This window comes from Nitrobacter sp. TKz-YC02, from assembly GCF_049852135.1.
Classification (GTDB): Bacteria; Pseudomonadota; Alphaproteobacteria; order Rhizobiales; family Xanthobacteraceae; genus Nitrobacter; species Nitrobacter vulgaris.
The window spans coordinates 3,064,876-3,293,813 of the sequence record NZ_CP180728.1; the positions used below are offsets into that span (position 1 = coordinate 3,064,876).

The window sequence follows — 228,938 nt, forward strand, 5'->3', positions numbered from 1 at the left end:
CGACCTGCGTAGGTTGACCAGGTGAAACAGCCGGCTTGAACGACGGCATTACGAGTAGCCTTGAACCCTGCGCCGACCGCGGCGCGATCCCTCAGGAGAGATTTGAAAGATGAAGAAAACAGTTTTTGCCATCCTCGCGGCTGTGACGGTTGCGGCTGGTTCAGTAGCGACGGCTCCGCAGGCAGAGGCTCGCAACGGAGGAGCGGTGGCAGCCGGCGTTCTCGGCGGTCTGGCGGCCGGCGCCATTATCGGTGGCGCAATTGCGAACAGTCCTCCGGCCTACGCCGCACCGGCTCCAGTCTACGCCGCGCCTCCACCGGCCTATGTGGACGGGCCGCCATGCCAAATGGTGCGGGAGAGGTTCTGGGACGGATATGGCTGGCGTTTCCGTCGCGTCCAGGTGTGCGACTGATCCGATTGTTCGGATAATCCGATCTGAGAAACCCGGCGGCGCGGCCGGGTTTCCGTTGGTGGCGCGATGATTTCAGCGCGCCGCATTCATCGCGCGCAGCACCCCGTCGCTGGGCCAGCAGTCCACCTTGAGGCCAGCGGACTTCTGATAGGCGCCGAGCGCCCCTCGCGTCAGCATCCCGGCCTTGCCGTCGATCTTGTCCTTGTACAAACCGAGCCGCGTCAAATGGCGCTGCATTGCCTCGACGTCGCGGCTGCGCAGTTGCGTCGAGGCCGACCACGGTGTCGCAAAAGGCAACGGACTGGTCATGCGGTCGGCGAGATGGCCGACGAACAGGACATAGAGATCGGAAAAATTGTATTCCTTGATGACGAAGTAGTTCGCCGTGGTCAGGAACGACGGGCCATGACTGCCCTCGGGTTGCAGCAACGACGCCGACTGTTCCCGCTCAACTGCGGTCAGCTTTTGTCCGCGCACTGGTAAGAACCCCTCGCGCAGCCATTTATCGATCGGCTTCCTCACCTCGGGCACACCTTCCGTGCAATCGGCGTTCTCCGGTGCGCGTACCTCGTAGGCCCAGCGCAGTCCCGGCTGCCAGCCCTTGTTGACAAGTTGCTGCGCGGCCGAGGCCAACGCATCGGGCACCGAGGACCAGATGTCGATGCGGCCGTCGCCATCAAAATCGACGCCATGCTTAGCAAGCTCGGACGGCAGGAACTGAGTCAGCCCGGTGGCCCCGCCCCACGACGCGCGGAAATTCTTGCGCGAGACAGCACCGCGCTGCAGCAGCAGCAGTCCTTCGATGAATTCGTTACGATACTGGTCCTTGCGGCGGCCGACATAAGCCTGGGTCGCCAGCACGCGCATCGCATCATAAGGCAGGGTGTAGCGACCGTAATCGGTTTCCCGGCCCCAGATCGCAAGGATGATGGTGGCGGGTACGCCGAAACGCTTTTCGATCGCGTCCAATGTCGATTCGTTTTTCCGCATCAGCCGCTGCCCTTCAGCCGCCAGCCGCGCGATGCTGCTCTCCTTGAGATAATCCGCCGGCACCTGAACGAATTCCGCCTGCGACGGCGCACCAGTCGCGGGCCGACCGGGCAGGATGAGGTCGGGCAGCTTATAGTCAGGCTCGAGTCCGGCTGTGACGGAATCGAACGTCGCGCGCGAAACGCCTGCCTGCTGCGCCTCCGGCCAGACCGCGGCGAGGAAACGCGTGAAGCCGTCGTCCGCCGCGTGCACCGGCGGCACGGCGTCTCCAAGGATGAGCGCCAACAGGATCACGATCGCAAACTGCAGCCGTCGCAGGATGTCCACGACGGTCGCCGCCATGCTAGTGCCTCGCCTCGCCGTTCGATCCGTTCCCTTCATTCGCGATACGATCCGCAAGCGCAATGCCGATTGCCGAAAAGATGAACACGACGTGGATGATGGTCTGCCACATCACGCCAGTCTGGGTATAACTCATGGCGCGCTCGGTCCCAAGGTTTCCGGCCGCGATGAAGGTCCGCAAGAGATGGATCGACGAGATGCCGATGATCGCCATCGCGAGCTTGATCTTGAGAACGCTGGCGTTGACATGGCCCAGCCACTCCGGCTCGTCGGGATGGCCTTTGAGATTGAGCCGCGACACGAACGTCTCGTAGCCGCCGACAATGACCATCACCAGAAGATTCGAGATCATCACCACATCGATGAGGCCAAGCACAACCAGCATGATCTGCTGTTCGGAAAAGTCGAAAGAGTGCCCGATGAGATGCCACAGTTCCTTCAGAAACAGGACGACATAAACCCCTTGGGCAATGATCAGGCCAATATAAAGCGGAAGCTGAAGCCAGCGCGAGGAAAAGATCAACATCGGAAGCGGGCGAAGGGCAGTGACCTTCGGGGCCGGAGATTCAGGCATCGGGGACATCATGGCTCTCGTCGTGACGGAAGAGCGTTTTATTCGATTCCCTGTGATAGAATCGAGACGTCCGGCCGCGACAAAATGCAACGCGAGCGCTCCGGCCTGACTTGCTCAAAACCACAACCTATTTGATCGCTACCACGAAAATGCGCGGGAACCGCAGCAGCACCTTGCCGTCCGCCTGCAGCGGATAAGCGGCAGCGATACGCGCGGAATATTCACGCAGGAACTCCTTCCTTTCTATCGGCTCCAGCGGACCGAGGAACGGCCGTAATCCCGTACCCTTGACCCATTCGACGATTGCCGTGGTGTCTTCAAGGATATGGTTATAAATCGTGTGCCAGATCTCGATGCGTTCGCACAACGGCTGCAATGCATCGTAGTAAGCTCCGGGCCGCGCCAGCAGGTCTTTCGCCCGCGCGGCGTCCGCAAGTCTTTCTCGCCACGGTCCCGAATGAGCCACCTCGCGCATCATCACATGACTTGGCTCATCGAGGTTATCGGGCATTTGCAGAGCTAACACGGCACCTGCCGGAAGTACGCTCAACAGTCGCTGCAACTGAGACAGATGATCCGGCACCCACTGGAAGATCGCATTGGCAAACAGTAGGTCGGTGTTCGCCGGCGGGACCCAATGCGCGACGTTGGCTTCGATAAATGTGTGTCCTGGCAGCCGGTTGCGCGCCTGCCGCAGCATGTCGGCGGATGTATCGATCCCGATGATCTCGGTCTGCGGCCAGCGCTCGACCAGCAATTCGGTGGAATTACCAGGACCGCAGCCGATATCGACGGCCTTGCGCGGCGCGCTGAGGGAAACCTGAGCCAACAGATCGCGGGACGGCCGCGTTCGCTCGTCCTCGAATTTCAGATATTGCTGGGCGCTCCAATCATCCATCGCGTCTACAGCTCCTCCTTTTCGACATCAACCGAGATCGGCGATCAACGCCTATCACGGAAGGAAGATGTGCGCAGCGGAGCGCCCCGGCGATCGGCACTCCCGTCGGTCTGCTTTGGCGGGATCTGCGGTCCAGGCTCCCGCGAGCGAGCAGCATCCTTGTGTATAATATCGTGTGCGGCCGTTTGGTCGACCAGCGACAGACAATAAGCGGCGGCTTCCCCCAGATTGTCTGCGACGGCGTCGGCCTTGAGGTGGTCTTTCGTCAATCCGCTGTTGGTGCATCCCCAGCAACAAACCAGGATGCGTACCCGCGGCATCTTGCGGCGAAGCTTGCGCAGCAGATGACGCGTTTGCGCCGCGCCGCCGTCATCGAGCGTCGAGATGCACACGAGCATCACGCCCGAGGCGTCAAGCTGGAAGATCCCGCTCGGCGACGTCTCCTCTTTCCTGGCGGCTCGCGCCCCAAGACCGTGTTTCGACAAGATCTCAGCCAGAAACATCGCAGCCGCTTCGTCGAGATCGCTGCGCTGCGCGACGCAGAGCACGGGATGTTCGGCCTGCCACTCCAAGGGCAGCCCTTCGCGGATGATGAACGGCAGCTCCGGCATCGGCGCACCCGCCGCTACGTCCGCTGCATCAGTGGGGGCTCCGTTCTTCGGGTGGCGGCTTGCCATCGCGTCATCGAATTCCGAAGCCAGTCCGTCGATGACCTCGGCGACGCTGTCCCTGATTTCAGCCAGACGGTCCGGCGACAGACGATCGCGCCTGAGGTCGGCCTGCGCCAGCATCAATCCATTCAGCGCAACGGTTTCGTAGTATTCGGCGAGCGAGCCCTCTTTCAAGAACTCTTCGGCCGTGTCCGCGGCCTCCGCCGGATCGTTGGCCAACATCCGCTGATAGAACAGTTCCGGCGGAGACAACGCCGGACGATCGCCGAGAAGGATATCGAGAAACCTGAGATGCTCGACATGGCGGCCCAGCACGACCAGGCAGACCGTCAATGGCGTCGCAAGGACAAGACCGATCGGTCCCCACAGCGCAGTCCAGAATGTCGCCGAGGCAACAACGGCCACCGGGGACAATCCGCTGCTGTGCCCGACGAGCAAAGGCTCAAACACCTGACCGATCACAAGCTCCGTCAGGAAAATGATCGCGCCGGCCCATAGCAACATCGACCAGCCCGGATCGACCGCCACAGACAGCGTCAACGGAAAGAACGCCGCGATAAAAACGCCGACATAGGGTACGAACCGCATGATCGCAGCCAGGATCCCCCAGAGGATCGCGCTGGGAACGCCTATCACCAGAAGGCCTATGCCCACCAACACGCCGAAGCTGGTGTTGAGCGCAACCTGCATCAGAAAGAAACGACTGAGGCGACCGGCCGCGTCATCGATCGCCGCGGTCGCGGACTGCAAATCGTTCGAGCCCGCGAGCTTGATGACGCGGTTACGCAGATCCTCCCGCTGAAACAGGATGAAGACCACGAACACGATCACCACACCTACCGTCGCCAATGGATGCAGCAGGGGGCTGATGAGCGCCAGGATGCTCTCTAGAGCGGATGGCGGCGGAGAACGCACCTCGACCGGGATGGGCTTGGCCTCGCCGGGCGTTTCGGACAGAGGCGACGGCGACGGAGTCTGCGGTACGTTGATTTCCTTGCCGAGAGTCTGAAGAATATCCGCGGCACGATCGAGCGCAACTGTTGACGTCAATGCTCGCAGCGACTGGATTTTCTGCTGCATGGTCTGCTGATATCGGGGCAAGCCCTCGGCCAGATGCCTGATTTCGTTCGCGATCAGGCTGCCTAGCGCGAAGATCGCGACAAAGGCGATCACGACCACCAGGGGAACGCTGGCGGCACGCGGGAAATGCCATCGCTCGAGAATTTCCACCAGCGGGGCAAGCACGAAGCTCAAGAGCACAGCCAGCGCGATGGGGACGAAAATCTCACGACCGACATACAGTCCGCAGATTACAAGGGCGGCGATGACCGCCGCTGCCATCGCCCCGTCGCCGAAACCTCCGGCTATCCGCGGCGTCACTCTTGCATCCAGATCCAGACTCACAGCCGCCACGACCCCGAATATCCGCGATCATCAATGATCGGCGGGCGGATTTGGTTCCATGAAACGGCGGACTCCTTGCCCGCCGACACGCCCTTTCTTTCAGCTAGCGTTTCCCGAACACCGGCGGTGACGCATTCCGCGGCATAAGTGTAACTGTCGGCTCCGAAGAATTACCAGGCTTACGGGGCGTTTCGCCATCGTCGTCATCCCGCCGCGACATCACCGTGAGCCACACGATCATTACGCCAAATGCAACACAAACGAATGGCTTCGCCAGGTAGAGCCATCCACTTGCCTTACTCAGCATGAGATAGGACCTGAGAGAAATCCTGACATCAAATTCGTTGTCAGCGATTTTTCCCAACAGCAGCTTAAGCGCGCAAGTTAATCAATCCTGCAACGAATATTTCAAATACAAAGAACTTCTCACCGCGTCAGCTTTTTGTACTTCACGCGGTGCGGGATGATGCTGTCCTGACCGAGCCGCCGCATCTTGTCCTTCTCGTAGTCCTGGAAGTTGCCCTCGAACCATTCGACGTGGCTGTCGCCTTCGAAGGCCAGGATATGCGTGGCGATGCGATCGAGAAACCAGCGGTCGTGGCTGATGATGACGGCGCAGCCAGCAAAATCCTCGAGCGCCTCTTCCAGCGCACGCAGCGTATCGACGTCGAGATCGTTGGTCGGCTCGTCGAGCAGCAGCACGTTGGCGCCGGACTTCAGCATCTTGGCCAGATGCACGCGGTTACGCTCGCCGCCCGACAAACTGCCTACCTTCTTCTGCTGATCCGCGCCCTTGAAATTGAATGACGAGCAGTAGCCGCGCGAGTTCACCTCACGCTTACCGAGCAGGATCTGTTCGTTCCCTCCGGAAATCTCCTCCCAGACATTCTTCTTCGCGTCGAGGCTGTCGCGCGACTGATCGACGTAACCAAGATGCACGCTCTCCCCGATGGTGATGGTGCCCTTGTCCGGCGTCTCCTGCTTGGTGATCATCCGGAACAGCGTGGTTTTGCCGGCGCCGTTGGCGCCGATCACGCCGACAATGCCTCCGGGCGGCAGCTTGAAGGTCAGATCTTCGATCAGTTCGCGGTCGCCAAACCCTTTGCTCAGGCCCTCGAAATCGACCACGTTCTGGCCGAGACGCTCGGCGACGGGAATGGTGATCTGCGCGGTCTGCGTCTGCTTCTCGCTGGCCTGCTTGAGCAGATCCTCGTAGCGCTGGTACCGCGCCTTGGATTTCGCCTGCCGCGCCTTGGGCGAAGCGGCGATCCATTCCTGCTCGCGCGCCAGCGTCTTCTGATGCGCGGCGTCTTCGCGGCCTTCCTGTTCGAGGCGCTTCTGCTTCTGCTTCAGCCAAGCCGAATAGTTACCCTCGTAGGGAATACCCTTGCCGCGATCGAGTTCGAGGATCCATCCCGTCACGTTGTCGAGGAAGTAGCGGTCGTGGGTGACGATCAGGATCGCGCCCGGATAATTGCGCAAATGGCTTTCGAGCCACGACACCGACTCAGCATCGAGATGGTTGGTCGGTTCGTCCAGCAGCAGGAGGTCCGGCTGGTCGAGCAGCAGCTTGCATAGCGCGACGCGGCGGCGCTCGCCGCCGGAGAGTTTCGTCACGTCGGCATCATCGGGAGGGCAACGCAGTGCGTCCATCGCCTGATCGACCTTGCTGTCGAGATCCCACAACCCCGCTGCCTCGATCTCATCCTGCAGCCTGGTCATCTCGTCGGCGGTTTCGTCGGAGTAGTTCATCGCCAGTTCGTTGTAGCGATCGAGGATCGCCTTCTGCTTGGCGACGCCCTCCATGACGTTTTCGCGCACCGTCTTGGCTGGATCGAGCTGCGGCTCCTGCTCGAGATAACCGACGCGGGCACCTTCCGCGACCCATGCTTCTCCCGTGTAGTCCTTGTCGAGCCCCGCCATGATCTTCAGCAGCGTCGATTTACCCGAGCCGTTGACGCCGAGCACACCGATCTTGGCGTCCGGATAGAACGACAGGTGGATGTTATCCAGCACCTTCCGGTTCGGCGGGTAAGTTTTGGACAAGCCCTGCATGAAGTAGATGAACTGGCGCGCCATCGTGATCCCTGAAAGCGTGATTCCTAAAGGTGATTCCTGAAAGCGTCGCGGCGGTGTTCAGACGTTCGCTCCCGCCTTGCGGCGAAAGAATCCAAGTCGCTGATATATCGCAGGGGCCGAACTTCGGATTGCAGGAGGGCACCGTTTTCTGGAAAGTTTACTGCCCGCTGATGTAGCCGCGCGGTGGCGAAAGGGCAACCTTGCCTTAACCACGCAGAAAGGTTGACGGAAGAAATACTCCGTTTCGTCTCATTCGAACCGCTTTTTAATTGAATCCGTGAAAGATAGCGAGACCAGCGCCATCGCGGGCCTCCCAACAGGAAGCTCGCGACCTAACAAGGCAGTAACACCATGGCGACCAGCGTATCGGCGTCAGCGTCCAACCGGACCGAAAGACAGGATCATCAGCGCGGAGAGCTTCACGGCATTCGCGCGTTATGGCGCGAATTCACCGCGATCGCGTTCAGCTCCTACCGGCCCGAACTGCATTACATGCGCGGACCCGGACCCGCGTGGCGTGCCAAGCACGGCGAGCGAGCGCCCAATGAGTAGGCCGCGCATCCGCAGTTGGCATCACGCAACATCGCACACGACCGCGTCGATCGCCGAAGCGAGGACGAGGGAACGTCCGATCGCCGATCCCCGACCGAATACCTTCTCGCAGAAAGTCCTGCACCTCAATCATCCGCTACGCAGGCGCGATAGGCACTTAAGAACGCCTCATCCCGGCTGCGAGATCACGCCGAACTACGGGCATTATTACATCGAGATGGTCGGGAACATCGCCGCGTGGCTCAAGGGCGCACGGGTGCGCGCGCTGCGGTGAATTAAAGTGTTTCGAGCGAAGCATGTCCTCGGGCTTGACCCGAGGAGGAATGGGTTCGCGTGAAGAAAACACGTCAGATCAAAATCATAAAGCCACGCTTCTGACTCTGTCAGAAGCGGAAAGCTCTAAGAGAGCCGCGCAGGAAAACCGTTACGCAGGCGCGGCTTAAGCGCTGCGCCTATCGGATCGTAACCGGCGCCGGCAGCGGCGGCACCGAGGTTGGCTGGGTTCCGGGCAAGCTCGCTGTCTGCGGCGGCTGCGGAGTCGGCGCCGCGCTCGATCCCGGAGCCGGCTGAGTGGAGGCCGTCGTATCGGTGTGCGGTGGACCGCCGGGCAGCACGACAACCCGCGTGCCGACCTTCACACGATCAAAGAGATCCGACACATCCTCGTTGAGCATCCCGATGCAACCTGACGATACGAACTTGCCGATCGTCGAAGGCTGATTGGTGCCGTGGATGCGAAATACTGTCGAACCGAGATACATGGCGCGCGCGCCCAACGGATTGCCCGGACCGCCCGCCATGAAGCGCGGCAGATAAGGCTGACGTTCGATCATTTCGGTCGGCGGATGCCAGTCCGGCCACTCAGCCTTGCGGCTGATCTTCTGCACGCCGGCCCAGGTGAAGCCGTCGCGGCCAACGCGCACGCCATAGCGGATCGCGCGATTATTACCGAGAATGTAATACAGGTGCGTATTTGACGTATCGACCACGATGGTGCCCGCCGGCTCTTTGGTGGCGAACGTGACTTCCGTGCGGCGTAGTCTCGGCGCCAGCTGTTTTTCACCGCCCTGATCAGCCTCCGGCTGCTCGTCCGGCGGCAGTGCCGACATTGGGGTTGGCCTACCGTCCGCACCCACCGGAGCCGGCGGCGTGAGGCCGTCAGTCGCTCCGCCGGTCGAAGCGACCGTTTCCGGCGCACGCGTCGGAGTTGGATACTGCGTGGGGCCGGGCTGCCCGTAACGAGGATCCTCGGGCGACATCACCGGGCCTGGCGGAAGGTTACGAGTCGAATAGACCGGCGTAGAACTGGCGCGGCCGTAACGCGGATCATCCGGCGACATCACCGGACCGGGCGGTGTCAGCGCCGCAGAATTGTCGCGCTGCGCCGATTGGTCATCAACCGGATCGAAAGCGGGAACCGCATCAACTCCACTTCGACGGTCGTCTTCATCCGGATAAGCAGAGGGCGGCGTGGAATAGATCGGGCTTGGCGCGGGTGGGTATCCCTGCGCCGAGGCTAACGAGGTTCCCGCTGCGCCAGCTACGATCGCCGCAAAAACCGTCAGAGTGCGTTTGATCATCATCGCCCTTGTATAAATCCAACAAGACACCGGATCGTTAACGGCCACATCGCGCAGGATAGCGGCGCATTCAAGACGATTCAGACAAAAGCCTCCCCGATTCGGTCATAATTCCAGATCGTGGCGAACCGTGTCTTCCAGGCCTCACCATTTCCTGCAAACTTTCGACGGGCGATTGTGGCGATGGATTTTTGGAGCGCACGACCGCGTCCCTTGCGGTATTCTCGATAGGCCCTGATTCGGCGGATCTGCCGGTGTCCCCTGTCGATCAGGCGTGTGTTCAATCGCGTTCTGATGGCCCGATCACCGTCGTAGACGCGCGGGGAAGGCGCAACCACACCCATGCTACCCGGCTTTCGTTCCCTATTCGTTGCAGTCGTGCTGGCGATCTCAATGCTGATCTTCGGCCTGGGGGCCGCAGCTTTGCTGCGAGCAACCCACGAAGAGTTCGCAAGTCTGCCTCTCAAGCCGATACCCGAAGTTACGTTTGGATCGAAAGAGGCCGAACAGCCCACGTTAGCGGTGCTGCAGGTCGATACACCACCCGCCGCCGAAGCTGCCACACCGGAATCAAACCAGGCCGAAGCACAGCACACGGTGACGCCTATATTGGATGCGCAGCCGGAAACCGCGGCCGATGCGCCTCCTGCCACGGACGCACCTTCTGCTTCGGCCGACACTGACGAGCCGGCAGCTTCTCCGCCACAATCGGAGCCCGTCCCAGCGATAGCGGACACGACGCCTCCCGCCAATACCGCCGCGCCAGAACTATCGGAGCCAGCGCGAGGCAGCGAGACGGCAGGCGAGGCAGGCGAGGCCGTCAAACCCGCGGTCGCGAAAAGCGACGCATCCTCAACTGACGGAAAAACATCCGGTGTCACGGAAACGATGACATCGCCGTTCGGAGAGCATTCCAAGCCACCCCTGCCGGCAAGCCGTCCCATCCAGAAAACGCAGGTCGCCGATCCGGCGACGCCCACCACCAAACGATCGTCCACGAAACCACGGCGTGCTGCTAAGAAACATCACCATCGCAGTGTGATCCGGCAGTCAGATCGTTCATCGCAGCCCGTGCTTTCGGGGTCGCCGTTCGAATTGGAGTGAGTCTGTTCAGACAGGTCCGGTGGCGATCGGCGGACCCTCACTCAATCCCCACTCCGACCATGACCCGTCGTAGAGCGCCGAGCCCCGCACGCCCAGGCGGTAAAGCGCAAGCGTCAGCACCGCGGCCGAAACCCCCGAGCCGCAGGTGGTGACGACGGGCTTTGCCAAATCCAACCCGACGCGAGTAAACGCGGCACGAATATCGTCCAGCGGTTTCATAACGCCGGTCCCAGGATCGAACAGCTCGTTGTACGGCAGGTTGCGACTGCCGGGGATGTGACCCGAACGCAGCCCGGCTCTCGGCTCCGCTACGGCGCCGGTGAAACGACCAGCCGCGCGCGCATCGACAAGCTGCTCGCGACCCGACGATAGGTTGCTCACGAGCTGAGCTTGACCGCGCACATAAAGCGGATCGAAGGTCGCATTGAAATGGCCAGGCTTCGGCGAAACTTTACCGGATTCGACCGGACGGCCTTCCGCGCTCCATTTTTTCAGGCCGCCGTCAAGTACCCGGACATCGGCGTGACCGAACGACAGGAACATCCACCACACCCGCGGCGCGGCAACCCAGCCTCCAAAGTCATAAATAACGACTGTATCTTTCGAGGAAATCCCTAGCGCGCCGACATCACGCGCGAACTGCGCAGCATCCGGATACATATGCGGAAGTGGCGACGCACGATCCGATACGGCATCAACATCGAAGAACACCGCGCCGGGAATGTGCGTGGCGTGAAAATCATCGACAGCCAGCGGTAGCACGCCGGGCATCTTGAACGAGGCATCGATGACCTTGACGTCACCAAGATGCGCGGCCAGCCATTCGGTGGAGACAAGGGGATCGTCAAGAATGGAGATCATTGTGATGCTCATTATATGCCCGCGCCGCAGTCGCTCACTCGGCGGGACGGCCGGGACTATCGACGCTTTTCATTGAGTTCGTAGGTGAGATGCGCCTTCACTTTCGGCCACTCTCCCGGAAGGATGCTGTAGACCACGGTGTCCCGCACCGTCACGTTTGGCGACATCTGACGATCGCGCAGGGTGCCCTCCTGTTTGGCGCCGAGCCGCTCAATGCCACGTCGGCTGACATGATTGAAAACGTGAGTACGGAATTCCACAGCGATGCAGTTCAGCTTTTCGAACGCGTGGGTGAGCAGCAGCAGTTTGCACTGGGTATTGACGGCGGTGCGCTGGACGCGCTTCGCATACCAGGTCGCGCCGATCTCGACGCGACAGCTCGCAGAGTCGACGTTCGTGTAGGTCGTCATACCGGCGATTCGTCCCTCGGCATCCCTTACCGTAAAGGGCAACATGGTTCCGGCTGCTTGCAGCGAAAGCCGCCGCTCGATCTCGGCCCCCATTTTCTCCGGCGCCGGAACGAAAGTGTACCAGATCTTCCAGATCTCGCCGTCTTTGACCGCGTCAACAAGAGCTTCGCGGTGATCTTGCGACAACGGCTCGAGCCGCGCATGAGGTCCTTCGAGCGTGACCGGCTGCAGCCAGGGCATGGTGTACTCCGTTCCTTTACAGCCATTTGTGCGATCGACACAAAATTTGCAAAAGCAATTTGCCTGACTTCACGTCTTGACAACGGGTAAGGGACAGATGCCCGCGGCTGGAATGACGCCTGAACTACTTTCCCTCCTCCTTCGCTGGATGTTTTCCGTCCTCGTTGGTCGGGGACTGCGGCTGTTTCTTGCTCGCCGCCTGAAGCTCAGCCACCGCCTTCCTCAGTTCCGCAACTGTACTCTCGAGCACCTGCATCTGTCGGTTGGCCGCATCGATTTTCTGCCTGCTATCGGTGACATGGCTGCTGAGGGAGGTTTGCAGGAAATTGATGTTGCTCTGCAAGCAACTCGTCCGCCTCTCCATCGTCTTTTCGACGGTGCAGATCTCAATGCCGGGAACGTCCTGCGCCAAGGCAGCGCCGAGGCCCAGCATATAAAGGGGCCCGATCATCAACATCAACGGAAGGCTTCGGTCGCTCATCGAAACTCTCATCTCACACAATGATTCCCTGAAGGCAGCTTTGCAGAACGCCAATCAAGGGGCGAGGATTATCACGCGGCCTCAGGCTGTGGCGAGCAAACCCACGCGGCCCGATTCCTTGGATTAGATCTCGGGCAGCGCAATTCATTTCAAATCGTGCGCCGCCGCGTTAAGCGCCATTAACGCTGGCAACGAAAATCTCGCGATCGTGCAACTAGTTGTTCGCGAACCGGATTTAGTCTCATTCGGTATCATGGAACGGCGATGCACATCGACTGGCGAACAATGTTGGGTCCGGCTTTCGCGATTTTGATCGCAAGCGCGTCGATTTATGCCGATCGCAACGTTGCCGCCTTTCCGGACCTGTCAGCGCTATATATTTGTGTCGTCGCACTCGCCGGATCGCTTGGTGGCACAGTTTCCGGTCTGATCAGTGCCGGAATAGCCGTTTTAGCCTCCGCAGGAATTCTTAACGACTACAATGCCACGGTCGTTGACGGTTCCATCGTTTTTCGTCTTGGATTGCTGACCCTGGCCGCCGGCGGCACCGCCTTGATCACCGGTTTGTTGCGGTTGCGGATGATGAATGCGCTCAGACGGGAGCGCGAGCGGCACGCGACAGCGGCACGGCTGTCCACCGCCCTCAACCAGACCGACATCGGGATCGTCATGCTCGACGCAGACACCCGTGCCGAATTCATCAACCGCGCGTTCCGGAATTACTTCTCGCTGCCTGACGAGAAGGCCGACAGCAAGCCGCCGTTTATCGCGCTAATGTATCATGGCCGCGATACCGGCGCGTACGAGCTGCCGCAAGATGAGCTTAGCCATTTCATCTCCGAGCGCGTTGGGATGGTACGCGCGGGCGATCCGACCCCGATAAATATCAAACTCAGAAACGGCGAGGTGCTGCGCTTCATTTGTACCGCGCTTCCGGACGGCGGCCGAATGCTGAGCTATGCGCCGGTGACCGATCTCATTCGTCGCACCGACAATCCGGCGGATGCCGACTACTACCTCTCACTGCGCGGAATCGACCGCCGTCTCCCGATCCATCGCCTTCGCGCGGCGGAATAATCTCGCCCTGAAAGAATGCGCGGGCCGGATTTCATCCGTATAGATCCGGAACTATGATGCGCATCGATCAACCCGGCCTAGAGTCTTTCACCGCTTCACGGAAGCGGTGAAAGACTCTAGTTTTTTGATTGACGCGTTTTCTTCACGCGAACCGGATTCCACTTCGCTCGAAAACGCTATGAGAGCACACCCGCCGCCATGACACGCCCGACCGGACAGCAAGCCATTCGCCGCCTCGCCTGTTCCGGGTGCGGAACGGAATTCACTTGCGATCTGTCTGGGAACTGCTGGTGCGCCGAGGAGGCCGGGCGGCTGCCAATGCCGACCGAAGGCGGCGATTGCCTGTGCCGCGATTGCCTGCGAAAGGTCGTGTCGAGGTCATCATCGCCGAAGGCGTGATCACGGTATGTGCATCCGTGTGATTGCGCTCTTTCTTGCGGGCTGGATTCGCCCCATATTGCCGGCATGGCGAAGCCTCCCAATCCTCCTAAACAACCCGGTAAACCGCCGAGCGCTCAGAAGTCTAAAGCCCCGAAGTCGAAGGCACATCGTCCCGAGGTGCAGCCGATCGGACCTGCGCTCGCTGAATTGCTCAATCCGGCGATTAACCGCGGCGACGCCGGGCTCGGGTCCGGCACCGGATTGCAACCGCCGCCGGACAATTCGTGGGACCGCCGTTCCGGCGGCGAGGCTGCGGCGCATCGCGCGCGAGCCTCCACGCGCGGCAAGGACGATGCGACGACAAAACGGGATGCGTCTCGCTCCCCTCCCGCCAGCGGAGCGAGTGACAGGGAGAGAGAAAGGCAAGTCTCTCCCCTCAAGGGCGAGGTAAAGCAAAAGGGCTTCGACGAAGCGCCGCAAGCGGAATTCGCGACGCCGAACTACGGCACGTCCGCCACCATCCCAACGCTCGATCCGGAACTGGCGCGGCAGTTGGGCCTACCAACCGCCGAGGATGACGATGAAGCGTTGGCGCGGCCACCGCGCAGCAAGATGGAAGGCCTTGGCGTCAAGGCGACCGCTGAAGCACTGGAGAATCTGATCCGCGACGGCCGCCCCGAATTTCGCGGCGACGATGGCGGGATGAAAGTATGGACACCGCACCGGCCGCCGCGACCGGAGAAGAGCGAAGGCGGCGTGCGGTTCGAGATCAAATCGGAGTATCAGCCCAAAGGCGACCAGCCACAGGCAATCCGCGAACTGGTGGAAGGCATCCAGCGCAACGACCGCACCCAGGTGCTGCTCGGCGTCACCGGCTCCGGAAAGACCTACACCATGGCCAAGGTGATCGAAGCCACGCAGCGCCCAGCCCTTATCCTCGCGCCAAACAAGACGCTGGCAGCGCAGCTCTACGGTGAATTCAAGAACTTCTTCCCCGACAACGCAGTGGAATACTTCGTCAGTTATTACGACTACTATCAGCCTGAAGCCTACGTGCCGCGCACCGACACCTATATCGAGAAAGATTCCTCGATCAACGAGCAGATCGACCGCATGCGCCACGCGGCGACGCGTGCGCTGCTGGAGCGCGACGACGTCATCATCGTCGCCTCGGTGTCGTGCATCTATGGTATCGGCTCGGTCGAGACCTACACTGCGATGACCTTCGCCCTGAGGCGCGGCGAGCGCATCGACCAGCGTCAGCTCATCGCCGACCTCGTGGCGCTGCAATACAAACGCACATCGGCCGACTTCACCCGCGGCACTTTCCGCGTGCGCGGCGACGTCATCGATATCTTCCCGGCGCACTACGAAGACCGCGCCTGGCGCGTGAACCTATTCGGCGACGAGGTGGAGAGCATCGAGGAGTTCGATCCCCTCACCGGCCACAAGCAGGATGAACTGGATTTCATCAAGGTCTATTCCAATTCGCACTATGTGACGCCGCGTCCGACGCTGGTGCAGGCGATCAAGTCGATCAAATCCGAACTCAAGATGCGGCTCGACGAACTGCACACGCAGGGGCGCCTGCTGGAAGCGCAGCGGCTGGAGCAACGCACCACCTTCGATCTCGAAATGATGGAGGCCACCGGAAGCTGCGCCGGCATCGAGAACTATTCACGCTATCTCACCGGCCGCCGCCCGGGCGAGCCGCCACCGACCTTGTTCGAATACGTGCCCGACAACGCGCTGGTGTTTGCCGACGAGAGCCACGTCAGCGTGCCGCAGATCGGCGGCATGTTCCGCGGCGACTTCCGCCGCAAGGCCACGCTCGCCGAATACGGATTCCGCCTGCCCTCCTGCATGGACAACCGGCCGCTGCGTTTCGAGGAATGGGACATGATGCGCCCGCAATCGGTCGCGGTATCCGCCACGCCGGGTGCATGGGAGCTGAACGAGAGCGGCGGGGTCTTCGTCGAGCAGGTGATCCGTCCGACCGGGCTGATCGATCCGCCGGTCGACATCCGCCCTGCTCGCACGCAGGTCGACGACCTCGTGGGCGAGGTCCGCGCAACGGCTGCGAACGGCTATCGCTCGCTCATCACTGTGCTGACCAAACGCATGGCGGAGGACCTCACCGAATATCTGCACGAGCAGGGCATCCGCGTCCGTTACATGCACTCGGATATCGACACCATCGAGCGCATCGAGATCATCCGCGATCTCAGGCTTGGAGCTTTCGACGCGCTGGTCGGCATCAACCTGCTGCGCGAGGGTCTCGATATTCCGGAATGCGCGCTGGTCGCCATCCTCGACGCGGATAAAGAGGGATTCCTGCGCAGCGAGACCTCGCTGATCCAGACCATCGGCCGCGCGGCCCGCAACGTCGACGGCCGGGTGATCCTCTATGCCGATCAGGTCACCGGATCGATGCAACGCGCCATCGCCGAGACCGACCGCCGCCGCGAAAAGCAGGTGGAATACAACACCGCCAACGGCATCACGCCGGAAAGCGTCAAGAAGTCCATCGGCGACATTCTCAACAGCGTCTATGAGCGCGATCATGTGCTGGTGGAGATCGGCGACGGCGGCAAGGGGAATTCCTGGTCGGACGACGCGATCGCGATCGGCCACAATTTCGAGGCCGTTCTCTCCGATCTGGAAACGCGGATGCGCGAGGCCGCCGCCGACCTGAACTTTGAGGAAGCCGCAAGGCTGCGCGATGAGGTCAAGCGGCTGCGCGCCACCGAGCTGGCCGTGGTCGATGATCCCACCATCAAGCAGCGCGGGGTCGCGGCAAAAGCAGGCGCCTATGCCGGCGCGAAGAAATACGGCGATGCGGCGAATCTGCCAGCGCGTTTGGATAAAGCGGCACAAGGCAGGCCGTCCGGAAAGTTTGGCAAGCGCGCCTCCTCAACCTCAAAAATCCATAAACCCTCGCTCGACGAAATGGGTATCGCCACCTGGCACGAGGTCAAGCCGACCGGCACGCGTCCGAAGCCGCGCAAACCGACGCTCGACGAAATGGGTCCGGGGACCGAAAGCAAGATTTTCCAACCGACCAATTCACGCGAATCCGGACCTGAATTCGGTCCACGGCCGCGCTCATCCGGCGGTGCACCGGGACACCGCGGCGGCTGGAAGAAGAAGTGACCGGGCGCCGTCGGCCAAACAATCACGAAAAGCTCGCCGTGCTCTCGACATGACGGATACCGACGCCGCAAAAATGCCGGCGTCGCTTATCGTACTTGCCAAATTCCAAGCCTGTGCAATGATGCCAGCCTTCGGCAAATGCCGGCTATACTTTTTCAGTTGGTTGTTTCCGGAATGGAGGACCGCTTGAGCGAGTTGCTTCATCCAAACGCCCCCCACGATCTTCCCTCGTTCATTACAGCGCCCGGTGACACGGATGTCTTGATGGTGGCTGTCGGCGTCATCCTGCTTGGAGCCGTTCTGGCGGTCGGCAATATCTATCTGCGGCTGCATACCCTGCCGGAGCGGATGGCGCACAGATCGCAGAAGCTGCAGTTCGAGATTGTCGCCGTTCTCGGCTTACTGGCGCTGTTCACCCACATGCATGTGTTCTGGGTGGCGGGACTGTTGCTGGCGATGATCGACCTGCCGGATTTCAGCACCCCGCTGCGCAGCATCGCAGGCTCCGTGGCGACAATTGCCGGCGTCCAGCCGGGCACGGAAACGCCCCGACCGGCGCACGATATCGCGACTACCGCCGCACCGGACTTGGCGAAACTGGACTTGGCGAAACCAGACCTGACGAAACCGGATTTGGCAAAGGCGCCCGACAAAAAGGAACCCGGCGAGGGTGATGCCGGCGCTAGCGGGTTGCCGGGTCATGTTTGAACTGCTGCTCTGTTCGCTGCTGACGATCGTCCCCGATTATCTTTACCGGCGCTACGCGCAGGGAAAGCGGCTTGGCCGCGAAATCACGCTCTACTCCGTCTGGTTCGAGCTGAGGTGGGGCATTACCGCCTGTTTGATGCTCACGGTCGCTCTGATCACGGTGATCTTCTATTTCCATCCCTCGACGACGACAGCGACCCTGTACTTCAGGACCGTCCCGATCATCCCCGAGACAATCGGACGGGTGGCCGAGGTTCGTGTCGATTTCAGCGCGCCCGTGAAAAAGAACGACGTGATCTTCAAGCTCGACAGCACGAAACAGGACGCAGCGCTGGAAACCGCTCGGCGCAAGATCGCTGAGGTGGATGCCGCGCTTGGCGCTGCACAGGTCGATATCATCAAGGCGGATGCCCAGATCCAAGAAGCCAAAAGCGCATACAAACAGACGTCCGACGAGCTTAACGTGAAGCGCGAACTGCAAAGGCGCAATCCGGGGATCGTCCCCCAACGCGACATCGAGAAACTCGAGGTCCTGCTCGCGGGACGGGAGGGCACCGTCAATGCCGCCAATGCGGCCAAACAATCCGCGATGACCCGCATGACATCGCTTCTTCCCGCGGAGAAGGCCAGCGCCGAGGCGGCGCTGGCACAGGCGCAGGTCGATCTCGACAAGACCTACATTCGCGCCGGCGTTGACGGACGCGTCGAGCAGTTTTTGTTACGGCCTGGCGATATCGTCAACCCGATGATGCGATCGGCGGGAATCCTGATCCCGGAGGGCGCGGGCAAACGGGTCCTGTCGGCGGGGTTCGGCCAGATCGAAGCGCAGGTGATGAAGGTCGGAATGGTGGCGGAGGCCACCTGCATTTCGAAGCCGTGGACCATTATTCCGATGGTGATCACCAGCGTACAGGACTACATCGCGGCCGGCCAGTTCCGTGGCGGCGAGCAGCTCGTCGAGGCAGCGCAGACTCTGCGTCCAGGCTCGATTCTCGTCTTCCTCGAGCCGCTCTACAAAGGCGGCCTGGAGGGCATCACACCGGGAAGCAGTTGCATCGTCAACGCCTACACCAGCAACCACGACCAGATCGCGTCAAAAGATACCGGGGCCTTCAAGCGCTTCGCGCTCCACGCCGTAGACGCCGTGGGGATCGTGCATGCCATGCTGTTGCGCATCCAAGCCCTTGTGCTTCCCGTCAAGACGCTGGTCATGAGTGGGCATTGAGACTTGTTTTTCTTTTTTGATTGATCATGATCTTTATCCGAAAAACGATTTTCACTTTTCGTGGTCATGCTCTAAGCATGAAGCGATTTTCTCATCACATCATCGTGCGGGGGCACCATCCATGGCGGATGCCGATCTTGACGTCATCATCCGGCAGCTTGCGAAGCAGCAACACAAAAACCTGACGGCGGCTGTGAAGACTCGGCGCGACCGCTATCTCGCTCTTGCGGCGAAAGCGAAGGATGTTGCAGGCAAACAGCGTTTGCGACAAATGGCAAAACACGCGTTCGAGGAAGGCACCGCTGCCGCGAGGCGGCTGCGGATGTCCGCCGACAACGCCGCCGACAGCTACGCGCGCGCGATGCGGCGGGCAGCGGATACGTTTGCGGCGGAACAGGCGGTCGCGCTGAAGAAAAACTCCGGCAAGACAGCGAAACGGAAAACGGTGAAGGCCTGACGCTTATAGCGTTTTCGAACGAAGTGGATACCTGTTCGTGTGAAGAAAACGCGTCAGAATCGAACGTGATCGATTCTAATATTTCCTGCAGATCAGTATCGGTGAAGGCCAACGCAACCGCGCGGTCGCGGGCGAGATAGAATTTACCATGATGAGCATATAGGCATCGCGCCGATGCGCGCATGCTCGCGCGCCATAATTTCGAACACACGCGGCCGCAATGTACGGCTTCGGATTGGCGGACTGGCAGAACCCATGGCTTCGAGGATCATACGGCGTGCGGGTTTACTGCTTCTGGCGGTTGCTGCCGGCTGGATAACCGGAGCCTTATCGGCACAATCGCAAGATGCCGACGTTCCCGGCAACCCGGCGGAGTACATCGCGCCTGATGGCAACCTACCCGCGGATTCCGAAATCGACTGGAGCCAACTCGAGACCGACGGCTTTACCCTCTCGAAGGAAATGCCGCCGCAGGTTCGTCATTCACAGTCATCGTCGCAACCCGCATCCGACCCCGAACTTGCCTGGACCTCCCGCGATAATGCGGACGGCTCCGCCGCCCTTACCGCAAGACGCTCGGTTTCACCGCTCTGGGACACACGGATCGGGACCGACCTGACCGTCATACGTCAACCGTCGCCGCTGACGGCGTCGGAACCGGCAGCGAACAAACTTGCAACCGATGCCCGCCCATCGCAGTCCTCGGGTCAGGCATGGGCGGCCGCTACCGCGCCCGGCCTGGGGCAGATCTGGGACAAGACCGCGCTTGAAGCACGGATCGACCCCGCCCGGGCTCAAACCATGCTCGATACGTCGCTGAGCAAATCCCTGCCTCTCAGCGACGGCCGCTATGCGGTTACCCTTCAGAATGGCTACAACGTCACTCAACAGGACGCGCTGTCGATCCCAGGCATCAAAGGAACGCGACAGTATAAAACCGACCACTCGGCCAAACTGAGCCTGACCGACACCGGCACCAGCCTGATCGCGGGACAGTCGCTTTCAACAAACGATAATAAATGGCTTCGCAGGATCGGTGCCGAACAGAAGCTGTTCGACGACATCAGCGTCGCCGGCTCGGTCAGCGAAACGCCGCAAGGTCCCCCGAACGCGAGCCTGACCGCAGCGTTCAAGCGCAAGTGGTGACCCCGCCAGCGCCTGATTTCGGGGATTGAACGCTGCTCGCCGCAGATCGGCCCCGATGTTGTCAAAATCAGCAGCCCTGATACCGTAGCTAGAAACTCGTCGTGCGGGGGGACAACCGCGCTCGCTCAACGCGAAACAGGGAACAAGCCGATGAATGCCACTCCATCTGAAAAAGAAGAACCAAGCACGCCCGAAGCCGATACGAACCTTGCCGCCGTCTCGGAGGTAGAGGCGGGTATTCGCGATTTCGTGCGCAACGACATCGCCTATCTGCGCCGTCCCGCTGCCGGTCCCGCCGCGGGTGCTCCGAACCCCGACGCGAAGCTGGAGCCGAACACGGAAGCAACGGTGAACAACGTCAACTCGCTGATCCAGCGTGTCGCCGGAACTTCGCTCGCCGAGATCGAGAACCTCGTGACCGAACTTGAAAGCCTCCGCGATCTGCTTCATGCGGAAGGACAGCGGGTCCAGCGCGAAATCTCGGGCTATGCTCAGTTGAGTCAGGCCGCGATGAAGTCGACCCGGATAATCGCGGACAACGTCGCGCAATGGAAACGCACAGCTGAGAACCTGCGCAACGAGTGAGCATACTGCTCTTGCAGCGAGGATATTAAAGTTTGATCCAGATCGAGCCTGGATCAGACTTTAGTGTCCTCACTTCAATCTGCCGTTCAGTCGAACAGGCTCGATACTGATTGTTCGGCAGCAGTGCGGTTGATCGCCTCGCCGATCAATCCGGCGATCGACAGTAGGCGGATGTTGCCGGTCTTGCTCACGGCGTCGGTCGGCTGGATCGAGTCGGTAATGACCAGCTCTTTCAGTTTTGAGCCGGCGATGCGTGCGGCGGCGGCGCCGGACAGCACCCCGTGAGTGATATAGGCATAGACGTCCCGGGCGCCGTTAGCGAGAAGCGCGTCGGCGGCATTGACCAGAGTGCCGCCGGAATCGACGATGTCGTCGATCAGAATGCACGTATAGCCCGCGACATCGCCGATCACGTTCATGACCTCGGATTCGCCGGCACGCTCGCGGCGCTTGTCGATAATCGCCAGCGGAGCACTAATGCGCTTGGCAAGACCGCGCGCGCGCACCACGCCGCCGACGTCGGGCGATACCACCATCAGCTTGCCGAGCTCGAACCGCTCCTTGATATCGCGGACCATCACCGGAGACGCGTAGAGATTGTCGGTCGGAATATCGAAAAAGCCTTGAATTTGCCCCGCGTGCAGATCAAGCGTCAGCACGCGATCCGTCCCGGCGCGCGTGATCAGGTTGGCCACCAGCTTGGCCGAAATCGGTGAGCGCGAACCGACCTTTCGATCCTGCCGCGCATAGCCGAAATAGGGAATCACCGCGGTGATCCGGCGCGCAGAGGCGCGGCGCAGAGCGTCCGTGATGATTAAAAGCTCCATCAGGTGGTCATTGGTCGGATACGAGGTCGACTGGATGACGTAGACGTCCGAGCCGCGCACATTCTCCAGGACTTCGACGAAGATCTCGTTGTCGGCGAAGCGACGGACGCTGGCTTTCGTGAGTTCAAGCCCAAGCCATCTGCCGATTTCCCGCGCCAGCACCAGATTGGAGTTGCCGGCGACCAGCTTGACGGCGCCGTTCTTGGCGGACATCGACGCGTCTCCCCGCGATGTGGTGGATACAACGTTCAACATCCCGTCTCCCGAGAGCCTCTCCGATCCCGCGGAGGCGGTGTATCAAGGAGTGGCCAAGTCTGGCAATACGCCGCCTGCGGAATCCGGCGTAGATCCCGCGGAATCGGACGTCAATGACAGCTTAATGCGGCGAAGCCGACCACGCTCGCCGACATCTGCCGTCTGCGAAAAAAGGCCGTCCTGCGGTTGCCGGGTGGTAGCACGCGCCCGTTCTGCCCTGAGCGGAGCTTCGCCACACGGCATGCGCGATCGTCGACCGTCGGCATCCGGCGCGGTTAATCGGCGTCCAGCACGATCGCGTGGACGTGGCGGCCGAAATCCGGCTCCTCGCGATGCACCGAGCGGCGATAGCTGAAGAAGCGTTCGTTTGAATAAGTATCGATGCCGGTATCGTCGATCGTCAGCACGCCAGCGCGTTCAAGCCGCATCCGGATGAAGCCGCCGAGATCGAACATGGCATGACCGTCGCGCTCCGATCGAACGAAGAACCGCTCATTGTCCGGATCGGCTTCCCTGAATCGCGCGACGAATTCGGCTCCAACCTCGTAGCTTTGCTGGCGGATCAGCGGACCAATGGCAACGGCCATGTCGCGGCGCTGGCCGCCAAGCGCTTCCATCGCATCGATGGTCTTTTCCAGCACGCCCGTCAGCGCGCCCTTCCAGCCGGCATGTGCCGCGCCGATGACGCGGGCTTGCGGATCGGCGAACAGGATCGGGCCGCAGTCGGCCGCGGTCACGCCGATCGAAAGCCCAGGGGTTCGCGTGACGATGGCATCCGCACGCGGCCGGGATGACACGTCCCAAGCCCTGTCGGCGACTACGGCATCGGACGAGTGGAACTGGTAGAGCGAGAGAAAATTCCCTGGCGCAACGCCCATCATCTCAGCCATGCGGCGCCGGTTCTCGGTGACATGCGCCGGGTCATCCTGCGAACCGATGCCAGCATTCAAACTCGCGTAGATGCTCTGCGAGACACCGCCTTCACGGGTGAAAAAGGCGTGCCGCAGCCCGGAAACCGTCGAAAGCAGGGTGGATGCCAGCGTCACGGCGCCCTCATTCCACCGCGACGCTCCCGATCGCTCAGTCCCACCAATTCGGTGAGACCGGGATCGGAGACGCCGATCACCTTGAACATCGATCCCATGCCGCCACGGCCCCCCTCGATTAGACGCTTCAGCGCCGTCGCAATGCTGTCGGATGTTTCAGGAGTTGCTTTCGCCATCAGGTTGACGGCGCGGGACTCGATGCCGAGCCGTCGCAAAAATTCTCCCTGCGTCACCGGCCCGTGCACGCGGGCGCCGACATCCTCGGCTGCGCGGGCAAGCGCCTCGAAATCCACATGGGCTGTCACGTCCACCTGACCGGGATATTTCAGCGGATCGGCGAAGCTATGCCTTGCGATAGCCTGAAAGGTATCGCCCGCGTCGCTGCGCACATGGCCGTAATCGATGATCAGCGCAGCGCCGCCGTGATCGCGAACGCGGGTTGCGATGGACATGATCTCGGCATCCGGGCGCCACTCGAAAATGGCCCCGACCGGCGCCGCGCGCACCAGCGGCGGCAGCAGCATGTCGAAGCGCAACGTTGGCGCAACGTTGGCGCCGAACACGAGTTGACCGCTGCCATCGATATCGACAACCCGCTCGTGCCAGCCGTCGTCGCGCTTGACCATCTGATGGATCGGAAGCACGTCAAAGTATTCGTTGGCAAGGATGATCGCCGGTCCCTCCGGCACCTCGTCCAAGCTCGCGTGCCAATGGATGTTCGGCGCGCTGGACAGCGCCGCCTTTTGCTTTTCCCTCAGCGCCGGATTAATTTCGATCAGATGGACGCTGAGCGCCTGATACATGGGTGGCAGCACCCGCAACGCGCGTAGCGCATCCGCCATCATGGTGCCGCGGCCGGGGCCGAACTCAATTAGCCGCAGCGTGGCCGGAGAGCCGATCGACCGCCACACCGAGGCGCCCCACAACCCGAGCAGTTCGCCGAACATCTGGCTGACTTCGGGCGACGTGATGAAATCACCCTCGCGCCCCAATGGGTCGCGGGCGATATAGTAGCCGTGCTGGGGATGGGTCAGGCAAAGCTGCATGTAGCGCCAGACCGGCAGCGGACCGGACGTCTTGATCAGCTTCTTGATCTCGGCCAACAGCGGAGAAGGTTCAGCCACGATCGACCTTGCCCGGATTCGGAATCGCTCGTGCGTCTGGTGCCCGCGAACCGCGGGACCAGGCGGCATAGACAATGGCGAGTCCAGCGATAACCATCGGTATCGACAATAGCATTCCCATGGTCAATCCGCCCCACAGAAATCCGAGCTGTGGATCCGGCTCGCGGAAGAATTCGGCGACAATCCGCGCCAGCGCGTACAGCGTGATGAAGCTGCCAAGAATCAGGCCCGGCCGCTTGAGCGCGCCGAAGCGGATCATCAGCGCGAGGATCGTGAACAGTACCAGCCCCTCGAGCGTGGCCTCGTAAAGCTGGCTCGGATGCCGCGGCAGCGGGCCGCCGTTAGGAAACACCATGGCCCAGGGCAGGCTCGGGTCAGCCGGACGCCCCCACAATTCGCTGTTGATGAAGTTGGCGATACGGCCAAGAAAAAGGCCGATCGGCCCGACCGCGGTGGCGACATCCCCAAGCGACAGGATCGGCAGGCCGTGCCTGCGGCAGAACAGGATTACCGCCGCAACGCAGCCCATGAAGCCGCCGTGAAACGACATGCCGCCGTTCCAGAGCTGAAAGATCTGGGCGGGATGGTGGCTGAAGAAATCCAGATTGTAGAATAGCACATAGCCAACGCGGCCGCCGACGATGATGCCGATCGTCACCCAGAGGATAAAATCGTCGAGCTGCACCACCGAGATCGGCGCCGGTCCCCCCCAGAGCTTCTCGCTCCTGAGCAACGCCCGCGCATAAAGCCAGCCGAGCATGATACCGCCGATATAGGCCAGCGCATACCAGCGGATCGCGATCGGACCGAGCGAAATGGCAACGGGATCGAAGACGGGATAGGTGATGAGGAGAAACATCGGATTCGTTCTATCCAAGGCGTCATGCCCGCGCTTGCCGTGGGCATCCACGTCTCGAACGGCCGCGTAACGATTGCAAGGGAAATCCGGCCCCAACAAGGCTTGCGGCGGTTCGAAAGATCAAGCGGGCTTGAACTGCCGTGTCGGGATCGCCATTCTCTCTCGGTGACATGGCGATCTTGCCGCTAACCGGAGATAGTAGATGACCCAGACCAGCAACCGGTTTTTCGACGAGATTGGACGGCTTATGAACGATACCGCCGGAGTGGCTCAGGGGCTCAAGCGTGAGGTCGACGCGGTGGTCCGCCATCAGGCAGAGAAGATCCTGCGCGATCTCGATTTGGTCAAGCGCGAGGAGTTCGAGTCTGTGAAGGAGATGGCGCGGCTTGCGCGCGAGGACAATGAGACGCTGAAGGAACGGATCGCCGCGCTTGAAGCCAGGCTTGGCCCGGCCGGCTGAACGGATGTTTCAGCAGGGTCAGCGAGCGGGGATGTGCGCGACTGCGACACTGTCCAGCGAATATACGCCGTCTGAGTAGCGCTTCACTACGGTCCACGTTGCGAGCGTTACGGCCAGCGTCACGCTCGCGAACAGCAAGCCGACGATCTTCAATCCAGCGCGATCTGCCATGGCGTCCCCCTGCCCCTTACCCTGACGCGTTTCGACAAGACTGTCTGAGGGTTCACAATTCCTTAAAAGAGGCTCGTTTTCGAATAAAATTCCTCCAAACTAGGTCAATCGTGCAACCCCTCAATCCTGCGGAAGCCGGCGCGGGACGAAAACTGAGCCCAAAAAGGAAAAAACCAGTTCGCCGCGCTGGTTCGTGCCGGTGTTACGTATTTGCATAACGCCCCATTCCGGACGGGAGCGGGAGGCTCTCAGCGATTCGACTTCGCTGGCATAACTGACAGTATCCCCCGCCAGTACCGGTTTCAGCCAGCGCAGGTCGCGAAATCCGGGCGACGGACCCCACATCCCCGGCTTTTCGCCGCGCGCGGCGGCTTCCACTGCCTCACGCTGACTGTCCGCGACCATCAGCTTCATCCAAACCGAAACGATATGCCAGCCGGAGGCTGCCAGACCGCCGAACAGTGATTTGCGGCCCTCATCATCGTCGAGGTGAAACGGCTGCGGGTCGAATTGTGACGCGAATGTCTTGATGAGATCGCCGGTGAAGATAAACGAACCGAGATCACGACGCTGCCCGACCCCCATGTCTTCGAAATAACCCAAGGATTCAGCTCCGCGCCGTCTGCTCCGCACGGCGCCGGATCATGATCGGAGACACCGCCTCGAGCAATACCTGGCCGGAAGCATTGCGCATGCGCATCGCGAAGGTCACGATTCCCATCTCCGGACGGCTGCGCGACGCCCGCGCCGCAGTCACATCGACGTCCAGCATCAGATCGTCGTCCGGCCGCAGCGGCGACAGCCAGCGGACTTCATCAACGCCGGGAGAGCCGAGCGAAGCGGTCCGTCCGATATAACCGTCAAACATCATGCGCATCATAAGCGAACACAAATGCCAGCCCGAACCCGATAGCCCGCGCAGCATGGTATGCTTCGCCGCCGCCTCATCGAGATGCATGGGCTGCGGATCGAACTCGGATGCGAATGCGATGATTTCGTCACGACTGACATGCCGCGGCCCGAAAGTGCCAAAATGGCCGAGGGGGAAATCTTCAAATGTCAGGGTCATGGCGAGACCTGTTGAAGGATGCCCGATTGTGGCCGCTATTTGCAGCAATCTCAACCTGTACGCCAGCATGCCGCGGCGCGAGCTTGCCGGGAGCGGCCCTTGGGGTAAGTGCCGCCCGGCTCATGACGGCCGCGCGACGCGCGAGGGGAACGGCAAATGTTTGAAATCCGGGATCTGTTTCAGTGGGATCGCTTCATCACGCCCACCATCATCAAGGTATTTTATTGGCTGGTCATTGTCCTGATCGTGCTGTCGGGATTATCCGGCATCTTCGCGGGCCTGACCTCGATGGCCGTCAGTCCCTTTAGTGGTTTCATCACGATCCTTCTGAATGTTGCCGGCGTCCTCGTTGGCATCGTGTTTTCGCGGATCGCAGCCGAGTCGATCCTGATCGTATTTCGTATCAACGAACATCTCGGTGCTATTCGCGATCAGGGCGCGACCCGGTCGTAGCATGATCCGATCCAAGAATCGGTTTTCTTTCGGGATTCATGCCCTGAGCATGATCCCGACTCGAAGGGCCGCGCCAGCGCAACGTGAAAACCGGGCCGGATGAGAGCATGCTCAGCCGGAAGAATTAAGCAAAGCTTGATCCAACGCAGTTGAATCGGACTCTAGGTATTGAACCGGAAATGCATGACGTCGCCGTCGGCGACGACATACTCTTTCCCCTCCAGCCGTAGCTTGCCGGCATCGCGTGCGCCTGCTTCGCCATTGAGCGCCATATAGTCGGCGCAAGCGATGGTTTCGGCGCGGATGAAACCTTTTTCGAAGTCGGTGTGAATGACGCCCGCCGCACCTGGGGCCTTGGTGCCCTTGGTGATGGTCCAGGCGCGCGCTTCCTTCGGGCCTACCGTGAAATAGGTGATGAGATGCAGCAGGTCGTAGCCCGCGCGGATCAGGCGGTCGAGACCCGCCTCTTCCAGCCCCAGCGTCTCAAGGAAATCGGCGCGCTCGTCACGCGACAGCGTCGCGATCTCGGACTCAATCTTCGCGGAAATTGCGACCGCGACCGCGCCTTCCTTCGCCGCATGTTCAAACACGGCTTGCGAGAAGGCGTTGCCGCTCGCCGCCGAGCCTTCCTCGACGTTGCAGACGTAGAGCACCGGCTTTGAAGTCAGCAATCCGAGCATGCGGAAATTGCGTTCTTCCTCAGGCTTGCGCTCCATGCCTCGCGTCGGCTTGCCGTCGCGCAGTAGCTTGAGCGCACGTTCGACCAGATCGAGCTGCTCCTTGGCTTCCTTGTCGTTGCCCTTGGCCTTTTTCGAAAGAGTGTCGACGCGCCTCTCGAGGCTTTCGAGATCGGCCAGCATCAGTTCGGTCTCGATGGTCTCGATGTCCGCGAGCGGCGCGATTTTGCCCTCGACATGGGTAATGTCGGAATCCTCAAAACAGCGCACGACATGCGCGACCGCATCGACCTCCCGGATGTTGGCGAGAAACTGGTTACCGAGCCCTTCACCTTTGGATGCGCCGCGCACCAGACCGGCGATGTCCACAAACGTCAGTTGCGTCGGAATGATCTGCGCCGATTTGGCAATCGCCGCGAGCCCGTCGAGGCGCGTATCCGGCACCGCCACGGCGCCGACATTGGGCTCGATGGTGCAGAACGGATAGTTCGCCGCCTGCGCCGCCGCCGTTTCCGTCAACGCGTTGAACAGGGTCGACTTGCCGACATTGGGCAACCCGACGATACCGCATTTGAAACCCATGATTCATTCCGATATTTGGCGCGGATTGCGCAACCGACCCGGATCGCCATAAGCGGGGCTCAACCCACCTATCCACCTTCTTCGAGGAACCAATCGCCGGACCGCTGGCGATGAAGACGATTTGACCTGGCCGTTTACTTGGCGCCGTTGTTGTCCTCTTTATCCTTCTCGACAAATCCCTTCGCCTGCATCGCGAGATGCACCTTGTTCTGGAATGCCGAATCCCTGGCGGCGACGAGCAGTGCCGCGTTTTCCGCAACGACATCCACCAGCGCCTCGACCCAGGGACGTTCGTTCTTGGCGAAGTCGTTCAGCACGTGCGCATGCACCAGTTCCTTGATGCCCGGGTGACCGACGCCCAGTCGAACGCGGCGATAGTCGTTGCCAACATGCGCAGAGATCGATCGCAGGCCGTTGTGTCCGGCAATGCCACCGCCGACCTTGACGCGAACCTTGGCCGGTGGGAGTTCGATCTCGTCGTGAAACACCACGACATCACCCTGCGTCAGCTTGAAGAACTGCGCGGCGTCCTGAACCGCGTTGCCGGAGTTGTTCATGTAGGTCGTCGGCTTGAGCAGGATGACCCGCTCCCGGTCGAGCGTGCCTTCGGAAGCTTCGCCCTGAAAGCGGCGGCGCCACGGTGCGAAACCGTGACGCCGCGCGATCTCGTCCACGACCATGAACCCGATGTTGTGTCGATTCCCCTGATACTTCGTGCCGGGATTTCCCAGTCCGACGAACAGGCGCATGACGCGGATCCCCTAGAGCATTTTCCGGCTAAGTGGAATCCGGTTAGCCGTAAGACATTCGCGTTGCGAAACCTCGGCAGGCGGCGTCGCGAATGTCAAATCGCTCCACCGGCCGCTTACTTCTTTTTGTCGCCGCCACCCGCGGGCGCCTTCGCTCCGCCACCTGCGGGCGCCTTCGCGCCACCGGCCGCGCCTGCAGCAGCAGCCGCGGGAGCCGCACCGGCGGCGGGAGCCGCGGTACCGGCCGCAGCTGCCTTGAGTTCTTCCGCGTAGCCTGACGGCGGCACGATGGTCACCAACGTGACGTCCTCTCGTGCCAGCGGTTTCACGCCAGGCGGCAACTCAACGTCCGACAAATGGAGCGAATGGTTGATTTCCAGTGCGCCGACGTCGGCCTCGATGAACTGCGGGATGTTTTCAGCCGCGCACTCGACATCGATCGCGTGGGTTACGAGATTGACGGTGCCGCCGCGCTTCACGCCGGGCGCGACATCCGCCTTCAGCAGGCGAAGCGGAACGCTGACGCGGATGGTGGCGCCTTCGCCGAGCCGCATGAAGTCCACATGGATCGGCAGATCCTTAACCGGATCGAGGTGGAAGTCGCGCGGAATCACGCGGTGCTTCTTGCCGTCCAGGTTGATGTCAAAGATCGTCGTCAGGAAACGGCCTGCCAGAATGCGCTGACGCAGTTCTGCTTCTTCGACCGAGATCGGCTGCGGGGGCTGCTTGTTTCCATAGATCACGCCCGGCACTCGGCCGGCGCGACGCTCAGCCCGGGCGGCCCCCTTGCCGCTCTTCGGACGCGCGTTCGCCTTCAATTCCCTGACGGTCGCCATCGATTTATCCTTGTCTTTTCAAAAAGTTAAAGGCCGCAATCGCGGCCCGTTGCACGTCACCGGCAAGCCTCCAGGGGTGCGGGGGCCATGAGACGTGGCGGCGTTCTAACCGCAAACGCCCGAAATAACAAGAAATTGGGCTGAGTTTTTCGGCTGTCGCGTAAGTCGCTTTTGGCCGTCGGACAAGCTGATCCTTCCGCGTCGGGGAGACATTGAGAAAAGGCTGATCCAGCGTCGCGCCCGAGAGGCACTTCGGTCGTACCCATGCATCGTAACAAGAGATTGCTGGGACAAGGATCAACATCCGAAAATTTTCGAAGATGAAGCGATTGATCGCTCCTTTTGAGAACAAGCGGCGTAGCCGTGCGACACACCGACTTCATTTGTCGCCGAGGGCGTAGACATTATCCGGCGCTGGAATCTTTCGTCGATCATCGGATGATGCCGGACTCGCGGCAGGCGAGTCGCAACCGCAAGACTCGCGCAACGCGAGTCCCGAGTCCGTTTTGTTCACGGCGTAAACCGTCTCTCCTTTCGATCAGTTGTGGACGACGCGCGGTTTGCCTGTGGACGGACTCCAGGCGGCGTTGCGCCGATTCCGCAAATCACATCACTTGATCCGCGCAGGACATCATCCTCATCCGATCAGCGCGTGTGATGGATTGTCTGAAAGATCGATGTCCGCCGCGTGCCAGCACCGGCCGTTCTATGAGTGCGTATCAACACAAGCAAAAGCAAGGATCGGGACGGCATGTCGCTGCTCGAAGGCGCTATCGATTCCAAGAACAATCCGCTGGCGGTGGTCGAGGACATTGCCGCCACCAACGATTGGGCGTTCGAGCGTTCCGGCGAAGACGAAATCACAATCGTCTCGAAAGGCAACTGGACCGATTATCACCTCACCTTCACCTGGATGGGTGAGATCGATGCGCTGCATCTCGCCTGCGCCTTCGATATGAAGATTCCCGTCGCCCGGCGCAGCGAGGCCCAGCGCGTGATCGCCGCGATCAACGAGCAATTGTGGGTCGGCCATTTCGATATCTGGACCCAGACCGGAACGATCATGTACCGCCATGCGCTTGTCCTTCCCGAGGGGCTGATTGCGTCAAACGCGCAGTGCGAGACCATGATGGCGGGCGCGATCCACGCCTGCGAGCGCTACTACCCGGCGCTGCAGTTCGTGGTCTGGGCCGGAAAGTCGGCGGCCGAGGCAATGACCGCCGCGATGTTCGACACCGAGGGCGAGGCGTAATCTCGCGCAATTGCTTTTTGCAGCATGACCGGGCTGTCTATCCTCTTGCAATTCGTTCAATGAATGACGGATCGCCGGGTTGTCCGTGCGAAGGTATGCTTCGTACTCAACCCCAATGAGGTCTTTATTGACCATCAGGAACCCGCCATGACGATAACGCCGGACATGCAAACTCTCGCGGATATTTCAGGCACTGTCGTTCTCGCCGGCGCCGGGAAGATGGGCAGCGCATTGCTGACGGGATGGCTCGCGCGCGGATTGGATCCGAAGCGCGTCATTGTCATCGAGCCATATCCTTCCGCCGATATCCACTCGCTCGCCGCCGGCGGCATTCGGCTGAATCCCGCAGCCGAGGAAATCGGTGCCGTCGCAGCGCTCGTGATCGCGGTCAAGCCGCAGACCTTCGGCGACGCCGCTCCGACGCTGCGGCCGCTGGTGGGATCTTCGACCCTTGTGGTGTCGATCATGGCGGGCACGACGATTGCCTTGCTCGACACGGCCTGCGGCGGCAACATCGTCCGCGCGATGCCCAATACGCCTGCCGCGATTGGCCGCGGCATGACCGTGGCAGTCGCCGCGAAAGGCGTGAACGAGACACAGCGCACCGTGGCCGACGCGCTGCTGCGCGCGACCGGGGCGGTGGAATGGGTCGATGACGAAGCGCTGATGGACGCCGTCACGGCTGTGTCGGGATCGGGACCGGCATACGTCTTCCTGCTCGCCGAGGAGCTGGCGCGCGCCGGCGTCAGCGCAGGCCTGCCTGCCGATCTCGCTTCAAAGCTGGCCCGCGAGACTGTCGCTGGGTCAGGCGAATTGCTGCATCGATCCGATCTCGACGCCGCGACGCTGCGCCAGAACGTCACCTCGCCCGGCGGCACCACGGCCGCAGCGCTCAACATATTGATGGGCGAGCACGGTCTGAAAGAACTGATGACGTGGGCGGTGGCCGCCGCAACAAAGCGATCGCAGGAACTGGCGAAGTAGTTTTTGCTGCATGCGCAAGGACTGAAGCGTCCCTGACGATCCGAAATGATTCCCGCGAATGCTTGACGCATCGTCGCAACATGGTGCGAGAACGCTCATCCGGCTTGAAGAGTTGTCATGACTTGCCGCAACATGGGCCGCCCGGACCCGTTTGGGAGAAAGCTCACATGCTTGCCGACGAGGTTGCATCCCTGCTCGATCATCTCGGGGTTTCGCCCGATCGCCGGCACGGCACGCGCGCCGTACGCTCGCCTCTGACCGGCGAGACCATCGCGCACCTCGAGGATGCAAGTTCGCAACGTGCGGCCGAAACCATCGCGCTCGCTGAAGCGGCATTCCGGACATGGCGTGGGGTCCCTCCACCGCGGCGTGGCGAACTGGTTCGCCTGCTCGGCCTTGAATTGCGCGCCGCCAAGGATGTTCTGGGCCGCCTGGTCACCATCGAAGCCGGCAAGATCGTCTCGGAAGGCCGTGGCGAGGTGCAGGAGACGATCGACATCTGCGACTTCGCGGTCGGCCTGTCCCGCCAGCTTTACGGGCTCACTATCGCCAGCGAACGGCCCAATCATCGCATGATGGAGCAATGGCATCCGCTCGGCCCGACCGGCGTCATCACCTCGTTCAATTTTCCCGTCGCGGTATGGTCGTGGAATGCGGCGCTGGCGCTGGTCTGCGGCAATCCGGTGATCTGGAAGCCGTCGAAAAAAACCCCGCTGACGGCGCTGGCGGTGCAGGCGCTGTTCGAACGCGCCGCTGTCAAGGCGGGCAACATCCCCGACGGCTTATGCACCGTGCTGATCGGCGGGCGCGATATCAGCGAAGTCCTGGTCAACGATCCACGGGTGTCGCTGATTTCCGCGACCGGATCGACAGCGATGGGCCGCGAGGTCGGCACGCAGCTTGCGCGGCGGTTCGCGCGCGGCATTCTCGAACTCGGCGGCAACAATGCCTCGATCGTCTGCCCCTCGGCAAACCTCAATCTGGCGCTGCGGGCCATCGCCTTCGCCGCCATCGGCACCGCCGGCCAGCGTTGCACCACGCTGCGACGGTTGTTCGTTCATGACAGCGTCCACGACGAATTCGTAGCGAAGCTGAAACGCGTCTATGCCTCGGTCCGGATCGGCGACCCGCTCGCAAGCGACGAGGTGCTGGTCGGTCCGCTGATCGACGAAGCCGCCTTCGAGAATATGCAACGCGCGCTTGAAGAGGCACGGGCGCACGGCGCGCGGGTCCACGGCGGCGAGCGTGTCGAGGAGAAACGGTTTCCCAACGCGTATTATGTCCGGCCGGCGCTGGTGGAAATGCCGGCGCAGTCCGGCCCGGTGCTGCGGGAGACCTTCGCGCCGATTTTGTATGTCATGACATATACCGACCTCAACACGGCGATAGAGCAGCACAATGCGGTCGCTCACGGACTGTCGTCCTCGATCTTCTCGACCGACATGCGCGAGGTGGAGAAGTTCCTCTCAGTGGCGGGCTCCGATTGCGGCATCGTCAATGCGAACATCGGCCCCTCCGGCGCCGAGATCGGTGGTGCATTCGGCGGAGAAAAGGAAACGGGCGGCGGCCGCGAGGCCGGCTCCGACGCCTGGAAAGCCTACATGCGTCGCGCCACCAGCACGGTGAATTACGGCGACGATCTTCCGCTCGCCCAAGGCGTCCGCTTCGACATCGATTGAGGCGGAGAGCATTTTCCAGTGGAATCCGGTTAGCCAAAATCGAGAGCCTGCTTCTGATCAGAAAGCGGGCTCTAGGGATGAGCTTCCGCGCGAGCGAATTCGTCCAGCACTTCGGCGACCCGGTCCGCCACCCAATCGATCTGGGATTCTTCGATAATCAGCGGAGGTGCAAAACGAATGGTGTTGCGGTGAGTGTCCTTGGTCAGCACGCCCGCCTGCAACAGTCGCGTTGCTACCGCAGCGGCGTTGGCTAAATCGCGATCCAATTCGACGCCCGCGAACAACCCCCGTCCTCGCACCTCGCGGATGATGGGATTTTCGATCGCGCGAAGCCGTGCAAGCAGATGCGTGCCAAGGCGCGCGGACCGCTCGACCAATCTCTCGTCCATCAACGTATCAAGTGCGGCCAATCCGACCGCGGCCGCAATCGGATTACCGCCGAAGGTGCTGCCATGGTCGCCGGGCGTGAACACCTGCATTACCTCGCGCCGCGCCAGGAACAGCGACACCGGCAGAAGTCCGCCGCCCAGCGCCTTGCCCAGCGTCACCGCGTCCGGCGTCACGCCGTCGTGCTGGCAGGCCAGCAGCCGCCCGGTGCGACCGAGGCCGGACTGGATCTCGTCGCAGATCAGCAGGACATTGTGCTCCCGGCAGATGCGCGCGACCTCGGCAAGGTAGCCCGGCGGCGGCAGGTTGATGCCGCCTTCGCCCTGGATCGGCTCGACCAGGAAGGCCGCGGTGTTCGGCATGATCGCGTCTCGAAGCGCCGCCACGTCGCCGAACGGCACCGACCTGAAACCGGGCGGAAATGGACCGAAGCCGTCGCGATATTGCGCCACAGACGAGAAGCCGACGATAGCGATGGTGCGGCCGTGAAAATTGCCGTCACACACGATGATCTCAGCGCGGTCGGCCGGCACCCCCTTGACCGTGTAGGCCCATTTGCGCGCGGCCTTCAGCGCCGTCTCCACCGCCTCGGCGCCGCTGTTCATCGGCAGCGCCAGGTCCATCCCGGTCAAACTGCAAGCGCGGGCGAGAAAGGCTCCGAGACGATCGTTGAAATAAGCGCGCGAAATCGTGTCCAGTTGTCGCGCCTGGTCAGTAAGCGCCTGTATCAATCGGGGATGAGAATGTCCGAAGCTTGCCGCCGAATAGGCGCCCATCATATCGATGTAGCGTCGCCCGCTTTCATCCCACAAGTAGACGCCCTTGCCACGCACGATAGTGACCGGCATCGGCGCATAGTTGGAGGCACCATAGCGCATTTCCAGCTTAACCGAGCCGTCCATGTCACCCGCTCCCTCATTCGAGTGTGCTCGAGGCCGTAGAGCATCATGCGCTCCTCCTAGCCAGACCGCAACGAGCTCATATCCAATGTGGGACCTTAGAACCGGGAAAGCTAGGCATGATCCAAGCGCAGAAAGAACACTCCTACACTACACCGGCACCCGCACGGTCGCGCGCAGACCGCCCATCGGACTGTCACCGAGTGTAATGTCGCCGCCATGAGAGCGCGCGATGTCTCGCGCAATAGCGAGGCCGAGACCGGAGCCGCCCTCGTCCTGATTGCGCGCGCTGTCGAGTCGCAGGAACGGCTTGAAGACCTCCTCGCGCATGTCCCGCGGGATGCCCGGGCCATCATCGTCGACCATGACGGTGAGCCATCGGTGATCGCGATGGCCGTTGATGGCGATGGAGTCGGCATATCGTGCCGCGTTTGACACCAGATTGCCGAGGCAGCGCTTGAACGCTGCCGGCTTGACGGTGGCGACGGGAAGTCCGTTAAATATCGCCGTTGCTGCGTGACCGTTGCGCTCTGCATCGCTTCGTAACTCCTCGAGAGCGGAAGCCATGTCGGTCGGCTGCGCATGCTCGCCGCTGTCACCGCGCGCGAAAGCGAGATAAGCCTCGAGCATCCCGTGCATCTCGTCGACATCCTTCCGCATGCCATCGACTTCCGGACTGTCGCCGATCAGCGCCAGCTCCAGCTTGAAGCGGGTCAGGATCGTGCGCAGGTCATGCGACACGCCGGCCAGCATCGCGGTGCGCTGCTCGATACTGCGCTCGATACGCATCTTCATTTCGATAAACGCATGCGCCGCGCGGCGAACCTCGCGGGCCCCGCGCGGACGGAAGTTCGGCGCGTCGCGGCCCTTGCCAAAGCTCTCGGCGGCGTCCGCCAGCCGCAGGATCGGCTTGATCTGGTTGCGAAGGAACAGCACCGCGACGAACAGCAGGATCGACGACGTGCCCAGCATCCAGAAGATGAAGATTTCCGAATTTGACGCATAGGCGGCACTGCGCTGCGCGAACACCCGCATCACAGTGTCGTCGAGCTGAATTCTGATCTCCACCAGATTGGACCGTCCGACCGTATCGATCCAGAACGGCTTGCCGATCTGCCTGCTGATCTGCACCGACAGCGACTGGTCGAGCAGGGTGAAGAACGGTTTCGGCCCGGGCGGGGGCATATCGCCCGGAGGCAGGAAATCGACGACCAATCCGAGCCGCTGCTGTGCGATGCGCCGGATCGCCGTACGGTCCTTGTCCTGCGGGTAATCCTTGTACACATCGATCAGCGCGGCGACGTCCTGCACGACTGCCGCCGACAGGCGTCGCGTCACCGTATTCCAGTGGCGCTCCATGAACACGAAGGCCACGACCGATTGCAGCACCACCATAGGAACAATCATGATCAGCAGCGCGCGGGCATAGAGGCCCTCGGGCATCCACTTCTTGAACGCGTGCCCAATCCGGCTATTGACGACCATGACCCGTCGCAACGCCGTGCGGACTAGCGTGAGACCGGCATCGAGGGTGGTCGTTATCGACGTCAAGGGGCTGCGACCAGGCGATAGCCTACCCCGCGTACCGCCTGGAGGAATAGCGGATTGGCGGGATCGCGCTCGATCTTCCTCCGCAACCGGTTGATCTGGACATCGACGGCGCGCTCGTTCACGGTGCCGCCGCCGTTGAGTTCGCCGCGGCGAACCGTCTCGCCCGGGGTGGCCGCGAGCATACGCAGCATCTCGCGCTCGCGATCAGTGAGATGAATGACGTCGTCGCCCTGACGCAGCTCACCGCGCTCCAGATGATAGACATAGGGTCCGAACGCAATCGATTCGCTTCGCATCATCGGCAGCGGCATCGTGCGCTTGAGGATATTCCCGATCCGCAGCACCAGCTCGCGCGGCTCGAACGGCTTGGCGAGATAGTCGTCAGCACCGATCTGCAAACCCTCGATGCGGTTCTCGGCCTCGTGCAGGGCCGTCAGCATGATGATCGGCACCGGGGACGAGGCACGAATGGAACGGGCGAGATCAAAGCCGGTTTCGCCGGGCATCATGATGTCCAGGATCAACAGGTCGAAATGCAGACCGAGTAATTTCGAGCGGGCGGCCTTGGCGCTCATGGCCGTGGTGACACGGTAACCCTCCCCCGCCAGAAAGCGCGACAACAGATCCCGGATGCGCCGGTCATCGTCGACCAGCAGCAGATGCGGGGCGTCGTCGGCCAGCTTCACCTGCGCTCGCGCGGTCCCTGCCGTTTGCGTTACTATCATGCCTTCACCATCTTGCCGTCCGCTCGCAGGATCGCCTCCAGCACCTTGTCAGGATCATCGTGGTCGACCATCCCGAGCAAAAATTTGCGCACCACCTCGGCACCGGATGCGTCGAGGCCCCGCAGCGCGCGTTTGATGCGATCGGTCTGAAGGCCCGCGAGCTGCGCTACCAGCGCCTCGCCTTTCGGGGTGGCGAAAAGAAGGCGCTGACGGCGGTCAGCGTCGCCGGCCTTCTGCACGATATAGCCCTCGTCGAGGAGTTGCTTGAGCACTCGCCCTAGCGATTGCTTCGTGATCCGCAGAACATCGAGCAAATCGGCGACGGTGAGCCCGGGGTAACGATGGACGAAATGCATGACGCGATGATGCGCGCGGCCGAAGCCGAATTCCTCAAGCACATGATCAGGATCGTCAACGAAATCGCGATAGGCGAAGAACAGCAGTTCGATGATGTCCCAACGCGTCTCCGCGGATCGCCTGCCGGGCGTCTCAGGGCCGGAAGTGACCATGGCGGTCGGGGCCGAGAGTTTTATGTCAGCCATATTGACATATCTGGTTTCAATGTTACAAGTCGGCTATCTGATGCGAAATATAATAACGTTTCGTCCGGGGCCCGACTGTTTATCGACCCCCAACACGAGCGTGCGAGACCACGCAGCCCGGAATTCTGATCGGTGCGATTGCCGGGCGGCATTTCGGTTAACATACTGGACTTCGCGCCTTCCGCAAAAGCTGAAACCGCCTTCGCATGGCAGGCAGGGCACGCAGACAAGGTGCTGCAAAGCCGGGAGAATGTTCATGGGAGTTTCGCTTGATACGATCGATGGCGGGACGTCGTTGAGATTCGACATCCAACAGACGGCCAATCCGACGCAGGCGACCGTGCGCGCCGAAAAACTTGCGAACCCTGGCTTTGGCCGGGTGTTTACCGATCACATGGCCGTTGTGAACTACAATCAGGCGAAAGGCTGGCACGGGGCGAGGGTCGCGTCGCGCACTAACTTCCCGCTCGATCCTGCAACCGCCGTCCTGCACTACGCGCAGGAGATTTTCGAAGGCCTCAAGGCCTACAAGCGTGACGACGGTGGCGTCAACCTGTTCCGTCCCGACGCTAATGCGCGACGCTTCCGCAATTCGGCCGAGCGCATGGCGATGGCGCCACTACCTGAGACCGTTTTCATCGAAGCCATCGAGCAACTCGTGCGCATCGACCAGGACTGGATTCCTGGGGGTGAAGGCAGCCTATACCTGCGCCCGTTCATGATCGCGAACGAGGTCTTCCTCGGCGTGAAACCATCGGCGGACTATATCTTCGCCGTCATCGCCTCTTCGGTCGGCTCCTATTTCAAGGGCGGCCCCGCACCAGTCTCGATCTGGGTGTCGGAAAACTACACGCGCGCGGCAGTCGGCGGCACCGGCGCCGTCAAATGCGGCGGTAACTACGCCGCCAGCCTGCGCGCGCAGGCCGAAGCCATCGATCGCGGCTGCGATCAGGTCGTTTTTCTGGATGCGGTCGAGCGACGCTATGTCGAAGAACTCGGTGGCATGAACGTTTTCTTCGTTTTCGATGACGGTTCGCTCTCGACGCCGCCGCTCGGCACCATCCTGCCGGGCATCACCCGCGATTCGATCATCACACTCGCAAGGGAATCCGGCACGAGCGTGCGCGAGGAGCCCTATACAATCGATCAGTGGCGCACGGATGCCGCCAGCGGCAGGCTCCGGGAAGCGTTCGCCTGCGGCACCGCCGCCGTCATCTCGCCGATCGGCAAGGTGTGCTCGGCGCACGGCGATTTCACCATCAATGGCGGCGCCGCCGGGTCCGTCGCGATGGGCTTTCGCAAGAAGCTGGTCGACATCCAGTATGGCCGCGCGACTGACCCGCACAACTGGACCCGCAAGGTGCTGTGACCGGCGCGCATTCACGCGATTTATTTCGCGGCCAAGACCTCGCGAAACTGCCTGCCGTTTAGGGGCACCAGACCGATCCGCTCACGTCTGACCCAGCGCGAAATCATCAGGATGGCCACGGCTGCGAGACCCGACGCCAGGCCGATCCAGATACCGGTGCCCTGAAATCCGAGTTTGAAGGCAAACAGCAAACTCAACGACATGCCGAAACCCCAATAGCCCAGGCCGGCATAAATCATCGGCACGCGGGTATCCTGCAAACCACGCAGCATACCGGCGCCGACCACCTGCGCGCCATCGGCAATCTGAAATACCGCTGCACAGGTGAGAAACGACACCGCAAGTCCGATCACCTCGGCGTTTGCCGCATCGTTGACGTCGACAAATGCACCGATCAGCCATCGTGGCGCGGCAATCATCAAAACGCTGGTGCTCACCATGAATGCAATCGCCAGGGCAAACGACGTCCATCCTGCGCGGGTAATCCCGTCGAAGTCTCGCGCGCCGTACGCGCGACCGACACGTACCGTCGCCGCCTGCGCCAGTCCCATTGGCACCATGAAGGAAACCGACGCGATCTGAATTGCAATAGCATGAGCCGCGATCGAGGCTGTTCCGAACTGTCCCATCAGGAACACCGCGGCATTGAACACGGTGATCTCGAAGCCGAGCGCCGCGCCAATCGGCAGACCGACGCGCCACAGCGTGACGAGACGCGGCCAATCGGCGTGCCACCAGTTCCCGAATAGATGATAGCGACGGAACTTGTGGCCAAAGCTCACCACCAGTACCAGCCCGGCGAACAGGAAGGTGTTCGACAAAGTCGTCGCGATGCCGGAGCCGCGCAGGCCAAGTGCCGGCAGACCAAGATGACCGAACACAAGCGCCCAGTTTGCGACGATATTGAACAGGATCGCGACCGCGGTCACGGTCATTGCCCATAGCGGCCGCTCCAGTGCGGCAAAGAAGGAGCGCAACGCGATAAAGCCGAGCGTCGGAAGCATGCCCCACTGCAACGCGCGCACAAACACCTGAGCCTCGGCTGCAAGCTGCGGCTCCTGATCAAACAGAAGAAGGATCACTTCGGTATGCCAGAGCAGTGCCCAGCTCGGCACCGCAATCAGAACCGACGCCCATATCCCCTGCCGAAACGTCCGCCGCACGTCGCGCACCATATGCAGCTTGCGGCCAAACGCCTCGGCCATCATCGGCGAGGTCGCGGTGACGACGCCAATGCCGAAAATCAGGATCGCGAAGTACAGATTGACGCCAAGGGTTCCGGCGGCCAGCGCGGAAGCACCAACGCGGCCCAGCACGATCACATCTGTCGTGGTCAGCGCGATTTGCGCGAGGTTGGTGAGGACCAGAGGCCAACCGAGCGTCAGGGTGGCCCGGAATTCTCCGAGCCAGACATCGCGCGAGAGTGCGCTATGGCGAGCGTCAAAAAGCATGGCGACTTCATCATCAACACGGCAATCGGGGCAGAAAGACAATATCGGGACGACGGGCACCTCTCACCGTGTCGCCGGAGGTGTCGTATCTCGTTCATTGACCGCGCTTATTGCGCTTTCAAACGATCCGGCACCGGTTTCGCAGGAACAAACGCAACACGCCACACGCTCATGCCGCGCCGGCCGAATGTGCAGACCTATCCGCAAGCCGCGCGGCCTCAATCCAGAACACCTCGCCCTCGGACTCCTCGGTATCGAGCCAGAGCAAATCCGTGCGCGGATAAGCCTTTTCGATCGCCGGTTTGCAGCGACCGACCTCGCACAACAGCCCGCCGCCGGGCGCGAGATGAGTATTGGCGCCGTCGATGATCTGTCGCACCAGATCGATGCCGTCGGCACCGCCGTCGAACGCCATCCGCGGCTCCGCAAGACACTCGTGCGGCAGGCCCGCCATGCCCTTCGCATCGACATAAGGCGGGTTAGAGATAATGAGATCGTATCGCTTGCCACTGACTGCTGTGAACAGATCTCCCTGCGCAACATGGATGCGATCGTCAAGGCCGTGCTCGCATACATTGCGCGCTGCGACCGCGAGCGCGTCCGCCGACAGGTCAGTCGCATCGACCGTCGCATTCGGAAACGCGCGCGCGGCCAAAATGGCAAGGCATCCCGAGCCGGTACATAGATCAAGCACACGGGTTACGGTTGCGGGATGGCGCAGGCGCAGCACATCGTCGTCGCCGAAATGCGAATCCAAAATTTCCCCGATGAACGAACGCGGCACGATCACGCGCTCGTCGACATAGAACGGCAAACCGCGCATATACATCCTGTTGACGAGATAGGCGGCGGGCTTGCGGGTTGCGATGCGCTGCTCAATCCAGCCAAGAATGCGCCGGCCCACCGCCTTCGGCACGCGCCGCGCCGCCTGCGGTTCGACCTCGTCCGGATGCAGGTGCATGGCCTCGCTGACTAGGAAGGCCGCTTCTGCGACCGGATCGGTTGTGCCGTGCGCGAAAATGACATGCGCGCGCTCAAGCCTTGCGGCTGCATGGTGGACATAATCGAAAATCGTCTCGAGTGCCGGAGTCGAAGCTCCGGCAACGGCAGGATTTGCAGCCTTTGCTGTGGCTCGCTCCGGCGGCCGTTTTCGGTTCGAGCCGGCGGCCGCGACTTTCGATCGTCCGCCGCGTGCGGCGGTCCTCGCCATCAGGATTTGGCCCAGCGCGCCGCAGCAGTGTCGTCGCGGTCGTGGGCATCCACCCAGCTGGGCCCGGCGGCGCCCTCCTCGCGTTTCCAGAACGGCGCCTGCGTCTTGAGATAGTCCATGAGGAATTCAGCGCCCTGAAATGCCGCCTCGCGGTGCGACGACGCCGTGACCACGAGAACGATGTTCTCACCAGGAACGATCCGGCCGTAGCGGTGAATGATGGTGATGCCTGTGAGCGGCCAGCGAGAGAGCGCCTCCTCGGCATGACGCGCGATCTCAGCCTCCGCCATACCGGGATAATGTTCCAGCATCAGCGCGGCGATCGCATCGCCACCCTCGCCGCCAGCCTTGTCGCTTCTGCAAATGCCGGAGAAACTCACGACAGCGCCGATGTCGGTGCGGCCGCGCGACAGCGCAGCGACTTCGCGCGCGACGTCGAAGTCGGCTTCCTGCAGGCGTATGGTGACGGGAACGGTCATCGACGGAGCCGGAGTTGACAGATCAGCCGCCGGTCATCGGCGGAAAGAAGGCAATTTCGCGCGCGCCCGCGATCGTCGTGTCCTGGTTGACATGCATCCGGTCGATCGCGGCGCGGATCACCTTCGGCTTCTCGAATGCGTGGGCATATTCATCGCCCCGCTGCGACAACCATGCGATCAGATCGGCAACCGTCGCGACGGCCGGCGGGGGATCGAGCGCCTCCTCGGCCTTGCCGACCCGCTCGCGCACCCAGGCGAAATAAAGCACCTTCATTTTTCATCCTCCGCCATGAGGTGGTGAATACCGGCGTGGAAATAGTCCCAGCCTGTATAGATGGTGAGGATCGCCGAGACCCACAACAACAGAAGTCCGATCTGGGTCACGAACGGGAATACCAGATCGCCGGCCTCCCCCGCGAGCAAAAACCCGATCGCGACGAGTTGCGCGGTGGTCTTCCACTTCGCAAGCTTGGTCACCGGCACGCTGACGCGTAACGCCGCCAGATATTCGCGAAGCCCAGATACGAGAATCTCGCGGCACAGGATCACGATTGCCGCCCACAGCGTCCAGCCATGGATGATGCCGTCCGCCGCCAGCATCAGCAGGCAAGATGCAACCAGAAGCTTGTCGGCGATCGGATCGAGCATCTTGCCGAGGGCGGAGTGCTGATCCCAGATTCGTGCATAGTAGCCGTCGAAAAAGTCCGTCACAGCGGCCGCAATGAACACTCCGAGCGCCACCCAGCGCAGCTGCAACGGCCCGTCCATGATCGATTGCGCATAGACGCAACCCACCACCACCGGGATCGCGGCGATGCGAGCATAGGTGAGGATATTCGGTAGCGACAGCATGTGCTTCGCGGTCGCCTGGCTGGTTGCAGTGCTCATTTCATCTTACCAATACTGTCGTAGGGCGAACGTCAACCGGCCACGCCGCGCAATTTTGCCGACCTCGCAGCTGCCGTAGTCTTAATTCATTGATCTTAATACGAAAAAGAAGACCGGATATCATAACAAATCCCCTACGCCGGCCGAGCGTGGAAAAAATCGAAGATCCTGCGGGCACTTTCGGCGCTTATGCCCGGCACCTTGCCGAGGTCTGCCAGCGACGCCCGCTCAATCTCCTTTAACGTCCCGAAGTGATGCAGTAGCGCGCGCTTACGCGCGGGGCCAATACCGGGAACTTCCTGCAATCCGGCTTCTCGGATGTCCTTTCTACGCAGCTTACGATGCGATCCGATGACAAACCGATGCGCCTCATCACGCAATCGTTGGATAAAATACAAAATCGGATCCCGCGGTTCGAGCTTGATGGCTGGACGATCCGGCAGGAACAGGGTTTCGCGGCCGGCATCACGGTCCGGTCCCTTGGCGACCGCCACCAACGAGACCCGGCTCAGACCCAGCGCCTCGAATATCCCGCGGGCGGCATTGAGCTGACCGAGGCCGCCGTCGATGATCACGAGATCGGGCCATTGCGGAACGGCGTCCTGTTCCGATTCAGCTTTCTGCGTCAGCAATCTCTTGAACCGGCGCTCCAGCACCTCACGCATCATCGCGTAGTCGTCACCGGGCGTCAGGTTATCGGACTTGATGTTGAACTTGCGGTACTGATTCTTGAGAAAGCCTTCGGAACCGGCGACGACCATCGCCCCCACCGCATTGGTGCCCTGGATGTGACTGTTGTCGTAGACTTCGACGCGCTGCGGCGCCTGCGGCAGGCCGAGCACCGTCGCCAACCCCTGCAACAGCCGCGACTGCGTCGCGGTATCCGCCAGTTTTCGGCCCAGCGCTTCGCGGGCGTTGGTCAACGCGTGTGCGACCAACTCCTTCTTTTCGCCCCGCTGCGGCATTAAAACCTTGACCCCGTAACCAGCCTTGATCGACAGCGCATGGGCGAGCAATTCGCTTTCCTCGATCGGGCGCGATAACAGGATCAACCTGGGCGGAGGCTTGTCGTCGTAGAACTGGGCGAGGAACGATCCAAGCACCTCCTCCGGCGTGAACGATTTCTCCGCGCGCGGAAAATAGGCCCGGTTGCCCCAGTTCTGTCCGGTGCGGAAGAAGAATACCTCGACGCAGAAATAGCCGCCCTCCTGATGAATGGCGAAAACGTCCGCTTCTTCCACCGTGCGCGGGTTGATGCCTTGTTGCGACTGGATCGCCGACAGCGCGGCCAGTCGGTCGCGATAGAGCGCAGCGCGCTCGAAGGCGAGATCGTCGGAGGCTTTTTCCATTTCTCGCGCCAGCTCCTCCTTCACGGCGCGGCTGCGACCGGACAGGAAATCGGTCGCCTCGCGAACCAATGCCGTATAGCCGGGAAAATCGATCTCGCCGGTGCAGGGACCGGCGCAACGCCTGATCTGGTACAGCAGGCAAGGCCGCGTTCGGCTTTCGAAAAAGGAGTCGGTGCAGGAGCGCACCAGGAACGCGCGCTGCAGGGCGGTGATGGTGCGGCCGACCGCGCCGGCGGATGCGAAAGGCCCGAAATAGCGGCCCGGCCGCGACTGCGCGCCGCGATGTTTGAGGATCTGCGGCGCCCAGTGGTCGCCAGTGATCAGAATATAGGGGAACGACTTGTCGTCGCGAAGTTGCACGTTGAAGCGTGGCCGCAACTGCTTGATCAAATTCGCTTCGAGCAGCAACGCCTCGGTCTCGGTCTCGGTCGATACGATCTCGACGGTGGCCGTCGCCGCGATCATGCGCGCGATGCGCATCACCTGGCCTGTCGGCCGCGCATAAGACGACAACCGCTTGCGCACGTTCTTGGCCTTGCCGACATACAGCACGTCGCTCGCTGCATTCATCATGCGGTAGACGCCGGGCGAGGTGGGCGCGAGGCGAACCGCGTGTTCGATCGCCGCACGTCCGATCGCGAGCGGAGCCTCCGCGATCGTATCGGACGCATTGTCCGGGAGATCAGGCAGCCGTGCCTCGTCGTCTTCGTCGGTCTCAATGGTTGCGGGATCGACGTCCTGTTCCGTCGGCACCCCGCCGCGCCGCCGCATGTCCGCTCCGGAACCAGGCGGCTGTCTTGGCCCGATCGGCTTCGCAGGATCGGAGGAATCGGTCGTCATGTCCCTCAGTTATGCGATGAAGCCGGCCGATGCCAGCGATCCGCTCCCAGGCAAGGCGAGGCTTTGGCTCTGCGCAAAGCGTCACGCGACCGGTTCCCGGCGCGGCCATGCCGATAACACTTTCTTAAGGACAAGAGTCGGCGGGGGCACCGTCTTAAGAACCGTTTAACTTAAAACTTTCGATAAATCCTACGTATCGAATTTAGCATTTCGTAGCCATACGGACCTGGCTCGCGCGATGTCACGGTGGGAACGGTAAAAGGGTTGGAGTGCCGAGATGACCAAGACAATGATCGCAGCATTGGCTGCAGTGGCATCCACAGCGCTGATCGGCACCGCGCAGGCCGCCGATTTCTCTTACCGGGCGCCCTACACCGTCAACCAGCCGCTCAATGCCTTTAGCTGGGCGGGGCCCTATCTGGGCGGCAACCTGGGATATGCCTGGGGCAGCGTCCAGAACAGCCTCACCCGGCCGGACGGCGTGTTTGGCGGCGTGCAGGCCGGCTACAACTGGCAGAGCGGTGCGCTGGTGTTCGGCCTCGAAGGTGACATCCAGGCCAACGCCGCCAACGATACTTTCGCGGCCTGGAAATTCTCAAATCCCTGGTTCGGCACTGTGCGCGGCCGTGTCGGCTACGCGTTCAACAACGTCCTAGTTTACGGCACCGGCGGTCTTGCCTTCGGTAAACTGCGCGCCGAAACCTTCGCTCTGTCGGAATCCCACACCAACGCGGGCTGGACGGTCGGAGTAGGCGCTGAAGTCGGCATCTACCAAAACTGGACCGCAAAGGTCGAGTATCTGTATGTCGATCTGTCGAGCAGCAATTTCACGATTACGGGCGCGCCTCACAGCTACCAATCCGGAATGGTCCGCGCCGGTGTAAACTATCACTTCTAGAGATCTTTTTGATTTGACGCGTTTCCTTCACGCGAACCGGATTCCACTTCGCTCGAAAACGCTATAACGAGAACAATAATCATCACACCAACCTCCGGCCGTTCGCGGCCGGTTTTTTTTGACGGCAATCCGCCCAGGCATGGCCGGCTCAATCGGTGATCGCCTCAAGCTTGAAGCGGGCGGCGCCGCCCTGGCCCAGCGGTTTCTCCAATTCGGGAAGGATGGACTTGAGTTCGGCTCTCAACGTCCATGGTGGATTGACGATCAGAAGCCCGGCCGAAGTGAGTGGCCCGTCCGCGGTCTGCGGCGCCACGCTGAATTCCAGTCGCAGGCATTTGTCGGCGTCGCCTCCCGCGACGGCGCCGACTCTGCGGGCCAGATCGTCCGTCGCCCGGCGCCGCTTTGCCGGATACCACAGCAGGTAGCAGCCGGTCGGCCATTTGGCGAAGGCTTCGGAGAATCCGCCGGCGAGGCGTTCGAACTCGTCCTTGCGCTCGAACGGCGGGTCGATCAGCACGAGCCCGCGCCGCTCCTTCGGAGGCACGAAAGCGGCAAGCCCCATCCAGCCGTCAAGATCGACCACGTTGGCCTGGGTGTCGCGGCGCAGCGCACCGATCAGGTGCTTGCGTGCAACGGGCTCGATTTCGCAGGCGACCATCCGGTCCTGCGGCCGCAGCAAAGCACGCGCGATCAAGGGTGACCCCGGATAACAGCTTAGGCCACGCTGGGGATTGAAGGCCCTGACGATATCAAGATAGGGCGAAACCAACTGAGCAACGGGGTCGGAAAAGCGTGCTTGCATCAGCCGCGCAATGCCGGTCAGCCATTCTCCGCCGCGATCTGCCTCCTCACCGGTTAGATCGTAGACGCCCGCGCCCGCATGAGTGTCGATGACACGGAAGGCCGCCGGCTTCTCGTGCAGATAGGTCAGGACGCGGACCAGCACGATATGCTTGATGACGTCGGCGAAGTTGCCGGCGTGGAAGGCGTGGCGGTAATTCATGGTGCTGAAGTTCTTTTGGTATTTTTCGGAGCAACGCCGTCAAGTCCGGCCAGACGTTTTACCGCCCCAATACGCGCGGAAGGAGACGAAATACTACCCGCCGCGCACCGGAGGCATCACCACCTGGTCCCGGACGCAGGCGCGCCGGTCGATTTCCTCACACGCGCGGAATTGCAGGTCCTTGTTCATGCAGATACGCACTTCGCTGAGCCTGGTCCGGTCGCAGATCACCGCAATTGCGGACTGGCTGAGGCCCGGATTGTTCTTGATGAAGGCGCTCTCGATAGCATCGGGCGTCATGCTCTTCGGTGCGGCGAGATCGAGGAATTCCGCCGGAATCTTCACAGCGGCACGTGATTTGCGGACAGTCTCGAAGTAAGCCTCTGCGCTGAGCCCTGAGCAGGTGCCATGCTTATCCCACTGGCTGTAGATCAGACCCGGCGCCGGCATCAAATCCAGCATCGAGGTCATGATGCGGCGATCAAGCCGCGGCGCAGGACGCTGACAATAATCGGGAAAGCCGTGCTCGTATTGCGGCCAAAGGCCGTGCACCACAAAAGAGAACGGTCGCTCGCCGCACTGGCCCTGCTGCGACCGGCTGGAACTGCCGCGTTCCGCCGCGGCAGCGCAGAACGACGGAGACCATGACAGCGAGAGCACATAGAAATCGAATGCGCCGGGCGCATTCTGTCGTTGGTCTTTTGCCGCCGCATCGGCCGTCCACCCCGCAAGCAGGATCAGCCACGACAGAATAGACGCGGCCGCCGCGCGAGACACCCACTTCATGACGCCAACTCCTCAGCCCCAGCCGGAATCCGGTCCTCGCGCGTTATCCGACGAGAACCAGGCCACCATAGCATAACGACCCGAGGCCGGGACATCTCTGAAGCTCTATAAGGATAGTGTATAAGGGGTTTCCGCCCGCCCTCGCGATGAGAACACGGGTCAAGCCTTTCCCTTCCGGGATCAGAACCATGCCCTTCTTATTTATGGTTGGGCGGTTAGGCAGCCCGGATTATAGGCCCAGTTGCGATCAAGGCCGACCACGCACCACTCGACGCCCTGCCCCATGCTGGCAATCCCGCCGTCCTCTATGATGGAATAATGCACGGTGCGGACTTTGCCGTCGCTGACCATCGCCTCGGCGGTGCAGTAGCGGCGGGGAATATTGTTGGACTCCCGGGGCCGGAACGCCTTTTCATGGACGTTGCCATAGGCGGTGATGCGCAGCGGGGAATTCCAGAATTTCCTTTCCTTCTCCCAAAATTGCGTCGTGATGGTCGGCAACCCGGCCTCACAGCTCGGCAACTGCCCCTCATAGGACGGCCCAAACACAGGAAAATTGAACGCGTGCGCAACCGGCATCGTAGCGAACAGCCCCAATGCTGCGCCGAGCATCGTGCCGACAGCGGGTTTCTTCAAGGATGTGATAAGGTTGCGCATGGAGTTCCGCCGATGAATCTGAGCCTTGCGACGGTGCCGCGAAGCACGCGCGAGGTCAAGTGCGGCAAGGCAACACCCGCGGCCTAACTCCATGGTGAGCGGCTCGCTGTTCTTTCCACAGCCCGCTCCGCGTTCTAAGGTTCGAGTCGCAACGATGGAGATGAGGATGAGATTGTTCGGAGCGGCTTTGCTAGCGGCGATGACCAGCGCGCTGGTTTGCGGATCAGCGCGGGCCGACTGGGCGCCGCCGCTCAAAGGCAACGACACCGGCGGTATTATCTCCTATTCGCTGGCGCATCAGGCAGATTTTCGCGTGATTGCGGTCGATCACTGTGCGCGCTACGGCAAAGTGGCGAAGTTCCTCGGCGTCCAGGCCTATCCCGGCGGCTACATCTCGTTCGCTTGCCGCTGGGTGCCCTACGGTCCGGATCAGCCTCCGCTGCAGACGCGCTACTGAGCCTGCACCTTCGTGGAGTGAATTCGGCGTTCGCTGCCAATTTTACAGCAATGCGGCAAGCGAAACTCCCAATCAAAAACTTTTTAGTGCGGCTGTCCCCGGCTCCTCAAAGGGGATACCAAATGGCAAATCCGCGCCACGACATCCCACCGACGGAGTTTGCGATGCGACGGTCTCTTCGGCTCTCGATTTCACTCCTGCCGCTACTTCTTCTCTCCGCCGCGCCTGCGCTGGCGGAGGTGCAACTGCCGCTGCGCAAGGCCGGGCTTTGGGACATCAAGTTGGACCACGAGGGCGGCAGAATGCCAGCGGTTGTGGTTCAGCAATGCACCAGCGAGGCTGTAGACCGTGAGTTCATGTCGGATTTCGCCCCCTCCGCCAAGCAGAACTGCTCCAAGACCGAGATCCAGAAAGCCGCAACCGGCTACGTCATGGATTCGGTCTGCACCATGGCCGGCACGACCGTGACATCGCACGCCGAAACCTCAGGCGATTTCAACTCCGCCTACACGGTGAACGTCACCTCGCACAGCCAAGGCGGCAAGCTCGGAAGCCAAGACAGCAAGGTCACGATAGCGGCGAAATGGGCCGGCCCCTGCAAGGAGGGCCAGAAACCCGGCGATGTCGTGATGCCCGGCGGCTTCAAGATGAACGTGCGCGACTTTGAAAAATACAAGTCGATGGTGCCGCACTAGAGCCTATCTGCTTCGGGATAGATTCAGGAGCGCGGATCTTTCTTCACGCGAACCGGTATCCGCTTCGCTCGGCCTGCGCAGGCAAGACGGTGGCTAATCCCACCTCACGCCGTGACGCGTGAGCAGCTTCCGCACTTCGGCGACGAGATCGCTCTCGCTGACTTCAATCTGCGCCTCCGCCTGCTTCTTCAGATACTCAGTGCGGTCCTCGATCGAGGTCAGCCCGGCGCCCGCGATCAGATCCTTGATCTGCACCTTGCCGTTGGCCTTCTCGTCGCTGCCTTGAATGATGGCGCACGGCGAATGGCGCTTGTCGGCGTATTTCATCTGCTGGCCGAGCGAATGTTTCGGATTGCCGAGATACAATTCCGCGCGAATATCCGCATTGCGCAACTCCGCGACCATTTTCTGGTAGCCCGCGATGTCGCCGCCGAACACGGTGACGACCACGGGGCCTGCTTGCGGCTTCGTGTCGAGCTTGCCAAGCATGGTGAGCGCCGCCTGCAACCGCGACACGCCGATGGAGAAACCGGTCGCCGGCACCGGCTCGCCGCGAAAGCGTGACACGAGTCCGTCGTAGCGCCCGCCGCCGCCGACCGAGCCGAAGCGCACCGGGCGACCCTTCTCGTCCTTGGTTTCGAGCAGGAGTTCAACCTCGTAGACCGGGCCCGTGTAGTATTCGAGACCGCGCACGACGGACGCGTTGATCTCGATTCTGTTTGTTCCGTACCCCGCCGCTCTGACCAGAGAGTTGATCGCAAGGAGTTCATCGACGCCTTCTTGCCCAATTTGGCTCGAACCAACGAATTCCCTCAAACGCCCGACATAAGTCGCAACGTCGCAAAACATCTGCTCGCTAGAGCCCGGCGCGGGATGAAGCCTATCATCCGGGATACATCCGTCCTCTCGGGTGGAGCGCCAGATCGGAACATCAGGTCGGCCCGCCTCACGATGTGGGCCGTCCGTGCTCAGATAATAGTCGCTTGGGATTGCAAACCCGACGATCGATGCGATCTGCTGTTCGTCGAGTCCGGCACCCTTCGTAAAGTCGCCGCTCTCGTCCTTGCGCCCTTCACCGAGAAGCTGACGCACACCATCGTGCCGAAGGCGATCCAATTTATCGATAGCGCGGAGAACGGTAAGGCGCTTGCCCGCATTCTCATCGCCGCCGAGTCCGATGCTCTCCATCACCCCGTCGAGTACCTTGCGGTTGTTGACCTTCACCACGTATTGCCCGCGCGGGATGCCGAGCGCTTCCATGGTGTCGGCGGCCATCATGCACATCTCGGCGTCGGCGGCGGGCGACGCGCTGCCGACCGTGTCGGCATCGAACTGCATGAACTGCCGAAAACGTCCCGGTCCCGGCTTCTCGTTGCGGTAGACATAGCCGGCGCGATAGCTGCGATAGGGTAGCGCGAGGTTCTGGAAATTCTCCGCCACATAACGCGCCAGCGGCGCGGTGAGATCGTAGCGCAAGCTGATCCACTGCTCGTCGTCGTCCTGGAACGAGAACACACCCTCATTGGGGCGATCCTGATCGGGCAGGAATTTGCCGAGCGCATCGGTATATTCAAAAGCCGGCGTTTCGACCGGCTCGAAGCCGTAGCGCTCGTAGACCGCGCGGATTTTCTCCACCATCTGCCGCGTGGCGGCGATGGCGGCGGGTCCGCGATCCTCCAGCCCGCGCGGCAGGCGAGCGCGGAGTTTTTGCGGCTTTTTCGGTTTCTTTTCGATGTTGGACGTGTCTCGCATGGCGCGCGTGGTACCAGCGCAGGCGCAGACGGGCAAGGCGCTCTTGTTAGCGAACCACCCCTCACCCCGACCCCTCTCCCCGCAAGCGGGGAGAGGGAGAAGCAAGGCCTCAGCCCGGAAGAGGCTTGTGAAAGACCGCTGGCTAACGGACTATTCTAACCTCTCCCCGCTTGCGGGGAGAGGTCGGATCGTGAAACGATCCGGGTGAGGGGCATTTCTCATGCGTGGTGCAAAGCCAAACGTCACCGGTTTCGCGCGACGTCTACGCGCCAGCCAGACCAACGCGGAAGCGAAGCTTTGGAAGCATCTACGCGCCCGACAGATCGACGGCTATAAATTTGTGCGTCAGGTGCCGGTCGGTCCCTATTTCTGTGATCTCGTTTGCCGCGAACAGAAACTCGTCATCGAGGTGGACGGCAGCCAGCACGCGGATTCGCAAAGAGACAAAACCCGCGATCGATATTTGACCGACAACGGCTATAGAATACTCCGTTTCTGGAACAACGATGTTTTGAACAATGTTGAAGGGGTGTTGCTAACAATCCGGGCGACATTCTCCAACAAGAGCTGGCTAGCCCCTCACCCCGACCCTCTCCCCGTAAACGGGGAGAGGGAGAAGTAGAGTATGCTACTATAAACTCACAACTCAATTCACCAGCACCGCTCCGTCGCAGCGGATGCCGGAGACCCAGACATCTGCCTGCCCGATGCCGACGCCGAGCGTCGCCAACACCTGCGCCAGCACCTGATCGATCGACGCCGTGGCGCCGCTGATGATGCCCGTCACGGCCGGCCCGAGACCGGGGATGGGCAGGCCCAGCGGCCCCACATTGATCTTGAGCGAGAGGTCGCCGAGCAGGCTCGCGGTCAGCGACGCGGTGAAATCCGAGGTGGTCACCGTCTTTTTTGTCAGCGCGGCAATGTCTGCATAACTGAAGGACACCGGCGTCGGCCTGACGTTGCCCATGCCGGCATGGGCGCGGCCTGTCACGGTGACGGTGTCCAGATTGACCAGCGTCGCCGCGCCCGGGTCCGGCTTGCTGGTGAAGTTGGTCATCTCGGCCGCCGACACATTGCCGATCCAGGCGTCGACGATGCCGGGCGTGACGCCGAGCGTGACGCTGGAGGTGCTGATATCGGGGCGGCCGCAGCTCACGGCGTTCAGCGTGGCCGTGCCAGAGGCGACCTCGACATAGACCGGAAGATTGACGGCCGCCACCGGGCCGCTGCCGAGCAACTTGATCGATACCAGCACGCGGGTCTGCGCCGTGTGCACGCTCGCGCCTTCAGTCCCGACCGTCATCCAGCTTGTCCCTTGCGGGCGTTCACCGACCGTCGCCATCACGGAGACGCTGGCGATGCCGGGTAATCCGAGATTGACGGAGGCCGCGATCTGGTTGCTGCCATTGGCGATCGCACCGGTCGCCGAAAGCAGATCGAACGCCGAGACGCTGACGCCTGTTTTCGGTTTTGAGCCGACCGTCATCGCCGCATAAGGGCCGACGTCGATCAGCTTCCCCGGCACGATGGTGGTGGTTAGCCCGGCAAGCGCCAACGAGACCTTCGACAGCGCCGTGGTCGCGGCATTTATGCCGTTCGCCGCCTGCTGCGCGCTCAGCATCGCCGCCACGATGTCGCCGACCTTCACGTCGCCGGACAGCACGGAGTCGTAGGTGACGCCGGTCAGGTCGAGCCGCGTCGCCAGCGCATTGATGAAATCGAAGGCGTCGATGTGAGCGTCGATCAGCGCCTGATAGTCCATCGCCGAAAGCGACAGCGTCGTGCCGAGCATTCGGCCAAGCATCGCATTAAGCAGGCCACCATTGAGCGAGACCAGCCGTGAGCCGATCGCGAACGAGGCAAGCGCGGTGCTCGCGGCCGTTGCCCTGCTGGTGATGTCGAAGTGATTCTTGCCGCCGGTGAACATGCGCGCGAAATAAAGCGGCGTCTCGGTATGCAACGTAACCCGTGCTGCGTTGGCTGCGCCGCTCGAGGGGGTGACGAAGCGCGCCTGCGGCGCCAGCGCGGCGTTCGCGGCATAGCTGCCGAGTTCGACCGAAATCAGCGCGCTCGCCGGATAGCCGTTGGCCGTCACGGTGGCGGCGGCCGCGCTCGTGGCTTTGCCAAGGTTGCCTGCGGCGACAATGGCCGCAAGGTCGGCGGCACTCTGCGCCTTACGGCGGTCGGCATAGATCGACCCGACATCCACGCCGAGCGCGGTGCAGCCGAGCACCAGCACCATGCACCCGGCTCCCATGATCGCGAAATTGCCGCGCGTATCCGAAATGAAGCGCTGAAGCAGGTTCCACATCGTGCGTCTCCTCAAAAGCCGCCGAACGGAATCGCCGCTGAGCGGATGATGATCGAAGGCGGCGTCGGCACGAACGGCAGCGTGAAAATGAGGTTGTCGGAGGCGTCGTAGTTGACGGTGACGACGAAGACGTCGCTGCCGGAGGTTGCCGCGTTGACGGTGAGATGTCCGGGCTGCAACAGAGGATACGACCCGGCATTCGTCGTGACGTAGTTTTCGGCAAGGCTGATGCGTTCTGTCTCGCTCAGGCCCGCGACCGACGAACGCGCTGCTTCCGCGGCAAGTTGCTGCACACCATGCACCATGGTGAAGTAGACGCCGAACACGACGATGCCGAACACCAGCACCAGGAACAGCGGCAGAAGCATCGCGAATTCGACCGCGGACGCGGCGCGGATGCAGCGGGCAAAGCGCGGAAGGCACAAGGCGTGGCGTAGAGAGAAATGTGTCATACGGCAAGTTGAAACACACAACTATTAAGTGTATATTAATATTAAATCAATCAAAGGTAGTATATATCTTCGGCCGCCAAGCGAGCGCGCGTCCGCGACCCCTGACGACACCGCAGATGTCTCGGCATTTTCAGCGCGCGATCGATCACGCAAACTGCGTTTCGCAGGCGCGCAAAAAGTTCTAGGGTGGTTCAAGCTCAGAGGTCGGTTCATTTTCGCTGTAGGCAAGCAAATTTCTGAACCCGAACACGCTGGAATCGTTGAGTTGGCTCTAGTCCTTTCGAATCTTGAGTCGGCACCGAAGGCGCAGCGTCGTGAAGTGCCCACCAACGCTGATGTTGCGCGGCGGGGGTCCGAACATCATCCGCAACGCGCTGAAAAAATAAAATGAGGGATCCCGATGTTAGACAAAAGCCTTGCCCTCAACGTGCCGAACGATCTTGCTGCGTTCTGGATGCCCTTCACCGCTAACCGTGCCTTCAAAAAAGCGCCGCGGCTGCTCGCCGGCGCCAAAGACATGCACTACATCACCACCGACGGCCGCAAAATCCTCGACGGCGCCGCCGGCATGTGGTGCTGCAACGCCGGTCACGGCCGCGCCGAGATCGCGGCGGCGATCGCCAGACAGGCCGAGGCGCTGGATTTCGCACCGCCGTTCCAGTTCGGCATTCCGCAGGCCTTTGAACTGGCAAGCCGCGTCGCCGAGCTCGCGCCGGAAGGGCTCGATCACGTATTCTTCTGCAATTCCGGATCGGAGGCCGCGGACACCGCGTTGAAGCTCGCGCTGGCCTATCACCAGCTCAACGGTCAGGGGAACCGCATCCGCCTGATTGGCCGCGAGCGGGCCTATCATGGCGTCGGCTTCGGCGGCACTTCGGTCGGCGGCATCGTCAGCAACCGCAAAATGTTCGGCGCGCTGCTCACCGGTGTCGACCATCTGCAATCCACCTACAACCGCGACAAGCAGGCGTTCAGCAAAGGCGAACCACAATGGGGCGCGGAACTTGCTGATGAGCTGGAGCGCCTCGTCAATCTGCACGGCGCCCAAACCATCGCCGCCGTGATCGTGGAGCCGATGGCCGGGTCGACGGGCGTGCTACCCGCGCCGAAAGGCTATCTTAAGCGGCTGCGCGAGATCACGCAGAAGCACGGCATCCTCCTTATCTTCGACGAAGTCATCACCGGCTTCGGACGCCTCGGTTACGCCTTCGCCGCCGAGCGCTATGGCGTGCTCCCCGACATGATCACCTTTGCAAAGGGAGTGACGAACGGCGCGGCCCCGATGGGCGGCGTGTTGGTGCGCGACACCATCCACGACGCCTTTATGAGCGGCCCGGCGAATGCCGTGGAGCTGTTCCACGGCTATACCTATTCGGCGCACCCGCTGGCCTGCGCCGCAGGGCTTGCCACGCTCGATATTTACCGCGACGAAAAGCTGTTCGAGCGTGCTCGCAGCCTGGAACCGAAGTTCGCGGACGCGATGATGAGCCTGCGCGGCGAACCTAACGTGGTGGACATCCGCACCGTCGGCATCACGGCAGGCATCGAGCTCGCCCCCAACGAAAACGGACCGGGCGACCGCGGCTTTGCAGCCCTGAGATCCGCCTTCCACGATTACGATCTGATGATGCGCGTCGCAGGCGACACGCTGGCACTTACCCCGCCGTTGATCGTCAGCGACGATCAGGTCGGCGAGATCATAGAAAAGACCGCCAAGGTGATTCGCGCCGTCGCCTGAACGATCGGCCCGATTTTCGGCGGACAACTTCAGAAACACCCATCCGCCGAATCAGCAATAATGGTAGTGTGGGAGACTGGAAGCGCCACAGATCGCTCCACGCCGGAAGCATTTACGCCAGATGATCCGTATTTCCACGATTTTCATTGCTCTCTGCATGGTGCTGGTCTCCGCCTCGGTGGGCATCGTGCTCTACACCGTTACGGCCCTGCGCGCGTCGGAGTCAGCCATCGTGGCGCTGACGGTCCTGGCATTCCTCATTCTCTACAATGCAGTGTCCATGCGGTTACGCGGCGGCAACAACGCCGAAGGCCAGATCGCGGACCTGTCGCAGGGCGTCGCCGACCTTGCCCGCCAGGTCTCCGATTTCGGGCGCCGCCTCGCGGCAGCCGAAAGCAAGATTGCCTCGGCGAATTCCGCTGGTTCGGACCGCACTCAATCCGGACTCCAATCCGCGCTTGGTGAAATCAACGAACTCGGCGGGCTGGTCAAGCAGCTCGCCGCCACGGTCGCCGCCCATGACGACATGCTGACAGGCTTGCCACCCGCCGCTTCTGCGCCCGCGTTCGAACCAGTGGCACCGGAGAGACCCGTCCACCGTGAGCCCCTCGCGAGGGCGATTGCACCGGCATCGACTCGGACAGCCATCAATTCCGCACGGACCGACACCGACCTACAGATCCTGGCCATCCAAAACGCCATTGAGACCGGCAGCATCGATACCTTCCTGCAACCGATCGTTACGCTTCCGCAGCGCAAGATACGCTACTACGAAGCGATGACGCGGCTGCGCAATGCCCGTGGCGCATACCTCGCAGCCGGCGAGTTCATTCCAGCCGCCGAATCTGTAGGCTTGATGGGGCAACTGGACAACACGATCTTGTTCCGCTGCATGCAAGTTCTGCAGCAGCTTCAATCGCGCAACAAGGATGCCGGCCTGTTCTGCAACGTCGCCTTAGCGACACTCGGAAACCCCACCACATTTGCGCAGTTCCTCGACATTCTCGAAGCCAATCGTGCGTTGGCCCCCTCGCTGATTCTCGAATTCAAACACGATACGCTGCGCGCTCTGGACATCACCGGAAGCAAACGCCTGGCCGCGATGACGCAGCTCGGCTACAGGTTCTCGGTCGACCATGTAGCGAACCTGCGAATTGAACCGCGCGAACTGGCCGATCGCGGCGTCCGCTTCATCAAAGTGCCCGCCTCGCTCTTGCTGGACCAGAAACAAACGTCGACCTCCGATATCCATCCGGCCGACATATCCGATCTGCTGGGACGCTTCGGCATCGACCTGATCGCAGAGCGGATCGAAGAAGAAGCGGCGGTCGTCGATTTGCTCGACTACAATGTTCGCTTTGGCCAGGGTTTCCTATTCGCCGCGCCGCGGCCGCTACGCCAGGACACGGCGGAGGACACAGCTGACAAGGCAAAGTCGCGCACCAACAGTGCAGCCAGACCGGGTGAAGCCGGAACCGTGAAAACTGACGCGATCAAGCCCGAACGTTCGTCTCGCGTGACCGGCAACGCTGCCCTGGCACGTCGCGCTGGCGGCGCTGCCTGAAAGCATCCAACTGAATGACTGCCCTTCGTTTTATCGATCATCTGCGCGAGCCCGCCGCCGAAAGGGATGTCGTGCTCTGCGACGTCTGGGGCGTCGTCCACAACGGTGTCATGTCGTTTTCGGAGGCCTGCTCCGCGCTGAAAACGTTCCGCAGCCGGGGTGGCACCGTCATTTTTATCACCAATGCGCCGCGCCCGGCCGACGCAGTGCAGCGGCAGTTGCGCAAGTTCGGGGTTCCGGACGATGCTTACGATGGCATTGCTTCCTCCGGCGACCTGACGCGCAACTTCGTCGCAGAACATCCGGCCAAGGCGATTTTCTGGCTGGGACCTGAGCGCGACAGCGCGATACACCAAGGCCTCGATCCGGTATTCGCGCCGATCGAGCACGCCGATTATATCGTCTGTACCGGCCCCTTCGACGACGAGACCGAAACCGCGGAGGACTATCGTGCCCTTATGATGCAGGCGCGCGAGCGCAAGCTGCCGCTGATCTGCGCCAATCCCGATATTGTCGTTCAAAGCGGCGACCGGCTGCTTTATTGCGCCGGCGCCATCGCAGAACTTTATCGCGAACTCGGTGGCGAGGTGGTCTTCTACGGCAAACCGCACCGGCCGATCTACGAGCGCGCCATGGCCTTGGCGCGAGAGCAGCGTGGCAAGGACACGCCGTTGAACCGGGTGCTGGCCATTGGCGATTCCGTACGCACCGACCTCATGGGCGCGCACGCCTTCGGCATCGACCTGCTGTTTCTGACGCGCGGCATCCATTCCGAGCAATTCGCCGGCATCGACCAGCTCGATCCGGCCTCGGTCAAGGAACTGTTCGGCCATCCGCCTCTGGCGCTGATGCGCGAGCTGAGATGGTAGACGAACAGGACGCGGCGAAGCCGCTGCGTCGCACGTATTCTGATCGCAAACCTGGGCTCGCGGAAACGCTACGCCGGGACGTTGTCGGGAAATACCGCTTCGATCTTGTTCTTCAGCGTCGCGGCGTTGAACGGTTTGACGATGTAGTTGTTCACACCGGCCTTTTTGGCGGCGATGACGTTCTCGGTCTTGGACTCGGCTGTGATCATGATAAACGGCGTCATCGCAAGATTGGCATCGGCACGGACTTCCTTGAGCAGGTCGTAGCCGGTCATCGGCTCCATGTTCCAGTCGGAGATCACGAGACCGTACTTCTTGGTGCGCATCTTGTTCAGCGCCGCCGAACCATCGCTGGCGTCGTCGATATTCTCAAAACCAAGCTGCTTGAGCAGATTCCGGATGATGCGGATCATGGTGTTGTAATCATCCACCACCAGAACAGACATCGCCAAATCAACCGCCATCTCGAGCCCCCTGCGTCAGATTTTCTATGTGCGCCGAAATCGCCAAAAGCCCGCTGAAGCGGACCATCCTCGAAGCAAATACCGGTATTTTCCGCCGGTCACTCGCCTCGCGGGTAGAACCGCATGATTACCACCAGCCCTTAAACAGCGCGTTAACCGGCCGCCGAAAGGTGCCGCCGGACGCCAAGCCGACTTGACTTCGATCCGGCCGCAACGTCACGGTCCGCCACTGAAACCCTTCAATGAACGCGATAATGACCTCGGGATTCACGATTATCCGCGATATCGCTCCCGCTGCCGCTATTCCTAAAGGAGGAGTGGTGGCAATGGGAAATTTTGACGGTGTTCACCTCGGCCACCGCGCGGTCATCGCAGCCGCGTTCGAAATGGCCCGCTCCCGCGGAAAGCCTGCCTTCGCGGTGACCTTCGAACCGCACCCGCGGAAGTTCTTCAGTCCGAATGCCTCGCAGTTTCGCCTGACCGACGAAACCAACAAGCTGCGGCTTTTGGCGGGCACGGGTCTCGACGGCGCTGTGGTCATGACCTTCGACGCCGCGCGAGCCGGCACCACAGCGCAGGATTTCATTCACCATGATCTGATCGAGCGGCTTGGAGTCAGCGGCATCGCCGTCGGATACGACTTCCGTTTCGGAAAGGGTCGGGTGGGATCGCCGAGCCTGCTTGTCAGCGAGGCCCCACGCCTCGGGATCGAGGTGGACGTGCAGCCTCCTGTCGACATCGACGAACGCGCGGTCTCGTCCAGCGCCGTCCGCATGGCGCTTACGGAAGGCCGGATCGCGGACGCCACCGCGATGCTCGATGGGCCATGGTTCGTGACCGGCGAGGTAATCCACGGCGAGAAGCGAGGTCGCAGCCTCGGCTATCCCACCGCCAACATCCGCCTCGATCAGGATTGCGGCCTCAAGCATGGCATCTATGCCGTGCGCGTCGGCCGCGGCAAGGGAAAGGATCACCACCGCTTGGACGGTGTCGCGAGCTTCGGCCGCCGTCCGACATTCGACAATGGCGCGCCGCTGCTCGAGGTGTTCGTGTTCGACTTCCAGGGCGACCTCTACGGGACCATACTGGACGTCGCCTTCATCAGCTTCATCCGCGACGAACTGAAGTTTGATGGTGTCGAGGCACTGGTTCGTCAAATGGACGATGACGCCATCCGTGCCAAAACCCAGCTCGCCGCCGCGCCTGATGCATTTCCGAAGCTGGGAGAGATCGGCTGAAGACCGAAAAACAGAAGATGCTTGCGGGCGAACTGTATCGCCCCGGCGACCCGGAGATACAGGCCGAGCAAGGTGCGAACAGTGTATGGCTCGCGCGCTATAACGCGGCGATGGGGCTTCCGGAAACCCAACGCTACGCAATGCTCCCGCAGCACCTTGGCCGCGTCGGCGCAGGCGTCGTGATCCGGCCTCCGTTCTCCTGCGATTTCGGCTATAATATCTTTCTGGGCGACGGCGTATTTCTCAATTTCAACTGCGTTATCCTCGACGTGGTCCATGTCACGGTCGGTGACCGCACCCAGATCGGTCCAGCGACCCAGATCTATGCCGCCGACCATCCCCGTGACGCCCAGACAAGACACGAAGGGCTCGAGTTCGGCAGGCCTGTTCGAATTGGTTCCGATGTCTGGATCGGCGGAGGCGCTATCATCCTTCCCGGCGTCGCTATCGGCGACGGGGCGGTCATAGGCGCCGGCAGCGTGGTGACGCGGGATGTCGCAGCTGGCGTCACGGTGGCGGGAAATCCTGCGCGTCGTCTCCGGAGCGGAAGTTGAATCACGACCCAGCGCTTTGCCATTCCCTCGGCTGACTGCTATGGACATTCCCATGTTTGCGCGGCGCACCATTCTAAGCATTAGCGGCCCGGCTTTCGCCTGAGCTTCGCTCGGCGCAAGACCGGGACCACCCCACTTTCCGCGCCATTCAGCCAAAGCCAGAAACCTAGCCATATGTCCGACAAGTCGCAGAAATCCGCCGCGAAAGCCGACGCCCCCGATTACGCCAAAACCCTCTTTTTGCCGCAGACGGAATTTCCGATGCGTGCGGGATTGCCGCAGCGCGAGCCGGAGATCCTGGCGCGCTGGAAAGACATTGATCTTTACGGACAGCTCCGCAAGACCGCAAAGGACCGCGCCAAATTCGTGCTGCACGATGGTCCGCCCTACGCCAACGGCAACATCCATATAGGCCACGCGCTCAACAAGATCCTCAAGGACGTCGTGACCAAGAGCCAGCAGATGCTGGGGCATGATTCCAACTACGTGCCGGGATGGGACTGCCACGGCCTGCCGATTGAATGGAAGATCGAGGAGGAGAACTACCGCTCCAAGGGCAAGACGAAGCCGAACTTCAAGGACCCCGCAGCGATGGTGGCGTTTCGCAAGGAATGCCGTGCCTATGCCGAGCACTGGCTGAGCGAACAGCGCCAGCAGTTCAAGCGTCTCGGCATTATCGGCGACTGGGATCATCCCTACGCCACCATGACCTATCCGGCCGAGGCGCAGATCGCGCGCGAACTGATGAAGTTCGCCGCTAATGGCACCCTCTATCGCGGCTCCAAGCCGGTGATGTGGAGCGTGGTGGAAAAAACGGCGCTGGCGGAAGCCGAGGTCGAGTACGAGGATCACACCTCGGACACGGTGTGGGTGAAGTTTCCGGTGACCTCGCCGGCGCACGGCGCGCTGTCGCAGGCGAGCGTGGTGATCTGGACCACGACGCCGTGGACGCTGCCGGGCAACCGCGCCATCAGCTTCTCAAACAAGATCGCCTATGGTCTTTACAAGGTCACCGATGCACCTGCCGACAACTGGGCGAAAACCGGTGATCTTCTGATCCTCGCGGACAAACTTGCCGAGGACGTGTTCAAGCAGGCGCGCGTTACCGCATTCGAGAAGATTCGCGACATTCCCGCCGACACGTTAGATGCGGTGGAGTGCGCGCATCCGCTGAAAAGCTTTTCCGGCGGCTACGAATTCATCGTGCCACTGCTGGAAGGCGATCACGTCACCGACGATACCGGCACCGGCTTCGTCCACACCGCGCCCGGCCACGGTCGCGAGGATTTCGACATCTGGACTCACAACGCGCGCGAGCTTGAGACGCGCGGAATCATTTCGACAATTCCTTATACCGTCGACGAGAACGGTGCGCTGACCGCGCAGGCGCCCGGCTTCGAAGGCAAGCGCGTCATCGACGACAAGGGCAACAAGGGCGACGCCAACGAGGCAGTCGTCAAGGCGCTGGTCGAACGCGGCATGCTGCTCGCCCGTGGCCGTTTGAAACATCAATATCCGCATTCGTGGCGCTCGAAGAAGCCGGTGATCTTCCGCAACACGCCGCAGTGGTTCATCGCGATGGATCGAGACATCGCTGATGACGGCAAGGCGAAGCACGGCGACACCCTCCGCGCCCGCGCGCTGCACGCGATCTCTGTGACGCGATGGGTGCCGCCAGCCGGGCAGAACCGCATCACCGGCATGATCGCCAATCGCCCTGATTGGGTGATCTCGCGCCAGCGCGCATGGGGCGTGCCGATCGCGGTGTTCGTGCGCGAGACGGGCGACGGCTCCGCCGAAATCCTGATCGACGACGCCGTCAACCAGCGCATCACCGACGCCTTCGAAACGGAAGGCGCGGACGCCTGGTACACCGATGGCGCGCGCGAGCGTTTTCTGGGATCGCGCTCCAACGAGGATTGGCGCAAGGTCGACGACATTCTCGACGTCTGGTTCGACTCCGGCTCGACGCACGCTTTCGTGCTGGAAGATCCCCTGCACTTCCCCGGCCTGAAGGACATCAAACGTAAGGCCGACGGCGGCCAGGATACCGTGATGTATCTGGAAGGCAGCGACCAGCATCGCGGCTGGTTTCACTCATCGCTATTGGAAAGCTGCGGCACCCGCGGCCGCGCGCCTTACGATGTGGTGCTAACCCACGGCTTCACGCTCGACGAGAACGGCCGCAAGATGTCGAAATCTCTCGGCAACACCGTCGATCCTCAGAAAGTCATCAAAGATTCGGGTGCCGACATCCTGCGGCTGTGGGTCTGCGCAACGGATTATGCCGACGATCAGCGCATCGGTCCGGAAATTCTCAAGAACACCATTGAGACCTATCGCAAGCTGCGCAACACAATTCGCTGGATGCTCGGCACGCTGCATCACTTCAATCGCGGCGAGGCCGTTGCGATCTCCGACATGCCCGAACTTGAGCGCTTGATGCTGCACCAGCTTGCAGAACAGAGCGCCGTGGTGCGCAAGGCTTATGCGGAATTCGACTACAAGACGGTGGTCGCAAGTCTCGCGGCTTTCATGAACACCGAACTGTCGGCGTTCTATTTCGATATCCGAAAGGATACGCTTTACTGCGAACCCCCGTCGTCGACGGCACGCAAGGCCGCGCTGACCGTGATCGACAAACTTTGCGATTCAATCCTGAAATGGCTGGCGCCGGTGCTCTCGTTCACGACCGAAGAAGCGTGGCGGCTGTATCGGCCCGATGCGGAGCCGTCGGTGCATCTGACCTTGTTCCCGGAAAGCTTCGACAACTTTCGCGACGACGCCCTAGCTGTGAAATGGGAGACCGTCCGCGCGGTGCGCAGCGTCGTCACCGGCGCGCTGGAGCTTGAGCGTGCCGCCAAGCGGATAGGCTCCTCGCTCGAAGCCTCGCCGATTGTCTATGTCGCCGACCGCGCGATGCTTGGCGTGTTGTTCGACGTCGATCTTGCAGAGGTCTGCATCACTTCAAATTTTGAAGTGCGCGAGGGTGACGCCCCGGCCAACGCGTTCCGTTTGCCGAACGTCCCCGGCGTGGCCGTGGTGATCGAGAAAGCTGCCGGGGCCAAGTGCGCCCGATCGTGGAAGATCCTGCCGACCGTCGGCAGCGACAGGGAGTATCCCGACGTATCGCCACGCGACGCGCAGGCGCTGCGGGAATGGAAGGCGCTGGGAGTAACTGTGTGACGCCGGCAGTTCGCTCCGGCATCGTTGCGGCCATCGCGGCGCTGATTGCCGATCAGGCGTCCAAGCTCTGGCTTCTGTTTGCGTTTGATATCGGCCGCCGTGGCGCCGTCAACGTCACGCCGTTCTTCGACCTCGTGCTGGCCTGGAACACCGGCATCAGCTATGGCTGGTTCCAAACTGAAAGTCCGGCGGCTGCCGCGATTCTGCTCGCGATCAAGGCTGTCGCAGTAGTCCTACTGGCGGTCTGGATGGCGCGGTCGCATACCCGTATGGCGACAATTGGCCTCGGCCTTATTATCGGCGGAGCTATCGGCAACGCCATCGACCGCTTCGCCTATGGCGCGGTGGTGGATTTCGCCCTGTTCCACGTCCAGATCGCAGGTAAAACCTATAACTGGTACGTATTCAACGTTGCCGATGTGGCGATCGTTGTCGGGGTGATAGCCCTGTTGTATGATTCTTTCCTCGGGACTTCCGCCGCAAAAGCGCCCTGATCACGGACGATTAGGGCTTACTCGGGGTGATAGCGGCTTTTGCTGCGAACCGCTGAAAAGCTGAACAGGATGAGCGTGATGCGCAACACCGAACGAAACGGTTGGGACGTACTCGGGGCCACGGCAACACTGCTGCGCGGCGTTCGTCTGGCCGCGGTCGCCACGGGCGTTGCCATCGTGCTGTCGGCGGGCATGGCCCATGCCGAGGACGATGAAAACGCCAGCTTCGAAGACAAAATCATCACGAAAATCATGCACGGCCTCGGCGCCACCAATATGGAAAACTCAAGCATCGAGTATCGCGAGCGGTCACCGCTGGTGATTCCACCCAGCACCGAATTGCCGCAGCCCGGCTCGGGCGTGGCTGAAGCCAGGGACCCGAACTGGCCCAAGGACCCCGACGTTGAGCGTCGCAGGGAAGCAGCAGCAGCCAAGAAGGACCGCAAGCCATCGCCTTGGCAAGGCGGACAATCGGAAGGCGGACATTCGATTCTGCCGAGCAAGCTCGCGACGAATGGTTCGGCGGCCACCGCCACACAACAGGCTGAGACGCGTCACTTGGGCACGGCGGATAATGTGAATCCATCACTCAGCCCCACGCAACTTGGCTTCGCGAGCAAGTTCAGCAATCTATTCGGCGGCAACAAGACGGAGACTGCCCCGTTCACGGGCGAGCCTGACCGTGAAAAACTAACGCAACCGCCGGCGGGCTATCAGACTCCGTCGCCGAACTTCGCTTACGGCACAGGCCCCAAGGAAGCTCTCGGCAACACCTATATCGACGTCAACAGCGGCAAAGAACGGACTTACTAGCCGATCGCAGCGGGAAGCGGATCACGCGACCGGAATAACCACATTCGCTGCCGTAGTCCGATCCTGACATCGTCCGATCCTGACATTGCATTTCGTTTAAGCGAGCCTTCTTACGAATGTCAGAATCGAAGGACCGCTAATAATGCACGTCGCCAGTGGAGTTTGAATCGATATCGCGTCCAAGACGCGCGGCTCGCGGGGTGTCGATTTCCCTCCCACCAGAGCGTCCCCTTTTGATGGGATCTGAAGCGATATCCCGTTTCCGATTTGACGTATTTCTCCATGCCAACCATATGCACTTCGTAAAACGCTCCAGCAAAGGACTGACGATAACGTGATCCCTCAGACAAATCGCCGGAGATGCGCCATGGTGGCAGCGCGACGAGTGGCCATCCCCGCTTTCGCGGCACTGGCGGTGTGCCTTGCGGTCCTTCTGGCCGTGCCGGCAGCAATAGCGCAGACCGTCACCTCCCAACCTCCCGTCACGTTTACCCTGGCCAACGGGCTCGCGGTCGTCATCATTCCCGATCACCGGACGCCGGTGGTCACTCAGATGATCTGGTACAAGGTCGGTTCGGCGGACGAAACTCCCGGTAAATCGGGACTCGCTCATTTCCTCGAGCATCTGATGTTCAAGGGCACCGCGAAATATCCGGCCGGCGAGTTTTCCCAGACCGTGCTGCGCGTCGGCGGCGAGGAGAATGCTTTCACCAACTTCGATTACACCGGCTACTATCAGCGCGTAACCCGCGATCAACTCGCGACCATGATGGCGTTCGAGGCCGACCGCATGACCGGTTTGGTGCTGAAGGATGAAAACGTGCTGCCTGAGCGCGACGTCGTGCTCGAGGAATACAACATGCGCGTCGCCAACAATCCGGACGCGCGGCTCACCGAACAGATCATGGCAGCGCTGTATCTCAACCATCCGTATGGCCGCCCCGTGATCGGCTGGCGTCATGAAATCGAGAAGCTCACCCGCGAGGATGCGCTTGCCTTCTACAAACGATTTTACGCCCCGAACAATGCAACGCTGGTGATCGCGGGCGACGTGGACGCGCAGAAGATTCGTCCTGAAATCGAAAAGACGTTTGGCCATGTGCCGCCGCAGCCCGCTATTCCGAGCGCTCGTATCCGCCCGCAGGAGCCGCTGCCGGTCGCGCCGCGGACGGTCACGCTTGCGGACACTCGCGTCGAGCAGCCGATGCTAAGGCGGTACTACCTCGTGCCCTCCGTGACCACCGCTGCGGCGGGAGAAAGTCCCGCGCTGGATGTGCTTGCGCAATTGATCGGCGACGGCAGCAACGCCTATCTCTACCGCGCGCTCGTTGTCGACAAGCAGCTGGCCGTCGCCACCAACGCGACCTATCAGGGCATCGCGCTCGATCCGGGTCAGTTCTCGATCGCGGTGGCGCCGAAACCGGGTGCCGATTTTGCCAAAATCGAGCAGGCCATCGATACGGTGATCGCGAATCTCATCAAAAACCCGATCCCCGCGGAGGATCTCGAGCGCGTCAAGACTCAGTTGATCGCGCAGGCAGTCTACGCTCAGGACAGTCAAACGACACTGGCACGCTGGTACGGCGCGGGCATAACCGTCGGATTGAATGTCGACGAGATCAGGAACTGGCCGGACCGCATCCGTGCGGTGACCGCCGCGCAGGTTCGGGACGTCGCGCAGAAGTGGCTGGTAAAAACGCGCTCGGTCACCGGGTACCTCATCAAGGACTCGACGCCGGCGCACGAGGAGAAACGATCGTGAGACGCCCCCGGACAGGAGCGGGGCGCGGCCTGCTCGCCACCGTATGTTTCGCATTGATCTGCTTTGCTGCTGGTCCCTCGTTCGCCGGGACGAAAATCCAGCATCTGGTAACGCCGGGAGGTATCGAGGCCTGGTTCGTTCAGGACGCCACCGTACCTCTGGTGGCAATGGAATATGCGTTCTCTGGCGGCTCGGCGCAGGACCCGCCCGACAAGCCCGGCGTCGGCCACATGGTCGCCAGCCTGCTCGACGAGGGTGCCGGGGATCTCCCCTCCAAGACCTTTCGTGAACAGCTCGATCGCCGCGCCATCGAGCTCAGCTTTACGATCCAGCGCGACGAGCTCCGCGGTTCGTTGCGGATGCTCAAGGAACACAGTGGCGAAGCATTTGGCCTGCTGCAGCTCGCTTTAACCTCGCCGCGCTTTGACGCGAGCGATGTCGAGCGCATCGGTGCGCAGGTCCTGTCCCACCTGCGCCGCAACTCAACCAATCCGAATGCACTTGCTGGCCTCAATTTTTCCAAGCTCGCATTCGGCGATCATCCCTACGGTCATCCCTCGCACGGCACGCTCGAAAGCATTCCAACGATCAAGACCGACGATCTCAGAAATTACGTGCGGCGGGTGCTGGCGAGAGACAAGTTGAAGATCGCGGTGGTGGGCGACATCGAGCCGGCGACTCTTGCAAAGATGCTGGATCAAACGTTCGGAGGTCTACCGGCGAAGGGCGATCTCACACCCGTTCCTGACATCCTCGCCGCAAAACCTCCGCAAAGTGCATTCGTTCCGCTCGACGTGCCGCAAACCGTGATCATGTTCGGAGGCCCCGGCGTCAAGCGTCACGACCCCGATTTCATGGCAGCCTACATTGATAACCATATTCTCGGCGGCGGCTCGCTGTCGTCGCGGCTGTATCGCGCGGTGCGCGAAAAACGCGGCCTCGCCTATTCCATCTCGGAATCTCTCTTGTGGATGGACCATTCAGCGCTGTTCGCGGGCACTACCGGAACCCGCGCGGACCGCGCCGGCGAAAGCATCGAGGCCTTTAATAAGGAAATCCAGCGTTTTGCCGAAAACGGACCGACGCCGAAGGAGCTCGACGAAGCCAAATCCTATCTGAAGGGATCGCAGATGCTGGAGCTCGATACCTCTTCGAAGCTCGCTACAGGTCTGTTGCAATATCAGACGGATAATCTGCCGATCGACTACATTGAGAAGCGCAATTCCATCGTCGATGCCGTCACTCTGGACCAGGCGAGAGCAGTCGCGAAGAGGCTATGGGGACAGGGGCTTCTCACCGTGATCGTGGGACGCTCACCTCAGACAGAAGCGCAACCCGCAGCGGCGCAGCCGACTGCAGCTCAGCCCGCGCCTCAACCTGCCGCGCATTGACGGCGCAGGCAGGCAACAAACGAGGTATGGTGCCACTGCCTGATTCCTGCCGTCGGACAGGCGAATCCAGGTGAGTGCCATGCTGCGGATCACCCGCAATATCGCCATCGACGAAAACGACGTTGAGATCAGCTTCATTCGCGCTTCTGGCCCTGGCGGCCAAAACGTCAACAAGCTCTCGACTGCGGCGCAGTTGCGCTACGACACTCGCCGCTTGGCGCTCGCCCCCGACATCGCCGCGCGGCTCGTCCGGCTCGCCGGGCAGCGTCTGACCAAGGATGGCGTGATCGTGATCCATGCCCAGCGCTTTCGGACCCAGGAGCGAAACCGCGCGGACGCCACCGACCGCCTAGTCGAATTGCTGCGCCAGGCTGCGATTCGGCCGACCCCTCGCCGCGCTACCAAGCCAACTCTCGGCTCGAAGCAACGCCGGCTTGAGAGCAAGAAGCGCCGCGGCGATGTGAAGGCGAGACGTGGACGAACGTCTTCCGAGGACTAATCTCGCGCAGACGTGCCGCCGATCCCATGCGGCGAGAAGCGAAGTATCGCGCGTTGCACGCAACCGCCGCGCTCCGAACGCAGACCCTCCAATCAACCTGGGACATCCGGATTTGCCCCCATGCAATCGGCGCGGCGAGCGCCTAAACTCGCTCGCAACCAGAACCGAGCCACACCATGCCCGTCCGCCAGCTTCCTGAGACTGTCGTCAACCGCATCGCCGCGGGCGAAGTGGTCGAGCGTCCGGCCAGCGTCGTCAAGGAGCTGGTTGAGAACGCGATTGACGCCGGCGCGGCCCGCATCGACGTCTTCACCGACGGCGGCGGTAAGCGACGGATCGGCGTCACCGACGACGGCGCTGGCATGGCGAAGGGCGACCTCGCGCTGGCGGTCAATCGCCATGCCACCTCGAAACTGGAAGACGAGGATTTGCTGCGCATCCATACGCTGGGCTTTCGCGGCGAGGCGCTGCCATCGATCGGAGCGGTGGCCAGGCTCTGCATCACCACACGCGACGCCCGCGAGCCGCATGCGTGGTCGCTCACCGTCGAAGGTGGACGAAAATCCGCGATCACGCCGGCTGCACTAACGCAAGGCACGCGCGTTGAAGTCGCCGATCTCTTTTATGCAACGCCCGCACGGCTGAAATTCCTTAAGACCGATCGGACGGAAGCCGAGGCGATCCGCGAGGTGGTACGGCGGCTGGCAATGGCGCGGCCTGATATCGGTTTTACCCTCGCAGGCGAAGGGCGTGCGCCAGCGACTTGGACAGCGGCGCTGCCGGGAGCAGCGGGACGATTGACGCGACTGGGCGACATTCTTGGCGGAGACTTCCGCTCCGCCGCCATCGCGGTGCGCGCCGAACGCGAGTGCGTGCTCGTCGAGGGGTTCGCCGCCGCACCGTCGCTGACCCGCGCGAATGCGCTCGGCCAGTATCTGTTCGTCAACGGCCGTCCGGTGCGCGACAAGCTGATCCTGGGCGCGGTGCGCGCGGCCTATTCCGATTACCTGCCGCGCGACCGTCATCCGGTGGTGGCGTTGTTTGTCACAACGGACCCGCAAGAGGTCGACGCCAATGTCCATCCCGCGAAGACCGAAGTGCGATTCCGAAACGCCGGGCTGGTGCGCGCGCTGATCGTGCATGCGCTGAAGGAAGGTCTGGCGCGCGAAGGACGGCGCACGGCGGCGAACAGCGACGGCGCGGTGCTCACGGCTTTTCGTCCCGCGACGTCCCCGCGCCCTGCCGATTGGGATTGGCGACAATCGCCTGCCTCGCCTGCCGGGGCGCGGCCATGGATGGGCGGACCGCCTGCGACCGCCTTCTCCGAGGCTGGCCAAACCGCGTTTGATGTGGGCGCGCCCAGCGCGGACGTGCGCTTTGACGCTCATCTTCCGATAGATCTGATCGATCGGCCGCTCGGCGCGGCGCGCACCCAGATTCACGAAACTTATATCGTGTCGCAAACCCGCGACGGCCTGATCGTCGTGGACCAGCATGCCGCGCACGAACGCATTGTTTACGAGCGACTGAAGGCAGCGCTGGAGCGGGACGGCGTGCAGCGGCAGATCCTTCTCATTCCCGACATCATCGAACTGGATGAGGCGACCGTCGAAAAACTCATCGACCGTGCAACTGAGCTGAAAAAGTTCGGGCTCGCCATCGAGTCCTTCGGACCCGGCGCGGTTGCCGTGCGCGAGACGCCGTCGCTGCTCGGCAAGACCAATGCGGCCGCGTTGCTGCGCGATCTCGCCGAACACATGGCGGAATGGGATGAGACGCTTCCGCTCGAACGGCGGCTGATGCATGTCGCGGCCACGATGGCCTGTCACGGTTCGGTGCGCGCTGGACGAATCCTCAAGCCGGAGGAAATGAACGCGCTGCTGCGCGAGATGGAGGCCACGCCCAATTCAGGTCAGTGCAACCACGGCCGCCCGACCTATGTGGAGCTGAAGCTCGCCGATATCGAGAAGCTTTTCGGGCGGCGATAAGAACATAGCGATGCGGCGGGCGGACTGCACACCCGACCAAGCCTGCGCTTCGGGTAACAGTCATGTGCTCCGCAAAAAAACGAACTCGGTGTCGTCATAAACGCGCCGCTCGAGTTGCTCGAATCCATCTGGCGCGGCGAAGCTCGCGGCCTTGGCTTCCTCGACAACGAGCAGCGCCTTGTCGGTCAGCCAGCCACCATCGCGCAGCGAGGCGAGCGCCTTGTCGGCAAGCTGCATCCGGTACGGGGGATCGAGAAACACCAGCGAGAACGGTGTGAGGGGATGCGCAGGCCCGAGATTGGTCGCATCGCGGCGATAGACCTTCGTCACGCCACCGAGCCCGAGCGCCTCGACGTTGTTGCGGAGCAGCGCGCGCGCCTCGGCGCCGTTATCAACGAACAGCGTGAACTTCGCTCCTCGCGACGCCGCTTCGATGCCGAGCGCACCGGTGCCCGCAAACAGATCAAGTACGCGCGCATCCGCGACCGGATCGTCATAGGCATGAACGAGGATGTTAAAGAGCGACTCGCGCAGCCGATCGGCCGTCGGCCGGATTCGTTGCGTTGATGGCGACGCGAGATTGCGTCCTTTCAGCCGCCCGCCGACGACGCGCATCGTCAATCCCGTGGCGTCAGATCGCGCTTGCCGTGATAGCCACGCTTCGGCCGACGTGGCGGACCGTAGCCATTGGCCTCAGCTTCGTTGCGCGCCCGCGCCTCATCGCTGCCGGTCCGCTGCACCACGACGCTGCGGCCCTTGCGGTCCTCGATCAGCGAACGCTTGGCTCTGGCCTTGTTGTCCTTCTTGGAGCGCAACGGCGTGCCGTCACGGCCGAGCTTTGGGGTCTCGGATTCGGCGGCCGCGCCCGCGAAATTCGCGTTGGCGAGCGCGGCAATCTTCTCACCAAGCTGTTCACGCAGCACGCGGGTCTTGACCTCCTCGACCTCACCTTCCGCGATCTCGGCAAGCTGGAACGGCCCGTAGGAGATGCGGATCAGCCGGTTCACTTCAAGCCCGAGATGCGCCATCACGTTGCGCACTTCACGATTCTTGCCCTCGCGGATCGCAAAGGTCAGCCACACATTCGCACCCTGATCGCGCTCCAGCGTGGCGTCGATCGAACCATATTTGACGCCGTCGACCTCGACGCCGTTTTTCAACTGATCGAGCTGCGCCTGCGTCACCTCACCATGGGCGCGAACGCGATAGCGCCGCAGCCAGCCGGTGTCGGGAAGTTCCAGCGCACGTGCCAGGCCGCCGTCGTTTGTCAGCAGCAGCAGTCCTTCGGTGTTGAAATCGAGCCGGCCAACACTGATCAGACGCGGTAAACCTTCGGGCAGGTTGTCGAATACGGTCGGCCGACCTTCGGGATCGGCGTGGGTCGTCATCAGGCCACGCGGCTTGTGATACAGGAACAGCCGCGTGCGCTCGCGCTCCGGCAACGGCTGGCCATCGACCGTGATGACGTCGCGCGAGGTCACATCAAGCGCTGGCGAATTGATGACGCGGCCGTTGACGGCAACGCGCCCTTGCGTGACCCATTCCTCGGCGTCGCGGCGCGAGGCGAGGCCCACGCGTGAGATCACCTTGGCGATGCGTTCGCCGGTCTTCTTCGGCTTCGGCTCGGTCCGTGTACCCCGCCGCTCGTCGTCAGGCTTGCGTTCGCGATAGGCGCCGCGTCCTCCGAATGCCGGACGTTTTGCGAAAACCTTGCTGTCGTCCTCATTGTCACGACGCGAACGATCGTCGCGATCATTGCGACGGGGACGATCCTCGCTATCGTCGCGGCGTGGCCGCTCCTGCCAGGCATTGCGGGCACCACGAGGACGGTCGCCGTCGGGACGATCCTGCCGCGGGCGATCGAAGCGAGGACGATCATCGGAGCGACGATCATAACGCGGACGGTCGCCTTGCGGACGATCAAACTTGCGAGGACCGCGATCGGCACCCGCAGCGCGCTCAGGGCGATCCTCGCGTGGTTTCGAAAACCGTGGACGCCCTGCGCCGCCGCGATCATCGCGCGGGCCAGCATCGCGCTTCTGCCACGGCTTTTCGTCACCCCTATCGCGACCCTCACGGTCACCAAACTCTTTGCGCGGTCCATGCGAGCCGCGGTCGGGTGTCCCGCGTGAAAACTTCTTGCCGCCGAACGGGCGATCTCCGCGCGGCGTATACGGACGTTTCTCCCCGCCACCCTCGCGCGGCGGACGCGCGCTATAAGGCCGATCACCTTGCGGTCGCGCACGCTGCGGACGGTCGCCGTCTTTCCGAAAACCCTCGCCGCGTGGGGTGTAGGGACGCTTCGCGCCGCCGTCGTCGCGATTGAACCGAGGCCGCGCGGTCTCACCATCCTCACGCTTGCCCGCGTAGGGTTTGCCCGCACCCGCATACGGCTTCCTGGCATAGGGCTTCTTGCCAGAAGGCTTCGCGCCATCGGATTTACCGGCATAAGGCCGCTTGTCACCATCGCCTCTGTCGGACTTGCCAGCCAAACCGCGCTTGGCGAGCTTCTTTTCCGGACCTCGCGCGACGCCGGATCGGCTCTTGGGTTTGTTGCCGCCGGAGGGCCGTTCACGCCGGCCGCGCGGGCGCGCATTGTCTTTATCATTATCGCGGGGCATGAATGATCTCGCTACGGGCACAAGGTCCGACTGAGTGAGAGCGCCTCTTAACAGGGTTCGCGGCGGGATACGAGGCATGACCGCACCATCTTTCATGGACATGGCGCTCGGAGCCGCCGAAAAGGCGGGCAAAGCAGGGGAAGTGCCGATCGGCTGCGTGATCGTGCGGGGAAATGAGGTCATTGCATCAGCAGGAAACCGCACCCTGATTGATCGCGACCCCACCGCCCATGCCGAAGTTCTGGCCCTCCGGGCCGCCGCGCACATTCTCGGCAGCGAACGACTGACGGACTGCGATCTCTATGTAACGCTGGAACCCTGCACGATGTGCGCGGCTGCGATCTCATTCGCGCGGATTCGGCGGCTCTACTACGGCGCAGGAGACCCCAAAGGCGGCGCGGTGGAGTCCGGTGTCCGATTCTTTGCCGCGCCGACCTGCCATCATCGGCCGGAGGTGTATCCGTCCGTCGGCGAAAACCAGGCTGCGACGCTGTTGCGGGATTTCTTTAAGGCGCGGCGGTAAAGATTCGCATCTATCAGCCCCTCTCCCGCGCCACCGCCCGAAGGCCGATGTCACGGCGGCAGAAACCCTCAGGCCATTTGATGCGATCGACCGCCTCATAAGCGTGGGCTTGCGCCTCCGCCACGGTCTTGCCTGACGCGCAGACGTTCAGGACGCGACCGCCACCCGCGAGAATGCGTCCGCCCTCCTCCTTGGTTCCCGCATGAAAAATCTCCACGCCCTCAACCTTGGCGGCATCGTCGAGTCCCTCAATGCGCGTTCCCTTCGCGTAATTGCCGGGATAACCCTTCGCCGCCATCACCACCGTCAATGCCGGATCGGGAAACCAGCGCAGATCGAAATGCTTCAACTGTCCGTCACAGACCGCGAATAGCGCCGGCACGATGTCCGACATCATCCGCAGCATCAGCACCTGGCATTCCGGATCGCCGAAACGGACGTTGTACTCGATCAGTTTCGGTCCCTGTTCCGTGATCATCAGGCCGGCAAACAGCACGCCCTTGAACGGCGCGCCTTTTTCCCGCATGGCGCGCAATGTTGGAACAATGATCTCATCCATGGTGCGGCGGCACATCTCGGTGGTCATTACGGGCGCCGGCGAATAAGCGCCCATCCCGCCGGTGTTCGGCCCTTGGTCGCCATCGAACGCACGCTTGTGGTCCTGCGCCGTCGCCAGCGCTAGCGCGTGTTCGCCGTCGCACAGCGCGAAGAACGAAGCCTCCTCACCACGCAGGAACTCCTCGACCACAATCTGGGTGCCGGCGGCGCCGAAACCGCCCTCGAACATCATGTCCACCGCCGCAAGCGCCTCGTCCAACGTCGTCGCAACCACGACACCCTTGCCGGCTGCAAGCCCGTCGGCCTTGATGACGACCGGTGCGCCCGTCGCGTGGATATAGTTCTTCGCCGCCGCCGCATCGTTGAAGCGCCCATAGGCCGCTGTCGGAATGCCGTTGGCGTTGCAGATATCCTTGGTGAAGCCCTTCGAGCTTTCGAGCTGTGCGGCGGCTTTGCAGGGACCGAACGCCTTGATGCCCGCAGTCGCGAGATCGTCGACAATACCTGCGGCGAGCGGCGCTTCCGGACCGACCACCACCAGATCAACCTTGTTGGTTTTGCAGAACGCGATCACCGCGGCATGGTCCGCGATATCGAGCACCACGCATTCGGCCTCGCGCGCGATCCCGGCATTCCCCGGCGCGCACCAGAGTTTCGTCAGCAGCGGCGAACCGGCGATTTTCCAGGCCAGCGCATGTTCGCGGCCGCCGGAACCAAGCAGAAGAATGTTCATGAACGACCGCCGATCCAGCCTTTCGTGTGGTTTCGAAGCGGTTTAGCATGGTAATGCGGACGAGCAACAGAAGTGAGCCTGATGCCCGCAAACCCAGCACAGCTTTTGGCGAACTCGCCGGAATATACCGTCTCCGAGTTGTCCTCGGCGCTGAAACGCACCGTGGAGGACACCTACGGCCATGTGCGGGTTCGCGGTGAGATATCCGGCTTTCGCGGGCCGCACGCTTCGGGCCATTGCTATTTCGCGCTGAAGGACGAAAGCGCCAAGATCGAGGCGGTGATCTGGAAAGGTGTCCACGGCCGAATGCGGTTCAAGCCGCAGGAGGGTCTAGAAGTCATCGCCACCGGCAAGCTGACCACCTATCCGGGCTCGTCGAAATACCAGATCGTGATCGAGGCGATCGAGCCTGCCGGAATCGGCGCGCTGATGGCGCTAATGGAGGAGCGCAAGAAGAAGCTCGCGGCGGAAGGACTATTCGATGAAGCCCGCAAGCAGCTGCTTCCCTGGCTGCCTGAGGTTATTGGCGTGGTGACCTCGCCAACCGGCGCAGTGATCCGCGACATCCTGCATCGACTGGAGGATCGTTTTCCTCGCCGCGTGCTGGTATGGCCGGTGCGGGTGCAGGGTGAAGGCTCGGCAGAACAGATTGCCGCCGCCATCGACGGATTCAATGCGCTGCCAGAAGGCGGACACACTCCGCGCCCCGATCTCCTGATCGTCGCGCGCGGCGGCGGCTCGCTCGAAGACCTCTGGTCGTTCAACGAGGAAATCGTGGTCCGCGCCGCAGCAGGCAGCATGATCCCGCTGATCTCGGCGGTGGGTCACGAGACCGACGTGACGCTGATCGACTTCGCCGCCGATCAGCGGGCACCGACGCCGACTGCGGCCGCTGAAATGGCAGTGCCGGTCCGGTCCGATCTGGTGGTCGAAGTCTCCAGCCTCGCGGCCCGCGCCCTCGTCGCGTGGAAACGAGGTCACGACGACCGGCGCACCGAATTGCGCTCCGCCGCCCGCGCGCTACCAAGGGCGAGCGAGCTGCTCGCCATTCCCCGCCAGAAGGTTGACAGCGCCGCGGCAGCGCTACCGCGCGCCTTGCGCGCAAGCACGCACGTGCATCATCGCCGCTTCACACGGATTTCCGGCGGACTCACGCTGGGCGTGCTGCGCTCACAGGTCGCCCACGCAAAACAATCCGTTGCCGCAACCGGCGCGAGGCTCTCACACTGCACGCAGGTCGGGCTGCGTCACCGCCGCGACCGCTTTGCGGGACTGGCCGTTCGGCTCAGGGCGTCGAGATTCGCCAACGCCCAAGCGCAGCGCGATCGGATCACGCGCGACGACGAGCGCACCCGGCGGCTTTTCGAGCGCGCGCGACGGGCGCTCGTCACCTTGCTACAGCGGCATGAGACGCGCATGACGCATTCGGCCAAGTTGCTGGCGGCGGTCTCCTATCGGGGCGTGCTCGCGCGGGGTTTCGCACTGGTTCGCGACGACGCCGGACGCGCCCTGCGGTCCGCAGCGGCGGTCGGTTCCGGCGCACGACTCACGCTGGAATTCGCTGACGGACAGGTGAACGCAACCTCCGACGCCGATCGAACCGCAGCGACATCATCCAGTCCAGGGTCGAGCCCCAAGAGCCAGCCCAGACCGGCATCCAGCAGGCGCGCAACCAAGCCTGCCGATCAAGGAAATCTTTTTTAAAAGGATCATTCGCCAAATTGAAGCGTGAGCGCCGACAGCAGGCTGGTGTATGTTGCCGCATGGTCCAATATGCTACTGATGGGACCGAACTCCGAAAGGCAGCCGGATAGCAATGAATTATTGTGATCCTGGAGAGAAGCAGTGCTGAATAAATTTGGCCAATCCAGTCAGAGCGAAGCGCGTGTGCAGTATCTCGATGGCGATTTCCGGGTGATTTCGCCGGGAACCTACGTCCGTTGCGCTGTCACCGACGCTCGCATTCCACTCGACGAGCTGAAATACTGGAGCGTCGACTTGCAGGAAGCCTACGCTCTCCCGAGCGCAGTCTTGCAGCGCCATTACCCGGGCGCATTCAAGACCTCCTCATAACTCTAGAACCCGCTTCTGATGGAATCAGAAGCGGTCTCTATGATTTGCGTTCGACGCGTTTTCTTCACGCGAACCGGTATCCACTTCGCTCGAAAACGCTCTATCGCCGCGCACGGTTGAGCCTGTCGGTCAGGAACGACCGAAACAACGGCTCATCGTCAAAGGCAAGCCTGACTGCGAAGGGCACGACGATCCGCGCGAACGCAGCGAGATTTTCATTATTGCGCAGCCGCGCCAGATCTTTTTCCGTCGTCACCAACGTTAAACCATCCTGCTCGCCAGCGGCTTGTAGCTCGGCCACGTCGCGTTGCGAAAACGGATGATGGTCCGCGAATGCGCGCTCTGCCACCACATCGACGTCGCAGTCCCGCAGACTGCGGAAGAACCGCGAGGGATCGCCGATTCCAGCAAAGGCTAGGACACGTCTGCCGCAAAGGGCCGCAATCGAAACGTCATCCGGAACAACCCGTGCCCGAAATACAGGTCCTCCCCGCGCCTTCACACGTGCTGCAACGTCGTCCGCGGCAGCACCAATGCCGACGATCACCAGCGCATCGGTACGGGCCAGTTGGGGCGGCAGCGGCGCCCGCAGCGGTCCGGACGGAAAAACCTGGCCGTTACCGAGGCCGCGATCGCCATCGATCACGATCAGCGAGATATCCTTCGCGAGCGCCGGGTTCTGAAAGCCATCGTCCATCAAGATCACGCTGGCCGCCAACGCGCGGGCCGGCGCGACGCCCGCCCTCCGTTGCCGTGACACGATCACAGGGATCGTCCGTGCCATCATCAACGGCTCATCGCCGACATCGGCAGCCGCATGCCGGTGCGGATCGACGCGCACTGGGCCCTGCAGCCGTCCACCATAGCCACGGCTGAGCACTACCGGCGTTTCACCGATCGAGCGGAGAATGCCAGTCAACGCCATCACGGTCGGCGTCTTGCCCGCGCCGCCGACATGATAGTTTCCGACACAGACCACCGGCACCCCCGCGCGCAGACCCGTCCGTGTCAGCCGTCGCGCCGCGATCGCGCCGTAAAGCGCGCCGACGGGCATAAGCAACCGCGAAAGCAACGATGATTGCCTGTGCCAAAAGGCCGGCTCACGCATCGGCCGCCCGTCGTTCAAATTGCAACTGCAGAAGATATGGCTCGAGCGCAGTCAGCGTGCGATCCAGCGCCCCGCCGAGCCTTTCCACCACCTGAGCCGCAGCAGCCGCCGCGGTATCGCGGGCAGCGGAATCGTTGAGAAGGTAGCCAAACTGCTTCGTCAGCGCATCGCCGTCGTCAACCCGCCATGCGCCACCCGCGCGGTCGAGCGCGTAATAAACATCTGGGAAGTTGAAGACGTGCGGCCCATGCACAATGGATGCATTGAGCTTGACTGCCTCAATCGGATTCTGCCCGCCATGCGGCACCAGCGACCCGCCCATAAAAACGATTGGCGCCAGCCGGTAGAACAATCCCAATTCGCCGATGGTATCGGCGATATAGATGTCCGTTCTCGCCGTAGGCAATTGCTCCAGCGAGCGCCGCGTCCCTTGCGCACCGGACGCGACGACCATTCGGGCGATGGCCTCGCCCCGATCCGGGTGGCGTGGAACGATCACCGTCAGCAGCGATGGAAAATGATTGGCCAAGTTTCGATGCGCGTTGAGCAGCATCTCTTCCTCGCCCGGATGGGTCGAAGCCGCCACCACCACCGGACGGCCGCGGGTGACGAACAGCAGTCGTTCCAGCTTGGCCTCGTCGGCCGGCGGTGCCTGTACGTCGAGCTTGAGATTGCCGGTGATGACGACGTTGCGCCCCCCGAGTGTTGTGAAGCGCTCCGCGTCGATTTCGGACTGGACCAAGCAGATATCGAACCGACTCAACAGCGCCGCGATCGTTCGGGACGCCCGCCGCCAGCGCGGGAACGAGCGTCGCGACATGCGCCCGTTGATCAGCACAATCGGTATATGGCGCCTCGCACCAGCCAGAATCAGATTGGGCCACAAGTCCGATTCGATAAAGAGCGCAAGGCCGGGTTGCCAGTGATTGAGAAAACGCTCCACGAAGCGGGGCGAGTCGTAGGGGATATACTGGTGAATGATATCCGGCGGGAACCGCTTCGCGGCGACGGCCGCCGACGTGACCGTGCCCGACGTAACCAAAATGCTCATTCCGAGCGCGCGCAGCCGCTCAATCAACGCCGCTGCCGCCAGCACTTCGCCAACGCTGGCCCCGTGGATCCAGACCAGCGGGCCAGCGGGGCGGGGCTGTCGGGCGATGCCACGACGCTCATTGATGCGCGCCGGGTCTTCCTTGCCCTGTTTCAAACGCCGCTTCAGAAGAATGGGCGTCAGCGGCCCGGCAGCGGCGGACAGTCTGCGATAGAAGCGCAGCGTCGCCGGCATCGGGCTGGTACCAGCTTTCCGAAGTTCGTGAGACATCACAACACCCCCTTAACGAACCTCGGAAAGCAAAGGGTACCAGCAACTTTATGATTCTAGTACCGCTTTCGATTCGAAATTCCCGAAGATGAACCCGCTGCAAGAGGTACTGGAATTTCAAATCTGCGGTACTAGGCATGACCCGCCTCGTATTCGGGACCAGCCTCGAGTTCGGGCCGGCCGACTTTCGTGTAAGCGCTTCGCGTCGCATCGTTCAATGTCGCCTCCAGCCGCGCCCTCAGCATCTCCATCATCTGCGCATCGGCGTCGGCAGGAACCGAGATCGGCTCCCCGCCAACTAGAACGCCGTGTCCGAACGGCAGGTTAATCGTCGTGCGATCCCAGTTATTCAGGCGGATGAAGCGGCTCGTCGCCATTGCAAATGGCATGATAGTCCGCCCCGATTCACGCGCCAGCATGATGATGCCCAGACCGGCGATCCGCGAGCGCTTCGGCACATCGGCGGTCAGGGCCATGTTGTAGCCCTCCTCGAGTGCACGGACCATTTCCTTGAAGGCGCCGACGCCACCCTTGCGATTGAATGCGGAGCCGTGGTCGCCGGAGCCGCGAATGGTCTCAATCCCCAGCCTCTCCGCGGCGAGCGCGTTAAACTCGCCGTCGCGGTGGCGCGAGATCAGAACTTTGCCGCGATGCTCCGCCCGCTTGATGAACGGCGTCATGAAATGCTGTCCATGCCAGAACGCGAGGATCACCGGCATCTGCGGCTCGACTATGTCGTAAACATCCTCGGGATCATAGCTGAACCTGTTGGTTCGCCAAACCAGCCATAAAAAGCCCGCGGCCAGAAGGCCTGCGAACTGCTGAAACCCGCGGGAGCGCAGCAAATTGCGAAGCAGTTTTCTCAATGGGCGGGCTTCGTATCTTGACCAGGATCGAGCAACCGATGGAGGTGCACGATAAAATACCGCATGTGGGCGTTATCAACCGTCTGCTGCGCTTTCGCCTTCCAGACGGCATGGGCCGATGCGTAGTTCGGATAAAGGCCGACGATCTCGACCTCGTCGAGGTCCTTGAAGGTCGTATGCGCGAGATCGGTCAGCTCGCCTCCGATCACGAGATGGAGCAACTGCTGGGGCGGACTGTCTGGCTGCATTGCCCGTTGTCCTACTATGTCGCCGGCCGTCAGGCAAATACCATCAAAGTCAGCAGCCAACCTATGCCAGAGAACGCCCCCGTACATGCGCGAGAATGCGCGCGTGGCGAGAATGGCCGGCCGCGACCAACACGCCGTGCGTCACCTCGGCACGATTATAGAGGATCGGCTCGCCCCCGAGCGAGGTCATTTTACCATTCGCCTCATGCACGATCAAATCGGCCGCGGCGAGATCCCAATCGTGGCTCTGGCCGCCGGCAAACGCCGCGTCGATTCTGCCGTTCGCCACGCGGCATAGTCGTAACGCCAGCGAACTGATCCTCGGACAAAGGGCGGCATCGTTCGGCCGCAGGTCCAGTTTTTCCAGAAGCGGCTTCGGCCCTGCGATTCTTGAAAAATCCAGATCGTCGCCGTGGGTCGCCCGGACCGGAAGACCGTTGCAGGTCGTGCCCTGCCCGCGCTCGGCAAGAAAAAACTCGTCCGTAGCCGGCGCGAACACAGCCGCGAGCAGCGGCGAGACATTCTCCACCAGCGCGACGCTGACGCACCATTCGTCATGGCCGGCGAGATAGCCGCGAGTGCCGTCGATCGGATCGACGATCCACACCCTCCTCTTGCCGAGCCGCAAGAGATCGTCGGCGCTTTCCTCGGACAACCAGCCGTAATCCGGAAGCGCGCGCAGCTTGCTGGCAATGAGGTCATTAACCGCGATGTCCGCTTCCGAAACCGGGGACGACACTCCCTTGGTCCAGGTTCGCAGCTGGGTGCGGCGCATCGCAAGCGCCAGCAATCCCGCCTCGCGCACCGTCTCGATCAGTAAGGCGCGGTCCCGCGCTAAAAGGTCTGCGCGGCCGTCGGAGCTAGTGGAGTGGATTTGACACTCGCTACTCACCTGAAGCGCAATCTCCCGATACGAACGTCAAATTCAGAATCCCGCTTGAACTGGTTCTCTGACTCCAACATTCGCAAGAACGCTCGCTGAAACGCGATGCGAATGTTCAGAATCGGACCCCTAGAGCCCACCAACAGTCAACCCTTCGATGCGGACGGTCGGTGCGTTGGTGCCGTAACGAAACACGAGATCATTGGCAGGTGTCAGCGATTTGAACATCTCGATCAGATGCCCGGCAATGGTGATCTCACTGACTGGATAAGTGATCTCGCCGTTCTCTATCCAGAATCCGGAAGCGCCGCGACTATAGTCGCCGGTCACGCCGTTGACGCCGGAGCCGATCAGGTCGGTAACGTAGAAACCCTGTTCGACGTCCGCGATCAATTCGCGCGGCGTCAGTTCTCCCGCCTCAAGATGCAGGTTATACGATCCCGGCGATGGCGACGATGAGACGCCACGGTGGGCGTGACCGGTCGTGGTTAGTCCAAGCTCTCGCGCGGTCGCTGAATCCAATAGCCATGACGTCAGAACGCCGTCGTCGATCACCGCGAGCTTCTTGGTCGCGACCCCTTCGGCGTCGAAGGATTGCGAGCGCAAACCACGCATCCGCAATGGATCGTCGACGATCCGGATTCCTTTCGCGAACAACTGCTGGCCAAGCCGATCTTTCAGGAAACTGGTCTTGCGCGCGATCGCCGCACCATTGGCAGCGCCCACGACGTGGCCGACCAGCGAGCCCGCGACGCGAGGATCGAACACCACCGGCACCTTGCAGGTCGCAACCTTGCGCGGATTGGCGCGCGCTACCGCGCGTTCGCCCGCGCTGCGGCCGATGCTGGCCGGAGACATGAGATCAGATCCATGAAGCGCGGAACTGAAATCGTAATCGCGTTCCATACCGGTGCCGTCGCCGACGATCGCCATCATCGAGATGCCCTGGCTCGAACGCAGATAGCTTCCGTGGAAACCGGTGCTCGTCACCAATACCATGCCGCTGATACCGGTGGACGCCGACGCGCCGCCGGATTTGGTCACGCCCTTGACCGCAAGACCTGCCGCCTCAGCTTCGACCGCTCTGCGCTCGAGTTCCGCCGTCGACGGCATCACACGATCCAGCAGATCGAGATCGGGGAAATTTTGTGCCAGCAATGACGGGTCGGCAAGTCCGACATACCGATCCTCGGGCGCGACGCGCGCCATCGCGACCGCGCGTTCGGCGAGCTTCGCAACATTGTCGCCACCAACATCGTTGGTCGAGACGGTGGCCTGCCGCCTACCAACCAGCACACGCAGTCCAACGTCATCGCCCTCCGACCGCTCCGATTCCTCGACGCGGCCGTCGCGAACCTCGACACCTTGTGAGACGCCCCGCACGGCAACCGCATCCGCATCATCAGCGCCTGCGCGCTTCGCCGCCTCGACCAGCCGCCCGGCGAGTTCACTGAGGGCGGATTGATCGAACAGTTCGGATACGACGGATTCCGTCGATGAATTTGGTGAAGATATCACAAATAAAATCTCGGGTCTTCGACAAGACCGGCGCGCAAGCGGGTCCGTCATGAGATGTGCTTATTCTACGCGGACTTCAAGCATTCAATGAAGCGGGTATTAAGATTATCCGCACCCCGGCAAGAACCCGTCAAGCATGTCGGCCAACGGTCTGTCAATCATGTGTGCGAATGGTAGGCGGGCTATTTTCGATTAACCAGCCTTTTTAAGCAAATCCGGACCGCGCTCTGGCAAGCTCTCGCCCATCGACCGGAAACATAATTCCGGCGGGGAGAGTAAAGCCGTGAGGCGTCAAACAGCAACAGGCGGGATCAATCCCGCTGGGTCGAGCCGTAGCCTGCGGCTCGACCCTCTTTCACTGCCTGTCAGCTTCGCCGCGCGCGACAGCCGAGCCGACGGCGGCATCCGGCAGATCGAACTTCATCGCGAGTGCGTGACGCTGCACCGCGCGGTGCGCGGCATGAAAATGACAATCAGCGTACGCGTCAGCGAATTCATCGGCGTCACCGTGCGCGAGACTGCCGACGGCCGAGCGCTCGTGCTGCTTCACCGAGATCCGTCGCTTGTCATTCCCCTTCTTGTGACCGAGGACGCCGATGAGCGTGCCGTAGCGTGGCAAACCTGGAGCGAGATCCTCGCGCTTCCTCAGCTGGCCGACGACAGGCGCGATCCTGCACCACGTCGACGACGAAGCAATACCATCAGCAGGCGACGCCCGACCTTCCTGATGCGGCGGCGCGGCGGTGATCTGCTCAACCCCGCAGCAATCTATCGGGGCGAACGCGAGATCATCGCGCGACACTAAACGTTCGAGAAAGCATCCTCGGCTATTCGTTCTATTCGTTCATTGCAGGGCGTTAGAACCGCTTCGGGATCATGTCCCGGCTATAGCCACGCGCTGGCCAGCAACCCTGCAAACAACAACAGTCCTGCATCGCGGTTGGACTTGAAAATCCACAGGCAGAGCCGGGAGTCGCCAATCTCGATCCGGGCGATCTGCCAAGCGAGATGCGCGGCAAAGGCCGCAAGGCCGATCCATGCCGGCCAGTGCGCGCCCCCAAGATGCATGGCAACGCCGATCAGAACAACGGCCAGCCCGTAGAAGATCGCCAGCGCTAAGCGCGTGCGCTCACCAAACAGCAGTGCGGTGGACTTGATGCCTATGAACGCGTCGTCGTCTGCGTCCTGATGTGCATAGATCGTGTCATAGCCGATCACCCATGCGATCGTCCCCGCATACAGCGCCAGCGCGGCCGCATCGATGCGGCCCAGCACCACGGCGAATCCCATCAGTGCGCCCCAGGAGAACGCGAGGCCGAGTACGACCTGCGGCCAATAGGTAATGCGCTTCATGAAAGGATAGGCCGCAACAATGAGGAGCGAGGCAATTCCCGTTGCAATGGCAAAGTGGTTGAACTGCAGCAGCACCACCAGCCCGACCAGCGCCTGCACAACGAGAAACACGAGCGCCTGTGTCACCGTAACCTGTCCCGCCGGAATAGGGCGCGACTGCGTACGCTCCACGCGCGCATCGAGATCGCGGTCAGTGATATCGTTCCAGGTGCAGCCAGCGCCGCGCATCGCAAACGCGCCGATGAAAAACAGCGCGATCGTGAGAGGAAGCTGGCTCACGTCACGGGCGAGGTGCGAAGCCAGCGCCGTCGACCATAGGCACGGCATCAACAGCAGCCACGACCCGATCGGACGGTCCAGCCGCGACAGCCTGAGATAGGGGCGCGCCCACAGCGGCGCGTGGCTATCGACCCAATTGCCGACCGAGTCCGCGACACGCGCAGCCGCATCGCTCATCAAAATCCCGTCATCGTGTGAGAGCGTTGCCGCTCAAGGTATCGAACGTGCTGCCGCCCTTCTTCGGCGTGGTTGCCTCAGGCAATCCGCCGGATGCCGACCCCAGAGCCTCACTGAGGCTCGGGCCGGCCGGGCCGCGCATCTGCGCCTGCTTCGCCACGTCGCAAACCTTCTGCTCCATCGTCTCGGTCGCCTTGTGGTTGTTGCGCATCTGCGTCCCGACATTATCGGGAATTCCACATCTCCGGGAATTCGTATCGATGAATTTGATCATCTTGGCTTCCGCCTGCGAATATTGCCCGATCAATTTGCAGGCTTCGTCGGGCGGCGCCTTACGGGCGCTGGCGGTCTGGATCAACTTGCCGCGTTTCTCAGCCGCGTCACGCAGCGGCATGAATTCCTTCATGCAATCCTCGCCACCGGGCGGGCCAGCCTGCTGGCGCGCAGGCGCTCCGAAACTACCCACCGGCGCTGCGCCTCCGGACGGAAACGAAGCGGGCGCGCCTGCCGTCGCAGAGGTGCCGTTGACGGGAGGAAACGGCGAGTCCTGAGGCGCAGCAGTCTTTTGCGCGGGCGCCCCGTTGACGGGGGGAAACGGCGAGTCCTGAGGCGCGGTAGTCTTTTGCGCGGGCGCCCCGTTAACCGGCGGAAACGCCGGATCGTTGACCGTTCCGGTTGCGCTATTAGGCAATGGCGCCGGAAACGGTGTCTGACCGAGCGCCGCCGTGGTGCCGATAGCGAAAACCGCGAGCGTCAGCGGAACGATCATGCGCAGAATGATCACAGCATTCCTCCGGCAGGGTCAAACGCCCAAGCCAACCTTTACCAACAAACGACCTGCCTTGATGTCCGATTTGTACGATCGCGGCCGATTCCTAACAACCCGACGAATTGGGCGAGAGCGCGACGCTTGGTCGCGCCGCAACCAACAACGTCTCCAATATCTCCCATTTTCCATCGGAATGATGCCGCAGCCCGCGCTGTTCAAGGCAAATTGTTCATCGGGTTTGATGGGAACGGAAATCGCTACGCAATTTTTCTCGCCCTGCTCTAGTAAAGTGCTCGCGCAGGATTCTTTGCATGCCTCATACCGACTTTCGCAGTCCCCGGCTCTATGTCGATGCACCGCTTGCGGCGGGCAACAGAATCCCGCTCAACCGCAATCAGGGCAACTATCTTGGTAACGTCCTGCGCCTTGGGACCGGGACAAACGTTCTGGTCTTCAACGGCCGCGACGGCGAGTGGCGCGCAGCAATTTCAGGCCGCAAGCGTCCGGAAAATCTTGAAATCGTCGCCGTGACGAGGAAACAGGACCACCTGCCGGACGTGCGCTACGCGTTCGCGCCGCTGAAACATGCCCGGCTCGACTACATGGTTCAGAAAGCTGTGGAGATGGGGGTCTGCGCACTGCAGCCCCTCCTGACCCGCTTCACGCAGGTCGGACGCGTCAACGGCGATCGGATGCGCGCCAATGTCATCGAAGCGGCCGAGCAATGCGGCATCCTCAGCTTGGCTGCGGTGGAGGAGCCGGTGTCCCTGGATCGTTGGCTCGGCCGGCGCGCGCCCGAACGCCTGCTGGTATTCTGCGACGAGGCCGCTCTGACGGCAAATCCGGCGCAGACACTGGAGCCGATGCGCGGCGCCGCGCAAGGCATCGACGTTCTGGTCGGTCCCGAAGGCGGCTTCGCTGAAGACGAGCGGGAAAGCCTGCTCAACCAACCTCATACCCTGCGCCTATCGCTCGGACCGCGCATCCTGCGGGCGGATACCGCCGCGGTTGCCGTCCTCGCCCTTGTCCAGACCGTGCTGGGGGACTGGCAGCCAGAATAGCGGAAGCACCGGGTCAGGCTCGCGCGACAGATCATCTCAAAAGACAAAGTCAGGTTGTTTCGGCCGCCGCCCGTAATAATCGGCTTATTCCGGCCTTCCCCACCCGACAGCCCCGCCGATGGTCGGAGCAAGCCCCTGCCATGACGTATTCCTGCCTCTCTCGACTTCCGCCCATTTTTTCCACTTGCAAGTGAATTGCATCTGCATCTTATATGCAATTGCAAATTAATCGCAGGACAAAAAGTATGCGGCGGGTAGTTTTGGGTGTGGTCGCGGGGATGGTGTGCCTGATCGGCTCCCCAACTATGGAGGCGCGGGCACAAGGGCAGCTGCTGCCCGGAATCACCGTCGACGCGCCGAAGCGCGCCAAACGGCGCGCCCGCGTCGCCGTTCGTCACGTCACTCGAATGCGGGCGCCAGTGCCGGCGCCGGCGCGGCTCCCCGCCGTGCCGGAACAACCTCGCGCCGACGTGCCCCTCGCCTCAGCAAGCCTGCTCACGGCGAAGCAGGTGCTGGGGCGCGGCGCCGCTTCGCTCGGCGACACGCTCGGGACCACGCCCGGCGTCTCGGCAACGTCGTTCTCGCCAGTGGCGAGCCGCCCGGTGATCCGAGGCCTCGGCGGTTTCCGGGTGCGAACCCAGGAAAACGGCATCGGCTCCGGCGACATGGCCAATCTCGGGGAAGACCACGCCGTGACGATTGATCCGCTATCGGCACAGAACGTCGAGGTCATTCGCGGTCCCGGCACGTTGCGCTTTGGCTCGCAGGCGACAGGCGGCGTGGTCAGCGCCAGCAACAACCGCATCCCAACGACAATTCCGAAGAACGGCATCGCATTCGAAGCACGCGGCGGCCTCAACAGTGTCAGCACCGGCCGTGACGGCGCGGTACAACTCGATGTCGGCGGCAGCAACGTTGCGATCCATGCCGACGCATACGCCCGGCAGGCCAACGACTATCGTATCCCCGGCGGCATTCAGACCAATTCAAGCTATCGCTCCGATGGCCACGCGGTCGGCGGCTCCTACATTTTCGATCGCGGTTTCGTCGGCATGTCATTTCAGGAAACGGCGATGACCTACTTCATCCCCGGCATCGATTCCGCCAGGGTGAAGAACCACATCGACCTGCACCAGCAGAAATGGGCGAGCCGCGGCGAGTGGCGCGTGGGAGAAAGCGGCATCGATACGGTGCGCTATTGGCTCGGCTACTCCGACTACAAGCACAACGAGATCAACGGCGTCGGCGCCGCCGCGCTGATCGGTTCGCGATTTAAGAACCAGGAGTTGGAATCCCGCGTCGAGGTCACGCACCTGCCGTTCGCCACCATGCTGGGCGAATTGCGTGGCTCCGGCGGCGTGCAATGGAGCCGGCGCAATTTATCGGTCGCCGGCGCGACCGATCCCCTGCTCGCACCGGCGCAGAATGCCAATCTCGCCGCCTTCCTGTTCGAGGAATTGCAGGTCACGCGAAATCTGCGAACACAGGCGGCATTTCGCATCGAGCAGACCGAGACCGACGGCACCGGCGCACGGTTTCCCCCGACGTTCCTGCCACCGCCGAATCAACCCACGGTGTTTCCGGTCGATCGACGCTTCATGCCAATGAGCGCCAGCGCGGGGCTGCTCTACGATCTAACGCACGACATCGTCGCGCGCGCCACGGTGCAGCATGTCGAACGCGCGCCCGATCCCATCGAGCTGTTTTACAAGGGACCGCACGATACGCCGCGCACGTTCGAGATCGGCGATCCGACCATGACGCTGGAAAAGGCGAACACCGTCGAACTCGGTTTCAAGCGCGCACGTGGCGATACCCGTTTCGAACTGTCGATCTATCACACCCGCTATCAGAACTTCATCTTCAAGAACTTCACCGGTGTCCGCTGTAGCGAGAGTTTCGCATCCTGCGGCACGCCGGGCGCGACCTACGACCAGATCATCTATTCGCAGCGTGACGCCCGCTTCACCGGCGGCGAAATCCAGATCGAGCATGACGTGGCGCGGGTGTGGAACGGCGTGTTCGGGGTCGAGGCGCAATACGACATCGTCCACGCGGTATTCCTCGACGGCAGTTTCGTGCCGAAAATTCCGCCGCAGCGGCTCGGTGGCGGGGTCTATTATCGCGACGCAAGCTGGACCGCGCGCGTCAACTTGCTGCACGCTTTCGCCCAAAACAACCTCGGCGCGTTCGAAACGCCGACGCCGGGCTACAACCTGCTCAACGCCGAAATCAATCACACGACGACGTTGCCGAACGGCGACTGGCCGGTGACGCTCACCGTCGGCCTAAAGGGCGAGAACCTGCTCAACGACGACATCCGCTTCCACCAGTCCTACAAAAAGGACGAGGTGTTGCAGCCCGGCCGCAACGTACGCCTGTTCGCGTCGATGAAATTCTGACGCAAGGCGCCGTCCGTCGCCGTCAACCTTCTCGGCAAATAGCCGGCGGAACGAGGTCGAAACTCACCGCCCGCCGTGCTATGGGCTGCCGCAAATGATGTTGACCGGCGGCGCGGCGACTTCGCCATGCCATCGATATACATCGAATTTCAATATGTTAGGCAAGGGGCGCGCGACACCCGCGGGCGGCGTGCAAGCTTGGACGATATCATGACCGACACGCAAGTCGTTGGGGTGACCGGAACCGCCGCCCGGGCAGCAGCCCTGCTGTCGTCGTTCATGCAGGCTGGCTATATCAAGGCGGAACCAGCCATCCTTCAACCGGCCGAGCCGTTTTTGGACCTCTCGGGCGAGGATATCCGCAAGAGCCTTTATCTCACGTCCGACTCAGGAGGCGAGGACCTGTGCCTTCGTCCCGACCTCACCATCCCGGTCGCGCGCGACTATCTCGCGTCCAGCAAGGCCGGTAAGCCGGCGGGCTTCTGCTATCTCGGACCCGTGTTTCGCTATCGTGGCGGCCGCTCAAGCGAATTCCCGCAGGCCGGCATCGAATCATTCGGCCGCCAGGACCGCGCCGCCGCCGACGCCGAAATGCTCGCGCTCGGTCTGGAAGCCGTTGCAGCTTTCGGCATCGCCGACGTCGACATCCGTGCAGGCGACGTTGCGCTGTTCACCGCGTTAATCAATTCGCTCGATCTTTATCCGGTATGGCGGCGTCGGCTGATGAAGGATTTCAACCGCAAGGTCAGCCTCGCGCTGGATATTGAACGCCTGACGCTAGCGTCCGGACCGGGGCACAAGGAATACGAAGGCGTGCTGGCGGCTCTCGCAGGCTCCGATCGCAAGGCGGCCTTAGCGCTGGTGACCGACATGATGTCGATCGCAGGCGCGACCATTGTCGGCGGCCGCTCTTTGGATGAGATCGCCGACCGCTTCCTCGAACAATCCACCCTGAAGAGCGGCGCACTGCCGCACGAGGCGTTGACGATCATCAAGCGGTTTCTTGCGATATCGGGCGATCCGGATGACGCGCTCGGCCAATTGCGCGCGCTCGCCTCAGACGCCGGGCTCGATATTCACCGTGCAATCGATCAAGTCGAAAGCCGTACCGGCTTCATGGCCGCGCGGGGCGTAGAAACTGATAGAATCAGCTTCGCTACCGCCTTCGGCCGCGGCGTCGACTACTACACCGGTTTTGAATTCGAACTGCAGCGCAAGGACCAGGACGACGAGCCACTGGTTGCGGGCGGGCGCTACGACGACCTTATGACGCGACTTGGGGCAGCCGCACCGATCCCGGCGGTCGGCTTCGCGGTCTGGATCGAGGCGTTGACGCGGTCCGCAGACGTATCTTCCGCGAGCCGGATCGGCGGGAGCGCGCAATGACCACGCCACTCGTTCTAGCCGTGCCTTCGAAGGGCCGTTTGCAGGAAAATGCCGAAGCGTTTTTCGCCCGCGCCGGGCTGACGCTCTCGAAACCGCGGGGCGTACGTGACTATCGCGGCACTATCGCCGAGCTCGATAACGTCGAGATCGCCTATCTCTCTGCGAGCGAAATCGCGTCACAACTCGCGCGCGGCCTGGTGCATCTCGGCGTCACCGGCGAAGATCTGATCCGCGAAAGCATCGTCGACGCCGACAAACGCGTGGCGCTGATCAACGGCCTTGGTTTCGGCAGCGCCAACGTGGTTGTCGCCGTGCCGCAGTCCTGGATCGATGTGCGTACCATGGCCGACCTCGACGACGTGACGACCGGGTTTCGCGCCCAGCACAACCGAAGGATGCGGATCGCAACCAAATATATCAACCTGACTCGCGCCTTCTTCGCTTCGCACGGCGTGGTCGATTACCGCATCGTCGAGAGCGCTGGCGCCACCGAAGGCGCGCCAGCGGTCGGCACCGCCGAGATGATCGTCGATATCACGACGACCGGGGCAACGCTCACCGCTAACGGCCTCAGGGTGCTGGACGACGGCGTGATCCTGCGCAGCCAGGCCAATCTGGTCGCGTCACGCGACGCGGACTGGTCCAGCGGTGCACGCGAAACGACGCGGATCATTCTCGACCACATCGCCGCCCGCGCCCGCGCGAGCCAATACCGCGAGGTGCGAACCCGCTTCACCGGCTGCGATACTGCACTCTTCACAGAGGCACATGATCGCTTCGGCGTCGTCTCCCCGTTCGGAGGACCAACATCCTCCGGGATGGTTACGCTGCATTGCCCGCCGGACCGGCTTTACGCGCTCGCCGGTTTTCTAAGGCAACACGGCGCTGAAACGGTGTCGATCGCCTCGCTTGACTATGTGTTCGATCGCGAGAACCCGCTTTTCGCGAAGCTGGAAGCGTTCCTGCGGACGTAGAATCGTGCCGTCCGCCCGTTGAAGCGCACGCTGTCACTTACTACCCTACAAACTGGAATGAATTGACCCCGTCGGAACCGACCGATGACTCCAGCTACCAGCCTTCCAGGTCTGCCTGCAGATAAGGCCACCGCGTCCGCGCAAGGTCTGTCGATCGTCGTACCCGTTTACAACGAAGCCGCCGGGCTCCAGCAATTGCACGAACGTCTCAGCGCGCTTGCGGTAAAGCTGAGGCAGCGCTTCGGCCTCGCCTGCGAAGTCGTTTATGTCGATGACGGCAGCGCCGATGACACGCTCGACCTCGCCCGCGCGCTTCCCGCCACCGCGCTGGACGTGCAGGTGGTTTCGCTGTCGCGCAATTTCGGCAAGGAAGCCGCCTTGATGGCGGGCCTGGATCACGCGCAGCGCGGCGCGCTGCTGTTCATGGACGGCGACGGCCAGCATTCGCCCGATCTCGTGGAACGGCTGGTGGATCACTGGATCAACGATGGCTACGACGTCATCTACACCGCGAAGGCGCACCGGGCGAACGAGTCGTTGCTGCGGCGGATCGGCGTGCACAGCTTTTATGCGATCATCAACTGGGGCGCGCGCCAGCGGATTCCCGAAGACGCCGGCGATTTTCGCCTGTTGTCGCCCCGCGCCGCTTCGGCGCTGCGCCGGATGCCGGAGCGAAACCGCTTCTTCAAGGGCCTCGCGAGCTGGATCGGTTTCCGTCAGTTCCGCGTCGACTACGAGCCCGACGTTCGGACTCACGGCATGACCACCTTCAATGCCGCGCGGCTGCTCGGTCTGTCGATCGAGGGGCTAACATCATTTTCGGTGGCGCCGCTGCGGCTGGCCAGCCTGCTCGGCCTGCTGCTGGCGCTCGCAGCCTTCCTGTTCGGTTTGTCTATCCTCTGGGAAACCTGGGTCGACGGCGAGTCGGTTCCCGGCTATCCGTCATTGTTTGTCGGCATGATGACGATCGGCGGCGTGCAGCTCCTGATGATCGGCATCGTCGGCGAATACATCGGCAAGATTCTCTCGGAACTGAAGGCACGGCCGATCTATGTCGTCGCCGAGCAAAGCATGAAACAGGCCGAACCCGAGCCGGCCGACGGCGGCCCGCACCGGACCGTCGCCGAATGAACGGCGATGAACCGCAACGCCGGATTCGGCTGTGTGCAGACGATTACGGAATCAGTCCGGGCGTCAACCGCGCGATCCTCAATCTAATCGAGAGGGAGCGTATCAACGCGACGTCGGTGATGGTGGTCGGCCCGGCCGCAGGACGCGACGACGTGGAGGCGCTGAAGGTGACGGGCGCGCGCCATCCACATTGCGCGATCGGCCTGCACCTCACTTTGACCGCGCCGTTTCATCCGCTCACCCTGCATTACCGGCCACTGGATGGCGGGCTATTTCCCGCGCTCTCGAAGATGCTGCGCGCCAGCCTGTCGCGCCGGCTCGAGCCCGAGATGATTTTCGACGAGGTGACGGCGCAGATCGGGGCGTTTGTGGAACGATTCGGCCGCGCGCCCGAGTATGTCGACGGCCATCAGCATGTGCAGATTTTTCCTCAGGTGCGCGGCGCCTTCCTGACCGCCGTCAAGACTGCCGCACCCGACGCATGGGTGCGGCAGTGTGGCCGCAGCCGCCCCCCGCTGACGCAACAATTCGCCGCGCCGAAGGCGTTGCTCCTGGATCTTTTAAGCGCCGGATTTCGTCGCCATGCCGCGCGCGCCGGCATCCGCTTCAATCCGGCCTTCGCCGGCGCCTATGACTTCGCGCAGTCTGACTTCGCCGCACTGATGCAGGGATTTCTGAACGGTTTGCCGGATGGTGGTCTGATCATGTGTCACCCCGGCTTCGTCGATGAAATCTTGCTCGCGCTCGATCCCCTCACCGACCAGCGCGAGAGGGAATACGAATTCCTGGCCGGGGATAGCTTCGGGGATATGCTGGTTGCCAACCGGGTGACATTGGGCTGATCTGTCCGCCGCGAAAATATTCTCCGGCGGCACTACTTGCGACACAGAATGCCACTACATCCCGACAGCCACCTTTTTGGGAGAGCGCCATGACGCCGGAAGAACGACAGTTGGTTGACGACCTCTTCACCCGCCTCGCCAGCGTCGAAAACACGCCGCGCGATCCCGCCGCCGCGACAGCTATCGCCGAGGGCCTGCGGCGCGCGCCCAACGCGCTTTACACGCTGGTGCAAACGGCTTTGGTGCAGGATGAAGCCCTGAGGCGCGCCGACGAGCGCATTCAGCAGCTTGAGGCCGGCGGAGCCGGCAATCAGGCTGTCTCGGGGGGCGGATTTCTCGACCAGATGCGCGACACCCTATTCGGCGGCCCCGCGCCGCGCGGCTCGGTCCCGAACGTCCCCCCGGCGCCTTCTGGCCGCCCGGCCTGGAATACCGGTGAGGCGTTGCAGCAGACCGGACAAGCCGGACGCTTTGATCAGGGACCTGGCCATTCGCCCTATGGCACCCCGCCTCCGCAAGCAGGCGGCGGCTCGTTCCTCGGAACGGCGGCGGCCGCCGCCGCGGGAGCCGTGGGCGGCGGTCTGCTTCTGAATAGCATCCGCTCCATGATGGGCGGTGGTGAAGCCCATGCCAGCAGCTTCGGCGATTCCGGCAGCCTCGGCAGGTCGTCCAACCCGTCGGGCGGCGCCGGCGATCAATCAGGAAGCAATCTGGCACGCGATGCCGGTGTGAACGACCTCGGATCGCAACGGCACGGCAACCCATCGCAGACTGGCTCACTCGACCAGGACCATGATCATGACCAGGAGGATATCGATTCCGAAGACTTCGACGATTTCGATGACTTCGACGAAGGAGAGGACATCTGACGCCTCCGGTCCTCAACAGCACAACGGCTCCCTATAGCGTTTTCGAGCGAAGTGGATACCGGTTCGTGTGAAGAAAACGCGTCAGATCAAAATCTGAGAGCCCCGCTTCTGATTCCGCCAGAAACGGGGCTCTAGGCGGCCGTTGTCATCTGGGAAGATAATCGGGCGTCAGATCACAACCACTCTGACGCCGATGCGAACCCGATCATAGAGATCGATGACGTCCTGGTTGCGCATCCGGATGCAGCCGGACGATACGTTGGTGCCGATTGTCCACGGCTCGTTGGAACCGTGGATGCGGTAGAGCGATGAGCCGAGATACATCGCGCGAGCGCCAAGTGGGTTCTGGGGGCCGCCCTCCATGTGGCGCGGAAGATCGGGGCGGCGCTTCAGCATCTCTGCAGGCGGAGTCCAGGCGGGCCATTCCTTCTTCGCCGATACCGTCTTGACGCCCGCCCACAGAAAACCGGGCTTGCCGACGCCAACTCCGTAGCGAAGCGCCGTGCCGCCGCCTTGCACGAGGTAAAGGAACTTGCTCGACGTATCGATGATGATGGTGCCGGCGGCTTCCTTGCCGTGATATTCGACGAGCTGCCTCTCGAATTTCGGATCGAACGCGGGATGAGCGGCTTCGCTCGCGTCCTGCTGCAGCATGATCTGCTGCGGTTGCGGCGCATAGAGCGGGCGCGAATCATAGCGCTGTTGCGGATAGCGCGATCCCTGTTGCTGAACATCTCCAAACAGCGACTCGATGAAGCCGCCGCCCATGTTGGACCGCTCGGCATATACAAGGCGCTGCTCGGACGGCTGCGGCGTGGATTGATCGGCGTAGACGGCGGTCGGCTGGGTGAAGAACCTGGCCTGTGGGTCTCTTGCAAAAACCTGCTGGATCCCGAGGCCGGCAAGCGACACGCCCGCAAGGAGCGCGAAGGATATGTGTCTGAACATCGACGTACTCTGCACTGTTTTGCCGTGGATGGTCGCTGGGAGTCGCGTCAATGGCGCATCCCTCCCGCACAGCGATTAAGAATTAAAACCGCGTCGGTTTGGTAAACGGAACGGCGGCTTGATTCACCACGCCGTCGATATGACGGGGTTCTTTCCCGTAGCGTTTATTTTCCATGAACGAAAACGCTCTGCGCGCTGCGGATTCGTCGCGAACAGTTCCCGCATGAACCGGGCGTTAAAACACCCCGGTGTAAAAGCCCATCGAGTCCAAAAGCCGGGGAATACGATGGCTGTTCAACGTAAGCGCTTCCGCGTCGAAGAAACCCTGAACGGCGGCACGCCGGTTATTACAGCCGTCGTCGACGATGCGCCAATGCCGGTGCATCGTGAAATCATGGCGGAGTTGCGCGCGATCCGCCAACAGATGGGAGCTCCGAGCCTCGATGGCCCGGACGAAGCGGCCGGAACGGCCAATGACGGGACCACCAGCCGCGAGGTCGCCGAAGCACAAATGCTGCTGCAAACCTATCGCGCACAAATCGAGCAATGCGAAAAGCTCAAGACCGAACTCGATCTGATCTACGACGCCATCAGCCGCACCAAGCAGGAAATCGCAGTTCTACATGGCAAGAGTTTCAGCGGCGACGAGATGGCGAAGGTGACCGACGAGCTTGGCGCCGTGGTAGGAGGTACCGAGCAAGCGACCCAGCACATCCTGGAGGCGGCTGAAGCGATCGATCAGTCGGCCAGCGCGCTGTCGAAGGCGGCATCGCCGGAGCAGGCTCGGTTGTTGAGCGAGGAGATCCAGGAGCGCGTGATCTCGATTTTCGAGGCGTGCAATTTCCAGGATCTCACCGGCCAGCGCATTGCCAAGGTGATGAGCACGATGAAGTTCATCGAGCATCATATCAATGTCATGATGGATATCTGGGGCGGTGTGGACGCCATCCGTGCCCATGCTCCACCGATCGTCGACGATCGCGTCGGCGATGCGAAGCTGCTGAACGGTCCGAAGCTCGAAGGCGACGAGGGACACGCTTCCCAGGACGACATCGACGCGCTGTTCGGTTAGCCTCAGGAAGCGTCACATCCCCCATTGAGAATGCCCGGCCGTCGCGCCGGGCATTTGGTTTGAATCGATCGCGCGTAGCCCAGCTAATGGGCCTGTGGCTTTGCCGCCGTGTGGCGGGGGACCGACGCGGCCGCAGGCGTGCAGCGGATATAAACCATGTTGCCGTAGCGGGTCGCCGCATCTGAGTCGATGAAGCGCGTGATGAGCACGTGGCCGTCGAAGGAGACGATCTCGCGATCTTTTGGACCGCCGGGGGGGCCTTCCGGCCCGATGTAATTCTTGCCACTCTGGCTACCCTTAAGCCGCAACTCCTGCGGCGTCGCCTCGTCGGCAAGATGCATGATGACGCCGCCATTGCCGCCTGCGCTGATCACGTAAGGATTTTTGCACTGCGCCCTGGCCGCAGCCTCGGTCCGAGACCGGTCGTTCGGATTTTGATAGGACGCAAGACCCCACCGTCCGACCAGTTCCTCGGCACGGACCGTGGCCGGGATCTCGGGCTCGACGGGCGGCGGGGGCGCCGGCTGCGGCGACAGTCCGATCGAGCCGAACGACCCGCATCCGCCGAGAAACACCGCCAGGGCCGCGGCCGCCCCAAGGTTCAAAGCCGCGCGTCCGCCGTCTGATTTGACCATTGTAAATACCCCGACCGAATTTCCGACCGCTGTGCCCCCAGCAGCCGGACCTAAAAAATGAGATCGCAGCACCCGCACTCGCCAAGGCGGAGAAGCTACGACATACTTGCGTTTATCCTACACGCCCTCACCAACGGCTTAAGAGGCTTGCTTGACAGCATGGCTGCCAAGCCATATCCCCGCCCACGAATAGCACTCTCGGAACATGATTGCCAAAAAGATACGAATCGCTCGACCGTCGTGAATTCAGAGCGCATGCATCCATCGATGGCAATTCAGAGTCCTGCGAAACCCCCGGAGGAGCGTTATGGCTAAGACCAAATTTCGTCCGCTGCATGACCGTGTTGTGGTCAAACGGATTGATGCCGAGGAAAAGACTAAAGGCGGCATCATCATTCCCGACACGGTAAAGGAAAAGCCCTCCCAGGGCGAGGTCGTGGCCGTTGGTCCCGGCGGACGCGACGAAACTGGAAAGCTCACGCCGATCGATGTCAAGGTCGGCGACAAGGTGCTGTTCGGCAAGTGGTCGGGCACCGAGATCAAGCTCGACGGCCAGGACCTCCTCGTCATGAAGGAATCCGACCTCATGGGCATCGTCGGCTAGCGTCCCTCCGCAATCAACCGCTTCGATTGAAGCGTCATGCCCGGACATGATCCGGGCATCCATCTTTCAAAACGATGGATGCCGGCATAGGCGCGAAGCGACGCCCAAGGGAAGCGGCACACAACAAACCAGGAGTAACATTCAATGGCCGCCAAAGACGTCAAGTTTTCCGGCGACGCGCGCCAACGCATGCTGCGCGGCGTCGATATCCTCGCCGACGCGGTGAAGGTGACCCTCGGCCCGAAAGGCCGCAATGTCGTGATCGAAAAGAGCTTCGGCGCGCCCCGCATTACCAAAGACGGCGTCACCGTTGCCAAAGAGATCGAACTCGAGGACAGGTTCGAGAACATGGGCGCTCAGATGGTGCGCGAGGTCGCCTCCAAGACCAACGATCTCGCCGGCGACGGCACCACGACCGCCACGGTACTGGCACAGGCCATCGTCCGCGAGGGCGCGAAGGCAGTTGCCGCCGGCATGAATCCCATGGATCTCAAGCGCGGCATCGACATCGCCGTCGCCGCCGTGGTGAAGGACATCGGGAAGCGCGCGAAGGCGGTGGCGTCCTCGGCCGAAGTCGCTCAGGTCGGCACCATCTCGTCCAATGGCGACGCCTCGATCGGCAAGATGATCGCGCAGGCGATGCAGAAGGTCGGCAATGATGGCGTCATCACGGTCGAGGAGAACAAGTCGCTCGAAACCGACGTCGATATCGTGGAGGGCATGAAGTTCGACCGCGGCTATCTTAGCCCCTACTTCATCACCAATGCGGAGAAAATGGCGGCCGAGCTCAACGACGCCTACATCCTGCTGCACGAGAAGAAGCTGACCGGCCTCCAAACTTTGCTGCCGGTGCTCGAGGCGGTTGTGAAATCCGGCAAGCCGCTGCTGATCATCGCGGAAGATGTCGAAGGCGAAGCGCTGGCCGCGCTGGTGGTCAATCGGCTTCGTGGCGGCCTGAAAGTGGCCGCAGTGAAGGCACCGGGCTTCGGTGATCGCCGCAAGGCCATGCTGGAGGACATCGCCATCCTGACCAACAGCCAGCTCATTTCCGACGAGCTCGGCATGAAACTCGAGAACGTCACCGTTAATATGCTGGGCCGCGCCAAGAAAGTGCTGATCGACAAAGAGAACACCACCATCGTCAACGGCGCCGGCAAGAAAAAGGACATCGAGGCACGGGTCGGACAAATCAAGGCACAGATAGAGGAGACCACCTCCGACTATGACCGCGAGAAGCTGCAAGAACGTCTGGCCAAGCTCGCCGGCGGCGTCGCGGTAATCCGTGTCGGAGGCGCGACCGAGGTCGAGGTCAAGGAAAAGAAAGATCGCGTCGAGGATGCGCTCAACGCCACGCGCGCCGCGGTGGAGGAAGGCATCGTGCCCGGCGGCGGCACGGCACTGCTGCGGGCCAAGAAGGCGGTCGGCCGCATCAACAACGACAACTCGGACGTGCAGGCCGGCATCAACATCGTGCTGAAGGCGCTGGAAGCGCCGATCCGTCAGATCGCGGAAAACGCCGGCGTCGAGGGCTCCATCGTGGTGGGCAAGGTTCTCGAAAACAAGACCGAGACCTTCGGCTTCGACGCCCAAAAGGAAGAGTATGTCGACATGATCGCCAAGGGCATCGTCGATCCCGCCAAGGTCGTGCGCACCGCCTTGCAGGATGCCTCGTCGATCGCAGGGCTGCTCGTGACCACCGAAGCCATGGTCGCCGAACTGCCCAAGGAAGAGCCTCCGGCTATGCCGCCGGGCGGCGGCGGAATGGGTGGTATGGGCGGCATGGGCTTTTGAGCTCCTTCAACGGCACGACTTCGTCAGAAGGCCGCCTCCGGGCGGCCTTCTTTTTTCGCGAAGTGGGTTTTAGGGTAAGGGCCGATTCGACAAGCGGGGATTCTCCATGCGCGCGCTGCGGCTGTGCCTGATCAGTCTAACGATGGCTTTACCGGGACCTCTGCGGGCGCAAGACCGGCCACTTCCCAAAGCCACGCCCGGCGCGGAGGTGAGATACTTCACCTCCATCGACGGACTGATGGAGGGCAATGCGGATGTCATCCTCAAGGAGACCCGCCAGGGCAAGACGGTCACGGGCGCCGTTCTCGATGTGTGTTACCCTGCGGAGAAAGGCTCGAGCCGCAAGGATCGCTTCGTCGCCAACCTCGCGGTGAACGGTTCGACCCTGACCGGCAGCACCCAAAGCATCGCCGACAAGCTGCCGGTCACGGTGAAGCTCACACGCAAGCCCACAGGCGATACCTTCGAGTTCGGAGGCAGGATCAGCGTCGGACAAAAAGTTACCGACGTGACCTCAACAGACAATTCCGACCTCAGCGAGGCTGAGTTCAACGATGCCCGGATGACCGATGACGGCATCAGCGCATCGCCGAAGGATTTCACCGAGGTATCTCCCGAAGCAATCGCCGTGAAAGTGAAGATCGACGTCGCGATCGACCTGCTCAAAAGTTTGAGAGAACAAAATGTCGAGGTGCTGCTGAACGGCCTCGCGGTGACTTGCGAGGCGCTGCGGGCGGGAGCGCAGGTCATCGACATCAACGTCGATCCTGAGCGCGCCCCCTCCCTTCTCGCTCGGTTGAAAGCAACGCCCGGCGTGGTCGCCGCGGGCTGGAGCGCCGGGATGTTCGACATGGAGCGCACCATCCGGTTTCCGGCCGCGGAATGGCGTGACAAGGGCAAGCTCAATCGCGACAAGCTCGCAACCGCTATCTCCGGTGTGCTGGAAAAAGCTTTGAATGCAAAGCCGGCGTCAACAAAATGGAGTGACAACACCGGTAAACTGACGTTGACCTTCAAACGCCCCAGCGTGCTGGTTCCGGCGCTCGGCTTGACCGACACCATCAAAGTGACAGCATTGCCAGGCCCTGACAGGCCCGATGAATCCGATCACATCATGCTCTGGGTCGGCGCTCCCTCGACTAGCACTGCGGACGAAACCGATGGGCCGAGGCTCGGTCTCACCGACGATCTGTCAGCGGACGACGGCGAGAGTAACGAGACCAATGACAGCGGCACGCTGGATGCGCTGGCGAAACAGTTCAAAGCCCAGCGCTGGGACGTCGACAAATCGGCCTGGAAATAGCGGGTATCCGGTCTTCGCGGCAAAGGAATAGCGATCCGTACACGCACGGCATAACCCACAATCTAGAGTCCTCCACCGCTTCACGGAAACGGTGCAAGGGACTCTACGTTTGTGACGCGTTTTCTTCACGCGAACCGGATCCACTTCGCTTAAAAACGCTCTAGTTTGTATTGAGATGAAAGCGCAGCGTGGTCGGTCCGACAAACGAGATCTCATCGTCCTGTCGCTCCCAGGTCACGGCAGCGGAAAGCGCCGCAGCCAGATCGTCATCGGCCTGAGCTTTCTCCGGCGGACAGGAGCGATCCTCCAGCGGACCGGCCGCGAAGATGACGGTGTTGCCGGCAACCGAAAACTGGCCTCTCCCGCCTTTGCACCACAATTCGAGCTTGACCCCGCCACTGTCGTCAATGTCCAGCGATGGCACCCGCTTTGAACCGGGCTGCGGCGATGCATCCAGCGTCATCTCGAAGCCGAACGGAAATCCATCCTGCGCCGACGCCGGCCACGCGCCGGCGGCTCCCAGCGCGACCAGGACCGCACCCAACACGAACCCAAACCTTGCAGCCATCTGCCCTCATTGAACGAGCTGAGGCTGATAGAACCAGTCGCCGTTCTCCAAGTCGAACGGACTGGAATCAGCCTCTCGTCATCTTTGGGATCGAGCGCGATCTTCTCGAAACCGATTTCCACTTTGCTCGGCTCTTCGGGTTGGGATCATGCTAAGAGCCTCTTAGACGCGTTTTCTTCACACAAACCGGCATCCACTTCGCTCGAAAACGCTATAGTGCGTTGAGGCTCGATCAACGTCATTGCGAGCCGGCCGATGGCGACGTGTGGCGCCGTCCCAACGCCAACGAAGCAACCCAGCTTTTTCTTCAACCTCTGGATTGTCTCGTTTCACGCGCAAACCGGCGCAAACCAATTAATCGGTCCCCGGCTCGCAATGACGAGGCGGTCGGTTCAACCAACCTCATCTGCTTTAAGTGCCGTCCTCTCCCGACCCGGGGGGTTGATCCGTATGACCATGGGACGGAGCCGCAGGCTCGGCCATCGCCCAACTCGTGTCCGGCACAGGGGTGGGCTTTGGCGCGGCGCGCTTGGCCACTGCCTTTTTCGTCGATGCCCTGCGCTTCGCCGCCGGTTTCCTTGCGGATTTACCGGTGGATCTCTTGGCTGACTTCTTGGCGGATTTTTTGGTGGATTTCCCTGGAGATTTTCTGGCGGATTTTTTCGCTGATTTCTTTGCCGACTTCTTCTTCACGGCCTTCTTTTTTGAAGCCGTCTTCGCCGCCTTCTTGCCAGACTTCTTTGCGGACTTCTTCGTGGATTTCTTGTTCGCCGCTACAGCCTTCTTCTTGCTCTTCTTGGCCTTAACGCCCTTCGCCTTGCTGGATTTCTTAGCTTTCTTAGCCATCGTGATCCTCCTGTTGCCGCCGATCAATTCAGTCCTGGCCGGGGGCCGCCCGTCGCCCAATCGAGAAGTTCAATCGTGTGAACAACAGGGACCGACGTTCCGCCGGCAATCTGAATCATGCACCCGATGTTTCCGGCGGCAATCATGTCCGGCTTGACGCTTGCGATGTTGGCGACCTTTCGGTCGCGCAGTCGGCCCGCAATGTCAGGCTGGAGAATGTTGTATGTCCCCGCCGAACCGCAACACAAATGACCCTCGGGTATATCTTTCACTACGAATCCATTCTTGAAAAGCAAATCTTTCGGAAGCTGCGTGATTTTCTGGCCATGCTGAAGCGAACAGGCGGAGTGATAGGCGATGACAAGCTCGCTGCGGCTCGGCGGCGGCGGCAGATCGAGGCTGGCGACATACTCTGTGATATCCTTGGCCAAGCCTGAGACCTTCGCGGCAGGCCCGGCGAAGTCGCGGTCCTCCCGCAGCAGGTAACCGTAATCCTTGATGACTGTGCCGCAGCCAGAGGTCGTGACCAGGATGGCATCGAGACCATCCCGTTCCGCTTCGCGGGTCCAGGCTCTGATGTTGGCCCGCGCACGCGCCAGGGCGTCCCGATCGTCGCCCATGTGATGTGTCAGCGCGCCACAACACTGCTCGTCCGCCACCAGCACCACCTCGACGCCGTGACGGGTTAACAGGCGGATCGCGGCCTCGTTGATGCGCGGCGCCAGCACCTGCTGGGCGCAGCCTTGCAGCAGAGCGACGCGGCCACGCCTCACACCCGTCGCTGGAAACACACTTCCCGCAGCCGCTCCGGGAGAGGGCAGCGACGCGGGCGCGAGCGCCAACATCGCCTTGATCCTGTGCAGCAACGTCGGCGTCACGCCCCCCTTCGAGCCCGGCAGCAGGGCTGCGAATGGCCGTCCGAAGCGCGCAAGGGTCATGCTGACCCGAAAGATTCTCGGCCGCGGCAGCACGAAAGCGAGAACGGCTCGAAGCAGCCGTTCGGAAACCGGGCGCGCATACTCCTTCTCGATTTTGACACGCGCCTGATCCACCAGATGCATGTAATTAACCCCGGAGGGGCAGGTCGTCATACAGGCAAGACACGATAGACAGCGATCGATGTGTTTGACGACCTCAGCCGTTGGTGGCTCGTTCTTTTCGAGCATCTGCTTGATCAGGTAAATCCGGCCGCGCGGGCTATCGAGTTCGTCGCCAAGCAACACATAAGTCGGGCACGTCGCCGTGCAGAATCCGCAATGGACGCACTTACGGAGGATCTTGTCCGCCTCGGCAATATCGGAATCGCTCAGTTGAGCGGGCGTGAATTCGGTTTTCATCAGATCGGCGTCCGCGTCAGCCTGCCGCGATTAAAAATGCTTTTGGGGTCGAAGCTCTGCCGCACACGCTCGGCCAACGCTGCGACGCCTTTTGCCTGCGGATGAAACACATCGACAGTTCGGCGCAATCCCTCGTCGGCGCGCAGCAGGGTCGCGTGACCGCCGAGCGGAGCGAGCCGGCGACGCAGCGATGCGGCATGTGCATCGACCGACGGCGGCAGTGCCGCCCAGAGCAATCCGCCAGCCCAGTCGTAGATCACCTCGCCGCCGGTCTCACGCGTCAGCGTCTGTCCGAAGACTCCTCCGGATGCCGGAGGACAGACGATCCTCCACACCGGCCAAGCGCCCAGTGGGCCATCAGCCGCGAAGGGCGCAACGTCCCGAATTTCGCGCCACAGCGCCGCCGATTCAGCGTTCTCAACAAATTCGGCCGCACCGAAAGACGCAAGGTCAGCTGCAAGCGCCGCTCCGCGATGAACGACGGAGGCGGCGATGCCCTCCAGCCGCAACAACGTCGCAGCCTGTCCCATGGATGCAAGACCGGCCAGCGCGCCGCGCGACGCCTTGAGAGCTGAGTGCGACGCGTGCGCCGCCCCCGAAACGTCGTAAGGAGAACCCAGCGCGGCCGTCATTGCTCGGTTGGCGGCGAGGTCATCAAGCCCGCGCAACACCAACGTGCGCTCGGCCTCCGCCTTCGGCATCACCTTGAGCGTCACCTCGGTCATGATCGCCAACGTGCCCCACGATCCGGCCAGCAACTTGCAGAGATCATAGCCGGTGACGTTCTTCACCACCCTGCCCCCGGCCTTGAAACTGTCGCCGAAGCCGGAAACCGCGTGAGCGCCGAGCAGATGGTCCCGCACGCCACCGGCCTTGATACGGCGCGGTCCGGCTAACCCAGCGCCAATCATGCCGCCGATGGTCCCTCGTCCAGACCGGGAGTCTAACAACACGGCAGGATTCATCGGCTCAAACGCAAACTCCTGATTCTTGGAATCGAGCAGCGACAGCACCTCATCCAACGGTGCGCCGGCCTGCACCGTGATGATGAGTTCGCTCGGCTCGTAGCAGGTCACCGCGTTCAGCGCCGACACATCGAGCACCGCGTTGGTCATCATCACATGGCCGATCGACCGCTTCGATCCGTGCCCGATAATCTCAAGCGGCTGTTCGCCCGCAATGGCGGTACGCACCACGGCCTCAACGTCTGCGGCGTCGCGTATCTTCAGGATGTTCACGGCTGCCTCAATGCGGCGAAGCCTTCATGGCCGGCATGCCCGGGCTCCTCCCAGCCATCCCCGTCTTGGTCCGCAGGAAAACGTGGATGCCCGGCACAATGGGCCTGTGCTCGGGCCGGCGAAGCCGGACCCGAGTGCCGGGCATGACGGAGCATGCGGATAGGACGTCGCCTTATCATCAAAATCTCGGCAGATCCGGAAACGCCAGCTGGCCGCCGTGCACATGAACGCGGCCGAGTTCGGCGCAGCGGTGCAGCGTCGGAAACACCTTGCCTGGATTGAGAAGACCCCGGGCGTCGAACGCGCATTTCAGCCGCTGCTGCTGGTTGAGATCGACTTCGCTGAACATGTGCGGCATCAGGTCTCGCTTCTCGATGCCGACGCCATGCTCGCCGGTCAGAACGCCGCCGAGTTCGACGCAGCAACGCAGAATGTCTGCGCCGAACGCCTCCGCTTTGTCCATCTCACCGGGCTTGTTGGCATCGTACAGGATGAGCGGATGAAGATTGCCGTCGCCGGCATGGAAGACGTTGGCGACGCCGAGGCCGTACTCCTCGCCGAGATCGCGAATGCGCGCCAGCGCCCGCGGCAGCGCGCCGCGCGGAATGGTGCCGTCCATGCAGAGATAGTCGGGCGAGATGCGGCCAACCGCCGGAAACGCCGCCTTGCGGCCGGCCCAGAACAGGTCGCGCTCCGCTTCCGAACCGGAAATCCGGCAGGTCGTCGATCCGCAACTCAGCGCGATAGCCTCGACCCGCTTGATGAGTTCGTCGACCTCGATTGAAGAACCGTCTAGCTCGATAATCAGCAGCGCCTCGACGTCGAGCGGATAGCCGGCATTGACGAAGGCTTCGGCGGCGTGGATCGCCGGCCTGTCCATCATCTCCATGCCGCCGGGAATGATGCCGGCGCCGATGATCCGCGCCACGCATTCACCCGCCGCTTCCACCTGCGAGAATCCGACCATCAGCGCCCGTGCGGTTTCCGGCTTCCGCAGAATGCGGACGGTGACCTCGGTGACGACGCCGAGCAAACCTTCGGACCCGGTGATGATGCCCATCAGGTCATAACCCGCCTGCTCGGGCGTCTTGCCGCCGATGCGCAGGACTTCGCCAGACATCAGCACAAGCTCGCAGCCGAGCACGTTGTTGGTCGTCATGCCGTATTTCAGGCAGTGAACACCGCCGGAATTCTCCGCGATATTGCCGCCGATCGAGCAGGCGATCTGCGACGAAGGATCCGGCGCGTAGTAGAACCCGGCATGGGCCACAGCTTGGCTGATCGCGAGGTTGGTGACGCCGGGCTCGGTGACGACAACGCGGTTGTCGAAATCGATCTCACGGATGCGCTTGAACTTGCTGAGGCCGAGGAGCACCGCGTCGGCCAACGGCAACGCTCCACCCGACAGCGAAGTGCCGGAGCCGCGCGGCACCACCTTGATGCCGTGATCGAAACAGTATTTCAGAACGCGCGACACCTGCTCGGTGGTTTCCGGCAATACCACCACCATCGGCGGCTGACGATAAGCGGTCAAAGCATCCGATTCATACGGCAACATTTCCGCCGCGCTGGAAATGACGCCCTCGCCCGGCACGATTTCGCGAAAATCCCGGACAATGGCTTCGCGGCGATCGAGGACCATCTGATCCGGGGCGGGCATCATGATGGTCATCGGCAGGCGCTCCGCTATCGCGACCAGACTGCGCCGATCGCCACAAGACCTTCTAAATCAACCATATTTTGTCCGTGTTGTGTAGGCCAACCCGGACCCGCACCCGAAGCAGATGGTACCATCGTATTTTAGGGCTGTGGCACTCGAAGCACGTTTGGAACCAAATCATACTCGAATCGTTCTAAGATCGGTGTTATCGTTCGATTCTGCGGCTCGCAATCATAGGTTTGATGATCTACGAAGCCACAGAGCCACAAGCACCCCTTCCCTTTCGGGGAGGCGGCCAATCCCCATCAGCTTCAGCCTGAAGCCCCCCACAAGGACTCAAGAGGTCTCCATGAAAACCTTCGCCATCTCCGCACTGACTGTTCTCGGCATGACGCTTGCAAGCGTGGGCACCTCGTCCGCGGGGGACGCAGAGGCCGGAAAGGCCACCTTCAACAAGTGCATGGCATGTCATGCCGTTGGCGAAGGCGCAAAGAACAAGGCTGGACCGGAACTCAATGGCCTGGACGGACGCAAGGCCGGCACCTTGGAAGGCTATGCCTATTCGGACGCCATGAAGGCTTCCGGCATTACCTGGAACCAGGCGGAGTTCGAAGAATACATCAAGAACCCCAAGGCCAAGGTACCGGGCGTCAAAATGGTGTTTGCCGGCATCACCAAGCAGAGCGAACTCGACAACCTCTGGGCCTACGTCTCGCAGTTCGACAAGGACGGCAAGGTCAAGGCGAAGTAACCTAGGCAGTCCGCCTTACTCCCCTGCCGGCATGCTTGCCGGCAGGGCCGCCTGCACCACAAGACCGCGCGCGCGCGCATCCGTCACGCCAACCGCACGCAACGCCAGCAAGGTTGCGGTCTGCACCACATCACGCAGCGTCGCCTGATCATCGAAGTTATCCGGCGCGAGCGGACCCACCAGGGCTTCATGCAGCGCGCCAAGCAGCGCGGTCGCGGCGAGCGACGTATCCTGCTGCGGCAGATGTCCGGCACTCACCGCAGCTATGATGCGCGCTTCAATCTCGCCAGCGATTTCGCGGCGGCTTGCCAACTGGGTCGCGGATACATCTACATCGACCGGTTCAGCCAGAATGCCCCAGGCGAGCTTCCTGTGGGAGACCATATGCACGGCGACGGTGGCGATGGCGGCCGCAAGCGCCGAGGATGGCCCCGGCGCGGCATCAGCGGCACCGCGTATTGCCGTCAGTTCATCCTGCGCTATCTCCGCGATCAGTTCGGAAATCAGATCGGCCTTCGACGGGAAGTAACGATAGACCGTACCGGCGGCGACATCGGCACGCAGCGCGACCGGCGCGATCTGCACCGCCGCCATGCCCCCAGTGCTGGCTATATCCCGCGCGGCCGTCAGAATAGCGCGGCGGCGCGCCGCGAGACGCTTCATGACCTGCTGAGTCCGCCGATACACCATGCGGGTTCCAGTCCCTCGCCCCGCGATCAAGAGCGGCGCGAGACAGATCAGCATCTTCAAACCGCTACGAAGTCCGCGAACATGCTCGCTGAAAAACTGAACACCCATTCAGAAGGCAAGGCAAGCGGCTTTGCACGGTAAGCCCTTCCTTGGGTTTTTTCGGCAGCACCGCGATCGCTTTGGGTTCTGTTCGGCGATAACGAGAGCACGCAGTCTCTGCGGCGCGCCGCATCGATCGGCATCCGTACAGCCTCCCCTCAAAGCCTTTCACCTTCGCAGCCGGCAGACCTCAACGTCGCTGACGTGGTGACGATTGCGCGCGCTAACCGCAGCGAAGGCCATCGATCGAGTGGTTATTCGAAGAAGTTAGAAATGCAGCATCTTGAACACGCCAAGGCCAGAAAGGCCGACGAAGATGAGATAGATGGCAACGAGCAAATTGAGAAAACGCGGCATCAGCAGGATCAAGACGCCCGCGACCAACGCCACGATAGGCTGGATATGCGCTGCCGTGATGACCATTAAGAAACCTCCACCGATGCTGTTTGCGAATCGCAGAAACTCTATCCGCCGCTGGCGCTTCTTGACAGCATGGTCTGAGATTCCGGCGAGTTTCACCTCACTTTCGTCTTTTGCCGCGCCACAAACCCGCCCCCGAAATGCCAAACTTGCGCGCGGAACGATCGCTGGCGAACTGAATTGGCATGACGTCAAACGGACGGCGTAAAGCGTCCTACCTCAATGGAGGCTACCATGCGGAATACCGCTCTGGCTTTTGCCACGCTGATAACTGCGCTCGGCGCAGGATACAGCGCTCATGCGCAAGGCACCACGATCGGCGCTGCACCCTCGACCGATGTGGTCGTCACCCAGCCGGTCGAAGTGAGCGCCGACGGGGGAATTACAATCGAGCAACGCCCCGCGTTTCGCGAATACGTCGTGACCGAGCGCGTGCCCTCTTACACGGTTTCGCAACACATCGGCGTCGGCACCGTCCTGGCCGAAGAAGGTGTAACTCTTTACGACGTACCGCAGCGTTTCGGCGCGACGCCTTATCGCTACACTGTGGTGAACGGCGAAACCGTGCTGATCGAGCCGCGCACGCGGCGCATCATGCAGGTGATCGACTGATCCGCTAAAGCGGATGACGAAAAGTGCGTCGCGCGGGTACCGATCCGCGCGACAACGTTTTTCGGGACACGCAGATGCCGCGCGTCAATCCTGTATCTTCGAGAAATCAGCGACCGTGCGGGTGGCCGCGCGAATCTCATTGAGCAGCTTGAGGCGGTTCTCACGGATCTTCGCGTCGTTGTCGTTGACCTTCACCTTCTCGAAGAAGGCATCGACGGCGGGACGCAGTTTCGCCATCGCGGACATCGCGGCGGCGAAGTCTTCGTTCGCAACAGCGGCGCTCGCCTCACGTTTCACATCGTTGATGGCCGCGGCGAGCGCCTTCTCTTCGTCCAACTTGTAGAGCGAGGCATCCGGCGCACCGTCGAAACTGCGTTTGTCCTTCTTCTCCTCGATGGCCAGAATATTGGACGCACGTTTGGTGCCGGCGAGCAGGTTCTTGCCGTCGTCGGTGTCGAGGAATTTTCCGAGCGCCTCGACTCGGCGGACGACCATCAGAAGATCGTCCTGAGCACTTTCCAAGACGGGATTACCCTCGGTGTCCCTATTGCCAAGTGCGAACACCGCGTCAACGAGGTCGTGCCGCGCACCCTGCTCGCGCAGTTGCACTTTCAGGCGGTCGGCGAAGAAGGAGAGGAGGTTTGGAATATCAGCTGCTGCTTTTGCTCGCAGACGCTCTTTCGCTCCTTCTTCATAGCCAGCCTCGTATGCCTCAGCAATCGGCTTTACGATGGAAATACGCTTCCCGGCCTCTTCTAACGCGGTAGCAAAATTCTGACGCTCCCTTAAAATTAGTCCATAAGACAGAAAGCCATGGGTGCCGACAAATATCAGTTCGAGACCTAGCCGCAGATTGTTTTCCAACACTAATCTGATCACCCCCAGCGCCGCACGTCGTAACGCATAGGGGTCCTTGCTTCCCGTTGGCTTCTCATCAATCGCCCAGAAACCGACCAGCGTGTCGATCTTGTCGGCCAGCGCCACAGCGATACTCACGGGATCGCTCGGCACGCGATCGTTCGGACCCTGCGGCTTGTAGTGCTCCTCACACGCGGCGGCGACCGAAGCATCCTCACCAGCGGCATGCGCGTAGTATTTCCCCATCAGCCCCTGCAGCTCGGGAAATTCGCCGACGACCTCGGTCAGCAAATCGGCCTTGCACAATCGCGCGGCGCGCTTCGCCTTCGCAACATCCGCACCGACCAATGGCGCGATTTTAGAGGCAAGCCACTCGATGCGGGCGATGCGCACGGCCTGCGTGCCGAGCTTTTCGTGAAACACAATCTGATCGAACTTCGGCAGCCGGTCTTCGAGTTTGGTTTTCAGATCGGTCTCGTAGAAGAACTTCGCATCCGCCAGCCGCGCACGGATCACGCGCTCGTTGCCGGCGACGATGGCCTTGCCGCCGTCCGATGCCTCGATGTTGGCGACGAGAATGAACTTGTTGGCAAGCTTTCCTGTTTTGGGATCGTTAACGACAAAGCACTTCTGGTTGTTGCGGATGGTGGCGCGGATCACTTCGCCCGGTATCGACAAGAATTCCTTATCGAACGAGCCCATCAACACCACAGGCCATTCGACAAGGCCGGACACCTCATCAAGCAGCACCTGATCCTCAACCAGTTCATAGCCTTGCGCGAACGCCAGTTCTTTCGCGTCGGCCAGAATGATGTCCTTGCGGCGCTGCGGATCGAGCACGACCTTCGCATCATGCAGCTTCGCTTCGTAGTCCTCGAAGCGACGCACGCTGAATTCGCCCGGCGCCATAAATCTGTGACCGCGCGTGGTCTGTCCAGCTTCGATGCCGGCAACGTCGAACCGCACGATGTCGGGCTCCTCGGTCTCCATGCCGAAGGTCGCGATGATGGAATGCAGTGGCCGCACCCAGGTCAGCGCGCCGGGCTTCGCCGAGCGCTCGCCCCAGCGCATCTGCTTCGGCCACGGGAAGGTGCGCACGATCACGGGCAGGAATTCCGCCAGCACGTCGATCGCAGGCCGTCCCGGCTTTTCTATCAGCGCGACGTAGAAATCGCCCTTCTTCGGATCGCGCTGGATTTTGGCTTCCTCCAGCGATTTCAGCCCGGCTGCTTTCAGAAATCCCTGAACCGCGGCGTCGGGCGCGCCGACCTTCGGCCCTTTGCGCTCGTCCTTGAGATCGGGCTGGCGCGCGGGAACACCATGCACGGTGAGCGCGAGGCGGCGCGGCGTGACGAAGGCTTTCGCACCCTCATAGACGAGGCCCTCGGCGACGAGCTTGTCGGTGACCATCCTGCGCAGATCGTCCGCCGCCTTCGCCTGCATGCGCGCGGGGATTTCCTCGGAGAAAATTTCGAGCAGAAGATCGGGCATCGCTCAGACGCCGCCCGCGTCAGTATGCAGCCACGCTTCGCCGCAGGCTTTCGCCAGTTCGCGTACGCGCAGGATATAGCTTTGCCGCTCGGTCACCGAGATCACGCCGCGCGCGTCGAGCAGATTGAAGACATGGCTTGCCTTGATGCACTGGTCATAGGCGGGCAGCGCCATCAGATGCGCCTCACGCTTGCCGGGCTGCTTTGGATTATCCTGCCAGCCCGCGTCGAGATATGTCTTGCAAGCCTCTTCCGCCATCGAGAATTGCTTGAACAACATCTCGGCATCGGAATGCTCGAAATTGTGCCGCGAATATTCCTGCTCGGCCTGAAGGAATACGTCGCCGTAAGTGACTTTCTCCGCGCCCTCGCGGCCATTGAAATTGAGATCGTAGACCCGGTCGACGCCCTGCACGTACATCGCCAGACGCTCCAGCCCGTAGGTGAGTTCGCCCGCTACCGGCGCGCATTCGACGCCGGCCACCTGCTGGAAATAGGTGAACTGACTGACTTCCATGCCGTCGCACCAGCACTCCCAACCGAGCCCCCACGCCCCCAGCGTCGGGCTTTCCCAGTCGTCCTCGACAAAGCGAATGTCGTGCAGCGCGCTGTCGACGCCGATCGCGGCCAGCGATTTCAGATAGAGATCTTGGATGTCAGACGGCGACGGTTTTAGGATGACCTGGAACTGGTAATAGTGCTGCAGGCGGTTGGGATTCTCGCCGTAGCGGCCGTCCTTGGGGCGGCGCGACGGCTGCACATAGGCCGCGTTCCAGCTTTTCGGACCCAAGGCGCGAAGCGTGGTCGCCGGATGAAAGGTGCCCGCCCCAACTTCCATGTCGTAGGGCTGCAGGATGACGCAACCGTGGTCCGCCCAATAGCGTTGCAAGGTCAGGATCAGGCCCTGGAACGAGCGTTCCGGGCGCATATGCGGGGGCAAGGAGTCCATCGTCTTTTGGGAATTCGCGAAATGGGTCGACGCGACGCGACCGTATCGGCGCGCGTTCCTCAAATCAAGGCGACGGCGAGCGCTTACCGCTGAGGGTTAACGGGATCTGCCCGCGGTCGGCACGAGTCCGGCGACCTCAGGCGGGTCGCACAATCCTAGTCAGGCCGATAGGCGCCAGTGTGATCGCGCCGCAGCGTCGGGATATCGCGGCGCACGGGCTCGGCCACGCGAGCCATCCGTGCTTCCTCGAGCTCCTGATTGACCCGCTTGGCGGTGTTGTAGAACCAGCGGACCACGACTAGTCCACCCAGAGTAGCTGCAAGTGCAATCAGCGGCGGCATCGGTCGATCCTCTTCCTTCGTTGTCGGCCCCCAATTGCCCATATTCTTGCGCAACCTGATCGTTCCCGCAATCGATGTTTTCAAATTGATGACACCGGAGCTCGGCAGCCCTCCGGCGGCCTAAAATCCGAACCTGGCCCAGATTGCCCGGGTCTCGAGGGCGGAAATCAACCCGTCCGGCAGCCCCGCGATGCCATCAAACGAGGTCGTCGTTCCAGCTCCCGCTTTGCGGCCAAACAGCCCCGATAGCAAACCCGTCGAAGGCGCTATCAGCGGCGTGCTGACCTTATCGCCGAACCGATCCCGCAGCGTCGAGCGGAGATCGCCGACCGCGTCCGCAAGGCCGAGCGCGACCGATCGCTCGCCGGCCCAGTATTCTCCGGTGAACAAAAGGTCGTCCGTTCCCTTCAGCCGCTCCCCGCGGCTTGCCTTCACCAGTTCGATGAAGGTCGCGTGGATCTCGCGCTGGATCTCCTTCAGCCGCCCCACGTCGTCGGGGTTTTCCGGAAGAAAGGGATCGAGCGTCGCCTTGTGTTCGCCTGCCGTATACAGCCTTCGCTCGACCCCGATTTTCCTGATCAGTTCGGTAAAGCCGAAGCTGCTGCCGACCACGCCGATCGAGCCCAGGATCGAAGAGGGATCGCAAAAAATCTCGTCCCCCGCACAGGCGATCATGTAACCGCCCGAGGCGGCGACGTCCTCGACGAAGACCAGCACCGGAAGCTCTTTCTCCTGCGCGAGCTGCCGGATACGCAGGTAAATCTGGCGCGACTGAACCGGCGAACCGCCCGGCGAATTGACCACCAGCGCCACCGCTTTGGCGTTGTCCACCGCAAACGCCCGCTCCAGCGTTTTGGCGACGCCGGCGAGCGTCATGCCGGGCTTGAGCGGCGTGACCGCGCCGATCACGCCGGACAACCGCACCACCGGCACCACCGCCCCGCGCTGCCATCGCTTGGGAACCAGTTTCATCAGCGCTGCTTTTATCCGTCCGCTCATCGCGTTTCCCTCGGCAATTCGTCATCATCCAATCGCCTGATTAAGATGAAGATAGCATCTATCTACCGCAGGCACTCCCCGGTAGCCTTCTTGCGACAGTTCGCGTCAGGTCCGTGCGAGGCAGCCAACGCTCCTCTGCGATGAACGGGTGGAGGGACACCGCGCCTTCAGCACCGCCGTTTCACCGGAGCCCCGAGGGAACAAGAGCCTGACCGCCCACGAGAGCATCTTGAACCTCTTTGGTAGGACGGCCCATCTCATCGCTGAGCATCAAATCCGGGCAAAGTCTGAGCGGCGCCCGGCTCCCCTTGACTGCGCGAACCAGAACCCGGATCGCCATCTTGTGGGGGTCCGGATGCACGGGCCGGATCGTAATATCCCCGAAGCCACGATCGAGCGCGCTAAGCACCTCGGCCAGACCGTCGCTACGCCAGATCAGGCTGAGCACGCCTCCGGATTTCAGCATACGCCGCGCGGCGTGAGTCCAGATGTCCAGACCCGACGGTTCCGCGACATGCGCCGCGCGACGACCCTGGTCCGGCGACGGCCGGTGCCGTACGGCATCGTTGAAGGGAGGATTCATCAATACCACATCGGCGGTGTCGGGACCAAGACCGACACGTGCGAACGTCTCCGCCTCCGCTGTGATATCGAGGATGCAGACCCGCGCCGCGAGGCTGTTGAGAACCGCGTTTCGGCGCGCCAGAACGGCAAGGGTTTCGTCGCGCTCAATCAGCACCAGATCGACGTTGTCGATCCGCGTCGCCACCGCGAGCCCGGCAGCGCCCACGCCCGCTCCGAAATCGACGATACGATCGCCGGGCCTGCCCGGCGTGGCGGCGGCGAGCAGCATGGCGTCGTGGCCGGCGCGATGGCCGGACGAAGGCTGATACAACCGCAGCCGTCCGCCGAGAAACGCATCCTCTCCGACTTCAGATCGACTGTCGGTCATCGGGGCGTAACTCGTGAGCAAGCCCGGCCTCGGTGAGAAGCTGTCGCGCCGCGCGATTGTCATCCTCATTCACCAGAATGCGGCGGGGCAGCACCCCGAGCGACCCCTCGATCACGCTCATGTTCTGATCCAGCACCAGGTGAAAAATCCCGGCACCGTCCAGCAACGCGCCGATCGCCGACACCAACACCAGATCGTTGGTTCGAACCAATTCCCGCAACGTCACGTTCTCCGGCGTAACCAGCTTCACTCCCCTGTGGCCCATGTCAACACCTCCATGTCAACCACTACCTGCGCTTGCCGGGTCGACCGGCACTTTCTATGGTGCAGCGATAGAAGCGATAGAAATGAGACGAATTTCGCAAACCGGAGATCCATGCTTGGCGGTCATCGTCCCCTTCGAAAATCACTCGACAGGCTCCATTGACCAACTCGTCGAGCTCGTCGCCGCCGACATGGAGCGCGTCAACGCCACCATCCTGTCGCAGACCGGGTCCGAAGTCACGATGATCCCCGATGTCGCCACCCACCTGATCTCGTCCGGCGGCAAGCGGCTGCGCCCGATGCTGACGCTGGCGATGGCCAATCTCGCCGGTTATTCCGGTGAAGGTCACATCAAGCTCGCGGCTTCGGTGGAATTCATGCACACCGCGACACTGCTGCACGACGACGTGGTCGACGAAAGCGAGCTGCGCCGCGGCAAGCTGTCGGCCCGCATGGTGTGGGGCAACGAGGCCAGCGTTCTCGTCGGCGACTTTCTGCTTGGGCAGGCGTTCCGAATGATGGTCGAGGTCGGCTCGCTACGCGCACTCGACATCCTGTCTTCGGCGGCGGCCACCATCGCCGAGGGCGAAGTCATGCAGCTTGCGGCGGCGAAGAACACCGCCACAACGGAGGACGAATACCTCGCGGTCATCCGCGGCAAGACAGCCGAACTATTCGCCGCCGCCTGTGAGGTCGGTCCGGTGCTCGGCGGCCGTCCAAAGGCCGAGGAAACGGCCGCCGCCAGTTTCGGCATGAACCTCGGGATCGCCTTCCAGCTTGTCGATGACGTGCTTGATTACGGAGGGAAGTCAGCGAAGCTCGGCAAGAATGTCGGCGACGATTTCCGCGAAGGCAAGATCACCTTGCCGGTCGTGCTGGCGTTCCGACGCGGCAACGATGTCGAGCGCGAATTCTGGGTGCGGGCGCTCGAGGAAGGCAAGATCGGCGACAACGACCTCAATTACGCCATCGGGTTGATGACCAAGCATCGCGCGCTGGAGGATACCCTCAACCGTGCTCAGCACTACGGCGCGATGGCGGTCGATGCGCTAGCGCTGTTTCCGCCATCGCCGATGAAGAGCGCGCTGGAACAAGTCGTCGCGTTCTGCTTGGCACGGTCGCACTGACGATCCGGAGCGATGATGTCCCGCCCGTGCCGCGGAATGAGAACCGTCAAGCTCCGTCACGAGCCTCCGCCCAGCATCCCCACATGAACCCACCATTGCGGGCGATCGAGCCGGATCGTCTGCGCGGCGTGATGCGCATCCGCCTCGTCGCTGAAGATCGCAAAGCACGTCGCGCCCGAGCCCGACATCCGTGACAGCCGCGCGCCGGTTGCCCGCAACCTCGCCAGCACCTCACCGATCACCGGCTGAATGCGGATCGCCGGTGCTTCGAGATCATTGGTGCCGTCCGACAGCATGGTGAGCCAATCGTCCATCGGAGCACCGGCCTTTGGCCACACGATAGCCTCGATCACATCGTTGACGCCGACATTCAGTTCACCTTTGCGAAGGCCGAGTGCAGCGAAGACCTCCTTTGTGGCGACGGGAACGCGGGGGTTGACCAGGACAGCGGGCATCGCCGGCAGATCGAGCGGCAGCAACGATTCGCCGACGCCCGTCATGACGCAGCTTGCCGAGCGGACACAAACCGGCACGTCGGCGCCGGTCAGTCGCGCCGTCTCCATCAATCGCGGATCGCCCATCGCAATGCCGTTGACCCTCGCCAGGAGCCGCAACGCCGCAGCCGCATCAGCTGATCCGCCGCCAATGCCGGCTGCGACTGGCAAATGCTTGTCCAGCGCGAAGGCGCCTGCCTTCAGATTCGCGACCCGTTCGCTGAATAGCCGCGCCGCCTTGAGAATGAGATTATCGGCTGTCTGGCCGCATTCCTGCGCCCGTGGGCCGCCGGCAACCAGCGACAGATCCACGCCCTCTGTCAGCGTGAGACGATCGACGCAGTCGGCAAATGCCACCACGCTTTCGAGATCGTGAAAACCATCAGCGCGCCGGCCCACGACCCGCAGCGTCAGATTAACCTTGGCGCGCGCCGTCTCGCTCAGCGCCGGTGTGGCCGTTTCCAGATCCGTAGCGCCGGTGACGATCATAGCGGATGTCAAATCCAAAAACGGCGCATGAATCAAATGATTTTTGCGATTGCGTTAGGCGGACGTGGTTCGCGACGGAGGTGTCAATTTAGCAAGCGACGCCGCCACGACGGCCGGAATGCGCCGGTGCCATCAGCCGCCCTTCTTACCCGCCCTTGCCGTCATCCTTCTTTTTGTCCGCCGAGGCGGCTGACGGAGTTTCGTCCGCCGGCAAGCCTTTTTCGATCTTCGCCTCGATTTTCGGCAACTCTTCGGCTTCCGGCTTCAGGTCGCGCGCGTGCGCCCACTGAAATTTTGCCTCCAGCGTCCGGCCGACGCGCCAGTAAGCGTCGCCAAGGTGATCGTTCACCGTCGGATCCTCGGGCTTGAGGTTGATGGCGCGCTCCAGCGTCTTGACCGCCTCCTCGTAATTGCCGATGCGGTAATAGGCCCAGCCGAGGCTGTCGACGATATAGCCGTCGTCCGGCCGCTGATCGACGGCGTGCTTGATCATCTTCATGGCTTCATCGAGATTGAGGCCGCGGTCGATCCAGGAGTAACCGAGATAATTCAGCACGTGCGGCTGCTCGGGCTGAATCTCAAGCGCCTTCTTCATGTCGGCTTCTGCCTTGTCCCAGTTCTTTGACCGTTCTTCGCAGATACCGCGGAAATAGTAGTAAACCCAATTCGGCTTGCCCTTGGTCTCGGCGATGACGTCGATGCCTTTGCCGTAGGTCTTTGCGCAATCGGCGAACTTCTTGCGGCCCCGCTCGACGTTACCAAGCGCCATGATGGCTTCCAGGTCGCTCGAATCCTGCTCGATGACACCCCTGAGAATTTTGATCGCCTCGTCGCTGCGATCAACGGCATCGAGGTTGGTAGCAAGTTGAATCTGGGCATTGCGCTTCAGCGGAGAAACGACCGGTACACGCTGATAGACGCCGATCGCCATTTCCGGCTTCTTCACTGATTCATAGAGATCGGCGAGTGACAACAGCGCCATCGAATGATCGGGCGAGAGATAAAGTGCGAGCTGCAAATAGACCAGCGCCAAGTCCTCGCCGCCGCGCCGGGTCAGGGACGCGCCGATGCCGTAAAGGGCTTCGGCGGCGCCGGTTTGCGGCGAGCTAACAAGTTGCGGCAGCTTCTTGCCGGCCTTGATCTCTTTGATGCCTTCCTGAATCAACGGATGCCGCGCCAGTTTTTTGTCGAACGCCTCATACACGGCCAGCGCCGCAGCGCCGTCCTTGTTGCGCGACAACCACCGCGCATAGGCATCGGCCACGCGAAGCGCCGAATCGTCGAGTTTGTAAGCGCGCTCGAGACGAGCGCCGGCTTCTTTGTTCCGACCCGCAAGATCGAGCAACATCCCCGAATGCAGATCCTTGAAGATCGGGTACCATTCCGGACCGGTCAGCGCGTCAATGTTGGCGACGGCCTGTTTAGTATCGTCCGCGCCATAGTCGGCCCAGCCCGCCAGCAGAGTCGCCACGAGATCGGTGATCGGTCCACGGATGGACTGTTTGATATTTTTTTGGGCGACCGCGTACTTCTTCAACTTCAGATTATGGACGCCGACAACCAGCCGCGCGACCCGGTTGGATTTATCGATGGCGAGAATGCGGTCGGCCAGCTTCACGGCGATGGCGATATCGCCTTCGGCCAACGACGAAATGAACGCGCGATCCAGAAGCTCGTTGTTTTTTGGATCGGTACGCAACGCCGAACGATAGAACGTCGCCGCAGACATGGCGTCGCGCTCAACGCTGGCGTGGCGCGCAGCGAGATAGCTGCCCGACGTCGTCATGGTGCGCAGATCCTTGGCGCTCGGAAATTGCGCGGTTTCGGTCGGATGGTCCGGCGTCTGAGCCGCCACCGGACCGGACGGAGCCAACAATGTCGCAGCAACGACAATCATCGCCAGGCGATTGAAACGAATGGACAGCATCGGGATTCGCGTAGCTCCAGATTTCACGGCACGACCATCAGGGTTTTTCAATATGCAACCCGGCCGACACCACCATTGCATGATCCGCTTCTAGCATTCGCGCCGCGTTTCAGCGAGTGTCTTTGCAAACGCGACATCAGGGAACGCTCGCAAGCCCGGATCGGCGCTGGATTGACATTTGTTGTCTTGGGTATTCACCACCGACCTCAACCAGCCGCGCGACAATGCCGCGTTTGACCTCCCGCGGCAAGGATCGCGGCGACCCAACCGCTTGCATCGCCAAGTATGGCGTTATCAGGGCCGCGCTCATAATCGCAGGCGTCCGCAGATTCACATCGCCTCGTAGTTGGGTCCACCGCCCCCTTCGGGCGGCACCCAGGTGATGTTGCCATTTGGGTCTTTCACATCACAGGTCTTGCAGTGGACGCAGTTCTGCGCGTTGATCTGATAACGCACGGTCGAGCCTTCCTCCACCCATTCATAAACGCCGGCAGGACAATAACGGTTCGACGGACCGGCATACACGTCGTGTTCCGAGGTCTTCTGCAGGGTCATATCGGCGACTTTCAAATGAACCGGCTGATCCTCCTCGTGATTGGTGTTGGAGAGGAACACCGACGAAAGTTTGTCGAAGGTCAGTTTGCCGTCCGGCTTCGGATAGACGATCCGCACATGGGCTCTGGCTGGGTCGAGCGTCTGACCGTCCGGCTTTGCGTGCGGCCAGGTTCCCAACAGCGAGAAACCGAACAAAGTGTTGGTCCACATATCAAGGCCGCCCAACGCCACCCCGGCGAGGGTGCCGAACTTCGACCATAACGGCTTGACGTTACGGACCTTGAACAGATCCCTGCCGACCGCGGAACCGCGCCAGGCATTCTCGTACTCGGCGATCTCGTCGTTGGCGCGCCCGCTGCCGAGCGCCGCAGCGACGTGCTCCGCAGCCAGCATTCCGCTCCCCATTGCGTTGTGAACGCCCTTGATGCGCGGAACGTTAACGAATCCCGCCGCGCAGCCGATCAGCGCGCCGCCCGGGAAGGTTAGGCGCGGCACCGACTGGTAGCCGCCCTCGGTGATGGCGCGCGCACCGTAGGCGAGCCGTTTGCCGCCTTCGAACACGCTCCGGATCGCGGGATGGGTCTTGAACTGCTGGAACTCATCGAACGGTGACAGGTACGGATCGTCATAGTTGAGGTGAACCACGAATCCGACGGCGACGCGATCGTCGTCATAGTGATAGAGAAACGAGCCGCCTCCGGTGGAATTGTTCAGCGGCCAACCGAATGAGTGCTGGATCAGCCCGTTGCGGTGCCGAGCGGGGTCGACCTGCCAGACCTCCTTGAAGCCGATACCGAATTCTTGCGGTTCACTGGTCTTGTCGAGAGCAAATCTCGCGTTCAACTGCTTCGACAAGCTGCCCCGGGCGCCTTCCGCGAACAGCGTATACTTGCCGAGCAGTTCCATGCCGCGCGTGTAGGAACTCTTTCGCGAGCCGTCCCGCGCGACGCCCATGTCGCCGGTCGCAATGCCGCGCACCGCGCCGTCGTCGTTGTAGAGCACTTCCGTTGCCGCGAAGCCGGGATAGATTTCAATACCGAGCGCCTCCGCTTTCCGCGCAAGCCAGCGGCAGACGTTGCCGAGCGAGCCGATGTAGCAGTGATGATTGTTCATCAGCGGCGGCATGAGGAAGCCGGGAATCCGGATCGCGCCACCCCGCGTCATCCAGTAGAACCGGTCGTCTTTGACCTGAGTCTTGAGGGGGCAATCGGGATCGTTGCGCCAGTCCGGCACCAGCTTGTCGAGCCCGGCAGGATCGATCACCGCGCCGGACAGGATATGGGCGCCGACCTCCGACCCTTTTTCAACGATGACGATACTAAGATCGGAATCGAGCTGCTTGAGCCGGATCGCCGCCGACAGGCCGGATGGTCCCGCGCCAACGATAACGACATCGAAATCCATCGACTCGCGCGGTGGCAATTCGTCGCTGCTCATGTTCTGCTTCCGCAACCGGCGACCTTCGCGTTTGTAATGCTTCTGCGGCTTGTTGTTTCCGATTTTTTACTCGAGAACAACCAGGGAAAGCACCCGTCCTGCGTCCCACGCAGAATCCATTGCAGGTTGGTGTCTGGCAAAATCATGGATCCCACATGGCATCAGATCAAGCGATCACTGTTCGGGAGCTCCTGACCTTCTATCTCGAAGCGGGGGTCGACTGTGCGCTGGGGGACGAACCGATCGACCGCCTCTCCACGCCCGATCTGACACCTCCCGACCGGCCAACCGCCGCTGAGCCCGGAACCGCTCCCGTCGCGGCACGGCAGCCGCCTCGCCAGACCGCCACGGCAGCACCTCGCGCCGGAATTGCCCCGCCGCCAGACATTGCGATCGAATCCGCGCGCGAGGCCGCCCGCACCGCCCCCTCACTCGAGGCCCTGCGCGCCCTGCTCGAGAGCTTCGAGGGCTGCGCGCTGAAATTCACCGCTTCGCAGCTGGTCTTCGCCGACGGCAACCCACAGGCGCGGCTGATGTTCGTCGGCGAAGCGCCGGGACGCGACGAGGACATCGAGGGCCTGCCGTTCGTCGGCCGCTCAGGGCAACTTCTCAACCGGATGATAGGGGCGATTGGCCTCAAGCGCAGCGACGTCTACATCGCCAACGTCATTCCATGGCGTCCGCCCGGCAACCGGACGCCGACGCCGCAGGAAACTCAGATTTGCCTACCGTTCATCCAACGCCAGGTCGAACTGGTGAACCCTGACGTTCTGGTCACCCTCGGCAATCCCTCGACGCAGACGCTCCTGCAGACCCGTGAGGGGATCATGAAGACCCGCGGCAAATGGTTCGACTACGATACCGGCACGCGAACGATCCGTGCGATGGCGACGTTCCATCCGGCATACCTCCTGCGCTCCCCATCCTACAAGCGGATGGCGTGGCTGGACTTACGCGCCGTCGCCAGGGCACTGGAAGATAAGATGCCGGAGCAATCGGCATCCACCTGAAGGAAGGCGTCACAGCGCTTTCGGCCGGACGATGGCCCAACCGATGCGCAATAAAGGCAGCCGGCCGTTGACGAGACGCCCAAACGTGCGCGGAATCTCCGGCACAATGCCCGGAAACCGCTTGGCAATGGCTTCGGGCGGCGTACCCGCGGTGTCGGACGCGCGCCAGACCACGACCCCCCCGAGTTCGTTGAACTTTGCCGGCGTTATCCATGGCGTGCGCTCGGGACTCGCATCGAGCAGGAGATGAGGTCGCGAGGGACCGAGCGCGACGAGGGCCGCAAGCAGCGGATCGCCCGCGACTGCCGGCAGCGGGCGATTGGTGCGACGCTCGAAATTCTCGCCAAAGAAAGCGCTGATGGCAGATGCCGGGATAGATGTCGCAACCTCGGTGTTGGCGAACCACGGCTGAACAATGACCGTCGCAATCACAGCCAGCGCCGGAGCCACGACGGTGGCGAGCCACGCCACGCGAAGCACACGCAGGCGGCGTAGATGGATGAGATCGCCGGAAAGCAGGACGACCGCCAGACCAGACATCGACAGCGCAATCGGTGCGCCTCCGATGACGTGATCGACCCCGAACAGAGCCGCCACCAGACTTCCGCCGAGGGCCGGCGCGAGGGCGAAGGCATAGACGAATGTCTGCGCCAACGGATCCACTGGCGGCCGCACGATCACCGGCGCGTCCTCAGGCTTCCGATTGACGAAACTGGAATTGAGGACAATCAGCAGCAAAAGGCCAGCCGTCGCGAACACGAGCGCGAGGAGCAGTTCGCTCCAGCGCAACAGCCGCAAATGCAGTTCGAAAATATTGGGCCAAGGCGGCGCGCCGAGTGCGTCTGCGCGCACCAGCCAGATCAGGTAAGGCAACGCGAGCACCGCGATCACCAGCAGCGCGAACAGCGGATCGACCGAACCCAGGGCATTTCGGCCACGCCCCGTCGCCAAGGCGAACAGGGTGAGGGCCAGCAACAACCCGGCGGCGGCCGGCGTGGTCAGCAGCAGCAGACCGGCTTCGATCGATAGCGCGAACCATGCATTGCGGCCCTGCCCGACGATCCGCCAGCCATGCAGCAGCAGCAGCGACCACAACGGCAGAGCGAGCACCGACGGGCCGAACGTCAGGCCGGGTGCCCCGTACGCGGTGACCGTCAAGGTCAGCAAAACCGCCAGAACAGCCTGCTGGCTGCCGACGATAGTCCGGGCCAGTTCGAACAGAACCCGGAATGCAACGATGAAGCAAAGCTGCGACAGCAGGTAGACGCCGAAAATGTGGTTGCCGGCTGCGCGATAGGCGATGTCCGCGAGCCAGAACGCGAGAGGCGGTCCGAGATCCGTTCCGACCAGATATTCCCGGCCGAACGCCAGCACGGTCGCCAGATCACCTGGTGGACCCCGGTACAGCAGCAACGACACCAGCAGCCACATCGCTGCCTGAAACAGCACCACGATCCAGAATACCAAAAGCGGTCTGGCGCGGATCAGTTCGACAACCAGCGATGTGAAGCGCATGAAGGACCTGATGGCGGCGGGTCTTGCGGAGTTCCGAAGTGCGCGGGAGTAAGACGGCTGCGAGTGATACGGCGCATGAACCGGCGAAGCAACCAGCCTGCCAGGTCATATCTACCAGGTCAGATTGCTCGCCTCGACCGCTCCTCGGGTCGACGTTTCGCTCGCGGAGACGCTTACCCCGGTGGGCGACGCGCGGTGACGTTCGCGCGCCGCAACAACCGGCGCAAAGAAGCTGCGATGATGAGGGCTTGGCCCGAGGCGGCCGAGCGCCTCGAGATGCCCGGGGACCGCGTAACCCTTATGTGTCTCGAAGCCGTAGCCGGGGCAGTCCTGCGCTAGCTTGCACATCAGCCGGTCGCGCGTGACCTTGGCAACGATCGAGGCGGCGGCAATCGACAGCACGAGCCCGTCGCCGCCGATCACCGGCTCGCACTCGCAAGCGATCTCGATTCTGTCGCGACCGTCGACGAAGACGTGCTTCGGCGTGTCCGGCAACGCATGGACCGCGCGCGCGAGCGCCCACAACGATGCGCGCAAGATATTGTCGCGGTCGATCCGTGCGATCGGCGCGCAGGCCACCCCGAAAGATGCGGTCGCCACAATTTCCTCGAACAACTCCTCGCGGCGCGCAGCGGTCAAACGCTTGGAATCATCGATGCCTTTGGGAATACGCTTCGGATCCAGCACGACCGCGGCGGCAACCACCGGTCCTGCCAATGGCCCGCGCCCGACCTCGTCGCAACCTGCGACCGGCCAAACGCCACGCTGCATCAGCCCACGCTCGCGCCGGAAGCTCGGCTGCGCGACGGCCGGCGATTTCCCCGGCTGGTCCCTGGATCGACCCCGAATCATTCGAAGATAGTGCGGGTGGGGAAACCTGGAGACAATGCCGAAACGGGTTTATGCCCGCTCTCCTGAAGCGTATTTCTAATGGCTACCGGTTTGCTCGTCCCGCAACGGCCTCAGCTCTGCTCAGAACAGGCTCAACTGCTGCCCGCTGCTGCATTTCGGCTTGGCGAAATGGTCCATCGTCAGCTTTGAGCGCTTCTTATTGAGCCCAAGTTTCTCGCAAGCGATCTCGAAGCGGCGGCCGATCATCCAAGCGATCGGTCCCGCGCCCTTCATCCGTGTACCCCACTGTGAATCGTAATCGCGGCCATTGCGCATGTCGCGGATCAGCGTGAACACATGACGGTAGCGATCCGGATAGCTCGCCATGAGCCATTCGCGGAACAGATCGCGCACTTCCAGCGGGAGGCGCAGCAGCACATAGTTGGCTTCCCTGACGCCGGCATATGCAGCAGCATCGAGAATCCGCTCGATCTCGCAGTCATTCAACGCCGGAATTACGGGGGCCACCATCACCGTGGTCGGAATGCCTGCTTCTGACAGTTTGCGCAGTGCTTCCAGTCGCCTCATTGGCGTCGATGCCCGCGGCTCCATCGAGCGCGCGAGCCGGGAATCGAGCGACGTCACAGAGATCGCCACCTTGGCGAGATTGCGCTTCGCCATTCGCGCAAGGATATCGATGTCGCGTGTCACCAACGCCGATTTCGTGACGATACCGACCGGATGCGAGGCGCGCTCGAGCACTTCGAGAATGCCGCGCATGATTTTCCGGTCACGCTCGATCGGCTGATAGGGATCGGTATTGGTTCCGATCGCGATCATCTTCGGCTCGTAGCCCTCCGCGGCCAGTTCCTTCTCCAGCAATGCCGGTGCGTCCGGCTTCGCGAACAGCTTCGATTCGAAATCCAGCCCCGGCGACAGGCCAAGATAAGCGTGGGTCGGCCTTGCGAAACAATAGACGCAGCCGTGCTCGCAGCCCCGATAAGGGTTGATCGAACGGTCGAAACTGATGTCAGGCGAGTCGTTGCGGGTGATGACTTTCCGCGCGGCGTCAACAGCGACCGTGGTTTTGAACGGCGGCAGATCGTCGAGGCTCTGCCAGCCATCGTCGAACGCCGTTCGCGCCTCCGTCTCGTATCGACCGCTGAGGTTGGATTGCGCGCCGCGCCCCCTCCTCCGCTCGTGATCGATTGCGACCTCAATCTCGGCAAAGGGCGAGGCGGCCGCCGATGCGGGGGGCGGCGTGGCTGGCGGGTTCCTGCGGGCGAGAGAGGCGCTGCTCATGGCGAGAACATAGCACCCAATTGGAACAAATAAAGAACATAATGTTCTGTCCCCAATCGGGCAGCTATCAGGCCGACGCTCCCTTCGCCTTCGGCCGGCGAAGATGTTCATCCAACCGCGGCATGATCTCGACGAAATTGCAGGGACGGGTGCGGTAATCAAGCTGGTGCGCGAGGATGCCGTCCCAGCCGTCCCGGCAGGCACCCGGGGATCCCGGCAAGCAGAAAATGAAGGTGGAACTTGCGGTGCCGGCGGTTGCGCGGCTCTGGACCGTCGAGGTGCCGATTTTAGCGTGACTTAGCATGTGGAAAGCGATCGAGAAGCCGTCCATCCGCTTGTCGAATAGCGGCTCGACCGCCTCCGGGGTGACGTCCCGCCCCGTGAAGCCGGTGCCGCCGGTGGTGATGATGACGTCGATGCCGGGGTCAGCGATCCATCTTTTCATCAGGGTGCGGATCGCCTCGACATCGTCGGTGACGATGTCGCGCGCGCCGAGTTTGTGGCCGGCGCCGGTCAGCCGCTCGGCCAGCGTCGCACCCGACTTATCCTCTTCGAGCGAGCGCGTGTCGGAAACGGTCAGCACCGCGATGTTAAGGGGGACGAAGGGTTTTGTCTCATCGATGGACATAACGATTCATTCCTCGTGTCCCGGACGCGGTACAGCGTTCTATACGCTGCGCCGCAGAGCCGGGGCACGCGCGACGCAGCATCACAAATCATCCGTCGCGAAGGTGTTGCAGGCCTGCACGCTGCCCTGCTGGTAGCCGATCATGAACCAGCGCTTGCGCTGCGCCGCCGAACCATGCGTGAACGAGTCAGGCACCACGCGGCCGGTCGCCTGCCGCTGCAACGTATCGTCGCCGATCGCCGTTGCCGTGGTCAGCGCAGCGTCAATATCGCCCGGTTCGAGGAAGTTCGGACGCTTCTTCGCCTCGCGATTGACCCAAACGCCGGAAAGGCAATCCGCCTGAAGTTCGACTCTGACCTGCAGTTCGTTCGCTTCTGCCTTGCTGCCGGCCTGCTGCTGCAGTCGCGTCACCTTCGGAAGAATGCCGAGCAGGTTCTGAATGTGATGTCCGGCCTCGTGCGCGATGATGTAGGCAGCGGTGAACCTGCAAGCGCTGCCCGAGCAGCCACGAAAACGCGTTTCCACCTGTTTGAAGAAATTGGTGTCGAGGAAGATCTGCTTGTCCGGCGGGCAATAGAACGGTCCCATCGCGGACTGCGCCATACCGCAGCGACCGCCATTCGTGGCATTGCGGAACAGCACGATACGGGGGCCGGAATAACTTTGCCCGCTGGCCTGAAAGATTTCGTGCCAGCGATCGTCGATCTCGCCCAACACGCCGGAGATCATCTTGCCCATATCGTCGGTCGGCGCACCGGACTTGCCCGGTGACGGGCGGTCGTCCGTCTGATAGCTCGGCGACTGGCCGCCGCCGGTCAGGATCTCCGCACCCCCGATGAGGAGGCGCGGATCGATGCCAAATGCATAGCCGACCAGGCCGAGGATGATAATGGTGCCGATGCCGAGGCCGCCGCGTCGGCCAAATCCACCGCCTCCTCCGCCGAATCCGCCATCCTCGCGACGGTCGTCGATGTTGTCGCTCTGGCGAAAATCGTCATCACGCATGAGGTCCGTCCTCGTGTCCGATCGATCGCTAACCTAGCCGCAAGTGGCGGCGCCCAACTCAAATAGTGATCTCGTTATTCAATAGCCTGCCCGGCAACAATTGCCTATAGCGTTTTCGAGCGAAGTGGCATCCGGTTCGCGTGAAGAAAACGCGTCTAATCAAAAAGATAGTACCGCTCATTCGAAGTTCGCAACGACAACTTGATGCGAACTTCGGATTCCACGCGGGCACCAATGGCTCTATAATTTAAGCGTGGTTCAGGTTCAGAAAAACTGACTTGGCCAACTTGTAAAAAATACCACAAGCGAAATGCTTCCCATCAGCGCCGACGATGAAACCGCGACCCCGCCATCGCGGGCGAACCAAATAATGGTTGCGCGCACCAGCTTTTGAAACCTGCGCATCATTGCCAAACTTGCATTTCGCCGAACGAAAGCTCTCTACAATTAAGTCGATTTTTACTTTGGCAAGTCACTGTAGCGCCAGTCGGTTGTTTGGTCCCGCGTCGCCGACAGCGTCGCCTGAGTCAGAGTATTTGAGTCATGGGTGTGTCGCGTCGCGGGGCGTCTGCAAGGGCGCCCCGCACCAAATTTGACTCTCCCGCATCGCGCATCATTGTTGGCGACTGCGTCGCCGAGATGTCGAAGCTTCCATCCGGATCGGTCGATCTGGTATTTGCGGACCCCCCCTACAATCTGCAGCTCAAGGGCGAACTCAAGCGTCCCGACGAATCGTACGTCGACGCGGTGAACAGCGATTGGGACAAGTTCTCGTCCTTCTCCGCTTATGACGATTTCACCCGCGCTTGGTTGCTCGCCTGCCGCCGCGTCATGAAACCGTCGGCCACCATCTGGGTAATCGGATCATATCACAACATCTTCCGCGTCGGCGCGATCATGCAGGATCTCGGCTTCTGGGTGCTCAACGACATCGTCTGGCGCAAGACCAATCCGATGCCGAACTTCCGCGGCCGCCGCTTCACCAACGCCCATGAGACCATGATCTGGGCTGCGCGCGATGAAAACGCCAAAGGCTACACGTTCAACTACGAGGCGTTGAAAGCCGCCAACGAGGACGTGCAGGCGCGCTCGGATTGGCTGATTCCGCTGTGCACCGGTAACGAGCGATTGAAGGACAAGGACGGCCGCAAGGTTCATCCGACCCAGAAGCCCGAGGGTCTGCTGGCGCGAGTGCTGCTCTCGTCGTCGAAGCCCGGCGATCTCGTCATCGATCCGTTCAACGGCACCGGCACCACAGGCGCGGTCGCCAGACGTCTCGGTCGCAACTACATCGGGTTCGAACGCGACCGAACCTACGCGGCCGCCGCCGAGAAACGCATCGCGGCGATCGAACCGCTTCCCGAAGCGACCCTTGCCCCTTTCATGACGGCGCGCGAGGCACCGCGCGTGGCGTTCTCCGAATTGATCGAGCGCGGCATGATCTCGCCCGGCGCGAAGCTCGTCGATGCAAAGAAGCGCCACGGCGCTCTGGTACGCGCCGACGGGGCCATCATGCTCGGTGACAAGGTCGGCTCGATTCATCGGATCGGAGCGATGGCGCAAGGCGCAGGCGCGTGCAACGGCTGGACCTTCTGGCACATCGAAACCAGCAAAGGTCTCAGGCTGATCGACGAGCTCCGGGCCGAAATCCGCAGCCAGATGGCGGCAGGCTAAGGCGTTCCGAGCGCGTTCCGTCCACGCATCGGACAGCCGCGCGGTAAGCGCCAAATCCTCGGTTGCATTTGGTCGAAAAATCCTAGCATGGAATGGCTGCTCGCGGACAGCCAGCCGCGTCCCCAACTCATGCCAAGAACAAAGGGGCTTATGATGCTCAAGTTCTATTTCAATGGCGCGCCGAACCCCAACAAGGTTGCGCTATTTCTGGAAGAAGCCGGCCTCCCTTTCGAACTCGTGCCGATCGACACCCGCAAGGGCGACCAGTTCAAGCCGGAATTCCTGAAAGTGAATCCGAACGGCAAAGTACCGGCAATCGACGACGACGGCGTGGTCGTATTCGACAGCAATGCCATCCTTCTTTACCTCGGCGAAAAGACGGGCAAGTTCATGCCGGAAAACACGCCGGCCAATCGCGCGCAACTGCTGTCGTGGATGATGTTCATCGCGAGCGGCCTCGGGCCGTATTCTGGACAGGCCGTGCATTTCAAGGACTACGCGCCGAAGGGCATGGACTATGCGGTCAACCGCTACCTGTTTGAGGCGCATCGTCACTACAAGGTTCTCGACGATCATCTCGCAGGCAGCCGCTACATGGTCGGAAACACATATACGATCGTCGATATGGCGTTCTGGGGCTGGGCGCGCATGGCGCCCCGCATTATCGGCGAGAGCAGCGTCGCCAAATATCCGAACTTCAAGCGGCTGCTCGACGAGGTCTCGGCGCGCCCGGCCGCGGCCAGAGCGAGCGTGCTGAAGGACAAGTTTACCTTCAAGACAGAAAACGACGAGGACGCTTTGGGCTTCCTGTATCGCCACATGAAGACGAAGGTGGCCTGATCCGTCGCTTCATGAGGAATAAAGACCCTTCGGCTCACGCCGGAGGGTCTTTTTGTTGCTTGCGGCGCTTTGCAGCTACACTGAATTCCTTATCGTCACCCAAGCCATGCGCAATGACCTTGCGCATCAGATTGGGCAACGCCTCATCTTTCAGTCGCGCGATCGGCACCCAGCGCATACCGTCAGGCATCGCGCTTCGCGCGGTAACGGTTGCGGTATAAACCGCAAGCTCCAGCGGGAAATGCGTGAAAACATGCGTGACCGTGCCAGCCTTGCGCTGCCAGCGCGGAGCGCTTTCAAGGCACGGCGCCTGCTTCAGAGCAGCCACATCATCCTGCGCGGCGAGCCACGTCGATGTCGGAACTTCGGTCATGCCGCCAAGCAGGCCTTTTGCCGGCCGCGTGCGGACCAGCACGTCGTTGCCACGCCTCACAACGAAGGCCGCGCCGCACCGCAACTCGCCCGCCTTCTTCGGTACCTTGCGAGGGAAGATCTCCTGATCGCCGCGAGCTCGCGCGGCACAATCATCGTTCAGCGGACACAGCACGCAGGCAGGCTTCTTCGGCGTGCAAATGGCGGCGCCAAGATCCATCAGCGCCTGCGCGATATCCCCAGCGCGGCTGTTGCCGTCGCGACCAGCGCGTGTTTTCACGTCGCGACCAGCGCGGCTCTTGCCTTCGCGCCCGACTCGCGAGGATCCGAGCAACGTCGCGGCAAGCGTTTGAATGCATCGCTTCGCCTTCGGCAACGGCTCGTCCACAGCGAACAGCCGTGTCACGACCCGTTCGATATTGCCGTCGACCGGCATGGTGCGGCGATTGAAGGCGATGGCGGCGATCGCCGCCGCAGTATAGGGACCGATCCCCGGCAGCGCCCGTAAGTCCTCTTCCGTATCGGGAAATCGACCGCCGTGATCGCGCAGCACCGCAACAGCGCAGGCATGAAGATTGCGCGCGCGCGAATAGTAACCGAGCCCGGCCCACATCCGTAGGATATCGTCGAGCGACGCGCGCCCCATCGCCTCAACGTCCGGCCAGCGCGCCAGAAACTTCTCGAAATAAGGCCCGACCGCCTTCACGGTCGTCTGCTGCAGCATGATCTCGGACAGCCAGACCCGATAGGGATCGATAGTTTCGCCGGGCAGCGCGCGCCACGGCAGCCGGCGGCGGTTACGGTCGTACCAGGCCAGCAGCCGCGTGCGACGGCCCGCTGGCGCAGGAGCTTCCCTTCGCTCGTTGTTTTCCACGGATAGCGCCATTTACCGACTCGAGGCGTTCGACGAAATTCTCTCACCGTCATGCCCGCGCCTGTCGCGGGCAGCCACGTCTTTATTCGTTCCGTACGCGGATGGCTGGAACAAGCCTAGCCATGACGGCATTTTTTCAACCGCATCCCAAATGAGAACCGACATGCTATAAAAGCGGTGATGTCCAAGCCCGGCCCGATCTCAGCCAAGCCGTTGTCGGCATTGCTCGGTGATGTCTTCTCCGATGCCTATGCGCGGCAGGGATTCGCCTCACGCGAACTGGTGACCCGCTGGGCGGAAATCGCCGGACCCGAGATCGCCGCGCATTCCGAACCGATGAAGATCCAGTGGCCTCGTCCGATCGAGGGGCAGAAGCAGGAACCGGCGACGCTGGTATTGCGGGTCGAAGGTCCTGTCGCACTGGAAATCCAGCATTCCTCCGATGTCATTCTGCAAAGGGTCAATCGGTTCTTCGGCTGGAACGCGGTCGGCCGGCTGGCCTTGCGCCAGGCCCCTTTGTCGCACAGCTCCGTGCGGAATACCTCACGGCTGCCCGACGCGACGGACGTGGCACAGGTGGCGGAAACGCTGTCCTCTATCGAGGACAACGATCTGCGTACGGCGCTGGCGCGACTCGGCGCCTCGATCAAGCGGAATTGACGCGATGGTGGAGCACACCGACAGCGCGCCATTGCCACAATTCTGGTTTCAAGCTAGCGAACAATTGTCATCAGGGCGCTTGCGCCGTTTTCGGGAGAAGACCGTTGATCATTACGCGCCGCGCCGTTAATGCCGTCCTCGCAATGGGCGGGCTCGCCGCCTTCGTAGGTCTTTCGCCATTGCGCCTGATCGGTGAGGCCATGGCCCAGAGCGCCACCGCCACAGACGTGGCCAAACCCGTTTCGCTGCCGGACATGGCGCTCGGCCCCAAGGACGCCGTCGTCACCATCACCGAATACGCCTCGATGACGTGTCCGCATTGCTCGCGGTTCGCGGAAGACGTGTTTCCGAAGATCAAGACGGACTACATCGACACCAACAAGATTCGCTATGTGTTCCGCGAGTTTCCGCTCGACATCAAGGCCGCCGCCGGCGCGATGCTGGCCCGCTGCATCGCCAAGGACGACGCGGGAAAATATTTCGCCGTGATCGACACGCTGTTCAAGTCGCAGGACACATGGACCGGATCAAATACCACGGAATCGCTGAAACTGATCGGCAAGCAGACCGGACTTACGGGAGATCAGGTTGAAAGCTGCCTGAAGGATCAGGCCTTGCTCGACAAGATCGCTGCCGACCAGAAATACGCCAATGAGGTTTTGAAGGTGAATTCGACACCGACGTTCTTCATCAACGGCGACATGGTGAAGGGCGAGATCGCATTCGAGGACTTCAAGAAGAAGATCGATCCCTTGTTGAAAAACTGAGGATAGCAAACAAACATTGGCGGACACCGGCTGAGGTTCCAGGGTCTTTCCACTTCTGGGGAATCAGAAGCGGAACTTTATGGTTTGATCTGACGCGTTTTCTTCACGCGAACTGATATCCGCTTCGCTCGAAAACGCTATAACCCCTGCAAAAGCCTTTGGAAAAGCTTGTCTGCGCGGTTGCTCTGGTACGTCGCTATCGCCATTGTCGAACCTCGCGAGGCGCGCGACTCAGGGCTGCTGACAGTACGTGTGGTATTGTGGCTGTGGGCTGATTCGCGTCTTGCAAGCACAGTAGAGTGTCCATGAAACTCACGCGCCTTCGCCTTCACGGCTTCAAGTCGTTCGTTGAACCCACCGATTTCGTGATCGAGCCAGGTCTCACTGGCGTGGTCGGGCCGAACGGTTGCGGCAAGTCCAATCTGGTCGAGGCGCTGCGCTGGGCCATGGGCGAGACCTCGTACAAATCGCTGCGCGCCGCCGACATGGACGCGGTGATCTTCGCAGGCAGCGGCAACCGTCCGGCGCGTAACCACGCCGAGGTGGTGATGTCGATCGACAATTCGGATCACTCTGCGCCCTCCGCCCTCAACGATTCCGAAGCGCTAGAGATTTCGCGCCGGATCGAGCGCGAGGCCGGCTCGGTCTACCGTATCAACGGTAAAGACGTGCGCGCCCGCGACGTGCAGATTCTGTTTGCCGACGCAGCCACAGGCGCGCGCTCTCCGGCGCTGGTGCACCAGGGCAAGATCGGCGAGATCATCCAGGCCAAACCCGAACAGCGCCGCCGCGTGCTGGAAGACGCCGCCGGCGTGGCCGGCCTGCATGCTCGCCGTCACGAGGCCGAGTTGCGGCTGAAGGCCGCGGAAACCAACCTCACACGCGTCGAGGATGTGATCGGCCAACTCGCCGGCCAGATGGAGGGGCTCAAGAAGCAGGCGCGGCAGGCGATCCGTTATCGGGACGTCGCCGCGAAAGTGCGCAAGGCGGAAGCGATGCTGTTCCACCTGCGCTGGCTCGAAGCTCAGGCCGAGGTGACGGAAGCCGCCAGAACCCACGACCTCAATGTCCGCGAGTTGGCCGAACGCACCCGCGAGCAGGCCGAAGCCGCTCGCCTCCAGGCGGAACGCGCGGCCGAACTTCCCGCGTTGCGCGAAGCGGAAGCCCGCGCCGCCGCCGGTCTGCAGCGCCTTACCAATGCGCGCGAGACGCTGGATCGCGAAGAGGAACGCGCGAAGGAGCGCGCCGCCGAACTCGATCGGCGGCTGATACAGTTTGCATCCGATGTCGAGCGCGAGCAGCGACAGTCATCCGACGCCGACGCCGCCTTGCAGCGGCTCGATGTCGAGGACGCCGAGCTGAAGGACGAAATCAAATCGCGTGTCGAAACGCGCAGCGGCGTCGACGAACGGGCGGCACAGGCGGAAACGACGCTTGCTGCGGCCGAAGCCACGTTTGCTGATTTGACACGGGTGCTGGCCGACCTCACCGCCAGGCGCACCCAGCTTGAATCGAACGTGCGGACCCATCGCGATCGCCTCGCGCGCGTCGATCAGCAGATCGCAGACGTGCAGCGCGAGACCGAAGCGCTGGCGCAGCAGACCAGCGGCTTCGGCGATCTCGATACCCTCACCGCGGCGATCCAGGGTGCGCAGGAAGCGCTGGCGCAATCGGAAAACCTGAGCCGCGAGCGCGAGGCCGAACATACCGCCGCACGCAGCCGACTCGATGCCGCCCGCTCCGGCGTCGAAGCGGCTCGCGGACCGCTGCAGGACGCTGACAAGCGCGCACAGCGGTTCGAGACCGAAGCCAAGACCATCGCCAAGATTCTCAACGGCGAAAGCAAAAACCTGTGGCCGCCGATCATCGACGGCATCAATGTCGACAAAGGCTACGAGAAGGCGATCGGCGCTGTACTCGGCGACGACCTCGACGCACCGGTGGATCAGTCCGCGCCGATGCGCTGGACCGGGGTGGCCGTCACGGCGGACGATCCAGCGCTACCCGAAGGCGTGGAATCGCTTGCAGCCCATGTGCAGGCGCCGCCCGAATTGGCCCGGCGTCTCAAGCAAATCGGCATCGTCGCCAAAGAGCGTGGTGCGGAACTGGTTGCCCATCTGAAGACCGGCCAGCGGCTGGTCTCGCTCGAAGGCGACGTCTGGCGCTGGGACGGCTTCGTGACTGCGGCCCATGCACCGACCGGCGCGGCGCGCCGCCTCGCCGAGCGTGCGCGGCTGGCTGATATCGAGAGCGAGATTGAGCGCGCACGCACCGAGGTCTCCGAACGGCGCCAGGCGCTGGAAACGGCGCAGCAGGCCGTCGCCGCAGCAAGCCAGGCCGTCACCGCCGCCGCGTCGGCCGAGAGCGAGGCGCGCAATGCCTGGCGCGCAGCGCAGCGCGAGGTCGATGCCGCGCGCGAACGTCATGCAAGCGCCGAGCGCGAGATCAATCGCCACGCGGCGCGCCGCTCGGCGCTGACCGAAGCCCACAGCCGCCTGACCAACGATCGCCTTGAGGCCACCGCCGCTCATGAAGCCGCGACCGCCGCACTCGGCGAATTGCCGCCGAGCCTCGACACCGAGACCAAGCTCGGCGAGGTACGGACAGAAATCGACGGCCATCGACGAGCCGCCGCGCAAGTGCGCGCCGAGGCGCAAGCGCTCGCACGCGAAGCCGAACTCGCGGATCGCCGCCTGCAGGCGATATCGGCGGAACGTAACGAATGGCAAACCCGTAAGCAAAGTGCGGCTTCGCAGATCGCGACCATCGAAGCGCGCGTGACCGAGGTCAGAGCCGAGCGCGCGGACCTCGACAACGCGCCTGCGCTGTTTGCAGAAAAGCGTAGTGCAATCATCAGCGAGATCGAGCACGCCCAAAAGGATCGCCGCGACGCGGCCGATACCCTCGCCGCCGCCGAAGCCGTGATGGCAGAAACCGACCGCGCCGCGAAAATCTCGCTTGAGTCGCTGTCAAGCGCACGCGAGGCTACGGCGCGCGCCGAAGAGCGGATGGACGGAAGCAAGCGGCGGCTCGAGGATACCGAACGCGAAATCCGCGACATGCTCGAGGTCGAACCCGACGCGGTGGCTTCACTGGCCGAAATTCAGTCCGGCGTCGACCTGCCGCCGCTGCCGGAGATCGAGGCGGATCTCGAAAAGCTGCGCCGCGACCGCGACCGTCTCGGCGCCGTCAACTTGCGCGCCGAGGAGGAATTGCGCGAGGTCGAAACCCAGCATACCTCGCTCGCCACCGAGCGCGACGACCTCGTCGAGGCCATCAAGAAGTTGCGCACCGGCATCCAGAGCCTCAACCGTGAGGCGCGGGAGCGGCTTCTGACTTCGTTCGAGACCGTCAACACCCATTTCAAGCGGCTGTTCACCGAACTGTTCGGCGGCGGCGAGGCGGCACTGCATCTGATCGAGAGCGACGATCCTCTGGAAGCCGGCCTTGAGATCATCGCCAAGCCGCCGGGCAAGAAGCCGCAGTCGCTGTCGCTGCTCTCGGGCGGCGAACAGGCGCTGACAGCACTGGCGCTGATCTTCGCGGTGTTCCTCACCAATCCGTCACCGATCTGTGTGCTGGACGAAGTCGACGCGCCGCTCGACGACCACAACGTCGAACGGTTCTGCAATCTCCTGCACGAGATGACGTCGTCCACGGAGACGCGCTTCATCATTATCACCCACAATCCGATCACCATGGCGCGGATGAACAGGCTGTTCGGCGTCACCATGGCCGAGCGTGGCGTCTCGCAACTGGTGTCGGTCGATCTCGAAAACGCGGTGAAAATTCTCGACCAGAACGTCGCGTGACCTCTTCCTTCTCCCGTCACGGAAGAAGGAACAAAGACCGCCATGATCCCGCCCGATCTTCCTGCCGAACTGAAGGCTGCCTTACAGCGGAAAGCGCAGGGCCTAACCCGCAGCGATGCCGCAGCTCGCGCGGCCACGATATCGCAAACGTATCGGAGCGGCGGCGGTTCAAGTACGATCCGCGACGAAACTGACGCACTAGCCTATGCGCTGGCGCGGATGCCCGCGACCTATGCGGCCGTGGTGGCCAGCCTCAATGCGCTTCGCGAGATACGTCCACAGTTCACACCGATCAGCTTGCTCGATGTCGGAGCCGGACCCGGAACGGCGACATGGGCTGCTGCGCAGGCGTTCGAATCCCTCGACGCATTCTCGGCGATCGACGCCAATCCGGCGCTGCGGTCGCTCGCACTGGACCTCGCTGCCGATGAGGTGCGACTGAACGGCCTCAGCTATGTGCAACACGACGCGTCAGCTGGGCTTCACAATACAGCCGAGAGCGCCGATCTTGTGCTCGCGAGCTATGTCATCGGCGAACTCAGCGCCGATCGGCAAGCCGCGCTCGCTGATTTGATGTGGGCGGCGACGCGCGACACGCTGCTGGTCGTCGAACCCGGCACGCCTGCCGGCTACCGGCGAATTCTTGATCTGCGACGCAGGCTGGTCGCGCGCGGCGCGCATGTCATCGCGCCCTGCCCGCATGACGGCGAATGTCCGCTCATGTTGTTGTCAAGCGAGGCAGGCATTTCGCGTGAGGACAATGCATCAAAACAAAAAGCTGTGCCGGACTGGTGCCATTTCGTGCAGCGGCTGCCGCGGTCCCGCGCGCATAAGCAGATCAAGGGCGTGGAGCTTCCTTTCGAGGACGAAAAATTCAGCTATGTCGCGTTGGCCCGAACGCCCGCCCGACAACGTCCGGCACGGGTGCTAGCGCCGCCGCTGATCACCAAGGCCGCAATGCGGATCAAGTTGTGTCGGCCCGATGGGAGCGCCGGCGTCGCGACATTTCCCCGTCGTGACAAGGCCAGCTATTCCCGTGTGCGCCGGCTCGGCTGGGGCGACGCCGTCAACCTGATCGAGACGTAATTTTTTGAAAACTAGGACGGCCGCGTAAAGACGTAAGCCAGCCCGGTCAGCATCAGAAGCACCACCGCCGCCGTGAGCCAAGGGCCGGGATGGCTGCCAAACCAGAATCCCACAAAGCCGATCGCCATGCCGCCAAGCGCCATCAGCTTGGCCTTTACAGGAATTGCGCCGCGCTCGCGCCAGCCACGCAGCAGCGAGCCAAAACGCGGGTGCTGCAATAGCCAGTTTTCAAGCCGGGGCGAAGAGCGGGCGAAACAGGCGGCGGCCAAAATCAGAAACGGCGTTGTCGGCAGCACCGGCAGGAACGCGCCGATAAAGCCGAGCGCGACGAAACAGATACCCAGTACCAGAAAAATGCCGCGCACCATTCGCGACGTGCCGGTGCGCGGATCGACGGCACTGGCCACGCCGGCGCCGAAAGATTGCTCGTCCACGATCATGCGCTCGTCGTCCTGATCCACCACATCCACACCCTACATCTGCTTCACACAGAACAAAATACCGGACAACTTGAACTTTTCTAAGAGTTTTCCCGACCAAAGGACGCCGTCTCCCGGCGGAACCTGCCGTTCGCGCGGAATATCGTCTACGGTGACCGCGTTCGCGTCCTCTCATCAGGAGCTTTTCTCATGTCGACCGGCTTGATTGTTCTCGGCGTCATCGTCGCCGTCGCTGTGTTTGCGCTTGTCGCCTATAACCGACTGGTCGCACTCAGCCAGCGCGTCGGCCAGGCTTTCGCCGACATCGATGTGCAGCTCAAGCAGCGTCACGACCTGATCCCGAACCTTGTCGAAACCGTGAAAGGCTATGCCGCGCATGAGCGCGGGACACTGGACGAGGTCATAAAGGCTCGCAACGTCGCGATGTCGGCGCAGGGGCCGGCGCAGGTCGGCGCCGCCGAAAACCAGTTGAGCGGCGCGCTTGGCCGGCTCATCGCGTTGTCGGAGGCTTATCCAGATCTCAAGGCCAATGCCAATTTCCAACAGCTTGCCGGCGAACTGTCCGACATCGAAAATAAGGTCGCCGCAAGCCGTCGTTTCTTCAACAACGCTGTTCAGGAATACAACACCGCTATCCAGCAACTGCCGGCAGCGTTGTTCGCAGGCACGTTCGGCTTCACGCATAAGGAGTTTTTTGATCTCGGTGCCAGCCGCGCGACCGTAGAACAGACGCCTCAGGTGAAATTCTGAGGCTCCTTTGATGCGCCGAACCGGACAGGATAGGCTCTTTCCCCCTTTATGGGGAAGGAAGCGAATCGTCTCCGCGACAAGCGCTGCAAACGGATTCGCCTAATGGCAGCCTACGGTCTCTACACCCACATCGCGTCGAACAAGATTCGTTCGATGTTTTTGCTCGCCGGGCTGTTCGTCCTGATTTATGTAATGGTGTTCGCCGGCGCGCTGATTGCCGAAGTGTTCCGGCGCGGCGCAGACTACCCGGCGGCGTTCTACATCACCATCGCCTGGCATGACCTGATCGCGGTCCTCCCCTGGGCAACAGCAGGTTCGGCGCTGTGGATCGTGATCGCCTATTTCTTCCATCAGTCGATCATTGATGCGGTCACCGGCGGCCATGATGTCACCCGCAAGGAACAGCCGCAGCTCTACAACTTGCTGGAAAACCTTTGCATCTCGCGCGGCATCCCGATGCCGAAGCTGAAGGTGATCGATACCGACGCGATCAACGCTTTCGCCACCGGACTCAACCGCCGTCAATATGCGATCACCGTCACCACCGGCCTGATGAACCAGCTTAACGATCGGGAGATGGAAGCGGTGCTCGGTCACGAACTCACCCACATCCGCAACGGCGACGTTCAGTTGATGGTGGTCGCTGTCATCATCGCGGGCGTGGTCGGCTTCGTCGCGGAATTGTGCTTCCGCATCTTCTTCAACAGCGGCGCGCGGATCGGCGGCGGCTCGTCGCGCTCATCCTCCTCCCGCAACGGCGACAGCAAAGGCGGCGGCGCCGTCATCGCCGTGATCCTGGCGATGGTGCTGATTGCGCTCTCCTGGTTTTTATCGCAAGCGATACGGATGGCGCTGTCACGCTCGCGCGAACTGATGGCTGACGCGGGCTCGGTTGAACTGACCAAGGATCCCGACGCCATGATCTCGGCGTTGCGCAAGATCGAGAACCGTGGCGAACTGCCGGGCGCAACCTCGGCCGTGATGGAAATGTGTGTCGACAACCCGCGTCAAGGTTTCGCCGACCTTTTTGCTACCCATCCTTCCATCGAAACGCGGGTGCGCGCGCTGGTGACATATGCCGGCGGCCACGATCCCGGACCGATGCGGTTGCATACCGAGCGCGCCGCGACCGATCAGAAATTGCCCGAGCTTCCGCCGGGACCCTGGAGCGAGCCGGCACCGCCCGTTCCCGGCCCACCGAGCCATCGCTCCTGATCTTTATCTTTGCCGCTTTCTAAGCCTGTTTCAGGCTCGTAGGCAGACTTGAGGCTTTCCGATTCTGATGGAAGCAGAAGCGGAGCTTTTTGATTTGACGCGTTTTCTCCACGCGAACCGGTATCCACTTCGCTCGAAAACGCAAATATAGCCGCCACGAATGCTCAACGGCTCAACGAATTTTGCCAGATTTGACATATCGAATTGAATTCTCCCTCGTTTCTGCCATGGTCCCGCTCCAAGCAACGACTGGGGGGACAGCCCGGCCGCGCGACCATACGCGGTCGCCGATTTCAGCTTGCTCAAAGGGGTCTCATGGCGAAGCCGGCAGTGATTGTGGTTGGCGCGGACAAAGGCGGCGTCGGCAAAACGACCGTTTCCCGTACCATTCTCGACTATTTCAGCGCCAACAACGTACCGACCAGAGCCTTCGACACAGAATCGCCTCGCGGCACGCTGAGGCGTTTTCATCCAGATGTCACTGAGATCGTCGACATGACGTCGACCGCAGATCAGATGAAGATCTTCGATACGCTCAACACGGCCAAGGCTAGCGTCACCGTGATTGACGTCCGTGCCGGACTCATGTCTTCGGCTCTGGCCTCGCTTCGCGACATCGGTTTTCTCGACGCGGCGAAAACGGGGCAGATTACCTTCGCGGTATTCCACATTCTTGGCCCCTCAATTGCCTCCCTGGATGAGATCGCGGAAACTGCCAGATTCATGTCCGGGGCCAAATATTTTCTGGTGAAGAACTTCATCAACAACACGAGCTTCTTCGAGTGGGACCAGGCGACCTACAACGCCTACTTCCGCAAGATCAAGGATGCGACCGAAATCACCATCCCGAAACTCAACGAGATGGCGTACGAGCAGGTCGAGGTATCATCGGTGCCCTTCCTGAGGTTCGTAGCCAATAAGGGACCGAAGAACGAAGCCGCGAACTACTCGTTCGTTCTGCGCGGCTATGTTCGCCACTGGCTCGCCAATGTGTGGAGCGAATACGACCGCATCAAGCTCACCGACATTGTCGCCTCAAAGGAGAAGAGCGGTTCCCGCGCCTCGAACAAGTAGCTGATCTTTCCGTCATTCCGGAACCTATCAGTTGATAAGGACTTGCGTTTACAACGGCAGCGTAAAACCTTGGCTGTGCATCTGCACAAGGGGTCAACTCGACTGCCGCTCAGCTTGGAAATCCTGATCGCGACCAAGCTGCGTCCTCATTTGCGCAGTGACGTATCAAGAATGTCGGTGGAGAGTTTGTCGGCGTCCTGCTAGATCGGGATCGTCGCTCCGATGTAGCTCCTATGCCTCGTACTCCTGTCTACATTATCTGTTCGCCACGTCCGCAGGTCGGCAAGACGCTGATCGCGCGGCAGCTCAGCGAATTTCTTCGTTTGCAGCGGGGCGATGTCCTCGCCTTTGATGTCAACCTGAAGGAGCCGTCTCTGGTCGACTATCTGCCGCGTCTTACAGAGACCGCAGAAATCGATGACACGTTCGGCAAGATGGCACTGATGGATCAGTTGATCATCAATGACGGTCTCGCCAAGGTGATCGACCTCGGTTACCCTTCCTTCGACGAATTCTTCGGGATGATCGAGGAAATCGGATTCGTCAAGGAATCCGCGCGGAGCGAGGTGGCGCCGGTTGTGCTGTTCATCGCCGACAGCGACCGTGTTTCCGCACGCGGCTATCAGACCCTACGGGCAACGCTGCCGTCCAACGCTATCGTGACGGTCGAAAATGAATTCGTTATGCGCGGAAGGCTGCCCGAAGCTTTCATGCAGAATTGGGTGATGCGCATCGCAGAACTTCCCGCGTTTCTCAAGACCTACATCGACCGGCTGACCTTCTCGTTCACCGAATATCTGCGAACGGAGACGGATTCTTCAACCGAGCTCCACCAGTGGATCCGCAACAACTATTTCGGCTTTCGTGAGATCGAACGACAACTGATGCAACAGCGGTGAACGGTTCATTGCTTTCGTTGAGTTCAATGTCCGCCGAACGCCATCAGCGTCCGCACGGGGACATCCATCGCGCGTAACTTGGCGGCGCCGCCGAGATCCGGCAGATCGATGATGAAGCAGGCAGCAACGACGTCAGCGCCGATCTGGCGCAACAGCTTCACCGCGCCCTCGGCTGTTCCTCCAGTGGCGATCAGATCATCCACCAAAATGACGCGCTCGCCCCTGGCGATGGCGTCGACGTGCATTTCCATTTCGTCCATGCCGTATTCAAGCGTATAGGCCATCCGTACGGTCTGGTGCGGCAGCTTGCCCTTCTTGCGGATCGGCACAAAGCCTGCGGACACCTGATGCGCCACCGCGCCACCGAGGATAAAGCCCCGCGCCTCGATGCCGGCGACCTTGTCGATCTTCGAGCCGGCCCACGGATGCACGAGCTGATCGACGGCGCGACGGAACGCGCGCGCGTCGCCGAGAAGCGTGGTGATGTCCCGAAACATGACCCCTGGCTTGGGGTAATTCGGAATGGTGCGGACGGAGGCCTGCAAGTCATCTTCGAAGGTCATCGAATCTCTTTCGGAGAACAGATTTGTGGAGCGCTTCGCTCGCCTATGATCCGGCAATCCATCCTTTTGAGGATGACGGTTGCAGGGGGCAAGCCCGCGCATGGGGCTCTTTCACGTCGTTGCGCTTCGCGCCCTCCCCATCCGGAACGCGTTCTCCACGATCCGCAAGCCGACCTCGCCGCCAAGCGACATCAGCGATTCGGGATGGAATTGCACGCCGCCCACCGGTAGCGATTTGTGCTCGATCGCCATCGGCACCCCGTCGTCGGTGCTCGCCGTCACCTCCAGTACGTCGGGCAAACGGTCGCGCTCGACATAGAGCGAATGATACCGGCCGATCACGATCTCGTTTGGCAGGTTGCACATCAGCCGTCCGCCACGACTCTGCACGCGCGATGGTCTCCCATGCGCCGGCTGCGCCAGCTGGCCGAGACGGCCTCCAAAATATTCACCAATCCCCTGCAAACCAAGACAGACGCCGAACACCGGCAGGTTCTTCTCCAGCGCCGTGCCGATGGTACGGGCCATGCCGAAATCCTCAGGCCGGCCGGGTCCAGGCGACAGCACCAGCAGGTCATAGCTTTGCTTGTCGAGCATATCCTGCGCGTGGACATAGCGCACGACGCTGACGCGCGCGCCGACCTGCCGGAAGTAATCCGCCAGCATGTGCACGAAACTGTCGTCATGGTCGATCAGCAACACGCGTTTTCCGGAGCCGGTTGCGTCCGGCGCCACCGCCGAAAGCGACTTTGGCGCATCGCCGCGTAGCGCCTGGAACAGCGCCGCCGCCTTGGTCTGGCACTCGCGGTCTTCGAGCTCCGGCTTGCTGTCGAACAAGCAGGTCGCGCCGACGCGCACTTCCGCGAGGCCGTCTTTCATGCGGATGGTACGGATGGTCAGGCCGGTGTTGATCGAGCCATCGAAGCCGACAACACCGAATGCGCCGGCATACCAGCGCCGCGTCGAGCGTTCGTTGTCCTCAACGAACTGGATCGCCCACTTCTTCGGCGCACCCGTCACCGTCACCGCCCATGCGTGGGTGAGGAACCCATCGAGCGCATCGAAGCCGGGCCGCAAAATGCCTTCGACATGATCGACAGTATGAAACAGCTTTGAATAGGTCTCGATCTGGCGGCGCGCGAGCACCTTGATCGTTCCCGGCATGCAGATGCGCGCCTTGTCGTTGCGATCGACGTCGGTGCACATGTTGAGCTCGAACTCGTCCTTCTCCGAGTTGAGCAACTCGCGGATCTGCTCGGCGTCGCCGATGGCATCGGCGCCGCGCGCGATGGTCCCGGAAATCGGGCAAGTCTCGATGCGGCGGCCGTCGCTGCGCACGAACATTTCCGGCGAGGCAGAGACTAGAAACTCGCCGTCTCCGAGATTGACCAACCCGCCATAGGGCGACGGATTGATCCGGCACAGCCGCTGAAATACTTCGGCCGGTGAGCGCTCGCAGGGCTCGGCGAACAACTGTCCGGGCACCGCCTCGAACAGGTCGCCACGCGCAAACGCGGCGCGCGCGGTTTCCACCGTGGCCTGATATTCACCCGGGGCGTGATCGGTAAAACCCTGACGCGGTGTTTTCGCATAAAGGCTGTCAGGCGTATCGTGCGGGTGCTTTTCGGTGGAGCGGCCCTTCCATGCGAAATCGTAGGACAGTACGACGCCGCGGCCGGTGGCACGATCATAAGCGAGCAGGCGGTCCGGGATAAATAGCACGATGTCGCGCTGATCGCCTTCACGCTCGCGTTTCTGCACCAGATCTTCCATCTGGAACACGAGGTCATAGGCGAACGCGCCGTACAGCCCGAGCATGGGATCTGCCGTCGACGCGAAAGCCGCCACCAGCGCCCGCACCAGCGACATCACGCTTGCGCGCCGGGTGCGTTGATCTTCCTCCACAGGAGCATCGCCGCGCACAATATGGCCAGCGATCCGGCAGGCAGTTTTTTCGGTGACGACCGCACAGGGTACGCTCAGGGTTTCCCCAAGGAACGCGATCAGCACCTCGCCGCGAACATTGGTGGCTTCGATGACAAAATTGAATCCTGTGGTTTCGATCTTGAGCGGCGGATCGGCAAAGCCAAGGTCGAAACTCTCATAACGGCCCGGCACCGTCGTACCCGACGACAGCACCACGCCGCGACGGCTGTCGAGCAGACCGATCAGATCGTCGAGCCTGCTGCCGCCGGTAAAGTGTTCGATCGAACGGCTGATCGAGAGACCGCCGGCGGTCAGGTACTCACTTTGCGCGGGAAGGGAAAAGACAGTCCTGTTCATGCAGTCCTCTTACGAGACTTGCGGAGAGTGCGCCACACAGGACAAACAAAAAAGGCCGTCGCTCTGCATGACGGCCTTCGACGATTAGAATTGAAGCAAAATCGCACCGGCCACCTTCAGAAGGTGGCCCACCAGAGACGGAGCGGGCGGATTGCGTGGTTCATGCCGCGAAATCATCATTCCGGTGAGACGATGTCAAGAGCGTTCCCGCCCGAACTCGGGCGCATTGCCGCGATCATGTCCGCCGCCATGGCGGTTGCGCGCCCAACAACGCGCGCTAGATTAGCCTCACTCGACACCGGGAGAACATCATGACGTTCAAAGTCGTGAGCAACAGTTTCAAGGATGGCGACTACCTCGACAAGGATCATGTCCTGTCGGCGGATTTCGGTCACGGCTGCGCGGGCGGCAACCGATCACCGCACCTGCGCTGGAGCGGCGCGCCGGCAGGCACGAAGAGCTTCGCCGTAACCTGCTTTGATCCGGACGCGCCGACCGGCAGCGGCTTCTGGCATTGGGTCGTCATCAATATTCCAGCCTCGGTGACGGAGCTTGTGCTCGACGCCGGCAATCCCGGAAGCGGCAAGCTTCCCAATGGCGCGCTACAGACTCGCACCGATTTCGGCACAGCCGGTTACGGCGGCCCTTGCCCGCCTGAAGGCGATCATCCGCACCGATATTTGTTCACCGTGTACGCGGTCGGAGGCAACATCAACGCCAATGCCGATACATCAGCGGCAGTGATCGGTTTTCAGCTTCATTTCAACACACTGGCGAAATCGGCGGTGATGGGTCTGTTCAAGCGCTGAGGCGATACAAGACATCGCAATGACAGCGTTTCGTTTAATGTCCCGCCGTCACCTGTATCGGCATCAACTCAAAAAGGCTCCCGCGAGGGAGCCTTTTTGATGCGAAGAGTCGTGCGCGTCATTCAATGCGCGTCGGCCCAGACCGCCTTCTTGGTGAAATAGAGCAGCCCGGCAAGGATGACCATGAAAATCATGACCTGAAACCCGATCCGCTTGCGCTCCTCGAGCTTCGGCTCGGCGGCCCACATTAGAAAAGCGGACACGTCCTTCGCATACTGATCGACCTTCTGCGGGGTTCCGTCGTCATAGGTGACCTGATCGTCCGCCAGCGGGTTCGGCATCTTCATGGCATGACCGGGGAAGTACTTATTGTAGGTCGATCCTTCCGGCATCGTGAAGCCTTCCGGCGGGCTATCCTCGAAACCGGTCAGGATGGCATGGATATAGTTCGGGCCTTTTTCCTGGAACTGCGTGAAGGCATCGAAGATGAACTGAGGAAAGCCGCGTTCATAGCCGCGCGCCTTGGCCATCAGGGAAAGATCGGGCGGAGCCGCGCCGCCATTGGCTGCGCGAGCGGCGTTCTCATTGGGAAACGGCGACGGAAATTTGTCGGCGACACGGCCTGGCCGCTCGAACATGTCCCCGGCATCGTTGGGGCCGTCCTTCACCTTGATTTCGGAGGCCAGCGCCTCGGCCTGGGCAACAGAGAAGCCCGGACCGCCCGGGTCCGTCAGGTTACGATAGTGCACGAGATTCATGGAGTGGCAGGCCGAGCAGACTTCCTTGTAGACCTTGTAGCCGCGCTGCAACTGGCCTTGGTCGAATTTTCCAAACGGGCCAGCGAACGACCAGCTCAACGACGGCGGAGTCGAGCCATGGTCGGCCGCCCTCACCTTCGAGCCGCTATCCAGCGCCAGCAGCCCGACAGCGCCGAACACCGCCAAGGCCGAAGCCACGACTTTTTTCTTTCCCAGCACGTCATCGGCGATCGAATTGGGTACAGTTCGCGGCTTTTCGATACGGCTCAGGATGGGCAGCACAATCAGGAAATAGGCGAAATAGCACGCCGTCAGGATACGTCCGGCAACTACGTAGACACCTTCCGGCGGCTTCGCGCCGAGATAACCAAGGCCGAGACAAACACCTACGAAGATCCAGAAAAACTGCTTGGCGAGAGGACGATAACGCACCGAGCGGGTCTTGGCGGAATCGAGCCAGGGCAGGAAGGCCAGGATCAGGATAGCGCTGAACATCGCCACCACGCCTGCGAGCTTGTCCGGGATCGAGCGCAGGATCGCGTAGAACGGCAGATAGTACCATTCCGGCACGATATGCGCGGGCGTCACGCCCGGGTTGGCCGGGATATAGTTGTCGGGATCACCGAGATAATTCGGGATGTAGAAGATGAACCAGCAGTAGAACAGGATGAAGCAGGAAAGACCGAACCCGTCCTTGATGGTCGCGTAAGGCGTAAACGGCACCGTATCCTTCGCGGTCTTGGGCTCGACCCCGGCCGGATTGTTCTGACCGGCGACGTGCAGCGCCCAGACGTGCAGCACGACCACCCCGGCGATCACGAAAGGCAAGAGGTAGTGCAGCGAGAAGAAGCGGTTCAGCGTCGGATTGCCGACCGAGTAGCCGCCCCATAGCAGCGTCACGATGCTTTCGCCGAAATAGGGAATGGCGGAAAACAGATTGGTGATGACGGTCGCGCCCCAGAAGCTCATCTGGCCCCACGGCAGCACGTAGCCCATGAAGCCGGTCGCCATCATCAGGAGGTAGATGATGACGCCGAGGATCCAGAGGATCTCGCGCGGTTCTTTGTAGGAGCCGTAATACAGGCCGCGAAGCATGTGGATATAAACGGCGATGAAGAACATCGAGGCGCCGTTCGAATGAAGGTAACGCAGCAGCCAGCCGTAGTCGACATCGCGCACAATGGCTTCGACCGAGTTAAAAGCGAGGTCGGCGTGCGGCGTATAGTGCATCGCCAAGATGACGCCGGTGATGATCTGCACCCCGAGCATGAACGAGAGGATGCCGCCGAACGTCCACCAGTAGTTCAGGTTGCGCGGCGTCGGATAGGCGACGAACGAGGAATGGACGAGGCCGAAGATCGGCAAACGCCGCTCGATCCACTTGAGGACGGAATTTTGCGGCTGGAAGCTGGATGGTCCGCTCATGATGCGATCCTGAAGAATGAAGCGACGCGTTCGGTTCGGGGCTTTTCGGCCTTATCCGATCTTGATCTTGCTGTCGGAAATAAAGGCGTAAGGCGGAATGGCAAGATTGAGCGGCGCCGGCCCCTGGCGGATACGGCCTGAGGAATCGTACTGCGAACCATGGCACGGACAGAAAAATCCGTCGTAGTTCCCTTCATGCGCAATCGGAATGCAGCCGAGATGGGTGCAGATGCCGATTACGACGAGCCACTGGTCATGGCCTTCCTTGACGCGCGCGGAATCCGGCTGCGGATCAGGCAGGCTCGCGACATTGACGTCGCGGGCTTCCTCGATCTGTTTCTTGGTGCGGTGCATGATGTAGATCGGCTTGCCGCGCCAGAACACCTTGATGTCTTGCCCATCGGCGATCGGAGCGAGATCGACCTCGATGGGGGCGCCGGCGGCGACCGTAGACGCATCCGGGTTAAGTTGGGCCACTAGCGGCCAGGCGACGGCCGCCGCGCCGACGGCGGCGACGGCGCCGGTTGCTACGAAAAGGAAATCACGGCGGCTTTGTCCTGCCGAAGACGATGTCGTCACGATTTCAACCCTTTCTTATCCGCTGCCCGTCTTGTTGCTATTGGTGTACCCCACTCCCAGGCGAGATACGTCTTTCGAGCGGCCGTTTTATTGGCACCCTCGCCGGATCAGCGCAAGTGCGCTATCCGTCACTCGTGCAGTGCACAAATCCGCCCATAGCCACGAAGCCATCTCGGAAAGCATTGAGCTCATGCGGGTCGCGCTCTTCCAACCTGATATACCGCAGAACACCGGGACAATTCTCCGTCTGTGTGCGTGCCTCAACGTCGAAGCCCATATCATCGAACCGGCCGGGTTTCCGGTCTCGGACCGGCATTTCCGTCGTGCGGGCATGGACTACCTCGACGAGGTCACCATTGTGCGCCACGATTCATGGCCAAAATTCAATCAATGGCGCGCCGAAGACGGCGGCCGGTTGGTGTTATTTACGACCAAGGGCGCACGCCCCTATCTGGACCATCGCTTTGCCGATACAGATATTTTGCTATTTGGACGTGAGAGCACCGGGGTTCCGGATGCTGTTGCGGCGGCCGCGGATGCAACCCTGGTAATACCGGTCAGGCCCGGCCTGCGCTCGCTGAACGTCGCCATGGCGGCGGCTATGGCAGTGGGCGAGGCCTTGCGGCAGACGAGGTCGGCCGCAACGGGAAGGTCTTCGTGAGTTACGCGGTTAAGGAGATTTTTCTGACGCTGCAGGGCGAAGGCGCTCATGCCGGCAGGGCTGCGGTATTCTGTCGCTTCTCTGGCTGCAACCTTTGGAGCGGCCGCGAAAAAGACCGCGCCTCGGCCACCTGCCGGTTTTGCGACACTGATTTTGTGGGCACCGACGGAACGCTAGGCGGCCGCTACGATACCGCTGAGGCGCTGGCGGAAACCATTGCCGCGCAATGGATCGGACTGGCCGCCCATCGCTACACCGTGTTGACCGGAGGCGAGCCGCTGTTGCAGGTTAACAAGGCATTCGTCGATGCGCTGCACGCCCGCGGCTTCGAAATCGGAATCGAGACCAACGGCACCATCGCGCCGCCCGACGGCATCGACTGGCTGTGCGTCAGCCCCAAGGCCGGCGCCGATTTGCTGGTCACCAAGGGGCACGAACTCAAGCTCGTCTATCCACAAACCAATATCCGGCCCGAGGATTTCAAGGATCTCACCTTCGAACGGTTTTCTTTGCAGCCGATGGATGGGCCGGATGTGGCCGACAACACGGTGCGCGCCATCGACTATTGCCTGCGGCATCCGCAGTGGCGGCTCAGCCTGCAGACACACAAGACGATCGGAATAAGGTAGATCAATCCCTAACAGAATGAATAAATGCGTTCGTTGCAGGCCGCCCATCCACCTCAAAAGCGGATGGGCTGAAGGATCGCGCCCGGCGGAGCAAACTTGGATGAGAGGCAGTTTTCAGGAATGTGGGAGTTGACGAAATCATTCCGCTTCGAGGCCGCGCATTCGCTGCCGGGAACGACATTGGGCACCGCGAGCATGGAAATCCACGGCCATTCGTTCCGCGCCGAGGTGAGCGTCCGCGGCAAGCCTGATCCCGCGAGCGGAATGGTGCTCGATCTCGGCCTGCTCGAGCGCGGTATGGGCGAGGTCCGGAGCAAGCTCGATCATAAGCTCCTCAACAACGTCGAAGGACTTGGCCCGCCGACGCTGGAAAATCTGGCGCGTTTCATCTGGGATCATGTCCAGCACGCAGGACACGTGACACGCGTCAGCGTACATCGCGATAGTTGCGGCGAAAGCTGCACCTATTTCGGACCCGAAAGTTGAAACCCTCACTTGTCATTTCGAGCGCAGCGAAGCAATCCAGAATTAAAACCAGCGAAATTAGATTGCTTCGTTGCTTAAGCTCCTCGCAATGACAGAGTCTCTCAAGGAATATCCGATGGACGCCTCCCTGCTCGAGACCCGCAAGGCCCGCGCGCGATCCTGGTTCGAGCAGTTGCGCGACAATATCTGCTCGGCTTTTGAAAAGCTGGAAGACGACGCGCCCGCTTCGCTCTATCCCGGTGACATAGGACGCTTCGTCCGCACTCCGTGGGAGCGTACCGACCACACCGGCCAACCCGGGGGCGGGGGCGTCATGTCGATGATGCACGGGCGGCTATTCGAGAAGGTCGGCGTGCACTGCTCGACCGTGCATGGCGAATTCGCGCCGGAGTTTCGCGCGCAGATTCCCGGTGCGGCGGATGATCCGAATTTCTGGGCGTCGGGCATCTCGTTGATCGCCCACATGCGTAATCCGCATATTCCCGCCGTTCACATGAACACACGCTTCGTGGTGACCACGAAAGCATGGTTCGGCGGCGGCGGCGACCTGACGCCGGTGCTGATGCGGCGGCGCACACAGGAGGATGCCGACAGCCTCGCGTTTCACGCGGCGATGAAGTCCGCCTGCGATGCCCATGCCGACATCGCCGCATACGACAAATACAAGACCTGGTGCGATGAGTATTTCTATCTGCCGCATCGCAAGGAAGCCCGCGGGATCGGCGGCATCTTCTATGATTGGCATGACAGCGGCGACTGGGATGCCGACCTCGCCTTCACGCAGGATGTTGGGCGAGCGCTGCTCAAGGTCTATCCCGAACTCGTGCGTCGGAACTTCAGCACGCCGTGGACCGCCGCCGATCGCGAGGAACAGTTGATCCGACGCGGACGTTACGCCGAATTCAATCTTCTCTACGACCGCGGCACCATTTTCGGGCTGAAGACCGGAGGCAACGTCGAGTCGATCCTCTCGTCGATGCCTCCCGAGGTGAAATGGCCTTAGATCCGGTTGGACCGAACCAATTCAAAATCACGAACGAGAAGCGGGATGCGGGCGGAAAACCGCTATCCACTTTTCCCCATCCCACTCTAGCGGAATATTGCCGCCCTCACAGCCGGTGATCGCGCGTGAACCGCGCGACGGTCTGATCGGCAATCGCCGAAAGTCGCGCGGAATCGAGCGGGAAATCCTCTGCAAGCCAGGCATCTTCCGCGATCGCGAGAACGTGTCCGAGCGCCGGACCTTCCGCGATTCCGCGTCCGACGAAATCCTCGGCTTTCAAAGGGAAGGCCGGCGGCTGCCAGCGCTGCGACAGGGTTGCGACGTTTAGCCACGGCGCCGGATCGGCGCCGAGGCCAGCCCGCGACCAGGCCTGCATCAGCCGGTTGCGGAAGCGCGGCGCCCCAAGCCGGTAGATTCGCCGCCGCGCGGTTGCCTCGTCCATGCTGCCCAGCCGCCACCAGCGATGGCCCATCGAGTCCAGTTGTTTCGCCTCGGCATTGGAGAGCCGCAATCGCTGCGCAACCCGCCGCGCATCTTCGGTAACCGATACCGCAAGCGCCGCGAGCCGGCGGATCGGATCCGGCGCAAGCTCCAGCGTGCGCTCGGCCACGATCATCGCCGCGAGCGGACCGCGATACGCCACGCCGCCGAGAATGGTCAGCAGCAAGCCGCCGTCCTCCATCGCCACCAGCGCCTCCACGGCGCCCTCCGCGACCACGAGCTTCAGTATTTCCGCCCGCATGCGTTCAGCCGACAGCGCGGCAAGCCCGGTACGGCCGCGGATGCAGGCCAGGTAGCCGTCCCGGTCGGGTTCGCCTCCACCATAGGCGGCATGGATCCGGAAAAAGCGGAGTATGCGCAGGTAATCCTCCGCGATACGCCGATCCGGATCGCCGATAAAGCGCACCCGCCTAGCGGCGATGTCGTCGAGTCCGCCGACATGATCGTGCACTGTGCCATCGCTCTCGACGGACAGACCGTTGATGGTAAAATCGCGGCGCTGGGCATCGCGCGTCCAATCCCGGCCGAATGAAACCCTCGCCTTGCGACCGAAGGTTTCAATATCCTCGCGCAGCGTCGTGACTTCGAACGGCCGGCCCTCGACCACCAGCGTGACGGTGCCATGCTCAACGCCGGTCGGAATACTCTTGATGCGAGCCGCGGCCGCGCGGCGCATGACTTCTTCGGGCAGCGCCGTGGTGGCGACGTCTATTTCGCCCACGGGCAGACCCATCAAGGCGTTGCGAACCGCGCCGCCGACGATCCGCGCTTCCTCGCCGTTTCCACTGAGCAGCGCGAGGACACGCGCCGCAGGACCTGATTTCAGCCAGCCCGCATCGCATAGCGAGCGGGCCGGGTTCACCTCTCGACTCCGGGCACAAGTTTGCCGTTCTCAAGATGCGCCGGAACATAGGTCGAATCCGGTGGTGAGCCCGAGAAATTCGCCAACAGAACGAAGCTGACGACAACCAGCGCCAGCGCCGCTAGCGAGAGCCTCACGACGATGTGCGGCGGCCATGAGGCGGCGATCATGAAGTCCACACGGTGGGCGATCAAATATGCCGCGTAGATCGCGAACGGAATCAGGAAGATTCCGAGTTCCATTAAAACTGGACGGATCATTTCAGATAGACTCGCTCGTACAGTACGCGCAGGATCCCGGCAGTTGCGCCCCAGATATTTCGTTCGGCGAACGGCATCTCGTAGAACGAGCGCGTTGTGCCGCGGAATTGCTTCCGGCCGAGTTTGTGATTGACAGGGTTCATCAGAAACGACAGCGGCACCTCGAATGCGTCGGCCACTTCATCTGTATTGATGCGAAGATCAAATCCGGGTTTCACTCGCGCCACCGTCGGCAGGATACGGAACCCGAAACTTGTGCCGTAAAGATCAAGATATCCAATCGGCTCCACAAAGTCGCGGGTCAGTCCGACTTCTTCCCACGCCTCGCGCAGCGCCGCATCGACCGGCGAGGCATCGGACGCGTCGATCTTGCCGCCGGGAAACGCGATCTGGCCAGCGTGCTCGCTAAGATGAGCCGTGCGCTGCGTCAGCAGCACGGTCGGCTGCTCGCGCGCGACCACCGGGATCAGCACCGCCGCCGGCCGGATCGGCTTTTCCTGAGCGATCGTCCGGAGCACGGCATCATTGTCATGGTCACCGGTTAAAGGAACGATGCCGGCGTCTGTCAGCCCCGGCGGGATATCGAAACGCAACCGTGCCCGTGCGCGGTCGAAAAACGCCTCAGTGCTGACATCGGGGGACGCGACGCCTGTCTTCACCATCGGAACGTTCAACCTGCGTCCCTCACCTGCTCCGCATCCGCCATCGCGAAGAACTCACCGCCCGATTCGACCCCGAACATCATTTGACCATCGACCATCCGTTGCTCACCCATGTCAACAAGATCGTAATACAACGCCCTTGTCACTTTGGCCCAGAGACCGGCCCGAACGTGCAGATAAGGCTTCAATCCGCCGCCCTCCGAGCACTCGAAGCGCAGCCGGTGCTCAAAATCGCATGGCACCCAATCGCCAACATTGGTACGGAATCTCAGCAAGCGGCCATTTTCGTCCCGATTCCCGATCATTTCGACGGCCAGAAACGGTGCGTCATCGACGCTGATGCCCACTTTCTCTACCGGAGTCACCAAAAAGTATTTGCCATCCTCGTGTTTCAAGATCGTGGAGAACAGACGCACCAGCGCAGGCCGGCCGATCGGCGTTCCCGTATAATACCATGTGCCGTCGCCGCCGATTCGCATGTCCAGATCACCGCAAAACGGCGGATTCCACAGATGGACTGGCGGCAAACCGCTGCCGGGCGAGCCCGCGGCATCGCGCGCTGAGGCCGTCAGGCCATCCAGTGTCCGAGTAGCGGGCCGCCCTTGCTTCGCCATGGTTTACCCCGACGCTGGTCGCCTCTTCTGCCACAAAGGGGAACATCAACCCACTAGTGGAGTGGATTTGACATTCGCCACCCATCTGCCGCGGGCACCGAAATGCGAATGTCAAATCCAAAACTCCACTAGAAACCTATAGTTGCTAGTGGGTCCTGCGATTCTAACGTTCGTAAAAACACCTGCTGAAACGGGATGCGAACGTTAGAATCGGACCACTAGCGTGGTGGTTCAGAAGTTCGCTTCATTCTCCCGGCAGGTCCGTCAAGCGAACTTCTGAACCCAAACCGCACTAGAATCATAAGGTTGCTAGTGCCCCTTTGATTCCGAAATTCGGATTAAAAAGTCGCTGCAAGAACATACGAACTTCGGAATCGAGGCACTAGGTGCGGATCTGGCATCGAAAGCGACGCGATCATTCGCCGCTTCGTGATGCCGCTCATAGCTCGAGAGATCAGATATTGTGGGAATAGTTTAGTTCAATGAATACATGCCGTTTGCGTATGTTTAACAGTTCATGGCGCGACGACGCAAATTGCGTAGCCTCGCGCAAGGAGTGACGGATGGCTATGGACTCGGACAAGAGTGTCGAGAAACTCGAAGACGTGATCGTCCGTTCGGCCGAGCAAGTCGCCGGGCAAATTCGCGCGGCGCGGGATGCGATTTCCACCGTCATCTTCGGTCAGGACCGGGTGATCGAAAACACGCTGGTGACCATCCTCTCCGGGGGGCATGCGCTTCTGATCGGCGTTCCCGGCCTTGCCAAGACCAAGCTCGTGGAGACGCTCGGCGTGACGCTCGGACTCGACGCCAAGCGCATCCAGTTCACGCCGGACCTGATGCCGTCGGATATCCTCGGCGCCGAGGTGCTGGACGAGAGCAGCATCGGCAAGCGTTCGTTCCGCTTCATTGCCGGACCGGTATTCGCACAGCTTTTGATGGCGGACGAAATCAACCGCGCCAGCCCGCGCACGCAATCAGCGCTATTGCAGGCTATGCAGGAGCAGCACATCACCGTCGCCGGCGTGCGCCACGACCTGCCCAAACCCTTTCATGTGCTGGCGACGCAGAACCCGCTGGAGCAGGAAGGCACCTACCCGCTGCCGGAAGCGCAACTCGACCGCTTTCTGATGGAGATCGATGTCGACTATCCGGATCGCGACGCGGAACGCCGCATCCTGTTCGAGACCACCGGCGCCGAGGAGGCCCTGGCGAAAGCCGCGATGAACGCCGATGTCCTGCTCACAGCGCAACGGCTGGTGCGGCGGCTGCCGGTCGGCGACAGCGTGGTCGAAGCCATCCTGTCGCTGGTGCGCTCGGCGCGCCCCGGACCGGAGAGCGGCGAAATCGGAAAACTGATCGCGTGGGGACCGGGGCCTCGCGCCAGCCAGTCGCTGATGCTGGCCGTGCGCGCTCGCGCGCTGCTCGACGGACGTCTTGCACCGTCGATTGACGACGTGCTCGACCTTGCCGAGCCGGTGCTCAAGCATCGCATGGCGCTGACTTTCACGGCCCGTGCCGAAGGTCGCACGATTTCCGATGTCATTAAACAACTTAAAACGCGGATCGGTTGATGGTCGCAGCAGCCGGGCACGTCAGGCAGGAAATCGAAGCAGTCAGACGTGCCGATGGTGAAAGCCGCACGCTGGCGGCGTCGCTGCCGCGTCTCGTGCTGGAAGCCCGTCGCATCGCCGCCAATGTGATTCACGGCCTGCACGGCCGCCGCCGCGCCGGTTCGGGTGAAAGCTTCTGGCAATACCGCCGTTTTGTCTCTGGCGAGCCGTCGCAAAACGTCGACTGGCGTCGTTCCGCGCGCGATGATCATCTCTACGTCCGCGAACATGAGTGGGAGGCCGCGCACACCGTGTGGGTGTGGCCCGATCGTTCGGCGTCGATGGCCTTTGCCTCCCGAAATGCGCGCGACAGCAAGCTCGAGCGCGCTTTGATCGTTACCTTCGCACTGGCTGAATTGCTGGTGGCCGGCGGTGAACGCGTCGGCGTTCCCGGGCTGATAAATCCAACCGCGAACCGCAACGTCATCGACAGAATAGCCCAGGCGATGCTCCATGACGATCTCGCGCGCGCCAGTCTGCCGCCCTCGTTCGTGCCATCAGCCCGGTCGGAGATCGTGGTGCTGTCGGACTTCTGGTCACCGATCGCCGATATCCGGACCATGCTGGCCGGATTGTCGGCTTCCGGGGCACACGGCACACTGCTACAGGTCGTCGACCCCGCCGAGGAGACATTTCCCTATTCGGGGCGCGTCGAATTCGTCGAACCCGAAGACGGGCGGGCCATCACTGCGGGCCGCGCCGAACGATGGGCCGGAGACTACGTCGCGCGGGTGGCGCTGCATCGCGACCAGATTCGCTCTGAGACCAGAACGCTCAACTGGCTGTTCTCAACCCACACCACCGACCGGTCCGCGGCGGACCTGCTGTTGTTCCTCCACGGCGGCATGATGGCGAGCAGAGGAAGCGGCGTCATCGCGGCCAAAGCGGGGCCCACCGCATGATGTCGGTGCTTCCGCTGTCATTCCTGCAACCGCTGATGCTGCTCGGCCTGCTCAGCCTGCCACTTCTATGGTGGCTGCTTCGTGTGATGCCGCCGCGCCCGCGGCGCATCGATTTTCCGCCGACACGACTGCTGTTCGATATCGCACCGAAGGAAGAAACGCCTTCGCGCACGCCGTGGTGGCTGACGGCATTACGGCTTGCGGCGGCGGCGCTGGTGATTCTCGCTGCCGCTGGTCCCGTGTGGAATCCTAACACTGGCGCAGCCCGTAGCACCGCGCCCTTAACGATCCTGCTCGACGATGGCTGGAGCACCGCATCGAGCTGGGAGATGCGGATCAAGGCGGCGGATCAACTGATCACTGAGGCCGACAGCAATCGGCGGGGCGTTGCTATCGTGCCCTTGTCGGACCCGGCGCAGGACATCACGCTGATGCCCGCCGGAACCGCGCGCGTCACGCTACGGCAGCTTGCTCCGAAGCCGTTCGCGGTCGACCGCGCCGAAACGCTGCCGGCGCTTAAACACTTCCTGAACGCGACGGGCGACAGCGATATCGCGTGGCTGACCGATGGCATCGACAGCGGGCGTGGGACGGAATTCGTCGACGGACTTCGCGAGGTGGTCGGCGACCGTTCCCTCACCATCGTCGAAGGCGGCACGCTGCCTGCGCGCGCGCTGACCGCGGCGGAAAATGCCGCGGCCCGGATGACCGTGAAGGTGCTGCGCGCTAACGCGAACGGCCCGGCCGCCGGGGTTGTCCGTGCGCTCGACCAGAAAGGGGCGCCGATCGGCGAGACGCAATATGCGTTTGCGCCTCAGGATAGTGAAACAGAAGCTGCGTTCGACCTGCCGCTGGAGTTGCGCAACGATATCGCCCGGCTGGAGATCGCGGGGGAGCGATCGGCGGGCGCGGTGCAATTGCTCGACAAGCGCTGGCGCCGACGCGCCATCGGCGTGGTCAGCGGATCGAGCACCGAGAGGGCGCAGCCGTTGCTTGCACCGACTTTCTACCTGAGCCGCGCGCTGGCGCCGTTCGCCGATGTCCGGCTCGGCGACAAAGGAGCCCCGCAGCAGATCATCACCCAATTTCTGGATCAGAAGCTGTCAATGATCGTAATGGCCGACGTTGGAGCGCTGTCCCCGGAACTGCGCCATCGGATCGACGATTGGATCAAACATGGCGGCGTGCTGGTGCGGTTCGCGGGGCCGCGCCTGGCGCAGGCAGACGACGATCTTGTTCCCGTAAAATTGCGGCACGGCGGCCGCAGCCTCGGTGGCAGCATGACCTGGGAAAACCCGCAGCATCTCGCCGCCTTCGCCGCGGACGGACCGTTCGCGGCGCTTCCGGTGCCGAATGACGTGACCGTCAACCGGCAAGTACTCGCCGAACCGGATGCGAGGCTGGCGGCCAAAAGCTGGGCCTCCCTCGTCGACGGAACGCCGCTGGTGACCGGCGAGCGCCGCGGCAAAGGCCTGCTGGCGCTATTCCACATCAGCGCCGACATGCGCTGGTCCGATCTGCCGATGTCCGGCACTTTCGTCGAGATGCTGCGGCGTATCGTGGATGTTTCCGGCTACACCGAGAACACAGGCAGAACCGCAAACGTTGATGCCAAGGCGGAAACCATCGCGCCGCTGCGGACGCTCGACGGTTTCGGCGCGTTCGGCCCCCCACCCGCCTCCGTCAAACCCTTGCGGGTCGACTATCGCGGCCGCGGCACCATCGAGCATCCACCGGGGTTCTACGGCCCGGCCGACGGGCCGATTGCTGTCAACACGCTGGCGGCGACCGACCGGATCGTGCCACTCGACACTTCGAACCTGACGGCGCGACGGGCGAGTTTCACCAACGCCGAACCGCATGATCTGCGAGGTATACTGCTGTCCTCGGCGCTCGCGCTGTTTCTGGCCGACGCCGTCATCGTGGCGCTGCTTGGCGGCGGCATAGCCATGCTGCTGCGTCGCCGCGCGGCTCAAGCGGCGCTGGTCGTCGCGCTTGCTCTGCCGATGATGGCGATGGCGCCTTCATTTTCGCGCGCCGACAGCGCCAGCGATGAGTTTGCCACGAAAGCCACCTCCCAGACCCGGCTCGCCTATGTCGTGACCGGCAACCCGGAGGTCGACTCCATCGTCAAGGCCGGGATGAGCGGGCTTACATTGTTTCTGGCGCAACGCACAGCGCTTGAAGCCGGCGATCCGGTCGGCGTCGATCCGGCGCGCGACGAACTGGCATTCTTCCCGCTGATATACTGGCCCATCGTGCCGGGCGCGCCGAAGCCGCCGCAAAACGCTCTCGATAAGATCGACGCCTACATGAAGCAGGGCGGCACCATTCTATTCGACACCCGAGACGCGATCGATGCGCTGCCGGGGCCGGATGGCGAATCCCGAACGCCTGGGATGCAACAACTGCGCGTCATCCTGACGTCGCTCGACATCCCCGAGCTCGAGCCGGTGCCGCACGAGCATGTGCTGGCCAAGACGTTCTATCTCCTGCACGATTTTCCAGGTCGCTTCACCACCGGCCAGACCTGGGTCGAGGCCCTGCCGCGCAATGAGGATGACGAAGCGGGCTCACGGCCGGCGCGCGGCGGCGACGGCGTTTCGCCGATCATCATCACCTCGAACGATCTCGCGGGCGCCTGGGCCATGCGTCCCGACGGCCAACCGATGCTGCCGCTCTCGCCGGGCGAACCGCGTCAGCGCGAATTCGCGTTCCGTGCCGGGGTCAACATCGTGATGTATACGCTGACCGGCAACTACAAGGCCGATCAGGTTCATGCTCCCGCGCTGATCGAACGGCTGGGGCAATAGGACCGCAGCATGCAGTACGGCATCGCCTTCACCCCCCTTGTTCCCATGATCGTGCTGTGGAGCGCCTCCGCCGCGATTGTCGTGATCACGGTGCTGCTCCTGGTCGGCCGCGCACGCGGCACGGCGGTGCGGGTGGCGGCGCTGGCGCTGATCCTGCTCGCGCTCGCCAATCCGTCGTTCACCCGGGAGGAGCGCGAACCGCTGTCCTCGGTGGCCGCCGTCATCGTTGACAAAAGCCCGAGCCAGAATTTCGGCGACCGCACCGATCAGGCCGCGAAGACACGCGAAGCGCTGGTTGACCGCCTCAAGCAGATCAAGGGACTTGAAGTCCGCGTCGTCGATGCAGGCCATGCGGACGGCGAGACCGACGGCACCAAGCTGTTCTCGGCACTTTCCTCGACCCTGTCAGATGTGCCGACCGACCGCGTTGCCGGCGCCTTCCTGATCACCGACGGGCGCGTTCACGACATTCCGGGCGACGTCTCTGCCTTGGGATTTAAGGCGCCGGTCCATGCCCTGATCACCGGCCACACGGACGAACGCGACCGCCGCGTCGCAATTGTCGCCGCGCCGCGTTTCGGCATTGTCGGCCAGACCCAGACCGTCACGTATCGACTCGAAGACCAGGGCGTCAGCGGCGAGCGCGCGAAAGCAGTGGTGCGCCGCGACGGCGAAGTCATCAGCGAGCGTACCGTTCTGAGCGGGGAAACCGTCAACGTCGATGTCGACATCAAACATGCCGGGCAGAACATCGTCGAGATCGAAGTCTCGCCGCTAACGGACGAACTGACGCCGGTCAACAATCGCGCCGTGGTGCCGATCGACGGCATCCGCGACAAGCTGCGCGTGCTACTGGTATCGGGCGAGCCGCATTCGGGCGAACGCACATGGCGCAACCTTTTGAAGTCGGACCCCAGCGTCGATCTGGTTCACTTCACGATTCTGCGTCCGCCCGAGAAGCAGGATGGCACGCCCATCCACGAACTGTCCCTGATTGCCTTTCCGACGCGGGAGCTATTTCAGGAGAAGATCAACGAATTTCAGCTCATCATCTTCGACCGCTACGCGCGCCAAGGTGTGCTACCGACCGCCTATTTCGACAATATCGCGCGTTACGTGCGCGCGGGCGGCGCGGTGCTGGTTTCGGCCGGCCCCGACTATGCCTCGACCACCAGCATCTGGCGGACGCCGCTGGACACCGTGCTGCCCGCCGAACCGGTCGGCGTCACTGAAAAGCCTTTCCATGCTCGGCTGAGCGACGCCGGCAAGCGTCATCCTGTCACCCGGGGGCTCGAAGGCTCCGCGAGTGATCCGCCGCACTGGAGCCGATTTTTCCGCGAAGTCGACACCCGCAACGTTTCGGTGTCGCCAGTTATGACCGGTGCCGACGGCCAGCCATTGCTATTGCTGTCGCGCTATGACGACGGCCGGGTGGCACTACTTTTGTCGGATCATATCTGGCTGTGGGCACGGGGCTATGAGGGCGGCGGCCCGCATCTCGATCTGCTCCGGCGGATGTCGCACTGGCTGATGAAACAGCCCGAACTCGAGGAAGAGACGCTGCGACTTAAAGTTCACGGCAAGGATCTCCTCGTGCAGCGCCAGACCATGGCCGACACCGTCACTCCGGTCACCGTGACCTCGCCCTCCGGCAAGACTCGCGAACTGTTACTGAAGGCCGCCGAACCCGGCTTGTGGGAAGCGGGATTGATGGCGGACGAACTCGGATTATGGCAAGCGACCGACGGCACGCTGAAAGCTCTGGTCAATGTCGGCCCGGCCAATCCGAAGGAATTCTCGGCGGTTACGTCAACCCTGGACGAGATTAAGCCGCTCGCGCAAGCCAGCGGTGGCGACGCCCGGCGGATCGCGGACGGCTCGAGCATCGACGTTCCGCGCATCGTTCCGGTGCGTGCCTCCAGCGTGTTTCGCGGCGAGGGCTGGTTGGGCGTGCGGATTCGTGATGCCAGCGTGGTCCGCGGCGTCGGCGTGCTGCCTGTGTTCGCCGGAGTGATCGGCCTGCTGTTGCTGCTGGGCGCCTTTGCCGCAACCTGGCTTCGGGAAGGACGCTGACCTCCAATCCACTCTTGTGATCCGTTGCACAAACCACACAGTCTCGCACTGGCGACCACATCTTTGGACCGTCCCAGTAGGTCGCCGTTGACATCCGGCCGGAACCCGGATGTTATATTGTAACGTCTGAGATACCGCGAAGGCGTGGACACGTTGCAATGAAGTGGTTCCGGTCGAACATCAAACACGGATCGCGGATCGCGCTGCTCGCGCTTGCGATCCAGTTTGTTCTGTCGTTCGGACATCATCACGGCGCAGCGGTGCTCGCGGCCTCCTCCATCTCGATGCAGGCCAGCGACGCCGGCGGGATCGCGGCTGACAAGACACTCGCAACCCGAGATGCAATCGTCAGCGATTCCGCCAAGGCGCCGGCCACGAGTCCGGCCGGACCGGCATCAAATCACGATCGGGACTGCGATTACTGCGCGGTTTGCGCCGTTATGGTGCTCGCGGGCTCAGTGATATTCACCGGGTCCCCGGTTTTGCTGCTGCCTGACGCCTATCGCTTCCTATACCTGGCCACCGAAGCCGAGTTCAATCACCTCGAATCGCGGCCTATCGCCTTCCAGCCACGCGCCCCTCCTTCGTCCTGACATCGATCCGGCAACGGGCCGGCGCGCGCCGCGCAGCCATTTGCCGACGAACTCCGCAAGTTTGTTTATCGAATTTGACGGCCCACGAACGCCTGTGTGCGGAATGCCCGGCCGTGTCAGGACTAGCCAGATGCCCGTTTCATCCCGTCGTTTTCTTGCAATCGCGCGCCTCGGCGCAGCGTCGCTTCCGGCCCTTGCCATGGCGATCCCCGATGACGTTTTCGCCCAGACAGCTTTGCCCGGAATCGTGGTCAACGCGCCCAGTCCGATCGTACGCCACGCACGGCCGACGCAGACGACACCCGTACGCAGGGCCCACCGCGGCACGACCAGGACTTCTAAGCCTCGGCAACCCGAGGTAGCCCGCACCACGGCGCCGGCGGCTCCCGCCAATCTGCAGGGCACGTTGCCCATCGTGACCAATCAGTTCGCGACCGTCACCGTCGTCACCAACGAAGAGATTCGGCGCAACGGGGCCGCGACGCTGGGCGACCTGCTCAACAACAAGCCGGGCATCACCGGCTCATCCTTCGCCCCCGGCGCATCGAGCCGGCCCATCATCCGCGGCCTCGACGTCAATCGCGTCGGCATCGTGGAGAACGGTATCGGAAGCAACGGTGCGTCCGATCTCGGCGAGGACCATTTCGTGCCGATTGACCCGCTTTCGACCAATCAGGTCGAGGTCATTCGCGGCCCGGCGGCGCTGCGTTACGGTTCGACGGCCATCGGCGGAATGGTCAGCGCCAGCAACAATCGCATTCCCGAAACCACGCCATGTGCAGCGCTGTTGACAACGCAAACCTACGGTTATGCCGTCAAGGCGCCGCAACTGCCGACTCCCCCTGGCTGCGTGAACGTAGAGACACGAGGAGCGGTCTCGAGCGTGAACAACGGTCGTGAAGGCGCGATTTTGCTCGATGCCGGCGGCAACAACGTGGCGATTCACGCCGACGCCTTCGCGCGGCGGACCGAGGACTATGCGATCCCCGGCGGCGTGCAGAAAAACACCGCGACCGACTCCAATGGAGCTTCAGTCGGCGGCTCGTATTTGTTCGACGGCGGATTCTTCGGGGCCGCGATCACGCAGAACAACAGCCTGTATCACATTCCAGGCCAGGAAGGCGAAGAGCTCGGCACCCGGATCAACGCGCATCAGACCAAATTCACCGCAAAAGGCGAATATCGGCCCGATGCGACGGCAATCGATGCCATTCGGTTCTGGGTTGGCGCGACCGATTACAAGCACAATGAACTCGCCCTTGCCGACGCAGCTGATCCGGCCAGCGACGGCGTTCGCCAGACGTTCACCAACAAGGAGCAGGAAGGCCGGATGGAAGTGCAATTCGCTCAGACCAACCTGCGCTTCGCTGCTCTGACAACCGCGATCGGCGTCCAGGGGTCGCACCAGGAACTGACCGCGCCGAGTCCCGACGATCCGTTTAGCCCGCTCAACGGCCTGTGGGATCCGAACAGCAATGGACGGTTCGCTGGCTATATCTTCAACGAGTTCACGTTCAGCGACACGACCAAGGCACAGGTCGCCGGTCGGATCGAACACGTGAACCTCAACGGCTCAACCCCGAGCACCATGCCCGAACTGTTCGACCTCACCGTCGATCCGAGCGTGATCGGTGCCGCAACGCCGCGGGCCCTGAACTTCACGCCAAAAAGCACCAGTGTCGGTCTGATTCAGAACCTGCCCTGGAATCTTGTGGCGAGCCTGACCGGACAATACGTCGAACGCGCGCCGAAGCCAGCGGAGCTATTCTCCCGCGGCGTGCATGATGCAACGATAACCTATGACATCGGCAATCCGAATCTCGGCATCGAGACCGCGAAGTCGATCGAGGCCGGATTACGCCGAGCGACGGGGCCGTTGCGGTTCGAATTGACCGGCTATTATACGCGGTTCAACGGCTTCATCTACCGGCGCCTGACCGGCAACACCTGCGACGAAACGGCATGCGTGGCCGGACCGGGTCTGGAATTGAAGCAGGCCATCTACTCCCAAACCGATGCCGTTTTCCGCGGCGGCGAATTCCAGTTTCAATACGACGTTCTGCCGGTGTGGAACGGCCTCTTCGGCATCGAGGGACAGTATGACATTGTCCGCGCGACCTTCACGGACGGCTCCAACGTACCGCGAATTCCGCCGCAGCGTCTGGGAGGAGGTATCTACTACCGCGACGCCAACTGGCTGGCTCGCATCAACCTGCTCCATGCCTTCGCACAGAACGACGTGAGCGGCGTCGAGACGCCGACCCCCGGCTACAACCGGCTGCGAGCCGAGGTCAGCTATACGACCAAGCTGCCCGTGAACAACTGGTTGGGCGGGCAGCCGGTAACCATCGGCCTGGTCGGCGACAATCTGCTGAACGAGCAAATTCGCAATGCCGTCGCCTTCAACAAGGACCAAGTGTTGCTGCCGGGGCTGAACGTGCGGCTATTTGCAAATGTGAAATACTGAATTCAAATCTATTTGCTCTGGTCCGCCCCCTCCCGCGCGAACGTCCAGTCAGGCCGGATCATGCCCGAAACTCCGTCGAACGCACCAGGAGCCAGCTCGCATACCAACAGGCGTGCCCGGTCAACCGGACCTGGCATGTCGACCTCTCCTTTCGGGATCATCTTGAAACCGACGCGACCGTAATAGGATTCGTCGCCGACAAGCACGATGAGACGGTGCCCTTTCGCTTTCGCGTCGCCGAGCGCGCGCTCGAGCATCGCGCGGCCAATGCCGCGGCCACGGAACGGCGGCTCGACCGTCAGCGGACCGAGGAGCAGCGCCGGCGTGTCGCCGATACAGACCGGCAACAATCGAACCGAGCCGACCAGCAGTGTGCCGATGTGGGCGGTCAAGGAGAGGTCTAGCAAATGATCAACATGCTCGCGCAGGCGGTAAGCGCTGAGCACGAAACGACCGGGACCGAAGGTGCGTTCGTGCAGACGCTCGATAGCCTGCGCGTCATTGACGGTTTCGGTCAGGAGAGTGAGGGAGAGATCGGACATGAGGAGGCGGATAGCATCTGTCACGGGCGCGGTCCATCGCCTGCCGCCGATTGCGGCCGGGCCGATCACCTGCGCCAGGTGAGTACCGGCGGCTCATGATGAAGGACTTCCGCGATTCGGAGCCGCGTGCCGGCCGTGGTCTCGGTCGGCAGGGCATCGACGGCGAAAAAACCGCAATCGATGATCTCCCGATTTGGTTCGGGCTTGCGATCCTGCCGGAAGTCCCTGACGACATAGACAGCGACGTGATCGCGCCGCGAAACGTGGCTGTTGAAAAAAATGCCGTGCAACGCCGGTTCGCCGTGTATTTCGATTCGCCCTTCTTCAATGAGTTCGCGTTGCAGCGCCATACGCGACGTCTCGCCGACCTCGACGCCGCCGCCGGGCAGATGCCAGCCCGCCACATAGCCATGCTTGACCAAAAAGACCCTGTTGTCGGCGTCGAGCACCACGCCGCGCACGCCGAGCGTCATGCCGCGGGCGAACCGGAAGTACAGGTGAAATAGCCGGCGTAACGCGGGCTCGCAAAAGCACCGCAGACGGTGGAAATTCATGACGCTTAGCCCCCGAATCCGCGACGCGACGACTCGCTCTTGCATGATCGCTTGCATCCTAGCGGTGCTCTTGCCAAAACTTCAGAATATTCCCGGGTACGAGATACCGGGTACGAGGTAAAAGTGAAGCAGCTTCATGCCAGGGACAGAGGTTCGCCCTCGCGGCGGGCAACATTCAAGATCGCAGACGGCGGCACGATGACACTCCTCGCCGGCGCTTTGATCGGCAGCCCCTGATGACGACCATCACGCTCGCGCACCTGTCCGATCCGCACCTTGGACCGCTGCCTCCGCCGCGCCTGCATCAACTCATAGGCAAGCGCGCGCTTGGCTATCTGAACTGGAAGCGCGGCCGGCACGCCATCCATCGGCGCGATGTGCTGGACGCTCTGGTCGCCGATATCAAGGCGCAATCGCCCGACCACATCGCGGTCACCGGCGATCTCATCAATCTCGCACTTCCGGACGAGTTCACGCAGGCGCGCGCATGGCTGGGCAACGTCGGCACTCCGCACGACGTCACCCTCGTGCCCGGCAATCACGATGCCTACGTTCGCCCGACGAAAAAACAGATTTCCGAATGGAAGGAATATATGCGCGGCGATAGCGTCCGCGAAGGGACGCCGCTTTCCTTTCCGTTCCTGCGACGCAGAGGACCGCTGACTCTGATCGGCGTGTCTTCGTCGGTGCCGACGGGTCCCTTCATGGCCACAGGGCGGCTGGGGTCCGACCAGCTCGATGCGCTGGATCGTGGGCTCTCGCAACTTGAAAGCGACCCGAACTTTCGCGTGCTGCTGATCCACCATCCGCTGTCTTCGAAAGATTCGTACAAACGACTGACGGATGCCGACGCACTTCTGGCTCTTCTGAAGCGGCGCGGCGTGGATCTTATCCTTCACGGCCATGATCATATCCATTCGACCATGTGGTTCGAGGGACCAAACGGTCGCATTCCCGCCATCGGTGTGCCGTCGGCATCCGCGATGCCGCATCGGCATTATCCGCCTGCCGCCTACAACCTGTTCTCGATCACGCACGACGGAAACGCCTGGCGCTGCGAGCAGCGAGTGCGCGGCTTTGCCGATCAAACAGCGATCGAGCGTCAGGAAATCATTGAATTGCAGCGGATACAGCTAATCTAGCCGCGCCACAGTGCGCAATCACCACTTGTGAAAAATGAAAAATGCGCAGAGGGCAACGAACGCAAAGCCCAGACCGTGATTCCAGCTCAACGGCTGTTTCAGATACAGCACGGAGAAGCCAGCGAAAACGACAAGTGTAATTACTTCCTGAATGGTTTTGAGCTCGGCCGCCGAATAGACCGAACTGCCCCAGCGATTGGCTGGCACCGCGAGCCAGTACTCAAAAAACGCGATACCCCAGCTGGCCAGAATGACCAGAGAAAGCGGGCTTTCCTTGAATTTCAGATGCCCATACCAGGCGAACGTCATGAAAACGTTCGAGCAAAACAGCATCAGGATCGGCAGGAGCCACGACGGAATCGCGATGGGCATGGCTGAATTTCGGAAACGACCGGAGGGAAAGCTAGGCCTGCTTACAGCGTGAACCCACAGCAAGCGAGGAGGACCTGTGCTGCACGTATGCCCAAAGCCGTGCCGATAGGAACAAATCCTACCCCCCAGTCCGGAAGTAGGGTTCAACCGTGCCGCTGAGCTTGATGGTCAGCGGATTGCCGTGGCGATCCTTGGCACTGCCGGCGGCAACACGTATCCAGCCTTCGCTGACACAATACTCCTCGACGTTGGTCTTTTCGACACCCTTGAAACGGATACCGATATCGCGCGACAGAATCTCTGCGTTGTAATAGGCGCTGCGCGGATCGGTCGACAAACGGTCGGGCAGCCGGTCATTCGCGGTCTGGTCGGTCAAAGCAGGGCCTCGATTTCTTCCGTTAGTTTTTTGGGTTTGGTGGTCGGAGCGTGGCGAGCAACCACCCTCCCCTGCCGGTCCACGAGAAACTTTGTGAAATTCCACTTGATTGACTCGCCCAGCAGACCCGGCTTCTCGTTCTTCAGATGCTTGAACAACGGATGCGCGTCCGCCCCGTTGACATCTATCTTTTCAAACATCGGAAAGGTCACGCCGTACTTGCTGTCGCAGAATTGCTGTATGTCAGTCGATGACCCCGGCTCCTGCTTGCCAAACTGATTGCAGGGGAAGCCAAGAACGGAAAATCCTCGCGGATTCATCGCGCGATATAATTCCTCTAGGTCCTTGTATTGCGGCGTGAAGCCGCAGGCGCTCGCAGTGTTCACGATCAAAAGGACGCGACCTTCGAACTGTCTCAACGCGCAGGGCTCGCCGGCCAGCGTGTTCGCGCAGAAATCAAAGACGCTGGCCATTCAACAACCTTTCAATCAAGCTACAACCGGCCGACCGTTCCGTGCCGGTCAATGCCGCGTGGAGGACCGGCTGACCTGGTCCAGGATGGCTTCGGTGAACGGAAATTCGAGGACGATTTCACCGGTGTCGTCGGTCACTTCCAGCACTGCATTGAGGATCGCCTTCTGCTCACCGTCCGACTTGAGAATTTCGCGGATCGTCGTTCGAGCGGCACGCCAGGCTTGGTCGGGATCGCGCAAATCCTCGCCTTCCGGATCCAGAATCAGGTCGCTTCCGATGCGGGTGTTAAAAAAATATCGGGGCATGAACAATCCATAACGGGTGGGCCTTGAGTCCGCCGTTCTCACAAGTTTTTATCGAACGACAAGCCTGCACTGCAATAGGCTTTATTTGTCGCAAAATTGCGTCCGTCCCGTTTCAAGCTCCTAGTAATCCATACGCGGATCAATATTCCGCCTCAAACGTTAGCACCGAGTCCCGCTCTTGATCAGGCCATCTTTTCTTCGTCATGTCGACATAACCTGGCTTGCAGCGGGTTATGGGAATTTTCCGAAACGGCGCGCGTCCTCGAACAAAGAAGAACATCATGAACCCTGTCAGTGAACTCCAGAACCACGGCCAGGCCATCTGGCTCGATTTCCTTGCGCGCGGTTTCATAAACAAGGGTGATTTGAAGCATCTTGTCGAGAACGACGGAATACGCGGGGTTACCTCCAATCCCTCAATTTTCGAGAAGGCAATCGGGAGTTCGGACGAATATGACAGCGCTATAGTCAGCCTGCTGAAAAACGGCGACCGATCGGTTGCCAATCTCTACGAGCGGCTCGCCGTAGAGGACATCCAGCACGCCGCCGACGTGTTGCGGCCGGTCTACGATCGGCTCCATGGCGCGGATGGTTTCGTCAGTCTTGAGGTTTCGCCGTATCTTGCGGACGATACCAAGGCGACGATTGCCGAAGCTAAGAGGCTGTGGAAGGCCGTCGACCGCAAAAACCTGATGATCAAGGTGCCGGCGACACCGAACGGCCTGCCCGCGATCCGTCACCTGATTTCCGAGGGCATCAGCATCAACATCACGTTGTTGTTCTCCCAAAAGGTCTACGTCGAGGTGGCTGAGGCGTATCAGGCCGGACTTCGAGAATATGTCCGAAATGGCGGGGATCCCGCGCATGTTGCAAGCGTCGCCAGCTTCTTCGTCAGCCGGATCGATAGCGCCGCCGACAAGCAGCTCGACGAAAAGATCGCGCAAGCCAACGATCCTGCTGAGAAAGCGCGTCTTGCCGCGCTCAAGGGCCGGGTCGCGATTGCCAATGCCAAGCTCGCCTATCAAGATTACAAGCGGCTGTTTGCCGGTGAAGACTGGCAAAAGCTGGAAGCCAAGGGCGCCAGACCGCAGCGGCTGCTATGGGCTTCGACCGGGACCAAGAACAAGGACTACCGTGACGTCCTCTACGTTGAGGAGTTGATCGGTCCAGACACAGTCAATACCGTGCCGCCGGCGACCCTTGAGGCCTTCCGCGATCACGGCAAGCCGCGCGATAGCCTCGAAGAAAGTTTGGATGACGCACGGCAAGTGCTCACCGTGCTCGCGGAAGCCGGAATCTCGCTCGATGCGATCACCCGGGACCTCGTGAAAGAGGGCGTGCGGCTGTTCGCGGACGCGGCCGACAAATTGCTCGGCGCCGTCGCCCGGAAGCGGGAAAAGATTCTCGGTTCTGCCATCGACCGACAGACCTTGTCGCTGGACCCCGCCATGGCGAAATCCGTCGAAGCAGAGGCGGATGACTGGCGAGCCGCCGGCACCGTCCGCAAGCTATGGCAGCAGGATAAGTCGGTGTGGACCGGCGCGGACGAAGACAAATGGCTGGCCTGGCTGACGAGTCCTGCCGCCGAGTTTAATCGGGCGGCTGACTACGAGGACTACGCGCGGCGAGTGAAGAAGCAAAAATTCACCGACGCGGTCGTCCTCGGCATGGGCGGATCAAGCCTGGGTCCGGAGGTGCTGGCGAAGACCTTTCCGAAGGCAGCAGGTTTCCCGAAACTACATGTGCTGGACTCAACCGATCCCGCCCAGATTCGCTCGCTTGAAACCGCGATCGACGTCGCCAGGACTGTCTTCATCGTGTCCAGCAAGTCCGGCGGAACGACAGAACCAAATGCACTGAAAGACTATTTTCATGCGCGGGTGGCCAAGGCCATCGGCGCCGACAAAGCCGGCCACCGCTTCATCGCGATCACCGATCCGGGGTCCTCGCTTGACGAGGAAGCGGCGAAGCTCGGCTACGCGCGCACCTTCCACGGCGATCCCGCAATCGGCGGCCGCTATTCGATCCTGTCTCCTTTCGGCCTGGTCCCGGCGGCCACGGCGGGAATCGATGTGACAGGATTGCTCGAGAATGCACTCGTCATGGTGCGATCCTGTGGCGCCCAGGTCCCACCGCATGACAATCCTGGCGTCCAGCTCGGATTAGCCATGGGTCTCGCGGGACGCAAAGGCCGTGACAAGGTCACTATTCTGGCGTCTCCGAAAATCGCTGATTTTGGCGCATGGGCCGAGCAACTGATCGCCGAATCGACCGGCAAGGAGAGCAAGGGCCTGATCCCGATCGACGGCGAACCACTCGCCGATGCGAACCTTTACGGTAATGACCGCTTCTTCATCGATATCCGCACGGCAGACGAAGAGGATGCCGCTCATGATGACAAATTGCGCGCGCTCGAGAGCGCCGGACATCCGGTGGTCCGGATCGTGATGAACTCGGTCGATCAGATCGGTCAGGAATTTTTCCGGTTCGAAATGGCCGTCGCGGTCGCCGGCTCGGTTCTCGGCATCAATCCGTTCGATCAGCCTGACGTCGAAGCTGCGAAGGTCAGGACTCGCGAATTGACGTCAGCCTTCGAGAAAACGGGCAGGCTTCCCAAGGAAGAACCCGCGATTTCCGCCGCCGGCTTCGATCTTTACACCGACGCTGAGAATGCGCGCGCGTTACGCGAGAAGGGCGGCGACGGTGAGCTATCCTCGTGGCTCAAGGCGCATCTCGCGCGCGCAGAGCCCGGCGATTATGTCGCCTTTCTGGCTTACGTCGCGCGCGATGACGAACACATCGGTAACCTACAACGGATGCGCCTCGCCGTTCGCGACCGGAAGAAAGTCGCCACCTGTGCCGAGTTCGGCCCACGTTTCCTGCATTCGACTGGTCAGGCCTACAAAGGCGGTCCCGACAGCGGCGTTTTTCTTCAGATCACCGCCGACGACCCACGGGACTTGAAGATCCCCGGCCGGAAAACGAGCTTCAGTATTATCAAGGCTGCGCAGGCGCGCGGCGATTTCGATGTGCTCACCCGGCGGGGACGGCGAGCGCTTCGCGTGCATCTCAAGGGAGATCTTCAATCCGGCTTGTCGCGGCTCGACGAGGCGATCAGCCGAGCTCTCATGTGACCATGGCCATGACGCGTCAGGTTGTGACACTGCGTCAGGAAACAAACGTTCGCCAGCCGCGTAAAGCTGGATCTTGCCCCTCGCCGTCGTTCATCGCGATCCACGTTCGCCAATCTTCCTGAAACATATGAGGTGTTGGGCCATACCGTGAACCGCACGCATCATTGAACCATCGGACCGCCCGTGGAATGTCCAGACCACGAGCCTGCTCCCGGAGGAGGGATCGGACCAATGCAGATAGGTATGATCGGGCTGGGGCGAATGGGGGCCAACATCGTTCGCCGTCTGATGAAAAAGGGAGGCCATCAGGCCGTCGTTTATGACATCAGCGACCAGGCCATCGCCGCGATTGCCGCGGAGGGAGCCTCAGGCGCGATTGATCTCCAAGACTTCGTCCGCAAGCTCGAAAAGCCGCGCGCCGTTTGGATCATGCTGCCCGCCGGAGCGATTACGGAGTCCACCATCGCGACGATCGCCGGGCTGCTCGATAAAGATGATGTCATCATCGATGGCGGCAACACCTTCTGGCAGGACGATATCCGGCGCGCGAGAACGCTGCGCGACAAGGGCATCTACTATGTCGATGTAGGCACCAGCGGCGGCGTTTGGGGCCTGGAACGCGGCTATTGCATGATGATCGGCGGCGACAAGGCCGTGGTTGATCGTCTCAATCCGATTTTCGCGTCGCTGGCGCCCGGTCGCGGCGGCATTCCGGGAACGCCAAGCCGCGACGGCCGTGATCCGCGCGTCGAGCAAGGCTACCTCCACACGGGACCCGTTGGCTCTGGCCATTTCGTCAAGATGGTTCATAACGGAATCGAATACGGCCTCATGCAGGCCTTTGCCGAAGGCTTCGACATTCTCAAAAACGCGAACACCAATGCGCTGCCAGAGCATCATCGGTTCAAGCTTGACCTCGCAGATATTGCCGAGGTGTGGCGCCGCGGCAGTGTGATTTCATCCTGGCTGCTCGATCTCACCGCTTCTGCGTTGGCCCGCAGCGAGACTCTCGAGGCTTACTCGGGATTTGTCGCAGATTCCGGCGAGGGCCGCTGGACGGTTAATGCCGCAATTGAGGAAGCCGTTCCGGCAGAAGTTCTAACGGCCGCACTGTTCGCGCGTTTTCGCTCGCGTCAGCAACATACGTTCGCAGAAAAAATCCTCTCGGCGATGAGGGAGGGATTCGGGGGGCACAAGGAGCCAGGAGAAACCGATCCATCCAAAAAAGGGAGGACCGCGAATTGACGACGGCCGCAAGAAACACGCCGCGCAAACCGGAGCCATGCTGCTTCGTCATTTTCGGGGCCACCGGCGATCTCACGCATCGCCTGGTCATTCCGGCACTCTACAATCTTGCCGAATCCGGCTTGCTGCCGGAGCAGTTTTGTCTCGTCGGTATCGTCCGCAAGCAGATGTCGGAAGATGATCTTCGGCAAAGCCTGATGGAGGGTTTGAAAAAGCATGCCACGCGGCCGGTCAAAACCGAAATTGCCGACAAGGTGCTTAATTGCCTGACCTGCGTCGAAGCCGACCCCTCCGATCCGTCCTCATTCGATACACTGAGCAAGGCCTGTGAAAGGCTCGAGACAAGAACGGGGACGTGCGGCAATCGCCTGTTCTATCTTGCCGTGCCGCCGACAGCCTTTGCACCGATCGCAGAACAACTCGGCCGCGTCGGTCTACTGCGAGAGATAAACGGCACGTGGCGTCGCCTGGTGGTCGAAAAGCCTTTCGGCACCGATCTTGCGTCTGCCAGAGCGCTCAACGCCAGACTGCTAAAGATCGCCAACGAACATCAGATCTATCGGATTGACCACTATCTCGGCAAGGAGACCGTTCAGAACATCCTTGTTCTTCGTTTCGCCAACGGCATGTTCGAGCCGATCTGGAATCGCAACCACATCGATCATATCCAGATCACCGTCGACGAAAAGCTGTCTGTCGGACATCGCGGCAGCTTCTACGACGCTACCGGAGCACTGAGAGACATGGTGCCGAACCATCTGTTCCAGTTGCTGTCGCTGGTGACCATGGAGCCGCCGAGGCGATTCGAAGCTCACGCAGTGCGTTCAGAGAAGGCGGAAGTTCTGGCCGCAATCCAGACGCAAACGCCGGAGGAGGCGCTGAGAAATTCGGTGCGCGGACAATATTACGCCGGGCAGGTCGGCGACGAGGCGATCGTCGATTACCGCAACACTCCCAACGTCGAACCCAACAGCACCACCGAGACCTATGCGGCGCTCAAGCTGACCATCGACAACTGGCGATGGGCCGGCGTTCCGTTCTACCTGCGGACCGGCAAGGCTCTCGGCCTCAAGCGCACCGAGGTGGCCATCAAGTTCAAACAGGCGCCGTTCGCGATGTTTCGCTGCACGCCGGTGGATCAGCTGTCGCACAACTATTTGGTCATCGGCATCGAGCCGGCCGAAGGCATCACGATGCAATTCAATACCAAAGTACCCGGCCCCACGATCTCGATCGACGGCGTCGAGATGAAATTCCGCTACAAGGATTACTTCCACGCTGCGCCGAGTACCGGTTACGAAACCCTGATCTACGATTGCATGACCGGCGACAACATCCTGTTTCAGCGCGCTGACGGCGTGGAGGCCGGCTGGCAGGCGGTGCAGCCGTTCCTCGACGCCTGGAAGAAGGCCGGCGCCAACGGGCTGGTGGGCTATAAGGCGGGCAGCGAAGGCCCCCGTGAGGCCGACAAGCTGCTGGCGCGGGACGGCAACCAGTGGCGCAAACTGACATGACATCCGCTGACGCGGCGGACCGCAGGTTTCAGGTGCTGCCAGATGCGGAAGCAGTCGCTACCGAAGCAGCGGAACGAATGATCTGCCGGATTGCGGAAAATGCATCGCGGCCGACGATTTGCCTGACCGGCGGCTCCGGCCCAAAAGCGCTCTACGCGCTGTTGGGAAGCCCGGACTATCGTTCGCGGATCGCCTGGGATCGCGTTCACTGGTTTATCGGGGACGAGCGTTTCGTGAGCGCAGACGACGAACGCAACAACATGGCGATGGCCAGGGCCCTTTTTCTGAATCGTTGCGCCCCACCGGGAAATATCCATCCTACGCCGACGGACGCTCACGATCCGGATACGGCGGCGCGGCTTTACGAGCGCGAACTTCAAACCTTTTACGGCGCACGCCGTCTCGATGCTGCCAAACCGCTTTTCGATCTTGTTCTGATGGGGCTTGGACCGGACGGTCACACCGCCTCGTTGTTTCCGGGAGATCGAGCGCTCGACGAGACCGAGCGATGGGTTGTCGGCGTCGACCATGCGAACGTCGAGCCTCTCGTTCCCCGTGTCACCCTGACGCTCCCGGCACTGGCCTCCTCACGCGAGATGCTGTTTCTCGTCACCGGCGAAGCCAAGCAAGGCATCCTTTCGAAAGTCAGGGCGGGCGCCGATCTGCCCGGTACACGCGCACGTTCCAGCGGCATCACGACGTGGCTGACCGATGCTGCGGCCGCAGGATCGCCGGCATGAATGCGGGCGGAGATGCCGCCTTTTGCGCGCTGATCGTCATGGGCGTGTCGGTATCTGGTAAAAGCACCATTGCGGTTGCGCTGGGACAACGACTGGGATGGATAGTTGAGGATGCCGACCGTTTTCATGCGGAAAGCAATATCGATAAAATGCGCGCCGGCATCGCATTGACCGATGACGACAGGCGGCCGTGGCTACGCGCCATCGCCGCGGAGATTGGCCGCAGGCGTGCAAACGGCACGAGCGTGATCATGGCCTGCTCCGCGCTCAAGCGCGCCTATCGCGACATTCTCGTGCAAGATCATAGCGACACCCGCATCGTCTACCTGCGCGGCGACAGAAGCCTGATCATGAGCCGTCTCAAGGCGAGAGGCGATCATTTCATGCCGCAGGCGTTGCTCGAGAGCCAGCTCGCAACACTGGAGGAGCCTACCGAGGATGAGCGGCCGATCGTTGTCGACATCGATGCGAGCGTGGACGAAATTGCCGATCGAATCGTCACCATGCTCGACGTGGGCTGGATACTCTCATGAATAGCATTTCCCTCGTGATTTCGGAGTGTTGACGGAAGTCTGCTAACGCCCGACAAACGTCTGACGGAGGCTGCGATCCAGGCGGTGAAACGACTTGCCGAAAGAGATATCGGCTTCACGATCACCAGCAGCCGTCCTCCCTTGGGTATGCAAATGCTGATCGAGCCGCTCAATATTCAACTGCCGCTCGGCGCATTCAACGGCAGTCTGATGATCGATCCCGCCCTCAAGATACTTCGAAGGACTGCCATTTCAGCGTCGGCCGCACGACGAACGATCGACGCGCTGAAAACTTCCGGAACTGACATTTGGCTGTTCACCGCGGACCGTTGGCTTATCACGCGCGACGATGGCCGCTACGTTCCGCATGAGCAGCACACAATCCGAATGGCTCCGGTTATGGTTTCCGATTTTGAGGAATTCACAGACGACGCCTCCAAGATCGTTGGCGTCAGCGCCGATCCCGAGAAGCTCGCCCGTTGCGAGATGGCGATGCAGGCGGCCCTCGCCGGCCAGGCGAAGGTTGTCCGGTCGCAGAGCTATTATCTCGACATCACACCTGCCGGGGAGGACAAGGGCACATTCGTGGAGGCGTTAGCGAAGCGCCTCGACATTTCAACGCGCAACATCGCGACCATCGGAGACATGCAGAACGATCTGGCCATGTTCGCCAAGAGCGGCCTGTCATTTGCCATGGGAAATGCCGAAGACAACGTGAAGGCGCAAGCCACTCGTGTCACCGACAGCAATGAAAACGACGGTTTCGCCAAGGCGATCGATCAGATCATGGCCCTCGACTAGCCGCTATGCCCTTGCCCGCTGCATCGCCGGTTTGCGTGCCGCGTTGAGATTGTGGATGGTGTTGAGCAGGGCAATGTGGGTCAGTGCCTGCGGAAAATTTCCCGTCATGCGGCGGGCAACCGTATCGTACTCCTCCGACAGCAGGCCAAGGTCGTTCGCCACCCCCGCAACCCGCTTCAGCAGCATCTCGGCCCGCTCGATATCGCCGCTCAGGACATAGGCATCGGCGAGCCAGAGTGTGCAGGCCAGAAAGGCTCCCTCGATCGGCGGCTGTTCGTCTGACACCGCGCGCGGATCGTGCCTGAGCACGAAGCCGTCCGGCATCAGATGCTTCTCCACCGCTGCCAACGTTCCCGCAACACGCGGATCAGAGGCCGGCAGGAAGCCGACCGACGGAATCAGAAGCGTGCTGGCATCAAGCAGCTTCGAGCCGTAGGATACGACGAAGGTATTTTGTTCGCGATCAAAACCCTTTTCACAGACGTCGCGATGGATCGTATCGCGCAGTTCACGCCAACGCTCGACCGGCGCTTCGAAACCGAAATGCTCCACGCTCTTGACGCCGCGGTCGAACGCCACCCAGACAAGCACCTTCGACGATACATAGTGCTTGCCAGATCCCCTCAGCTCCCAGATACCTGAATCTGTTTCATTCCAAATCCGGCCGAGGTGCTCGAGTAGCTCGCATTCCAGCGCCCAGGTTGGCTCACTCAGCTTGAGGTTCGCCTCCCTCGACTGGTGAAACACGTCCATCAGCTCGCCGTAGACATCAAGCTGGAGCTGGGCATGCGCCGCATTTCCGATCCTGACCGGCCGCGCGCCCTCATAACCAGGAAGCCAGTCTGCCTCCCATTCCGTCAGGCGACGTTGCCCGAGGATGCCATACATGATCTGCATGTCGGAGGGCGAGCCTGCGACCGATCTCAGCAGCCAGTCGTGCCACTCCGACGCCTCATCGTAATAGCCGCTATTCATCAGCGCGAGCAGCGTGAAGGTCGCGTCGCGCAGCCAGCAGAACCGGTAATCCCAGTTACGTGCACCGCCAAGCTTTTCGGGAAGCGAGGTTGTCGGCGCCGCGACAATGCCGCCGGAAGGCGCATAGATCATGGCTTTCAGGGCAACCAGCGAGCGCATTGCGAGATCACGATACGGACCATCATAGTCAAACTTTCCGCACCACTCGCTCCAGAACGCCTCCGTGTCCCGCAGCGCTTTCGCAGGATCGATCGGGGGTGGAACGGCAAAATGCGATGCGCCGTACGCCATGACAAACGGAATCGTCTGCCCGGCGCTGACCTCGAAGTCCGCGACGGTGGTCATGTTCTCGCCGTGCGTCTCAACCGGCGTGCGCAACACCAGCATGTCCGGCCCGCAAATGGCGAGCAGCGCCCTGTCCTCCGTGCGGCGGACCCATGGCACGTTCTTACCGAAGCCGAACCGGATCACCAGATCCATGCGCATCTTCACGCGGCCGCGGTCTCCCCGGACGAGGCGAACGATGTCGGACACCGTGCCGCGCGGCGGCATGAAATCAATCAAAGTGACAGCGCCGCCGGTGGTTTCAAACCGGGTTTCGAGGATAAGGCCGTCTCCGCGATATTGATGACTCGATCGCTCGATTTTTTCCGAAGGAGCGATCCGCCAATGGCCGTTACGCTCATCGCCCAGGAGGGCGGCAAAGCAGGCATCGGAATCGAAGCACGGCCAGCAAAGCCAGTCGAGTGACCCCGTCTGGTCGACGAGCGCAACGGTCTCGCCGTCGCCGATGATTCCATAGTCTTCGATATTGCTGGGCAATTTTTGGAACTCAGCAGGGTGAGATGAAAATAAAATGACGAAACGCCAATATTATTCATCGCCGGGTGGTTGGCCATCCCGCCTGGTGAACTTTCTGGAAAAGAATGTCATGTGAATGGAGAACGAGCGACTGGATGCGAACGCGCGGGTACCCGTTGCGATCCGCCGCTTAGGGCAGTTGCTCGCCAACTTTCCCGCGTGAGGTTCAGCTCATGCCTCGCCTTATGAAAGCATCCCCAGCCGCATCTTACATGGCCGGCATAGGCGATCATGCTCAAAGGTAAGTCAGAATTTTGTTCTATGGCGTTGAATCAGAACCTAGCGGCTATAGCCGTTGGCGCGGGAATAAGCCGGACGGTTTTCCTGCACGGACCGACTGCCCGAGCTGGTGCCTCGTTTACTCACCGCGGGTTTTCCCGGTTCGATATCTTCGAGAAAGACGGGCTCGGAAAAATAGAAGCCCTGCGCATATTTTATCCGCGTCGCTGCCTGCAAATAAGCGAGCTCCTCGAATTTCTCGACGCCTTCCGCGATCACCGCCATTCCCAAGGCATCGCCGAGAGATTCAATCGCCTTAAGGATACCCTGGCTGCGCGGACGTTTGTGGATATCGACGATGAATGACCGGTCAATCTTGATTTCATCAGCGGTGATATCGGCGAGGGCTGACAGAGACGAATATCCGATCCCGAAATCATCGATGGAGATTTTGACGCCTAGCCTTCGCAGGACTGGCAGAATCTCCGTCTGGAAACGGGTTTTAGCCACGAACGCATCTTCAGTGACCTCGACGATGAATCGCGTTGCGCAACCGGTCTTCTCCAGTGCCCGTGCGAAGGACGTCATGAATACCACGTTGCCAGCCTGCTTGGCGGCGACGTTGATGCTAATGCTAACGTCGGTGCCGAACGCATCGTCGATGAGATCGATTGACCTCATGATTTCGGCCAGAACCAGATGCGTTAACTCATCGATCAAGCCGAGTTCAATCGCGAGATCAACGAACGTTCCAGGCGCCTGAATGATACCGTCATCATTGCGCAGCCGAACCAGCGCCTCAATGCCTTTGATCTGCTCGGTTCTGATGTCCACCTTGGGCTGGAACGCGCAACAGAACCGCTTGTCGAGAATCGCGAGCCGCAGCGACTGCTCGATTTTCATTCGGGTCAATGCCTCGTGCTGCATTCCGGAATCAAAGATGGCGGCTCCGCCCTTTGTGTCGTTCTTGATCTGATACATCGCGGTGTCGGCGTTCTGCCGCAGAACCTCATAGGTGTCGCCGTGATCCGGATAGATGCTCACTCCGATCGATGCGGACGCGAACAGTTCCGATCCGTCGATGAAAAATGGCGTCTTAAGCCGCTGCAATAGAAATTCAATGTATTCGGCGAGCTCGACGTCACTTTGGACCGGGTTGAGCAGGAGCAGAAACTCGTCGCCGCTGATCCGGGAGAGCATATCGGTGGCACGTAGGCCGAGGTCCAAGCGTCTGGCAACTTCGATCAGAAGCTCGTCACCGGATGCATGGCCGTAGTAGTCGTTGATATGTTTGAAGTTGTCGATGTCGAGAAACGCCACCGCAAATCTAACGGAATGTTCACCCTCACGGATAAGACTGTTGGCGTGCTGTTCGATGACACGCCGGGTCGGTAAGCCCGTCAGCTCGTCATAGTACGCACAACGAAAAAGCTCTTCCTCAACGGCCTTTTGACGGCTGATATCAACCGAGCTCGACAACACAAGCTTTCTGTTCGAAATCACGACAGGCTCATGCGTCGTCAGAAAGATCTTCGTCGCATGATCCGTTCGAATGTACTCTTCGGATATCCTGCTCCCGCCCGATTGCAGAACCCCGCGCGCGAGATTTATGCGATCATTGAGCTCTTTTGAAGGGAGCGGCGTACCTGACACCCTTCCGACGATGTCCCGCGCCGGCACATTGAACTGGGCCACGGCGGCGGCATTCACGAACACGAAATTTCCCTGCTCGTCCTGAACCGTCACGGCTGTCGGAAGCGATCTAACAACTTCATTCAGGAAATTCAGTCGCGAGGAATCCCTTATCTCGAGCGGGAAATCATTTCGGCTGGTCTCCGGCCCATCGGGAGGTCTCGGTCCACTCTCACTGGCGACAACAGAAAATTCGTTTCGCTCAGGCGCACCGGACATGAACTTCCCAACCTTCACCGCGTCTGAAAGGGGAAACTACCGGACTTTCAGGCTCTTGCGGGCAGCAACGGTGGTCGCGGTCAATACCGCGCGTCACCTTCTGCCTTCACAAGAAAGAATACGCCGCCACGTTGTAGGTTTAGTTAAATCCGACGCATAAACACGGCCACACTTTCCACACCAAATGCAGCGCCGCTCATATCAGCTTCGTATATTGTTACCAATGCATGAACCGGGGTACTAAATTCTCCGTTCCGAAGACCTAGCTCTGCGCTCGCGGTAATCAGAGAAGAATTGGCGCCACGGGCTGGATATACTGAGCTATTGAACAGATTTCGCCTGATTTTACGCCCTGAAAAACCTTTGGCGTGGAGCGCCGGTGACGCTCCACGCCGGAGCCCGACATCAGCGCACGAGGATCTTGTCTCCCCGGCCCATTGAGGGATCAGCCTTATTGCTGATCATAAGGATCGCGATACCGCCAGTAAGCGCAGCGCGCATAGAGTGATCCACCAGCGCATACGCGCCTTCCTTCGGTGAAATGAGGTCGAAGGTCGCCGCGTCACCCGGCGCCAAGGTATAATTCTGCATCCCAACCATCACATTCTTAGGATTGCCCGAGGGATAGACCCTGTCCCAGATGCCAGCGATCGGATGAAATCCGGAAAACTCGTTGGGACCAGCATTGACCATGTAGACGCGCACGCGCTCGCCCGGCTTGGCCTCGAGAGTTTGCGTCGCGTGTTCATCATGCACCGGGTCATACTGAAAGGGCACGGCGTTGAAGGCGTTACGCTTCCACTTGTTCGCCATCATGCTATCGACATCTTCGGGATTCTCGAACATCTGATGCTCGATCAGGACATATTCGCGGTCCGCTTTGGGCATCGCATTAGGGTCTTTCGGATCGATGATGACCACTCCGAACATGCCCCGGGCGATGTGCTGGATCATCGGATCAGATCCGCAATGATAGAAGAACACCCCTGGATGTTCCGGAACGTACGAAAAGGTCTTGGTCTCGCCGGGTTTGATCGATGCAAAATCCGTCAGAACATCCGAGCGCGCGGAGTGCATGTCGATCGAATGCGATTTCTTGTTCGCGACATCGTTTTTCAAAGTGAACTCGATGGTGTCGCCTTCTGTGGCCCGGATCACCGGACCGGGAACCTGGCCGTTGAAGGTCCAGGCCGCCACGGTGTTGCCCTGGTTATCAAGCGGGACCGTCGTTTCCTTGGCTACCAATTCGATCTTGACGGTCTTGGCCTGCGCCGTGGCAATCGCGGCGCCGAAAAGAACCATGACTGCTGCCATGCTCCCCACGATGGCGCTGTTCTTCAAATGTGCGGTGGTCATTGAAATCGTTCTCCGCTTCATGATTTGGTATGGCTTTCTTGTTGAATCTATTTGCCGCATTTGCAGACCTGCCGCAGATACTTGACTAAGCCTGTGATCTGCTCTTCGGACAGGACGTGACCCCAGGTTGGCATCAGCACAGACTTGTTGACGGCAAGCCCGCCTTCTTTGATGGCTTTGAACAGTTCATCATCTGGTGTGTCGCCCATACTTTTTGCGTCGGTGTGATCCCGCGGCTTCACGGAAAGAGCGGGCACGTTGATCCCCGTCCCGTTGCGCTGGAGGCCGTGACATTGCACGCAATAGATCCCATAAATCTGCTCGATCGACTGATCGGCATGGCTTGTCGATGACACGAGCAGCAGGACCAGACCGGCAAAAGCCGCCAACGTTTGCGTTTTCATCACTTGTCTCCTTGGCTCAATTGAACCAGGAACGCGGTCAGTCGCTGGATATCCTGATCCTTCAGATTCGACGTCGGCATCCAGATATGCGGATCGAAACGCTGCGGATCTGCGGTATAGGCGGCAATGAAATCCGCTTGCAGTCGTGCGCCGGCATCGGTCAATCGCGGCCCGGAGAGACCCCCTTCTCCTTTTTCGCCCTGGTGGCAGGCGACGCAGCCGCGAAACTTGACGAACGCAAGCGCACCCATCCGTGCACCTTTCATCTCACCCTTGAAAATGCCTGCCGGAACGAGATCTGCGGGAGCCTTCAAAGCCATCAGTGCTTCCGCAGCAGCCTCGGCATCGGCCTTCTTTAGCTTCGGGTGAGCAATGATCTTGGACGGATCGGGCACATCGTTCTTGTCGCCCTTCTTGACCATGTTGAAATACGGGTAACCGGCGGGACGTATCGGCTTGGGATCCTGCAACCAGGAAACCAGCCATTCCTTCTTGAACTTGCTACCCGCAAACCAAAGGTCGGGACCTTTGCGCGTCAGCAACCTGTCAAGCGAAGCATCGCTCGGTTTAACCAGCGCATGACAACCGGAACAGCTCTGATCAAGTTTGTCGGCGGCGCTTGCGCTGCTCAGTAATGCCGCGGTCAAGCCCGCGACGGCGAGCAAAAGCCCTTTCATGTCGACTCTCCTTTCGATTGAGTTCAGGGCGCGGGATCGCCTTTGAAGGCAGGGCTCTCGTGCATATCGAGCGGCTTCTTCATCGATTCCTCGTAGTAAAAATCGGGCACGAACTCCTTGTTCTTCCATTTGTAGAAAGACTGATCCTTCAACGGGATTTCCTCATACTCGATAGTGGTCATCATGCCGCCCATCGGAGAACTGCCATTCGTAGTGTGCTTGTCGATGTGATCGTGCACCATCCAGATGCCGGGATTGTCGGCGCGCAGAATCAGGTCATAGCGCTCACCTGGACCGAACAGGATCGTGTCGGCGAGGTAGGGATTGGGGAGGGGCCGGCCATCCTTGGCGTAAACCTCGAAGAGATGACCGTGGATGTGAATGGAATGCAGTTCGTCGCCGGCGCCGATCAGGCGGATGCGAACGACATCGCCCTCCTTGATTCGCAACGGTTGAGTATCCGGGTAAGCCTTGCCGTTGATGGTGAAGAAATCCGGCACATCACCAGGAACGCCGCCATAGCCGGGCTTCTTCGCCCAGGCTGACGCCCAACTGGAAAACATCATGATGTAATCTTTGGTGACTTCTTTCTCGACCGGCGGCGGATCTTTCGGATCGATGATAAAAGGACCCCACATGCCGCGCATGGCAACGTGCTCGTTGACGTTGACGTGACAGTGGTACCACATGGTGCCGGACGGTTCGGCCTTGAAACGATAGGTGAAAGTCTCGCCCGGAGGAATTGCCGGTTGCGTGACGTCGGGCACGCCGTCGTTCTTCCAGGTGCCGCGCTGATACAGGCCGTGCCAGTGAATCGTATGGGGCAACGTCGTCTGGTTTTCGATCTCGATCTCGACATCGTCGCCTTCCTTCACATGCAAAAGCGGCCCGGGGCTCTGGCCGTTGAACGAGAAGGCGTAGAAGGTCTGCTTGTCGACGAGCTTAAGGATCGTATCCTCGATGACCATCGAGAATTGCCTTGTTTCAGCAAGCGCCGTGCACGGACTCACGATGCACAACGAGGCACTTGCAGCGAAAATGACTTTCACGAGATGCGCGCGCAGCGCACAGCGTTGCAGGATCATGGGAATAACATGTATTTCATATTAATGTTTTTTGATAAGCTACTACCAAGGCATAGGCGACGCGGAACGTTTATCCGTCAGGCGCTCGCTCATGCTGGAGCCGCCGAAGCTGAACAGTGCTCATGACCATGACGCGCGAACCCCAACCTCGAACTGACTACCATCGATATGTGCCATCTTCAGCACCATAAAGCAATATTTAAAATTCATCTTTTAGCAGTTTGCCAAGGCTGGGAAATACACGACGATCGATCCCATCCGCTTTGTACATTTCACAGAATGCGCGACGACGCCGATTACACTGCACAACGACTACATCCCCGAGGTGCAGAGAGCTTGCAGCGTGAGTTGGCTGATGCCGACCTCCTCCGCCGCTCTCGGCATCACCGTCCATAGTCGATCGTTCCAGGTCTGATCGTTTCCCACTGTCCGCATCAAGCCTACCCATTTGACCAATGCCGGCTTTGCCTTGCCGTTTTGCAGCAGCCACTGCCCGATATAGAATCGTGCGATCAGATCGTTTGGATCACCTCTGAGCGCGAACTCAAATTCCGACTTGGCTCGATCTGAAATCATGCCATCCGCCAGCGCGAGCGCTTCCCCCAATGCAACATGAAGCACGCTGTTATCGGGATCACTCCGGATCGCGCGCTCGAGCACCGGAATGCTGAAACGAGGAAGACCTAGCTGCAGCAACGCACCACCCATGATCGCCCAGGGTTGGCTCGCATGCTCCGCAGCTAGCAGCTTCGGCAAGTCGAGCAAGCCTTCAAGCGGCATCGGCAACGTCGTGGCCGCACTGTTCAGCGGAACGGTTATGTGGTGTGTGGTGAGAGGTGATTGATGCGTGAACCAGACTGCGGCAGCTATACCGGTCGCAGCTCCGAAAACTGAGGACGCAATGTATAGCTTTAACCAGCCTCTGGAATTCTGCGTTTGAATTGCAGGTGCTTTCCTCATGCCCCGGGCCGCGGATAGATCCAATCTTCTGACTCTCGTGCAATGTGGAATAAACATGCACATAAAATGTATGTTTGTATAGTCCCAAAATTCATGTGCAACAGCGACAGACGGCAGCAGGCCGATGCACGGCGATCGGCGGTGTCCGACTTTGCTTCAAATGAGGTGATATCGCTTCAGCACTCAGGGCGCGGAGCTGAGCCGTCATGCGGCGGGCTGTTGTCGATATCCCAGGGCAATGATGGATCGCGCGCCGCTCAAGCAGCCGGTGGGACCCCGAAATCTTTCGGGTTGAGAATGAGATCGGCGAGCGTATAGCGATCGAGCGTCGTGGTGAACGCTGTCAGCGCTTCCCTCAACGGTGCTCGCAACCGGCAGCTCGACGTGATTGGACAGCGGTTATTTGAGGAAAAGCATTCCACAAGCGCGAAATCCGGCTCGGTGGCGCATAAAACGTCGCCGAGCTTGATCCGGTTCGGCCGTTTGGCAAGCATAAGCCCGCCAGATCTGCCACGTACGGCTTTGAGATAGCCCGCGCGCGTGAGCTGATTTGCCACTTTCATGAGATGGGTGCGGGAGATTCCGTAAACGCTTGCGGTCTCTTCAATCGTGACCAGCCGATCACCATGGGTGGCCGCATACATCAGCAGTCGGAGAGTGTAGTCGAAAAAGCTTGTCAATCTCATCGGGGTCTCGCCGGCGGCACATCGCGTGATTTAGCGAAAAAAGATGAACCTGTCGGACGCCTTTCGCAAGTGTCGATACGTTGCATGAGAGCGGCAGGACGGAGCGTCTCGCCAGCCTTGGAGCCCCGCGACTCGACGCCAGCTTGCCTTCGCACCTGCAAATCGACCATATCTTGTCCACGGCCGCCATCACTGTCTGGAGTTCTCGTCCCGAAAAGGTCACGAATGACGGTGCCATATGAAACGATCCTCATCGTCGTTCTCGCGCTCCCTTTCGCCGGGAGCTGTCTTGCAGCGTTCCTTCAGAGCAACGCGCGCAACGCCGAAGCGTGGCTGGCCGGTGCGATTTCGCTGATCTGTCTGGTGCTTCTGGTCGTGAGCTACCCCCATATCGTCAACGGAGGAGTCATCCGACGTACCGTTGAATGGGTGCCCGAACTCGGTCTCAATTTCTATCTGAGGATGGACGGTTTCGCCTGGGTGCTCGCCGCGCTGATCGCCAGCATCGGGTTCCTGGTGGTACTTTACGCCCGCTACTACTTGTCTCCCCAAGATCCCGTGCCGCGTTTTTTTTCGTTCCTGCTCGCCTTCATGGGAGCGATGCTTGGCATCGTCCTCTCTGGCAACCTGATCCAATTGGTTTTCTTCTGGGAGTTGACCAGCCTCTTTTCCTTTCTGCTGATCGGCTATTGGTACCAGACGGCGCAGGCGCGGGATGGCGCGCGCATGGCTCTGATTGTGACGTCGGCCGGCGGATTTTGCCTGTTCGCAGGCATACTGATCCTCGGACATATCGTCGGCAGTTACGACCTCGATCGCGTTCTCGCGTCGGGCGACAAGATTCGCGCGCATTCGCTTTACATCCCGGCGCTTGTCCTCATTCTTCTCGGAGCCTTGACGAAAAGCGCACAGTTCCCGTTCCATTTCTGGCTACCACAGGCGATGGCGGCACCGACGCCCGTTTCAGCCTATCTTCACTCCGCCACGATGGTCAAAGGTGGGGTATTTCTTCTGGTGCGGCTCTGGCCTGCGCTGGGCGGAACGAACGAGTGGCTGTGGCTCGTGGGTTCGGCGGGACTTATCAGTTTCATACTTGGAGCGTTCATTGCTCTTTTCCAGCAGGATCTTAAAGGGCTGCTCGCCTACTCGACCATCAGTCACCTCGGGCTCATCACTCTGCTCATCGGTCTCGATTCACCGCTCGCACAAGTCGCCGCCATCTTTCACCTCATGAACCATGCGACGTTCAAGGCGTCGTTGTTCATGGCGGCCGGGATCATCGACCACGAAACCGGCACCCGCGACCTGCTCCGCCTGAGCGGCCTGCGGCGCTTCATGCCGATCACGGCAACGCTCGCGATGGTCGCTGCCGCCGCCATGGCTGGCGTCCCGTTGCTGAACGGCTTCTTGTCCAAGGAGATGTTTTTCGCCGAGACAATCGAGACTCACGACAACTCGTTGCTGGATCAGGCGTTGCCCTATATCGTCACCATGGCAAGCATGTTCACGGTCGCTTACTCGCTGCGGTTCATAGCCGAAGTATTTTTCGGTCCCCCACCGCGAGAGTTGTCACGCACACCGCATGAGCCGCCGTTCCTAATGCGCTTTCCCGTCGGGCTCCTGGTCCTTGCCTGTCTCCTCGTTGGCATTGTGCCCAGCCTTACAATCGGTCCCCTGCTCCGAACCGCGCTCCACGCTGTCCTCGGCGACGCTATTCCCACGTACAGCCTTGCAATCTGGCACGGCTTTACTCCCGAGTTCCTGATGAGCTTGGTCGCGATTTCCGGCGGCGTGGGTATCTATTTGACGTTCAGGTCATATCTGCTCGTTGCTGAAGGACCGCCACTGCTGCGGTATATTCAAGGTCAGCGCATTTTCGACCACGTACTCGTCGCCGTCTCGTGGCAGTTCGCAAGACGGTTAGAAGAGTTGCTTGGCACGCGCCGCTTGCAGCCACAGTTGCGGCTGCTGTTCTGCGGGGCTTTGCTGGTTGGCCTGGCGCCGATGTTCGCTCACGGCATCGAGTTTGGAGGAGAGGCGCGAACGTCATTCGATGTCGCATTCGCGCTGATCTGGGCTATCGGATGCGCCTGTGCGCTGGCCGCGGCTTACCAGGGCAAATTCCATCGCTTTGCGGCTCTCATTTTCGTAGGCGGCGCGGGTCTGGTGACGTGTGTCAGCTTCGTTTGGCTGGCCGCGCCTGATCTCGCACTGACCCAGCTGGTGGTCGAGACCGTCACCACTGTATTGCTCCTTCTCGGGCTGCGTTGGCTGCCGAAACGCATCGAGAAATTTTCCGCGGCCGACGCGCCGGAACGCGATTCCAGTTGGCGCCGGTTCCGCGACATCGGCATCGCGACCGCGTTCGGAACCGGTTTGGGGGCGCTGGCCTACGCAGTCATGACACGAGCGGAGCCTGACAGCATCGCACGGTTCTTTGTCGAGAACGCATACGCGCTAGGCGGTGGGACCAACATTGTAAATGTCATCCTCGTAGACTTTCGCGCGTTCGACACGTTCGGCGAGATCACCGTTCTCGGCATCGTCGCGCTGACCGTCTATGCATTGCTGCGGCGATTTCGGCCTGCGGCCGAAAGCATTTCCGTGCCAGAGCAACAGCACAGTCAAGATCTCTACGATGAGGCTGAACCCACTCGTGAGAAGGGTGACACGCTCAAGAGCGCGATGACCATTCCTCGGCTCATGATGGCGATGCTTTTCCCAGTGACTTGCACGACCGCGATTTTCCTCCTTTTGCGGGGGCACGACCTGCCCGGGGGGGGATTTGTCGCGGGCATCACGATGGCCGTAGCATTCATTCTCCAGTACGTCGCTCGCGGAACCACCTGGACGGAGGCACATCTACGCATTCTGCCTGTGCACTGGATGGGCGCGGGCCTACTCATAACAGCCTGCGTGGGAGCGGCCGCCTGGTTGTTCGAACGGCCTTTCCTGAGTTCGTCGTTCTCATACCTCGAAGTTCCCTGGATCGGCTCGATTCCCGTGGCGAGCGCACTACTGTTCGACATCGGCGTATTTGCATTGGTCGTCGGCGCCACCGTCCTCATGTTGATCGCGATCGCGCATCAGACCGTGCGCAGTCATCGGACGCCTTCCAGCCGTGCGTCCGCCGTCTCTCCAACGGCTGAGGTGGGGTAGTGGAGATCGTACTTGCTATTGGTATCGGCGTGCTTGCGAGTTCCGGCGTTTGGTTGCTGCTTCGACCGCGCACGTTTCAGGTGATCATCGGCCTGTCATTGCTCTCTTATGCGGTCAATCTTTTCATCATCGCGATGGGGCGGCTTAAAATCGGCGCCGCGCCGATCCTGGGGACGCATGCATCTGATGACATCACCAGCCTACCGGATCCGTTACCACAAGCCCTCGTTCTCACGGCGATCGTCATCAGCTTCGCGACCACTGCGCTATTTCTGGTCGTGCTGCTCGCATCCCGCGGACTGACAGGAACCGACCACGTCGACGGACGGGAGCCGTAGTCGTGAACCATCTGATGATCGCGCCGATCGTGCTGCCGTTGTTCACCGCCGCGATCATGTTGGCTCTTGGAGGAGAGCAGCGCCGCAACGTCGGCGCCGCACTTAATATCGTGACGACGTTCGGGCTGGTGGCGATTTCCATCATACTCCTGCGCGCCGCCGATGTTGCTCCGACGGGCGTCGCGGGCGTCTATCGCCTGGGCGACTGGCCCGCTCCCTTCGCCATCGTACTCGTTGTGGATCGGCTGGCCACGCTCATGCTGCTGCTAACCAGTCTCCTCGCAGCGGCGGCGGCTGTATTCTCTCTGGCGCGCTGGCATCGCGCGGGGGTGCTGTTCCATCCCTTGTTTCAGCTCCTGCTGATGGGAATCAACGGTGCTTTCCTCACTGGCGATCTCTTCAACCTGTTTGTTTTCGTCGAGGTTCTGCTTGCGGCTTCCTACGGTTTGGCGCTGCACGGCTCGGGAACGGCCAGGGTCAAGGCCGGGTTACATTATATCGTTGTCAACCTCGCGGCGTCGCTGCTGTTTCTGATCGGCGTCAGCCTGATCTACGGCGTGACCGGCACGCTCAACATGGCGGATCTGGCCACACGCATTCCGGCGGTCAGCGCGGCGGACCGCGGACTGCTGGAGGCAGGAGCGGGCATCCTTGGCATTGCGTTTCTCGTCAAGGCCGGAATGTGGCCGCTGTGCTTTTGGCTCCCAAGCACCTATGCGGCCGCGCCGCCGCCTGTAGCGGCGATTTTCGCCGTCCTGACGAAGGTCGGCGCCTACCTCGTGCTGCGGCTATCGCTGCTGTTGTTCGGTGATGATTCGGAAGCGTCGGCGCAATTTGGCGATCATTTGCTGCTGCTGGGAGGCATGGCGACCCTGGCGTTCGGTGCGATCGGGAGCCTCGCGTCGCAGGACATGGCGCGACTCGCCGCCTTTTCGGTGCTGGTATCGTCGGGCACAATACTGGCCGCCATCGGTTTGGGACAAGTGAGCGTGACTGGCGCCGCCCTCTTCTACCTCATCAGCTCGACACTCGGCCTGGGTGCTTTTTTTCTCCTGATCGAACTGGTCGAGCGTGGCCGCGAACCGGGTGCTGACGTGCTTGCGGTAACCCGGGAACTCTATGGCGATGAGGATGATTCCGAGATTTTGCCGGAAACCGGAATTGCGATCCCGGCGACGATGGGCATCCTTGGTGTGGCTTTCATCGGCTGCGCCGTCGTCATTTCGGGCTTGCCGCCCCTCTCCGGCTTCGTCGCTAAATTCGCGATCCTGACGGCCGCCTTCCACTCTCCGATCGGCGCCCTCTCCCCTGCCACATGGATTTTCCTTTTGCTGTTGATCGTTTCAGGACTTGCGGCGCTGATCGCCATGACGCGCGCCGGCATCCGTTCGTTCTGGGCTTCGCCGGACCGCACCATACCGCGCGTCCGCCTTATCGAAATGGTGCCTGTTGCGACCCTCTTGCTGCTTTGCGCAATTCAAACGGTTAAGGCGGGTCCGGTTATGCGATTCATGCAGGCGACGGCGCAATCGCTGCATGCTCCTCACCACTATGTCCGGGGAGTTCTGGATTCTCCGATCAAGCCCGACGACTCAAGAGGGCCGACATGACCCGCCTGCTGCCGTTCCCCATAGTTAGCGCCAGTCTTCTTGCTTTCTGGCTACTGCTCAATCAGACGCTTTCGCCGGGGCACATTCTTTTAGGCAGCGCCGTGGCCATTATCGGTGGATGGGGGCTCGCAGCATTGCAGCCGCCGAAAACGCATCCGCGGCGGCCGGATCGGATCCTCCTTCTCGCCGCTCTCGTCTTCGTCGATGTCGTGAAGTCCAATATCGCCGTCGCCCGCATCATCCTCGGGACGAAACGAAAAGAAAGGACTGCGGGCTTTGTGGAAATCCCGCTTGAACTTCGCGACCCTTATGGGCTGGCGGCGCTCGCTTGCATCATCACATCGACGCCGGGGACGCTATGGGTGGACTTCAACGAAGCAAGCGGCATCTTGACCATCCATGTCCTTGACCTGGTCAATGAATCCGAATGGATCGGCCTTATCAAGGAGCGTTACGAACGGCGGCTGATGGAGATCTTCACATGAGCATGACGCTCGCCTGGTCGGTCACCACGGCACAGATCCTGCTGGGCTGCGCGATGGCATGCGCCGCCTTCCGCATCCTCCGAGGGCCAAGGGCGCAGGATCGCGTCATCGGCTTCGATAGCCTGTATGTAAATGCGATGCTGCTGCTTCTCACCTTCGGCATAAGAACAGGCAGTACGCTATACTTCGAAGCAGCCCTGATCATCGCGCTGCTTGGATTCGTAAGCACTGTGGCCCTTGCCAAATTCCTGCTTCGCGGGGAGGTTATCGAGTGAGTGCAGCAGGCGAACTTTCTGCGCTGCCAGCCGTCCTGACGTCGGTTTTCCTGGTCAGCGGAGCTGCGGTCACGTTGGTTGGCTCGCTCGGCCTGCTACGCCTCCGGACCTTTTACGAACGGGTCCACGCGCCCACCCTGGGGACCACTTTGGGAACAGCCTTCATCGCCATCGCGTCGATGATCTACTTCTCCGCGCTAGGAACGCGTCCGGTCCTGCATGAACTGCTTATCATTGTCCTCATCCTCACAACGACCCCGATCGGCCTGATGATTCTGGTCAATGCTGCACTTTTTCGGGATAAATCCGAAAACGACGGAGCGCTTCAGCGAAATGCAAAAGACGGCATCGCTGGTCCGTTGTTGGACAAGGGAGCGCCGCAAGAGCCCCGCGCGGAGTGAGCATATAAAAGATGCAGGGCATCCCGCGTCGGCAGCCTAGGAGATTTCGGTCGAAAGTTCCCGGTCGGACCGGTGCTCAAGGTCTTCGTTCACCTGCTTGACGTAAAGACCACGCTGCAACACCTGAACTTTCCGGTGATCCGAGACGGGGATATTCGTAATCAGACCTGAGTGCAGCGCTCGCCTCCATGCCTCAAGCTCGGTGGGCGCGGCTGCACCGATGCGTTGATCCTGATAGAATAAAGCGTATACCATTGTTCTTTCCCTCTCTCCTGCGAACTAACAACGCTCAGGAAGGAAAATCGTCTCCTCGCACCGCCGTCGCCTCATTCACTTTCAGATGAAAGGTCTACCCCCGGTCACCGCCACGGTGGTGCCGGACGTATAGCTCGAGGGCGGATCAGCCAGCATGACATAGGCGTTGCCAGTTTGGCGGGCTACCCGGAGCGCTTCATCGGAACCTGCTTGCCAAAGTCGGTCACGACCTCCTCCGGCATGGTCAAGGGAATCAAGGGGGCATTTTCGATCAATAACCTGTCATTTCGAGATACCCGACACCATGGTGGGTGCCGGTGAAGCTCACCGGGCCTTCCCAATAGGAAAAACGCGTCCCCATCCAGCTCTTTGGATTCAGCGGGACCGTTTCGATCGTCAGTGCCCGATCGCGAACGACGATACGCCAGCTTGTCGGCAGCATGCGATCCGCGACTTCGGTTGTGACTGTCGGAATCATATCAATGGACCTGGAAGCGAGCGCAACCGACCGCCCATCCAATCCGATCCAGTTACCCGTAAGGTATGGCGGACCTTGGGCTTGCCGTAGGCGATACAGCATCAGCTTTTCGCCGGTCTCAAGGTGCAGCGAGAACCAGTCCCATCCTGTCTGATCGGAGGCCAGCGGCTGGCTGCTCCATTCGCGGTCCATCCAGGCCTGTCCGGTAACATTGACGGGCTTGCCGTCGATCGTGACGGTCCCCGCCGCCGTGAAATGCGGCTGACTGTAATAGTAGGACGCCTGCCCGCGTTCGGATTTCACGCTGTAGCCGGCCTCGCCCTGGAGCACGAGAGCTCTGTCTGCCTCAAGCCTCAGCGCATAACTGAACTCTGCACTCGATGCCTTGACCTCAAGCGGCGCGACGTTCATCGCCGACATACGATCGACCCCGCGCATTTGCCATGAATCGATCCAGCCGTGAAAGGGGTCCGCTTCTACGCCGGCCTGGCCTACGCCGCCGCGTGCAAACGCTTCGCTATAGCGATGCGTATCGGCGCGGGTTACGGCGGCATGACCCATCCAGACTTGCTGGTTCGCCCAACCTTCGCGTTGCGGTCCTGGCTGAATCGCCTGGCGAAACAACGTCCACTGCACGCCGAGTGCATGGCCGGCGCTGTCTTTGAGATTGGCGGTGAGATACCACCATTCGATGCGGTAATCCGGATGCGGACCGTGATCGTGTGGAAATTCGAAACTCTTGCCGGTTACCACCGAAGCAAATCCGGAAGCATCACCACCAAGTCCAGCGAAGTTCTGAGCCAGCGAGGTTCTTCGCCCGAAACCGAGAACGGCAAGCCCCGTCGCAAACGCGCGGCGTGAGATTTTTGCACTAGCGCTCATTGGCAAAGATCCTGATCAGCACCGCTGGTGGTATGCGCATCAGCCGGACGATCGGAATCAGCGTCGCCAGCAGCGACGCAAGCATCGCCACGCCGAGAAGTTCGGCGAGATGCAGCGGAAAGACATGGAACGGAAGACGCCAGCCAAATGCTCTGACGTTGACCACCGCAATCAGGCACCACGCCACTAGCAAGCCGAGCGGCAGCGCCAGCATCGCGGTGATAAACGCAATGGACATCGTCTTGAGAAGCTCAATGCCGGCCAGCTGCCGCCTTGTCACTCCAAGCGCCCACAACGGCGCCAGTTGCGGAAGACGGGAACTGCTGAGGGTCAGCAGGCTAGTAAGCAACGCAACTCCGGCGACACCAAGCGTAAACGTGTTCAGTGCGGCGGTCACCGCGAAGGTGCGGTTGAAAATCCCTGTCGATTCCATCTTCAGCGTCGATTGATCGGAGAGGCGGCTTTCGTCGAGATGAAATGCCTTGCGCATGTCATCGATCAACGGCCCGATCTTGCCGGGGGTCACGCGCAAGCCGAACCGAGTCCGCGGCAGATCTGGAAATCGGTCTGTGAAGGCGTCGATATTGACGGCGATCTGCCCTTTAGCATTACCGTAATCGGCGTAGATGGCTGCGATACGCAGGGACCAGATGCCACTGGGAGTACTGAGGTCGAGTCGGCCACCAAGCCGTAGTTTCAGTCTCCGTGCCAACTGCTCACTCACGAGGGCACCCTCGCCTGACTTGACGTCATCCCACGCATTCGACCGCGACTCCAACAATGGCCAACGGTCGCGATAGGTGGCGTGATCGGCGAGGCCAAGAACCTCCACCGGCCAGCCCCCGATCTCGATCTCCGCGCGGCCGCTCGGCAGGATGGCAGTGACCTCCGGCCGCGAGCGCAGCCTTGCTTCAATATCGCGAGCCTGGGCATCATTGAAGGCGTTCACATAGACGTCCGCGGCGAGCCGGCCGTCCAGCCATGCGGCGAAGGTCTTACTGAAACTCTCCACCATGGTTCCGACGCCGACGTTAACCGCGAGCGCGAGCAACAAGGCCATCAGTGCCAGCGACAGTCCGGGCAATTGTTGGCGGCTGTCCGCCCAGAACCACATCACAAGCGGCTGCCGTGAGCTTCGCTCGCCGATACGCAGGACGACTTCGAGCAGCACAGGGAGCGCAAGCGCGGCGCCTAGCAGCAGCGCCGCAAGCACCGCGAATCCCGAGATCAGCGAGCCGCCGACTAACAGAACGGTGATTGCCGCGACAAGCATCGCGACGGCCATGACGCCTTGATAGCCCAGCCATCGCCGCTGTGATTGCTGCCATGCATACGGTTGCGCCATCGCAAGAACCGAAAGACGGATGACTTTCAGGAGGCTTGTCGCCGACGCAGCCAATGTACCGGCGGCGCTCATTGCCAGGCCTGCGATCCACCATTCGGGTCTGAGAGCCAGCGCCCCGGAGACCCGCGCGCCATACAGCCCGTGCAGGCTCGCGGCGACATTGGGCAGTAACGCCGCGGCGATCAGATATCCGCAGACCAATCCGACCAGGCCGCCGGCGCTGGCCAGGACCAGCAGCTCGATGAGCACCACACCGTTCAACTTCCGGGACGATACGCCGCAAGCGCGCAGGGTCCGCAGCATCGGCATGCGCTGCTCGAAAGCCAAGCCGACCGCCGAATAGACGATAAAGAGCCCAACAAGAAACGATAGCAGCCCGAAGGCCGACAGATTGAGATGAAAGCTATCGGTCAGACGTTCAAGATCGGTTTCGGCGTCCGCCGCGACATACCTGAGCATGTCGCCAGTGACCGCCTCAAGCGGCGGCGGCTGGCTGCGCGTGTTGCCAATCAACAGACGCGAGAGCCGGCCTTGCAGGTGAAGAATGCTTTGGGCCAATCCGATATCGACGATCACGACACCCGGTGCGAGCTGGGCGTGAATCTTGAGCGGCGGCAATAGTGCGCCATCATCTGTGAGCAAGACCGCACCTTCCGTCCCGGTCAGCGCGATCAATGTCTCCGGCGCGACCAAAGTCTCACCAGGAGGCCCGATGAACGATTTCAGATCCGCCGCGCCGATCGCCGGGATCGACCCTGCTTGCGTTGGAAACGTTACTGGCTCGATTCCCAGCAGACGCAATGACCTTCCCTGAATGCGAATTCGTCCTTCGATGACAGGTGAGACTTGCCATCCCGCCCGCCGGAGATCGACGAAAAGCTGCTGAGAAAATGTGGAGTCACGCTGTCCGACCAGCATCGCAGGTCGAGAGCCGCCAAAGACCGCCGCGGCCCGATCGTAGCTGGTACGAGCCTGCTGGTTCAATGCCTCCACGCCGCTCCACAGTGCCGTCGCGGAGATCAGGCCTACCATGAGTGTCGTCAGTTGCAGCGGATGCCGGCACCAATGGCTGAACAGAACCGCAAGGATCCAATACCCTTGCTTCACGAAATCAGTCCAGCGCTCAGTCGAACTGTCCGGTCCAGCTTCGCGGCAAGCCGTGTGCTGTGCGTCGCCATGAGAAAAGCGCATCCGGTCCGTTTGACGAGATCAAGCGCGATATCCGTGACGTCGTCGGCCGTCGTCTCATCGAGGTTTCCGGTCGGTTCGTCAGCAAGAAGCAGAGGCGGCCTGACCGCAAGCGCGCGCCCGATTGCAACCCGCTGTTGTTGGCCGCCTGAGAGTTGTTCAGGATATCGTTTCAGCAGATTGCCAAGGCCCAACCGATCGACAAGTTCGTTTTGCCATTGGCTGTCATGGCGACCGGCGAGACGCGACTGAAAAGCTAGGTTATCGGCGACGGTTAGAGAAGGGATCAGGTTGAACTGCTGAAAAATCAATCCGAGCCGGTCCCGGCGGATCGCCGCACGGCCCCCGTCCGCCAGTGCAGTCACCTCGGTGGCATCAAGCCGGATTGAGCCACCGTCCGCCTCATCGAGACCCGCAATCAGGTGCAGCAAGGTACTCTTGCCGCTTCCCGATTCCCCGGTCAGCGCAACGCTTTCACCGGCGCTAACGTGCACGCAGACCCCGCGAAGAACGGCGATCTGTTCCTGCGCCGAACGATAGGTTTTGGTCAGGTTCTGGATATCCAGCATCGGAGCTCTTGGAATGTCATCGCCGTGTCGTCCGTCATGGACGAAAAGGTCGACCATCGTGAACGCCATCCCTTTTCTGGTCACATAGGTCTTGACGCTGCCGCTTCGTTCCAACCTAGTTGTATCCGCCGCCCCCCTTCGGCGACCGGCTTCAAACGGTCCATGCGTTTGCATATCAACCTACATCTTGACCGTCACCTTCCGGTTCTCGCCCAGGTTCGGCTTCTTGCCGGTCAACCTCGCCTTGGCGAACTCGAATACAGTCGCGACGCTGCTTGCCGGCCCGTCCCATAATTCCGCATTAGAAGGTTCAATCTGCAACAGGCATACGTTGGGATCGCTCGGTCCTCCCGGCCACCATAATTCATCTGTCTTTCGCCATGCCGCCTTCGTCAGGTCGGCATCGTGGATGATGCAGGCGCGCCCGGTGATTGACAGGTAGGCTTTATCACCCGAGTCGATAAACACGAGGCCAACGTCGGGCCGTGCCTCAATCTCTTCTTCCTTCGGGCTGTGAATATCGGTTACGAAGAAAATCAGGCCAGCGTCGCGGTCAGACCTTGCTTCGAGCGGTCGCGCGCGCAATCCATCAGCAAACTGCGTCGTCAGCATGCAAACGCCAACTTTTTCAATGATGTCCCAGATCCGTTCGATGTCGTTTTTCCTGCTCATGGAGACACCTCTTATAGCTACAAGCCCTCACGCGCTCGACGCTGCCGATTTTGCCCGTCACGGCCGTAGACGGCGGTGCCTTCCACCTTGTCGCTGCCGATAAGAGTTTTTCAATCTGCCATCGTGACCTCTGAATTGAGAAGCTGCGAAACATCAACGCCGCCACTAGCGCTCCGTTCCGGAAAGGCAAGAGGGACGCCAGCACATCGGACTGATCAAACGCGTCCTGACTTGCGCCAACGAGCATGACCTACAGTAAAGACGGCAGATCTACAGCGACGTCAATTTCTGTTGCTGGTGCTATCTATCGCCGCCGGATCAACCGCCCCGCGCTCCGCCTTCTGAACCGCTGAAACCAGCGCGTTGACGCTAACCAAAGCTGCAGCGACTAGAATTGCGGCCAATAGCACCTCAATCTTCATCTCGCTTTTCATACCACTCAACCTTTTGACCCAGATGCGGCCACTGCGCATTGCTCCTTCTGATGTGCGCCGCCGTTGCAAGATTTTAAGGTCGGTTCCAAAAGAAAAAAGTCGCCTGGGCACGAGATCTAGCGACCGGCTTCATTCGCCAGCTATCGCCGACGTTGCCAGAACAGCTGATCGAACCAGCGGAACTGGATGCCATAGTAGAAATCTCGTTGCGACACGTACGTCAGCCAGAGTTGGCGCTGCTGTTGATCGTATCGATGGATGTAGCTATTGCGGCCGTCCAATCCCGCAGCACCCTGCGGAGCGTCCGTCAACGCGTAGTGAATCATATGCCCGGCATGACTCGCCGTCCTGAGCGCCTTGTCGATGCCTTGCGACGACAGCGGATCATAGGCCTGCGCCGCATCACCTACCGCCATCCAGGCGTCGCCGCAAAAGTTTCGTAGTCGCTGGCTGTTGGCCGGCGCTCCCCGGATGATCCCGCAAGGGTGATACCCTCCGGCTTTGAGCAAAGGCGCAATATGCGTCGAACCGTCCAGCAGTTGATCGAAGCCTTGCCGCGACGACGCCAGCCTCGCCGCCGGCAAATCCTTATCGGTGTGCAAAACCACCAGCCGCCAGGTTTCATTGTCTTCGAAGCCGGGCAAGCGATTGCTGTACCACCAGCCGTATGGCGCGGCCTCAATGCGGGTATAACGGTCATCATCACCGCCCGAGCAGGAAAACCATTGCGCATAGGCGAACAGCCGATCGCCATGACTCCGTGTCGGGACACCAAGTATGCGGGCCACGACCGCTTGGCGACCCGAACAGTCGACGAGATAACGGGCGCGATCGTGCCGAATGCCGTTGCGCGAGGTGAGCGCCAGTTGCCAATTGAAATTGCCGCCTTCAATCCGCGTGCAGGACTGGAAACAGACATCCTTGAGCAAGGTTGCACCAGCCGCGACCGCTTTCGTACGCAGCGCCTCATCGAACGCTAGCCGGTCGACGCAGAGGCCATGGCCGGCCGACGCGAAGAAAAAGTCCGCGATCTCGGCCTGTTCGGTTCCCCATAGCGAGATGTTGCCGGCAGTTCTGAAAAGACCAGGAAGTTGCTGCTCGGGACTTTCAGGATCTCCCAGAAAGTGCCTGACCAGCCCCATCGACGTGGGCGGCAGGGACTCGCCAAGCTTGAAGCTGGGCGACGCGCGCTTCTCCACCAACAGGACGCGCTGCCCGTACTTCGCCAGCGTGATGGCGGTTGCAGCCCCCGCGGGTCCGGAACCAACAATGACGACATCCCATGTTGTCCCGGTCGGGTCGAGCAACGGCGCCGACGCCACTGATCATTTGCTCTTGGCGGGCGGCCGATTCAGGGCCGGATCACGCTCTTGTTCGGCGAACACGATCTGACCGTTGGCTCTCAGGAAGCTGCCATCCTCATTCTTGACAGGCAGCACCATCCCCAATCTTGACCAGGCATAAGCCATCTGATGGTAACCATCGGCAGACGAGAGCGGTTCACCGTGTTCATCGTACCCGCGGAACCATTCCTTGTAGGTTCGGGTCTGGCTCTTCCTGTCGTATTCGAAAACGATATCCGGCCGCTGCGTCGGCCACCACGCCACGTTGCACGACCAGAAGTCGCCTTGCCAGGGGCTCGACATGTAGGCGGAGAGCGATCCAGGCTCGATACCCTTGTCGACGCGGAACGCCTCAGCAAAATTTTCCCGATAGAGAATCAGATACGGGAATTCGATCCCCGGGTGGAAACCGCCGCCGATCGTGGGTTCGAGCGCCGAGCTGTCAAGTGCATGCGGCTGCTCGGCCAGCGGCAAGGTCTCAAGCGCAACGGGTTTTGGTGGAGTGCCAACCTCGAAGTCTCCTTCGGCCCATTCTTTCAGGTGATAGAGTTGCCGATCGGTCAGGCTGAGAAACTGATCGGGCAAGCTGAGTCCCAATTGCTCATTCTGTAACGGCTTGCCTCCTGTGCCCCACAGCCTGGGCATCTTTAAAGGTCCTGCGTCGCCCTTGAATTCGTCGTTCTGCCAGCTGGTTGGACGCGCTGGCGGCGGCGGCATCAGGGAATCAACCAGCCGCCCGCGCTTGCCGGGCGCATGCCGCATCAATGCATAGATCATCTGCCGCGTCGGCTTGCTGTCCTCGCTCGGATCCGTGAAAGCGGTCATGTACTCGGCACTGAGCAGGTTGCCCGGCTGCCCCGGACCGTGAGCAGCGTCCTTGGTGTCAGGTGAAACGCCCCCTGCCGCCGCGTTCACCCAGCTGTAGCTAACTGCCTTGGCGAAGATCGGGAAGACATCTCGGTAGAAGTTCGTCTTCTTCCATACGTGGGGGTAAGACTCAGGAAAAGCCTCGTAAACGCGATCCAGAATAGAGACCACATGATACATGTGAGGTGCAAACTTCGGTGGCGCGGTAACGATCCAGGCTCCTGCACGCGGATTCCGCGTTCCTTCGTCCGTCGCTGATTTCACGTTGTCGCGCGTACTCAGTACAGTTCCGTCCTTCAGCATGACGGTGACGTCGATTTCACCACAGCACGTGTCGTCCCACCAACCCGGAATGTTGAAGTAGGCGAACTGGTTCGTCAGCGGATTCTTACCGTCCTCCGGACCGTTCGGAGGGCTCATTGTTTCGCTTGGGTTCGACAACACGACCTTGGGCGTGGTGACACATTCGCCCTTTCCGGGCGCGGGAACGAACAGCAGCCGATCCTTCGAATCCAAACGAAGCTGCCCGAGTTCGATATCCCTGGCGGCCCTGTAAGTGACATCAATTTCTTTCGAAGGATCCTTTGGGGTGAAACCCTCAAACCGCAATTCGCCCGGCAACGTCCCCTTCTCGATGTCCCTGAAAACATCACCTTTCATGATCACTGGTTCGGTCTGCCCCGAGGCGATCGTATGCACCCCCGGATCGATGATCAGCTTGTCGCGTTCGATCGGCTTCATACCGGGCTGGATGGAAGGGTTTCGCAACTTGTCCGGATCGAACAGATATGCGCCCTGAAATGCATAATTCGCCGCTTTCATGTTTCTGACATGAACCCGCCAGCGAACAGATTGTACGACGTCGGAATGGGACGTCAGTTCTGCGACGACCTTCTCGTTGGCGTCGTAAGCATAGATTCGATATCGCTGCGCTTGGCGTTTCAGTCGCGCGCTACTATCGCGGTAGGTTCCACCGTTTGGTCCGGGGCCATTGCTGCCGCCCGGATCGACGACAACGCCCGGCGTTTCTGGCCCGATGTAAAACTCGTCACTGGTGCCCAGACGAGCGATGCCGATACCGGGATGAATGCGAATGCTCTTGATCTTCTCGGCCACAGCTCATTGTCTCCGGAAATCCCTATTGTCGGAAAGAGCACCGGAAACATCAATATCCACGCATCCTCACCTAAAGGAGGATCAAATAATACTTTTGACGGAAGAAATTCGGGTTGCTTAGAGCGATACCTTAACGATTTTCCAATCCAGCAGGTCTGCGGAGGCGACTGCATACCGGTTACCGAAATGTTCGATGTTGGCGTAAGTTCGTCCGTTTGATTGCGAGTAATCCCGTACAGAGAAACCACCGCCGAAGTTGGCCTTGATCGATTTTTCGACCTGCGAGCGGGATGCCAAAGCCGGCGCGCGATTCGTGTTTTCCCCGCTCGCAGCGCTGACGATCCCCGGCAGCAACAGGACAGAGACAGTTGCGCACCCTTTGACAAAATCTCTACGCTTGATGTCCATGATCTGGCCCCCTGCTAAAGGATAATTCGAAATGAGCTGAACGGCTTTAACTTATCTCGGTGGCGTGAGCGCACGACAGAGACACAGTACGACAGAGACATAGAGCGGGTTCAGCGTGGAGCGTGCGTGGGCAAAAAATCACGCCGAAATATGATCGAGATGGTTGCCTTATGCAAGCTAGGTCGTTTCAAGGTATCCGTGTGATCTGCAAAGCACCGCAACCTTAAACAACTGGATCATTTGGGATTTGTACGAATGATGTCGCTGAAGCACATAATCAGCGGCGGAATTCCTCTGAGGCGAAGCGCGCGCAATCTGTTCGCTGCTGAATAGCCTGTATCGAAAGTGGCCGTGTGGCCGGAGAGCCGAACCTTAAAAGGCGCCCGCGGATTTTCCAGAGCGAGTGAGGACTTTCATACCGATCGCATACCGAATACCTGACCGGTCGGCATGCGGAGCAGCGGATGTGCCAAAACCTTAGGAACAGACGCTCTGCCTTAGCGTTCTATGCCATTCATCTCGCATCTGGAGATACCGATAGCCGACGCACAACGCAACGATCGCGGGTCCAGGTTGGGAAGCGATCGCAAGTCAACGATGGCGGAGCGCTTCCTCTCCTACGTCAAACGATTCTGTCCGTATTCAAGTTGAAGGCCCGGCGTGTCCAAAAGGACAGAACCGGGCCTCATCACGTGTCATCCTTTCCGAACCTCACCTCAGTGGGCGGGCGCGGACTCCGCAATCGCGTGAATAGGTTTGACGTTCTTGAAACCCACGCGCGAGAAGGAGACATAGAACGCGGCGATATTCATGAGCGCCCAGATGAAGAAACCCAAAGTGTAACCGCCCATGAGAAATTTGCTGCCGGCGAGGATCGCGGTCATGGTGAAACCGCATGCTGCGCCGGCAGCCTTGGCCAGTCCGCTAACCGCACCGACGTGCACGAAGTACATCGGGATCAGTTTGATGACTGCCGCCGCGGCTGCACCAGACAGTAGCGCAAGCCCGTAAATAGCGAACAGCTCGATGGTCAGCGATATCTGCAAGGCCAGGAGCACCGCCAGCGCCGACATCAATCCAAACATTATGCTTAAGATGCTGAGAACATCGTAACGGTCGGCGAGCCACCCCCCCAATGGTCGAGTAATGGCAACGCAGACCACCAGAATCGGCGTATAGACCGCGACCGCGGTCGTCGCATCCACGCGCCAATGGTCAACCAGATAAGTCGGCATCGTTGACGCGAAGAAAACCAACGTGCCAAACGCAACCCAATAAAGACCGGGAACGAGCCATACGACGATGCCCGAGCGGTAGACGGCGAAGATCTCGCTCATCGACGTATTCTTGAGCACCCGGTTCGGCGGATCAGACGTAAAGAACATGTAGACCGCCGCCATGAACAACGTGGGAATGGCGAATATCGGGAATATCATCCGCCATCCGTCCGGATCATTTTTGTCAAAAACGTTCGTAATCAGGAACGTGACGGCCATCATGCCGACCGTAATCCCGACATTGCCCATAGCAAAAAGGCCAAGGGCGGTTCCCTGTTTCGATTTAGGGTACCAGGACGACACATGGGCATTGCCGACCACGAAACTCGCGCCGCCAAGTCCGAGCATCGTTCCCAAAAACAGGAAGCCGTAATAGCTCTCGGCGAGGGTCCCCAAAATCAGGACCACAGAGAGAGCCACAAGCAAAAGCGTGAAAACCGTCCGGCCGCCGTATTTGTCAGCCCATATGCCGAGCGGAATGCTGATAGCGGCCGCAAAAAGCGGCTCCATCGCAGCGAGGATCAGTACCTGGGTGCTTGTAAAATGATACCACTCGATCAAAAATGGCGCGAGCGCGGAAAACATTCCCCAAATTGCAAAACCGAGGGAGAATGCCGCGGTCGATATCCACAACACCCTTGGGTTACCTGACGGCTCTGCCGCCTGGTTAGCCCCGACATTTGTATTTTCCACGGTCGCTCCTCATCATAACTTCTGTATCGCCGGCGCGACGCCAACTTACCGGGCGACACCAAATGGGGACTCTTGGCGTCGTTATGTCAACTAATTGACATAGTAACTCGCGGCAAGCTTCGCGTCTATCGATTTTCCGAAAAGGCCCAATCAAGGGTCACGCTCATCGCCTGATCACGATGGCGCATGGCCGATCAGGCAGTTCGGTCAGACGCTCGCGCAACCGATGACGACAGAATCGATGGAATGGTCGCCGGGTCCTGCTCCCGCGAACGGCATCCGCTTCACTTGAAAACGCTGTGGCCCGCAGGGCGGAGACTCCTCAAATGCCTTTGGTCCCTGTCGAAAGCAGCTCTCCGTCGAGCTAACCGGTTTTGTTTAGTCCTTCCGGAACACGCCGCTCGGGAACTTTTGGTGCGTTCGACGCTTCTGTTTTCTATCCTGGGAGGATCCCATGACCTTGGAAGAAAACGAAACCAGCAACTTGATCGGCAGCGACAAAGTCGAAGGGACGGCCGTCTTTGGTCCCGACAACGAAAAGATCGGTTCGATCGAGCGGGTTATGATCGAAAAGACAAGCGGCCGTGTTTCGTATGCCGTCTTGAGTTTTGGCGGATTCCTGGGAATCGGCGACGACCATTATCCTTTGCCTTGGCATACCCTGAAATATGACATTCTACTCGGCGGCTATCGGACCGGCGTGACCATCGATCAACTGCAAAGTGCTCCGAAATATCGGGTCGAGAGCAACTGGAATTGGTCAGAGCCGGCGCGAACCAAGGCGGTCGACGACTACTATGCCGCCGGTTTTTAGAAAAACACATTGATCGGAGGAGTTAGGCCCCTGCAGCTTCTATGACCGTCCATCTCATCCACGGCCCGAGGGCGATATGAATGAACGAGTTCGAACAATTGCTTGGTCGTGCGGTTTTGCAGCTCTGGCCTGAACTTACTCGGGATGCTCAGGAACAGATCTTCGAAGCTGCATCAAATGATCCTGACGTCCGGCGCCGTCTGGCCGTTCTGCTCCATGATCAACACCCCAGAACAGCGTTCCCGCTTCAACCCGGTTCGTTGGCCTAGGTGGGCGGAGACGAGATTGCAACAAAATCTCATGCGCACTCGCATAGAGACGCAAGCAGCGTCTGCGCGCATCGCGCATGAGGAGACAATAGGAGCAGGAGCGATGATATGAAACACACGGCCGCTTTGCTTTCAATGGCGACCGGGGTTCCGCCCAATGTGTTTCATCAGTCGCAAATCCTCGACGCGGCGCGTTTCATCTTAGGCTCGCGATACCCACGGTTTGAAACGTTATCCTCGCTCTTCGCCAACACGGGCATCCAGCACCGCTACGGCGTGAAGCCGATTGAATGGTATTGCAAGCCGCGGGGTTGGCCGGAGCGAACTCAAGCCTTTCTGGACGGCGCTGAAGCACTGTTCGTCGAAGTCGCGCAAAAGGCCATGGAGCGGGCCGATCTTGGCGCAACTGACATCGACACTGTCGTTACGGTGTGTTCGACCGGCATCGCCACCCCGACGCTTGAGGCCCGCGTCGCCGGCAGGCTGGGCTTCCGAACGGATGTGTCGCGCGTGCCGGTGTTTGGGCTCGGCTGCGCCGGCGGCGTCGCGGGACTATCCATTGCATCGCGACTGGCACAAGCCCGGCCAGGCACCAACGTGCTCCTCGTGGTCCTCGAACTTTGTACGCTCGCCGTTCGCCACGACGAGCTGACAAAGGCCAATATCGTTGCCGCCAGTCTGTTCGGCGATGGAGCCGCCGCTGTCGTGCTGCGCGCCGGAGATGGCGGCGCGACACATGTCGAGGCGACCGGCGAGTACCTCTGGCCGAACACGCTCGATATTATGGGATGGCGCGTAGACCCCGAAGGATTCGGCGTGATCTTCCAGCGCACGATTCCGGACTTTGTGCTCGCGCACATGAAGCCGGGCGTCACCGCAGTTCTGTCCGGGCTGGGTCTCTCGATCGGAGACATCGACCGCTTCATCTGCCATCCGGGGGGTGCAAAGGTCATCGTCGCGATCGAGCGCGCTTTCTCCCTCGATCAGGGAACTCTCGATCACGAACGAAGCGTCATCGCCGATTACGGCAACATGTCAGCGGCCACCGTCTTGTTTGTACTCGAACGCGCCCGCGCACAGGGCCTGCCCTCGCGGTCGCTTGTGACCTCGCTGGGCCCGGGCTTCACCGCTAGCTGCGTCACGCTACGTCACGCCGCGTGACTCTCGCCGCTCTCATTCTCGCGCTGGTTACAGTGCAGCGGCTAGGCGAACTCATCCTGTCCCGTTACAATACCGCGAGACTATTGGCGCGGGGCGCGATCGAGATCGCGCCTGGTCATTATCCGCTGATCGTCGCGACCCATGCCGCCTGGCTGATCGCATTATGGGCGTGGGGCCGCAATCACGATGTCAACTTCGTCGCCCTTTCGGTTTTCATTCTGCTCCAAGTGTTTCGCCTTTGGGTGCTCACAACCCTCGGACCACGATGGACCACGCGCATCATCGTCTTACCTGATGCGCCGATGGTGACATCGGGACCTTACAGATACTTGTCGCATCCGAACTATGCGATCGTTGTCGCGGAAATCGCAGTGTTACCGCTCGCGCTTCATCTGTATCTGCTGGCGCTTGTCTTCACTGTCCTGAACGCGCTGGTGCTCGGTATCCGCATTCGCGCCGAAACCCGCGCGCTTGCAACGGTACGCGAACGGCGGCCATGATCTGAGCCTCTCCGCTTGTTTGTCCACCATTTTTGGCGGGTCCAATATGCTGGTGAATGGAAAGAAAATGGACATCGGACTGGCAACCGGTCCAGTCCAAGAACGAAAAGAGCGGCTTTGTCTGTCAGACGTCCAGCTTTCGCAACGGGACATAACCGGACGTACGAGTGGTGCTCGGCAAGCCAATTCGACGCCGGCTAGAACATCAATGGCGAACAGCCTCAGATCAGCGAAGCCACCGCCTCCAGCCCGATGATGCGCGCCAGCGCACGCACCTCCTGCTTCTGGTCCTCTCGCAGCCTGGTCAACAACGGCTGGGCCGCGACCTTGATCTGCTCGATCTCACCGGCTCCGAGCGAAGCGTTCTTGCCCGGTGCCGAACGCCGCTCGTGGATTTTATGGGCGGCATCGCGCAATGCGCTTTCCACGGCTGGCCAGTAGGGCTCCTGCCCGGGCGTCAGTCGCAGCCTTCCTTTCAACGCAGCGATCTGCATATCGCTCAACAGCGAATAGTCCTTCTGAATGGACTGGTTTGCAAGTTTAGGTCGGGGACGTGGCAGCGGCGGGTCCTCGATCGGTGGCGTCGACGGCGCAATCTCGGTGTCGAAGGGCTCGGTTGCAACCGCCGGCCGCAGCGATCCTGACAACGTCAGATCGGCGCCAGCGTCAGGCGCCGCGGCCTGAACCGGAAGCCTGTCTGCCTTGCTCTCGCGATTGGCTGCCAGCTCCGTCGGTTCTGATTCTACGGACACTGGAGACGGCGCTGCAACAAACCGGACCATCAGAACGTTGCCGCGGCCGAATATCGCCGCCAGCGCCACCCCCGTGACAACACAGCACGCAAACGCCAGGATCGTCATCGTCCGCGTCAAAAAGGCCTCCGGTTCAGTTCACGAGCGCAGCCGATTGATCCTCACAACTCGATATGAATCAAGACTTGCCTGCGCAAGACCGGGCTGGGCGGCCGATATTCACACGCAATCCGAATCTCGGGACGCGGTGGCCGGCAGTCAGGCTGCCAGAATATAGGCGTCCTGGATGTCGGCAACGAGTTCGGAGACTTCCCAGATTGCATTTGGCGGGATGGCGTTCATGCTGACCGTCCAGTTGGCGCCTCTGTGAGTCTTCGGCGTGCTGACGATGTCGAACTGCACCTCGCGGCACAACGGATGCCTGCCGAACGCCGCGGTCACTCGCGCCTGCAATTCCTGGATGGTCGCCGGTGTTCTTACCGACGCGATGTCGCGTTCCATCGGCCTTATGCCCGCCCGAACGGTATCTGGCCTCTTTCTCGGCAGATACATACCAGTCTCGGACAAGGTGCCTGATAGTGGTTAATGAGGTCTTAACCAACGGAACCGCCCCCAAAGGAGTCCTCTGGTTCCGCTCAGAGCGGACTTGGAACGAACCGCCGGTGGAACACTCCCCACGACGAGTTCACGAGGCTGGCGATGCCGTCCGGCACAATTACTTGGTCCGTTTGAGTTCCTCCAGCACCTCATCGATGGTCGCAAGATGCGTTTCCACGGCTTGGCGAACCAGCGTGTAGGGCTTGGGATCATCCGGGTCGTCCGCCCTTCGAACAACAAAGCCACGTTTGAAGGCCATCGCCCTCGCCTGCCTAAATTTTTCCAGGTCATCATTGACCGTCATCTTATGGCCCTCCCTCCTCCACCGTTAAAAGGCGATCTCGCCCGAAATCGCCGCTCCATCTATTCCAACTCTGCCCTGTTCATCAACGCAAACGCTTCGCGCGCATGCGCTACGCGGCCCTTTGGGTCGGGATGATGCTTCAGATCAAGCGGAATGCGATCACAAATCCCAGAACGATAACGGCAGCACCGATGGACACCCAAAGACCGAGCCGCTTTTCAATTTCGTGGCGAATGGCGTCGCCGAAGCGATCGAGCAGGATCGCGACGATGAAGAAGCGGCCACCCCGGGCGATGATCGAGCACAGGACGAACAACCAGACATCGTATCCGGCGAAACCCGATGTGATGGTGACGAGCTTGTAGGGAATCGGCGTCAGGCCCTTGCCGATGATGATCCACGCGCCCCAATGCGCATACGACGCGCGAAACGCTTCGACCTTGTCGCCAAGTCCATACAGATGAATGAGCCATTGGCCGACCGAATCGTAGAGTAATGCGCCGATCGCATAGCCAAGCACGCCGCCGGCAACCGAGGCGATCGTGCATACGGTCGCGAACAGCCAGGCCCGTTGTGGCCGCGCCAGCGCCATCGGCAGCAACATGACATCGGGCGGCACTGGAAAGAATGAGCTTTCAGCGAAAGCCACTGCGGCCAAAATCCAGAGCGCATAGGGCTTGTCAGCGGCGGCGATGCACCAGTTGTAAGTCCGTCTCAGCATGGCGCGATCAACCATCGCAGAGCCGATTTGTCCATGGCTGATGCGAAGATTCATCGGTACTTGCACAGCGAACTGGAGCCGGCGGTCGACTCACCCATCGGTTCCCGACGGAGTGTAAAAGGCAACTTGAAAGCGCGACATATTGCAGCGGTCATCGCGCATTTAAATTGCCTCTGATAGACTGCAACCGAGTTACGGTCGCGCGTTGCGGCCGCCACAATTGATCCGCCGCAGTATCTTCCATGCAAGTGCGTTCTATCCGTCTCTGGTACGCCCTCCTTGTGCTCGTGAGCGCGGTCGGCGTTGCATACCTCGGCGTTGCGGGCGGCCGGGCCGATGCCGGCGCGCCAACCGAGATCAAATTCTCGCTCGACCGCCCGATCGATGCCGCCGTGGCTCCGGTCATTCTGGCATCGACCAGGGGGCTATTCGGCGCGGAAGGCCTGAATGTCACGACGATGGCCGCCACCGACACGGCGGACGCCATCGCGCGCGTCGCGGTCGGCACGAGCGAACTGGCGCTCGCCGACCTCAACGCCCTGATCCGCTTTCGCGATCAGCCAGGTGTGCGGCCAATTAAGGCGGTGTTCGTGCTGTTCGACAAAACAGCCTACGCCTTCATTGCGCGCAAGAGCCGGGGCATCACCACGCTTGCCGACATCGAGGGCAAGACTGTCGGCGTCTCCGATGGCGATCTTTCCATCAGACTGTGGCCTGCGCTCGCGCGGCGGAACGGATTAAAACTCAAGGCCGTGAAGCTGCAGCAGATCGGCCCCGCCGTTCGTGAACCGATGCTGTCGGCGGGCCAGCTCGACGCCATATCCGGCCTGTCGTACCTGTCGGCGATCGACCTGCGCAATCGCGGTATTCCAGCCGACGATATCGCCGTGCTGCGATTTTCTGACTACGGCTGCGCCGCCTATGGCAAGGCCCTGATCGTCAACCCGGAATTCGCAGCCGACAAGCCGGAAGCGGTGAAGGCATTTGTGCGCGCGGTGATCGCCGGTCTGCGACTTACCATCAGGGAGCCCGCGCTGGCTGTCGATGACGTGCTGGGTCAGATGGCTAGCGGATCACGGGCCGTCGAACTGGAACGCCTGCATGCGGTCCTAAGCGACAACATTCTGACCAGCGAGGTCCGACACAGGGGCATCGGCGGTATCGACCCGGTCCGGTTCGAGACGTTGCTCGACCAGATCGCCGAAAATTTCAAGTTCCGCAATCGTCCGGCGGCCACGGATATTTTTGACAGCAGTTTTTTACCACCGGCCAGCGACCGCAAGATCACGCAGGCCGAGTAAATGGCACGAGGAAGCTGTATTCCACAGCCGGCCCGGCTATAGCGGTTTCGAGCGAACCGGTATCCACTTCGCACGAAAACGCTATAGTGTTGCGATCCACAGAGCCGCTTCCGATGTCGATGGTTCGCCTTTATACGCGCGTTCTTGAGTTGCTTGGCAGAGAAGCGCGGCTTGGCTGGATTTTAGCCGGCGCCAATCTGCTGCTGGCCGGCGCGCAGTTCGCCGAGCCGGTGCTGTTCGGCCGCATCGTCGACGTGCTCTCCGGCAATCCCGCCGCGGGTCCTTTCGGGACAACTTCGACCTCGCCGTGGCCACTGCTGGCGGTTTGGGTGGCCTTCGGCCTCTTCACGATCCTGTGCGGCGTGATCGTGGCCTTGCAGGCCGACCGTCTTTCGCATCGCCAGCGCCAGGCCGTGCTGACGGGCTATTTCGAACACATCATGCAATTGCCGCTCACCTACCATGCCGGCACCCATTCGGGACGGCTGATGAAGGTGATGCTGCAAGGCACGGACGCCCTGTGGCGACTGTGGCTCGGATTCTTCCGCGAGCATTTCGCGGCGATGATGTCGCTCGTAGTACTGCTGCCGCTATCGCTCTATATCAACTGGCGGCTGGCGATCCTGTTGTTCGCGCTCTGCATCGTGTTCACGATGCTGACGACGCTGGTGGTTCGCAGAACCTTCGATATGCAGAACGAGGTGGAGGCGCATTTCAGCGACCTCTCTGCGCGCGCCTCCGACGCCCTCGGTAACGTCGCACTGGTGCAGAGCTTTGTGCGCGTCGATGCCGAGGTTCAAGGTCTGCGGTTCGTCGTCGACAAGCTGCTGGCGGCGCAGATGCCGGTGCTGTCGTGGTGGGCCGTCGTCACCGTGATGACGCGCGCCTCGACCACTATCACCATCCTGGCGATCTTCGCCGTCGGCATCGTGCTGAACCAGCAGGGGATGACATCGGTCGGCGAGATCGTGATGTTCGTGAGCTTCGCCACTATGCTGATCCAGAGGCTCGAGCAAGTGGTAGCCTTCATCAACAGCGTGTTCATGGAGGCGCCGCGGCTCAAGGAGTTCTTCAACGTGCTCGACGCCGTTCCGGCAGTGCGCGACCGTCGCGACGCCGTCGACGCCGGGCGATTGCAGGGACTCATCGAATTCCATGACGTGTCGTTCTCCTATGACGGCAAGCGGCCCGCGGTGGAGGATCTGTCGTTCGTCGCGTTGCCCGGCGAGACCATCGCATTGGTCGGCCCGACCGGCGCCGGCAAGTCCACCGCCGCCGCGCTGCTGCATCGTGCGTTCGATCCGCAGTCCGGCAGCATCAAGATCGATGGCATGGACATCCGCGGCCTGACGCTGACCTCGTTGCGGCGAAACATCGGCGTGGTGTTCCAGGAGGCGCTGCTATTCGACCGCTCGATCGCGGAGAACCTGCGCGTCGGCAAGCCTGACGCCACCGAGGAGGAGATGCGGTTCGCCGCCGAGCGGGCCCAGGCGCTCGACTTCATCGAACGCGGCGAGAAAAAATTCGACACCCATGCCGGCGAGCGCGGGCGAATGCTGTCCGGCGGCGAGCGGCAGCGGCTATCGATTGCCCGCGCGTTGCTGAAGGACCCGCCGATCCTGATCCTCGACGAGGCAACCAGCGCGCTCGACGCCGTGACCGAGGCCAAGGTCAATGCCGCGCTCGACGAGGTGATGAAGGGACGCACGACATTCGTCATCGCGCACCGGCTGTCCACCATCCGCAACGCCACGCGTATTCTGGTTTTCGAGAACGGGCGCGTGATCGAAAACGGAACCTTTGACGAACTGGTGGCGAACGGCGGCCACTTCGCTCAACTTGCGAAAGCGCAATTCATGACGCAGGAGAATACCCCAGCAGGCTAACCATCGTCGCGAACCAGCCAGACCGTCGAAATTCGGCCCCTTTCGTTGGGGAATTAGGCTGCGAGCCATCTGTTCTGGCTTGCCAGGCCGGTATAGATTGGGGCCGCCGCGTCGACGGCGCCCGGACACGCTTGAAACCTAGCACGCATTCCGCAAAAGTGGATACCGGTTTTGCGATCAGAATACGCGCAGTTACTCATTGAGAGCATTTCTTACGGTTAAGTCGGACTCCCCTTAGCCGGAAAATACTCGAGAAGCAGGCCTCCTTGCCAAAGTGAGGTCTCAAAGGACCGGAACGACCGTGCATCCTGCCATCGCCCTGTTTCGTAAATCATTGCCGATCTGGATGATCCTCGTGGCCGGATTGATGGTTGCCATCGCGCCGCTGCGCGCGGCCCAAGCCACCGAAGCGCATCTGCTGATTGAAGCCGACAGCGGCAAGGTGCTGGAGGCCGAGAACGCCACCTATCCCTGGTATCCGGCCTCGGTCACCAAGCTGATGACCGCTTATGTCACGCTGACCGCGGTCAAGCAGGGACGCATCACACTCGACACGCTGTTCGCGGTATCGCCGACCGCGGCCGCGCAGTCGCCTTCGAAAATGGGATTCCGGCCGGGCACGCAGGTCACCGTCGACAACGCGCTGAAGATGATGCTGGTGAAGTCGGCCAACGACATGGCCGTGGTGCTGGCGGAAGGCGTCGGTGGCTCGATCGACGGCTTCTCCGCCGAAATGAACGCGACCGCGCAGCGGCTCGGCATGACGCAGACGAGCTACGTCAACCCTAATGGGCTGCCCGCCGACGGCCAGATCACCTCGGCGCGCGATCTCGCCATTCTCGCACGCGCGATCATTCACGATTTGCCTGAATACGAATATTTCATGCATATCCCCTCGATCCGCTACGGCCGCAGGGTGACACATAACTTCAACAAGCTGATCGGGCGCTTTCCCGGCGCCGACGGCTTCAAGACCGGATTCATCTGCGCGTCCGGCTACAATCTCGTCGGCTCGGCCACGCAGAATGGCAAACGCCTGATCGCAGTGGTGCTCGGCGCGTCGTCAGGCACGATGCGCGCGGTGCGCGTCGCGCAAATGCTGGAGCGCGGCTTCGCCAACAACACGCTGTCGTGGCTGCGTCCGGCGCTCGGCACGGTTGACAATCTGGCGCCGATCGCGGCCGCGCCTCCCAATCTGCGCGATGAAATGTGCGGCCCCAAACGCAAGCATCCTGCCAGCGACGAGGACGACGATGTCGTCGCCAATTCGACAGCCACCGGCAACGCCGTGATGTCGTTCCTTTCGACTGGCGTTCAACCACCGACGTTGCGGCCGGTGGACATGATCGCAGCCGCCCCCGCGCCCTCGGATCCGATCGTTGTCTATACCGGACCGACGCGAACCGGCGCTGCCATCGCCGCAGCAGCAGAAGCCGATGCCGCACGCGATGCTCCGCCAAAAGCCGGTAAGCGCAGCAAGACTGCCCACGGCAAACGCGACGACAACGCCGCGCCGGAAGCCAAAGCTAATGAAAAATTGAAGAACCAAGTCTCGGTAACCATCAACCCCAATTCCACAAAACCTCCAGCCAATACGAAGCCGGCCGCCAGCAAAAAGCCTGATGCGAAGCGCCCCGGTGTCCGGCCAGCTTCCGCCAAGCCGAAAACAGCCGAAGGCAAGTCCAAGCCGTAAACCGCCGCCAGACGCTGGCCGCCAAACCATCGCGGGCCAACCACGCCAAGATAAGCCCCTCGAGCCTGCTGCGGCGGCACATGCGTCGTTATCGCGCAACTGCTTGCCTTGGACAGCCGCCTTGCCCGATATTCCCTGACCACGACATTTTCTCTCCCTTTGAACAAGGATCACCGGGGGCGTCACATGGATCGCATCTGGCTTAGGCAATATCCCGCAGGCGTGCCCGCTGACATCGACGCGTCACAGTACGCTTCGTTGATCAAGTTGCTGGAGGAGAGCTTCGCCAGGTTCAGCGACCGCAAGGCCTTCATCTGCATGGACAAGGCGATAACCTATCGCCAGCTCGACGAGACGTCGCTTGCCCTCGGCGCCTACCTGCAAGGCCGGGGACTGAAAAAGGGCGCTCGCGTCGCGCTGATGATGCCGAACGTCCTGCAATATCCGATTTCGACAGTGGCCGTGCTGCGCGCCGGCTATGTCGTGGTCAACGTCAACCCGCTCTACACGCCGCACGAGCTTGAACATCAGCTCAAGGACTCCGGCGCGGAAGCGATCATCGTGCTGGAGAACTTCGCGTCGACGGTGCAGCAGGTGATCGGTAAAACCGACGTCAGGCACGTCATTATCGGCAGCATGGGCGATCTGCTCGGTTTCAAGGGCGTGATCGTCAACTTCGTTGTTCGCCACGTCAAAAAGATGGTGCCGCCGTCATCAATCCCGGGCGCGGTCAAGTTCAACGACGCCCTTGCCGCGGGGCGCGGCATGACGCTTGCGCGGCCCGAACTCGTGGCTGACGATGTGGCCTTCCTGCAGTATACCGGTGGCACAACCGGCGTCTCGAAGGGCGCGACGCTGCTCCATCGCAACATTCTCGCCAACGTGCTGCAGAACGATGCCTGGCTGCAGCCGGCACTGACGAAGCCGCCGATGATCGATCAGATCTTCATCGTCTGCGCTCTGCCGCTCTATCATATCTTTGCGCTGACAGCGTGCTTCATGCTGGGGATGCGCGCGGGCGGCGTCAATCTGCTGATCCCGAATCCGCGCGACATGCCGGGCCTCGTCAAGGAATTGATGAAGTATCAGATCAACGTCTTCCCGGCGGTGAATACGCTCTACAACGCCCTTCTTAACGCACCCGGCTTCGACCGTGTCGACTTCTCGAAACTCAAGGTGTCGATCGGCGGCGGCATGGCCGTCCAGAAGGTCGTGGCGGAAAGGTGGCTGAAAACGACGGCATGCCCGTTGCTGGAAGGCTACGGCCTTTCGGAAACCTCGCCGACGCTGACCTGCAATCCCGCCGACAGCACCAAATTCTCCGGCTCGATCGGGCTTCCCATGCCCTCGACATACGTCTCCATCCGGGACGATAGCGGCCAGGAAACGCCGCTCGGCGAGCCGGGCGAAATCTGCGCCACCGGTCCACAACTGATGCCTGGCTACTGGAACAGGCCGGACGAGACCGCAAAGGTGATGACGGCGGACGGCTTCTTCCGTACCGGCGACATCGGCATCATGTCCGCGGACGGTTACACCCGGATCGTCGACCGCAAGAAGGACATGATCCTGGTCTCCGGGTTCAATGTCTATCCGAACGAGATTGAGGACGTAATCGCGAGTCATCCGGGCGTGCTGGAATGCGCTGTGGTCGGCGTCAAGGACGAGAAATCGGGTGAGGCGGTGAAGGCTTTCGTGGTGAGGAAGGATCGGAATCTCACATCCGAGGATCTCATCAAGTTCGCGCGGACACAGCTGACGAGCTACAAGGTGCCGAGGCGAATCGAATTCCGCGACACTCTGCCGAAAACCAATGTCGGCAAGATTCTCCGCCGCGCATTGCGCGACGAAGCCAAAGGCCCCGCTTAGAAATCACCTCTCCTGGAGCACAGGGTTCAGGAAAACGCCTGTTCGATCATGAATGACACAAATCTCCCCTCTCCCGCCGATATCCTCGCCTTCTGGCGAGAGGCCGGCATGTCCAAATGGTATATCAAGGACGACGCGTTCGACGCCGAGGTGCGCCGTCGCTTTCAAAGGCTTTGGGAAGCTGCTCAGGATGGCGAACTCAGGGGATGGGAGGAGACCGACGACGGCGCGCTGGCGCTCGTCATCGTGCTCGACCAGTTTCCGCGCAACATGTTCCGCGGCGACGCCCAGACCTTCTCGACCGACGATCAGGCGCTAGCCGTCGCCGTTCGTGCCATTGCGGGCGGCGCCGACACGCGCATAGAGCTCGACCTTGTCGAGTTCCTTTATATGCCCCTCATGCATTCCGAGCGGCTCGCGGATCAAGACCGCCGCATTGAGCTGTTTCGTGCCCGCGGCCGACCGGACAACCTCAAATTCGTGGAAATCCATGCCGACATCATTCGCCGGTTCGGCCGTTTTCCGCATCGCAATCTTGTGCTCGGGCGCACGACGAGCGCCGAAGAGCAGACGTTTCTCGACGCGGGCGGGTTTGCAGGCTAACGCTGTTTTGACTTTGATGGATCAAGGCCTGGGCGTTAGCGTTATATTTGAGACGTTTTCGCGATGTACCCGAAAGCGCGTTATGGAGGTACGGTGAACGGGTAGCCGTTGCTGTTTCGCTGTTGGAATATTGTACCTCCATTCCTCCTCCCCACGCTGCCATTCCATGGAGATTTGACGATGACCATCAAAGTTGGCGACCGCCTGCCCGATGCGACGTTTCGTATCATGACCGAGGACGGGGTCCAGACCAAAAGCACCGGCGACATCTTCAAAGGAAGGAAAGTAGCGTTGTTCGCCGTGCCCGGCGCCTACACAGGTACCTGTCATAAACAGCATCTGCCGAGTATTTTCGCCAGCGCTCGCGCCATCAAGGACAAGGGCGTGGGCGAGATCGCGATCGTCTCGGTCAACGACGTGTTCGTCCTGAGCGCCTGGAAGCGCGATACCGACCAGCGTAACGAAGCGACCTTTCTCGCCGACGGCAACGCCGAGTTCGCCAAGGCGATCGGCATGGAGTTCGATGGGTCTGAGAAGGGCCTCGGCATCCGCTCGAAGCGCTATTCCATGCTGGTCGAAGACGGCGTGGTAAAGAAGCTAAATGTCGAGGACTCGCCCGGCAAGGTCGAGGTCTCCGGCGGAGACACGTTGGTCGGGCAGTTGTAAAAATTGATGTCATGCGCGGGCATAGCCGTTCGAAAAACGGGGTCGCTCCCGTTCGCTATGACCCGCGCATCCATCTTCTTCGTAGGATTTTTGAAATAGATTGCCGGATCAAGTCCGGCAATGATGAGTGACTTACTTCAGCCGCGCCATCGCCACGCCTTCGCGCGCAAGCTGATCGGCGCGCTCGTTCTCGTCATGGCCGGCGTGACCCTTGATCCAGTGCCAGCGCACGTCATGAGGCTTCAGCGCATCGTCGAGCCGCTGCCACAGGTCGGCGTTCTTCACTGGCTTTTTATCGGCGGTACGCCAGCCGTTCCGCTTCCAGTTGTGAATCCAGCCAGTGATGCCTTGTCGCACGTACTGGCTGTCGGTGGTGAGATCGACAAGCGCCGGACGCTTCAGCGCCTCCAGCGCCGAGATCGCCGCCAGCAACTCCATCCGGTTGTTGGTGGTATGCGGTTCGCCACCTTTCAGTTCTTTTTCGATTTCACCGAACCGCAGGATCGCGCCCCAGCCGCCAGGCCCCGGGTTGCCTGAGCAGGCGCCGTCCGTGAAAATCGTGACATGCGGAAGCGCGGGCGAATTCACGCCACCAGCCCCGAGATCGCGACGCCGTAGTCGCGGACGCTGCCGACACGCTGCTGGAAACGCAGCTTGCGGACGTATTCGAGCGGGTCTTTCGGTTTCACCAGCGCGCCGGCGGGCACGTTGAGAAAATCGACCAGCCGCGTCAGCAGAAACCGCAACGCGGCGCCCCGCGCGAGCAAAGGCAACGCTGCCTGTTCGGCCTCCGACAGCGCGCGCTCGCAATTGTAGGCGGCAAGCAGCGCCCGGGCCTTGGTGACGTTGAAGGAATGATCCGGCTCGAAACACCAGGCGTTGAGGCAGATCGCGACGTCATAGGCCAAGAAATCATTGCAAGCGAAATAGAAATCGATCAGCCCCGATAGCCTCTCGCCGAGAAACAGCACGTTATCAGGAAACAGGTCGGCATGGATCACGCCAGCCGGCAGCTTCTCCGGCCAGTGTGCTTCAAGGTGGTCGAGTTCAGCCTTGAGAAAATCGTGCAACCCCTGTTGCACGGTATCGATGCAAGCTCCGGCCTGTTCGAACAGCGGCCGCCAACTGGACACCGACAGCGCATTAGCGCGACTCATGGGGAAATCACCGCCGGCGAGATGCAGCTTCGCTAGCGCAGCGCCAGTCGCGGCGCAATGAGCGACGTTTGGCTTCCGTGGCCACACGCCCTCGAGAAAATCGATGATGGCGGCGGGACGCCCCGCGAGGCGGCCAAGCGTTTCGCCGCCGCGCGCCTTGACCGGTTGCGGACACACGATGCCGTGGGTCGCAAGATGACCCATCAAACCGAGAAAGAACGGCAGGTCGTCGATGGCGACGCGCTTTTCATAGAGCGTCAGGAAAAACGATCCGGAGGTGGTGTGCAGCAGATAGTTGGAGTTCTCGACGCCTTCGGCGATGCCCTTGTAGGACAGCACCTCGCCGATATCGTAGGCTTTCAAAAAATCCGCAAGCTCCTCGGCGGCGACGTCGGTGTAGACCGCCATCTCGTATCCCCGTTCCGGTCCCGGTCGTGCTATAGCGTTTTCAAGCGAGGTGGGTACCGGTTGGCGTGAAGAAAACGCGTCAAATCAGAATCATAGAACCTCGCTTCTGATTCCATCAGAAGCGGAAAGGCCCTAGGCGGCGTCAGGTCGCAGCGAGCGGGGCAGCGGGAAAAACTCGTTTTCTTCCGCAGCCGAAACTGTTTCCACCTCGAGTTCATAGCACGCAGCGAATGCGTCCATGATTTCCTCGACGATGACTTCGGGTGCCGACGCGCCCGCGGTGATGCCAAGACTTCTGATCCCCTCGAACATGTTCCAGTCGAGATCGCTGGCGCGCTGCGCAAGCACGGATACTTTGCAACCCTCGCGCTCGGCAACCTCGCGCAGCCGTTGCGAATTGGAGGAGTTCGGCGCTCCGACCACGATCAGCGCGTCGACCACCGGCGCGACCTTCTTGACGGCCAACTGGCGGTTGGTGGTGGCGTAGCAGATGTCTTCCTTGTGCGGACCATGGATGTCCGGGAAGCGTTGCTTCAGCACCGCCACGATCTCGGCGGTGTCGTCGATGGACAGCGTGGTTTGAGTCACGAAAGCAAGATTACCGGCATCTTTCGGCGTGAATTTCTCGGCGTCCTCGGCGGTTTCGATCAGAGTTACCGCACCCGCTGGCAATTGCCCGACGGTGCCGACAACTTCCGGGTGATGGGAATGCCCGATCAGCAGAATCTCGTGGCCGCGCTTGAAATGGATCGCCGCCTCGCGGTGAACCTTGGTCACGAGAGGACAGGTGGCATCGAGCGAAAAGAAATTGCGCCTCTGAGCGTCTGCAGGAACCGACTTCGGCACGCCATGGGCGGAAAAGACCACCGGCGCCTTGGTGTCGTCGGGGATCTCCGCCAGTTCCTCGACGAAGATCGCTCCCTTGGCGCGAAGGCTATCGACAACATAGCGATTATGGACGATTTCGTGACGCACATAGACCGGCGCGCCATACAGCGTCAGCGCACGTTCCACGGTATCAATCGCCCTGACCACCCCAGCGCAGAAGCCGCGGGGCGAGCAAAGCACGATTTTAAGTTTTGGTTTAGCATTCATGAGGCGATCCGTGCCGAATCACCCCACACCGGCAGGGCGGGAACGGCCAATACTTAAGTGATGACTTTGGACGGCTTTCGGGCGCTGTCAAGGCAGGTTCCGTAAACCAGGGATCGACAGAGCAAACCATTGCGCGGCCGACCTCCAGCAGCATATATAGACCCTAATTCCCGTCATCGTCGATGACCAAAAGGCTTTGCCCTGAGGGGTGGGCAAAGCGCAAAGGAGATTTGCCATGAGCAATTCGCCGCTGATGCCGAAAGCGACTGCCGTGTGGCTCGTCGACAATACCGCGCTGTCGTTCGATCAGGTCGCCGACTTTACCAAGATGCATCCCCTGGAGGTCCGCGCCATCGCTGACGGCGATGCCGCCCAGGGCATCAAGGGCATGGACCCGATCTCCACCGGCCAACTCACCCGCGACGAGATCGAGAAGGGCGAAAAGGACCCGGACTACCGGCTGAAGCTGAGCGAAAGCCGGGTGGTGCTGCCACCGGCAGCCAAGAAAAAGGGACCCCGCTACACTCCGGTGTCACGCCGCCATGAGCGGCCAAGCGCGATCCTCTGGCTCGTGCGCAATCATCCGGAATTGAAGGACGCTCAAATCATGCGTCTGGTAGGCACGACCAAAACCACGATTGCCGCGGTGCGTGACCGCACCCACTGGAACGCCTCGACTCTGACTCCGATGGATCCGGTGACGCTGGGGCTTTGCTCGCAGATCGAGCTCGATTTCGAGGTGCAACGCGCGGCCAAGGAGAAGCCGGCCGATCAGCAGTATGGCGGCGCTACCTTGCTGCCAGCGTCCGAGACCACCCGTCAGGACGGCGAATTCGAGCCTACCGAAAAGCAGCAGGACGATCTCAACGTCGATGCCGTATTCGCCAAGCTAAAGACGATCGGCGGCAAGAAGGCCGAGGAGGAGGAGGACGAGCGCTAACGTTTGTCGCCTCAGCCTTGAAAGGTTCGGATCCAGCGATATGATTGCGGACGCAAACGGTTTCAAACACGGCTTCAATTCTCGTGAAAGTCCGCGACGCCATCCAAGCGATGGTACCAAGAGCTTTCGGGTCACAAATGAAGCGCAATGGCAAAGCACTGGAGCAACTAAAGCGCCATCGGATTTTTGCGACCGAGGTAACGATTCTGTGTCTCTGGATTTCGCTAAATAATTTCTGGAACGCCCTCAGTCAGGGCAGAATATATTATTCGGACCGATTTACTTCTGGCCACTGGATCACAGCACACGACCATCCTGTTGCTTTTGTCTACGCCCTGGTTGCGACGGCTGCAGTTCTTTCTATCGGACTTTTCACGTTTTATGTTGCATGGATTCTGAAATATCGCGACGAACCACGATCCGAGCCCAGTTCGCAGGACGCGAGTTAAGCCGTGACGTTCGTGAGTCCGCTGGCTTAGAAAATCAGTCGGCTACTGCCCGTTCAGCATCCGCTCGGCGAGATCGCGGTGGGTGCGCTCCATCCGATCCGATCGCGTGGCGGCAACGTCACGATTTTTGCGGCAGGCAGTGTAGGCTGCGGATCCTTGGGGTCCGCCCTGCGCTTGGCAATAGCCATCGTCATCGGTCTGGGACAGCGCGTTCGAATTGTGGCGCTCAAGATTAGCGCATCCGCCCAGTGACAGTGCGGCCAGGACGATGGCCGCGTGGCGCGTGGATGTCATTCGTCCTCCCATGATCGTCCCCCGACTGCCAGAGCTTGGAGCATGATCCCGAAAGGTGAGAATCACTTTTGATAAGATCGAGGAGATCATGGTCAAATGAAAGGAACGCTTCAGCCTGATACAATGCGATTGAATGAGACTGAAGCGACTGTTTGAACCCGATTGCGGGGATTGTAAGTCCATCGAATATTTCGGCAGCGATCACATCCTGTTTTTCAGTACTCCCTGAATCTCGGAACCAGACCGATCGTACTCCTTTTCGATGGCGCGAAACCCGGTCGGCACAGTGAAAGAACGCCACCACATTGTGCTGTGAGATCATGCGGCAGCATGGGGCGTGCCGATCGGCTTACCCTCGTATTTTCTCCTGGATATTCAGGGCATTTCCGGGAGAAAGGCTCCGTCGCCATGCAAGACGACGGAGCAGTACATCCGGGGCTGGACGATCGGGAGGATGAATCGTCCTAGTTGGAACCGGATGGAGGCATGTCACGAGGTGCTAGACTGGCCCTCGGGACGTGCGGTCACCGCATGGGAGACGGTGGTGTAGCAATGTTGCGGCGGCAATCGGCCTTCCGGCGGTCAAGCCGGAGGCCGGGCCACGCCAGCCAGGATCGTATCACTCGGCCGCGACGGCTGTTTCACCGATACGCGGATCAAGTTTACCGGTGCGGTAAAGCTTGGCCATTTCAGCCAATGGGATCACCTTGATCTTCGAGGCATTCCCGGCAGTGCCGAACTGCTCGAAACGCTCGCGGCAGAGGTCGCGCATTGCATCCATCGCGGGTTTCAGGAACTTGCGTGGATCGAATTCGCTCTTGTTGCTGGCCGCGACTTTCCGGAATACCGCAGTCATGGCCAGACGGCAGTCGGTGTCGATATTGACCTTGCGAACGCCATGCTTGATTCCGCGAACGATTTCCTCGACTGGCACGCCCCAAGTCTGCGGCATCTCGCCACCGAACTTGTTGAACTCGTCCTGCAGATGTTGCGGTACCGAGGACGAGCCGTGCATCACCAGATGCGTATTGGGAAGGCGGCGATGGATTTCCTCGACCACCTTCATGGCCAGAATGTCGCCATCAGGCTTCCGCGAGAACTTATAGGCGCCGTGTGAGGTGCCCATCGCGATCGCCAGAGCGTCGACCTTGGTCGCGCGGACGAAATCGACGGCCTGATCCGGATCGGTCAGCAATTGATCGTGGCTGACCGGCCCTTCGATGCCGTGCCCGTCCTCCTGCTCGCCGCCGCCGTGTTCGAGCGAGCCAAGCACGCCCAGTTCGCCTTCCACAGAGGCGCCGACCCAGTGCGCCAAGTCAACGACGCGGCGGGTGATGTCGACGTTATATTCGTAGTCCGCTGCGGTCTTGGCGTCGGCCTTGAGCGAGCCGTCCATCATGACCGAGGTGAAACCGTACTTGATCGCGGTCGCACAGGTCGACTCCTCGTTGCCGTGATCCTGATGCATGCACAGCGGAATATGCGGATACATCTGGTCCAGCGCGTCGATCATGTTCGCGAGCATGATGTCGTTGGCGTAGGAGCGCGCGCCCCGCGAAGCCTGCATGATGACCGGCGCATCGACGGCGGCCGCAGCCTCCATGATGGCAAGCCCCTGCTCCATATTGTTGATATTGAACGCTGGCACGCCGTAGCCGTGCTCTGCAGCGTGATCCAGCAACTGTCTCAAAGTTATGCGTGCCATGTCGGTTCCCTCCCCATCTGGCTATCGTGAAAAGATGTCGCGTTTAGCGCGATCGTATTGTTGGCCACGCCCCGTCTCGACGCTGCAGGGGCTGACGATATCGGAAATACGATTCCAATCATGCGCGCTTCTTTCGCTCGATGAGCTGAAGGATCAGCGGCGTCAGGATCAACTGCATCGCGAGGTCCAGCTTGGAGCCGTGGATGACGATCGAGTTGGCGCGCGACATGAAGCTGCTCGGAATCATCGACAGCAGATACGGAAAATCGATCCCGCGCGGATTCTTGAGGCGGATGACGACCATCGACTCGTCGGGCGTCGGTATCCACCGGGAGATGAACGGGTTCGAAGTATCCACCGTCGGCACGCGTTGGAAATTGATGTCCGTCTCAGCGAATTGAGGACAGATATAATTGACGTAATCCGGCATACGCCGAAGGATGGTGTCGGTGACCGCCTCGGTGGAATAGCCACGCGCATTCCGGTCGCGGTGCAGCTTCTGGATCCATTCGAGATTGATGACGGGAACGACACCGATCTTGAGATCCGCGTACTGAGCGACATTCACCTTGTCAGTCACAACGGCCCCGTGAAGACCCTCGTAGAACAACAAATCCGAAGCGTCGGGCAGAGGCTGCCAGTCGGTAAACGTTCCAGGAGGAACACCGTGCAGCGCCGATTCCGCATCGTCGTGAACATAGTATCGCGTGTTGCCCGTTCCGGTCTCGCCATAGCTACGGAACACACCCTCAAGTTCGGCGAACAAGTTCGTTTCAGGACTGAAATGACTGAAGTGCTTGTTGCCCTTGTCCGATTCCTCGGCCATGCGGGTGCGCATTTCAGCGCGATTGTAACGGTGGAAAGCGTCGCCTTCGATGTAGGCCGCAACGACATTCTCGCGGCGGAAAATCTGCTCGAAGGTTCGCTTGACGGACGTCGTACCGGCGCCCGACGAACCCGTAATTGATATGATGGGATGCTTCCTTGACACGATATCAGCCCCTCAAACGCGAAACAGACCGCGGTTCCCGAACAACGGCGCATTCGCTTCCAGAGCGACGTCGGGGACCGTATGCATATGTTCGAGCCGCTGGACGTTCTTGATCGAACCCATAATCAGCGGCACTCGCTGATGAAGACTGTCGGGTACGATATCGAGAACCCGCTTTCGTCCGGTCGAAGCGCCACCGCCTGCCTGCTCGACGATGAAAGCCATCGGGTGCGCCTCGTAAACCAGGCGCAGGCGCCCTTCCTCATAGCCGTCCCGAGCGTCTCCGGGATAGAGGAAAATACCGCCGCGAATAAGAATGCGGAAAGCCTCCGCGACGAGCGAGCCGATCCAGCGCATGTTGAAATTCTTGCCGCAGGGCCCATCGGCTCCCGCAAGGCACTCGTCGATATAGGCGCGAACCGGCAGGTCCCAATGCCGCCTGTTCGATGCATTGATCGCAAACTCGTTTGCGTCCGTCGGAATTTGCACTGACGATCCGGTGAGCTTGAACACCCTGTCGGCTCGGTCAAGCGTGAAGACGTCGACACCCCGCCCGAGCGTGAGAACGAGAGAGGTCTGCGGACCATAGACAACGAAACCGGCCGCAAGCTGCGCACTTCCTGCTTGCCTGAAAGCCGCATTGACATCGGAAGGCGTCGGCATGATTGAAAAAATCGTACCTACCGACATGTTCGTGTTGATGTTCGACGAACCGTCCAACGGATCGAATGCAACGCAGATCGGCGCGCCCGGATTCAAAATATCCAGATCCGCCATTTCCTCGGAGGCAAGCGCTGCGATCGGCAGCTTGCCGAGAGCGTCGCGAATAATTTGATCGGCGCGAACATCAAGATCCTTTTGAATGTCCCCGTCGGTGTTGCGACCTTGTGCCTGTCCGGTGATCCCGGCCAACGCTCCGCGGCAGGTCAGATCGGAAATATCGACCGCAGCCCGCGCAAGCGCAGCTACTGCTTCCTTCACTGCCTGGCGGAGCGGATCCGAACCCGCCTCGCCATCCATCCTTTGCTGCAGTGTCAGCTCTTGGCTCATTCAGACTCCCCCTCGGCCGCAATCTCCAAACAGCCGATTTGCCGCTTTCCAGAGCATCGCGAGAATTGACTCGTTGCATGTAATAAGTACAATTTCAATATCCTTCATCGCGGCAAAAATTTTCTTATATGATCACGAAGCTTCGCGACGTTACAATTCGGCAGCTTCGTGCTTTGGCATCGGTTGCGGTAGGGGGTAGCGTCACTGCCGCCGCTAACAAATTGCATTTGACTCAACCTGCGGTCACGCTGCAATTGCGAAATCTTCAGCAACTCTGCGGACTGCCTCTGCTCCAGCGAACCAGCGACGGCATGGTTCTCACGCCTGCTGGACAGGAGTTGTACACGCTTTTCGAGCGCATCGAAGCTGCGATCGAAAGTTGCGCAACGTCGCTCGACATGATCACCGGTCGAACCGGCGGGCGCATATCGATCGGCGCTGTCAGTACGGCAAAATATTTTGTCCCATTTGCGATTTCCGCGTTTTCGAAGCTTCATCCAGGGATGGACATCAGTCTGACGATCGTCAATCGCCAGGACATACGTCAGGCTCTGCGCAGCTATGCGCTCGATTTTGCAATCATGGGCCACCCGCCTCCCGATATCGAACTGGACAGGCATTTGATCGGCGACCATCCGCATGTCGTCATCGCGCCGACAGGACACCGGCTTGCAAACGCGTCCGGGCTTTCGGCGGTCGATTTGGCGCACGAAAGGTTCGTTTCCCGTAAGCCGGGCTCGGGTACACGATTCCTCATGGAACAGTTTTTTGAGAACAGCAATCTCGAGCCGCAGATCGGCATGGAGATGAGCAGCAACGAGACCATCAAGCAGGCGGTCATCGCCGGTCTCGGGATCGCTTTCATCTCGGCGCACACCGTGGCCGTGGAACTTAAGGAAGGCCGGATGATCACGCTCGACATCACCGGTCTTCCTATTATTCGGCAATGGTTCGTCGTCAGGAGGAAAGACAAGGTGTTGCTTCCTCCGGCGCAGGAAATGCTCGATTTCCTGGTCGAGAACGGCAAGCAGTTCCTGCCGCAGGCGCCGCTCGGCAGCGGCTGCCCTGATCCGAGGCCTGCGCAATCCAGGTAAATCGCCCCGGCAGGTTCGCGCGTGAGCAACCACCGCGCGATCTTGACGCAAAATGCGTCGGGTCGACGCATCACAGAACACTGAAACCGGAAAATGCATGCCAGACGATCTCGCGGCCCCGTAACAAGCGGTCCGACGTAAACAAGCACTAGCGCCTAGCATACGGCTAACGCACACTTGAGGGGTCAATTCGTCGCGCATCGCGTTGCGCGGCTGGCGCATCGAAATTATAAGTCATTGAAATGATGGTCGGAGTGGCAGGATTTGAACCTGCGACCCCTGCGTCCCGAACGCCGCTGTCTCGGCATAAATAATTGATATGTCTATATATTTCTGTTTTGACTTTGGCGGATTATCGCTGTTTGTTCACGGGCAATCGGTGGTTATTCGGTGGTTGGAAATGATCTTCGTTCGGACACTAACGGTTTGGATTTTAACGCTCTCCCCGGCCCTTGCTGCATCACCCTATTGCATCCCGAAAGCAGATGGCACCGATCGCATTCAGCGGACCGGTTCTTCGTGCCCGGTCGGATATTTCGCCACCGGACATTGCTGTCAGGCGTTGCATCGGGATACGAGAAAAGCGGTTCCGAAGATCAAGGGAACAACCTGTCCGTCAGCTTGGTTCGCCAGTAGCGGCGGCTATTGTGTCAGATATTGAGTCGGGTAGCCGCGAGCGCCCGCTCGCCACGTTGCTCCAGCTAACACCGCGAGCGCGGAATCAGTCGGGCGGGAGGCATAATGTTTTCGGCGATCATGTATCAGTGGCAGGTCTGGCGACTCAACAGGGAGCTAGACCGAATTGATCGACGCTACCGCACAAACCGGGAAGCCGACAAAGGGGCCACTGCTAACGCCGCGCCATGGTCGAGCGAGGCCAAATACACGGTGATGAATAGAATTTCGGTCCTTGAGACCACGTATCTGTTGCGTCGTGCTGCTCGTGAAAAGGTGCCAACGCCGGATAACGATGATGAAGATGCGTGGATCGAGGCTCGCGGAGGTGGCTACTATCTTACAACCTCGGCCTATTCCAACTTGCGGGCGGCCATCCGAAAGGAACGCAACGAAAAATGGGACTTTCGATTGAAAGTGTTCGGGCTTGTCGGGTCAACGGCAATAGGGACGATAGGCGCTCTCATAGGGCTTGTGACGGCCCTGAAGAAATGAAGCAGCGCCAGGCTTGCGAGCGTTGGCACCTCACTTGACGTGGCTCCCATCCATATATAGGCAGCATGCCGCTGACCGGGTGACACAATGGATCACACGCCAAATCTGGGTTCGATCATCGGCGGCCTCGGGGTCCTCTTCTGGCTGATCTACGGACTAAACTGGATTGTGCGAGAACAACGCACGAGGATCAGACTGGAAGGCATAAAAGAGGCCACCAGCGAAATAGCCTTCTTTGTGAGCCATAGTTATGAACGGCCCGGCGAACCGCTCCCCGAGCCAGTGGCGAAGGCGCTCGATAACTTGGCGCACGTTCGCAAACTGAGAACAGCGCAGCAACGATACGAGGCTTATGTTCGCGGTATTCGGATGCTCGGCGAAGCAATGGGCAAGGCCGCAAAGCAGCGGGGCTACGACGAAGGCTTTCAAGCGCAACGCACCGACAGATTATAGCCCGCCGCGCCGCTTGCGTTGACGATCAGGCCTCAATCCGATTCATCATCCGCATAACATGCGTAGCGGACCACGATCCACCGCGAGCGGTCCGAACACCGGAAGCATTCAGGCCTACTGCGATATCGGCGGACACGATAAAGGCGATCCCTCCCTATTAGGAGAAACCGCCTGCCCTTCCCAAGTGATGGCGCTTGCCTCAGCTGGCGCTAGCTACCTTTGCGCGACTGGCAATTTTCGCGATTGTTGCCAGGCTACATCCAGTAGCGTCCTGAACGGACGACCAATGGAGGACTATAGGTTCTAGGAACCGGGGGAGTCAGCTCACCGCTGGAATATGCCGCCATCGGGATGATCAAAAGGATGGGAATCTAGGTCGCCATCTTAGATCATGAGGGGGCGCGCATTGAACCTAAACCACGTTACCGAGTTCGCCTCATCAAGCAAGACGCATCAGTGGGGGCGCAAAGGCTCAAGAGGGACCAATGAGCGCCCTACGCAAATGGATCCTCGCTGTCGCAATCGTGGCATTGCCGACATGCTCATCCGCTCAGATTCAAAGCCGGGTGGATAGTCGGATAGATAGCCGGGTGGAAAGCCGCGTGCCCCAGGGGTTTGGTCATCCCCAAAGCACGCCCGAACAATATCCCCGGCTTTACAGCCAATGCTGGCGTGTCATTCGAATGCCGAGCGGCGTCTTCGTTTTGAACTGCCAACCCTATCCCCCGCTGTAATAATGATTATGCCGTCGTGCTTGCCATCGCCCGGTAAACAGAAGCCCGTCCGATCTTGAGCGCCTTGGCAATCGCCACCGGGCCCATGCCTTCAGCCTTTAGCGCACGGACCTTTTCAACATCGATTGATGGCTTCCGGCCCTTGTAGACATTGTTGGCCTTGGCCTTAGCGATACCTTCCAATTGGCGCTCCTTCCGCAGATTGGTCTCGAATTCAGCGAATACCCCCAGCATATCGAGGAATGCCTTCCCCGCTGCCGTGCTGGTATCGATCGGTTGTTCGGTGGCCTTGAGGCTTGCACCCTTGGAACGCACAGCCCTAACAATATCCTGTAGGTCACCAATGGAGCGGGCTAGTCGGTCAATTCGAGTCACGGTCAGCACGTCACCGGCTCGCAGGAAATCTAGGATCGTCTGCAACTCAACTCGCCCGGTGGTGCTAGTTCCTGAAACCTTTTCAGAACGGATCACATCACACCCCGCAACCCGGAGCGCCGCGATCTGAATGCTCAAGTCCTGATCGGTG

At 61.1% G+C, this 228,938-nt stretch carries 217 protein-coding genes and 3 pseudogenes (1 of these 220 running past the window's edge); 102 read left to right on the plus strand and 118 right to left on the minus strand.

Going from position 1 to position 228,938, the window contains the following annotated elements:
- The first annotated feature begins 109 nt into the window (after positions 1–109).
- Positions 110–412: a hypothetical protein gene (locus ACM561_RS14750; RefSeq protein WP_425905972.1), complete on the plus strand. Its 303-nt coding sequence runs from the start codon at positions 110–112 to the stop codon at positions 410–412.
- Between the two features lie 72 nt (positions 413–484).
- On the opposite strand, the gene ACM561_RS14755 is transcribed toward ACM561_RS14750, so the two are convergent.
- The 5 genes from ACM561_RS14755 to ettA form a co-directional block, all read right to left on the minus strand.
- Positions 485–1,744 carry a lytic murein transglycosylase gene (locus tag ACM561_RS14755; RefSeq protein ID WP_425905973.1) on the minus strand — a complete coding sequence of 420 codons (1,260 nt, stop codon included), beginning with the start codon at positions 1,742–1,744 and terminating at the stop codon, positions 485–487.
- Position 1,745: 1 nt separating this feature from the next.
- A complete protein-coding gene (locus ACM561_RS14760) occupies positions 1,746–2,327 on the minus strand; it encodes a TIGR00645 family protein (protein ID WP_425905974.1) in 582 nt (193 codons plus the stop codon).
- A 118-nt stretch (positions 2,328–2,445) separates the two neighbouring features.
- Positions 2,446–3,216, minus strand: coding sequence for a trans-aconitate 2-methyltransferase (tam, locus tag ACM561_RS14765; protein WP_425905975.1), 771 nt, complete (start codon positions 3,214–3,216; stop codon positions 2,446–2,448).
- Positions 3,217–3,260: 44 nt separating this feature from the next.
- Positions 3,261–5,291, minus strand: coding sequence for an AI-2E family transporter (locus ACM561_RS14770; RefSeq protein ID WP_425909766.1), 2,031 nt, complete (start codon positions 5,289–5,291; stop codon positions 3,261–3,263).
- A 426-nt stretch (positions 5,292–5,717) separates the two neighbouring features.
- Positions 5,718–7,370 carry an energy-dependent translational throttle protein EttA gene (ettA, locus tag ACM561_RS14775; protein WP_425905976.1) on the minus strand — a complete coding sequence of 551 codons (1,653 nt, stop codon included), beginning with the start codon at positions 7,368–7,370 and terminating at the stop codon, positions 5,718–5,720.
- Between the two features lie 351 nt (positions 7,371–7,721).
- Here ettA and ACM561_RS14780 point away from each other — a divergent pair, with 351 nt between their 5' ends.
- On the plus strand, positions 7,722–7,922 hold the full coding sequence (locus tag ACM561_RS14780; protein ID WP_425905977.1) for a hypothetical protein: 201 nt from the start codon (positions 7,722–7,724) through the stop codon (positions 7,920–7,922).
- A complete protein-coding gene (locus tag ACM561_RS14785; RefSeq protein WP_425905978.1) occupies positions 7,915–8,196 on the plus strand; it encodes a hypothetical protein in 282 nt (93 codons plus the stop codon). Before ACM561_RS14780 ends, ACM561_RS14785 begins: the two co-directional genes overlap by 8 nt.
- Positions 8,197–8,374: 178 nt before the next feature.
- On the opposite strand, the gene ACM561_RS14790 is transcribed toward ACM561_RS14785, so the two are convergent.
- Positions 8,375–9,505, minus strand: coding sequence for a L,D-transpeptidase family protein (locus ACM561_RS14790; protein WP_425905980.1), 1,131 nt, complete (start codon positions 9,503–9,505; stop codon positions 8,375–8,377).
- A gap of 390 nt (positions 9,506–9,895) precedes the next feature.
- Here ACM561_RS14790 and ACM561_RS14795 point away from each other — a divergent pair, with 390 nt between their 5' ends.
- Positions 9,896–10,606 carry a hypothetical protein gene (locus ACM561_RS14795; protein ID WP_425905982.1) on the plus strand — a complete coding sequence of 237 codons (711 nt, stop codon included), beginning with the start codon at positions 9,896–9,898 and terminating at the stop codon, positions 10,604–10,606.
- Positions 10,607–10,612: 6 nt separating this feature from the next.
- Here the strand turns inward: ACM561_RS14795 and sseA are convergent, their stop codons facing one another.
- The 3 genes from sseA to ACM561_RS14810 all read right to left on the minus strand — a co-directional run bounded on the left by sseA (position 10,613) and on the right by ACM561_RS14810 (position 12,598).
- Entirely contained in the window at positions 10,613–11,467 is an 855-nt protein-coding gene (gene sseA, locus ACM561_RS14800) for a 3-mercaptopyruvate sulfurtransferase (RefSeq protein WP_425905983.1), read from the minus strand.
- 56 nt (positions 11,468–11,523) lie between these two features.
- Complete coding sequence (locus ACM561_RS14805) at positions 11,524–12,117, minus strand: GNAT family N-acetyltransferase (protein ID WP_425905984.1); 594 nt, start codon at positions 12,115–12,117, stop codon at positions 11,524–11,526.
- A gap of 124 nt (positions 12,118–12,241) precedes the next feature.
- On the minus strand, positions 12,242–12,598 hold the full coding sequence (locus ACM561_RS14810) for a hypothetical protein (protein WP_425905985.1): 357 nt from the start codon (positions 12,596–12,598) through the stop codon (positions 12,242–12,244).
- Positions 12,599–12,862: 264 nt separating this feature from the next.
- Here ACM561_RS14810 and ACM561_RS14815 point away from each other — a divergent pair, with 264 nt between their 5' ends.
- The 8 genes from ACM561_RS14815 to ACM561_RS14850 all read left to right on the plus strand — a co-directional run bounded on the left by ACM561_RS14815 (position 12,863) and on the right by ACM561_RS14850 (position 21,330).
- Positions 12,863–13,675, plus strand: coding sequence for a PAS-domain containing protein (locus tag ACM561_RS14815; protein ID WP_425905987.1), 813 nt, complete (start codon positions 12,863–12,865; stop codon positions 13,673–13,675).
- Between the two features lie 198 nt (positions 13,676–13,873).
- Positions 13,874–14,074, plus strand: a complete 201-nt coding sequence (locus tag ACM561_RS14820) for a hypothetical protein (protein ID WP_425905989.1) — start codon at positions 13,874–13,876, stop codon at positions 14,072–14,074.
- A 66-nt stretch (positions 14,075–14,140) separates the two neighbouring features.
- A complete protein-coding gene (uvrB, locus tag ACM561_RS14825; RefSeq protein ID WP_425905991.1) occupies positions 14,141–17,209 on the plus strand; it encodes an excinuclease ABC subunit UvrB in 3,069 nt (1,022 codons plus the stop codon).
- A gap of 186 nt (positions 17,210–17,395) precedes the next feature.
- A complete protein-coding gene (locus ACM561_RS14830; protein WP_425905993.1) occupies positions 17,396–17,917 on the plus strand; it encodes a hypothetical protein in 522 nt (173 codons plus the stop codon).
- Complete coding sequence (locus ACM561_RS14835) at positions 17,910–19,142, plus strand: HlyD family secretion protein (protein ID WP_425905994.1); 1,233 nt, start codon at positions 17,910–17,912, stop codon at positions 19,140–19,142. Before ACM561_RS14830 ends, ACM561_RS14835 begins: the two co-directional genes overlap by 8 nt.
- 121 nt (positions 19,143–19,263) lie before the next feature.
- Positions 19,264–19,599 carry a hypothetical protein gene (locus ACM561_RS14840; protein WP_425905995.1) on the plus strand — a complete coding sequence of 112 codons (336 nt, stop codon included), beginning with the start codon at positions 19,264–19,266 and terminating at the stop codon, positions 19,597–19,599.
- A 255-nt stretch (positions 19,600–19,854) separates the two neighbouring features.
- Positions 19,855–20,745, plus strand: a complete 891-nt coding sequence (locus ACM561_RS14845) for a hypothetical protein (protein WP_425905997.1) — start codon at positions 19,855–19,857, stop codon at positions 20,743–20,745.
- Positions 20,746–20,895: 150 nt separating this feature from the next.
- Entirely contained in the window at positions 20,896–21,330 is a 435-nt protein-coding gene (locus ACM561_RS14850) for a hypothetical protein (RefSeq protein ID WP_425905998.1), read from the plus strand.
- Between the two features lie 86 nt (positions 21,331–21,416).
- On the opposite strand, the gene ACM561_RS14855 is transcribed toward ACM561_RS14850, so the two are convergent.
- From ACM561_RS14855 to lgt, 4 genes are all read right to left on the minus strand, one after another.
- Entirely contained in the window at positions 21,417–22,370 is a 954-nt protein-coding gene (locus ACM561_RS14855) for a ribose-phosphate pyrophosphokinase (RefSeq protein ID WP_079447683.1), read from the minus strand.
- A 317-nt stretch (positions 22,371–22,687) separates the two neighbouring features.
- On the minus strand, positions 22,688–23,458 hold the full coding sequence (gene pgeF, locus ACM561_RS14860; protein ID WP_425906000.1) for a peptidoglycan editing factor PgeF: 771 nt from the start codon (positions 23,456–23,458) through the stop codon (positions 22,688–22,690).
- Positions 23,455–24,582 carry a class I SAM-dependent methyltransferase gene (locus ACM561_RS14865; RefSeq protein ID WP_425906001.1) on the minus strand — a complete coding sequence of 376 codons (1,128 nt, stop codon included), beginning with the start codon at positions 24,580–24,582 and terminating at the stop codon, positions 23,455–23,457. The genes pgeF and ACM561_RS14865 overlap by 4 nt, the downstream gene beginning before the upstream one ends.
- Entirely contained in the window at positions 24,575–25,441 is an 867-nt protein-coding gene (gene lgt / locus ACM561_RS14870; RefSeq protein ID WP_425906002.1) for a prolipoprotein diacylglyceryl transferase, read from the minus strand. Before lgt ends, ACM561_RS14865 begins: the two co-directional genes overlap by 8 nt.
- 202 nt (positions 25,442–25,643) lie before the next feature.
- Here lgt and ACM561_RS14875 point away from each other — a divergent pair, with 202 nt between their 5' ends.
- Complete coding sequence (locus ACM561_RS14875; protein ID WP_425906004.1) at positions 25,644–25,901, plus strand: accessory factor UbiK family protein; 258 nt, start codon at positions 25,644–25,646, stop codon at positions 25,899–25,901.
- A gap of 18 nt (positions 25,902–25,919) precedes the next feature.
- Here ACM561_RS14875 and ACM561_RS14880 read toward each other — a convergent pair whose 3' ends face one another.
- From ACM561_RS14880 to ACM561_RS14890, 3 genes are all read right to left on the minus strand, one after another.
- Complete coding sequence (locus ACM561_RS14880; protein WP_173816003.1) at positions 25,920–26,072, minus strand: hypothetical protein; 153 nt, start codon at positions 26,070–26,072, stop codon at positions 25,920–25,922.
- Positions 26,073–26,192: 120 nt separating this feature from the next.
- Positions 26,193–26,675, minus strand: coding sequence for a MaoC family dehydratase (locus tag ACM561_RS14885; protein WP_425906006.1), 483 nt, complete (start codon positions 26,673–26,675; stop codon positions 26,193–26,195).
- Between the two features lie 4 nt (positions 26,676–26,679).
- Positions 26,680–27,141, minus strand: coding sequence for a MaoC family dehydratase (locus tag ACM561_RS14890; protein WP_425906007.1), 462 nt, complete (start codon positions 27,139–27,141; stop codon positions 26,680–26,682).
- A gap of 156 nt (positions 27,142–27,297) precedes the next feature.
- Between ACM561_RS14890 and ACM561_RS14895 the strand changes: the two genes are divergently transcribed.
- Positions 27,298–27,594: a DUF4282 domain-containing protein gene (locus ACM561_RS14895; RefSeq protein WP_309773203.1), complete on the plus strand. Its 297-nt coding sequence runs from the start codon at positions 27,298–27,300 to the stop codon at positions 27,592–27,594.
- A gap of 161 nt (positions 27,595–27,755) precedes the next feature.
- Here ACM561_RS14895 and ychF read toward each other — a convergent pair whose 3' ends face one another.
- The 3 genes from ychF to ACM561_RS14910 form a co-directional block, all read right to left on the minus strand.
- Entirely contained in the window at positions 27,756–28,853 is a 1,098-nt protein-coding gene (gene ychF, locus ACM561_RS14900; protein WP_425906008.1) for a redox-regulated ATPase YchF, read from the minus strand.
- Between the two features lie 134 nt (positions 28,854–28,987).
- Positions 28,988–29,602, minus strand: coding sequence for an aminoacyl-tRNA hydrolase (gene pth, locus ACM561_RS14905; protein WP_425906010.1), 615 nt, complete (start codon positions 29,600–29,602; stop codon positions 28,988–28,990).
- A gap of 116 nt (positions 29,603–29,718) precedes the next feature.
- Entirely contained in the window at positions 29,719–30,438 is a 720-nt protein-coding gene (locus ACM561_RS14910; protein WP_425906012.1) for a 50S ribosomal protein L25/general stress protein Ctc, read from the minus strand.
- Positions 30,439–31,189: 751 nt separating this feature from the next.
- On the opposite strand from ACM561_RS14910, the gene ACM561_RS14915 reads away from it, so the two are divergent.
- The 3 genes from ACM561_RS14915 to ACM561_RS14925 all read left to right on the plus strand — a co-directional run bounded on the left by ACM561_RS14915 (position 31,190) and on the right by ACM561_RS14925 (position 34,353).
- Entirely contained in the window at positions 31,190–31,690 is a 501-nt protein-coding gene (locus ACM561_RS14915; RefSeq protein ID WP_079447686.1) for a YbjN domain-containing protein, read from the plus strand.
- 147 nt (positions 31,691–31,837) lie between these two features.
- A complete protein-coding gene (proC, locus tag ACM561_RS14920; RefSeq protein WP_425906013.1) occupies positions 31,838–32,674 on the plus strand; it encodes a pyrroline-5-carboxylate reductase in 837 nt (278 codons plus the stop codon).
- Positions 32,675–32,841: 167 nt separating this feature from the next.
- A complete protein-coding gene (locus ACM561_RS14925; protein WP_425906014.1) occupies positions 32,842–34,353 on the plus strand; it encodes an aldehyde dehydrogenase family protein in 1,512 nt (503 codons plus the stop codon).
- A gap of 71 nt (positions 34,354–34,424) precedes the next feature.
- On the opposite strand, the gene rocD is transcribed toward ACM561_RS14925, so the two are convergent.
- The 4 genes from rocD to ACM561_RS14945 form a co-directional block, all read right to left on the minus strand.
- The gene (gene rocD, locus ACM561_RS14930; RefSeq protein WP_425906015.1) at positions 34,425–35,642 is read right to left on the minus strand and encodes an ornithine--oxo-acid transaminase; all 1,218 of its coding nucleotides are present in this window, start codon (positions 35,640–35,642) and stop codon (positions 34,425–34,427) included.
- A gap of 147 nt (positions 35,643–35,789) precedes the next feature.
- Positions 35,790–37,124, minus strand: a complete 1,335-nt coding sequence (locus tag ACM561_RS14935; RefSeq protein ID WP_079447688.1) for an ATP-binding protein — start codon at positions 37,122–37,124, stop codon at positions 35,790–35,792.
- Between the two features lie 62 nt (positions 37,125–37,186).
- Positions 37,187–37,915, minus strand: coding sequence for a response regulator (locus ACM561_RS14940; protein WP_425906017.1), 729 nt, complete (start codon positions 37,913–37,915; stop codon positions 37,187–37,189).
- Positions 37,912–38,424, minus strand: a complete 513-nt coding sequence (locus ACM561_RS14945) for a MarR family winged helix-turn-helix transcriptional regulator (protein WP_079447689.1) — start codon at positions 38,422–38,424, stop codon at positions 37,912–37,914. The genes ACM561_RS14940 and ACM561_RS14945 overlap by 4 nt, the downstream gene beginning before the upstream one ends.
- Before the next feature lie 289 nt (positions 38,425–38,713).
- Between ACM561_RS14945 and ACM561_RS14950 the strand changes: the two genes are divergently transcribed.
- Positions 38,714–39,826 carry a branched-chain amino acid aminotransferase gene (locus tag ACM561_RS14950; protein WP_425906018.1) on the plus strand — a complete coding sequence of 371 codons (1,113 nt, stop codon included), beginning with the start codon at positions 38,714–38,716 and terminating at the stop codon, positions 39,824–39,826.
- Between the two features lie 20 nt (positions 39,827–39,846).
- Here the strand turns inward: ACM561_RS14950 and ACM561_RS14955 are convergent, their stop codons facing one another.
- The 6 genes from ACM561_RS14955 to uvrC all read right to left on the minus strand — a co-directional run bounded on the left by ACM561_RS14955 (position 39,847) and on the right by uvrC (position 46,043).
- Complete coding sequence (locus ACM561_RS14955) at positions 39,847–41,277, minus strand: MATE family efflux transporter (protein WP_425906020.1); 1,431 nt, start codon at positions 41,275–41,277, stop codon at positions 39,847–39,849.
- Between the two features lie 169 nt (positions 41,278–41,446).
- On the minus strand, positions 41,447–42,487 hold the full coding sequence (gene prmB / locus ACM561_RS14960; protein WP_425906022.1) for a 50S ribosomal protein L3 N(5)-glutamine methyltransferase: 1,041 nt from the start codon (positions 42,485–42,487) through the stop codon (positions 41,447–41,449).
- Complete coding sequence (locus tag ACM561_RS14965; protein ID WP_425906024.1) at positions 42,487–42,966, minus strand: molybdenum cofactor biosynthesis protein MoaE; 480 nt, start codon at positions 42,964–42,966, stop codon at positions 42,487–42,489. The genes prmB and ACM561_RS14965 overlap by 1 nt, the downstream gene beginning before the upstream one ends.
- Before the next feature lie 22 nt (positions 42,967–42,988).
- On the minus strand, positions 42,989–43,240 hold the full coding sequence (moaD, locus tag ACM561_RS14970) for a molybdopterin converting factor subunit 1 (protein ID WP_079447551.1): 252 nt from the start codon (positions 43,238–43,240) through the stop codon (positions 42,989–42,991).
- Positions 43,237–43,854: a CDP-diacylglycerol--glycerol-3-phosphate 3-phosphatidyltransferase gene (gene pgsA, locus ACM561_RS14975; protein WP_425906026.1), complete on the minus strand. Its 618-nt coding sequence runs from the start codon at positions 43,852–43,854 to the stop codon at positions 43,237–43,239. The genes moaD and pgsA overlap by 4 nt, the downstream gene beginning before the upstream one ends.
- 134 nt (positions 43,855–43,988) lie before the next feature.
- On the minus strand, positions 43,989–46,043 hold the full coding sequence (gene uvrC / locus ACM561_RS14980) for an excinuclease ABC subunit UvrC (protein WP_425906027.1): 2,055 nt from the start codon (positions 46,041–46,043) through the stop codon (positions 43,989–43,991).
- A gap of 277 nt (positions 46,044–46,320) precedes the next feature.
- On the opposite strand from uvrC, the gene ACM561_RS14985 reads away from it, so the two are divergent.
- Positions 46,321–46,941, plus strand: coding sequence for an outer membrane protein (locus ACM561_RS14985; RefSeq protein WP_079447554.1), 621 nt, complete (start codon positions 46,321–46,323; stop codon positions 46,939–46,941).
- Positions 46,942–47,089: 148 nt separating this feature from the next.
- Here the strand turns inward: ACM561_RS14985 and ACM561_RS14990 are convergent, their stop codons facing one another.
- The 3 genes from ACM561_RS14990 to ACM561_RS15000 all read right to left on the minus strand — a co-directional run bounded on the left by ACM561_RS14990 (position 47,090) and on the right by ACM561_RS15000 (position 49,387).
- Positions 47,090–47,944, minus strand: coding sequence for a 23S rRNA (adenine(2030)-N(6))-methyltransferase RlmJ (locus tag ACM561_RS14990; protein WP_425906029.1), 855 nt, complete (start codon positions 47,942–47,944; stop codon positions 47,090–47,092).
- A gap of 93 nt (positions 47,945–48,037) precedes the next feature.
- Positions 48,038–48,730, minus strand: coding sequence for a ribonuclease T2 family protein (locus ACM561_RS14995; RefSeq protein WP_425906031.1), 693 nt, complete (start codon positions 48,728–48,730; stop codon positions 48,038–48,040).
- 201 nt (positions 48,731–48,931) lie between these two features.
- Positions 48,932–49,387 carry a hypothetical protein gene (locus tag ACM561_RS15000; RefSeq protein ID WP_425906033.1) on the minus strand — a complete coding sequence of 152 codons (456 nt, stop codon included), beginning with the start codon at positions 49,385–49,387 and terminating at the stop codon, positions 48,932–48,934.
- Between the two features lie 166 nt (positions 49,388–49,553).
- On the opposite strand from ACM561_RS15000, the gene ACM561_RS15005 reads away from it, so the two are divergent.
- Together ACM561_RS15005 and ACM561_RS15010 are read left to right on the plus strand one after the other, a co-directional pair.
- Entirely contained in the window at positions 49,554–49,844 is a 291-nt protein-coding gene (locus ACM561_RS15005; protein WP_425906034.1) for a hypothetical protein, read from the plus strand.
- A gap of 164 nt (positions 49,845–50,008) precedes the next feature.
- Positions 50,009–50,539 carry a DUF3617 domain-containing protein gene (locus ACM561_RS15010; protein WP_425906036.1) on the plus strand — a complete coding sequence of 177 codons (531 nt, stop codon included), beginning with the start codon at positions 50,009–50,011 and terminating at the stop codon, positions 50,537–50,539.
- 93 nt (positions 50,540–50,632) lie between these two features.
- On the opposite strand, the gene ACM561_RS15015 is transcribed toward ACM561_RS15010, so the two are convergent.
- Complete coding sequence (locus tag ACM561_RS15015; protein WP_425906037.1) at positions 50,633–52,291, minus strand: histidine--tRNA ligase; 1,659 nt, start codon at positions 52,289–52,291, stop codon at positions 50,633–50,635.
- Positions 52,292–52,511: 220 nt separating this feature from the next.
- Between ACM561_RS15015 and ACM561_RS15020 the strand changes: the two genes are divergently transcribed.
- Positions 52,512–52,913, plus strand: a complete 402-nt coding sequence (locus tag ACM561_RS15020; RefSeq protein ID WP_425906039.1) for an endonuclease domain-containing protein — start codon at positions 52,512–52,514, stop codon at positions 52,911–52,913.
- Positions 52,914–52,937: 24 nt separating this feature from the next.
- On the opposite strand, the gene ACM561_RS15025 is transcribed toward ACM561_RS15020, so the two are convergent.
- Both ACM561_RS15025 and ACM561_RS15030 read right to left on the minus strand, forming a co-directional pair.
- On the minus strand, positions 52,938–54,602 hold the full coding sequence (locus ACM561_RS15025; RefSeq protein WP_425906041.1) for a pilus assembly protein TadG-related protein: 1,665 nt from the start codon (positions 54,600–54,602) through the stop codon (positions 52,938–52,940).
- Positions 54,603–54,613: 11 nt separating this feature from the next.
- The gene (locus ACM561_RS15030; RefSeq protein WP_425906043.1) at positions 54,614–55,054 is read right to left on the minus strand and encodes a TadE/TadG family type IV pilus assembly protein; all 441 of its coding nucleotides are present in this window, start codon (positions 55,052–55,054) and stop codon (positions 54,614–54,616) included.
- Between the two features lie 400 nt (positions 55,055–55,454).
- On the opposite strand from ACM561_RS15030, the gene ACM561_RS15035 reads away from it, so the two are divergent.
- The 3 genes from ACM561_RS15035 to ACM561_RS15045 all read left to right on the plus strand — a co-directional run bounded on the left by ACM561_RS15035 (position 55,455) and on the right by ACM561_RS15045 (position 59,225).
- Positions 55,455–56,792 carry an aspartate aminotransferase family protein gene (locus ACM561_RS15035; RefSeq protein WP_425906045.1) on the plus strand — a complete coding sequence of 446 codons (1,338 nt, stop codon included), beginning with the start codon at positions 55,455–55,457 and terminating at the stop codon, positions 56,790–56,792.
- A 121-nt stretch (positions 56,793–56,913) separates the two neighbouring features.
- A complete protein-coding gene (locus ACM561_RS15040; protein ID WP_425906047.1) occupies positions 56,914–58,356 on the plus strand; it encodes an EAL domain-containing protein in 1,443 nt (480 codons plus the stop codon).
- 14 nt (positions 58,357–58,370) lie between these two features.
- Positions 58,371–59,225, plus strand: a complete 855-nt coding sequence (locus tag ACM561_RS15045; protein ID WP_079447563.1) for a TIGR01459 family HAD-type hydrolase — start codon at positions 58,371–58,373, stop codon at positions 59,223–59,225.
- Between the two features lie 68 nt (positions 59,226–59,293).
- Here ACM561_RS15045 and ACM561_RS15050 read toward each other — a convergent pair whose 3' ends face one another.
- Positions 59,294–59,689, minus strand: coding sequence for a response regulator (locus ACM561_RS15050; RefSeq protein WP_425906049.1), 396 nt, complete (start codon positions 59,687–59,689; stop codon positions 59,294–59,296).
- A gap of 26 nt (positions 59,690–59,715) precedes the next feature.
- Here ACM561_RS15050 and ACM561_RS15055 point away from each other — a divergent pair, with 26 nt between their 5' ends.
- From ACM561_RS15055 to mutL, 10 genes are all read left to right on the plus strand, one after another.
- Positions 59,716–59,886 carry a hypothetical protein gene (locus tag ACM561_RS15055; protein WP_425906051.1) on the plus strand — a complete coding sequence of 57 codons (171 nt, stop codon included), beginning with the start codon at positions 59,716–59,718 and terminating at the stop codon, positions 59,884–59,886.
- A gap of 57 nt (positions 59,887–59,943) precedes the next feature.
- Positions 59,944–60,927, plus strand: a complete 984-nt coding sequence (locus ACM561_RS15060; protein ID WP_425909768.1) for a bifunctional riboflavin kinase/FAD synthetase — start codon at positions 59,944–59,946, stop codon at positions 60,925–60,927.
- A gap of 17 nt (positions 60,928–60,944) precedes the next feature.
- Positions 60,945–61,481, plus strand: a complete 537-nt coding sequence (locus ACM561_RS15065; RefSeq protein ID WP_425906053.1) for a sugar O-acetyltransferase — start codon at positions 60,945–60,947, stop codon at positions 61,479–61,481.
- 174 nt (positions 61,482–61,655) lie between these two features.
- Entirely contained in the window at positions 61,656–64,667 is a 3,012-nt protein-coding gene (gene ileS / locus ACM561_RS15070) for an isoleucine--tRNA ligase (RefSeq protein WP_425906055.1), read from the plus strand.
- Positions 64,664–65,161, plus strand: coding sequence for a signal peptidase II (lspA, locus tag ACM561_RS15075; RefSeq protein ID WP_425906056.1), 498 nt, complete (start codon positions 64,664–64,666; stop codon positions 65,159–65,161). The genes ileS and lspA overlap by 4 nt, the downstream gene beginning before the upstream one ends.
- A gap of 78 nt (positions 65,162–65,239) precedes the next feature.
- Positions 65,240–65,974 carry a hypothetical protein gene (locus ACM561_RS15080; protein WP_425906058.1) on the plus strand — a complete coding sequence of 245 codons (735 nt, stop codon included), beginning with the start codon at positions 65,240–65,242 and terminating at the stop codon, positions 65,972–65,974.
- Positions 65,975–66,341: 367 nt separating this feature from the next.
- Positions 66,342–67,736 (plus strand): M16 family metallopeptidase, encoded by a 1,395-nt coding sequence (locus ACM561_RS15085; protein WP_425906059.1) that lies wholly within the window; start codon positions 66,342–66,344, stop codon positions 67,734–67,736.
- Positions 67,733–69,127, plus strand: coding sequence for a M16 family metallopeptidase (locus ACM561_RS15090; protein ID WP_425906061.1), 1,395 nt, complete (start codon positions 67,733–67,735; stop codon positions 69,125–69,127). Before ACM561_RS15085 ends, ACM561_RS15090 begins: the two co-directional genes overlap by 4 nt.
- A 79-nt stretch (positions 69,128–69,206) precedes the next feature.
- Entirely contained in the window at positions 69,207–69,626 is a 420-nt protein-coding gene (gene arfB, locus ACM561_RS15095; protein WP_425909769.1) for an alternative ribosome rescue aminoacyl-tRNA hydrolase ArfB, read from the plus strand.
- Between the two features lie 176 nt (positions 69,627–69,802).
- On the plus strand, positions 69,803–71,614 hold the full coding sequence (gene mutL, locus ACM561_RS15100; protein WP_425906062.1) for a DNA mismatch repair endonuclease MutL: 1,812 nt from the start codon (positions 69,803–69,805) through the stop codon (positions 71,612–71,614).
- A gap of 60 nt (positions 71,615–71,674) precedes the next feature.
- Here mutL and rsmD read toward each other — a convergent pair whose 3' ends face one another.
- Entirely contained in the window at positions 71,675–72,229 is a 555-nt protein-coding gene (gene rsmD / locus ACM561_RS15105) for a 16S rRNA (guanine(966)-N(2))-methyltransferase RsmD (protein ID WP_425906064.1), read from the minus strand.
- A gap of 2 nt (positions 72,230–72,231) precedes the next feature.
- The gene (locus tag ACM561_RS15110) at positions 72,232–74,235 is read right to left on the minus strand and encodes a pseudouridine synthase (RefSeq protein ID WP_425906066.1); all 2,004 of its coding nucleotides are present in this window, start codon (positions 74,233–74,235) and stop codon (positions 72,232–72,234) included.
- Positions 74,236–74,311: 76 nt separating this feature from the next.
- Between ACM561_RS15110 and ACM561_RS15115 the strand changes: the two genes are divergently transcribed.
- Entirely contained in the window at positions 74,312–74,758 is a 447-nt protein-coding gene (locus ACM561_RS15115; RefSeq protein WP_425906068.1) for a nucleoside deaminase, read from the plus strand.
- Positions 74,759–74,771: 13 nt separating this feature from the next.
- On the opposite strand, the gene purD is transcribed toward ACM561_RS15115, so the two are convergent.
- Positions 74,772–76,049 carry a phosphoribosylamine--glycine ligase gene (gene purD / locus ACM561_RS15120; RefSeq protein WP_425906069.1) on the minus strand — a complete coding sequence of 426 codons (1,278 nt, stop codon included), beginning with the start codon at positions 76,047–76,049 and terminating at the stop codon, positions 74,772–74,774.
- 81 nt (positions 76,050–76,130) lie between these two features.
- Here purD and xseA point away from each other — a divergent pair, with 81 nt between their 5' ends.
- Together xseA and ACM561_RS15130 are read left to right on the plus strand one after the other, a co-directional pair.
- On the plus strand, positions 76,131–77,753 hold the full coding sequence (gene xseA / locus ACM561_RS15125; protein ID WP_425906070.1) for an exodeoxyribonuclease VII large subunit: 1,623 nt from the start codon (positions 76,131–76,133) through the stop codon (positions 77,751–77,753).
- Between the two features lie 141 nt (positions 77,754–77,894).
- On the plus strand, positions 77,895–78,122 hold the full coding sequence (locus tag ACM561_RS15130) for a DUF2093 domain-containing protein (protein WP_079447577.1): 228 nt from the start codon (positions 77,895–77,897) through the stop codon (positions 78,120–78,122).
- A 100-nt stretch (positions 78,123–78,222) separates the two neighbouring features.
- Here the strand turns inward: ACM561_RS15130 and lpxK are convergent, their stop codons facing one another.
- From lpxK to ACM561_RS15160, 6 genes are all read right to left on the minus strand, one after another.
- Positions 78,223–79,230, minus strand: coding sequence for a tetraacyldisaccharide 4'-kinase (gene lpxK, locus ACM561_RS15135; protein ID WP_425906072.1), 1,008 nt, complete (start codon positions 79,228–79,230; stop codon positions 78,223–78,225).
- The gene (locus tag ACM561_RS15140; protein WP_425906074.1) at positions 79,223–80,551 is read right to left on the minus strand and encodes a 3-deoxy-D-manno-octulosonic acid transferase; all 1,329 of its coding nucleotides are present in this window, start codon (positions 80,549–80,551) and stop codon (positions 79,223–79,225) included. Before ACM561_RS15140 ends, lpxK begins: the two co-directional genes overlap by 8 nt.
- Positions 80,552–80,682: 131 nt before the next feature.
- The gene (locus ACM561_RS15145) at positions 80,683–81,417 is read right to left on the minus strand and encodes a lysophospholipid acyltransferase family protein (protein WP_425906076.1); all 735 of its coding nucleotides are present in this window, start codon (positions 81,415–81,417) and stop codon (positions 80,683–80,685) included.
- Positions 81,414–81,665 (minus strand): DUF4170 domain-containing protein, encoded by a 252-nt coding sequence (locus ACM561_RS15150; protein ID WP_079447581.1) that lies wholly within the window; start codon positions 81,663–81,665, stop codon positions 81,414–81,416. Before ACM561_RS15150 ends, ACM561_RS15145 begins: the two co-directional genes overlap by 4 nt.
- Positions 81,666–81,726: 61 nt before the next feature.
- Positions 81,727–82,557 carry a 3'(2'),5'-bisphosphate nucleotidase CysQ gene (locus tag ACM561_RS15155; protein ID WP_425906078.1) on the minus strand — a complete coding sequence of 277 codons (831 nt, stop codon included), beginning with the start codon at positions 82,555–82,557 and terminating at the stop codon, positions 81,727–81,729.
- Positions 82,558–82,677: 120 nt separating this feature from the next.
- Positions 82,678–84,066: a TldD/PmbA family protein gene (locus ACM561_RS15160; protein WP_425906080.1), complete on the minus strand. Its 1,389-nt coding sequence runs from the start codon at positions 84,064–84,066 to the stop codon at positions 82,678–82,680.
- Between the two features lie 283 nt (positions 84,067–84,349).
- On the opposite strand from ACM561_RS15160, the gene ACM561_RS15165 reads away from it, so the two are divergent.
- Positions 84,350–84,871 (plus strand): DUF6101 family protein, encoded by a 522-nt coding sequence (locus ACM561_RS15165; protein WP_425906081.1) that lies wholly within the window; start codon positions 84,350–84,352, stop codon positions 84,869–84,871.
- A gap of 80 nt (positions 84,872–84,951) precedes the next feature.
- Here ACM561_RS15165 and ubiA read toward each other — a convergent pair whose 3' ends face one another.
- A complete protein-coding gene (gene ubiA, locus ACM561_RS15170) occupies positions 84,952–85,875 on the minus strand; it encodes a 4-hydroxybenzoate octaprenyltransferase (protein WP_425906083.1) in 924 nt (307 codons plus the stop codon).
- 10 nt (positions 85,876–85,885) lie between these two features.
- Complete coding sequence (locus ACM561_RS15175) at positions 85,886–86,659, minus strand: hypothetical protein (protein ID WP_425906085.1); 774 nt, start codon at positions 86,657–86,659, stop codon at positions 85,886–85,888.
- A gap of 296 nt (positions 86,660–86,955) precedes the next feature.
- Between ACM561_RS15175 and ACM561_RS15180 the strand changes: the two genes are divergently transcribed.
- From ACM561_RS15180 to ACM561_RS15210, 7 genes are all read left to right on the plus strand, one after another.
- Entirely contained in the window at positions 86,956–87,705 is a 750-nt protein-coding gene (locus ACM561_RS15180; protein WP_425906087.1) for a 16S rRNA (uracil(1498)-N(3))-methyltransferase, read from the plus strand.
- A gap of 245 nt (positions 87,706–87,950) precedes the next feature.
- A complete protein-coding gene (locus ACM561_RS15185; RefSeq protein WP_425906088.1) occupies positions 87,951–90,107 on the plus strand; it encodes a TonB-dependent receptor in 2,157 nt (718 codons plus the stop codon).
- A gap of 210 nt (positions 90,108–90,317) precedes the next feature.
- Positions 90,318–91,493, plus strand: coding sequence for an ATP phosphoribosyltransferase regulatory subunit (locus ACM561_RS15190; RefSeq protein ID WP_425906089.1), 1,176 nt, complete (start codon positions 90,318–90,320; stop codon positions 91,491–91,493).
- The gene (hisG, locus tag ACM561_RS15195; protein WP_079447586.1) at positions 91,490–92,467 is read left to right on the plus strand and encodes an ATP phosphoribosyltransferase; all 978 of its coding nucleotides are present in this window, start codon (positions 91,490–91,492) and stop codon (positions 92,465–92,467) included. The genes ACM561_RS15190 and hisG overlap by 4 nt, the downstream gene beginning before the upstream one ends.
- Positions 92,468–92,551: 84 nt before the next feature.
- Positions 92,552–93,598: a glycosyltransferase family 2 protein gene (locus tag ACM561_RS15200; protein WP_425906091.1), complete on the plus strand. Its 1,047-nt coding sequence runs from the start codon at positions 92,552–92,554 to the stop codon at positions 93,596–93,598.
- Positions 93,595–94,440 carry a ChbG/HpnK family deacetylase gene (locus tag ACM561_RS15205; protein ID WP_425906093.1) on the plus strand — a complete coding sequence of 282 codons (846 nt, stop codon included), beginning with the start codon at positions 93,595–93,597 and terminating at the stop codon, positions 94,438–94,440. Before ACM561_RS15200 ends, ACM561_RS15205 begins: the two co-directional genes overlap by 4 nt.
- Positions 94,441–94,529: 89 nt before the next feature.
- Positions 94,530–95,309, plus strand: coding sequence for a DUF2076 domain-containing protein (locus ACM561_RS15210; RefSeq protein ID WP_425906094.1), 780 nt, complete (start codon positions 94,530–94,532; stop codon positions 95,307–95,309).
- 168 nt (positions 95,310–95,477) lie between these two features.
- Here the strand turns inward: ACM561_RS15210 and ACM561_RS15215 are convergent, their stop codons facing one another.
- Positions 95,478–96,257, minus strand: a complete 780-nt coding sequence (locus ACM561_RS15215; RefSeq protein WP_425906096.1) for a L,D-transpeptidase — start codon at positions 96,255–96,257, stop codon at positions 95,478–95,480.
- A gap of 286 nt (positions 96,258–96,543) precedes the next feature.
- Here ACM561_RS15215 and ACM561_RS15220 point away from each other — a divergent pair, with 286 nt between their 5' ends.
- Positions 96,544–97,329 (plus strand): protein phosphatase CheZ, encoded by a 786-nt coding sequence (locus ACM561_RS15220; RefSeq protein ID WP_425906098.1) that lies wholly within the window; start codon positions 96,544–96,546, stop codon positions 97,327–97,329.
- 83 nt (positions 97,330–97,412) lie between these two features.
- On the opposite strand, the gene ACM561_RS15225 is transcribed toward ACM561_RS15220, so the two are convergent.
- Positions 97,413–97,964 (minus strand): hypothetical protein, encoded by a 552-nt coding sequence (locus ACM561_RS15225; RefSeq protein ID WP_425906100.1) that lies wholly within the window; start codon positions 97,962–97,964, stop codon positions 97,413–97,415.
- Positions 97,965–98,271: 307 nt separating this feature from the next.
- Between ACM561_RS15225 and ACM561_RS15230 the strand changes: the two genes are divergently transcribed.
- The 3 genes from ACM561_RS15230 (at position 98,272) to ACM561_RS15240 (ending at position 101,662) form a co-directional block, all read left to right on the plus strand.
- Positions 98,272–98,568 (plus strand): co-chaperone GroES, encoded by a 297-nt coding sequence (locus ACM561_RS15230; protein WP_425906102.1) that lies wholly within the window; start codon positions 98,272–98,274, stop codon positions 98,566–98,568.
- Positions 98,569–98,712: 144 nt separating this feature from the next.
- Positions 98,713–100,359, plus strand: a complete 1,647-nt coding sequence (groL, locus tag ACM561_RS15235) for a chaperonin GroEL (RefSeq protein ID WP_425906103.1) — start codon at positions 98,713–98,715, stop codon at positions 100,357–100,359.
- Positions 100,360–100,465: 106 nt separating this feature from the next.
- Complete coding sequence (locus tag ACM561_RS15240) at positions 100,466–101,662, plus strand: hypothetical protein (RefSeq protein WP_425906105.1); 1,197 nt, start codon at positions 100,466–100,468, stop codon at positions 101,660–101,662.
- A gap of 160 nt (positions 101,663–101,822) precedes the next feature.
- Here the strand turns inward: ACM561_RS15240 and ACM561_RS15245 are convergent, their stop codons facing one another.
- From ACM561_RS15245 to ACM561_RS15265, 5 genes are all read right to left on the minus strand, one after another.
- Positions 101,823–102,230 (minus strand): META domain-containing protein, encoded by a 408-nt coding sequence (locus ACM561_RS15245; protein WP_425906106.1) that lies wholly within the window; start codon positions 102,228–102,230, stop codon positions 101,823–101,825.
- Between the two features lie 411 nt (positions 102,231–102,641).
- Positions 102,642–103,076, minus strand: coding sequence for a hypothetical protein (locus ACM561_RS15250; protein WP_425906108.1), 435 nt, complete (start codon positions 103,074–103,076; stop codon positions 102,642–102,644).
- 23 nt (positions 103,077–103,099) lie between these two features.
- Positions 103,100–104,413: a glycolate oxidase subunit GlcF gene (gene glcF, locus ACM561_RS15255; protein ID WP_425906110.1), complete on the minus strand. Its 1,314-nt coding sequence runs from the start codon at positions 104,411–104,413 to the stop codon at positions 103,100–103,102.
- A complete protein-coding gene (locus ACM561_RS15260; protein ID WP_425906112.1) occupies positions 104,413–105,651 on the minus strand; it encodes an FAD-binding protein in 1,239 nt (412 codons plus the stop codon). Before ACM561_RS15260 ends, glcF begins: the two co-directional genes overlap by 1 nt.
- Positions 105,652–105,829: 178 nt before the next feature.
- Complete coding sequence (locus ACM561_RS15265; RefSeq protein ID WP_425906114.1) at positions 105,830–107,323, minus strand: FAD-linked oxidase C-terminal domain-containing protein; 1,494 nt, start codon at positions 107,321–107,323, stop codon at positions 105,830–105,832.
- A gap of 337 nt (positions 107,324–107,660) precedes the next feature.
- Between ACM561_RS15265 and ACM561_RS15270 the strand changes: the two genes are divergently transcribed.
- Positions 107,661–108,062, plus strand: coding sequence for a c-type cytochrome (locus ACM561_RS15270; RefSeq protein ID WP_425906116.1), 402 nt, complete (start codon positions 107,661–107,663; stop codon positions 108,060–108,062).
- Positions 108,063–108,077: 15 nt separating this feature from the next.
- Here the strand turns inward: ACM561_RS15270 and ACM561_RS15275 are convergent, their stop codons facing one another.
- Together ACM561_RS15275 and ACM561_RS15280 are read right to left on the minus strand one after the other, a co-directional pair.
- Positions 108,078–108,752, minus strand: coding sequence for a TetR/AcrR family transcriptional regulator (locus ACM561_RS15275; protein WP_425909771.1), 675 nt, complete (start codon positions 108,750–108,752; stop codon positions 108,078–108,080).
- Between the two features lie 366 nt (positions 108,753–109,118).
- Positions 109,119–109,274 carry a DUF3096 domain-containing protein gene (locus ACM561_RS15280; protein WP_079447701.1) on the minus strand — a complete coding sequence of 52 codons (156 nt, stop codon included), beginning with the start codon at positions 109,272–109,274 and terminating at the stop codon, positions 109,119–109,121.
- A 231-nt stretch (positions 109,275–109,505) separates the two neighbouring features.
- On the opposite strand from ACM561_RS15280, the gene ACM561_RS15285 reads away from it, so the two are divergent.
- Positions 109,506–109,883 carry a DUF1236 domain-containing protein gene (locus ACM561_RS15285; protein ID WP_425906118.1) on the plus strand — a complete coding sequence of 126 codons (378 nt, stop codon included), beginning with the start codon at positions 109,506–109,508 and terminating at the stop codon, positions 109,881–109,883.
- Positions 109,884–109,967: 84 nt separating this feature from the next.
- Here ACM561_RS15285 and glyS read toward each other — a convergent pair whose 3' ends face one another.
- From glyS to ACM561_RS15315, 6 genes are all read right to left on the minus strand, one after another.
- Complete coding sequence (gene glyS / locus ACM561_RS15290; protein WP_425906119.1) at positions 109,968–112,232, minus strand: glycine--tRNA ligase subunit beta; 2,265 nt, start codon at positions 112,230–112,232, stop codon at positions 109,968–109,970.
- Positions 112,233–112,235: 3 nt separating this feature from the next.
- On the minus strand, positions 112,236–113,180 hold the full coding sequence (locus ACM561_RS15295; protein ID WP_425906120.1) for a glycine--tRNA ligase subunit alpha: 945 nt from the start codon (positions 113,178–113,180) through the stop codon (positions 112,236–112,238).
- 155 nt (positions 113,181–113,335) lie between these two features.
- On the minus strand, positions 113,336–113,521 hold the full coding sequence (locus ACM561_RS15300; RefSeq protein WP_425906122.1) for a hypothetical protein: 186 nt from the start codon (positions 113,519–113,521) through the stop codon (positions 113,336–113,338).
- Positions 113,522–113,641: 120 nt separating this feature from the next.
- Positions 113,642–114,520: a S49 family peptidase gene (locus ACM561_RS15305; protein ID WP_425906124.1), complete on the minus strand. Its 879-nt coding sequence runs from the start codon at positions 114,518–114,520 to the stop codon at positions 113,642–113,644.
- A gap of 181 nt (positions 114,521–114,701) precedes the next feature.
- Positions 114,702–115,472 carry a tRNA1(Val) (adenine(37)-N6)-methyltransferase gene (locus ACM561_RS15310; RefSeq protein ID WP_425906126.1) on the minus strand — a complete coding sequence of 257 codons (771 nt, stop codon included), beginning with the start codon at positions 115,470–115,472 and terminating at the stop codon, positions 114,702–114,704.
- A complete protein-coding gene (locus ACM561_RS15315) occupies positions 115,453–115,692 on the minus strand; it encodes a DUF2007 domain-containing protein (RefSeq protein ID WP_425909773.1) in 240 nt (79 codons plus the stop codon). Before ACM561_RS15315 ends, ACM561_RS15310 begins: the two co-directional genes overlap by 20 nt.
- A 160-nt stretch (positions 115,693–115,852) precedes the next feature.
- On the opposite strand from ACM561_RS15315, the gene ACM561_RS15320 reads away from it, so the two are divergent.
- Entirely contained in the window at positions 115,853–116,863 is a 1,011-nt protein-coding gene (locus tag ACM561_RS15320) for a polyprenyl synthetase family protein (protein ID WP_425906128.1), read from the plus strand.
- Between the two features lie 56 nt (positions 116,864–116,919).
- On the opposite strand, the gene ACM561_RS15325 is transcribed toward ACM561_RS15320, so the two are convergent.
- The 3 genes from ACM561_RS15325 to ACM561_RS15335 form a co-directional block, all read right to left on the minus strand.
- Complete coding sequence (locus ACM561_RS15325; RefSeq protein ID WP_425909775.1) at positions 116,920–117,846, minus strand: 4-(cytidine 5'-diphospho)-2-C-methyl-D-erythritol kinase; 927 nt, start codon at positions 117,844–117,846, stop codon at positions 116,920–116,922.
- A gap of 145 nt (positions 117,847–117,991) precedes the next feature.
- The gene (locus ACM561_RS15330; RefSeq protein WP_425906129.1) at positions 117,992–119,773 is read right to left on the minus strand and encodes a tetratricopeptide repeat protein; all 1,782 of its coding nucleotides are present in this window, start codon (positions 119,771–119,773) and stop codon (positions 117,992–117,994) included.
- Between the two features lie 330 nt (positions 119,774–120,103).
- Positions 120,104–121,765: an electron transfer flavoprotein-ubiquinone oxidoreductase gene (locus ACM561_RS15335; protein ID WP_425906130.1), complete on the minus strand. Its 1,662-nt coding sequence runs from the start codon at positions 121,763–121,765 to the stop codon at positions 120,104–120,106.
- A gap of 155 nt (positions 121,766–121,920) precedes the next feature.
- Here ACM561_RS15335 and ACM561_RS15340 point away from each other — a divergent pair, with 155 nt between their 5' ends.
- Entirely contained in the window at positions 121,921–122,775 is an 855-nt protein-coding gene (locus ACM561_RS15340; protein WP_425906131.1) for a uracil-DNA glycosylase, read from the plus strand.
- Between the two features lie 9 nt (positions 122,776–122,784).
- Here the strand turns inward: ACM561_RS15340 and ACM561_RS15345 are convergent, their stop codons facing one another.
- From ACM561_RS15345 to ypfJ, 5 genes are all read right to left on the minus strand, one after another.
- Complete coding sequence (locus tag ACM561_RS15345; RefSeq protein ID WP_425906132.1) at positions 122,785–124,290, minus strand: glycosyltransferase family 39 protein; 1,506 nt, start codon at positions 124,288–124,290, stop codon at positions 122,785–122,787.
- Positions 124,291–124,401: 111 nt separating this feature from the next.
- A complete protein-coding gene (locus ACM561_RS15350) occupies positions 124,402–125,142 on the minus strand; it encodes a ribonuclease HII (RefSeq protein ID WP_425906134.1) in 741 nt (246 codons plus the stop codon).
- Positions 125,143–125,262: 120 nt separating this feature from the next.
- Positions 125,263–126,423: a PA0069 family radical SAM protein gene (locus tag ACM561_RS15355; protein ID WP_425906136.1), complete on the minus strand. Its 1,161-nt coding sequence runs from the start codon at positions 126,421–126,423 to the stop codon at positions 125,263–125,265.
- A gap of 67 nt (positions 126,424–126,490) precedes the next feature.
- A complete protein-coding gene (gene moaB, locus ACM561_RS15360; RefSeq protein ID WP_425906138.1) occupies positions 126,491–127,051 on the minus strand; it encodes a molybdenum cofactor biosynthesis protein B in 561 nt (186 codons plus the stop codon).
- An 81-nt stretch (positions 127,052–127,132) separates the two neighbouring features.
- Positions 127,133–128,056, minus strand: coding sequence for a KPN_02809 family neutral zinc metallopeptidase (gene ypfJ / locus ACM561_RS15365; RefSeq protein ID WP_425906140.1), 924 nt, complete (start codon positions 128,054–128,056; stop codon positions 127,133–127,135).
- A gap of 543 nt (positions 128,057–128,599) precedes the next feature.
- Here ypfJ and ACM561_RS15370 point away from each other — a divergent pair.
- Together ACM561_RS15370 and ACM561_RS15375 are read left to right on the plus strand one after the other, a co-directional pair.
- Complete coding sequence (locus ACM561_RS15370) at positions 128,600–129,730, plus strand: site-specific DNA-methyltransferase (protein ID WP_425906142.1); 1,131 nt, start codon at positions 128,600–128,602, stop codon at positions 129,728–129,730.
- 153 nt (positions 129,731–129,883) lie between these two features.
- Positions 129,884–130,570 (plus strand): glutathione S-transferase family protein, encoded by a 687-nt coding sequence (locus ACM561_RS15375; protein WP_425906144.1) that lies wholly within the window; start codon positions 129,884–129,886, stop codon positions 130,568–130,570.
- Positions 130,571–130,604: 34 nt separating this feature from the next.
- Here the strand turns inward: ACM561_RS15375 and ACM561_RS15380 are convergent, their stop codons facing one another.
- Complete coding sequence (locus ACM561_RS15380; protein ID WP_425906146.1) at positions 130,605–131,828, minus strand: A/G-specific adenine glycosylase; 1,224 nt, start codon at positions 131,826–131,828, stop codon at positions 130,605–130,607.
- Positions 131,829–131,996: 168 nt separating this feature from the next.
- On the opposite strand from ACM561_RS15380, the gene ACM561_RS15385 reads away from it, so the two are divergent.
- The 4 genes from ACM561_RS15385 to ACM561_RS15400 all read left to right on the plus strand — a co-directional run bounded on the left by ACM561_RS15385 (position 131,997) and on the right by ACM561_RS15400 (position 138,141).
- Entirely contained in the window at positions 131,997–132,476 is a 480-nt protein-coding gene (locus ACM561_RS15385; RefSeq protein WP_425906147.1) for a DUF721 domain-containing protein, read from the plus strand.
- 104 nt (positions 132,477–132,580) lie between these two features.
- A complete protein-coding gene (locus ACM561_RS15390; RefSeq protein ID WP_425906149.1) occupies positions 132,581–133,243 on the plus strand; it encodes a DsbA family protein in 663 nt (220 codons plus the stop codon).
- Positions 133,244–133,548: 305 nt separating this feature from the next.
- Positions 133,549–137,055 carry a chromosome segregation protein SMC gene (gene smc, locus ACM561_RS15395; RefSeq protein ID WP_425906151.1) on the plus strand — a complete coding sequence of 1,169 codons (3,507 nt, stop codon included), beginning with the start codon at positions 133,549–133,551 and terminating at the stop codon, positions 137,053–137,055.
- 42 nt (positions 137,056–137,097) lie between these two features.
- The gene (locus tag ACM561_RS15400; protein WP_425906153.1) at positions 137,098–138,141 is read left to right on the plus strand and encodes a small ribosomal subunit Rsm22 family protein; all 1,044 of its coding nucleotides are present in this window, start codon (positions 137,098–137,100) and stop codon (positions 138,139–138,141) included.
- An 11-nt stretch (positions 138,142–138,152) separates the two neighbouring features.
- Here the strand turns inward: ACM561_RS15400 and ACM561_RS15405 are convergent, their stop codons facing one another.
- A complete protein-coding gene (locus ACM561_RS15405) occupies positions 138,153–138,506 on the minus strand; it encodes a YbaN family protein (RefSeq protein ID WP_425909776.1) in 354 nt (117 codons plus the stop codon).
- Positions 138,507–138,770: 264 nt separating this feature from the next.
- Here ACM561_RS15405 and ACM561_RS15410 point away from each other — a divergent pair, with 264 nt between their 5' ends.
- The 4 genes from ACM561_RS15410 to ACM561_RS15425 all read left to right on the plus strand — a co-directional run bounded on the left by ACM561_RS15410 (position 138,771) and on the right by ACM561_RS15425 (position 142,519).
- Positions 138,771–139,331, plus strand: a complete 561-nt coding sequence (locus tag ACM561_RS15410; protein ID WP_425906154.1) for a LemA family protein — start codon at positions 138,771–138,773, stop codon at positions 139,329–139,331.
- A gap of 102 nt (positions 139,332–139,433) precedes the next feature.
- On the plus strand, positions 139,434–140,546 hold the full coding sequence (locus ACM561_RS15415) for a M48 family metallopeptidase (RefSeq protein WP_425906156.1): 1,113 nt from the start codon (positions 139,434–139,436) through the stop codon (positions 140,544–140,546).
- A 315-nt stretch (positions 140,547–140,861) separates the two neighbouring features.
- Positions 140,862–141,620: a hypothetical protein gene (locus ACM561_RS15420; protein ID WP_079447620.1), complete on the plus strand. Its 759-nt coding sequence runs from the start codon at positions 140,862–140,864 to the stop codon at positions 141,618–141,620.
- A gap of 233 nt (positions 141,621–141,853) precedes the next feature.
- Complete coding sequence (locus ACM561_RS15425; RefSeq protein ID WP_425906158.1) at positions 141,854–142,519, plus strand: hypothetical protein; 666 nt, start codon at positions 141,854–141,856, stop codon at positions 142,517–142,519.
- Positions 142,520–142,542: 23 nt separating this feature from the next.
- On the opposite strand, the gene ACM561_RS15430 is transcribed toward ACM561_RS15425, so the two are convergent.
- Together ACM561_RS15430 and ACM561_RS15435 are read right to left on the minus strand one after the other, a co-directional pair.
- Positions 142,543–143,082 (minus strand): adenine phosphoribosyltransferase, encoded by a 540-nt coding sequence (locus ACM561_RS15430; RefSeq protein WP_425906160.1) that lies wholly within the window; start codon positions 143,080–143,082, stop codon positions 142,543–142,545.
- A 111-nt stretch (positions 143,083–143,193) separates the two neighbouring features.
- A complete protein-coding gene (locus ACM561_RS15435) occupies positions 143,194–145,365 on the minus strand; it encodes an anthranilate synthase component I (RefSeq protein ID WP_425906162.1) in 2,172 nt (723 codons plus the stop codon).
- Positions 145,366–145,676: 311 nt separating this feature from the next.
- Here ACM561_RS15435 and ACM561_RS15440 point away from each other — a divergent pair, with 311 nt between their 5' ends.
- Entirely contained in the window at positions 145,677–146,174 is a 498-nt protein-coding gene (locus tag ACM561_RS15440; protein ID WP_425906163.1) for a YbhB/YbcL family Raf kinase inhibitor-like protein, read from the plus strand.
- 122 nt (positions 146,175–146,296) lie between these two features.
- Here the strand turns inward: ACM561_RS15440 and ACM561_RS15445 are convergent, their stop codons facing one another.
- Positions 146,297–148,357 (minus strand): cytochrome c1, encoded by a 2,061-nt coding sequence (locus ACM561_RS15445; RefSeq protein WP_425906164.1) that lies wholly within the window; start codon positions 148,355–148,357, stop codon positions 146,297–146,299.
- Between the two features lie 51 nt (positions 148,358–148,408).
- On the minus strand, positions 148,409–148,936 hold the full coding sequence (gene petA / locus ACM561_RS15450; protein WP_079447625.1) for a ubiquinol-cytochrome c reductase iron-sulfur subunit: 528 nt from the start codon (positions 148,934–148,936) through the stop codon (positions 148,409–148,411).
- A gap of 190 nt (positions 148,937–149,126) precedes the next feature.
- Between petA and ACM561_RS15455 the strand changes: the two genes are divergently transcribed.
- The 4 genes from ACM561_RS15455 to hemF all read left to right on the plus strand — a co-directional run bounded on the left by ACM561_RS15455 (position 149,127) and on the right by hemF (position 151,715).
- A complete protein-coding gene (locus ACM561_RS15455) occupies positions 149,127–149,597 on the plus strand; it encodes a tRNA (cytidine(34)-2'-O)-methyltransferase (RefSeq protein ID WP_425906167.1) in 471 nt (156 codons plus the stop codon).
- Complete coding sequence (gene queE, locus ACM561_RS15460; protein ID WP_425906168.1) at positions 149,594–150,226, plus strand: 7-carboxy-7-deazaguanine synthase; 633 nt, start codon at positions 149,594–149,596, stop codon at positions 150,224–150,226. Before ACM561_RS15455 ends, queE begins: the two co-directional genes overlap by 4 nt.
- A gap of 120 nt (positions 150,227–150,346) precedes the next feature.
- The gene (locus ACM561_RS15465; RefSeq protein ID WP_425909778.1) at positions 150,347–150,712 is read left to right on the plus strand and encodes a 6-carboxytetrahydropterin synthase; all 366 of its coding nucleotides are present in this window, start codon (positions 150,347–150,349) and stop codon (positions 150,710–150,712) included.
- An 88-nt stretch (positions 150,713–150,800) separates the two neighbouring features.
- The gene (gene hemF, locus ACM561_RS15470; RefSeq protein ID WP_425906170.1) at positions 150,801–151,715 is read left to right on the plus strand and encodes an oxygen-dependent coproporphyrinogen oxidase; all 915 of its coding nucleotides are present in this window, start codon (positions 150,801–150,803) and stop codon (positions 151,713–151,715) included.
- 106 nt (positions 151,716–151,821) lie between these two features.
- Here hemF and ACM561_RS15475 read toward each other — a convergent pair whose 3' ends face one another.
- Genes ACM561_RS15475 through ACM561_RS15490 form a run of 4 tightly spaced genes read right to left on the minus strand, consistent with a single transcriptional unit; the run spans position 151,822 to position 154,614 of the window.
- A complete protein-coding gene (locus tag ACM561_RS15475) occupies positions 151,822–153,078 on the minus strand; it encodes a CCA tRNA nucleotidyltransferase (protein WP_425906171.1) in 1,257 nt (418 codons plus the stop codon).
- A complete protein-coding gene (locus tag ACM561_RS15480) occupies positions 153,075–153,338 on the minus strand; it encodes a DUF6111 family protein (protein ID WP_079447629.1) in 264 nt (87 codons plus the stop codon). Before ACM561_RS15480 ends, ACM561_RS15475 begins: the two co-directional genes overlap by 4 nt.
- Positions 153,335–154,000 carry a CoA pyrophosphatase gene (locus ACM561_RS15485; RefSeq protein WP_425909779.1) on the minus strand — a complete coding sequence of 222 codons (666 nt, stop codon included), beginning with the start codon at positions 153,998–154,000 and terminating at the stop codon, positions 153,335–153,337. Before ACM561_RS15485 ends, ACM561_RS15480 begins: the two co-directional genes overlap by 4 nt.
- Before the next feature lie 8 nt (positions 154,001–154,008).
- The gene (locus ACM561_RS15490; RefSeq protein ID WP_425906173.1) at positions 154,009–154,614 is read right to left on the minus strand and encodes a DUF1285 domain-containing protein; all 606 of its coding nucleotides are present in this window, start codon (positions 154,612–154,614) and stop codon (positions 154,009–154,011) included.
- 569 nt (positions 154,615–155,183) lie between these two features.
- On the opposite strand from ACM561_RS15490, the gene ACM561_RS15495 reads away from it, so the two are divergent.
- The 6 genes from ACM561_RS15495 (at position 155,184) to ACM561_RS15520 (ending at position 165,075) form a co-directional block, all read left to right on the plus strand.
- Entirely contained in the window at positions 155,184–156,188 is a 1,005-nt protein-coding gene (locus ACM561_RS15495) for an AAA family ATPase (protein ID WP_425909780.1), read from the plus strand.
- On the plus strand, positions 156,188–157,129 hold the full coding sequence (locus ACM561_RS15500; protein ID WP_425906174.1) for a DUF58 domain-containing protein: 942 nt from the start codon (positions 156,188–156,190) through the stop codon (positions 157,127–157,129). The genes ACM561_RS15495 and ACM561_RS15500 overlap by 1 nt, the downstream gene beginning before the upstream one ends.
- The gene (locus ACM561_RS15505; protein ID WP_425909781.1) at positions 157,129–159,942 is read left to right on the plus strand and encodes a DUF4159 domain-containing protein; all 2,814 of its coding nucleotides are present in this window, start codon (positions 157,129–157,131) and stop codon (positions 159,940–159,942) included. Before ACM561_RS15500 ends, ACM561_RS15505 begins: the two co-directional genes overlap by 1 nt.
- A 9-nt stretch (positions 159,943–159,951) precedes the next feature.
- Positions 159,952–162,015: a hypothetical protein gene (locus ACM561_RS15510; RefSeq protein WP_425906175.1), complete on the plus strand. Its 2,064-nt coding sequence runs from the start codon at positions 159,952–159,954 to the stop codon at positions 162,013–162,015.
- A 158-nt stretch (positions 162,016–162,173) separates the two neighbouring features.
- Positions 162,174–162,608: a DUF2946 domain-containing protein gene (locus ACM561_RS15515; protein WP_425906177.1), complete on the plus strand. Its 435-nt coding sequence runs from the start codon at positions 162,174–162,176 to the stop codon at positions 162,606–162,608.
- Positions 162,609–162,738: 130 nt separating this feature from the next.
- Complete coding sequence (locus ACM561_RS15520; RefSeq protein WP_425906178.1) at positions 162,739–165,075, plus strand: TonB-dependent receptor; 2,337 nt, start codon at positions 162,739–162,741, stop codon at positions 165,073–165,075.
- 8 nt (positions 165,076–165,083) lie between these two features.
- Here the strand turns inward: ACM561_RS15520 and ACM561_RS15525 are convergent, their stop codons facing one another.
- On the minus strand, positions 165,084–165,617 hold the full coding sequence (locus tag ACM561_RS15525; RefSeq protein WP_425906180.1) for a GNAT family N-acetyltransferase: 534 nt from the start codon (positions 165,615–165,617) through the stop codon (positions 165,084–165,086).
- Positions 165,618–165,682: 65 nt separating this feature from the next.
- Positions 165,683–166,171: an NUDIX domain-containing protein gene (locus ACM561_RS15530; RefSeq protein WP_425906182.1), complete on the minus strand. Its 489-nt coding sequence runs from the start codon at positions 166,169–166,171 to the stop codon at positions 165,683–165,685.
- 236 nt (positions 166,172–166,407) lie between these two features.
- On the opposite strand from ACM561_RS15530, the gene ACM561_RS15535 reads away from it, so the two are divergent.
- A complete protein-coding gene (locus ACM561_RS15535; RefSeq protein ID WP_425906184.1) occupies positions 166,408–167,313 on the plus strand; it encodes a metallophosphoesterase family protein in 906 nt (301 codons plus the stop codon).
- Positions 167,314–167,331: 18 nt separating this feature from the next.
- Here the strand turns inward: ACM561_RS15535 and ACM561_RS15540 are convergent, their stop codons facing one another.
- The 4 genes from ACM561_RS15540 to ACM561_RS15555 all read right to left on the minus strand — a co-directional run bounded on the left by ACM561_RS15540 (position 167,332) and on the right by ACM561_RS15555 (position 168,840).
- A complete protein-coding gene (locus ACM561_RS15540) occupies positions 167,332–167,685 on the minus strand; it encodes a DMT family protein (RefSeq protein ID WP_425906186.1) in 354 nt (117 codons plus the stop codon).
- A 118-nt stretch (positions 167,686–167,803) separates the two neighbouring features.
- Positions 167,804–168,061, minus strand: coding sequence for a DUF3297 family protein (locus tag ACM561_RS15545; RefSeq protein ID WP_425906188.1), 258 nt, complete (start codon positions 168,059–168,061; stop codon positions 167,804–167,806).
- Positions 168,058–168,534 (minus strand): glutathione peroxidase, encoded by a 477-nt coding sequence (locus ACM561_RS15550; RefSeq protein WP_425906189.1) that lies wholly within the window; start codon positions 168,532–168,534, stop codon positions 168,058–168,060. The genes ACM561_RS15545 and ACM561_RS15550 overlap by 4 nt, the downstream gene beginning before the upstream one ends.
- Positions 168,535–168,582: 48 nt before the next feature.
- A complete protein-coding gene (locus tag ACM561_RS15555; protein ID WP_425906191.1) occupies positions 168,583–168,840 on the minus strand; it encodes a DUF6894 family protein in 258 nt (85 codons plus the stop codon).
- A 281-nt stretch (positions 168,841–169,121) separates the two neighbouring features.
- Here ACM561_RS15555 and ACM561_RS15560 point away from each other — a divergent pair, with 281 nt between their 5' ends.
- The 6 genes from ACM561_RS15560 (at position 169,122) to ACM561_RS15585 (ending at position 176,807) form a co-directional block, all read left to right on the plus strand.
- Positions 169,122–171,974: a bifunctional transaldolase/phosoglucose isomerase gene (locus ACM561_RS15560; RefSeq protein ID WP_425906193.1), complete on the plus strand. Its 2,853-nt coding sequence runs from the start codon at positions 169,122–169,124 to the stop codon at positions 171,972–171,974.
- 231 nt (positions 171,975–172,205) lie between these two features.
- On the plus strand, positions 172,206–173,219 hold the full coding sequence (gnd, locus tag ACM561_RS15565) for a phosphogluconate dehydrogenase (NAD(+)-dependent, decarboxylating) (protein WP_425906195.1): 1,014 nt from the start codon (positions 172,206–172,208) through the stop codon (positions 173,217–173,219).
- Entirely contained in the window at positions 173,216–174,733 is a 1,518-nt protein-coding gene (gene zwf / locus ACM561_RS15570) for a glucose-6-phosphate dehydrogenase (RefSeq protein ID WP_425906197.1), read from the plus strand. The genes gnd and zwf overlap by 4 nt, the downstream gene beginning before the upstream one ends.
- Positions 174,730–175,473 carry a 6-phosphogluconolactonase gene (gene pgl / locus ACM561_RS15575; protein ID WP_425906199.1) on the plus strand — a complete coding sequence of 248 codons (744 nt, stop codon included), beginning with the start codon at positions 174,730–174,732 and terminating at the stop codon, positions 175,471–175,473. Before zwf ends, pgl begins: the two co-directional genes overlap by 4 nt.
- Positions 175,470–176,006, plus strand: coding sequence for a gluconokinase (locus tag ACM561_RS15580; RefSeq protein ID WP_425906201.1), 537 nt, complete (start codon positions 175,470–175,472; stop codon positions 176,004–176,006). Before pgl ends, ACM561_RS15580 begins: the two co-directional genes overlap by 4 nt.
- Before the next feature lie 84 nt (positions 176,007–176,090).
- Positions 176,091–176,807, plus strand: a complete 717-nt coding sequence (locus ACM561_RS15585) for an HAD family hydrolase (protein WP_425906202.1) — start codon at positions 176,091–176,093, stop codon at positions 176,805–176,807.
- 3 nt (positions 176,808–176,810) lie between these two features.
- On the opposite strand, the gene ACM561_RS15590 is transcribed toward ACM561_RS15585, so the two are convergent.
- The 8 genes from ACM561_RS15590 to ACM561_RS15625 all read right to left on the minus strand — a co-directional run bounded on the left by ACM561_RS15590 (position 176,811) and on the right by ACM561_RS15625 (position 185,941).
- A complete protein-coding gene (locus ACM561_RS15590; protein WP_425906203.1) occupies positions 176,811–178,604 on the minus strand; it encodes a glycoside hydrolase family 15 protein in 1,794 nt (597 codons plus the stop codon).
- Positions 178,605–178,922: 318 nt separating this feature from the next.
- Positions 178,923–180,773, minus strand: coding sequence for a putative bifunctional diguanylate cyclase/phosphodiesterase (locus ACM561_RS15595; RefSeq protein ID WP_425906204.1), 1,851 nt, complete (start codon positions 180,771–180,773; stop codon positions 178,923–178,925).
- 405 nt (positions 180,774–181,178) lie between these two features.
- Positions 181,179–182,129 (minus strand): multicopper oxidase domain-containing protein, encoded by a 951-nt coding sequence (locus ACM561_RS15600; protein ID WP_425906205.1) that lies wholly within the window; start codon positions 182,127–182,129, stop codon positions 181,179–181,181.
- A gap of 47 nt (positions 182,130–182,176) precedes the next feature.
- Entirely contained in the window at positions 182,177–182,533 is a 357-nt protein-coding gene (locus tag ACM561_RS15605; RefSeq protein ID WP_309773287.1) for a c-type cytochrome, read from the minus strand.
- Entirely contained in the window at positions 182,533–183,210 is a 678-nt protein-coding gene (locus ACM561_RS15610) for a c-type cytochrome (protein WP_309773288.1), read from the minus strand. Before ACM561_RS15610 ends, ACM561_RS15605 begins: the two co-directional genes overlap by 1 nt.
- Positions 183,211–183,233: 23 nt before the next feature.
- Positions 183,234–184,178, minus strand: coding sequence for a multicopper oxidase domain-containing protein (locus tag ACM561_RS15615; protein WP_425906207.1), 945 nt, complete (start codon positions 184,176–184,178; stop codon positions 183,234–183,236).
- 429 nt (positions 184,179–184,607) lie between these two features.
- Positions 184,608–185,081, minus strand: a complete 474-nt coding sequence (locus tag ACM561_RS15620; RefSeq protein WP_425906208.1) for a tetratricopeptide repeat protein — start codon at positions 185,079–185,081, stop codon at positions 184,608–184,610.
- A gap of 431 nt (positions 185,082–185,512) precedes the next feature.
- Positions 185,513–185,941: an RrF2 family transcriptional regulator gene (locus ACM561_RS15625; protein WP_425906210.1), complete on the minus strand. Its 429-nt coding sequence runs from the start codon at positions 185,939–185,941 to the stop codon at positions 185,513–185,515.
- A gap of 225 nt (positions 185,942–186,166) precedes the next feature.
- On the opposite strand from ACM561_RS15625, the gene ACM561_RS15630 reads away from it, so the two are divergent.
- Genes ACM561_RS15630 through mnhG form a run of 6 tightly spaced genes read left to right on the plus strand, consistent with a single transcriptional unit; the run spans position 186,167 to position 192,209 of the window.
- Entirely contained in the window at positions 186,167–189,100 is a 2,934-nt protein-coding gene (locus tag ACM561_RS15630) for a monovalent cation/H+ antiporter subunit A (protein WP_425906212.1), read from the plus strand.
- A complete protein-coding gene (locus ACM561_RS15635) occupies positions 189,100–189,438 on the plus strand; it encodes a Na+/H+ antiporter subunit C (RefSeq protein WP_425906213.1) in 339 nt (112 codons plus the stop codon). Before ACM561_RS15630 ends, ACM561_RS15635 begins: the two co-directional genes overlap by 1 nt.
- A 2-nt stretch (positions 189,439–189,440) precedes the next feature.
- The gene (locus tag ACM561_RS15640) at positions 189,441–191,048 is read left to right on the plus strand and encodes a monovalent cation/H+ antiporter subunit D (protein ID WP_425906214.1); all 1,608 of its coding nucleotides are present in this window, start codon (positions 189,441–189,443) and stop codon (positions 191,046–191,048) included.
- Positions 191,045–191,533 (plus strand): Na+/H+ antiporter subunit E, encoded by a 489-nt coding sequence (locus tag ACM561_RS15645; RefSeq protein WP_425906216.1) that lies wholly within the window; start codon positions 191,045–191,047, stop codon positions 191,531–191,533. Before ACM561_RS15640 ends, ACM561_RS15645 begins: the two co-directional genes overlap by 4 nt.
- The gene (locus ACM561_RS15650; protein WP_425906217.1) at positions 191,530–191,808 is read left to right on the plus strand and encodes a K+/H+ antiporter subunit F; all 279 of its coding nucleotides are present in this window, start codon (positions 191,530–191,532) and stop codon (positions 191,806–191,808) included. Before ACM561_RS15645 ends, ACM561_RS15650 begins: the two co-directional genes overlap by 4 nt.
- Positions 191,805–192,209, plus strand: coding sequence for a monovalent cation/H(+) antiporter subunit G (gene mnhG, locus ACM561_RS15655; RefSeq protein WP_425906218.1), 405 nt, complete (start codon positions 191,805–191,807; stop codon positions 192,207–192,209). Before ACM561_RS15650 ends, mnhG begins: the two co-directional genes overlap by 4 nt.
- Positions 192,210–192,245: 36 nt before the next feature.
- Here mnhG and ACM561_RS15660 read toward each other — a convergent pair whose 3' ends face one another.
- From ACM561_RS15660 to ACM561_RS15715, 12 genes and pseudogenes are all read right to left on the minus strand, one after another.
- Positions 192,246–192,464, minus strand: coding sequence for a hypothetical protein (locus ACM561_RS15660; protein ID WP_425906220.1), 219 nt, complete (start codon positions 192,462–192,464; stop codon positions 192,246–192,248).
- 81 nt (positions 192,465–192,545) lie between these two features.
- A pseudogene (locus ACM561_RS15665) lies at positions 192,546–192,724 on the minus strand (SDR family oxidoreductase); the annotation flags it as partial.
- A gap of 11 nt (positions 192,725–192,735) precedes the next feature.
- Positions 192,736–193,824 carry a lipocalin-like domain-containing protein gene (locus tag ACM561_RS15670; RefSeq protein WP_425906222.1) on the minus strand — a complete coding sequence of 363 codons (1,089 nt, stop codon included), beginning with the start codon at positions 193,822–193,824 and terminating at the stop codon, positions 192,736–192,738.
- Positions 193,814–196,276, minus strand: coding sequence for an FtsX-like permease family protein (locus tag ACM561_RS15675; protein ID WP_425906224.1), 2,463 nt, complete (start codon positions 196,274–196,276; stop codon positions 193,814–193,816). The genes ACM561_RS15670 and ACM561_RS15675 overlap by 11 nt, the downstream gene beginning before the upstream one ends.
- Positions 196,273–196,926 carry an ABC transporter ATP-binding protein gene (locus ACM561_RS15680; protein WP_425909783.1) on the minus strand — a complete coding sequence of 218 codons (654 nt, stop codon included), beginning with the start codon at positions 196,924–196,926 and terminating at the stop codon, positions 196,273–196,275. Before ACM561_RS15680 ends, ACM561_RS15675 begins: the two co-directional genes overlap by 4 nt.
- A gap of 180 nt (positions 196,927–197,106) precedes the next feature.
- Entirely contained in the window at positions 197,107–197,598 is a 492-nt protein-coding gene (locus tag ACM561_RS15685) for a pyridoxamine 5'-phosphate oxidase family protein (protein ID WP_425906226.1), read from the minus strand.
- 28 nt (positions 197,599–197,626) lie between these two features.
- Positions 197,627–197,699: pseudogene (locus ACM561_RS15690) on the minus strand (PRC-barrel domain-containing protein); the annotation flags it as partial.
- Positions 197,700–197,879: 180 nt separating this feature from the next.
- Complete coding sequence (locus ACM561_RS15695) at positions 197,880–198,032, minus strand: hypothetical protein (RefSeq protein WP_425906228.1); 153 nt, start codon at positions 198,030–198,032, stop codon at positions 197,880–197,882.
- Positions 198,033–198,172: 140 nt separating this feature from the next.
- Entirely contained in the window at positions 198,173–199,354 is a 1,182-nt protein-coding gene (locus ACM561_RS15700; RefSeq protein WP_425906230.1) for an NAD(P)/FAD-dependent oxidoreductase, read from the minus strand.
- A gap of 3 nt (positions 199,355–199,357) precedes the next feature.
- On the minus strand, positions 199,358–201,358 hold the full coding sequence (locus ACM561_RS15705; RefSeq protein ID WP_425906231.1) for a LodA/GoxA family CTQ-dependent oxidase: 2,001 nt from the start codon (positions 201,356–201,358) through the stop codon (positions 199,358–199,360).
- Between the two features lie 117 nt (positions 201,359–201,475).
- Entirely contained in the window at positions 201,476–201,766 is a 291-nt protein-coding gene (locus tag ACM561_RS15710) for a twin-arginine translocation signal domain-containing protein (RefSeq protein ID WP_425906233.1), read from the minus strand.
- A 716-nt stretch (positions 201,767–202,482) separates the two neighbouring features.
- A complete protein-coding gene (locus ACM561_RS15715) occupies positions 202,483–203,736 on the minus strand; it encodes an MFS transporter (RefSeq protein ID WP_425906235.1) in 1,254 nt (417 codons plus the stop codon).
- Positions 203,737–204,190: 454 nt separating this feature from the next.
- Here ACM561_RS15715 and ACM561_RS15720 point away from each other — a divergent pair, with 454 nt between their 5' ends.
- The 4 genes and pseudogenes from ACM561_RS15720 (at position 204,191) to ACM561_RS15735 (ending at position 206,480) form a co-directional block, all read left to right on the plus strand.
- Entirely contained in the window at positions 204,191–204,550 is a 360-nt protein-coding gene (locus ACM561_RS15720) for a PRC-barrel domain-containing protein (protein WP_425906237.1), read from the plus strand.
- A gap of 80 nt (positions 204,551–204,630) precedes the next feature.
- On the plus strand, positions 204,631–204,819 hold the full coding sequence (locus ACM561_RS15725) for a hypothetical protein (RefSeq protein ID WP_425906238.1): 189 nt from the start codon (positions 204,631–204,633) through the stop codon (positions 204,817–204,819).
- A 105-nt stretch (positions 204,820–204,924) separates the two neighbouring features.
- Positions 204,925–205,980 (plus strand): annotated as a pseudogene (locus ACM561_RS15730) (type III polyketide synthase); the annotation flags it as partial.
- Positions 205,977–206,480, plus strand: a complete 504-nt coding sequence (locus tag ACM561_RS15735; protein ID WP_425906240.1) for an isoprenylcysteine carboxyl methyltransferase family protein — start codon at positions 205,977–205,979, stop codon at positions 206,478–206,480. The pseudogene ACM561_RS15730 and the gene ACM561_RS15735, both read left to right, overlap by 4 nt.
- Positions 206,481–206,701: 221 nt before the next feature.
- Here the strand turns inward: ACM561_RS15735 and ACM561_RS15740 are convergent, their stop codons facing one another.
- The 4 genes from ACM561_RS15740 to ACM561_RS15755 all read right to left on the minus strand — a co-directional run bounded on the left by ACM561_RS15740 (position 206,702) and on the right by ACM561_RS15755 (position 208,854).
- A complete protein-coding gene (locus ACM561_RS15740; RefSeq protein ID WP_425906242.1) occupies positions 206,702–207,352 on the minus strand; it encodes a hypothetical protein in 651 nt (216 codons plus the stop codon).
- Between the two features lie 138 nt (positions 207,353–207,490).
- Complete coding sequence (locus ACM561_RS15745; protein ID WP_425906243.1) at positions 207,491–207,733, minus strand: hypothetical protein; 243 nt, start codon at positions 207,731–207,733, stop codon at positions 207,491–207,493.
- 214 nt (positions 207,734–207,947) lie between these two features.
- Positions 207,948–208,133, minus strand: coding sequence for a hypothetical protein (locus ACM561_RS15750; protein WP_079448241.1), 186 nt, complete (start codon positions 208,131–208,133; stop codon positions 207,948–207,950).
- A gap of 139 nt (positions 208,134–208,272) precedes the next feature.
- Positions 208,273–208,854 carry a YqaA family protein gene (locus ACM561_RS15755; protein WP_425906246.1) on the minus strand — a complete coding sequence of 194 codons (582 nt, stop codon included), beginning with the start codon at positions 208,852–208,854 and terminating at the stop codon, positions 208,273–208,275.
- 242 nt (positions 208,855–209,096) lie between these two features.
- On the opposite strand from ACM561_RS15755, the gene ACM561_RS15760 reads away from it, so the two are divergent.
- From ACM561_RS15760 to ACM561_RS15785, 6 genes are all read left to right on the plus strand, one after another.
- The gene (locus ACM561_RS15760) at positions 209,097–210,155 is read left to right on the plus strand and encodes an ABC transporter substrate-binding protein (RefSeq protein ID WP_425906248.1); all 1,059 of its coding nucleotides are present in this window, start codon (positions 209,097–209,099) and stop codon (positions 210,153–210,155) included.
- 113 nt (positions 210,156–210,268) lie between these two features.
- The gene (locus ACM561_RS15765) at positions 210,269–212,041 is read left to right on the plus strand and encodes a glucan ABC transporter ATP-binding protein/ permease (protein WP_425906250.1); all 1,773 of its coding nucleotides are present in this window, start codon (positions 210,269–210,271) and stop codon (positions 212,039–212,041) included.
- 301 nt (positions 212,042–212,342) lie between these two features.
- Positions 212,343–213,734: a D-alanyl-D-alanine carboxypeptidase family protein gene (locus ACM561_RS15770; protein WP_425906251.1), complete on the plus strand. Its 1,392-nt coding sequence runs from the start codon at positions 212,343–212,345 to the stop codon at positions 213,732–213,734.
- A 186-nt stretch (positions 213,735–213,920) separates the two neighbouring features.
- Positions 213,921–215,603 carry a long-chain fatty acid--CoA ligase gene (locus ACM561_RS15775; RefSeq protein ID WP_425906253.1) on the plus strand — a complete coding sequence of 561 codons (1,683 nt, stop codon included), beginning with the start codon at positions 213,921–213,923 and terminating at the stop codon, positions 215,601–215,603.
- A 48-nt stretch (positions 215,604–215,651) separates the two neighbouring features.
- Entirely contained in the window at positions 215,652–216,206 is a 555-nt protein-coding gene (locus ACM561_RS15780) for a DUF924 family protein (RefSeq protein ID WP_425906255.1), read from the plus strand.
- A gap of 180 nt (positions 216,207–216,386) precedes the next feature.
- On the plus strand, positions 216,387–216,872 hold the full coding sequence (locus ACM561_RS15785) for a peroxiredoxin (protein WP_425906257.1): 486 nt from the start codon (positions 216,387–216,389) through the stop codon (positions 216,870–216,872).
- 132 nt (positions 216,873–217,004) lie between these two features.
- Here ACM561_RS15785 and rnhA read toward each other — a convergent pair whose 3' ends face one another.
- From rnhA to ispH, 3 genes are all read right to left on the minus strand, one after another.
- The gene (gene rnhA, locus ACM561_RS15790) at positions 217,005–217,460 is read right to left on the minus strand and encodes a ribonuclease HI (RefSeq protein WP_079448249.1); all 456 of its coding nucleotides are present in this window, start codon (positions 217,458–217,460) and stop codon (positions 217,005–217,007) included.
- Positions 217,457–218,437: a homoserine kinase gene (locus ACM561_RS15795; RefSeq protein WP_425906258.1), complete on the minus strand. Its 981-nt coding sequence runs from the start codon at positions 218,435–218,437 to the stop codon at positions 217,457–217,459. Before ACM561_RS15795 ends, rnhA begins: the two co-directional genes overlap by 4 nt.
- Positions 218,438–218,569: 132 nt before the next feature.
- The gene (ispH, locus tag ACM561_RS15800) at positions 218,570–219,532 is read right to left on the minus strand and encodes a 4-hydroxy-3-methylbut-2-enyl diphosphate reductase (RefSeq protein WP_425906260.1); all 963 of its coding nucleotides are present in this window, start codon (positions 219,530–219,532) and stop codon (positions 218,570–218,572) included.
- Positions 219,533–219,767: 235 nt separating this feature from the next.
- On the opposite strand from ispH, the gene ACM561_RS15805 reads away from it, so the two are divergent.
- Positions 219,768–220,472 (plus strand): DUF1013 domain-containing protein, encoded by a 705-nt coding sequence (locus ACM561_RS15805; protein WP_425906261.1) that lies wholly within the window; start codon positions 219,768–219,770, stop codon positions 220,470–220,472.
- Positions 220,473–220,963: 491 nt separating this feature from the next.
- Here the strand turns inward: ACM561_RS15805 and ACM561_RS15810 are convergent, their stop codons facing one another.
- The 4 genes from ACM561_RS15810 to ACM561_RS15825 all read right to left on the minus strand — a co-directional run bounded on the left by ACM561_RS15810 (position 220,964) and on the right by ACM561_RS15825 (position 224,961).
- The gene (locus ACM561_RS15810) at positions 220,964–221,215 is read right to left on the minus strand and encodes a hypothetical protein (protein WP_425906263.1); all 252 of its coding nucleotides are present in this window, start codon (positions 221,213–221,215) and stop codon (positions 220,964–220,966) included.
- Positions 221,216–221,834: 619 nt separating this feature from the next.
- A complete protein-coding gene (fba, locus tag ACM561_RS15815) occupies positions 221,835–222,920 on the minus strand; it encodes a class II fructose-bisphosphate aldolase (protein WP_079448255.1) in 1,086 nt (361 codons plus the stop codon).
- Positions 222,921–223,038: 118 nt separating this feature from the next.
- A complete protein-coding gene (locus ACM561_RS15820; RefSeq protein WP_079448256.1) occupies positions 223,039–223,911 on the minus strand; it encodes a phosphoribulokinase in 873 nt (290 codons plus the stop codon).
- Between the two features lie 12 nt (positions 223,912–223,923).
- Positions 223,924–224,961, minus strand: a complete 1,038-nt coding sequence (locus ACM561_RS15825) for a class 1 fructose-bisphosphatase (protein WP_425906266.1) — start codon at positions 224,959–224,961, stop codon at positions 223,924–223,926.
- Between the two features lie 128 nt (positions 224,962–225,089).
- Between ACM561_RS15825 and ACM561_RS15830 the strand changes: the two genes are divergently transcribed.
- The 3 genes from ACM561_RS15830 (at position 225,090) to ACM561_RS15840 (ending at position 227,678) form a co-directional block, all read left to right on the plus strand.
- Positions 225,090–226,055, plus strand: coding sequence for a LysR family transcriptional regulator (locus ACM561_RS15830; RefSeq protein ID WP_425906267.1), 966 nt, complete (start codon positions 225,090–225,092; stop codon positions 226,053–226,055).
- Positions 226,056–226,796: 741 nt separating this feature from the next.
- Positions 226,797–227,225 carry a hypothetical protein gene (locus tag ACM561_RS15835; RefSeq protein ID WP_425906269.1) on the plus strand — a complete coding sequence of 143 codons (429 nt, stop codon included), beginning with the start codon at positions 226,797–226,799 and terminating at the stop codon, positions 227,223–227,225.
- 87 nt (positions 227,226–227,312) lie between these two features.
- Positions 227,313–227,678, plus strand: a complete 366-nt coding sequence (locus ACM561_RS15840; protein ID WP_425906271.1) for a hypothetical protein — start codon at positions 227,313–227,315, stop codon at positions 227,676–227,678.
- A 740-nt stretch (positions 227,679–228,418) separates the two neighbouring features.
- Here the strand turns inward: ACM561_RS15840 and ACM561_RS15845 are convergent.
- A protein-coding gene (locus ACM561_RS15845; RefSeq protein ID WP_425906273.1) for a recombinase family protein crosses the window boundary here: on the minus strand, positions 228,419–228,938 show its 3' portion. The gene runs 32 nt beyond the window's last position; the window shows 520 of its 552 coding nt (coding positions 33–552); its start codon lies off the right edge, out of view — the gene reads right to left on this strand; it ends in the stop codon at positions 228,419–228,421.

Excerpts from the sequence above, each read along its gene's own strand:
- ACM561_RS15205 (WP_425906093.1), top strand. The coding sequence starts at position 93,595 with ATGAACGGCGATGAACCGCAACGCCGGATTCGGCTGTGTGCAGACGAT.
- ACM561_RS15200 (WP_425906091.1), top strand. The coding sequence starts at position 92,552 with ATGACTCCAGCTACCAGCCTTCCAGGTCTGCCTGCAGATAAGGCCACC.
- ACM561_RS15065 (WP_425906053.1), top strand. The coding sequence starts at position 60,945 with ATGCTTGCGGGCGAACTGTATCGCCCCGGCGACCCGGAGATACAGGCC.
- hisG (WP_079447586.1), top strand. The coding sequence starts at position 91,490 with ATGACCACGCCACTCGTTCTAGCCGTGCCTTCGAAGGGCCGTTTGCAG.
- ACM561_RS15385 (WP_425906147.1), top strand. The coding sequence starts at position 131,997 with ATGTCCAAGCCCGGCCCGATCTCAGCCAAGCCGTTGTCGGCATTGCTC.
- ACM561_RS15615 (WP_425906207.1), bottom strand. The coding sequence starts at position 184,178 with ATGGTCATCGAGGATACGATCCTTAAGCTCGTCGACAAGCAGACCTTC.
- rocD (WP_425906015.1), bottom strand. The coding sequence starts at position 35,642 with ATGGACGGCTCGGTTAAGCTGGAAATGCGCTATGGTGCCTCCAACTAT.
- ACM561_RS15835 (WP_425906269.1), top strand. The coding sequence starts at position 226,797 with ATGTTTTCGGCGATCATGTATCAGTGGCAGGTCTGGCGACTCAACAGG.
- ACM561_RS15305 (WP_425906124.1), bottom strand. The coding sequence starts at position 114,520 with ATGAGCGGACGGATAAAAGCAGCGCTGATGAAACTGGTTCCCAAGCGA.
- ileS (WP_425906055.1), top strand. The coding sequence starts at position 61,656 with ATGTCCGACAAGTCGCAGAAATCCGCCGCGAAAGCCGACGCCCCCGAT.
- ACM561_RS15580 (WP_425906201.1), top strand. The coding sequence starts at position 175,470 with ATGAATGCGGGCGGAGATGCCGCCTTTTGCGCGCTGATCGTCATGGGC.
- ACM561_RS15750 (WP_079448241.1), bottom strand. The coding sequence starts at position 208,133 with ATGACGGTCAATGATGACCTGGAAAAATTTAGGCAGGCGAGGGCGATG.
- ACM561_RS15600 (WP_425906205.1), bottom strand. The coding sequence starts at position 182,129 with ATGACCACCGCACATTTGAAGAACAGCGCCATCGTGGGGAGCATGGCA.
- ACM561_RS14875 (WP_425906004.1), top strand. The coding sequence starts at position 25,644 with ATGACCCAGACCAGCAACCGGTTTTTCGACGAGATTGGACGGCTTATG.
- ACM561_RS15490 (WP_425906173.1), bottom strand. The coding sequence starts at position 154,614 with ATGGCGAAGCAAGGGCGGCCCGCTACTCGGACACTGGATGGCCTGACG.
- ACM561_RS15345 (WP_425906132.1), bottom strand. The coding sequence starts at position 124,290 with ATGCGCTTCACATCGCTGGTTGTCGAACTGATCCGCGCCAGACCGCTT.
- pth (WP_425906010.1), bottom strand. The coding sequence starts at position 29,602 with ATGCGCCTGTTCGTCGGACTGGGAAATCCCGGCACGAAGTATCAGGGG.
- ACM561_RS15485 (WP_425909779.1), bottom strand. The coding sequence starts at position 154,000 with ATGGTGAAGACAGGCGTCGCGTCCCCCGATGTCAGCACTGAGGCGTTT.
- pgsA (WP_425906026.1), bottom strand. The coding sequence starts at position 43,854 with ATGAGCACTGCAACCAGCCAGGCGACCGCGAAGCACATGCTGTCGCTA.
- ACM561_RS15530 (WP_425906182.1), bottom strand. The coding sequence starts at position 166,171 with ATGAATTTCCACCGTCTGCGGTGCTTTTGCGAGCCCGCGTTACGCCGG.
- ACM561_RS15825 (WP_425906266.1), bottom strand. The coding sequence starts at position 224,961 with ATGAGCCAAGAGCTGACACTGCAGCAAAGGATGGATGGCGAGGCGGGT.
- ACM561_RS15280 (WP_079447701.1), bottom strand. The coding sequence starts at position 109,274 with ATGGTCATCACGGCAGCGCATATCCAGCCTATCGTGGCGTTGGTCGCG.
- ACM561_RS15720 (WP_425906237.1), top strand. The coding sequence starts at position 204,191 with ATGACCTTGGAAGAAAACGAAACCAGCAACTTGATCGGCAGCGACAAA.
- ACM561_RS15630 (WP_425906212.1), top strand. The coding sequence starts at position 186,167 with ATGACGGTGCCATATGAAACGATCCTCATCGTCGTTCTCGCGCTCCCT.
- ACM561_RS15805 (WP_425906261.1), top strand. The coding sequence starts at position 219,768 with ATGAGCAATTCGCCGCTGATGCCGAAAGCGACTGCCGTGTGGCTCGTC.
- ACM561_RS15190 (WP_425906089.1), top strand. The coding sequence starts at position 90,318 with ATGACCGACACGCAAGTCGTTGGGGTGACCGGAACCGCCGCCCGGGCA.
- ACM561_RS15755 (WP_425906246.1), bottom strand. The coding sequence starts at position 208,854 with ATGCTGAGACGGACTTACAACTGGTGCATCGCCGCCGCTGACAAGCCC.
- ACM561_RS15185 (WP_425906088.1), top strand. The coding sequence starts at position 87,951 with ATGCGGCGGGTAGTTTTGGGTGTGGTCGCGGGGATGGTGTGCCTGATC.
- ACM561_RS14815 (WP_425905987.1), top strand. The coding sequence starts at position 12,863 with ATGCACATCGACTGGCGAACAATGTTGGGTCCGGCTTTCGCGATTTTG.
- ACM561_RS15350 (WP_425906134.1), bottom strand. The coding sequence starts at position 125,142 with ATGATTCGGGGTCGATCCAGGGACCAGCCGGGGAAATCGCCGGCCGTC.
- ACM561_RS15055 (WP_425906051.1), top strand. The coding sequence starts at position 59,716 with ATGTGCGCCGAAATCGCCAAAAGCCCGCTGAAGCGGACCATCCTCGAA.
- ACM561_RS14850 (WP_425905998.1), top strand. The coding sequence starts at position 20,896 with ATGAATGCCACTCCATCTGAAAAAGAAGAACCAAGCACGCCCGAAGCC.
- ACM561_RS15745 (WP_425906243.1), bottom strand. The coding sequence starts at position 207,733 with ATGGAACGCGACATCGCGTCGGTAAGAACACCGGCGACCATCCAGGAA.
- ACM561_RS14750 (WP_425905972.1), top strand. The coding sequence starts at position 110 with ATGAAGAAAACAGTTTTTGCCATCCTCGCGGCTGTGACGGTTGCGGCT.
- mutL (WP_425906062.1), top strand. The coding sequence starts at position 69,803 with ATGCCCGTCCGCCAGCTTCCTGAGACTGTCGTCAACCGCATCGCCGCG.
- ACM561_RS15555 (WP_425906191.1), bottom strand. The coding sequence starts at position 168,840 with ATGCCCCGATATTTTTTTAACACCCGCATCGGAAGCGACCTGATTCTG.
- ACM561_RS15760 (WP_425906248.1), top strand. The coding sequence starts at position 209,097 with ATGCAAGTGCGTTCTATCCGTCTCTGGTACGCCCTCCTTGTGCTCGTG.
- ACM561_RS14790 (WP_425905980.1), bottom strand. The coding sequence starts at position 9,505 with ATGATGATCAAACGCACTCTGACGGTTTTTGCGGCGATCGTAGCTGGC.
- ACM561_RS15050 (WP_425906049.1), bottom strand. The coding sequence starts at position 59,689 with ATGGCGGTTGATTTGGCGATGTCTGTTCTGGTGGTGGATGATTACAAC.
- ACM561_RS15400 (WP_425906153.1), top strand. The coding sequence starts at position 137,098 with ATGATCCCGCCCGATCTTCCTGCCGAACTGAAGGCTGCCTTACAGCGG.
- ACM561_RS15785 (WP_425906257.1), top strand. The coding sequence starts at position 216,387 with ATGACCATCAAAGTTGGCGACCGCCTGCCCGATGCGACGTTTCGTATC.
- ACM561_RS15410 (WP_425906154.1), top strand. The coding sequence starts at position 138,771 with ATGTCGACCGGCTTGATTGTTCTCGGCGTCATCGTCGCCGTCGCTGTG.
- tam (WP_425905975.1), bottom strand. The coding sequence starts at position 3,216 with ATGGATGATTGGAGCGCCCAGCAATATCTGAAATTCGAGGACGAGCGA.
- ACM561_RS15610 (WP_309773288.1), bottom strand. The coding sequence starts at position 183,210 with ATGAAAGGGCTTTTGCTCGCCGTCGCGGGCTTGACCGCGGCATTACTG.
- ACM561_RS15340 (WP_425906131.1), top strand. The coding sequence starts at position 121,921 with ATGGCATCAGATCAAGCGATCACTGTTCGGGAGCTCCTGACCTTCTAT.
- ACM561_RS15330 (WP_425906129.1), bottom strand. The coding sequence starts at position 119,773 with ATGCTGTCCATTCGTTTCAATCGCCTGGCGATGATTGTCGTTGCTGCG.
- ACM561_RS15375 (WP_425906144.1), top strand. The coding sequence starts at position 129,884 with ATGCTCAAGTTCTATTTCAATGGCGCGCCGAACCCCAACAAGGTTGCG.
- xseA (WP_425906070.1), top strand. The coding sequence starts at position 76,131 with ATGCCCGCAAACCCAGCACAGCTTTTGGCGAACTCGCCGGAATATACC.
- moaB (WP_425906138.1), bottom strand. The coding sequence starts at position 127,051 with ATGTCCATCGATGAGACAAAACCCTTCGTCCCCCTTAACATCGCGGTG.
- ACM561_RS15035 (WP_425906045.1), top strand. The coding sequence starts at position 55,455 with ATGTTAGACAAAAGCCTTGCCCTCAACGTGCCGAACGATCTTGCTGCG.
- ACM561_RS14845 (WP_425905997.1), top strand. The coding sequence starts at position 19,855 with ATGGCTTCGAGGATCATACGGCGTGCGGGTTTACTGCTTCTGGCGGTT.
- ACM561_RS15310 (WP_425906126.1), bottom strand. The coding sequence starts at position 115,472 with ATGACCGACAGTCGATCTGAAGTCGGAGAGGATGCGTTTCTCGGCGGA.
- ACM561_RS14805 (WP_425905984.1), bottom strand. The coding sequence starts at position 12,117 with ATGCCCTGGCTGCAGCCGGTCACGCTCGAAGGACCTCATGCGCGGCTC.
- ACM561_RS14995 (WP_425906031.1), bottom strand. The coding sequence starts at position 48,730 with ATGAAGTGGGTGTCTCGCGCGGCGGCCGCGTCTATTCTGTCGTGGCTG.
- ACM561_RS15425 (WP_425906158.1), top strand. The coding sequence starts at position 141,854 with ATGCCTCGTACTCCTGTCTACATTATCTGTTCGCCACGTCCGCAGGTC.
- ACM561_RS15465 (WP_425909778.1), top strand. The coding sequence starts at position 150,347 with ATGTGGGAGTTGACGAAATCATTCCGCTTCGAGGCCGCGCATTCGCTG.
- lpxK (WP_425906072.1), bottom strand. The coding sequence starts at position 79,230 with ATGCGTGAGCCGGCCTTTTGGCACAGGCAATCATCGTTGCTTTCGCGG.
- moaD (WP_079447551.1), bottom strand. The coding sequence starts at position 43,240 with ATGAAGGTGCTTTATTTCGCCTGGGTGCGCGAGCGGGTCGGCAAGGCC.
- ACM561_RS15710 (WP_425906233.1), bottom strand. The coding sequence starts at position 201,766 with ATGGACATCAAGCGTAGAGATTTTGTCAAAGGGTGCGCAACTGTCTCT.
- ACM561_RS14835 (WP_425905994.1), top strand. The coding sequence starts at position 17,910 with ATGTTTGAACTGCTGCTCTGTTCGCTGCTGACGATCGTCCCCGATTAT.
- ACM561_RS15150 (WP_079447581.1), bottom strand. The coding sequence starts at position 81,665 with ATGCAGCCAGACAGTCCGCCCCAGCAGTTGCTCCATCTCGTGATCGGA.
- ACM561_RS15215 (WP_425906096.1), bottom strand. The coding sequence starts at position 96,257 with ATGTTCAGACACATATCCTTCGCGCTCCTTGCGGGCGTGTCGCTTGCC.
- ACM561_RS15650 (WP_425906217.1), top strand. The coding sequence starts at position 191,530 with ATGAGCATGACGCTCGCCTGGTCGGTCACCACGGCACAGATCCTGCTG.
- ACM561_RS14855 (WP_079447683.1), bottom strand. The coding sequence starts at position 22,370 with ATGTCCGCCAAGAACGGCGCCGTCAAGCTGGTCGCCGGCAACTCCAAT.
- ACM561_RS14940 (WP_425906017.1), bottom strand. The coding sequence starts at position 37,915 with ATGATAGTAACGCAAACGGCAGGGACCGCGCGAGCGCAGGTGAAGCTG.
- ACM561_RS15020 (WP_425906039.1), top strand. The coding sequence starts at position 52,512 with ATGCGTGGTGCAAAGCCAAACGTCACCGGTTTCGCGCGACGTCTACGC.
- ACM561_RS15000 (WP_425906033.1), bottom strand. The coding sequence starts at position 49,387 with ATGCGCAACCTTATCACATCCTTGAAGAAACCCGCTGTCGGCACGATG.
- ACM561_RS15040 (WP_425906047.1), top strand. The coding sequence starts at position 56,914 with ATGATCCGTATTTCCACGATTTTCATTGCTCTCTGCATGGTGCTGGTC.
- ACM561_RS14985 (WP_079447554.1), top strand. The coding sequence starts at position 46,321 with ATGACCAAGACAATGATCGCAGCATTGGCTGCAGTGGCATCCACAGCG.
- ACM561_RS15455 (WP_425906167.1), top strand. The coding sequence starts at position 149,127 with ATGCGGGTCGCGCTCTTCCAACCTGATATACCGCAGAACACCGGGACA.
- smc (WP_425906151.1), top strand. The coding sequence starts at position 133,549 with ATGAAACTCACGCGCCTTCGCCTTCACGGCTTCAAGTCGTTCGTTGAA.
- glcF (WP_425906110.1), bottom strand. The coding sequence starts at position 104,413 with ATGAAAACCGAATTCACGCCCGCTCAACTGAGCGATTCCGATATTGCC.
- groL (WP_425906103.1), top strand. The coding sequence starts at position 98,713 with ATGGCCGCCAAAGACGTCAAGTTTTCCGGCGACGCGCGCCAACGCATG.
- fba (WP_079448255.1), bottom strand. The coding sequence starts at position 222,920 with ATGGCACGCATAACTTTGAGACAGTTGCTGGATCACGCTGCAGAGCAC.
- ACM561_RS15830 (WP_425906267.1), top strand. The coding sequence starts at position 225,090 with ATGATCACGAAGCTTCGCGACGTTACAATTCGGCAGCTTCGTGCTTTG.
- ACM561_RS15380 (WP_425906146.1), bottom strand. The coding sequence starts at position 131,828 with ATGGCGCTATCCGTGGAAAACAACGAGCGAAGGGAAGCTCCTGCGCCA.
- ACM561_RS15695 (WP_425906228.1), bottom strand. The coding sequence starts at position 198,032 with ATGAAAAGCGAGATGAAGATTGAGGTGCTATTGGCCGCAATTCTAGTC.
- sseA (WP_425905983.1), bottom strand. The coding sequence starts at position 11,467 with ATGATCTCCATTCTTGACGATCCCCTTGTCTCCACCGAATGGCTGGCC.
- ACM561_RS15325 (WP_425909775.1), bottom strand. The coding sequence starts at position 117,846 with ATGATCGTCACCGGCGCTACGGATCTGGAAACGGCCACACCGGCGCTG.
- ACM561_RS15505 (WP_425909781.1), top strand. The coding sequence starts at position 157,129 with ATGTCGGTGCTTCCGCTGTCATTCCTGCAACCGCTGATGCTGCTCGGC.
- ACM561_RS15085 (WP_425906059.1), top strand. The coding sequence starts at position 66,342 with ATGGTGGCAGCGCGACGAGTGGCCATCCCCGCTTTCGCGGCACTGGCG.
- ettA (WP_425905976.1), bottom strand. The coding sequence starts at position 7,370 with ATGGCGCGCCAGTTCATCTACTTCATGCAGGGCTTGTCCAAAACTTAC.
- ACM561_RS15560 (WP_425906193.1), top strand. The coding sequence starts at position 169,122 with ATGAACCCTGTCAGTGAACTCCAGAACCACGGCCAGGCCATCTGGCTC.
- ACM561_RS15335 (WP_425906130.1), bottom strand. The coding sequence starts at position 121,765 with ATGAGCAGCGACGAATTGCCACCGCGCGAGTCGATGGATTTCGATGTC.
- ACM561_RS15435 (WP_425906162.1), bottom strand. The coding sequence starts at position 145,365 with ATGAACAGGACTGTCTTTTCCCTTCCCGCGCAAAGTGAGTACCTGACC.
- ACM561_RS15180 (WP_425906087.1), top strand. The coding sequence starts at position 86,956 with ATGCCTCATACCGACTTTCGCAGTCCCCGGCTCTATGTCGATGCACCG.
- ACM561_RS15005 (WP_425906034.1), top strand. The coding sequence starts at position 49,554 with ATGAGATTGTTCGGAGCGGCTTTGCTAGCGGCGATGACCAGCGCGCTG.
- ACM561_RS15670 (WP_425906222.1), bottom strand. The coding sequence starts at position 193,824 with ATGAGCGCTAGTGCAAAAATCTCACGCCGCGCGTTTGCGACGGGGCTT.
- ACM561_RS15595 (WP_425906204.1), bottom strand. The coding sequence starts at position 180,773 with ATGTCCGGTGCGCCTGAGCGAAACGAATTTTCTGTTGTCGCCAGTGAG.
- uvrC (WP_425906027.1), bottom strand. The coding sequence starts at position 46,043 with ATGACGACCGATTCCTCCGATCCTGCGAAGCCGATCGGGCCAAGACAG.
- ACM561_RS15795 (WP_425906258.1), bottom strand. The coding sequence starts at position 218,437 with ATGGCGGTCTACACCGACGTCGCCGCCGAGGAGCTTGCGGATTTTTTG.
- ACM561_RS15840 (WP_425906271.1), top strand. The coding sequence starts at position 227,313 with ATGGATCACACGCCAAATCTGGGTTCGATCATCGGCGGCCTCGGGGTC.
- ACM561_RS14820 (WP_425905989.1), top strand. The coding sequence starts at position 13,874 with ATGACACGCCCGACCGGACAGCAAGCCATTCGCCGCCTCGCCTGTTCC.
- ACM561_RS15550 (WP_425906189.1), bottom strand. The coding sequence starts at position 168,534 with ATGGCCAGCGTCTTTGATTTCTGCGCGAACACGCTGGCCGGCGAGCCC.
- ACM561_RS15520 (WP_425906178.1), top strand. The coding sequence starts at position 162,739 with ATGCCCGTTTCATCCCGTCGTTTTCTTGCAATCGCGCGCCTCGGCGCA.
- ACM561_RS15535 (WP_425906184.1), top strand. The coding sequence starts at position 166,408 with ATGACGACCATCACGCTCGCGCACCTGTCCGATCCGCACCTTGGACCG.
- ACM561_RS15370 (WP_425906142.1), top strand. The coding sequence starts at position 128,600 with ATGGGTGTGTCGCGTCGCGGGGCGTCTGCAAGGGCGCCCCGCACCAAA.
- hemF (WP_425906170.1), top strand. The coding sequence starts at position 150,801 with ATGACAGAGTCTCTCAAGGAATATCCGATGGACGCCTCCCTGCTCGAG.
- ACM561_RS15775 (WP_425906253.1), top strand. The coding sequence starts at position 213,921 with ATGGATCGCATCTGGCTTAGGCAATATCCCGCAGGCGTGCCCGCTGAC.
- ACM561_RS15010 (WP_425906036.1), top strand. The coding sequence starts at position 50,009 with ATGCGACGGTCTCTTCGGCTCTCGATTTCACTCCTGCCGCTACTTCTT.
- ACM561_RS15060 (WP_425909768.1), top strand. The coding sequence starts at position 59,944 with ATGACCTCGGGATTCACGATTATCCGCGATATCGCTCCCGCTGCCGCT.
- ACM561_RS15275 (WP_425909771.1), bottom strand. The coding sequence starts at position 108,752 with ATGGTGTATCGGCGGACTCAGCAGGTCATGAAGCGTCTCGCGGCGCGC.
- ACM561_RS15080 (WP_425906058.1), top strand. The coding sequence starts at position 65,240 with ATGCGCAACACCGAACGAAACGGTTGGGACGTACTCGGGGCCACGGCA.
- proC (WP_425906013.1), top strand. The coding sequence starts at position 31,838 with ATGACGATAACGCCGGACATGCAAACTCTCGCGGATATTTCAGGCACT.
- ypfJ (WP_425906140.1), bottom strand. The coding sequence starts at position 128,056 with ATGCGTGATGACGATTTTCGCCAGAGCGACAACATCGACGACCGTCGC.
- ACM561_RS15420 (WP_079447620.1), top strand. The coding sequence starts at position 140,862 with ATGGCGAAGCCGGCAGTGATTGTGGTTGGCGCGGACAAAGGCGGCGTC.
- ACM561_RS14795 (WP_425905982.1), top strand. The coding sequence starts at position 9,896 with ATGCTGATCTTCGGCCTGGGGGCCGCAGCTTTGCTGCGAGCAACCCAC.
- ACM561_RS15270 (WP_425906116.1), top strand. The coding sequence starts at position 107,661 with ATGAAAACCTTCGCCATCTCCGCACTGACTGTTCTCGGCATGACGCTT.
- ACM561_RS15495 (WP_425909780.1), top strand. The coding sequence starts at position 155,184 with ATGGACTCGGACAAGAGTGTCGAGAAACTCGAAGACGTGATCGTCCGT.
- ACM561_RS15680 (WP_425909783.1), bottom strand. The coding sequence starts at position 196,926 with ATGCTGGATATCCAGAACCTGACCAAAACCTATCGTTCGGCGCAGGAA.
- ACM561_RS15110 (WP_425906066.1), bottom strand. The coding sequence starts at position 74,235 with ATGCCCCGCGATAATGATAAAGACAATGCGCGCCCGCGCGGCCGGCGT.
- ACM561_RS15480 (WP_079447629.1), bottom strand. The coding sequence starts at position 153,338 with ATGATCCGTCCAGTTTTAATGGAACTCGGAATCTTCCTGATTCCGTTC.
- ACM561_RS15810 (WP_425906263.1), bottom strand. The coding sequence starts at position 221,215 with ATGACATCCACGCGCCACGCGGCCATCGTCCTGGCCGCACTGTCACTG.
- ACM561_RS15355 (WP_425906136.1), bottom strand. The coding sequence starts at position 126,423 with ATGAGCAGCGCCTCTCTCGCCCGCAGGAACCCGCCAGCCACGCCGCCC.
- rsmD (WP_425906064.1), bottom strand. The coding sequence starts at position 72,229 with ATGCGCGTCGTCGGCGGGCGGCTGAAAGGACGCAATCTCGCGTCGCCA.
- ACM561_RS15300 (WP_425906122.1), bottom strand. The coding sequence starts at position 113,521 with ATGCCGCCGCTGATTGCACTTGCAGCTACTCTGGGTGGACTAGTCGTG.
- ACM561_RS15265 (WP_425906114.1), bottom strand. The coding sequence starts at position 107,323 with ATGACCATCATGATGCCCGCCCCGGATCAGATGGTCCTCGATCGCCGC.
- gnd (WP_425906195.1), top strand. The coding sequence starts at position 172,206 with ATGCAGATAGGTATGATCGGGCTGGGGCGAATGGGGGCCAACATCGTT.
- ACM561_RS15605 (WP_309773287.1), bottom strand. The coding sequence starts at position 182,533 with ATGAAAACGCAAACGTTGGCGGCTTTTGCCGGTCTGGTCCTGCTGCTC.
- ACM561_RS14910 (WP_425906012.1), bottom strand. The coding sequence starts at position 30,438 with ATGGCGACCGTCAGGGAATTGAAGGCGAACGCGCGTCCGAAGAGCGGC.
- ACM561_RS14955 (WP_425906020.1), bottom strand. The coding sequence starts at position 41,277 with ATGCTTTTTGACGCTCGCCATAGCGCACTCTCGCGCGATGTCTGGCTC.
- ACM561_RS15220 (WP_425906098.1), top strand. The coding sequence starts at position 96,544 with ATGGCTGTTCAACGTAAGCGCTTCCGCGTCGAAGAAACCCTGAACGGC.
- ACM561_RS14840 (WP_425905995.1), top strand. The coding sequence starts at position 19,264 with ATGGCGGATGCCGATCTTGACGTCATCATCCGGCAGCTTGCGAAGCAG.
- purD (WP_425906069.1), bottom strand. The coding sequence starts at position 76,049 with ATGAACATTCTTCTGCTTGGTTCCGGCGGCCGCGAACATGCGCTGGCC.
- glyS (WP_425906119.1), bottom strand. The coding sequence starts at position 112,232 with ATGCCCGATCTTCTGCTCGAAATTTTCTCCGAGGAAATCCCCGCGCGC.
- ACM561_RS15285 (WP_425906118.1), top strand. The coding sequence starts at position 109,506 with ATGCGGAATACCGCTCTGGCTTTTGCCACGCTGATAACTGCGCTCGGC.
- ACM561_RS15525 (WP_425906180.1), bottom strand. The coding sequence starts at position 165,617 with ATGTCCGATCTCTCCCTCACTCTCCTGACCGAAACCGTCAATGACGCG.
- ACM561_RS15230 (WP_425906102.1), top strand. The coding sequence starts at position 98,272 with ATGGCTAAGACCAAATTTCGTCCGCTGCATGACCGTGTTGTGGTCAAA.
- ACM561_RS15540 (WP_425906186.1), bottom strand. The coding sequence starts at position 167,685 with ATGCCCATCGCGATTCCGTCGTGGCTCCTGCCGATCCTGATGCTGTTT.
- ACM561_RS15240 (WP_425906105.1), top strand. The coding sequence starts at position 100,466 with ATGCGCGCGCTGCGGCTGTGCCTGATCAGTCTAACGATGGCTTTACCG.
- ACM561_RS14950 (WP_425906018.1), top strand. The coding sequence starts at position 38,714 with ATGGGAGTTTCGCTTGATACGATCGATGGCGGGACGTCGTTGAGATTC.
- ACM561_RS15140 (WP_425906074.1), bottom strand. The coding sequence starts at position 80,551 with ATGTCTCACGAACTTCGGAAAGCTGGTACCAGCCCGATGCCGGCGACG.
- ACM561_RS15645 (WP_425906216.1), top strand. The coding sequence starts at position 191,045 with ATGACCCGCCTGCTGCCGTTCCCCATAGTTAGCGCCAGTCTTCTTGCT.
- ACM561_RS15780 (WP_425906255.1), top strand. The coding sequence starts at position 215,652 with ATGAATGACACAAATCTCCCCTCTCCCGCCGATATCCTCGCCTTCTGG.
- ACM561_RS15685 (WP_425906226.1), bottom strand. The coding sequence starts at position 197,598 with ATGAGCAGGAAAAACGACATCGAACGGATCTGGGACATCATTGAAAAA.
- ACM561_RS15725 (WP_425906238.1), top strand. The coding sequence starts at position 204,631 with ATGAACGAGTTCGAACAATTGCTTGGTCGTGCGGTTTTGCAGCTCTGG.
- ACM561_RS14895 (WP_309773203.1), top strand. The coding sequence starts at position 27,298 with ATGTTTGAAATCCGGGATCTGTTTCAGTGGGATCGCTTCATCACGCCC.
- ACM561_RS15415 (WP_425906156.1), top strand. The coding sequence starts at position 139,434 with ATGGCAGCCTACGGTCTCTACACCCACATCGCGTCGAACAAGATTCGT.
- ACM561_RS15030 (WP_425906043.1), bottom strand. The coding sequence starts at position 55,054 with ATGACACATTTCTCTCTACGCCACGCCTTGTGCCTTCCGCGCTTTGCC.
- ACM561_RS15210 (WP_425906094.1), top strand. The coding sequence starts at position 94,530 with ATGACGCCGGAAGAACGACAGTTGGTTGACGACCTCTTCACCCGCCTC.
- ACM561_RS14890 (WP_425906007.1), bottom strand. The coding sequence starts at position 27,141 with ATGACCCTGACATTTGAAGATTTCCCCCTCGGCCATTTTGGCACTTTC.
- ACM561_RS15440 (WP_425906163.1), top strand. The coding sequence starts at position 145,677 with ATGACGTTCAAAGTCGTGAGCAACAGTTTCAAGGATGGCGACTACCTC.
- ispH (WP_425906260.1), bottom strand. The coding sequence starts at position 219,532 with ATGAATGCTAAACCAAAACTTAAAATCGTGCTTTGCTCGCCCCGCGGC.
- ACM561_RS14755 (WP_425905973.1), bottom strand. The coding sequence starts at position 1,744 with ATGGCGGCGACCGTCGTGGACATCCTGCGACGGCTGCAGTTTGCGATC.
- ACM561_RS14925 (WP_425906014.1), top strand. The coding sequence starts at position 32,842 with ATGCTTGCCGACGAGGTTGCATCCCTGCTCGATCATCTCGGGGTTTCG.
- ACM561_RS15295 (WP_425906120.1), bottom strand. The coding sequence starts at position 113,180 with ATGGACTCCTTGCCCCCGCATATGCGCCCGGAACGCTCGTTCCAGGGC.
- ACM561_RS15660 (WP_425906220.1), bottom strand. The coding sequence starts at position 192,464 with ATGGTATACGCTTTATTCTATCAGGATCAACGCATCGGTGCAGCCGCG.
- ACM561_RS14945 (WP_079447689.1), bottom strand. The coding sequence starts at position 38,424 with ATGGTCACTTCCGGCCCTGAGACGCCCGGCAGGCGATCCGCGGAGACG.
- ACM561_RS15625 (WP_425906210.1), bottom strand. The coding sequence starts at position 185,941 with ATGAGATTGACAAGCTTTTTCGACTACACTCTCCGACTGCTGATGTAT.
- ACM561_RS15765 (WP_425906250.1), top strand. The coding sequence starts at position 210,269 with ATGTCGATGGTTCGCCTTTATACGCGCGTTCTTGAGTTGCTTGGCAGA.
- prmB (WP_425906022.1), bottom strand. The coding sequence starts at position 42,487 with ATGGCGAGGACCGCCGCACGCGGCGGACGATCGAAAGTCGCGGCCGCC.
- arfB (WP_425909769.1), top strand. The coding sequence starts at position 69,207 with ATGCTGCGGATCACCCGCAATATCGCCATCGACGAAAACGACGTTGAG.
- lgt (WP_425906002.1), bottom strand. The coding sequence starts at position 25,441 with ATGTTTCTCCTCATCACCTATCCCGTCTTCGATCCCGTTGCCATTTCG.
- pgl (WP_425906199.1), top strand. The coding sequence starts at position 174,730 with ATGACATCCGCTGACGCGGCGGACCGCAGGTTTCAGGTGCTGCCAGAT.
- uvrB (WP_425905991.1), top strand. The coding sequence starts at position 14,141 with ATGGCGAAGCCTCCCAATCCTCCTAAACAACCCGGTAAACCGCCGAGC.
- ychF (WP_425906008.1), bottom strand. The coding sequence starts at position 28,853 with ATGGGTTTCAAATGCGGTATCGTCGGGTTGCCCAATGTCGGCAAGTCG.
- ACM561_RS15430 (WP_425906160.1), bottom strand. The coding sequence starts at position 143,082 with ATGACCTTCGAAGATGACTTGCAGGCCTCCGTCCGCACCATTCCGAAT.
- ACM561_RS15225 (WP_425906100.1), bottom strand. The coding sequence starts at position 97,964 with ATGGTCAAATCAGACGGCGGACGCGCGGCTTTGAACCTTGGGGCGGCC.
- ACM561_RS15445 (WP_425906164.1), bottom strand. The coding sequence starts at position 148,357 with ATGAGCGGACCATCCAGCTTCCAGCCGCAAAATTCCGTCCTCAAGTGG.
- ACM561_RS15025 (WP_425906041.1), bottom strand. The coding sequence starts at position 54,602 with ATGTGGAACCTGCTTCAGCGCTTCATTTCGGATACGCGCGGCAATTTC.
- ACM561_RS14785 (WP_425905978.1), top strand. The coding sequence starts at position 7,915 with ATGAGTAGGCCGCGCATCCGCAGTTGGCATCACGCAACATCGCACACG.
- ACM561_RS14965 (WP_425906024.1), bottom strand. The coding sequence starts at position 42,966 with ATGACCGTTCCCGTCACCATACGCCTGCAGGAAGCCGACTTCGACGTC.
- ACM561_RS14810 (WP_425905985.1), bottom strand. The coding sequence starts at position 12,598 with ATGAGCGACCGAAGCCTTCCGTTGATGTTGATGATCGGGCCCCTTTAT.
- ACM561_RS15250 (WP_425906108.1), bottom strand. The coding sequence starts at position 103,076 with ATGGCTAAGAAAGCTAAGAAATCCAGCAAGGCGAAGGGCGTTAAGGCC.
- ACM561_RS15515 (WP_425906177.1), top strand. The coding sequence starts at position 162,174 with ATGAAGTGGTTCCGGTCGAACATCAAACACGGATCGCGGATCGCGCTG.
- ACM561_RS14880 (WP_173816003.1), bottom strand. The coding sequence starts at position 26,072 with ATGGCAGATCGCGCTGGATTGAAGATCGTCGGCTTGCTGTTCGCGAGC.
- ACM561_RS15510 (WP_425906175.1), top strand. The coding sequence starts at position 159,952 with ATGCAGTACGGCATCGCCTTCACCCCCCTTGTTCCCATGATCGTGCTG.
- ACM561_RS14915 (WP_079447686.1), top strand. The coding sequence starts at position 31,190 with ATGTCGCTGCTCGAAGGCGCTATCGATTCCAAGAACAATCCGCTGGCG.
- ACM561_RS15245 (WP_425906106.1), bottom strand. The coding sequence starts at position 102,230 with ATGGCTGCAAGGTTTGGGTTCGTGTTGGGTGCGGTCCTGGTCGCGCTG.
- ACM561_RS14990 (WP_425906029.1), bottom strand. The coding sequence starts at position 47,944 with ATGAATTACCGCCACGCCTTCCACGCCGGCAACTTCGCCGACGTCATC.
- ACM561_RS15015 (WP_425906037.1), bottom strand. The coding sequence starts at position 52,291 with ATGCGAGACACGTCCAACATCGAAAAGAAACCGAAAAAGCCGCAAAAA.
- ACM561_RS14760 (WP_425905974.1), bottom strand. The coding sequence starts at position 2,327 with ATGTCCCCGATGCCTGAATCTCCGGCCCCGAAGGTCACTGCCCTTCGC.
- ACM561_RS15115 (WP_425906068.1), top strand. The coding sequence starts at position 74,312 with ATGACCGCACCATCTTTCATGGACATGGCGCTCGGAGCCGCCGAAAAG.
- ACM561_RS14935 (WP_079447688.1), bottom strand. The coding sequence starts at position 37,124 with ATGGTCGTCAATAGCCGGATTGGGCACGCGTTCAAGAAGTGGATGCCC.
- ACM561_RS15500 (WP_425906174.1), top strand. The coding sequence starts at position 156,188 with ATGGTCGCAGCAGCCGGGCACGTCAGGCAGGAAATCGAAGCAGTCAGA.
- ACM561_RS14780 (WP_425905977.1), top strand. The coding sequence starts at position 7,722 with ATGGCGACCAGCGTATCGGCGTCAGCGTCCAACCGGACCGAAAGACAG.
- ubiA (WP_425906083.1), bottom strand. The coding sequence starts at position 85,875 with ATGAGCGATGCGGCTGCGCGTGTCGCGGACTCGGTCGGCAATTGGGTC.
- ACM561_RS15045 (WP_079447563.1), top strand. The coding sequence starts at position 58,371 with ATGACTGCCCTTCGTTTTATCGATCATCTGCGCGAGCCCGCCGCCGAA.